This is a genomic window from Kribbella sp. NPDC056345 (assembly GCF_042262745.1).
GTDB lineage: Bacteria > Actinomycetota > Actinomycetes > Propionibacteriales > Kribbellaceae > Kribbella.
In genome coordinates this window covers 111497-335404 of record NZ_JBHJQQ010000007.1, presented here as the reverse complement: position 1 = coordinate 335404, position 223908 = coordinate 111497, and the positions used below count along the sequence as shown (strand labels likewise).

Below are 223908 nucleotides of genomic sequence, written 5' to 3'. Positions count from 1 at the left end.
GGACGCGTTGGTCGCCGCAGTTCGCTCGCACCGCCCCGGCGATCAGGTCAAGGTCACCATCACCCGGGCCGGCAAGACGCAGGAGATCACCGCCACCCTCGGCTCCGACGACGGCAAACCCACCGGCTGAACCACCCCCACGTCAGGACTCCGGCCGCCCACCGAGCGGCCGGAGTCCGTTTTTGTGTGGTTAGGTTCCTGGGGTGAATCTCTATGAGGCGCGGCCACCGATCGTGGCCGACGAGCGGACCCAGCTGATCGGCTGGCTGGACCTGCAGCGGGTGCTGGTCCGCCACAAACTGGCAGACCTGCGACCCGAGGACGAGCACCGGTCTCTCCTGCCTGCGTCGCCGTTGATGACGCCGGCCGGGCTCGTGTCGCACATGCGGTGGGTCGAGCACCTCTGGTTCGAGGTGGTCTACCTGAACGTTCCCCGGGACCAGAACCCGATGTACCGCAAGGACGTCGAGAGCGCCGAGATGCTGGTGACCGGCGTACCGCTGCCTCAGTTGCTCGACGAGTTCGACGCACAGTGGGCCCGCTCGAACGAGATCGTCGCCGCCCACAGCCTGGACGACACCGGCCAGGACCCGGAGTTCCAGCCAAGCCTGCGCTGGATCCTCCTCCACATGCTCGAGGAAACCGCCCGCCACGTCGGCCACCTCGACGCGATGCGCGAACTGGCCGACGGCCGGACCGGGTATTACTAGTAGTTGTGGAGATTCGGCGGGCAGACGATCGCTTCGTAACGTCCTCGGACTGGCTGGAGTCGCGGCACTCGTTCTCGTTCGGCCCGTTCTACGACCCGGCCAACATCGGGTTCGGCTTCCTGGTGGCGCACAACGACGACGTGGTCGCGCCCGGCACGGGCTTCGAGACACACCCACACCAGGACCTGGAGATCGTCACCTGGGTCCTACGAGGCGCCCTGGCCCACCGTGACTCGGAAGGCCACAGCGGAGTCGTCCACCCAGGCCTCGTCCAACGAATGAGCGCCGGCTCGGGCATCCGCCACTCCGAATGGAACGACGGCCCCGACCCCGTCCACTACGTCCAAATGTGGGTCCGCCCCGACCACTTCGACCTGACCCCGTCGTACGCCCAATCCCCAGTCGACCTAACCCCCGGCGAGCTAACCCCAGTCGTCTCAGGCCTACCGCACCACACAACCAGTACGGCGATCCGCCTCCACCAGCAATCCGCCGGCCTCTCAGTAGCCCGCCTGGCTCCAACCCAATCCGTCGTACTGCCAGACGCCCCCCACGTACACGTCTTCATAGCCGAAGGCACCGCCCACCTCGAAGGCGTAGGACACCTAGCCACCGCAGACGCCGCCCGCCTCACCACCCCAGAGGAGGCAGCCGCCGCCGAAGGCGGTGTCCTCCTGCGCGGCGGCGGCCGGCGGTTGACCGCGGGGCCGGCGGGCGCCGAGGTACTCGTGTGGGAGATGTATTAGTCGGTTTGTTGGGTCATGGTCCAGATGTGGGGGAGGGGGCGGCCGTCTTCGGCGAAGGCTTCGACGAACTGGCTCATGTGTTGCTGCCAGCGCTGGTCGGTGGGGTCTTCGCGGAGCTGGGCTACGGCGGCTGCGTAGTCGTCGCACTCCACCAGGTGGAACAGGTCGCGGCCGCTGCGCCAGATCGACCAGTCGGTGATGCCGGCGGCGCGCATCACGGTGAGGAGCTCCGGCCAGACGCGGGCGTGCTCGCGCTCGTAGGCCTCTTCGGTACCGGGGAGCAGTCGGCTGTGCAGGGCTAGGCGGGTCACAATCGTGCAGAATACGACAACTCCGCGGCGGGAACCTGCGTCGTACTTGGGTGGGTTGAGTAGTTTCGCCCGTGTGTTTGCCAATCGTCGTGCGAGAGTTGGAACCGTGAAGCGAACCGCTGCTGTCGTCTGTGTAAGTAGTCTGCTGATCACCGCCGGTTGTTCCGACAGTAAGTCGGGTGACGGCGGGAAGGCGGATCCGAACGACGAGAAGCAGGCCTCCGCGCAGGTCGTCAAGCAGTTCGCGGACGCCTGGGTGAAGGCCTGGGCCCCGGACGGCAAACCAACGGAAGCGGCTGCGCTGACCGACAACCCGACCACGTTCGGCAAGCGGCTGGACGACGTCGACTCGGCGCTCGTGGCCAGTACGGCGACCGTCGTACCGCAGGGTGACGTGAAGTGCTCCGACGACGCGACCTGCACCCAGGAGCTCGCCGTCGAGGCGCAGCTGCGCGGGATCGGCACGATGAAGTGGACCAGTACGGCGACCGCGGTCAAGGTCGGCGACGCCTGGAAGATCAAGGCGGCCGGCGACACGATCTACCCGGGGCTCGGTGACGGGACCAACTACCTCAAGCGGGTGCGCACCCTCCCGGCCCGCGCCTCGATCCAGGACCGGCACGGTGCCGCGCTGACCTCGAACCGGCCGGTCGTCATCGTCGGGGTCGCCTCCGGCACCGCGGCGACCGCGGCGACGTACGCGGCCTTCACCAAGAACCTCGATGTCGACGGCGCGAAGCTGGCCAAGCGGGCGAAGGCGGCCCCGGCCGGGCAGTTCGTCGACGCGATCACGATCCGCGCGGACCAGTGGGAGAAGCTGCGGCCGACGATGGGCAAGCTGCCCGGCGTCCTGACCATGGGCGGCACGCAGTCGCTCGCGGCCACCCCGACGTTCGCGCGTTCCCTCCTCGGCTCGATGAAGCTGGCCAACGAGGACACCCTGAAGAACGCGGGCCCGACCGCGTCCGCCCAGGACCAAGTCGGCGTAAACGGTCTGCAGTACGCGTTCCAGCAGCAGCTGGCCGGCACGCCCGGCGGCGTGGTCAGCCTGCGCGACGGCAAGACCAAGCTGACGATCAAGGAGGTCTTCACCCAGAAGGGCACCCCCGGGAAGCCGGTGAAGACCACGATCGACACCAAGATGCAGCAGGCCGCCGAGGCTGCGCTGGGCAGCCAGAAGCTGCACGCGTCGCTGGTCGCCGTCCAGGCCTCGACCGGCCAGATCCTGGCTGCGGCGAACGGCCCGGACGTGACGAGCTACAACCGCGCCTTCCAGGGCCGCTACGCCCCGGGCTCGACGTTCAAGACCGTCACCTCGGCCGCGCTGCTGAGCAATGGCATCACCACGAACAGCTCGCTCCCGTGCACCGACACGATCAACGTGTTCGGCAAGACGTTCAAGAACTACGACGCCCTCGCGGCGTACGGCGCCGGCACCTTGCAGAAGGCGTTCAACCAGTCCTGCAACACCGCCTTCATCTCGCAGCACGCCCGGTTGCAGAAGGACGGGATGACCAAGGCGGCCGCGATGTTCGGGATCGGCCGTGACCTCGAGCTGTCCATCCCGGCGTACGGCGGCAAGGTCCCGGCTCCGAAGGACGATGTCGAGGAGGCCGCGTCGATGATCGGTCAGGGCACCGTCACCGCGAGCCCGCTGTCGATCGCCCTGATCGGCGCCACCGTCGCCCACGGCACCGCGATGAAGCCGGTCCTGGTCCCCGGCAAGGACGCGGCCGGTACGGCGGCCGCCCCGTTGCCCCCGGCAACCGCTGCCGCACTGCGCACCTTCATGCGGACCACCGTCACCGGGGGTACCGCACACATCCTGGCCCAGAGCGGCACGGTCGGAGCCAAGACCGGTACGGCGGAGGTCGTGACGAACGGCAAGGTCGGTACCAACGGCTGGATGGTCGGCTACCGCGGTGACGTGGCCTTCGCGGTCATCGTCGAAGGCGGCGAGTCCGGCGGCAAGGCGGCCGGGCCGATCGTCAAGAACTTCCTCGCCCGCTTCAAGTAGCCGCCCGGGTCGCTAGGCCCCACCGGCAGTTGTCGGTGGGGCCTACTAGCGTCCAGGCCATGAACGACACGGAGCAGACCCGGCCGATCGTCGAGCGATACTTCGCGACCATGGCCGCCAAGGACTGGGATGCCTTCGCGACGGTGCTCGCCGCCGACGTGACCTATGAGTTGCCGCAGACCGGTGAGCGCATCACCGGTCGTGACAAGTACCTGCAGTTCAACCGGGAGTATCCGGGCGACTGGACGCTGAGCGTCACCCGCCTGATCGTCGACGGGAGCACCGCCGCCGGTTCGATGAACTTCACCGTCGGTTCCGAGCAGTTGGTCGGCCTGGTGTTCCTCGAGCTCCGTGACGGGCTGGTCGACCGGGTCACCGACTTCTGGCCCGAGCCGTACGAGCCGCCGCCGGGCCGCGACCACCTGGTCGTCCGGGGGCTCGAAGGGATCGACCGGTTGTGACGCGCGGAAGTTGCTGAGAGTTCGCTGGCTGAGAGTTCGCTGAAAAGGCGGCATTCCGGGCCTTTCGTCACCTAGGGTTTCCGGATGGAGACCCTGATTTGCCCGAAGTGCCGTGGCGCGATGCGTACCTACGAGCGTGCTGGGATCACCGTCGACCAGTGCACCGAGTGCCGCGGTATCTTCCTCGACCGCGGTGAGCTGGAGAGCCTGGTGGACGCCGAGCTCCGCTACAACGCTCCCCCGCAGCCCCGGCCCGAGGAGAAGCGCTACGAGGAGAAGAAGCGGTACGACGACGACCGGCGCTACGACGACCGCCGTTCCGACGACCGCCGGTACGAGGACCAGCGCCGCTACGACGACCGCGGCTACTCGCACAAGAAGAAGCAGAAGTCCTTCCTGGAGAACCTCTTCGACTGAAAACCCGCTGGACATCACTCTCTGAGGCGGTTTAGCGTCGCAGAGGTGACTACCCCGTTTCGAGATAGCTGCGCGCACGGTTGATTTTCCCGCCATCCTTCTGGATCGCGGTGCCGTGATGGGCCCTGGGTTGCTGCCCGGTCCTGTCCAGCTTCGTCGAAAGCGGTGCCCCAACTGTGACGCACACTCATGCCATTTCTGCTGTTGATCTGACCAAGACCTACACGTTCCACCAGCAGCGCGCCGGGCTCGGTGGAGCGCTGAAGAGTCTGGTGAAGCGCAAGTACGAGACCCGGCTCGCGGTCGACCGGGTCTCCTTCACGATCGAGCCCGGTGAGGTCGTCGGGCTGCTCGGCCCGAACGGCGCGGGTAAGACCACGACGCTGAAGATGCTGTCCGGACTGCTCTACAAGACGTCCGGCGATCTCGAGGTCCTCGGCTACACGCCGTCGGACCGCAAGCCTGACTACCTGCGCCGGATCGCGCTGGTGATGGGGCAGAAGACCATGCTCTGGTGGGACGTGCCGGCGATGGAGAGCCTGCTCCTGCACAAGGAGATGTACGGCCTGTCCACGGCCTCGTTCGAGCGCAATGTCGCCGAGCTCGCCGAGTTGCTCGAGGTGCAGGACCTGCTGAACGTCCAGGTCCGCAAGACCTCGCTCGGTGAGCGGATGAAGCTGGAGCTGATGGCGGCTCTCGTCCACGGTCCGGAGATCCTGTTCCTGGACGAGCCGACGATCGGGCTGGACGTGGTCGCCAAAGCCCGGGTCCGGACCTTCCTGGCCGAGGTCAACCGGCTCCGCGGCACGACGATCCTGATCACCAGCCACGACATGGACGACATCGAGGCGCTCTGCTCGCGGGTGATGATCATCGACCACGGCAGTCTGCAGTTCGACGGCGCGCTGGACGAACTCGTCCGGACCGCGCAACCACGCAAGCTGGTTCGAGCGACGTACGCGACGCCTGTGGACGGGAGCCGTCTCACCGGGGTCAGCGCGGTCGAGGTCTCCGGCCTGACGCTCCGCCTCGAGGCTGATCGGGAGCGCACCGGCGAGGTGCTGGAGCAGCTCACCCGGCTCGGCCCACTGGTCGATCTCGACGTTGCGGACGCCGACGTCGAGGACATCATGCGTGACCTCTTCGAGCGCCGCGGGGAGGTCTCATGATCCGCAACCTGCGGGTGCTGCGCCGGATGGTCGCCGCCGAGATCGCCCAGCAGTCGATCTATCGCGGCGCCTGGGTCATCTTCATGCTGGCCAACATCTGTACGCCGCTCATCTCGCTGCTGATCTGGCGGACCGCGCTCGCGAACGGCGCCCGGCTCCCCGTGGATCAGCGGTACATCACGACGTACTTCGTGCTGCTCGGCTTCGCCACGATGGCCACCTCGTCGTGGATGGCCGGCTTCCTCGCGAACGACATCCGGCTCGGCAAGCTGTCCAGCTGGATGATCCGGCCGGCGTCACTGCTGGTCGGGTTCGTCGCGAACAACCTGTCGGAGAAGTTCCTGAAGCTGTTCGCGCTGGTCCCGATGATCGGCCTGGTCTGGTGGATCTTCCGGGACTCGATGAACGTGCCGTCCGGGGCCGGCCGGTGGGCGCTGTTCTTCGTCACCCTGGTGCTCGGCGCGATCCTGGTGTTCACGATCGACATCCTGATCGCGGCTTTCGCGTTCTGGATGGACGATGTGAGTGCACTCGTCCAGGCCCGGGTGATCATCGGTTCCGTGCTGTCGGGGTCCGTCGTACCGCTGGCGCTGATGCCGGAGTGGTCGCGCGGGTTCATCGACTACCAGCCGTACCGGTACACGGTGTCGTTCCCGGTCGAGATCGTCGCGGGGAACCTGTCCGGGTCAGAACTGCTGACCGGGCTCGGCGTTCAGCTCGGGTACGTCGTCGCTGTCGGCCTGCTCGCCCGTGTCGTCTGGGCGGCCGGGATCCGTGCGTACTCGGCGGTGGGCGCATGAGGCACCTTCGGTTGTGGCGGCGGTTCTTCGCACAGGCCGTCGTACGGGAGACGCATTACCGGGCACATTTCCTGACCACGTTGCTGGTCGGGCTGGTGCAGCTGGGGCTCGGGATCGTGCCGACACTGCTGCTGTTCGGGTTCACCGAGGAGGTGCACGGCTGGTCCCGGGCCGAGGTGATCGCGCTCGTCGGCGTGTACCAGGTGATCACCGGGCTGATGGCGACGTTCATCGCGCCGAACCTGAACCGGATGACGTCGTACCTGACCGAGGGCGAGCTGGACGCCGTACTGCTCCGGCCGGTGTCGAGTCAGTTCTACCTGACGTTCCGATGGATCAACGTCGCGGAGCTGAGCAATGTTGCCAGCGGCATCATTGTGCTGGCGTTCGGGCTGGTGCAGTCCGGGCTCACGCCGGATGTGGGCCAGGTGCTGCAGGCCGTCGTACTCGCGGGGTGCGGCTTGGTGCTGTTGACCGCGGTGTGGTCGGCGATGGTGTACCTGGCGTTCTGGCTGCAGTCGGTCGGGCCGATCGGCGTCGTCTACCTGAACATGGTGGAGGCGGGGCGGTATCCGCTGACGTTCTTCCCGGTGGCGGTGCGGAGCTTCCTGACGTTCGTGTTCCCGGTGGCGTTCGCGACGACGTACCCGGTGCAGGCGTTGTCAGGTGACCTCGGCTGGGGATCGGTGGCGCTCGGGATCGGGCTGTCGGCGATTGCCGTGTTCCTGATCCGGTTGTTGTGGCAGCGTGGGCTGCGGACGTACGCGAGTGCGTCGAGCTGAGTTTCTCGCCGGAGGAGGGCGCGATGGGCTGGTGGGTCCTGCATGTGGACATGGACCAGTTCATCGCGGCCGTCGAGATCCGGCGCCGGCCCGAGCTGCGCGGGCTGCCGGTCGTGGTCGGCGGGTCGGGGGATCCCACGAAACCACGGCAGGTGGTGGCGACCGCGTCGTACGAGGCGCGCGAGTTCGGGGTGCATTCGGGGATGCCGGTGCGAGCGGCGTACAAGAAGTGTCCCCAGGCGGTCTTCCTGCCGTCGGATCCGGCCGCGTACGAGGCTGCGTCGACCGAGGTGATGGACACGCTGCGGGCGTTCCCGGTCGTGGTCGAGGTGTGGGGCTGGGACGAGTGTTTCGTCGGCGCTTCGACGGACGACCCCGAGGGGCTTGCGGATGCGCTGCGAGCAGCGGTCGTGGAGCGCACGGGGCTGACCTGCTCGATCGGGATCGGTGACAACAAGACGCGGGCCAAGCTGGCGACGACGTTCGCCAAGAAGCCGCAGTCGCATGCCACTGCGTTCGAAGGTGCCGGGGCTGGGGCGCCGGGGGTCTACCGGCTGACCGCCGAGAACTGGCGCGAGGTGATGGACCACCGGCCGGTCCGCGAGCTGTGGGGCATCGGCAGCCGGATGGAACGCAATCTGAACGAGCTCGGTCTGGAGACGGTGGCCGACCTCGCAGCGGCCGACGTCGAGGTTTTGAAGAAGCGGTTCGGTCCGAAGATGGGTGCCTGGTACGCCGCCCTCGGCCGTGGGCTCGGCGATACCGAGGTGACCGACGTACCGCGGGAACCGGTGTCGCGGAGCCGTGAGGAGACCTTCGAACGCGATCTCGAGCCGTCCGAGGTTGCCGATGAGCTGCGCCGGATCGCGGTCGAGGTGACTCGCGATGTGGTCGCGGAGGGTCGCAGCATCCAGCGGGTCTGGGTGAAGGTCCGGTTCACCTCGTTCTTCACGCCGATCAAGAGCCGCAAGCTGAAGGCGGTTACGCAGGACCCTGAGGTCATCGCCGCAACCGCACTGGAACTGCTGGAGAAGTTCGAACTCCGCCGGCCGGTGCGGCTGCTCGGGGTCCGCGTCGAGTTCGCCGTCGACCCATCCGCGGCGGCTTCGAGCTGATCACTGGCCGAACCAGTGATAGGCGACCGCCAGCCGTGCGAATCCGTCGCGCGCGATCAGGAAGCCGACGATCGCCAGGATCCAGCTGGTGGCTCCGGTCGCGTGCTTCTGGAACCAGGCATTCAGCCGGTGCAACGCCGGTGTGATGCGGTCGGACAGCGAGACCCGGAGGGCCAGCAGGACCAGGGCAGGCAGGATCATCACGAAGCAGTAGCCGGTGAGTAGCGCCGCGGCGACCGGCCAGGAGACCGTTGAACTGCTGACCAGGCCGATCGCGGCCAGGAACGTGACCATGGTCGCCAACTCGAGCACTCCAGCGCTGATCGCCAGCGTGATCAAGGTGCCCGGCGAACCGGTCGCCTTCGTGATCCGCGCACTCCAGTCGACAGTCTTGCCCCGCGCCGCCCGGCGCTTCGGGTCGAAGCGGAAGCTCAGCGCGATCAGCCCGACGCCGACGACCACCTCGGCCCAGGAGAACGCCGTCGACTCGGCGAACCTGGTGAGCTCGTCGCCGATCGCACCCAGCCCCGCGGCGATCGCCAACCCGGCCGCCAGGTAGAAGAGGGCGATCGTCAGCAGATACGTCAGTACGCCGACCACTCGCACCCGCCCGGGCGCGAGCAACAACCCGATCGGCACGAACAACGTCCCGATGCTCGTGCTGTCGAGCAGAGCCAGGACGACGAGTGCGCCCACCATCGTCGTACTCATCGCACTCCCTCCACGCCGAACGCACGGTCGACCGCGGCCGCGAGAACGCGGCGGGCGGACTCGGGGGTGATGTCCTTCCGGTTCGTCGCCATGTCGATCACGAGACCGTCGACCAGCGAGGTCAGCAGCCGAGCCTCGAAGTCGGCATCGAGCTGCTCCGGTGAGGTCCCGGCAGCGGTCGACTGCCGGATCCACGCAGCGATGGACTCGTGCATGTAGCGCATGCCGGCCTGATGCGGCGCGAGCAACTCCTCGTCGACCGTTCCGGCCGCGAGAAACGCCAGCCAGACCACGGACTCCGCCATCCGCTCCTCGTCCAGCGGCAACAGCGTCTCCAACATCGTGTACGCCGTCTCTCGCACCGGCTCGCCCGTTCGCCGTACCGCGACCGCCGCGGCCAGCCGCTCCCCGGCCCGCACCTCGAGGTGGTCGAACGCGAACTGCAGCAGATCACGCCGGCTCCGGAAGTACCGCTGAATGAGCCCCACCGAGACCCCAGCCTCCTCGGCAACCACAGCGAGACTCGCCTCCCCCAGCCCGCGCCGAGCCACCACCGCGATCAGCGCACCGGCAACCTCCCGGCGCCGCTCGTCATGATCCGCAGTCCTGGGCACGCGATAAAAATACAACCATATTTCTATCCAGTCAATCGACCGACGCCCGGGATAGGTTCACTGTCGTGCAACCGAACTTCGCCGTCTTCGACGCCATGGGCGTGCTCTACCGGCACGGGAACGTCGTACGAGGCGTCCTCATCCCCTACCTGCGCGACCACGGCTGCACCTCCCCCGAAGCCGAGATCCGCGCCACCTACCGCCGCTGCACCCTGGGTGAGATCTCGACCGGCGAACTCTGGGCCACCCTCGGCGTAGCCGCGACCGCCTCCGACGCCGACTACTGCACCCGCCACGAGCTAACTCCTGGTGCGCCGCAGGTCCTGCGAGACCTCCATGCGTCCGGCATCACCCCTCTGGTCCTCACCAACGACGCAGCCCCATGGTCCGAGCTGTTGCGCCACCGCTTCGACCTCGCCGCTCACGTCGGCGCCTGGTTCGTCAGCTCCGCCATCGGCGCCCGCAAACCCGACCCCGCCGCCTACGACGCGATCCTCGCCCACCCAGGCCTGGACCCCGCCGCCACCCACTTCATCGACGACCGGCCCACCAATCTCCGCGCCGCCCAAGCTGCCGGCTTCCGCCCCGTCCTCTTCCCCAGCGAGGACACCGACGCGAACCTCGAACCAGGCTTCCACCCGAACACCGTCAACACCATGCCCGCCCTCTCCACGTACCTCAGGCGGGGTCGACTGTCTTCACCATGACGCAGTTCTTCAGGCCTTTGGGTCGGTCGTAGGTGAAGCCGAGGCGCTCGTAGAGTCGACGGGTGCTGTTGTAGAGGAACGACGACGACATCTTCTTGGTCTGGTTGGTCAGGTCGTGCGGATAGCTCTCGACCCGGCCGCCGCCGGCTTGGGCGATCAGGTCCAGTGCGCCGGTGATCGCCAGCTCCGTCACGCCCTGCCGCCGGTGGCGCTTGTCGACGAAGACGCAGGTGATTCGGTAGTCGGGATCCACGGTCTTGGTGGCGTCGTACTGCTTGAGATGGTGCAGGGTCGGCAACTCGACCGGTGTGCCGTACTCGGCCCACGCGATGGCCTCGTCGCCGTCCATCACCAGTGCGGCGTGTGCCTTGCCCTGCTCGACATAGGCCTTCTTCAGCGCCCGGTTGGCTTCTGCGCCCTGACCGCGCTCGGGCCCGTCAGGGTGAAACCAGATGCACCAGCAGCCGCCGAAGATGCCGTTGTGCCGCTGCACCATCGCATCGAAGGCGGGCCAGGTCTCTGGGCTGAGCGGCGCGATGGTGTACGACGACTCGGCTGCCATCGCGATTCAATCCTTCTTCGCGGCGGAGATGTCGACGCACACGATCCCTTTGTTGCCGTCCTGATCGGCGATGACGGTGAGCGAGGGAGCGTTGCTGTCATCGGCGATGGTCCCGCCCGCGGCGAGGGCGGCGGCGATCCGTTGGTCAGCCGCCTCCGGCGCCACGTAGACCTCGATGTGGAACCGCTGCCGCGGGGTCTCCTGCTCGTCGGCGTCCCCGAACCACAGGTTCGGCACCCGACCCGTGGCGTCCCGGATCTCGTCGCTGGGGGTTCCGCGGCCCTGGGCCTCGGCAGTTCCGGTGAGCAGCGCGGCCCATACGGGGGCGATGGTCGCGGAGCGCTCCGTGTCGAGGCCGAGTTCGAGATCGCTGACCGAGGCCGGGTCGGCCTTGAGCTCATGGTCGGCGGCGATCTCGGTGATCCGTCGCGCCAGGTCGACATCCTGCTGGGTCACCCATTCGACGACGTGTTCGGTGCCTTCGCCGTCGCGGTAGATGGCGTCGTCGCTGACCAGCTTGAGGTCGACGTATCCCTGGCCGATGGATACGCGCGGGTGGTGACCGAGCGCGTCGCCCGCCTCCCCCACCGCAGCGACCAGCCGTGCGCCGGAGCTGAAGTCGTCGACCAGGTAGCGGGCATGCAGTCCCTGGGCCAGCTTGCGCCAGTCGGCCAGGTCGGCCGCGGCGATCTGCTCACCCTTCAGCATGTCCATGCCTGCGGACCATACGCCTGATTCAGCGGTGATTCACCGGTTGGCCACTAGCTGCCAACCAGTTGTCAGGGGGTGAGGTTGTAGGTGGTGATGGCTGTGGTGGTGAAGACGGCGTTGCGTTCGGTGGGGGTTAAGTGGGCTGTGAGGGTTTCGGCTGTTGCTACTACGTCGGCGTAGGAGGCGGCGAGCAGGCAGACGGGCCAGTCGGAGCCGAACATGACCCGGTCAGGGGCGAATGCGTCCAGGACTACGTCGGCGTAGGGCTTGAGGTCGGCGGGGGTCCAGGAGGACCAGTTGGCCTCGGTGACCATGCCGGAGAGTTTGCAGGTGACGTTGGGGAGGGCGGCCAGGGCGCGGAGGTCAGTGGCCCAGGGGTCTAGCGGGCCGCCGATCTCCGGCTTGGAGATGTGGTCGACGACGAAGGTCAGGTGTGGGAGCGCCTGGGCGGTACGGATTGCGGCCGGCAGGTGCGGTGTCTTGGTGAGCAGGTCGTAGACGAGGCCGGCGTCGGCCACGGCGGCCAGGCCACGCTGTACGTCGGGACGCAGTAGCCACTCGGGATCCGGCTCGTCGTGGACCTGGTGCCGGATGCCCTTCAGATAGCCACCGTCCGGCCGGGCCTGGAGCTCGGCCAGTACGTCGGCCACATCGGGTGCGGTCAGGTCCACCCAGCCGACGACACCGGCCACGAGGTCGTTGCTAGCAGCAACTTCCAGGAACTCGCCGGTCTCGGCCAGGACGCCGACGGTCTGCACCAGCACGGTCGCGGTGATGTCGGCCGCAGCTGCGAGGGGCGCCAGGTCCTCGGCGCTGAAGTTTCGGCGGATCGGCTCGAAGTCGGGACCGACCATCCAGGTCTGGTCCCGGATGGACAGATCCCACACGTGATGGTGGGCGTCGACTCTACTCATGCGGCGGTGGTTCCTTCGGCGTGGATGAGGCGGATGACCTGCTGGCTCATCTGGTCGTAGTCGTGGGTGTTCGGGAGCTCGCCCTGGATGCGGTGGTCGCGCATCACGACCACGCGGTCGGCGAGGGTGATCATCTCGGGGAGGTCGGAGGTGATCAGCAGGATGGCGAGACCGTTGGCCGCGAGATCCCAGATGAGCGTGTGGAAGGCGTCCTTGGTACGGACGTCGATGCCGACCGTGGGCTCGTCGATGATCAGGATCTCGGTCTGGGCAGCCAGCCACTTGGCCAGCGAGACCTTCTGCTGATTACCACCGGAGAGCGTGCCGGCGTGCTGGGACGGCGAGGCGATCCGGATGCCGAGCTGCTCGACGTACGACGAGACGATCTCGGTCTCGGACTTGGCCGGGACGTAGCCGAGCAGTTTGCGGAGCCGGTCCCAGATGGTGACGGCGATGTTCCGCGCGACCGACTGCTCGAGGAAGACGCCCTCTTCCTTGCGGTTCTCGGTGACGTAACCGATCTTGTGGTTGCGCAGAGCGTCGCGGACCGTGCGAATCTTCACCGCCTGGCCGCGCACCAGGACCTCGCCGGCGGTGATGCGGTCGAGACCGAGCAGAGCCTTGGCCAGCTCGCTCCGGCCGGCGCCGACCAGACCGTACAGACCGACGATCTCACCAGGCCGGACGGTGAGATCCACCTCCGCGTGACCGGTCGCCGTACCGACGCCGCGGAGCTCCAGGATCGGAGCCACCGAGGTGTCTACAGTCCGGTCGGGCAGGTTGAGTGCTTCGTGGACCCGGCCGACCATCAGGTCGACCACCTGGTCACGGGTGAGCTCGGACAACGCACCGCCGGACAGCACCGAGGCGCCATCACGCAGGACGGTGACCGTGTCGCAGATCTGGAAGACCTCCTCCAGCTTGTGACTGACGAACAGCACCGCGCGTCCGTCGTCCTTCAGCTTCTCCACCACGCGGAACAGCAACGCAGCCTCATTCGGCGTGATCGACGCGGTGGGCTCGTCGAGCAGTAGCACCTGACTCTCCACCGACAGCGCCTTCGCGATCTCGACCAGCTGGGCCTGCGCGACCGACAGCTCGGTCACCGGTTGATCCGGATCGATGTCGAGCTCGAGCTCAGCGAGCCACCGCAAGGCCTCGGACCGGATCGCGCCCCGGTCGACCAGGCCGCGCGAGGTCGGCAGCTTCTGGAGCATGATGTTCTCCCCGACCGTGAAGCCGGGGATCAGGTTGCGCTCCTGGTGGACAACACCGATCCCAGCCGAGGCCGACTCGTGCGGCGAGCCGAAGGACACCTCACGCCCGTCTAGCAGCAGCCGGCCACCGTCTGGGCGATAGAGCCCGGTGACGACCTTGATCAGCGTCGACTTGCCGGCGCCGTTCTCACCCAGCAAGGCGTGGACCGAGCCCGCCTCGAGCGACAGCGTGACGCCGTCCAGCGCGCGAACACCGGGGAAGACCTTCACGATCTCCGAAGCCTGGAACAGCGTCATGACACACCTCCGGCCACCGCCACGTCGGGCGATTTCACCACCGAACGCCGCTCCTGCCGACGAGTCCGGACCTGTCCGAGCACGACCGAGCCGAGAACGACGGCGCCGACCACGAAGTTCACCCAGGAGGGCTCGAGGGAGAACTCGGCCCGTGCGGTGTCCACGAAACGCACGATGAAGGCCGCCAGCACGGTCCCCAGCACGACGGCGGATCCGCCCGTGAGCAACGCACCACCGATGATCGGCGCAGCGAACGACGGCAGCAGCCAGTCACCGCCGATGCTCTTGTTCACACCAGGCGACGAGGCGACAGTGAGAATCGCGGCGACGCCGAGGATCGCCCCGGACAACGCGTGCGCGACGATCACCGAGCGGTCGTTCGAGATCCCGGACAGCCGGGCGGCGATCGGATTCCCACCGGAGGCGAGCAGCTGCCGGCCGGGCACCGTCCGCTTCAGCATCACCGCGAGCAGCCCGGCCACGATCAGCGCCACGACGAAGATCCACGGGACCACGCCGAACAGCGCCGCCGACCCGAAGTCCTTCAGCCCTTGTGGATAAGCATCGACAGTCCGTGTCCCGACCAGCCGGTACTGCACGCCGAGCAGGATGGTCATCGTCGCCAGCGTGACGATGAACCCGTTGATCCGGGTCAGCACCACGAGGACGCCGTTCAGCAGGCCGACGATCCCGGCGAGCAGGAACCCGATCAGCAGCGCCAGCGGAACCGGTACGCCGTGATCGGCCATCAGCACGCCCATTGCCGCCGCCGCGAATCCACCGATCGCGCCGACGGCGAGGTTGAGTTGACCCACCGCGAGAACCACCATTTGAGCCAATCCGATCAGGATCGGCACGGCAAGGAACTGAAGTAGCACTCTCAAGGAATTCGCTGCGAGCAGGTCACCGCCGGAGGCGATCACCAGCCCGATGAAGAACACGATGCCGATGACCAGCAACGTCATCTCGGTCGATCGAGCGAAGCGCTTCATTGTCGTCGAACCTCCTGCCGCTCGGACAGCACTGTTCGGACCCGGTCGGTGGACAGTGCCAGGAGCAGGATCAGGCCGAGGTAGATGTTCAGGCTCTCCAGACCGACCCCGAGCAGGTCGAGACCCTTGCGGATCACCGAGGTGAGCGCCGTACCGATCAAGGTGCCCCAGATCGAGACGAAGCCGCCCGCCAGCAGGGTGCCGCCGAGGATCGGCCCGAGGAACGAGGGCAGCATGAACTCCTCGCCGATGGTGGCCTTGATCGAGCCGGTCGAGACGGCGAGCATGAATCCGGCCAGGGCGGCCAGGCAGCCGGACATCGCGTGCGCAGTGATCACTCGGCGCGCAGTCGGGATGCCGGACAACTCAGCCGCCTTCACTGACGACCCGGTCATCAGCAGCTCCCGGCCGAGCCGGGTCCGCGAGTAGATCCAGCCGACGACCACCATGGCGACGATCGCGAAGATCGCCAGCTGCGGTACGGCGGGTGACCCGCACACGTTGCCGACACACACGTCCGCCAGCGAGTAGTTCCGCAGCTCACGCATCCCCGGCGGCTTGGTCACGAACGCCGCATTGTCGGTCAGCGACGTGTAGACGAGCGGAATCATCCCCAGCAGCAGAAAGTCCAGTGCCAGCGTCACCACGAACGAGTTGACCCCGGTCCGCGCGATCACCCAGCCTGCCAACGCACCGATCGCCGTACCCGCCACCAGTCCCACCAGGAGACCGGAGTACAGGGTGAGGTGAAACAGGTCGTAGGAGATGCCGGTGAGCATCATCGAGAACGCGGCCATCCGGCCGACCGCAAGGTTCATGTGCCCGATCGACAGCACACACAGCTGCGCCAGCCCGACCACGGTGAACATCGCGATGTCACGCAGCAGCGGGAAGATCACCAGCTGCTGATTGAAGAACGCCGGCCGCAGGATGCCGAACAGCACACCCAGCAGTACGACGAGCAGGAGCAACCCGATCCGCTGGTTGGCCCACCAGGGCGTGCCACGCGGCGGCTTCTCGATCGGTGCGTTCTCTTGGAGCGCCTGAGTGGCGGTCTCCGAGACCGGCGCGCTCATGCGACACGCCGATCGTCGATGGCGTCAGGGTTCCAGTCGATGCCCAGCCCCGGTACGTCGGGCGCTACCGCGTGCCCGTCCACCACGGACATCTCGGACCGCGTGATCGCGCGCAGTTGCGGGATGTGCTCGACGTACCGGCCGTTCGGTACGGCGGCGGTCAGGCTGACGTGGATCTCCATCAAGAAGTGCGGGCAGACCTCCAGGTTGAACGCCTCAGCCAGATGCGCGACCTTCAGCCACGGAGTGATCCCGCCGATCCGCGCCACATCCACCTGCACGATTCCGGCCGCCCCGGCAGCGACGTACTCACGGAACTGCGACACCGAGTACAGCGACTCACCCACAGCGATCGGAATCGAAGTGGACTGTGCCAGCCGCACATGCCCGGTCAGGTCGTCAGCCGGTAACGGCTCCTCGAACCACGACAGGTCCACCGTCTCAAATGCAGCAGCCCGCCGCTTGGCCTCGGCATACGTCATCGACTGGTTGGCGTCCACCATGATGTCCAGAGAAGGACCAACTGCATCCCGTACGGCGCGCAGTCGCTCCAGGTCCTCGTGAACCCGCGGCTTACCCACCTTGAGCTTCACACCAGGCCAACCGGCCTTCTGCGACGCCAGGGCGCCCGCAACGAGCTCATCTGTCGTCAGGTGCAGCCAGCCGCCCTCGGTGTCGTACAAAGGCACCTGCTGCCGATACCCACCAGCCAACCGCCACAGCGGCTCAGCAGCCCGCAGACACCGCAGGTCCCACAGTGCGGTGTCGACAGCAGCCAGCGCCAGCGAGGTGATCGCACCGACCGTGGTGGCGTGCGTTGACCAGAACAGGTCGGACCACAACGCCTCGACGTTCCGGGCGTCCTTCCCGATCAGTCGCGGCAGCAGATGGTCCCGCAGCAACGCCAGTACGGCGGTTCCGCCCGTACCGATCGTGTACGAGTACCCGAGTCCACTCAGCCCGTCAGCCGTCTCCAGCGCGACGAACACCGTCTCCTGCTTGAGGAACGACTGCACAGCGTCGGTGCGGACCGTCTCGACCTCGAGATCGACCAGGTACGCCGATGCCTGCGTGATAGCGCTCACTGGCAGCTCAGCTGCTTCTCGAACTCGGTCTTCAGGGCCGTCGTCTTCGCCTTGCGCTCGTCCTCGTACGTGTCGACGTTGGCCTTGGTCACGACGAACGAACCGGAGTCCACGATCACGCCGGGCGTCTTCATCGTGCACTGCTTGGACTGCAGCAGCGCGAGCAGCCAGCCACCGATGTACGCCTGGCCGGCCGGGTTCTGGGTGACGGTCGCGGCCACCCCACCGGACTTGATGCCGGCCAGGATCTTCGCGTCGTCGTCGATCGCCACGACCTTGATCGGAAGCTTGCTGGAGGCAACACCGTCGGCCGCGGCCACGGCCGGGTTGTAGGCAGTAGTGACGATCCCCTTGATCTCCTTGCCCTTGGAAGCAAGCAGGTCGGCGACCGCCTTCTGGGCGGTGGAGAGGTCCTTGTCGATATCAGTGATCACCGGCAGTTCGGTGACCTTGCCGTTCGTCTCGGCGATCGCCTTCTTCACCCCGGCGATCCGGCGCTGGGTGTTGGAGTCGACGTTGTTGCCGGTCAGGTGCACGATCGCACCCTCGCCGCCGATCGCCTCGATGGTCGCCTTGGTCGCCTTGTACGCCGCCGCCTCGACATCGGTGGACAGGCAGAAGTCGGCCGCGTTCGTGTCACCGGCCGGGCAGGACGCGAGCGAACCGACCGCGAACCCCTTCGCCTTCAGGTCCTCGAACGTCGAGTTGATGTCGGTCGGCGACACGCCGAAGATGCCGAACGCGTTGTACCCCTGCGCGGCCAGCGAGTTGATCACGTTGTTCTGCTTACCCTGATCCCACTCGCCGGTCTCGTTGAAGGTGGCGTCACCCAGTTTGAAGTCGGCCTTGTCGACGGCGGCGACCGTCTTCCACGGCTGGAAATAGGGGTGTGCACCACCCGGGATCAGCGCTAGCTTGACCTTGGAGCCGTCCTTCAGGGTCACCGGGCCCGAACTGGTGCCGGTGGACGCGTCGTCCTTCGGGGCGCCGCCGGAGGTGGAGTCGGCGGGCTTGGTCGTGCAACCGGTCGCGACGAGGGCGACGGCGGCCAGACAGAGTGCGGTTCGGCGCAGGGCGACGGTCATGGCGGGCTCCAGATCCTATAGGATATTGCCAACCTGATGCTGCCGCCTCACACTGGAGCCGTCAAGACTCGTCGAGGTAACGATGCCGAGTCGGGCAGAATAGGGTCCTTCGGGAGGAGCGACTGTGACGGATGCGCATGTGGGTCTGGCGGGGCAGCTGGCCCGCCTGCCCCAGCGACAGGTGCTGAGTGACGACGTCTACGAGACCGTCAAGGGCCTGATCATGGACAGCGTGGTCGAGCCCGGCACCCGGCTGAACATCGACGCCCTGACCCGGGAGCTCGGGATCTCACAGACGCCGATCCGGGAGTCGCTGGCCCGGCTGGAGTCCGACGGCCTGGTGATCAAGGAGCCGCTGCGCGGTTACCGGGTGTCGTCGCGGCTGAGCCGGCCCGAGTTCGAGGACCTGTTCGAGTTCCGGCTGCACATCGAGCCCTGGGCAGCCGGTCGGGCCGCCGAGCGCGCCGGCACCGAGGACCTCGTCCGGCTGAAGGACGAGATGCTGAGCTACACCGACGTGCCGGACCGGCCGGCGTACGAGAGCTACCGGGCGATGGCGGCGCATGACCAGCGCTTCCACGACCTGGTGCTGGAGCTGTCCGGCAACGAGACCGCGCGGCTGTCCTTCGCCCGCACACACTGCCACCTGCACCTCTTCCGGCTGTACTACGGCGGTGGGATCGCGACAAAGGCGTTGCGGGAGCACAAGACCGTCGTGGCCGCCGTCCGCAAGGGCGACCCGGTGGAGGCGGCCGCGGCGATGCGGGCGCACATCGAGGCGTCCCGTGAGCGGCTGCGGCCGATGTTCGACCAAGAGTGATTCCGTCCTGAGGTAGGAGACACCTGTGGAACTGCTGCGCCTCGGCGCGGTCGGCGAGGAGCGCCCGTACGTGCGCGCCACCGACGGCACCGTCTACGACCTGAGCCCGCTCACCGCCGAGATCGACGGCGCCTTCCTGGCCGCCGACGGCATCGCCCGGACCCGTGCCGCACTGGAGGCCGGTGAGCTGACGGCAGCCGCCACGGACGGCCTGCGGGTCGGTGCGCCGATCGCGCACCCGGGTGCGGTCGTCTGCATCGGCATGAACTACGCGGCCCACGCGGCCGAGTCCGGCTCGGAGCCCCCGAAGCAGCCGATCGTGTTCTTCAAGCACCCGAACACCGTCGTCGGCCCGTACGACGAGGTCCTGGTCCCGCGCGGTTCGGCCAAGACCGACTGGGAGGTGGAGCTCGCCGTCGTCATCGGCAAGACCGCCCGGTACGTCGAGACCGACGAGGAGGCCCTCGCCTGTGTCGCCGGGTACGCCGTCTCGAACGACGTCTCCGAGCGTGCCTTCCAGATCGAGGAGTCGGGCGGCCAGTGGTCGAAGGGCAAGTGCTGTGAGACCTTCAACCCGCTCGGCCCGGGTCTCATCCCGGCCGACGAGGTCGACCCGGCGAACCTCGACCTCAAGTCCTGGGTGAACGGCGAGATCCGGCAGGACTCGAACACCCGCGACATGATCTTCTCCGTCGCCGCGCTGATCCGCGACGTCTCGCAGTACATGGTGCTGAGCCCCGGCGACATCCTGAACACCGGCACCCCGCAGGGCGTCGCCCTGTCCGGCCGCTTCCCGTACCTGTCCCCGGGTGACGTGATGGAGCTGGAGATCCAGGGTCTCGGCAAGCAGAAGCAGGCACTCGGCAAAGCCTGATCGAATTCTGTCGGCGCGGCCTCCTAGGGTCGCGCCATGACAGAAGCTCTGGAACGAATCCGGGAGTCGTACAACACGGTGGCGGTGTCGTACGCCGAGCGCGTGGTCGACGGTCCCGAGTGGGAGATCGAGGGATTCGACCTCGTGGCCGAGCAGGCGGCCGGCCGCCCGATCCTGGACGCCGGCTGTGGCCCCGGTCGCACCACCGCCATCCTCGCCGCGCGCACCGCCCTCCTCACCGAGCCCAGCCCGGTGATCGGGCTCGACCTCTCCCCCGGCATGCTCGCCGTCGCCCGTCGCGATCATCCCGAGCTCGACTTCCGCGTCGGCTCGATGACAGCACTCGAGTTCCCCGACGAGTCGTTCGGCGGGGTAGTGAGCTGGTGGTCGATCATCCATCTGCCGCGCGACGTCGTACCGCAGGCCCTAGCCGAGTTCCACCGCGTCCTCGCGCCTGGTGGGGTGCTGCTGATGGGCTTCCACGTCGGCGAGGAGTCCAACCACAAGACCTCCGGGTACGGCGACCTCCCGATGGACATCTGGGTGCATCGCTGGCTGCCGGAGCAGCTGACCGAACTGGCGGTCGCGGCAGGCTTCACGCCGTACCAGGACGCGGAAAACCCCGAGGACCGGCTCGTGTTCCGGAAGTAGGGTCGGGAAATGACTTCTCGCGTGCGGACCGTGACCTTCGACAGCCACAACCCCTACGAACTGGCCGGCTTCTGGCTCCAGGTCCTGCGCACCGAGCGCCCCGACGAGGACCACCCCGGCGATCCGTACGCGAGCGTCCCGCCGAAGGCAACGAGTTCTGCATCCTCCGAAGCGCCCCCGAACGCGCAGCAACCAACTGACCCTTCGGTTACAACTCGGGGCTGTGCACACCCTGTGGAGGCCTTCGACAGGTAATGCCTTGTTTCGTGCCACCAGTTCTTGTTCACGCCCCTCGTCCGCCACACCCGTCAGTGGAAGGCCAGGGACCAGCTGCCGGTGTGGTGGGAGAGGTTGACTGTGGCCAAGGGGCGGACGTCGACGTGGCGCAGCGACTCCGCGGGCGCGTCGAGTACGTAGAGGACGACCGCGCGGAAGACAGCAGGGTGTACGACGGCGAGCAGGGTGCTGCGTTCATCGTGGCGTTCCACGAGATCACCCAGCCAGTCGGCTACGCGGGTGATGACGTCGTTCTCGGTTTCGCCGCCTGGGGTGGCCGTGTGGGGGCGCTCCAGCCAGGCCGCGACGCCGGTGGGGTCGGCGGCCAGGAGGTCTTCCAGGTCGTGGCCGGACCAGGTGCCGTAGTCGCGGTCGCGGAGGGCGGACTCGATGGTTGGCGTGAGGCCGAGGGCTTCGGCGGTGCGGACGGCGGCCGGCTCGGGGCCGGTGTAGGTGGCGTCGGCCTCGAGTTTGAGTTCGCGGGCGGCTTCTACGCTTGCCGTGTCGGGCTCGGGCGCACCGCCGAGGACGAGGCCGCGCAGCGCGGGGGTCAGTGCGTGGGCGACCAGCGTCAACGAGCTCAAACAGACACCTTCTGTTCGGATGGCCGGCGGGCCACCGTGGCGGCGTACCCGAAACCGAGCAGGAGCCACAGCGTCGCCTGCGTACCGAGCGAGGCGAACCGGAACTGCCAGAGCAGCGTAGCGGGGAACGTGTCCGGAACCTCGTTGATCCGCGGCAGGATCAGGTACGCCGCCGCCACGGTCAGCACGAGTCCGGCGACACCACCGGCCAGCCGGGCCACTTCGCCGTACCGGGCGGTCCAGCGCGACAGCGCGACACCGGCCCAGACCGCGAGCAGGCCGATCACGATCGTCAGCAGGTAGGTGACGGTACGGCGGGTGATCGTCTCGGGATCACCCACGGCCGGTGGGTTCGGCGGGTACTTGAGGAACGGCACGAGCACGACGCCGATGAACCCGGCGGCGGCGAGGCCGAGGGCGGCGTACGCGTCGTTGCCGGTCCGGAGCTTGCGCCGGAGCAGGGTGAAGGCAACGGCGAAGATGCCACCCAGGGCGACACCGGACAGGCCGGTGGCCAGGAAGAGGCCGGCCTTCTGGCCATTACGGCTGACAAGGGGCTCTTCTTCGGCGGCGTGTTCATGCTCGCCGCCCTGGTCATGGGTGTGCGCGCCCGCGTTGGCCTCTTCGATCGCGATCGCGGCATCGACCCGCGGCTCGCCCATCACGTAAGCGAAGGTTCCGGCCAGCAGGCCGGCGAAGAGTCCGGCGATCAGGCCGCGCACCAGGAGTTGTCCGAAGGTGCGCATCTGATCAGTGGCAGGGCACGCCGAGGAGATGCCGGCCGTCGTGCATCAGCTCGTGCAGGTACATCCCCGACTGCGACACCGCCCCCTGGTCGAACCCGACCAGATAGGCGAGCAGCAGCAACAGACCGACGCTGAGCGCGGAAAGAACGAGTAACCGGGACGAGATCGCCGGTACGCCGACCGACTGGGCAGGAGCTGCCATCTGAACCTCCTGGGGAAGTGCGCGTCCCCTTCGAAAGGCTGCTGGTGCCCGAGCATCCTGACTCGCGAGCAAGCTCGCTCACAGTGGCGCGGCCGTGCCGGATTTTCACCGGCTTCCCTCGTGACATCGCAGTTGTCCCCCGAACCGTAGCCCGCTCCCCGCTGAGGGGTCAACGGACCGCGGTCCCGGGGTGACAATCACCTCAGTCGTAGAAGACAGTGAGCGCGGCGCTGGTGGCGCGGTACTTCTTCCAGTGGAACTGGTTGTTCTCGTCCAGGTTGCGCAGACCGAACGAGAGGAACGGCGACTGCAACGTGGCAGCCGCCTGGACGACCGACCGCAGGGCGTCGGTGGAGAACTGCAACTCCTGGTCCGGTTGTGAGCCGTAGGAACTACCGGACGCGGTGCCGGCCTGGGTCAGCCACGAGTCCGCCGAGTTTCCCCAGGTCAGTGGTACCGCCGGGTCGATGTCACGGACGTGGAACAGGTGCACCGGAGTTGGCGTGCCGGTGGCTGAGTGCGTCAGCAGGATGGTGAAGTAGGCATCCAGGATCGAGCGTCCCGCAAGGGCGGCTACCGGCACCCGGAAGAACGACCGCCAGACATTCGCCGGGTCCGAGCTGTACATGCGCCCGGTACGCGCAGCGTCACGAGCATCCCGATCCTCCACATCGGGGTCGCGTGGATTGACCACCCAGTAGGACTTGTCGGGCCGGTAGCTGGAGACATTGGTCCATTGGTCGATGGACAGCCGGATCGCCTGCGAGGCGCGGGCGGGGAGAGTGGCGGTAAGAGGGGCGGCAGCGGCCGCGGCAGCCAGTCCGAGGGCGGACCGGCGGGTGAGGGGCTTCATGATGGTGTCCCTTGGTCGTGAGGTGGGGACACCGTGACATCCGGCGGTGACGAGCTGAAGCTTTTCGAGACGGTTCGAATACTTCAGCCGGTGCAGGGGCGGACGATCTACAGTGGCGGGTATGCCTTCCGCTCAGCATCTGCTTGCGTTTGCGATTACTGCGTTGGTGATCATCGTCGTCCCCGGGCCCAGTGTGTTGTTCATCGTGGGGCGGGCGCTCGCGGTGGGGCGGCGTGAGGCCGTGTTGACGATGCTGGGGAACACGTTGGGTGCCTCGGTGATGCTGGTGCTGGTGGCGCTCGGGCTGGGCACGTTGATTGCGGCCAGCGCGGTGGCGCTCACCGTGGTGAAGCTGGTCGGAGCGGCGTACCTGATCTATCTCGGGGTGCATGCGTTCCGGACGCGGAAGTCCCTGGTGGCGGCGATGACCGGGGCCGCGAAGCCTGGCACGACAAGTCGAACGGTGCGGCAGGGGTTTCTGGTCGGGATCACGAACGCCAAGACCGCGGTTTTCTTCGCCGCCGCGTTGCCCCAGTTCGTGGATCAGCGGGCGGGCAGCCCGGCCTGGGCGCAGATCCTGGTACTCGGCCTGATCTTCATCACGATCGCCCTGCTGTCCGACAGCCTGTGGGCGGTCGTGGCCGGTACGGCGCGGGAGTGGTTCGCCCGTTCACCGCGCCGGCTCGAGTTCGTCGGTGGGACCGGCGGCCTGATGATCATCGGCCTCGGCGCCGGGATCGCGGTCAGCGGGACGAAGGAGTAGTCCGCCGCGCCGCTTGGACCCCGACCAGAGCCAGTACGGCGGGGAGTCCGAAGGCGACCAGATAAGCGGTGACCGGGGAGCGCGGCTCGATCGCCGCGAAGAGCGAGCCGCCGACTGCCAGGACCGTTGCCGTGGACAACGAGTCGCTGAGTTGCAGGGCAGAACTGTTCGCACCCTGCTCGGCACGCTCGGAGTACTCGAGCACCAGCACCGACAGCGTCGGGAAGACCGTTCCCATCCCGAACCCGGCCAGGCCCCAGCCCAGGATGCCGACCACGACCGGTACCTCCGGGTGCAACGTCAGGACGGCGATCCCGATCCCGAGCACGATCGCGATCATCCCCACCTGCAGGAACACCTCCGGACCGAACCGGTGGTTCGGCCGGCCCCGCCACCACGACGCGAGCGTCCAGCTCACCCCACTCACCGTGAGCACCAGCCCCGCGAACGCCGGTGACAGCCCACGCTCCCGAGTCAGCATCAGCGGCAGGAACACCTCCGCGCCGAAGCCGGCCGCCGCGACCAACCCCCGCAGCGCGATCACCGACGGCAGTCCCCGCCCAAGCACGAACGTCCCCCGCGGGAGCAGCCTCGGCGCGAACACCACGATCGCGGCCAGCCCGGCCGTGAGCAGCGCGATCTGCAGTACGCCGTGCTGCTGCCCGCCGAAGTTCAAGGCGCCGACGCCGATGGCAGCCCCGATGGCCAGCAGTGCCTGCTTGTTCCACAGCCGCCCCTGACGAACGTCGTACCGGTCTCCGCGGGCCAGGCCGGGACGCATCACGAAGGCCGCCGGAATCGCCAGCACCGGTACGGCGAGGAACACGATCCGCCAATTCGTGTGCTCCACGATCAGCCCCGCGATCGCCGGGCCGACCAGGGACGGCACCACCCAACCGGTCGCGAACGCGGCGAAGATCCGCGGGCGGAGAATCGCCGGGTAGAGCTGCCCGACAACGACGTACAAGGCAACAGTGAGCAGGCCTGAGCCGAAGCCCTGGATGATCCGGCCGGCGACCAGGACCTCCATACTCGGCGCGAGCCCGGCGATCACCAGGCCGCCGAGGAACCAGGCGGTCCCGTGCCAGAGCGGGCGAGTCGGGCCGCGCAGGTCACTCCAGGTGCCGGAGACAACCATCCCGACCACGCCGGCAGCCAGCGGGCCGCCGAACGCGAGCGCGTAGAGGTACAGGCCGTCGAGCGCCTGGGCGACGGTCGGCATCGCGGTCGTGACGGCCAGGTTCTCGAAGGCGACGAGCGTGATCAGCGCGACCATGCCGATCGTCAGCGCCCGGTACCGCGGGGACAGCACACCTGGAGTCGTCATGGCCGGTTCAGCAGTCGTGATCATGCCGAACACCTTCTGACTTCAAGTGCACTTGAAGTCAATCAGAGCGCGGCAGCGAGCACCAGAGCGAGGATCGGCGGCAGGGCCTGAGTGGCCGCGGCCTGAACCATCCGACGGTCGGAGGCGACCAGCACGATGCCCGCACCGGCCATGCAGGCGCAGCTGAAGAGCGCGATCGCATGGCCCTTGTCGCCGCCCGCAATCAGCCCGCCGAGCGCACCGGCCGCCAGGAACAGGTTGTAGAACCCCTGGTTGAACGCCCACGGCCGGGCGGCGTTCATCTCGGTCTCGTCCTTGACCAGGAACCGCTGGTACGTGCTCGGCTTGCGGAACAGCACGCTCTCCATGACAAAGATCGCGACATGGAACAACCCGGCAACCACCACGAAGACCTGTGCGACGACGCTCATGGCCGAACCGTACTACCAGGCGAACGCTCGGGCCGGATTAGTCCGGAAGATCGCCTCCGCCGTGTCGGCGCCGAACTCACGCGTGATCCGCGGCCGAAGCGCGGTCAGCAGGAACGACATCCCCGGCCCCTCACCAGTCGCGCCCCGAGCCTTCGCGGTCGTCGTGTCCCCGCCGAGCAGCAGCCGATCGCCGTACCCGCCGTCGATGAGCCCAGCCAGACAGTCGAGCAGGTGCGGATCAGTCGCGTTGTTCGCCCGAGACGGCCCATCGAACGCCAGCCACGCACCGCGCTTGGCCAGCTCACCGTGCGCACGCTGGTCCGGAAAGCGATTGAGATGCCCGAGGATGACGCTTCCAGGCGGTACGCCGAGGGTGTCGACCAGCAGGTCCAGTACGGCGTCGGCCGCGGACCCGAGCTCGTGATGGACGGCGATCGGTGCGCCGGTCGCGTGATGCGCCTCCGCGGCGGCGTGCATCACGAACCGCGCATGCTCGTCGAGCCGATGGAATCCACCGGCCACCTTGATCAGCCCGGCCCGGATCGAACTGTTGCCGATGCCAACGATCAGCTCATCACGAAAGATCTCCGCAAGCCGCGGCCGCACCTTCGCAACGAACCCCGCCGGGTAGTGCTCGGCCCGATGCAGACCAGTCGCTGCAATCAGCGAAACCCCAACCCGGGTTGAGATCCCAGGCAGTTCGGCAGCTCGCCGATTCAACCCGTACGGCGTCCATTGCACGATCGCCTGCCCACCCGCAGCAGCGAACGCGCCAACCTCCGCCAGCGCCGCGTCCACATCATCCAGCTCCTGCCCGGGCAACATCGCCGACCGGAAGAACAGATGATCATGCGAGTCACAAACCCCCAGCTCCGCAGGCGCAAGCTCCCCCACCACAGTCCGAATCATCACCACCCCAACCTAAACCCGCGCCAGCTAGCGGGGGCGTGGACACCGCATCGCGGGCGTGAACAAGGAATAACGTGTTCCCGCCCACCGCTTCCTGTCCAAACCCCCGATTCCCGGCTCGGCCGGGGGCGGCACGCGCCTTCGCCGTACTGCGGTCAGCTACTGGGGAGTGTGGACATCTAGTGGGATGTCCGCCCCCGGTGTCCGGCCCACGGCAATTTGATGGGTTCCCCCATGAGGCGCACCACCACGAGAACCCGCTACGCGGTGGGTTCACCTATCAAATGGGAGGTTCCCGTACCGGATTCCGGGGTGGGAACCTCCCACCCGGTGGGTTCACCCACCAAATGCGGTGGTTCTGCGGAGTGTGGCTGCCGGTATTTGGCGGTACGGCTCCGATGATCGCCAGGCTTGTGGCCTCGGGCGGCCGAATGGGCCTTCGGGCGGGCGGATCCGGCGGCTGGGCTGGATGACTGCTGCTGTCTCTCCCCACCGCGGCTGTCTCCCCACCGCGGCTGTCTTTCCCCATTGCGGCGGGTCAGCTGGCAGGCCTCCGCACTCTCCGGCGCCAGTCATAGCCCGGAAGCTCAAGCAAGGGGCACCGCGGTCACCGACCGCACCATCCCGCCCAGCCACAGACCCGGCCAGCCACACCACTTTTCTAACGCCGGCCGCAGCGGTGAGCAACCACCGCCGTACGAACCCGGCCGCATCCGAGCGCACCGCCACCCGGGCCGACGTACAAACTCCCACCCACCAAGCAGCGGACCCTCACTTGTGGCCGGGGACAGCGGGCGGTGGGCGGGGACAGGTCATTCCTTGTCTCAGCCCACCAGTTCTTGTCTCAGGCCACCACAAGTGGGCCGGGAACAGGGCGCGCCCCCGGGCGAGGTGCTCGGGGGCGCGGGGTTGCCGGTGGTGGCGTCAGGCAGCTTGTTTGCGGGGGCCGCGGCGACGGCGGCCGCCACGGGAGGCGGACGGGCTGTCGCCGGGGCGGGTGGCGGTCGACTTGGCGACCGTACGGGTGCCAGTGCCTCCGCCTGCGGTGCGGGTTGAACCGCCGCCTGCGGTGCGGTTCTGGGTACTGCCACCAGCCGCGCGAGCGCGGCCGCCGCCGTTGCCTCGACCTCGGCCGCGGCCACCGCCAGATGAGGTGGCGGCTGCGGTGACGACGATCTTGGCGGGCTCGACGAAGGTGCGCTCGCCGGGGGCGAGCTCGGCGAGCAGCGGGTCGCCGATCGTGAGCTTGGTGGTCGTGGGGGCGATGCCGGCCTTGCGGGTCAGGTCGCGCACGTCGCGGACCTGGTCGTCGGTCATCAGCGTGATGACCGTGCCCTCGGCACCCGCGCGGGCCGTGCGGCCGGAGCGGTGCAGGTAGGCCTTGTGCTCGACCGGCGGGTCGGCGTGGATGACGAGGGTGATGTCGTCGACGTGGATTCCGCGCGCGGCGATGTCGGTCGCGACCAGCGTCTTCGCCGTACCGGCCGAGAACGCCTCGAGGTTGCGCGTCCGCGCACCCTGCGACAGGTTGCCGTGCAACTCCACCGCCGGTACGCCGGAAGCGATCAGCTTCTTGGTGAGCGACTTCGCGCCGTACTTCGTGCGAGTGAAGACGAGCGTGCGGCCCGGTGCGGCGGTCAGGTCGACCAGGACCGGGAGCCGGCTGTCGGACTTCACGTGCAGCACGTGGTGGGTCATCTTCGAGACCGGCGACTGTGCCGAGTCGACGCTGTGCGTGACCGGGTTCGTCATGAAGCGCTGGACCAGGACGTTGACGCCCGCGTCCAGCGTGGCCGAGAACAGCAGCCGCTGGGCCTTGGCCGGCGTCGCCTCGAGGATCCGGCGGACGGCGGGCAGGAAGCCCAGGTCGGCCATGTGATCGGCCTCGTCGAGGATGGTGATCTCCACCGCATCGAGCTTCACGTTGCCGGACTTGAGGTGGTCCTCCAGGCGGCCGGGGCAGGCGACGACGATGTCGACGCCCTTGCGCAGCCCGGTCGTCTGCGGGCCGTGGCCGACGCCGCCGAAGATCGTCATCGTGCGCAGTTCGAGCACATCGGCCAGCGGCTGGATCGAGGCCTGGATCTGGGTGGCCAGCTCCCGCGTCGGCGCCAGGATCAGTGCTCGCGGGGACTTCGACTGCCGCTTGTTGCCGCGCAGGTACAGGCGCGCCAGCAGCGGCAGCACGAAGGCGTAAGTCTTGCCGGAGCCGGTCCGGCCGCGGCCGAGAACGTCCTTGCCGGCCAGCGAATCCGGCAGCGTCGCCGCCTGGATCGGGAAGGGTTTGGTCACCCCGGTCGCGGCGAGCGCCGTGACCAGAGCATCCGGTACGCCGAGATCGGCGAAGGTCAGGTCGTCCGGAACCTCGAGCGGAATCACCGAGTCGTACTCCGAAGCAGTGACCGAGCCGTTGCTCTGAGCAACATTCCCGTCGGTCTTCTTCGCGGCCGGACGCCGGCGCCGCGGCGGGCGGGAGGACGAAGCGGAAGTGGACGTGTTCGTGGCTTGCGTAAAGGGGCGGCGGGCCGCCATAGGTACTCCAAAAATCGTGGGGTCGTCCTGCCCGGCGCGGCCGTCATCGGCCGCGGCGCTTGGGGGTCGACTGCGAGCACCTCTGTCACAGAGTGCTCCTGGCCCGAGGCAGAACTGGGCGGGCCGTCACAGTCAGTGTACGGCACCGGAGGTCCTTCCCCCAGCTAGTTTGTCCCGGTGACCCGAACAGACCCGCCGAACGCCGCTCCCGAACGCGAGTTGCTGCAGGGATTTCTCGACTACCACCGGCAGACATTGCTGCTCAAAGTGAGCGGTCTGAGCGGGGAGGAGCTGGTACGGCGCAGTGTGGAGCCGTCCAGCATGTCCCTGCTCGGCTTAGTGCGCCATCTCACGGAAGTCGAGCAGTACTGGTTCAAGACCTGCCTGGCCGGCGAGGCGGTCCCGGATCTCTACTGGACGGCTGAGAACCCCGATGGGGACTTTGATCTCGCCGACGCCGCCGAGGCGGAGAAGGACCTGCAGACGTACGCGGACGCCGTACAAGAGTCTGACGCGATCGCGATGCGCTACGCCCTCGATGACACGTTCCGACGGCCGCGCCGCGAGGGTGAATACAGCTTGCGGTGGCTCTACATTCACCTGATCGAGGAGTACGCACGGCACAACGGCCACGCGGATCTGCTGCGCGAACGCATCGACGGCAGCACCGGCGAATAGGTCAGGGCTTGATCGCTCGGATCAGTCCGACGATGTCGTTGACCACTCCACGCACACCCGGGATCCGGGTCAGCCGCAGCAGCCGGTCGACCAGTGGCACCGAGCGGTCGATCAACAGGTTGGTACGGCGAAGGCCCTCGCTGTCGTCGTGCACCCAGAACAGCACGATCCCCATGTGCAGTAGCCACAACAGCTCTGGCAGCTCAGCCGCCAGCTCTGGCGAGAGCTTGAGGTCCGAGCCCGCGACCACCTGACGGAAGATCTCCACACTCGCATCCCGGGCCGGCTGCGACTCCGTGCTGAACGGCGACAGCGGACTCTTCGGATCCGCCGCCGTCTTGAAGAACGTCCCCGCGAACTCGTGGTACGGCGCCGACACGTCCAGCCAAACCCGCAGTACGGCGGTCAGCCGCGCGGCGAACGACTTCTCACCCGCCAGGACGGCTTGGACCGCCTCCCGGTGTTGCTCCTGCAGGTGGTCGTAGTACGCCTGCATCAGATGGTCTTTGGAGCCGAAGTAGTAGTAGGCGTTGCCGACCGAGACCCCCGCCTCGGTCGCGATCGCCCGCATCGTCGTCTTGCCGTACCCCTGCTCGCGAAACAACCGCAACGCCGTCGACAGGATCAACTCACGCGTCTGCTCACCCTTGGTGGTCGCACCGTCCGTCACAGCCGTCAGCGTAGTCACCCCCACCCCGATCCATCGTGAACCGCCGCAACCCAGCCACCGCCTGGATCATCCCCCGCGCCACCGGCCGCATCGCTGGAGAGGCGAGCCGGATCGCCATCGGCCGGTGCTCGAAGGTTGTCCACAGGCAGACGATCCAGGCCCGATCGCCGACGTACACGGACCCGTCGTCGGCGATCACCGTCACCTCGCGCAGCGTGGCCGCGTGGTCCAGATCGGGGTAGAGCGCCCGCGCTTGCGCCGACCCCGCCGCGACGAACCGCGTGCGCACCACCCCTCCCTGGCCGTCCGGAGCCGGCGCCTGCACCGCCAACCAGTCCTTGAACCGGCGGCACAGGCCACACTGCGCGTCGTACAGAACCGTCAGCTCCCGCATGGGTCAGTAGCCGTAGTTCAGGGGCGGTTCGGGCTGGGGAGCCAGTACGGCGTTCGCCGGGACCGGGGGTGTGGTCAGGCGCTCGGCCTGGCTGCGCCTGCGGATCTTGTTGAAGACCCACACGTTCGCCAGGTGGATGCAGCCGAGCATCAGCATCACGATGCCGAGCTTCACGCTCAGCGCCTCGAACACCCCGCTGGCATTCAGCACCGGGTCCTTCGACCGCAGGAACAGCGTCACGAACCCGAGGTTGAGCAGATAGAACCCGACCACGAGCAGCCGGTTCACCGCATCGGCGAAGGCCTCGTTGCCGTCGAACACGTCCACCAGGAAGATCCGCCCGTTGTGGCTCAGCGTGCGGGCCACCCAGATCGTCAGCGGTACGGCGACCGCCAGATAGGTCAGGTACGTCGTCACAGTCATGTTCATGTCGTTCCCTCACAAGTTGAACACGTTCAAATCATCGTAGGTCGAGCGTAGACCCAGCTTTTGAACATGTTCAAGTAGAACGCTCCGTGAGCTGCACCTCACCCGGGGGAGGATGGGTGGATGACGAGCTGGGTGTTCGAAGGAACCGTCCTGCCCGCGGGTGACAGCACCCGAGTGACCGTTGGTTCGGGCGATCCTGAGCGCCTCCCCGGGCGGTTCGCCGTACCGGGGCTGGTTGACTCGCATTGCCATTTGACGCTGGGGGCCGGTGCGGACGGGTGGCCGGCGTTGTTCGGGGCTGACTTCGCGCGGGCGCGGCTCGACGAGCTGGCGGTCGCGGGAGTGAGCGCGGTGCGGGACGTCGGGGGCAATCGGTCGGTCACGCTGAAGCTGGCGACGACCGAGGACGACGGCCGGCCGGTCGTGATCGCGGCCGGGCGCTTCCTGGCTCCGGAGGGTCGTTACTTCGCGGCTGCGCATGAGCCGGTCGCGCCCGAGGAGTTGCTGGCCGCGGTCGAGACCGAATTGGCCGACGGCGCAACCTGGCTGAAGCTCGTCGCCGACTTCCCCGAGGTCGGTCCGGACGGGCCGATCCGCGGCAGCGTGATGGCGCAGACCTACGAGACCGACCTGATCCAGGCGATGGTCGAGCTCGCGCACAGCCGAGGTGCGCGGGTGGCCGCGCACTGCACCACCGACATCGCCGGCGAACTGATCCGGGTCGGAGTCGACTCGATCGAGCACGGCACGGCACTCACCGAGCAGGATCTGCAGGCCCTAGGCGCCCGCGGCGGCGCCTGGACGCCGACCCTCTGCGCCTCGGTCGGAGAGAGTCCCAGCGAAACACCGGAACAGCGAGACCGCCGCCTGGCTCGCTCCGAACAGGCTGCCGCGATGCTCGCCCTCGCCGACCGGTACGGCGTCCGCGTGCTGGCCGGTTCCGACGTGGTCGGCTCAGTTGCGGGTGAGGTCGACCTGCTCGTGAAGCACGGCCTGACTGTCACCCAGGCACTGGTCGCCGCCTCCACCGGAGCGCAGGAGTACCTCGGGCTGACCGGCGACGGGAACCTCGTCACGTACGACGCCGATCCGCGCGAGCACCCGGAAATCCTCGCGACCCCGGCGAGCGTCGTACTGAACGGGAACCGGATCGCTTGAGACGATGCCGGTATGCGGGAGAAGGATCTGGACCGGTGGGTGACGAAGTACCGCAAGGCCTGGGAGTCGAACGACCCGGCCGATGTGGAGGCGCTGTGGACCGAGGACGCCGCGTGGTACCGGCGGCCGGACGAGGACCCAGTGGTCGGGCGGGCCGCGATCGTGGAGGCCTGGGCGGAGGTCGCGGACGCGCCGGGTGAGACGGCATTCGAGTACGAGGTGCTCGGCTTCGGTGACGGGGTCGGGTTCGTACGCTGCTGGACGACGTACCTGACCGAGCCACCGGGTGAGTTCAGCAACCTGTGGGTGATCCGGTTGACCAAGGACCGGGCGCACGAGTTCACGGAATGGTGGATGGAGAAGCCTTGATGGGTTACTGTTTTCGGTAGGCGCTCAGGGTGCCTCCGGTCCGCGGGAAGGGCTCAGCCCACCTGAATGTCTTGAAGTTGGTGCCGTTGTTCACACCTCCTTTCTCGCCTGTCGACGCGGACAGCAGGCTCGCAGAGAGGAGGTCGGCCAATGCCGACCCGTAATCTTCCGAACGACCCGCATCTGGATCACCTGCGCAAGCAGGCCAAACGGCTCCTGTCCGAGGTCCAGGCCGGCGACCCGGCCGCTGTTGCCCTGGCCGACGAGTTCCATCCGGTCAGCACGCTGGCCGAGGCTCAGCTGGTGATCGCCCGCAGCTACGGATTCCCCAGCTGGCCGCGGATCGTGCATCACCTCGAGCTGGTCGGCCGCTACAGCCGATCCCCGCATCGCCAGTCGATTGGTGGTCCACTGGACACTCCCGAGCAGCGTGCCGACGAGTTCCTCAAGCTGGCGACGCTGCACTACGGGCAGGACGATCCGGCCCGGCAGCATGCGGCCCGTTCACTGCTCCCTGAAGTTGCCCACAGCAACATCTACACGATGGTCGTCGCAGGCGAGATCGACGCCGTAGGGCGGAATCTCAGCCAGGCAAGGGCAGAGGGCGGACCGTACCGGTGGGAACCGTTGCTCTATCTCACCTACAGCCGCATCGACGCACCGAACCAGGTGGAGATCGCGCGGCTGCTCCTGGAGAACGGCGCCGATCCGAACGCGGGTTATCTGTGGCAGGGCATGCCCTCGCCGTTCACCGCACTGACCGGCGTCTTCGGGCGCGGCGAGGGCGACCAGCCACCACATCAGAATCGGGTCGAGCTGGCTCGGTTGCTCCTCGAGGCCGGTGCGGATCCGAACGACAGCCAGACCATGTACAACTGCGGTCCGGGCTGTCCCCCGCCGTACGACGATGTGCACTTGGAACTGCTGCTCGAGTTCGGGCTGGGCCGGGGTGACGGTGGTCCGTGGCACGAGCGGATGACGACGGCACATCCGACACCGCAGCAACTGCTCGAGGACGAGCTGGTGTTCGCCTCGTCCGAAGGTCTACTGCATCGGGTCGAGCTGGTGCTTGCCCAGGGCACCGATCCGGAAGGGCGCGGCACGGAACACCCGGTCTTCTGCGGGCATCGGGCGTACGAACTTGCTGCTGTCCAAGGGCATACCGAGATCGCGGAGCTCCTGCGCGCTCACGGGGCGGCACCGCTGGACGACGTACATGAGGTGTACGCCGCCGCCTGGCGCGGGGAGTCGCGCTCAGTTGATGCCGCCCTTGCTGCCCGAGCGGTCGCTCGCAATCCGCATCTGGTCATGCGGGCCGCCGAGACCGGGCGGACCGAGGCGCTGGAACCCTTGCAGCGCTTGGGATTCGACGTGAACCACATGGCCGGCGCTGCGCCGATCCATCGGGCCGCGCTTAACGGTCACCTGGAAACAGTCCAGCGGCTGGTCGAGCTCGGCGCCGATCCGGAGCTGCGCGATCCGTCGTACGACGGCGATGCGCTGAGCTGGGCCGAGCACAATCAGCAGAAGGCCGTGGCCGACTACCTCAGGGGCTTACGGCTAGGAACAGGAAGGCGCTGAACACCATCAGGTGAACGGCGCCCTGCAACAGGGTGGCTTTGCCGGTGGCGAGGGTGATGGTGCTGACCGCGACAGTCAGCGCGAACAGCACGATCTCCTTGCCGCCGAGCCCGAGCACGAGCGGGCCGTCCAGCCAGATCGAGGCGATCCCGATCGCCGGGATGGTCAGGCCGATGCTGGCCAGGGCCGAGCCGAGCGCCAGGTTCACGCTGGTCTGGAGGCGGTTGCGGAGGGCCGCGCGCACAGCCGCAACCGTCTCCGGCAGCAGCACGAGCAGTGCGATGACAACGCCGACCACCGCGAGCGGGGCGCCGGCTGACTCGACTGCGGATTCCAGCTTCGGCGAGACCGTCTTGGCCAGTCCGACCACAGCGACCAGGCAGACGAACAGCAGGCCGAGGCTGATCAGCGCGACCTTCCCGCTCGGGGCATCCGCGTGATGTTCCTCCTCGTCCGCTGCGTTGTCCGAGACCGGGAGGAAGTAGTCACGGTGCCGGACGGTCTGCACGAAGACGAAGACGCCGTACATGACGAGCGAGACCACGCCCGCGAAGGCCAGCTGCGGTCCGCTGAACCGGGGCCCGGACGCACTCGTCGTGAAGGTCGGCAGCACCAGGCTGAGCGTGACCAGCGCGGTCATCACCGCGAGCGCGCCGCTCGACGCATGGACCCGGAACTCCTGGACGTGGTGCTTCAGGGAACCGACGACGAGCGCCAGGCCGAGGATGCCGTTGCAGGTGATCATCACCGCGGCGAACACGGTGTCGCGCGCCAGTGACGCGGCCTTGTCACCGCCGGACGCCATCAGCGTGACGATCAGCGCGACCTCGATGATCGTCACGGCGAGTGCGAGGATCAGGGTGCCGAAGGGTTCCCCGACGCGGTGCGCGACGACCTCGGCGTGGTGGACGGCCGCGATCACTGCGGCGCCGAGACCGGCGCAGACCAGGATCAGCAGAATCGCACCGAGATCGCGGCCCCAGGACAGGACCAGGACGACGAAGGCGAGCGGGGGCACGGCCAGACTCCAGCGCGGCAACCCATGGACCACGGAGTTTGTCATCCCCAGCAATTCTATGGGCTCCAGCGTAAATGGCTTGGCACCTGCCGCTGTGAAGGTGATGCTTTTCGCATCATGACAGTGCAGATCAGGGTCGCGACCGACGCCGACTGGCCGGCCATCTGGCCGTTCTTCCACGACATCGTTGCCGCACGGGAGACGTACGTCTACGATCCCGAGCTCACGTACGAGCAGGCAGAGGCGATGTGGATGACGCCCGCCACCCGCAGCCGCACCACGGTCGCGGTTGATGCGGACGGCACCGTCCTCGGTAGCGCGAACATGTACCCGAACCGTCCCGGTCCCGGCTCGCACGTCTCCAGCGCCAGCTTCATGGTCAGCCCGGCGGCTCGCGGTCGCGGGGTCGGGCGGCTGCTCTGCGAGGACATGATCGAGTGGTCCGGCCGCGAGGGTTTCCGGTCGATCCAGTTCAACGCGGTCGTGGAGACGAACGAGCCGGCCGTCCACCTGTGGCAGGCGCTCGGGTTCCGGATCGCCGGGACCGTGCCGGAGGCATTCGAACACCCCAAACTCGGGTACGTCGGGCTGCATGTGATGTACCGTCCGCTGGTGTGACGGACAACCGCGCACGCCAGATGTGGAAGACGCTCGAGCCCTTCCACGCGATCAGTTACTTCGCCCCTGAGACCAGGCAGGCGACCGATGCCCTGGGTCTCAAGGGCGGCTGGATGAGCTACTTCGGCTGCCGCGCCGCGCCGCTCGGTACGGCATCGGCCGAGCTGGTGGCCGCGGTCTTCTACAACTTCCACCCGGCGATGGTTGCGCGGTCCGTGCCAGACGCGTGGGAGCGTGCCACCCCGGGCCAGTTGCTGGAAGCACGGCTCGCTGCGGTCGATAGCGCCGTACGACGGTTGTTCGATCCCTTGCCGTCGTTCGAACGCGTGGCTGAGGTCGCGCGGCGCGCGGCCGAGGCCGCACCGCTGGCGGGGCGCCCGCTCGGGGCGGCCAACGCAGCGCTCGACTGGCCGGATGAGCCGCACCTCGTGCTGTGGCAGGCGACCACGATTCTGCGTGAGTCGCGTGGTGACGGGCACGTGGCTGCGCTCGTCGCGGCTGGACTCAGCCCGTGTCAGGCGTTGGTGACGGCCGCAGCGGTGGGCGGGCCCACGAAGGAGACCTTCGATGTCGCCCGGCGCTGGAGCTCGGAGGAGTGGACGGCTGCCGAGGACGACCTCCGTTCGCGGGGACTACTCGACGCGGCCGGCGCGCTGACCGACGCCGGCCAGGCACTCCGCCAGCAGGTGGAGGACACCACCGACGCATTGGCGGAGACCGGTTGGCGTGCGCTTGGCGACGACCTGACGACCGAACTGCACGACCTGGTGCACCCGTTGAGCGCCGTACTGATGTCTAGTGCACTGGTCCCGCCGGACAACCCGATGGGTTTGCGCTGGAGCTAGCTTTCGATCCGCTCGGCGACTGCGCGAATCGATGCGACCAGATCCTCGGGGCTGGGGGCCTTGGCCGGATCGAACAGGTAGAGCACGACGACGCCGAGCAGGAGCGCCTGGAAGAACGAGCCGATCCGGTTGACCTCGGCGGGGTCCGCGTCGGCATCGACGCCGCCGAAGAGGTGCGCCAGCCCTTCGCGCGCCTCGCCCTGCAGCTTCGAGAGGTCCGCCAGTAGACCTGGCTGCCCCACGCTGAGCACCTCGAACTGGGTGGTCCACAGCGCCTTCACGTTCGGCTCGGAGAGGCTGCCGATCGCCTGCTGCCAGGTCGCGACGAAGCGCTCGTAGCCGCTGGTCGGGCCTGCCGGTGCGAGCGCGCGCCCGACATCGGCCCCCCACTCGTCGAGCGCCTGACGCATCGCTTCGTTGAGCAGGGCTTCCTTGGAACCGAAGTGGTAGCCGATCGCCGCCAGGCTGACCCCGGCTGCGGACGCGATATCGCGCGCGGTCGTCCGGCCGTACCCCTTCTGGACCAGACACCTCTTCGCGCCGTCGATCAGCGACTCCCGGTTGCCCATGGCCCGCAGCGTAACACCGCGTCTGATACGCCCGTCTGGCACGAATGTCTTAGGATCTCCGAAGGCTTGTGGCGGCTGCGCGCAGCACCGCCGCGGTGAGGGCCGCGAGCACCTCGGACTCCAGCTTCCAGTGCTGCCAGTACAGCGGTACGTCGAGATACTTGCCGGGGGCAATGGTCACCAACTGGCCGGCCGCGATCGCGGGGTCGGCGACCTGATCCTCGATCATCCCCCAGCCGAGCCCGATCGACACCGCCTGGTGGAAGGCTCCGGCCGCCGGTACGGCGTGCACCGGCGGATCGAGGCGCCGCCGGGTCAGCTTGCGAATCAGCCGATGCTGCAGAACGTCCTTCTCGTTGAACACGATCAGCGGTGCCTCGCCGAGTGCATCGGCCAGCGGTTTGCCGGCCAGCCAGCGGTCGGCGTACTCGGGGGTCGCGACGGGTAGGTAGCGCATCTTGCCCAGCGGTACGACGCGGCAACCCTGCACCGGCCGCGGATCACCTGTGACGGCGGCCAGAACAGTCCCGTTGCGAAGGAACTCCGCGGAGTACTCCTCGTCTTCGCGGTGGATCACGAACCGCGCCGGGAACTGCTCGGACAGATCGAGCATCGCGTCCAGGAACCAGTGGTTGAGCGAGTCCGCATTGACCGCGATCGGCAACCGAAGCGCGTCAACAGTCCCTTGTACGGCGGCGATCGCCTCGTACTCGAGTAGGGCGACCTGCCGCGCCAACCGCAGCACCGCCTCACCGGCCGCCGTCGGCCGGGCCGGCTTCCCGCGCATCACCACCACCTGGCCGAGGCGGCTCTCCAACGCTTTGATCCGTTGACTGATCGCCGACGGCGTGACTTGGAGCCGTTGCGCCGCGGCGTCGAAACTTCCTTCGTCGACGACCGCCGCGAAGGTCTCCAACTGCGCGGAGTCGATCAGCATAATGAAGCGATTCTAATGGCACGTGAGAATCTTTAGCTGGTTTACTCCGGCAGTTCTTCCTACCGTCGAAGCATGTCCCTCCTCGCCGGTTTCGCCACGACCCTCGCCATGATCGTCGCCATCGGCGCTCAGAACGCCTTCGTCCTGCGCCAGGGGCTGCGCCGCGAACACGTGCTGCCGGTAGTCCTCGTCTGCGCGCTGTCGGACGCCGTACTGATCTCTGCCGGTATCGCCGGCCTCGGCGTCCTGATCTCGACCAGTCCCCTGGCACTCTCGATCGCCAAGTACGGCGGCGCCACCTTCCTGCTCGCCTACGCCGCCTTCGCCGCCCGCCGCGCCTTCCGCCCCACGACCTTGGCGGCCACCGACCACACCCCCGCCGCAGTACGCACCGTCGTCCTCACCTGTCTCGCCTTCACCTGGCTCAACCCGCACGTCTACCTCGACACCGTCGTCCTGCTCGGCAGCCTCGCCAACCAGCACGGCCCCGACGCGCGCTGGCTCTACGGCCTGGGCTCCGTCACCGCCAGCTTCACCTGGTTCTTCGCCCTCGGCTTCCTCTCCCGCCGCCTGGCCCCCGTCTTCGCCCGCCCCCGTGCCTGGCAGGTCCTCGACACCACCATCGCCCTCCTGATGACCACCCTCGCCACCGTCATGCTGGTGAGCTGATCGCCGACTACGGTCGAAAGGTGACTACTACTCCCAAGGTCCTCGTCATCGGTCTCGATCCCCACCGCATCCCCGGCCCCTTCGACCCGGCTCCGGTAGACGCCGCCATCGAGGCCGCCACCGCGAGCTTCCGCGACCGCGGCATCGAAGCGCACGACTGCCTCGTCGGTCTCGACGGCGCCGATGACGTCCCCACCGTCGTCACCACCCTGCAGTCCCACCCCTGGGACTGCGTCCTCATCGGCGCCGGCATCCGCAGGAACGAAGAGCTCCTCCCCCTCTTCGAACAACTCCTCAACCTCGTCCACCAACACGCACCTACCGCAAAACTGGCCCTCAACCAAGGCCTCAACGACATCGCCGAAGCCACCTTCCGCCACCTGCCCTCCTGAGGCTCAGTCGTGGACGTGACTGTGTTGTGTGATGCGGTGGCGGTGTTTCCGGAGGGGGTGTCGGAGGCGATGCCCGGGTGGGGTGCTGAGCATGCCGAGTGGACGGCTCGGGTTGCGCCGGGAAATGTCGGTGGGGGTGGGTGGTGGCTGCATTTTCACAGCTACTTGGTGACTGGGGATGCGGGCGTGGTGCTGGTGGATGCGGGGGTTGGGCCGGCTGGAGGTGAGGCGGCTGAGTGGTTGGGGGTGGCCGGGCGGTTGCCGGGGTTGCTGGAGTTGGCGGGGGTTGGGGTTGACGAGGTGGATGCGGTGGTGTTGACGCATGTGCACCTGGATCACGTGGGGTGGAGTGCGGAGGGAGCTCGGCCGCGGTTCGTGAACGCGGAGTACGTCGTACAGGCGGATGAGTTGGCGCATGTGCGGGGCGGCGCGACGTACGAGCGGATGATCAGGCCGATCGAGGAGGCCGGGCAGTTGCGGGTGGTGGACGGGGACGTCGGGTTCCGGGGGATGCGGTTGCTGCCGACACCGGGGCATACGCCTGGGCATCAGTCGGTCGTGACCGAGCGGGCGTTGCTGGGTGGGGATGTGCTGGTGCATCCTGCGCAGGCTCGATGGCCGGAGCTGACCTATGTGTACGAGCGTGATCCGGCGCGGGCCGTCACCTCCCGGCGCGAGGTCCTCGCGCTCGCGGCGACGACCGGGATCCCGATCGCGGCCGCTCATCCACATCCGGCACTGGACGCCGAGGCGCGGGCGTTGACCACTCCGACGACAGGTGAAGCCGTCTGCCCGCCGTACCGGCTCTAGGTGGTGAGCTGTCGCATCAGGTCCATCGTGTCGGGCGCGACCCACTCCTCGGCGACCTTGCCGTCCTTGATGCGGTAGAGCTCGAGGCTGCGGAAGGTGACCTTGCGCTGGGTCGGAGGGATGTCCACGAACGGGCCTTGATGGGTGCCGTCGAAGTGGAGCCTGACGACGACCTTGTCCTCGTGGCCGAAGATCTCGTCGATGGTGACCTTGAGGTCCGGGAAGGCCGACAGCATGTACTGCGTGCCTTGTTTCCAGGGGTCCCGGCCGATGGTGGGCTCGGGGCGGCCGGGCTGGTTGGCGACGAAGTCCTCGGTGAGGTGCTCGGCGGCCTGATCGATGTCGCCGTCGGTCAGCAGCTGGTACAGCCCGCGCAGCAGGTCGACGTTGGCGGCGGCGGTCGTTGTCATCGGCATCATCCGTTCGCTAGTATTTAGTGAACATGGTACACAATGATCCTGATACATCAGTTGGCCGGGAAGCGTTGAACCGGTTGTTCACAGTGTCGATCCTGATGACCGAAGACATGACGCGTGGGTTGACCGAGCGTGGACTGACCCGCGCCCGGGCAACGGCACTGTGGCAGATCGTGCAGCACGGGCCGATGACCCAGCGGGAGCTGGCCGACCTGCTGCTCGTGACGCCGCGCAACGTCACCACTCTGGTCGACGCGCTGGAGCGGACCGGGTTCGTGACCCGGACCGCCCACGACGAGGATCGGCGCGCTGTCCTGGTGCGGCCGACCCGGAAGGGGACGGCGGCGGCACACCGGATGGACACGGAGACCGCGCGCCTGGCCGACGACCTGTTCGGCGACCTCCCGGCCAAGGATGTGGCGACCGTCAACCGCGTCCTGGCGCAGTTGGAGGAGCGGATTCAGCGGTAGCCGGTGGTGTCGGCGGGCTTGCCGGGGTCCTGGACCTCGACGATGTAGCGCCAGGCATCGGGCTGCGAACCGTCGAGGTCGGTGAAGTTGTAGATGTTCGCGAGCTCACCACTCGAAGTGGACTTCCCGTTCCAGCGACGTACGTCGGGATCCGCGGCGAGCGCGGCGACGGCGCGACCGACGTACGACGGGCTCTCGGAGATGGCGAAGTGCGGGATGCGTTCGGTCGCGTCCCGCCAGGTCTCCTCGGTGACGCCGAATCCTTCGAGCATGGCCTCGGATCGCAGCCAGCCCGGGCTGAGCAATACGGCGGTCGCCTCGTACTTGTCGAGCTCGTGCGCGAGTGCGAACGCCATCCGGCTGACCGCACCCTTCGCGACGTCGTAGAAGAACGAGACGCGGTAGTTGTCCGCGTTGTACTCGTTGGTGCCGTCGGTCATCTCGACCACCAGACCGCCGGGTGACTTGATCAGCAGCGGCAGCGCGAAGTGGCTGGTGATCACATGCGTGTCGACGCCGAGCCGGAACAGCCGCAGCCCGTCCTCGAGGTCACTCTCCCAGACGGTCTTGTCCCACTCGGGTTCGCTGAACTGACCCCAGATGTCGTTCACCAGGATGTGCAGCGCGCCCTGCTCACGCTCGATCCGGTCGACCAGGTCCTTCACCTGCGCGGGATCGAGGTGGTCCACCGGTACGGCGATGCCGTGGCCGCCGGCCTGGTTGACCAGCGCGGCAGTGTCCTCGATCGTCTCGGGGCGATTCATCTCCGAGCGGCTGGTGCGCGTGGTCCGGCCAGTGACGTACACGGTCGCGCCGGCCGCGCCGAGCTGGACCGCGATCCCCCGCCCGGCCGCGCGACTGCCTCCGGTCACCAATGCGACTTTCCCCGCCAACGGCTTCATCGTCCGATCCTTTCCATACGCTGTATGGTTATGTACCATACGACGTATGGTTAATGCTGGCAAGCGCTCCGGTGGGCGGCCCCGGGCAGGCGAGGAGCGGCTCAGCCGGGAGGCGATCCTGGCCGCGGCGCTGCGGATCGTCGACGACGAGGGCATCGACGCACTGACCATGCGACGGCTCGCCGCGACGCTCGGAGTGAATCCGATGTCGCTCTACCACCACCTGCCGAACAAGGCCGCCGTACTGGCCGGGTTGGCGGAGCTGGTGTTCGCCGACCTGGAGTTTCCGGATCCCGGTGACGCCGTTGGGTGGCAGGAGCAGTTGAAGGACGCGGCGCGGGCGTATCGGAACGCACTGCGGGCACACCCGAATCTCGCGCTGCAGATCCTGTCCGACACGTCGGCGGTGTCGGCGGTTGTGGTAGCGACGGTCGAGCCGTTCTACCGCGCACTCGACCGAGGCGGGTTGCCGGCGCGGCAGATCGTCGAGGCAGTGAACACGCTCGTCGACTTCATCCACGGGTTCCTGCTCGGCGAGGTCGCCGTCCGGGCCGAGACGTTCGACCTCGGGCCTGACCTGCTCAGTCGCGTGGCCGAGCTACCTGCGGGGAAGGCGCCGACGCTCGTCCGCGTCGTGTCGGAGCTGGGTGCGGACGGGCTCGCCTACGACTTCGACAGCGGGTTCGAGTCGGCGTTGTCGATCTTCACCGCGGGCATTGCGGCCGGTACGACGAACGCGGTCAGCAGCACGGGGATCGTGAGCGCGGCGACCAGCGTGGACATCGTGAACCAGACCGATCCGAGCGCGAACCCGGCGTAGACCGCGATCGCGAAGATCCCACTGAACAGTCCCGCCACCGAGGTCACGGTCGCCCGGGCCGGTCCGGTGATCGCGTCCTGCAGCCGCGCGTCGGCAACCACGATCACCAGCTGCATCACGCCGTACCCGAGGGCGATCGGGAGGAATCCCCAGGCTTCTCGACTTAGCGCACCGATCGCGATCAGGACCGCGGTGATGCCGAGCGCTCCGGAGAAGGTTGCTACTGGCAACTTGTATGCCGGGCCGGCGAGTGCACCGCCGATTGCCTGGGCCGCGACTGTGCCGGCGATCAGGAGCGGGACGAGCGGGGTTGGTGTGCCGATCTCCCTGGCCAGCAACGGGAAGTACTCGTCGAACGAGAGGAAGCCGGCGACCAGCGCGGCGAGCACGACAGCCCGCCGTACGGTCTTGGCGGTGAGTACTTCGGCGAGGCCGGACCGCAGCATGGCGAAGTAGTTGGCGAACGCGCCGCGCGAGGTGCCGTCTTCGGACTCCACGGTTGCGCGGGGAGCCTCGGGCAGGGTGTAGGCGACTATCGCCTGGGCAAGGTTGCTCGTGATGCTGACCGCCGCGGCCAGTGCGTAGCCGCCGAGCGCGAAGAGCGGGGACGCGAGGGCGGTGGCAGCGAGGTTGAGGATGAAGGAGGCGGAGCGGGCTCGGCCCAGGAGGGTTGCGTACCGGGTGGTGAGCGAGCGGGCCGCCAGTTCGTCGTACACGAAGGCTTCGTAGGTGCCGGAGATGAGGGCGGACGAGATCCCCCAGAGGACGAACCCGAGGGCGAAACCGGCGTACGTGGGCAGGACGATCCAGGCCGCGTAACCGGCGGCGCCGATCAGGGCACCGAACACCAGGAGTTTGCGGCGGGAGTACGAGTCCGCCCAGGCACCGGACGGCACCTCGACGACGAAACCGGTCGCCGACCAGATCACGAACAGCGTGGAGATCTGCGCTGCCGACAGTCCGTGATCGGTGAACAGCAACTGGTACAGGGGATACAGCGGAATGAAGTCCTGCAGCGCCTGGTAGGCCACGATCCGGGTCGACAACCCGGTCGGTAGCCGATCGGCCCGGCGAGACCTAGGTCAAAGATGCGGACTAGGAAATCTCATGCTCCGAAGGTACCGCCCAACCTCCGACTCCGCATGTGGATTCGCGGACCACCCCCACTGATCAACTGGAGCGCGGTGCGGACCTGGAGGCCATCACAATTGCCGGCGCCCGTCCCTTCGCCCGCTCAGCACCTCCCGTCTGGCTCAGTTGTGATGGCCTGGGGGTTCGGGTAAATGCCGCGCGTCGGGTGCGGACCTTCCGGCAGAGTAGAACTGTGGCGGATGTTAGTGGGCGGTTCTGGGGGAAGTTGCCGGCTGGGAGTCGGGAGGCGTTGGTCGAAGGGCTGAGTGCTTCTGAGTTGCAGTCGGTGTTGCTGGATGTGAGTCGGGAACGGGCGGCGAAGGTGACGCCGGCGCGGTTGATGCAGCGGTGGCGGGAGGATCGGTTCGTGCGGCCGTCGACTGCCGATCCGCGGGCTTTGGTGCGGACGCAGCAGCGGCTGTGGGAGGCGTTGCCGGAGCGGTTCGCCGGGGTGGAGTTGTCGCCGGTGACGCCGCTGGGGACGTGTTCGGCGGTGGCGACGATCAACCAGCACCAGGTGCTGAGCACGATCCGCGGTACCGAGGTTGCCAGCGATCCGACCAACGAGCTGGCGATCGAGGCCGCCGTACGGCGTCGTGCCGGGCAGGCGCGGGTGGATCTGGCGGCGTGCCAGCGGGTGGTTCGGGCGCAGTCGGTCGACGGGCCGGGGATGTTCGCGCACTTCCAGTTGTTCGTGCTGGTGTCGAGTGCTCGCGACACGGGTTCGGGCCGGACCGAGGCCGAGCTGCTGATCGATCACCTGAACTTCTGGGCGGACGTCCTCGGCGAATCCGCCGACCTGACGTTCACCACGTTCACCCCGTCGGCGGTCACCGAACGGATCGAGGACACGGTCCGCCCGGCTGTTCGAGCGACTCTCCGCGAAGACAGCGAGCGCACCAAGAGCGCCACCTACTACACCGGCACGGCGCTCGGTGTCGGAACGCGGGATGCGGAGCTCGGCGACGGTGGGTTCACGAGCTGGACTGCTGATCTGCTCGGCGATGCGAAAGAGCGGTGCCTGACCTCGTGTATCTCGACTGAGCGGCTCACCGCAGTTTCAGCAGACCCGCCTCAGTAGGCCGGAACCCGCACGCCTCGAGGTAGAACGCGGCCAGGTGCGGCTCGAAGTCGACGTGCAACCACTCGCAGCCAGCTTCCAGAGCCTCCGTCGCGGCGGCCGCGACCAGCTGCTGCCCGATCCCGCGCCGCCCGAAGTCCGGGTGCACCGCCGTGTCGAGTACGAACGCATGCGCCCCGCCATCCCAACACACCTGCACGAACCCGACGAGCCGATCGTTGCTGAAGGCACCGACCCAGGTCAGGGCCCAGCGCTCCAACCGCTCTCCCCAGGGATCCACCGCCGGCTGGGCATCGAAGGCCGCCGCATGCAGCTCCGACAACACCCGATCATCAACCGGGAACCGCACCACCAACTCGATCTCGTTCACAGCATCGCCACCCCGGCCGCGAGCCGGGCATCGAACCCCGCGGCTTCTTCGGACCCTTCAGGCCAGTCGGCCATGCTCAGATATCCCTGCACCATGCTCGACGGCAGTGCGGTCAGCAGTCCTTCGCTCGGACCATATGCGGCCAGTGCCTCGGCCCACTGCTCAGGCGGCACCGAGGAAACCAGATGCCACGTCAGGTCGATCACTCCGGGTGCGGCGGACACGTCTTCCCAGTCCAGCAAAGCGATTTCGCCGTTCGGGGCGGTGCGCAGGTTCGGTGCCGACGCATCCCCGTGGACGAGGGTGAGCGGTCCGGCTTCGAGCAACCGCGCCTCAACCTGCAGGACCTTGCCGACCAGTCGCTCGCCGAATTCGCGCACCGGAGACGACAGATCCGCGCGAGCAGCCAGCTTCGGCCAGATGTCGTCGTACAGGCGGGCGACCAGTTCGTCCCCCGCGCCGATCGGGCGCAACCACGGCCAGCGCACGTGGGCGCGGTCGACCCAGCGATCATGCATGGAGCGCAGCAGCGCGGCCGCCGCTCCAGGCTCGGCTCCCTGCCGCCAGGCGGAGAGATCCTCAAGCTCCAGCAGCGAACCCTCGTCGTTCAGCTCGGCGCGGTAGCACTCCGGTACCCGAACGCCGATCTCCGGTGCGACCTCCCGATAGAACCGCACCTCAGACTCAGCCATCTGCAACGCAGCCGCAATTGACCCAGCCTCCGCAGGCAACCGCCGCTTGATGTAGTTCGCCATGCGCCCGACCCTAGGCACAGCGTCCGCAGACCGCCCCTGATTTAGAGCGCGGGATGGGCGCGGCGGGAGGGGGCTGGGTCAGGGGGTGGCGGCTTCTGTGTTGATCAGGATGACTGTGCTGTTTGCTGTCAGGGGTAGGCGGGGGCCGGCGGCTCTCAGGGCGGCGAGGGTGGCTGCACCGCTTGGGCCGGAGGAGATGCCTGCTGTGCCGAGGTCGGCTGATGCCTGGAGTGCTGCGTCGTCGTCGACGGTGATTGCGTGGTCCAGGCCGGCTGACAGCACTGGCCAGGCCAGGGTTGAGGGGGTGCCGCAGTTGAGGCCGGCCATGACTGTCTTTGAGGTTGGGATGCTCAGGAGCTCGCCGGCGAGGAGGCTGGTGGTTACGCAGGAGGCGGCTGATGGTTCGACGCCGAGGAGCATCGGTGCGGGTGCCTCGCTGCGGAAGTGGGTGACTGCCGCCTGGGCGACCGACCCGACTCCCATCGGTACGACGACCAGGTCGGGCTCGGCGGAGATCTCGCGGAACAGCGTCGAGTACCCGTCCACGATCAGCTGCGGCACCACCTCGTACCCAGGCCAGGCCGAGTCCTGGATCAACAGTCGTTCGTCCCCCGCGTACGCCGCCGCCTCGGCCACCGCATCGTCGTACGAACCCGGTACGACGCTCACCGTCGCACCCTCAGTCCGAATCGCGGCGATCGCCGCCTCGCTCACCACATCCGGTACGAACACAAACGCCGGCAGACCGAGCATCGCCGCCCGGCGCGCAACCGCGCGACCGTGATTCCCGTCGGTCGCGGTGACGAGTTCGGCCGTGCCAGGCTGCAGCGCACGGTGGATCGCCCACCACGCACCCAGTGCCTTGAACGCCGGCAGACCGAGCCGCTGCGACTCGTCCTTGACCAGCACCTGCCCGACGCCCAGCTCGGCGGCGAGCGCCGGAACGGACGTCAGCGGAGTTGGCCGGTACGCCGACAGGCTCTGGTGGAACGCGAGCACCTCGACCGGGGCAGGCGTCGTCCGCCACTCCCGGGCGGGAGGGTTCGAGTACCAGCTGACCAACTACGCGACCAGGGCGAAGGCGCCGTACTGGGCTGTCGGCGAGGAGCTGACCGGGCGCGGCGCGGACTGCGCCACGCGGATCGAGGTCGTCTGCAGCGAGATCGGGAGCGTGGCCCGGACCGCGGTGGCCAGGTCGAACTGCACCTCGTTCAGCAGGTCGGTCAGCTCGAGCTCGAGGGCGCGGCAGATCGCGGCCAGGATCTCCGAGGACGGCTCTTTGCGGCCGCGCTCGATCTCGGACAGGTAGGGCACGGACACCTGCGCCCGCTCGGCCAGCTCGCGCAGGGTGATCCCGCGCTCGCGCCGCAACCGGCGGAAGACGTTCCCGATCACCTCGCGTAACAACACGTGTGGCCCTCCTCGGCTCAGATGTCCTGTACCGAGTGTGCCATCCGCCGGGGCTTCGCGGTGGGCAGATCTGCCACGGGCAGATTCCTGGGCCTGATCAGGTGGTCGGCCCGCACTCTGGAAAGCATGAGCGAGCTACCGAACAACCTGGACAAGAACGTCTACGAACGCCTGATGTGGCAGCGCATCCTCGTCCTCGGCGACGAGCTGAAGGATGCGAACGCCAACGCCCTGTGCGCCCAGCTGTTGCTGCTGAACGCCGAAGACCCACGGGCGGACATCTCGCTCTACATCAACTCACCGGGCGGCTCGGTCTCGGCCGGCCTGGCGATCTACGACACGATGAACTTCATCAGCAACGACGTGGCGACGTACGGGATGGGTCTGGTCGCCTCGATGGGGCAGGTACTGCTGACCTGCGGTACGCCGGGTAAGCGGTTCGCGCTGCCGCATGCGCGGATCATGATGCATCAGCCGATCAGCGGCATGGGCGGTACGGCGAGTGACATCAAGGTGCAGGCCGAGCAGGCGATCAAGGCCCGTGAGGACCTGGCCCAGCTGATCGCCGAGCGGACCGGCCAGCCGCTGGAGCGGATCACCACGGACTTCGATCGCGACCGCTGGTTCACTCCGGAGGCTGCCCGGGAGTACGGGATCGTGGACCAGGTGCTTACGCGGCCGGTCGCCGTACCGGCTTGAGGGCTTGTTCGAGGTCGGCGGTGATGTCTTCGGGGTCCTCCAGGCCGAGGGAGAGCCGGAGGAGGGCGTCGGAGGGCTTGGCGGTCGCCTCGACCAGGCGGTGAGTCAGGGCTGCGGGGTGCTGGATGAGCGTGTCGACGCCGCCCAGTGAGACCGCGTGGGTGATGAGCTGCAGCCCGTTCGCCACGGCTGCGGCAGCCTCGTAGCCACCGGCCACGGTGAACGCCAGTACGGCGCCCGGTCCGGACATCTGCCGGCCGACCAGCTCCAGCGGGTCGGAGAGCCCGGGGTAGTAGACCCGCTCCACGGCCGGCTGTGCGGACAACCAGTCGGCCACCTTGGCAGCGGCGGCCTGCTGCGCCCGCACTCGCACCGGCAGCGTCTGCAGTCCCCTGTGCAGTTCGTACGCCGCCAACGGGTGCAGCAGGCCACCTGTTACTGCGCGGATCTGCCGAAGCCGGCCGACCCAGTCCCGGCCGGCCGCTACGACGCCGCCCATGACGTCACCGTGACCACCCAGGTACTTCGTTGCCGAGTGCAACACCAGGCTCGCCCCGTGCCGAGCCGGCTGCTGCAACACCGGAGTCGCGAAGGTGCTGTCCACCAGCACCGGTACGTCGCCCGCCTGCCGAACCGCCGCGGCGATGTCCACGAGCTCGACCGTGGGGTTGGCCGGGGTCTCGAGGATGACCAGGCCGGTGTCGGCGCGGACGGCCGCCGCGATCTCGGACGGCTGGACGAAGCTGACAGTTGTCCCCAGGAGCCCTGTGGATAACAGGTGGTCGCTGCCGCCGTAGATCGGTCGGACGGCGATCACGTGCGGGCGGCCGGCGGCGACCGTGGCGAGCAGGCAGGCGGTGAGCGCGGCCATGCCGGAGCCGAAGGCGACCGAGCCGTCGGTCTGCTCGAGCTCCGCGAGCGCGTCCTCGAACCGGGCCACGGTCGGGTTCCACAGGCGCTGGTAGACGAGGCTCCCGCCGTCCGGACCGGTGCCCTGCGCGAGTGCGTCGTACGACGCGCCGCCGGTCCCGACGTCGGGGAGCGGGTAGGTCGTGGACAGATCGATCGGCGGGACGTGTACCCCGAGGGCGGTCAGGTCGTCGCGGCCGGCGTGCACCGAGCGGGTGTCGAGCTGCATGACGCCTCCCAAAGTTATCCACAGGCACTGGTTGTTGATGAGGATGGAATCTTCTGCGGCTGAGGCGCAATAGTTCCGAAGAAAATTCGTCCACAGGGATGTCCACACGCTGTGGATTCTGTGAACACGCTCTACAGTGCTGGTATGCCGAAGGATCGCCGGAGCCCCGGACCGGCCCCTCGGGCAGTGCCGGGCGCAGGTCCGGGCGGCCTGGACGAGGTGGACCGCGAGCTGGTCCGGCTACTCACCATCGACGGACGGATGCCGAACAACGCCCTCGCCGAGGCGACCGGGATCGCGCCGTCGACATGTCTCACCCGCGTCCGCGCACTCCGCGAACGCGGTGTCATCCGCGGCTTCCACGCCGACGTGGATCTGGGCGCGCTGGGTCAACCGCTGCAGGCGCTGATCGCGATCCGGATCAGCACGCACTCGCGCGACGAGATCGACCGCTTCCGCGCCAAGGTCCCCGCACTACCCGGCGTACTGTCCCTCTTCCACGTCAGCGGCGCCAACGACTACCTGCTGCACGTCTCGGCAGCCTCCCCCGACGCCCTCCGCGAGTTCGTCCTGGACCACCTGACCGCCGACTCGGCCGTAGCCCACGCCGAAACCAGCCTCATCTTCGAACACGTCCGAGCCACCCCCACCCCGCTCTGACGGTGGTTAGCGGGGTTTGAGGCCCCAGGCTTCGGCGAGTAGCTGGAGGGCGTGCTGGCGTTCGGTGGGGTTGTGGATGTGGGTGGTGATGATGAGTTCGTCGGCGCCTGCTTTGTTGGCTCGGCGGGTGAGTTCGGCGGCTACCTGGTCGGGGGTGCCGACGATGGCGAGGCCGGCCCATTCCTCGACGGCGGCTCGCTCGCCTTCGCTCCACGGGTAGGCGGCGGCCTCTTCCGGTGACGGGAGGGGGCCGGGGCGGCCGGAGCGCAGGCGGAGGATCGAGAGCGAGTTGGCGTCGGCGAGCTGGTGGGCGCGTTCCTCGGTCTCGGCGACGATCGCCGACAGCGCGAGGATCGCGTACGGCTCGGTCTCGTGCTCGAACATCTTGAACTGCGTCTTGTACGTCGAGATCACACCTGCCGGATCGAGCGTGCCGAAGTGACCGGCGTACGCGAACCCGGTCCCGAGCGCAGCTGCCGCCTGGCCGCCGTACGTGCTGGAGCCGAGGATGTAGACCGGCGGCAACGGTACGTCGGACGGTTGCGCGGTGATCGGTTCGAAGGGGTGACCGGCCGGGAAACCCTCGGCGTACGCGCGCAGTTCGGCGTACTGCTCGGTGAAGTCGTCCGCCCCGAGCGTCTCGCGGCTCCGGCGGAGCGCAAGCGCCGTCCGCTGATCGGTGCCGGGTGCGCGACCGAGCCCGAGGTCGATGCGGTCCGGGTACAGCCCCGCCAGGACGCGGAACGTCTCGGCGACCTTCAGTGGCGAGTGGTTCGGCAGCATGATCCCGCCGGCGCCGACCCTGATCGTCGACGTGGCGGCGGCCACCGCCGCGATCATCACCTCGGGACTCGAACTCGCGACACTCGGGATGTTGTGATGCTCAGCCAGCCAGTACCGGTGGTACCCAGCGGCCTCGGCCACCCGCGCCAGCTCCAGCGTCTCGTGCAACGCCTGCGAAGGCTTGCTCCCCGAAGGCACCGGCGACAGGTCCAACACCGACAAAGGCATAGCTCCGCTAGTCACACCCATCGCCAACCAGCTCCACCCGCCACGTATTCCACCCCCGGCGTGTCGCCCTCCCGCGCACGTTTGGTGGGTGGACGTCCGGGATGGGAGGTTCCCCCACCGAATTCCGGGGTGGGAACCCCCAAGGCGGTGGGTGCACCCACCAAATGGCGGTCGACCGGGGCGCGGGGTGGGCGGGGGGCGGGGTGGGCGGGGGTTGGCGGGGGTGGGCGGGGGGCGGGGTTAGGACGGGTAGGTGGTGGTGGTGCGGGCTTCGCGGAGGGGGCGGGACCACCAGGCTAGTTGGGTGAGGAGGGCGTGGGCGGCGGGGTCGGTGGTGGGGTCCAGGGGGTTGCCGGTGGGGGTGAAGTCGGATTCGTGGAAGGCGAGGGTGTCGCGGATGGGGACGGCGTGGAGTTCGCCGAAGACGAGGCGGAGTTGTTCGGCGGCGCGGAGGCCTCGGGAACGGCCGCCGTAGACGACGAAGGCGACGGGTTTGGCGTACCAGGGGCGGCGGACCGCGTCGATGGCGGTCTTGAGGTCGCCGGGGTAGGCGTGGTTGTACTCGGCGGTGACGATCGCGATGGCGTCGGCCTCGTTGATGCGGGACGGCAGCGCGGCTACCGGTACGGCGCTCAGGTCGATGAGATCGGGCTTGAATTCGTCATGCCGTTCGGCCTGGCGTTCGAACCACCGGGTGACCGTGGTGCCGAAGCGGCCGGGCTCGAGGTTGCGGGTGAGCACGGCGAGGCGGAGCGGATGCACAGTCACGTCCGGGGACGCTATTACCTCAAGCCGACTTGAGGTCAAGCTGCCGGGTACGGCGGAGTGCCGTGATCGCCAGCACAACGGTCCCCACGAGCACAGCACCGACCACTGCGTTGTGGGCGATCGACAGGAGCGAGCGCAGCAGCAACCACTCGAAGGCACAGCCGGCCGTAGCGACCAGGACGACCCAGAGGCCCCCGCGGCGGCGCGCCACGAGCGAGGCCAGCGCGCCCAAGGCCAGCAAGGTGGTCACGAGGGCCGGGAGGGCACTGAAGATCACGACGTAACCGTGCGGATCACAGGAGGGCCCACAGCGCGGAGAGGACGCCAGGATCGGCTGGGCAACCGCGGCTACCGCCACGAGCAGCGCCGTCACGGCGTTGGCGATCCAGAGCTTCACAGCGTCCACTCTACGGAATCGCACACTACAAGAAATGGCCCGCACCAGATAAACTCAAGGATTTGTGGCTGCCACCGAGAAATGTATTCGGGAGCCAACAAAGACGCATTTTATCACAAGGGGTTTGAATTGCCGAATCCGGTCGACGCCGAACAAGTGCACCTCAGCACCTTCTACGCTGCGCTCGATCACGAGCGGGAGCGGACCGAGCGGCGTACCCAGGAAGAACTGCTGGTCAGCACCCGGAACGCGCAGGCGCTGAACCAGCGCGACGGGCGGATCCGCGACCTCGGCGTCCGGTTGGCCCGGCTGAACTCGGCCGAGGAGGGGCTGTACTTCGGGCGGCTCGACGCGGCTGATGGTGAGGTGCTGCACATCGGCCGGCTCGGGCTGCACGACGCCGACTACGAGCCGCTGCTGATCGACTGGCGCGCTCCGGCAGCCCGCCCGTTCTACATCGCGACCGCAGTCGCGAACCAGGGCGTCGTACGGCGGCGTCATATCCAGACGCGGTTGCGGAGGGTCGTCGACGTCCAGGACGAGCAGCTCGATCTCGGCCGGGAGGCCGCGGACGCGTCCAAACCGGGGACCGGCGTGATCGGCGAGGCCGTGCTGCTGAAGGCGCTGGATGCGCGCCGGACGGGCCGGATGGAGTCGATCGTGCAGACGATCCAGGCCGATCAGGACCGGATCATCCGCTCCGAACTGCCCGGAATCCTGGTCGTCCAGGGCGGTCCGGGCACCGGTAAGACCGCGATCGCGCTGCACCGCGCGGCCTATCTTCTGTACACCCATCGGGAACAGCTGGAAAAGCGCGGAATTCTGGTCGTCGGACCGAATGCGGCATTCCTGAAGTTCATCGGCCAGGTCCTTCCCTCACTCGGTGAGGACGGGGTCCGCCTCGTCACGATCGCCGAGCTGTATCCGGGCCTGACCGCGACCCGCCCGGAGGCACCGGAGAGTGCCGAGGTGAAGGGCCGCACGGTGATGGCCGCGGTGATCGAGAAGGCGGTCGCGGACCGGCAGTGGGTCCCAGACCAACCGATCGAGATCCGAGTGGACCGGACCACCCTCACCCTCGACCCGGAGTTCGCCCGCACGACCCGCGCTCGCGCCCGCCGCCGCAACCTGACGCACAACCAGGCCCGGCCGTTCTTCCTCAACGAGATCGTCGACGGCCTGACCGCGCAGTACTCCGACCTGATCGGCACCGACCCGCTCGACGGCGAGAACATCCTCGACGAGTACGACCTCACCGAGCTCCGCAACGAGATCCTCGCGGAGCCGAAGATGCAGGCGCTGTTCGACCAGCTCTGGCCGCAGCTCAGCCCGCAACAACTGCTCGAGGACCTGTACGGCGACGAGGAGCGACTCGCGGAAGCCGCACCCCAGCTAAGTGTCCTCGACCGCGAACACCTTCTCCGGTACGGCGCCGACTGGAGCCCGGCCGACGTACCGCTGCTCGACGAGGCGGCCGAGCTGCTGGGCGATGACGGGACCGAAGCCGCGCGCGAACGGGCTGCCCGGGCCCGCGCAATCGCTTATGCACAAGGCGCTTTGGACGTGCTGTCCGGTTCGGGGTCGACCGACTTCGACGAGGACGACGCGTCCGAGCTGCTGACCGCGAAGGACATCCTCGACGCGCAGATGCTTGCCGAGCGCTACGAAGCCGAGGACGACCGTACGCTGGCCGAGCGTGCGAGCGCGGACCGGCGCTGGACCTACGGGCACGTCATCGTCGACGAGGCGCAGGAGCTCACCCCGATGGCGTGGCGGGCGATCGCGCGACGTTGTCCGCTGCGGTCGATGACTGTCGTCGGCGATGTCGCGCAGACCAGCGCGATCGGCGGCGGCACGAGCTGGTCCTCGGCACTCGGCGAGACCTTCGGCGACCGCTGGCGCCTGGCCGAGCTGACCCTCAACTACCGCACCCCGGCCGAGGTGATGGACCTCGCGAACGCCGTACTGCACGAGGTCGATCCGACGGCGAAGCCCCCGCGCTCGGTCCGCTCGACCGGGGTCCAGCCGTGGCACGCGGATGTCCCACCGGCCGAACAAGCCTTGTACGTCTACAAGATGGCGTCCGAGGAGACCCAGTACGGCGAGGTCGGCGTGATCACGTCACGCAGCCGGCTCGAGCTCATCCAGGAGGCGGTCGACGGCCTGAGCGGTGTCACCGTCCTGACCGCGCGGGAGGCGAAGGGACTCGAGTTCGACTCCGTCCTGGTCGTCGACCCGGACGGCATCGTGATCGAGTCCCCGCGCGGACTGCGTGATCTGTACGTCGCTCTGACCCGCTGCACGCAGCGTCTCGGCGTGATCGGTGAGCTGCCCGAAGTGCTGGCCGACCGGGAGTGGAATCAGTGATCGGCGCAGCACTTCTGCTGGTGCTGGAGTTCGAACGGGATCAACAGGTTGCCGGCCGCCGGCTGTAACTGCAGCACGAGCTGACCATCCCGACGTACCGGACGCAGGAAGTCGAGCGTGTCGACCAATGCATCGTCGGTAATCGGCAGACCACCAAGCGCTTCCAGGTGGTCGATTCCGCAGCGACTGCGCAGCTCGGCCGCGGGCAGCACCCCGCGGCCGTGCTCGTGTCCGGGCCAGCGGACGACGCGGCCCGCCGTACCGAGTGCGGCTTCGACTGCGGCCACGTAGGCACCGCGGACGAGTTGGCTCGGTCCGGCGAGCTCTGGCTGGGACGCGCCCGGCCGGGTGATCGCCAGGCCCGCGCCCCGATCCGCGACGACTGCTCGGATCGGTTCGGCCAGGTCGGCGGCGCCGGCCAGCGACACCGCCACGTGCGGCCGGTCGCCGCCCACAATCATGTGGGTGCAGGCGACGACCGGCTGGTCCACAACCGCGATCAGTTCGTACAGCAGGTGGTCGGCCGCGGCCGTGTCCCTGCTGTCCGCGTCGACGGCGATAATCATCTTGGGATCACTTCGGCAGCACCCAGATCGGGTTCGTGTAGAACCACAGGTCGACCCACGGGTCCGCGTCGCCGACCACGTCGAGCGCCGGTCCGGCCGGGTCGACGGCAACACCGTGATAGCCGGCCTGGCTCCGGTTGCCATCCGTCCCCCGAACGCGGAGGTACGACGGCTCCTCGACTCGGCCGAGCGGATAGACCAGCTCGAACGTGCCGCGCTTGCCTGAGGTGTCCCACTGCCGGACGACCTTGGTCTTCGGCGCCGCGAAGGTGTCACGGTCGGCGACCGGACCGGTGACCGCGCCCTGGATCACGTCGACCCGGTTCAGCTTCGGGACGAAGTTCGCCCAGTTCGGCATCGTCTGGGTGGTGATCCGGACCACCAACTCGACCGGACGGCCCTTGCGAACCACGAGCGCGCCGCCGAGCGGTTCGCCGTACCGCTTGCCGACCTCGCGCACCTCAACCTCGACACCCTTGACGAGCATGCCGTGGTCGACCCAGACGCGGCCGTTGCGCAGGCCCTCCATCACCGAGAGGTAGTCGCGCCGGTCCGCACCGACGTGCGTGCGGCTGTAGAAGCCCGGCCAGAAGTCGCTGTTCGTCGGGAGCACCTGGTTGCCGTACACCGGGTCCATGTACCGGCCGTCGCGGTCGAACTGCTCCTGGCTGGAGCCGTCCGGGCGGCGGGCGGTCTCGTTCCAGTTGTTGTGCGAGTCGGAGTTCGCGCTGATCCACCACGGCTTGCCCTCGGCGAGCAGGCTGTCCCACAGGCCGCCGACCGTCGCGGTCATCCAGTCGAAGCCGCCCCAGGTGCGGTAGCTCTCCGGCGGGTACGCCGGGAACGAGTTCGCGTTCTGGGAGTTGCCGTAGATACCGCGGGCTCCACCGGGGCCGATGCCCTTCGGCAGACCGCCGGCCTGGTGACCGGGTGCACCCTCGAAGCCGACCGCGATCCGCGGGTCGGCGTCCCGCCAGTTGCGGATCTCGTGCGGGCTGTCGATGCCGTTGCGGGCCGGGTGGTTGGCCAGGAAGAGCGCGTCCGCGACGCGACGCTTGTCGACCTGCTGACCGAGCCACTGGATGCCGGAGACTGCGAGGGCCTCGTTGACCGGCGTGTTCGCACCGGCGCCCTTCACGCTGCCGTCGTAGTTGTTCTCGAACTGCTTGAGCACCTCGACCTCGCGGCTGCCCGGCGCGACGAAGATCGTGCCGTGCTCGGCGGCCGGGATGTTCCACTCCAGCCCCTGGAAGATCAGGGTGTCGCGCAGCTCGGAGCGCGCGGCCTTGATCTGCGGGTTCACCAGGTCGACACCGATCCGGGCGTGTGTCGCGCCACCGTGGTCGGTGATGACGAGCCAGTCCAGCCCGTACGCTGCCGCGTGCCGGGCCTGATCGATCACCCGGTACATGCCGTCGGAACTGAACTGGGTGTGGATGTGGTGGTCACCGGCCAGCCACACGTTCGGGCGGTTGCCGTGACTGAAGATCCAGCCGTCCTTCGGGGCGCTGGCGGCCGCGAACTGAGCGCCGGTGACGGCGAGGGCCGCCGTACCGCCGAGGATGCCGGCCGAGCGGAGCAGCCCGCGGCGGGAGACCTCGGCCGGGGTCAGGTCGCTGTCCGGCACCGACTCGTCGAGCGCGGCGAGCGTGGCCGCGTCCAGCTCGGTGTTGGGGTGGTGATGGTCGTGCGAGTGGTCGTGACCGTGTCCGTGGCCGTGACCGTGTCCGTGCCCATGGCCGTGACCGGCGGAGTGCGAGTGCCCCATCGTTACTTCCTCCTGACAAAGGGAAATCCGCCGGATCATCGCCTTTCCGGATGGACATCGGGTGTTGCTCCGGTGAACCGTTCGACGCACCTGCGACCGCGTCGCGACGGGAAGTTTCGGCATTGGTCTAGTCAGGTTTGTTGGCCTGGTCCGCCGGACGCTCGAACAATGACGGCATGAGACCGTCCAGACTGCTCGCCGCCGTCCTGGTCACGGCGACCATCACCGCGTCCACCACTCCGTCCATCGCTCACACCCAGCACTCCCAGGTGTGGGCGGCCCGCGCCGCGACCCACGTCTTCCCCGACTCGCTGCCGACCGACACCGGCGCCGGTACGACGCTCGCGCTCGACTCCGCCCGGAACGAGTTCGAGGCCGGGCAGGTCGTGATCCGCCGCGACCGTGCGTTCACCATCAAGCGGGTCAGCTTCACCCCGCTCACCGCCGGCTTCCGGCAGATCCCGCCGTCCGAACTGAGCTACAACTTCGTCAAGTTCACCGCGCTCAACCACAACTCGGTCTTCGGTGGCAACCAGTACGTCTATGCCCCGAGCCGGCCGGCCCCCGACGACTTCCCGGACGGCCTGTCCAACGACCGCTCGACCACGGTCGCGGCCAACCGGACCCAACCGATCTGGGTCCGGGTCCACATCCCGAAGTACGTCGCCGGTGGGGTCTACCGCGGCACGGTCCGGATCGAGACCGACCGTGGTACCGAGACCATCCCGCTGTCGGTGAACGTCCGGCCGGTGACGATCCCGGACACGAAGGACAGCGGCTTCACCGATGTCGAGTGGACGCTGTTCTTCGGTACGGTCTCGCACCAGCCCCCGCCCAGCGGCGTCGAAACGATGCTCGCGAATTACGGCTTCTCCCCGTTCACCCCGAAGTGGTGGAAGCTGATGGAGGACTACGCGGACCTGCGCCGCGACTACCGCAACAACAACCTGACGCTGCCGATGACCACGTTGCTGCTGGCCGGCGACACCAAGGTCGATGCCGCCGGCAAGGTTCATTTCGACTGGTCGAAGGTCGACCAGGTGGTGAAGTTCTTCACCGACCGCGGCACGGTCAGCCGGCTCGAGGGCTTCTGGGTGAACGGCGGTCCCGGCTACTCAACCGTCTGGGACGTCGAGACGCTGGTCCGCGACGCGGACGGCAGGACCGTGAAGAAGTACGTGCCTTGGACATCCGCCGAGGCCGACGACTGGATCCAGCAGTACGTCGGTGCGCTCCGTGACCATGTGAAGGCCAAGGGGTGGACGGACAAGTGGTGGATGCACATCGGTGACGAGCCGAAGGGCGAGTCGGGCGACAAGGGCTGGAACGGCATCTTCGACAAGGTGAAGGCCGTCTGGCCGGACGTGAAGATCGGCGACGCGACCTTCCACGACCCGGTCGCCTCCCAGGTCGCCGAGCGTGAAGACATCATGATCCCGAACCTGCTCAACTACGAGTGGAACCCGAAGACCTTTGACGCGGAACGGGCCAAGGGCAAGGACCTCTGGCTCTACAACTGCAACATCCCGACCCAGGGCTTCCTCAACCGCTTCATCGACCAGCCGGAGTACTACCAGCGACTGATCGGCTGGCTGGCCGCGGCGCGGGGCGCGAACGGTCATCTGCACTGGGCCTTCAACAACTGGAACATCTCGATGGACGACCAGGACGTCAAGGGTGACTTCTGGGTGGTCAATCCGGACCAGAAGCACAAGAACTTGCTGGAGCGGACCATCCGGCTCGAGTCGATGCGGGACGGGATCGAGGACTGGGAGGTCGTCGAGATCCTGAAGAAGACCAATCCGCAGTTGGCCACTGACCTGGCACTGGCTCTCGCGAGCAAGCCTGGAACGTTTACCGGCGACGTCACCTACATGGAGCGGATCCGCGCGCTGGTGCTGGATGCGGCCGCTGGTAAACCACTCGCTGCGCGGGACCTGGCTTCGACGATCAAGTCCGGTGCCCTGGCCGATCTCGGGTCGCAGCATCAGGTCGACGGCGTGTATCTGAAGTGGGGTGCGACGCATCCGGCCGAGTACACGATCCAGACCTCGTACGACGGAGTCAGCTGGGTCGATGCCGGGACGCGTACCAAGGCCGACGGTGGTGAGGACTTCGTGGGGCTGAACGCGAAGGCACGGTACGTGCGGCTGAAGGCGCCGGTGGACGGGTTGCTGACATTCAAGGTCGCCGGAGCGCCGCTGCCGCGCGAGAACCTGGTCGGCGGGCGCACCTACGACAAGTCCTGGGAGCCGCCGAAGGGCTTCCCGGACAGCACCCTGTTGGAGTCCACCGACGGCGTCATCTCCGACAACTTCGGTGACGGGCGGCCGTACGTCATCCAGGGTGGTGCCGGGGAGACGAAGTCGTTCGACCTCAGCTTCGATCTCGGGAGCCGCAAGACCGTCCGCGCAGTCGAGGTCCAGGGGTACGTCGAGTATTCGGGCTATCGTCCCGACACGGTCCGGGTGCTGACCAGCGACGACGGTGTGAACTGGACCGAGCGCGGTCCAGTGGTGAGTCGACCGAACGATGCCTCAGGCAACCGTTTCGAAGTGCGCTTCACCCCGGTCCAGGCCCAGCACGTCAAGGTCGCCTTCACCCGCACCTTCACCCCATCAGCCGACGGAGTCTTCCTCGACGACATCGAGGTCTACTGATCGACCCTGAACACAAACGTCCGCACCGGGCTGGGGAGACCGGTGCGGACGGTGAAAGGTATTCAGGAATCAGGCGCATTTGGTTGCTGAGAAATGCGGCGGCAAGTGAGGAGCAGAACGCCAACGCTCACTTGCCGCCGAACCGAAGTGTCTTTGTGGTCGAGGTGAGGTTCTCGGCCGGCCGTCGTCCGGGTGGGTTGTCTGGTGAGAAACGGACGACGAAAGAACTTCGGAAATCTCTCAGCGGGGTGCTACATCCCACATGCGCTCGCCGGGCAGGGGGTCGGGGAGCCGGTCGACAGCAGGCATCGGGTCGTTGGTGACCCGCAGTCCGGCGAAACGACGGCTCATGGCGTGGGCGTACCGCTCGGCCAACGCCGGCTCGGCGTTGTAGTCGGCGATCACATGCTCACCGAACCAGACCCGCACGCGACGGCGCTCGATGGTCTGGGTGGCGGTGGCGGTTGTCACTGGTCCTCCTGGCAAATTCTCGCGGTGATCGGCCTAAGGATTCGCGGGCGAGCGCGGTGACGATGCGCCGTAGGTGTTCACCGTCACATCAGATGCAACGGAGCATCAGAGCCGGAGGTCACGCACCGATCTCGATTTCTCCGAGTCCGGGCAAACTTTTTCGGACCGGCCGGACTCGAATTGTTCGAGCACATTTTCGACTTTAGCGATTTTTACCCGAACGGCCCGCGGACGGAGACGCCACCGTCCAGGACCAACTGCTGCCCGGTCGTGTACGCCGAGGCGTCGGAGGCCAGGTGGACAACGGCAGCCGCGACTTCTTCGGAGCGGCCGTAGCGACCGAGGGGGATCTCGTCGACCCATTCTCCGGTCGGGGCCGTATTCACGGCGGTGGCGATCGCACCGGCCGCAGCGACGTTCATCCGGATGCCATCGGCGGCGTACTCGGCGGCGACCGTCCGGGCCAGGCTGAGGATGCCGGCCTTCATCACCCCGTACGCCGCCTGCTCGGGTGCGGCCATGAATCCGGTGACCGAACCGACGCTCACGATCGAGCCACCGGTGCCCTGCGCAAGGAAGACCCGCAGGGCAGTCCGGACGGCGCGGGCGACGTACCGGAGGTTGACCTCGTAGATGGTGTCCCAGTCCTCGTCGGCCATCTCGTGCAGCTTCACCGCGGGGACGAACGCGACCTGTCCGCCGACGACCGTGACGAGGATGTCGAGTCCGCCGAGGCTCTCCACCGCACCCGCGACCATGGCCTCGAGGTCGGCGAGCGAGCGCACGTCACCGCTCACCGGGTACGCCGTACCTCCGGCGGCACGCACCTGGTCAGCAGCCTCGGCCGCTCGGGCCGGGTCGAGATCGGCGACCACCACCGCGGCTCCCTCGGCACCGAACATATTGGTGACCGCACGTCCGATACCGGCTCCGCCGCCACCGATGACCAGGGCACGTTTCCCATTCAGCTGCATGGCCGCGAGGGTAGATGACGATGGGTTCTGGATTCATAGGCTTTCCTCAGGAACGACACGCCGAGCTGTCGGAACGACTCCGTACGCTGGATCTCGTGACCATCGAAGACGAGGAAACCCAGGCCCTCGCGCTGCGCAGGCCGGCAGCGGACGGGGTTGTGGGATCGCCTGCCCCGGTCGAGCCGACGGCCTTCGCCGCCGTGCAGACCGAGCACCTGATCGGTGATGTCGGGGACGCGCTGCGGCTGCTCGACGCGGTCGAGCGAGTGCGCGGCCATGCCCATCCGCTCATCCTCGGCCTGCAGGACGCTGTCGGCCTGAAGATGCCGGCGGCCCTGGTGCTGAGCGCTATTGCGAACGGACGGAACACCGCCGAGGGCGTTGCCGAGCAGATAGGTACGACCACGGCCGAGGCCGAGCTCGCCATCTCCGACCTGGCCGCGCTCGGCATGGTCCGGAGTGGCCGGCAGGTCGTGGTCACCGCGCTGGGTCAGGCCCGCTTGTCCCAGCTGGACGGTCTGACCGTCCGCGTCCTCGATGTCGTCACCGGCATCCTCGGTCCGGACGACGCCGCCCACCTGGTCCGGCTGCTGCACACGGTGGCCGACGGTCTTGAGTCGGCCGCGGTCACATCCGGTCCCAGCCAGGCCCTACCGAACGTGCTGCTGCAGAACTAGATCTTTTAGGTGCCGGGGATCGGGTCGTTGTACTTGCCGAGCTGACCCCGGTAGAGGGAATCACCGCGGTAGGGCCACGCGTACGCCGTACAGCCGTGCAAGCCGAGTGTTTGCTGCTGCATGACTGGTGCGGGCTGGCCGACACCGGGGCAGAGCTGGTGGGCGTAGCCGAGGCGGTGTCCCGTCTCATGGTTGAGCATGTACTGGCGGTAGGTCGCCAGTGAGGCGCCATAGTTCGGGACGCCGTGCGCCCAGCGGGCGATGTTGAGCACGACCCGGTCGCCGATCCGGCAGCTCGTATAGCGATCCGGGGCGTAGCCGCAGTAGATGTCGCGGGTCTCCGGCGTGACGAACATCAGCCGAAAGTCGCTCTGCTCCCCCGGTCCGACCTGCTGGAACCGCCACTTGCCGCCGGTGGTCCAGCCCTGCGGGGCCCCGTACGTGTCCCGCACGAACTTGGCGAGCGCGGCCTGGTCGATGCCCTTGATCCCACCCTCGATGGCGATCTGGAACTTGAGCAGGTCTCCCGCAGTACCGATCACGCGGTGGTCCGGATCGGCGGGGAGCACGGTGAAGTTCACGCTGCCGCGCTGCGGATAGGTGATCGCCGGCTTGGGCCGCTGCGGGGTGGTCGACGACTGCGGCGGCGTCTCGGCCGGCTTGTCACCGGGGTCACCCTTCGACGCTGCGTTCCGCACGGGCGTCTCGGCACCGACGGCCGGCCGCTCGGGTTTGCCGCCGCGGTCGAACGGGCTGGCCGGGAGCTGGAAGAGCACTCCGGCGCCGACGACCGCCACCACGGCGAGTCCGGCGATCCTGACAGCAGTCCAGCGGCGCATCGAGTCCCTCTCCTCACGACACCCTGGCGGGTGTCCACTCACCTCCTCTTGCCTGGAAGGGCACAAACCCTTCTCACTCTGTGGGTGGAGATCGTTTCTCCACCTCCCGGTTCTGATACGGCCGTGTTAGATTCGTGGTGGAAAAAGCACGTCCGTATCATAAAAGGAGAAGCTCCGATGAGACGCTGGACCGCGGGCCTCGCCGCCGCGACCCTGCTCACCGCCGGAACCCCCGTGCTTGCTGCCTGGGGGGCGGCACCACCTGCGCACCTGACCGCCGACGTCAACCGCGACGGCCTGCTGACCGCGGCCGACGACGCCGGCCGGGACACCTGGACCGACACCCGCGGCGCGATCTTCCTGCCCAACCTGGACGACGACGAACGCCGCTGCACCGTCGCTCCGGCCGACTTGAACGCACCGGGGCGGACGGTCGACGACAAGCTCGCCGCCTGCAACGACGCCGCCGACGACCGGATCAACGGTCCCCGCGATGCCGCCGACCTGGCCCCGCTGAAGATCGATGCCCTACGCAACCTTTCCGCGACCGCGAGTGGGACGGTCACGATCAGCCCGGCGGACAAGGCACGCATCTTCGTCGCTGCGCGCCCCATCGGGAGCTTGACTGCGGCTCAGTTGCGGGGCGGGGTGCGGCTCGGGCTGGAAGGGCGTGACATCGTTCGCGACCCGGCGCGGTGGGACGGGCGGATCACGGTCACGCTCACGGTGCGCGACAACGGTCGGAGCAGCACGGACGTCGTACAGATGCGTGTTGCGCCGTTGATGCTGCAGAACGACCTGCAGCCGGCTCAGACCGTGCTGGCCGGCCGGCCGAACAACGGACCAGGTTGGTGGAACGGATCGCCGCCGTACCAGGACGGCGTACCGGGTGAGTGGCAGCCGTTCGCTCGGACGCTGCGTGCGGCGTCCAGCTCGGCCGGGGCGCGACTGAAGTTCGTCACCGGTACGGCGGAGGGCTGGAAGGACATGTGGTTGCAGGACACGTTCGAACCGGCCACCGCGAGCATGCCGGGCGTCGGCGGTCCGCACACGATGCGGATCCTGATCCGGTCCGGCAATGTCTGGGACTTCGACGGAGTCGCCACTCCGCGACCCGCGGGCCGGCTGATCTATCGGGACCTCCGTGGTCCGGACGTCGGCGTCGTCCAGGAGCTCGCCACGAAGGCCTCCCCCGGTCTCGACGACCTGCTGAACATGGGTGGCAACCTGGAGACGCTCCCGCCGTACGACGGTTATCCACAGGGGCGGATCGTGTACGGCGCGGGCGAGCGGCGGCCCGATCCGGCGTACCTGAAGATGGTCACGAGTCAGGGCTATCAGCCGCCGGTGGTGATCGATACGTCCTGGCTGATGATCGGGCATGCGGACGAGACCACGCATGTCATCCGGGCTGAGAACGCTCGCGGGTGGACGCTCGCGGTCGCCGATCCGCGGCTCGCGGCTCAGCTTCTGCGCGACGTGCAGAGGCGCGGCGGTGGGAATCAGCGGCTCTTCGCGGACACCAACTCCACGTCGAAGCCGACGGTCGACTCGCTCCTCGCCGCCGCCAAGCTGGCCGACAACGAGGCGGCTGCGCAGCACATCGACGAGCAGCTCGCGATCCTGCTGAAGGCGACCGGTCTGCGTGCTGACGAGCTGGTCCGGCTGCCGGTGTACTTCGACCGCGTTCCCGAGTACGGCCTGCTGAAGGCGCTGACGCCGGGTCTCGTCAACGGACTCTCGCTCACCGATCGGCAGTTCGCCGTACCGGATCCGCACGGTCCCCGGTTGAACGGGCGTGACGTCTTCCGGCAGACCGCCGAGCGTGCGCTCGCCCGCAACGGCGTCCGGGCGCACTGGGTCGAGAACTTCTTCTGGTCGCACCTGGGCGGCGGCGAGGTGCACTGCGCAACCAACGCCCTCCGCGACGTCTCCGGTGCAACCCCGTGGTGGTCGTGATGCCGGCCGCCACCTGGTGAGACCCATGACAGGAACAGGACAGGTTTCGGGAGGCAGCCGAACTTTTTGCGGAGTCAGCGAATCGTAGGGGTGGACGCGGTCGGGGGGCCGCGTCCATTGCCCTGTCGCCGGCCGATGAGTGGAGCCCATGTCCTCGAGGAGCAAGCCTGGGTCCCGTGCGCGACGGGCGAGGCGTCGGGAGCGGTCCGGGATCGGGGCGCTCGCGCTGGCGATCGTGGGGGTGCTGCTGCCGGGGGCCGGCTACCTGGTGGCCGGGCGGCGGCGCCTCGGGGCAGTGCTGGTCACCCTCAGCCTCGGCCTGTACGGCGCCGCCGCGTACCTGGCGCTCGCTCGTCGCGACGACGTGATCACGTGGGCCCTGAACCCCGACGTACTGCTCGGGATGGTGGTCGGGCTGGGCGTGATCGCGCTGTACTGGGTCGCGGTGCTGGTCACGTCGTACAAGATGCTCCGGCCACTGTCCGCCGGGCCGGGCGCGCGGCTGGCGGGGTCCGCGGTGATCGGGCTGGTCTGTTTCGCGATGGCGACGAGTACGGCGCTCGGTGCGCAGACGCTGATCGCGCAGCGGCAGCTCGTGGAGAAGGTGTTCTCCGGGACGCAGTCGAAGAGCCAGACCCGGCCGAAGATCAACAACACCAAGGACCCGTGGGCCCAGATCCCCCGCCTGAACGTCCTGCTCCTCGGCGCCGACGACGGCGAGGGCCGCGACGGCACCCGGACCGACTCGGTGATGGTCGCGACCATCGACACCCGGACCGGCAAGACCTCCCTGATCTCGCTGCCCCGGAACTGGATGCGGATGCCGTTCCCGGAGGGCACTGCGTTGCACAAGCGGTTCCCGACCGGCTACTGGGATCCGAACGGGCCGAAGGAACAGCCGAACTTCTACCTCGACGCGATGTACCGGATCATCCCCGCCGAGTACCGCGATCTGATCGGGCCCTCCGACAACCCGGGCGCCGACGTACTGAAGATGTCCATCAGCGAGGCGCTCGGCCTGAAGCTGCACTACTACGTGCAGGTGAACCTGGCCGGCTTCGCCCAGCTCGTCGAGGCCCTCGGCGGCATCACCGTCAACATCAACTACCGGGTCCCCGTCGGCGGCAACGACGACAAGAAGATCCCGCCCAGCCGCTACCTCGAACCCGGACCCAATCGGCACCTGAACGGTACCGACGCGCTCTGGTTCGCCCGCGGCCGCTACAAGGTCCTAGGTGCCGACAACGCCCGCCAGGCCCGCCAGCGCTGCACCGTCAAAGCCATCGTCGAACGCGCCACCCCGCAGAACGTCCTGGCCAACTACCTCGACCTGGCCAAGGCCGGCGAGAACCTGGTCCGCACCGACATCCCGCAGACCATCCTCCCCGCCTTCGTCACCCTCGGGCAGCGGATCAAGAACGCCCCCATCACCAACATCGACCTCGACAAGCAGAAGAACTACCCCAACGGCCGCAACCCGAAGTACGACGCCATGCGGCAACTGATCCAGCGGCACCTGAACCCACCGGCCAAGCCCGCCGCCCCGAAACCCACCGCCCCCTCCACCCGCAAACCGACCCCCAAACCCACCGCCCCCGACCTCAACGAGGCCTGCGCCTACCACCCGACCGGCTGAGGTCAGGCGTAGCGGACGCCGAGGCCGCCGTCGACCGACCAGTTGGCGCCGGTGACGAAGGCGGCGGCGCGGGAGGCCAGGAAGCAGACGACCTCGGCGACGTCTTCGGGGGTGCCGATGCGGTTGAGGGGGTGGACGGTGACGGCGTGGTCGCGTTCGTGGGGGAAGTTGGTGAAGAACTCTTCGAGGAGGTCGGTGGCGATGTAGCCGGGGCTGACGGCGTTGACGCGGATGTTGTGGGGACCGACGTCCAGGGCCAGTGAGCGGGTCATACCGACCAGGCCGGACTTGGCGGCGGCGTACGGGAACATGCCGGCGGTGGTGAGGGACGAGTGGATCGAGGCGATGTTGACGATCGCGCCGTGGCGGTTCTCGATCATGGCGGGCAGGACCTGACGCGCCATCAGCCAGGCGCCCTTCAGGTCGACGTCGAAGACGGCGTCCCACTCCTTGACCGTCATCTGGGTCGCGTCGGCGTACGCGTTCTTGCCTGCGTTGTTGACGAGCACGGTTGCCGGGCCGAGTTCGGCCGCCAGTTGCGTGACCGCTGCAGCGACAGAGGTCTCGTCGGTGATGTCGCCGACCACGGACGCGGCTCGCGCGCCGGTCGCCTGGAGCTCGGTGATGGTCGCCGCGAGCTGACCAGCCAGTACGTCGATCAGCCCGACCGCGGCACCCTCGGCGGCTGCCTTCGCGGCCACCGCACGACCGATCCCGCGGGCAGCCCCGGTCACCACCACGACTTCATCGATCAATCGCCCAGTCACATCCCCGAGGCTAGCCGGGCGTACCGGTCGGCCGCCGCCCGTGTCAGCGGTTGTTTGAGCAGAACGAGCTGGTGATAGAGCGGCCCGGTCGCCGCGACCACCATCTCGTGGGCGTCCGTCGTCGCCGGCACTTCGCCCCGCGCGATCGCTCGCTCGACGACGACGGCCGAGCGGCGGTAGCGGTCGGCCCAGAACGCCGTGAGTGCCTCCGCAGCTTCCGGCGTACGGAAGGACGCGGCGATCACGGCCTGGGTCACCGACGGTTGCTCGGTCAGGGCGTCGTACACCTCGCGATTGAGCGCGATCAGATCGCCCTCGAGCGAACCCGTGTCGGCGGGAGCCCAGTCGTCGTCGGTCTGCAACAGGTCGACAAGCAGCCCGGCCACCGTCTTCCACCGCCGATACACGGTCGTCCGGTGGACGCCGGATCGCGCCGCGACCCCGTCGATCGTCAGCCCGTCGTACCCGTACTCGGCCAGCTCGGCGGCAACAGCAGCCAGTACGTCGGCGCGCACGCGCGCAGTCCGTCCACCCGGCCTGCTTGCGCGATCGGTCTCGGTCATGTCATCATCTTAACGCAACATTCGTCGCATTAAGGAGTTGGCCCGTGATCTTTCTGACCCGCCGTTCGTCCGTCCGAACCCGCGAGAGTCAGGAGCACACGTATGTCTACCCAGCTGTCCTTGCACGAGGTCACCAAGTCGTTCGACCATCAGCTCGTCCTTGATCGGGTCAGCTGCGCCTTCCCGCCTGGGCAGGTCAGCGGACTGATCGGCGAGAACGGTTCCGGCAAGTCGACGCTGCTCCGGATCGCCGCCGGGCTGGAGCCGGCCGCCGAGGGCTCGGTGACCGCTGTTGGCAGCCTGGGCTTCCTGGCCCAGGACAACCCGCTGCCGCTCGAGCTCGACGTCGCCGCCCTCGCCGATCACGCGCTGGCCGACCTCCGCCGGATCGAGGCTCGGCTCCGCGCACTCGAGGCTCGCCTTGCTGATGGTGAGCTCGACGTTCTCGACGAGTACGGCGAGTTGCAGGCGGAGTTCGAACTCCGGGAGGGGTACGACGCGGACGCCCGGTTCGCGCGGGCCACCCACGGGCTCGGACTGAGCATGGTTCCCGCGGACCGCCGATTGGCGGAGCTGTCGGGTGGCGAGCTCGCTCGGTTGCACTTGGCCGCGGTCCTGGCCTCGTCGCCGGAGATCCTGCTGCTCGACGAACCAACCAACCATTTGGATGTGACGGCCGCGACCTGGCTAGAGGATCACCTGCGCTCACGGCGAGGCACGACCGTGGTGGTCTCGCACGATCGCGCGTTCCTGGAACGGGTCGCCTCGACGCTGTTCGAGGTCGACGGTGACACGCACCGGATCACGCGGTACGGCAACGGCTACCAGGGTTACCTGGTGGAGAAGGCGGCCGAGCGGGCGCGGCTCGAACAGGCCCGGCAGCAGTGGGAGGACGACGTCGCCGCGATGCGCGCCACCGTCCGCACCACGGCAGACCGGGTTGCCTATGGGCGGCCGATGAAGGACAACAACAAGGTCGCCTACGACCGCGCGACCGGCCGGGTGAACGAGGCGGAGCGCAGCAAGATCCGCAATGCCAAGGAGCGACTGCGCCGGTTGGAGGAGGATCCGGCACCGATTCCGGCCAAGCCGTTGCGCTTCACCGCGTCGCTGCGGACGACCGGATCGGCGGCCGGGCTGAGCGCAATCGGAGTCGCTGTCGAGGAACGGCTCCGGCCGACCTCGATCGACGTACCGGCCGGTGGCCGCCTGCTGATCACCGGACCGAACGGCATCGGCAAGTCCACCCTGCTCGACGTCCTCGCCGGCCGGCTGCAACCGGACTCCGGGTACGTCGAACGCCGCGGGCGGATCGGCTATCTCCACCAGGCGGCCACCGAACCGCGTCCCGACGAACCGCTCCGGACGGCGCTCGCCCGTCATCAGGGCGCAGCCGGGCTGGGGTTGTTCCGCGCGGACCAGCTGTCGACGAGGGTCGGCGACCTGTCCACCGGACAACGCCGCCGGCTCGCGTTGGCCCGCCTGCTGAGTACGCCGTACGACGTGCTGCTGCTCGACGAACCCACCAACCATCTGTCGCTCGTCCTGGTCGAGGAACTGGAGGCAGCGCTCGACCGGTACGCCGGAGCGCTCGTCGTGGTCAGCCACGACCGCCGGTTCGTCTCGCGCTGGCGCGGCGCCGTTCTCGATCTGAAGGAGTCCTGCCTTGTCACACACTGAAATCTCTGGTCCGGGTGAGGGCCCGTACGGCGTCGCGATCGTGGCCGGTGAAGTGTGGACCACGCTGGTGCATGCCGGCGCGATCGTCCGTTCTTCACGGTCGAGCCAAGAGCGTTATGACCTGGGCGCGCCTGCCGCACGTCCGATGGTGATCACGGCCGGCACCGACGGCGTCTGGTTCACCCGGAGTGGTGACGATCAGGTCGGCCGTATCGATGCCTCCGGCAACATCTCGGCCATCGCGGTCCCAGGCGCGCCGTACGGGATCTGCGTCGGACCCGACAATGCCTTGTGGTGCACGTTGATGAGCACGGATCAGGTCGCGCGGATCACGGTTCTTGGGGAAGTGACGACGTACCCGATCGGGGTTGCCGGTGGGTTTCCGGCGATGATCACTGCCTCCTCCGGTGAGCTGTGGTTCACCCTGAACCAGGGCAATGTGATCGGGCGGATGACCACGACCGGCGAGGTGACGACGTACCCGTTGCCGACCTCCGGTGCAGGGCCGGTCGGGATCAGCGCCGGCCCCGATGCGGTCTGGTTCGTGGAACTGCAGGCGGATCAGGCTGGGCGGATCGGCGCGGACGGGAAGATCGAGGAGTTCCCGTTGCCGCCGGGGTCGAAGCCGCATGCCGTGGTGGCGACCGCGGACGGCGGGTGCTGGATCACGTTGTGGGGTTCGGGTTCGCTGGCGCGACTCGATGCCTCGGGCACGGTGGTCGAGGTGCTCGAGCTGGGCGAAGGGTCGGAGCCGCACGGGCTGGCCGTCGACACCGATGGGTCGGTGTGGGTCGCGCTCGAGAATGGTTCCCTTGCTCACATCCACGCTGGAGAGTGAGGGGTCTCACGCGTCAGAGGGAGGTGTGGTCCGGGTTCGCAGGAGGAGAGTGGTGGTGTGGCCACCACCGCGATAGCCCGGACAGTACCGCACAGGGTTCGTGATGTGATCGCGGTCGGGCGGCCGGCGTTCTGGGTCGTCTCGATCGTGCCCTACTACGTAGGCATCCTGCTCGCGACGCGGGAGCTGATCCCGCCGCTGGAGGAGTGGCCGCGGCTGATCGTCGGCGCGGTCGTGATGGGCCCGCTGGTCTGGCTCGCCGTCCTCGCGGTCAACGACGCGTACGACCTGCCGAGCGACCGACTCAACCCGCGCAAGGCGAAATCGCCCTTGCTGGACGGGCGAATCACGCTGCGCGCGGCGAAACGGTTGGCGTTCGCGGCCGCGGTCGCAGCGGTCGGGATCAGCCTGCATGTCGGGGTCGTCTTCGCGCTCGGTGTGCTGCTCGCGGTCCTGCTCGGCTACGCCTACAGTGTGCCGCCTGTCAGGCTGAAGACCCGGGCCGGATTCGATGTCGCGGTCAATGCGCTGGCCCTGGGCGCCTTCGGCCCGCTGGCCGGCTGGGCCGCGATCAATCCCGACCTCAGCGACTTCCCGTGGCTGATGGGTTTACAGGGGACGCTCGCCGCCATTGGCCTCTACCTGCCGACCACGCTGGCCGATCTGGACGCCGACCGCGCCGCCGGGTACCAGACGATCGCGGTCCGCTACGGCGCGCGAACGACGTACAGACTCGGGTACGGCGCCTGGATCGCGGCCGCGGCGTTGTCCGTGATCCTGGCCGCCACGGACACGATCATCCCGCGCAGCATGCTGGTGCTCGAGGTGGTGATGGTGCCGGTGCTGGTCGTCGCCTACCGCAGGCTGATCGGGCCGCGGCAGTCGTTCAGGGGGATCATCGTGCTGGCGTCGCTCTTCCTGTTCCCGTGTGCCACCTTCGCGCTCACGTATACCGGGACGATTTGATCAGTGATCTTTACAACGACGGAAACCCCGGGGACCCTGGGGTCCCATGACTGTTACCCGCTCCGAGCTCGAAGCCGGCTACACGCTCAGTCAGGCTGATCTCGCGCACTTCAAGCAGCACGGCTTCGTGAAACTGAAGAACGTGCTGAGTCCCGAGACGATCGCGGCGTACGAACCGGAGATCACCGGGAAGGTCATCGAGCTGAACACCCAGCACGTGCCGCTGGCGGAGCGGGACACGTACGGCAAAGCATTCCTGCAGGTCACGAACCTGTGGCAGCACAGCGAGAAGGTGCTGGAGTTCGTCTCCTCACCACGGCTCGCGAAGATCGCCACGCAACTGCTGGGCGTGCGATCGGTCCGGCTGTACCACGATCAGGCGCTGTACAAGGAGTCCGGCGGCGGCGTGACGCCGTGGCACGCCGACCAGTACTACTGGCCGTTCGCGACCGACCGGTGCGTGACGGTGTGGGTGCCTCTGCAGGAAACGCCGATGGAGATGGGGCCGCTCTCGTTCGCCGCCGGTAGCCACACCTTCGAGCACGGCCGCGACCTCCCGATCAGCGACGAATCCGAGCGGGTACTGCAGAAGACGCTTGCTGAGCAGGAGTTCCCGGAGGTGTCCGAGCCCTTCGAACTCGGCGAGGTCAGCTACCACCTCGGCTGGACGTTCCACCACGCGCCACCCAACACCACCGACGTACCGCGCCGGGTGATGACGATCATCTACGTCGACGCCACCATGGAGATCTCCGAACCGGTCAACGACGCCCAACGCAACGACCTGTCCTGGATGCCGGGCACCGAACCGGGTGACGTCATCTCCTCACCCCTGAACCCGGTCCTCTACTAACTCCAGCAACGGCTCCTGCCCATCGGTCACCGGGAAGTAGGCGAGGAACGTGACACCGTCCGGACCTGCGTCGAACCGGATGAGCTCGTCCGCCGGCTCGTAGAAGAGGTCCCCAGGCTTGAGCACGACCTCGGCCTCATCGCGCAACTGATAGATCGCCGACCCGGATTCGATACTGCCGAACACCGGCCCGTTGTGCGTGTGCACCCCGACTGCAGTGTCCGGCAACATCGTGATCCGACGAGCCTGCACCCGCCGAACCGGCAGATCAGCCGGAAGCACCTGATCAAGAACAACCTGCCGAGTAATCGCTTCTACGCTCATGCCGAGCAGTGTACATACCAATAGGTACAGAGTGTGGGCCGGACCGCCAGGCTGGTAGGAGCGCGCGTGCCCGGCGCGAGGGGACTACAGGGATCGTTTTTGGGGGTAGATGGTTTCGCCTCGGGATAGTTGGTCTACGAACTGGGTTATGCGGCGGGTGCGGGTTTCGGGGCGTTTGGCGCTGTTGACTCGGTGGACCACGGCGAAGCGGTTGGCGCTGGTGAGGATGTCGAACATGGCCTGGGCTTGGGGTACGGCGGCTATGGCGGCGGCCAGGTCGGCTGGGATCTCCAGGTTGGCGGAGCCGCTGTAGGCGTTGGCCCAGCGGCCGTCGGCTTTGGCTCGGTCGACTTCGGCCCAGCCGGCTGGTTGCATGCGGCCGGCCTTTTCGAGGCGGGCGATGTATTCGACGTTGCGTTGGGACCAGGTACTGCGGGCGCGGCGGGGGGTGTAGCGCTGCAGGAAGGTGAATTCGTCGCGGGTCTTGCGCTGGCCGTCGATCCAGCCGTGGCACAACGCTTCGTCGAGTGCGTCGGAGACAGCGAGGCTGGTCGGCGTGGTGACGTTCTTCTTCGCACACACCAACCAGACACCGTCACTGGTCTGGTGATTCGCAGCGAGCCAGTCGTGCCAGGCAGCTGCGTCGGCGAGGATCAGTTCGTCCGTCATCGGGGAGTCTCCTGGAAGCGGGTGGCGATGTGGTGGGCGGCTTCGATCAGTTCAGGGGGCCCGACGAGCTCCAGATCGCACTCGAACATGGCGAATCGGGCGGCGAGGCCGACCCAGGACCAGGCCGTCATGGTTACCCGGCAGCTGGTCGCCGTGACCTCCTCGACCATCGTGTCCTGTCCGGACCACGGCGCGACCTCGCTGGCGGGGACTTGCAGCACTGCCTCACCGCGGCAGGGGAACTGCTCCTTCGTCTTGAACTGCCTCGAGATGTACGTCGCGACATCCGCGGCCGGTAGTTCGCGCGGTGTGAACCGCGGCCCGGTCGGCGTCTTCGGCGTCATCCGGTCGACCCGGAACGTCCGCCAATCCTTACGATCCAGATCCCAGCCGATCAGGTACCACCGCCCACCCCAGGTGACCAGGTGATGCGGTTCCACCTTCCGTGGCGGCAACCACTCCCCCTCGGGCGCACCCGGTGACTGGTAGTCGAACCGCAGTACCTCCTGCGCCCGAACAGCCATCCCGATCGCGATGAGCTGGTTCGAGTCGACCGTCGTACGGCGGTTCGGGTATCGGTCGATGGTTGTCACCTGGAGCGCGTCGACCCGCTGGCGCAGCCGCGCGGGCATCACCTGGCGAACCGTGGCCAGCGCCCGCAAGGCACCTTCCTCGATACCGGTCACTGTGGTGGTCGCGGTCTGCAGCGCGACCGCGACCGCGATCGCCTGGTCGTCGTCGAACAGCAACGGCGGCAGCTCGGCGCCGGCGTCGAGCCGGTAGCCGCCGTCCGGTCCCTTGATCGCGCGCACCGGGTAGCCGAGATCGCGGAGGCGATCGACGTCGCGGCGGACCGTGCGGGCGCTGACCTCGAGTCGGTCGGCGAGCAGCGCGCCCGGCCAGTCACGGCGCGCCTGGAGTAAGGAGAGCAGCGAGAGCAGCCGGGCTGAGGTTTCGGACATGGGACCAGCTTGGCATCAATAGCGGTCAGGTTCTGTCCGCCATCCCAGCTGACCCAAATGGGCCATGGCGCCGATCGGTCTGTCCGAAAGTGAGCGGAATCACCTACGGTATCGGGCAGATCACCACCCGCCCGCAAGGAGATCTGTATGAGGCCCCGCCCTGCCTTTTTGACTGTGTTCGGTTCCCTCGCCGCTGCCGCGCTCGCCGCGACCAGCGCCGTGGCCGCCGTACCGTCCGACGGCCCGAACATTGCCCCGCCCGTGTCCCAGGCGGTCCTCGCCACCGACACCGACGGCGACTCGCTGCCCGACATCTGGGAGACGAACGGGTACGACGCCAACGGTGACGGCGTCGTCGACGTCGACCTGAAGGCGATGGGTGCCGACCCGAAAAAGAAGGACCTGTTCGTCGAGATGGACTACATGTCCGGCCGGCTGGCCACCACGGCCGCCCTGGACCGGATCGTCCAGGTCTTCGCGCAGGCCCCGGTCAGCAACCCGAACGGCACCACCGGCATCAAGATCCACCTCGACGCCGGTGCGGCGCGGGGTGCAGCGTACAACCTCGGTGGTGGCAACCAGGTCCCCTACGACGCCGACCTGAACCCGGCCGCCTCGCAGACGACGGCGATCAAGAACACCCACTTCAAGTCCGCCCGCAAGGCCGTCTTCCACTACATGCTCTGGGCCGACAGCTACGGCGGCGGCTGCAGCAGCGGCAACGCGTTCGCGATCCCGAACGACACGTTCATCGTCACGGTCGGACCGAAGTGCAACTGGAACGCGACCGACAACACCAACGTCGGCACGTTCATCCACGAGCTCGGCCACAACCTCGGCCTCAAGCACGGCGGTTCGGACCACGGCAACTACAAGCCGAACTACCTGAGCGTGATGAACTACTTCTTCCAGCTCGGCGGTGTTCCGCGGGCCAACGGCACGCTCTACTGGAGCTACTCCAACATCGCCCCGGCCGCGCTGAACGAGACGAGCCTGAAGGAGGCGGTCGGCCTCGGCGCCGTGGCCTCGGCGTACAAGACCAGCTGGAAGTGCCCTAACGGCACCAGCCGGACGACGACCGGTGCCGCCAGCGGCCCGATCGACTGGAACTGCGACGGTGACGCCACCGACACCACCGCGGCCGACATCAACGACGACAACGTCAACAACACCCTGACCACCCAGAACAACTGGGCCAACATCACGTTCGGCGGCGGCGCCGTCGGTCAGGGTGCGAACATCCAGCCGAAGACCGCTCCGGCGGAGCTGCAGGAGATGACCCGCGAGGAGTGGACCGAACTCCAGCACAACCACAAGTAGCTCTCTGAACAGCAGAAGGCCTTCACACTCAGGTGGGTGTGAAGGCCTTCTGCTGTACTACCAGGTGACGGGCAAGGCCTCGATCCCACCGGTGAACTGATTCGGCCGAGCAGTCAACGCCTCCGCCGGTACGGCGACCGCCAGGTGCGGGAAGCGTCGGTACAGCTGACTGAACAGCACCTGGAGTTCCAGCCGGGCCAGCGGAGCGCCGATGCAGAAGTAGGGTCCGTGGCCGAACGCCACGTGCGGATTGGGCTGCCGGGTGCTGACGAATCCCTCGTCGGTGCCGACGACCGCCGGGTCCTCGTTCGCCTCGGACAGTTGCAGGACAACCAGGTCGCCGGCGGCGATCGTGGCCTCGGGAAGCTCGATCGGCGCGTTCGCCCAGCGCGGCAGCCCGAACGCTTCGCCGTCCCGCACCGTGTTGCCCGGCAGCGGCATCGACGAGCGCAGAATCTCCTCGACGGCCGCTGGGACGAGCGATGGGTCGGCCCGGAGCGCCTGCTGCTGCTCCGGATGCTTCGAGAACTGCAGGATCCCGGTGTCGATCGCAGTCACCGTGGTTTCGTGACCGGCGAACAACACCCCACCGCCGAGCGCCGCGGCCGCGAACAGTGGGAATCCCTCCGGGTCCTCGAGGTGCGCCGCTGCCAAGCTCGACAACAGATCGTCGGACGGCCGCTCCAACCGCTGTGCGAGCAGACCACCGATGTACTCCGCCAACTTGGTGTACCCGGCGATCGAACGACCCGGGTCGATCATGTCCGCGGTGTCCTCGGACCACCCCCGGAACCGATCCCGATCCTCTGGCGGCACTCCCAGCAGTTCGCAGATCACCAACGCGGGCAGCGGAAACGACACCACCGCGTGGAAGTCGGTCGGCCGGTCTCGCTCCGCCAGATCATCCAGTACGGCGGTGACGAGCTCCTCGACCCGCGGCCGGAACTGCTCCAACCGCCGCGCACTGAACCACGGCCCGAGCAACTTCCGCATCCGCTGGTGATCCGCGCCGGAGGTCGGTGTCTCCGGCGCCGGCGGCCCGAACACGACGGACTCGGAGTACTTCGGCGCTGTCGACGGATCAGGATGCGTGCGCCCGAGCCGCGGATCCGGCAGCAGCGCCTTCACGGTCGGATAGTCGGAGACGAGCCAGGCCGGATCCCCGGCAGGAGTGACCGTGCGGCGGATGCTCATACATCGATCAAAACATTGCTGCGACCGACTCGCATCATCTTCCGTGTCCGCCCGATCACCGTGGGTCATTCAGCCCAGATTCCGGTGGTCGCGGTTTCGCGGGCCCAGTCGGTGAAGTCGCGGGGCTCGCGCCCGAGGACCTGCTGGACGCCGTCCGAGACGTACTCCGAGCGGTGGTTGCGGATCACCGCGAACAGGTCGCGGACCGCCTCCGAGTCCTCCGGGGTCTGGCCCTGCTCGATCAGTTCGGCGATGTGCTGCTCGGGGTCGAGGTCGACGTACTTGATCGGACGGCCGGTCGCAGTGGTGAGCTCGGCGGCGACCTCGGCCATGGTGAGGACGCGCGGACCGGACACCGCGATGGTCGCGCCGGTGTAGGCCTGGTCGAGCAGGGCCGCGGTCATCACGTCGCCGACGTCGTTGGTGTCGATCCACGCCTCGCCACCGTCGCCGGCCGACAACCGGATCTCTCCGGCCAGAACGTCGTACCGGAGGAAGTCCTCGCTGAATCCCTGGGCGAACCAGGCCGGCTGGATGATCGTCCAGTCGGCGCCACTGGCCTGTACGGCGTGCTCCAGGCCGAGCTGGCCTTCGTAGACGGCGAACTCGCGGCCCGGGCTGCCGACACCGCGGCCGGACAGCAGGACGATGCGGCGCAGTCCTTCGTCGGCCGCCTGCTGCACGAAGCGACCTGCGGCGGCGAGTCCGCTCGGGCCGACCGGCGGTGCCAGGTACGCCGTGTCTGCGCCGGCGATGGTCGGTGACCACGTGCTCTCGTCGTACCAGTCGAAGCGCAGCGCGCTCGATCGGGAGGCGAGGCGGTAGGGGATCTGGCGGTTGTCGAGTTGAGCTGCGACGCGACGGCCGGTCTTGCCTTTGCCGCCGAGGATGAGGATCTCGTTGTTGTTGGTCATGGCTCTAGTTCATCGCGAGAAATTGAGCTTAACCATGGCTGTTCAGCGCAGTTTGATGTCCGATACGCTCAGGTCATGGACGTGCTCGATGATCTGCTGACCGGGACCCGCGCGGTGGACGGGGTGTTCAACCTCGGGATCCTGGAGCCGCCGTGGGCGCTGGAGATCCGCGAGGAGGCTCCGCTCGCGCTCGCGACGATGGTGCGGGGCGACGCCTGGATCACCCGGGACGGGATCGAGCCGCTCTGGATGGGGCCGGGTGACGTCGCGATCTTCACCGGCCCGGCGCCGTACGTGGTCGGCGACAGCGTCAGCACCGAGCCCCAGCTCCGGATCCTGCCCGGCAACATCTGCCAACCATTGCCTGGGGCCCCTATTGACTACAGCGAGCGGCTCGGGCTGCGCACGTACGGCGGTCGCGCGGAGGGCTCGGCAATGGTTGCCAGCGGCACCTATCAGGTGGCCGGCGATGTCAGCCGCCGACTCGTCAACGCACTCCCCTCGGTGCTCGTGGTCCCGGCCGCCGACCTGGCCGGGCCGGTGATGGACATGATCGCCGGCGAGATCCGCCGCGAGTCGCCTGGTCAGCAGAGTGTGCTGGATCGCTGGCTCGATCTCGCGTTGATCGTGACGTTGCGCGCGTGGTTCGACCGACCGGAATCACAAGCGCCCGGGTGGTACCAGGCGCAGACCGATCCGGTCGCTGGTGCGGCACTACGGTTGCTGCACGAGGATCCGGCGTACCCGTGGAGTGTCCCCGAGCTCGCCGACCGCGTCGGAGTCTCCCGCGCCAGCCTCGCCCGCCGCTTCACCGCAGTCGTCGGCGAGGCCCCCATGAGCTACCTCACCAGCTGGCGAATCACCCTCGCCGCCGACCAACTCCGCAGTACTCAAGACACCGTCGAAACCATCGCCCGCAGAGTCGGCTACGCCAATGCGTTCGCCCTCAGCGTCGCCTTCAAACGAGTCCGCGGTACGACGCCCACCGCGCACCGCCGCCAGGCGGCCTAACTCGTTGTCGCCTTCATGAAGGCCAGGGCTTGGGGCCAGGCCAGTCGGAAGGCGGCGGCGTTGGTTTCGTTGGCGTGGCGGGCCTTGTCGGAGAAGCCGTGCTCGGCGCCGGGGAAGTACTGGCTGAAGGTTGCACCTACCGGGCGGGACTGGAGTGCTGTTTGGAGGGCTTCGAAGTCGGCGTTCGGGACGAGTACGTCGGCGCTCGGGTAGCTCACGAGGACCGGGGCGACGATGCCGGGGGCGTCGGAGATGGTGTCGTACGTGTGCTGCTCGTGGTGCTCCGACGGGCTGGTGGGGTGGAAGGCGACCACGTTGGCCAGGCGGTGGTCGCGGGCTCCCAGAAGGAGGGCGAAGCGGCCGCCCAGACACCAGCCGATGACGCCGGCCTTGGTGCAGCCGAGGTCGTCGGTCAGGTAGTCGAGCAAGGCGCGCTGCTCGGCCAGCGCTTCGTCGTCGTCCTTTTGGCGCAGTAGCGCGGCGAGTTCGTCATGTGTCGAGTTGTCGGTGCTCTTGCCCTTGAAGGGATCCCAGACGAGGGCGGTGATCCCGGCGGCGGCGAGCTCGTCCGCCCACTCGCGGATCTGCTCGCCGATCCCGGTGATCATCGGCAGCAGCAACATCCCTGCCCGGCCGACTCGCGCCAGATACGCTTCCTGATCCCCAACCTGCACAGTCACACCCATGCGGTGGATCTTAGTGTTTGAGCATCCGCGGGACACTCGCATTCACCAGGATGAAGATCAGTACGGAGAAGATCAGCAGGGCCGTTGCTGCCGGGAGCAGCGCGATTCCCAGGCCGATGGCCAGGACGGGGAGCGCCAGACCGGCGTACGCGATCAGGAAGAGTGCGGCGAGGACCTCGCCTCGGGAGCCTGCGTCCGCGAGTGAGGCGGCGGTGGCGACGGCACCGCGGAAGACCAGGCCGACACCCGCTCCGGCGATCACGCCGCCGAGGACGAAGAGCGCGAGGTTCGGGATCAGGCCGCCGGCCGCGATACCGATCAGGCCCGCCGACATGAAGGTCAGGCCGAGGCGCAGCTGGTTGCGGCGTTCCATCCGGACGAAGACGACCTGGCTGCCGGCTCCGGCGATGAAGACCGCGAAGGTGACGACGCCGGCCAGGATCCGTGACGGCTGGTGCAGGACGCCGGCCAGGAACGTCGGCGCGAGTGAGGTGAACAGCCCGAAGATCGAGAACGCCGCGAACGCACCGATCGCACTTGCGAAGAATAGCGGCCTCGCGGCCGGCGGTAGTGCGACCCGCTGCGGCCGGTACGCCGGACGCTCCTCCAGCCGCTCGACGGTCTCGGGGACCAGCGCGATCCCGACCGCACTGAGCAGCAGCAACACGAGGAAGATCTCGTACGGGCGCTCGAGCGGAGAGGCGACGTACTGGGCGAGCACGCCGCCGACCAGGGGACCGAAGGCCAGACCGCCGAGGTTGACCATGCTGGAGATGAGCGCGGACCGGCTCGGATCTTCGTCCGGTCGGGCGATCTTGCGCAGTTCGGAGAGGTGGGCCGTTGCAGTCGCAGTCAGTACGCCGACGCCGACACCGGAGATGAAGCGGGCGAGCAGCAGACCGGGGACGTCCGGCCAGATCAGGAAGATCGCTGCCGAGACCGCTTCGGCGAGGACCGCGAGCAACGCCACCCGGCGGCGGCCGAGCCAGTCGCTGACGTGGCCGGCCAGGTAGAGGCTGACCATCACGCCGACCGCGTAGGCCGCGAAGATGATCGTGATCAGGTACGTCGGGAAGCCGTCTCGCCGCTGGTAGATCGCGTAGAGCGGGGTGGGGACGGTCGAGAACGCCATCGTGATCAGGAAGGCGGCGGCGATCACCCAGAACCCGGGCTGATGGGCGAACCGTACCCGGGACGCGACCGGGCGGGACGAGGTCAACGTTGTGGACATATCAACAGAGTCTCTCCGATGATCTATCGAGTCCAACGAAAGTTCTTGCAGGCTCTTATCGCTATTGGCGATAATTGGCCGATGGACAGTCGGCAGCTCGAGTACTTCGTCGCCGTCGCCGAGGAGTTGAGCTTCACCCGGGCGGCGCAGCGGCTGTTCACCGTGCAGTCGACGGTGTCGGCCGCGATCCGGGCGCTGGAGACGGATCTGCGGACCACGTTGTTCGACCGGTCGACCCGGCGGGTGACGCTGTCGACCGCGGGAGCCGCGCTGCTGCCGGAGGCGAAGGCTGCGCTGGAGGCGCTCGATCGCGCTCGTGCGGTGGTCGAGGAGGCCTCGACCGGGCTGCGCGGGAACCTCCGCATCGGCACGATGACCCGGCTCGGGATGGTCGACCTCGCTCCCCTGCTCGGCGCTTTCCACCGGAAGTATCCGCTGGTCGACGTACAGGTGACGACGTCGCCGACCGGGTCGACCGGGCTGGCCGACGACGTACGGCATGGGCGGCTCGACGTCGCGTTGCTCGGTCTGCCGCTGTCAGAGCTGAGCGGGCTGGACGTGCGCGAATTGGCGTCGGTGCCGTTCGCTGTACTGGTTCCGCCGTCGCATCGGCTGGCCGATGAGGCGTCGGTCTCGCTCGAGCAGCTGGCCGGGGAGCGGTTCGTCGACATGCTGCGCGGGTTCGGGAATCGGCAGATGGTGGATCAGGCCTTCGAGCGGGCCGGGGTGCCGAGACGGGTGCAGGTCGAGGTGCCGGACCTGAGCGAGGTGCCGGAGTACGTCCGCGCCGGGCTCGGGATCGCCGTCGTACCGGATATCGCCCCGTCGATCCCCGGGGTGGTTCATCTGCCACTGGCCGGTCCCGGGCTGGTGTGGACCTTGTCGGTGGCAACGATCGCCGGCCGGCAACCGAGTCGAGCCGTCGTCGCGCTGCAGGAGCTGCTCGGCGAAGCAGTACAGCCGGGGACTTACTTCACCGGGGAATTGATCTCCTAGTCCGGCGGTTGTGAGGGATATGGCAACTGTCTCGTTCAAGGGGGCTACCCGGGTCTACCCGGGAACCGATACTGCGGCCGTCGATCGACTGGATCTGGATATCCAGGACGGCGAATTCATGGTCCTCGTCGGACCCTCCGGCTCCGGTAAGTCGACCGCGCTGCGGATGCTGGCCGGGCTCGAAGAGGTCAACGACGGATCGATCTACATCGGCGACCGCGATGTCACCAACTCCCCGCCGAAGGAACGGGACATCGCGATGGTGTTCCAGAACTACGCGCTGTACCCGCACATGTCGGTCGGCGAGAACATGGGCTTCGCGCTGAAGATGCAGGGCATCCACAAGGAGGAGCGCGCTCGCCGGGTGCTCGAGGCGGCAAAGCTGCTCGGTCTGGAGGAATACCTCGACCGCAAGCCGAAGGCGTTGTCCGGTGGCCAGCGGCAGCGTGTCGCGATGGGTCGCGCGATCGTCCGCAGCCCGCAGGTCTTCCTGATGGACGAACCGCTGTCGAACCTGGACGCGAAGCTGCGGGTCCAGACCCGCACCCAGATCGCCGAACTCCAGCACCGGCTGGGCGTCACCACGGTCTACGTCACCCACGACCAGGTCGAGGCGATGACGATGGGCGACCGCGTCGCCGTACTGAAGGACGGTGTGCTGCAGCAGGTCGACACCCCGCTGAACCTGTACGACCGGCCGGTGAACAAGTTCGTGGCCGGCTTCATCGGCTCACCCGCGATGAACCTGCTCGACGCGTCGATCGTCGACGGGGGCGCCCAGGTCGGCGACTACGTGGTGCCGATCGCGCGCGACGTGCTGGCGAAGGCCGGATCCGACAAGACTGTAACGCTGGGCATTCGGCCGGAGGCGTTCCACCTGGCTGACGGGGGGATGCCGGTCAACGTCGCGGTGATCGAGGAGCTCGGCTCCGACGCGTTCCTGTACGGGACCGCGGCGCACACCAACGAGCAGATCATTGCCCGCATCGGGACCCGTCTCCACAACGAGAAGGGCGCAGTCGTGCACCTGGCCGCGGACCCTGCAAAGCTTCATCTGTTCTCAACGTCCACGGAGGAGCGGCTCGTCTAGGGTTTGCTGGATGTGGTCCAAGGGAGCGCCTGGGGTGCTTGAGCTGCCGTCGGGACGGATGGTGCGCGGACGCGGTCTGCGCAACGGCCCGGCGGCAGCGCCATTTCCGGCGTACGGCGTCTATCTGCTCGGGTCGACGCCGCCTGCCGTCGAGTGGGAGTCGCGGTGGCTGCGTTGGCCGGACTTCCGGCTGCCTGCTTCTCGGGATGAGGCGCGCGAGGTGTTCTTGGATGCGTTGGAGCGTTCGGGATCATCGCGGGTTGAGTTTGCCTGCGCGGGCGGGCGCGGACGCACCGGTACGGCGCTCGCGTGCCTGGCGGTATTGGACGGTGCGCCCGCGGCTGAGGCAGTGGCTTATGTGCGACGCCACTACGATCCACACGCGGTCGAAACGCCGTGGCAGAAGCGGTTCGTCCGGCGCTTCCAGTAAATCTGTTGACCTCGGCAACCGGGTTGGCGTTGGCTCGGCCGGGTGACGATCTCGCGCACCAACCCGGACGGACTCCACCAGACCCCTGGCTATCACCACGTGACCAAGGTCCAGGCCGACACCTTGATCTACCTCGCGGGCCAGTGCCCGCTCACCGTTTCCGGCGATCTCGCCGAGGGTGGGTTGAGCGGCCAGACCGCGCAGGTGATCGACAACATCCTGACCGCACTGGCCGCGGCCGGCGCCGGCCCGGATGACGTCGTACGAACTGTCATCTATGTCAACAGCTCCGACCGCGACGACCTGGGCGCCGTTTGGGCCCAACTCAACGACTCCCCGCTCGCCCCGGCCTTCAGCACCGCCAGCACTCTGCTCGGAGTTGCTCAGCTCGGCTTCACGGGTCAACTCGTCGAGATCGACGTCACTGCAGCGCTCTGATTTCGTGGTTCGGCGCCAGCCTGTGGTTGGCGTCGTACCGGTCTCGGAGGTTGAGGAGTCGGTCGAAGTCTTCGTAGGCCTCGGCGATTTCGGCCGGGGTCAGCGTCTCGTAGATGAAGTTGAGGAAGCGGCCGATGGTTGACGCCTGCCAGGGCTCGAAGATGCGGCGGTCGACGTCCTTGCGGCCAGGTGCGAGGACAGTCAACGAGTACGACGCGTCGCGGTGACCGACTGCGTTGTCGACCTTGTTCGCGAGCGCACCGCCGAGGTGCCGGATCGCGATGATCGCCGTCTTCGGGAGGGTCCTCAGAGCCTTCGGGTCGAGGTCGCTGAGCAGCGCGTTGTGGGCACGGTAGCTGTCCGGACTCTCGGGTTCGGCGAAGATCTTGCCGGACTCCACGTAGGGCAGGTCGCCGACGGTGTTGAGGACTGGTCGGCCAATCGCTCTGAGCGGTTCGATCACCTGGGCGGCTCCCAGATTGGCGACCTGGATCTGCGCGATGTGCTTGCCACGCAAGGGCTCCGGGACCTGCGGGACGTCCGGGAACGGGATCATCGTGACTCCCGACGTCACATCATTCGGGACCGATTGCGTCCAGTCCCGCCAGGCCTCGACGGCGTTCGGGTGCTCGGCGAGATCGAAGTACAGGCTGCCGCCGAACAAGGCCGGGACGTCGAAGAGTGCGATCTCCATCCCGGTAACCACGCCGAAGTTGCCGCCGCCACCGCGGAGCGCCCAGAACAGGTCCGGATCGTCCTCGGCGTTGCGGCGGACGCCATCCGCGGTCACGACCTCGATCCGGTGCACGTGGTCGGCGGCGTACCCGAACTTACGCGCCATCAGTCCCATCCCACCGCCGAGCGTGTAGGCGACGGCGCCGACGCCGGGGGAACTGCCGGAGAGCGGAGCCAGCCCGTACGGCGCGGTCGCCGTCATCACGTCTCGCCAGGTCGCGCCGGCCTCGACCCATGCGGTCTTCGCGGTCGCATCGACCCGGACGCCGTTGAACCGGCGGGTCGCGATCAGCACGCCCTTTTGGATCCCACTGGTCAGTCCATGGCCTGACCCCTGGACGGCGATTCGGTGGTCGTGGGCGACGGCGTACCGCACGGCCTCCTCGATCTCGGCGGCGCTCGTCACCTCGAAGATGACCTCGGGCCGATGCGGATCCAGCCGCTGGTAGCCGAGCCGGGCGTCGTCGTACCCCTGTGCTGTGTTCGTCAACATCATGAGTCTCACGCTAGGAGCCCTTCCGGACATAAACTGTCCGCAATGAGCGCCATGCCTGGTCGGTTGTTCCGGTTGCTGTCGTTGCTGCAGAGCCGCCGCGAGTGGTCCGGCCGCGAGCTGGCCGAGCGCCTCGGCGTCACCGAGCGGACGGTACGTCGTGATGTCGAGCGGTTGCGTGCCCTCGACTACCCGGTGACCGGGACCACGGGTACGGCGGGTGGCTATCGGCTCGGATCCGGTACGACGTTGCCGCCGTTGTTGCTGGATGACGACGAAGCGATCGCGGTCGCCCTCGGACTGGTGAGCGCGGGGAGTGGTGGGCTGGCTGGGATCGCGGACAGCTCGATGAGCGCACTGGCCAAGCTCACGCAGGTGCTGCCCGCGCGGCTACGGCCTCAGCTGGCCGCGATGGGCTCGGCGGAGGCCATTCCGCGGCGCGGGGTCCCGCAGGTCGACCCGGACGCGCTGGCCACGTTGGCCCGCTGCTGCCGGAACCACGAGGTCGTCGCCTTCGACTACGTGAACCGGCGGGAGGTGCCGACGCGGCGCCGCGTCGAGCCGCATCAACTGATCACGATCTCGTGGCACTGGTACCTGCTGGCGTTCGATCCGGACCGCGAGGACTGGCGGTTCTTCCGGGTCGACCGGATCGCGGAGGTCAGTCCGACGCTGCACCGGTTCCTTCCGCGGACACTGCCGGCGGGCGACGCGGCGTCGTACCTGGTCGAGTCGTTCACGACCGCGCCGTACCGGCATCGCGTCCGGCTCACCGTGCAACTGCCGGCCGATGAGGTGACGGCCAACATCTACTGGTTCAACCCGGGGCGGGTCGCGCCGGCTGGGGATGGCGCCTGTGTCGTCGAGTTCGCGGTCGAGACGCCGTCGTTGCTGCTGCAGCTGGTCGCCGGGATCGTTGCCCTGGGCGCCGACTTCACGGTTGACGAGGCGTCGGCTGAGACCGCTGCCCTGATTGCCGATGCGGGTCGGCGCTTGCAGTCGTTCAAGCCACGATGAGTCCGATCCCCAGTGTGATCACGCCGACGGCGAGCGAGGCGGCTCCCAGCCACAGGATCCAGAGGAACTGGTTGGGGGCGGTTCGTCCCTTGCCTGCGGACGAGGCGAAGAAGCCGGCGGACATCAGGATGGCCGCCAGCGGGATCGCGACGCGTGCGATCCAGAGCGGTACGCCGGTCAGAGTGGTCTGGTCGACGTACAGGAGTCCGACCAGGCTGAGGATGACCAGGACGCCGGCGTGCGCGTGGCCGGCCCGGGCGAACGACTTCTGGAAGTCCGTCATCGGCACCTGACCACGGACGATCTTGGTCATGAAGTAGCCGCCGAACTGGATCGTGACGATCGTGAGCAGGATGACGCCGGCCAGGATGCGCGATGCGTCGGTCATACGGACACCTCTTCCTTGGTTTGGATCCTGCTGGCGATGAACAGCGCGCAGGTGATGTAGAGCAGTTGCTCGGGAATCCGCTGCCACAACGGGCTCGCCAGGCCGAGATCCGCGATGGCCGCGTAGATGTTTGCCGGGAGCAACAACACGTAGAGCAGGGCCAGCCCGGCCGCGGCAGCGCGACGGGTCGCGGTCAGCACGAGCCCGGCCGCACCCATGAGCTCCAGGACACCGGTCAGGTAGACGAGCCCATCGGCGTACGGGAGGAACGGCGGCACCATCGCGGTGAGGTCGGCGTGCGTCGGCATGACGGTCACGTCGGCCGGTACGAAGTGCGCGCTCGCCGTGACCAGCAGCATCACAGCCATCCCGTGCGCCGCGGCCACCCGCCATTCGCCGTACCGACGCACGCCGAGCGCACCCAGACCCCGGAAGGCGGCGGTCGCCAGCAGCAGGACGAGGACGATCATCAGCTTCCCTTCAATGGATAGTTACAGTATCCGCTTATGGAGACTGATACTATCCGTCGTACGGCGACGAAAGGCAAGCGATGCGGATCGGGGAACTCAGCAAGGCGACCGGAATCCCGGTCCCGACGATCAAGTACTACCTCCGCGAAGGCCTGCTCGCCCCCGGCGAACTGACCAGCCCGAACCAGGCGTCGTACGGCGACGCCCACATCCGCCGGCTCCGCCTGATCCGCGCCCTGGTCGACCTCGCCCAGGTCCCGGTCGCCCAGGTCAAGGAGATCGTCGAGTCCCTGGACGCCGACAACATCTCCCTGCACGACCAGATCGGCCGCGCCCACCGAGCCCTCACCCCCACCCGCAAACCCACCGCCACCCCCGAGGCCCGCGCAGCCGCAACAGACGAGGTCAACGCCCTCATCACCCGTCGCGGCTGGACCGTAGAACCCGAAGCCCCCGCCCTGGCCACCCTCATCGAAACCGTCGCCGCCCTACGCACGCTAGGCCAGGACAATCTCGTAGCCTTCCTCGACGCCTACGCCGAAGCCGTAGACCGCTTCGCCCAACTAGAAGTAGAAGCCGTCTCCGCCCCCACCCGAGACCAACTCGCCGAGTCAGTAGTCATCGGCACCATCCTCGGCGAAACCCTCATCTCCTCCCTCCGCCTCCTGGCCCAAGAGTCAATCTCCGCCCACCACTGGCGCTGAAGACTGTGGAGAACTTGAAGAGATTTCGTGAGTGGGCCTACGGAGTTGGAGCACCGCCCTCCGGAGTATCTCGCGGCCCCATTGAGCGGAGGTGATCTCGCATCGCGGCGTCCATCTGCCCGTACAGATAGCGGTCCGCCTGTCCGTAGGCGACAGCCACGAGTTGTTGAGAATCTGGCACCGCCACGGTTCGCGAGATCAAGGGGTTGACCAGAATGAGAGCGTGATGTGGAGAGATTGGCATGTAGAGGCACGACATCTCGTCGATCGACGAGTCGGTCCAACCATGAGTTACGAGATCAGGATGGAAGGCGACAACACCCTGATCCGGTAGGAGGAGACCGCTGCTGCTGCCGATCTCAAAGTCCAGGAACTCCATGTCCCAACTCGCACAGCCAAGGTACTGCCACGCATTGAGGAAGGACCTCGTGATGCGAAGCTGACTGTCCTGGGTCAGGTGGTCGCCCTCGTCGAAATCCAGGCCACCCAGGCTGATGAGATCAGCTGCCTCTCGGGTCATCAGCGTGTTCACTCGCCGTTGCCGCGTGCCCCTGACAGCTTGAACTACTACGAGCCGGCGAAGCGCGTGTACCTGCTCTGGCCGCAACTCTGCCTGCGAGGTCGAGTCAATGAGCTGCTTCAAAGCCGATGCAGCCGGAGTCTCCACCTCACGCCCGAGCAACAGCTCGACCGTCTCGTCACCGAACGAATCCCGATTGAAGTTCGGCACCTGCGCCGCACTAGGCACGCCAACATAGCTGAACCGACGTGCTGCCTTGTCAAAGGCGGCGACCTTACCTGTTGACTCGTGGGCGAAATTTCGCAGTACGAACTGCGGCACATAGTGGTGCCGAGCCGGCCGCGCCTCCGAACTCAACCGTCGTGCGCCATGTCGACGAAGCGCGAGTAGTGACCCTGGAAGGCCACGGTGATGTCGGCGGTCGGGCCGTTACGGTGCTTGGCCACGATGAAGTCCGCTTCACCCGGCCGCGTCGACTCCCGCTCGTACGCATCCTCACGATGCAACAGGATCACCATGTCGGCATCCTGCTCCAGCGAGTTATGTGTAGCGATGCCTTCGGCGACGAAGTTGTGGGTGCCGAGGACGGTGGCGTCGTAGACCTCTTGCTCGCCGAGGCTTTCGACCGAGGTGATGGTGTCCCAGAAGATGTCGTTGGTGGCGAGGACCTCGAGGTCGGCGGAGTCCAGGACGTCGGCTACCTTCGCGAGGCGCTGGCGGCTGGGGGCGTGCTTCCACAAGGTCGAGCCGGAGAACTGGGTGCCCATGGCTGCGGCGAACTCGCGGTGCGAGACCTGGCGGTCGGCGAGGACCTGGCGGACCTGGGACCAGACTTCCTTCGGCACCGTATCGAGGTTGGTGTTGCCCTTCACATCACGCAGCGCGGTCGCGACCTCGAGGACCTTCAGACCGCGAAGGCCATGGACACCGATCTCGTCGCAGAAGCGCAACTGGTTGGCCGCGCCGTAGATGTGCAGGTGGTAGCCGTCACGGTAGCCCGGCTTCTTGGCGACCTTGATGCGAGTGAAGATGTTGTGACGGAGGAGGAGGCGCGCGAGGTCGTCGACGAGGCGGCGGCTTGTGCTCGCGTAGTAGATGCGGCCCTGGCCGGTCTTCGCGTCCCAGCGGACGGATCCATCGGTTGCCCAGAGGTGGCGGATGAAGTGGGCGACCTGCTCCTTCGGTAGACCGAAGATGCCGTCGGGGACGAACTTCTCGTGGCTGCGCAGGCCGAACAGGCCGAGACCGTCGAGCCAGACGGCGATCGGGTTGCGCCTACCGCGGGCCAGCCGGTACGGCGCGGGGAGGCGCAGCGTGGTTACGCGAGCGGCGGCGTACTCGTCGCGGATCGGGGTGATGCCGAAGCGCCGGTTGGCAGCCTCGCCGACTGCGGTCAGGTTCGCCTCGTCGATGCTTGCGTAGCGGATCGGCTGACGCTTCACGAATGAGCCGTCGCCGAGCAGGTGGGCGAGGAGCGTGATCTCGTCCTCGTCCCACGGGGTGACGTTCAGCGGCGGTGGGACGTGGCGCAGAGAACCCAGCCGGGCACCCGGTGCCAGCTCACCGAGCGGCTTCCAGCCGTCGTACGTGAGGAAGGGGTGGTTCGCGGTCGCCTTGATCTCCCGGCCGGAGGCGAGCTTCAGCCGGAAGACCTCCTTCACCCCGCTCGGGAAGGCATGGGTCAGCGTCCGCGGCACGAGCTTCAGCCGATCGTCCAGCGACCAGACCGGGATGTCTCGCGCGTCCGTGGCCAGCAGCTCGCCCAGCGAGATCTCCGCACCGGTGTCGGCCCGCATCAGCCGGGTGTCCGCGGTCAGACAGCCCGATTCGCGGAGGTCGGAGGCCATGGGGCGTTTGTCGGAGCGTTGTTCGGAGCCTCGGTTGAGCTGGCAGATGGCTACTACGGGGAGTTCTAGTTCTTTGGCGAGGAGCTTGATGGAGCGGGAGAACTCGGAGACTTCGAGCTGGCGGGACTCGACCTTCTTGCCCGACGTCATCAGCTGGAGGTAGTCGATGATGATGAGGCGGAGGTCGTGGCGCTGTTTGAGGCGGCGGGCCTTGGCGCGGATCTCCATCATGGTGAGGTTCGGGGAGTCGTCGATGAAGAGCGGGGCTTCGGAGACTTCGCCCATCTTGCGGGCCAGGCGGGCCCAGTCCTCGTCGGTCATCTTGCCGTTGCGCATGTGGTGCAGGGGGACCTTGGCCTCGGCGGAGAGGAGGCGCATGGTGATCTCGTTGCGACTCATCTCCAGGGAGAAGACGCACGAGGTGAGGCCGTGCTTGATGGAGGCGGAGCGGGCGAAGTCGAGGCCGAGGGTGGAGTTGTGCGTGGGGATCATGGTCTTGCCGGCCAGGTAGAGGTGGGCGGCGTTGTCGACCTCGACGCAGCGGACGGGGACGCCGGCGACGCGGTCGATCCACTCGATGCGGCGCTCGCCCTCGCCGGCGAGCGCGGCCGGGAAGCCGTGGCCGGTGATCCGGCGGGGCGCCGAGCCGGGGATCGGCGGGGTCAGGCCGGGGCTTGCGGACATCGCCGTGAACAGGTCGGCGGTGGTGCAGACCAGCGGGCGGCCGCCGTCCTCGACCAGCCACTGGTGCTCGGCGTCAGCGACGATGGCGCTGCCGTCGGAGAACGAGAGCCGGAAGCACGGGCGGTCCGTCATCACGTCGGTCGCCGCGACGACCGTGGTCGGCAGTCCTTCGGCGTCGAGCAGCTGGTCGCCGACGGCGACCTCGGCCATCGTGGTCCAGCCGGTCGGCGTGGGCAGCGGGGTGTCGAGAGCGAGCGCCTTGCCCATGGCGGGACGGGCGGCGACGATGATCATCTGGCCGGGGTGCAGGCCGTTGGTCAGCTCGTCGAGGTCGGTGAACCCGGTCGGTACGCCGACCATCGAGTCACCGCGGGAGTCGATCGCCTCGATCTCGTCGAGGGCGCCCTCCATGATGTCCTTCAGCGGGGCGTAGTCCTCGGTGGTGCGCTTGTCGGTGACCGAGTAGATCTCGGCCTGCGCCTCGTCGACGACGTCGTCGACCTCACCCTCACCCGCATACCCGAGCTGGACGATCTTGGTGCCGGCCTCGACCAGCCGGCGCAGGATCGCCTTCTCCCGGACGATGTGCGCGTAGTAGCCCGCATTCGCCGCGAGCGGCACCGAGGCGACCAGGGTGTGCACGTACGGCGCGCCACCGATCCGGGCCATGTCGCCGCGCTTGGTCAGCTCGGCGGCGACGGTGATCGCGTCGGCCGGCTCACCGCGGGCGTACAGGTCGGTGATGGCGTCGAAGACGGATTCGTGCGCCGGGCGGTAGAAGTCCGTCCCGCGCAGGGTCTCGATGACATCGGCGATGGCATCCTTCGACAGCATCATCGCGCCGAGCACACACTGCTCCGCGGCCAGATCCTGCGGCGGCGTGCGGTCGAACCCCATCTCGGGCCTGCGCTCCTCGTGGCCGCCGTCCTGGCCACGGAACTCCGCCACGCTCATCTCGTCCGACCTCCTCGTTCGCCGCTGCCCCGAACCACCGACGACCGGGGTTCGAACACCTGATCGAACCGTAGCCGCACCGACGGACAGATTTCGACCGCCCGCCTGGGTACCCAGGCACGCGACCGTACGCCGGTCTCGTCCCCAGGTGGTAGCCAGCCGTCCACAGGGGATGTGGACGAACTGTGGGAAACCCCGCGAACGCCTGTGCACAGGTTGGGAACAACCCTGTGGATATCTGTGGGCAACAATCCCCAGCAAGCCTCTGACCTGCGGTTTCACCAATGCACAACTGTGGAGAAGAAAAAGTCGGGGTACTTTTCACAGGCAACCCCACAGCCCGTGGGTAACGTGCCTCCAGTGAGTCGCGGACGCTGGGTCAGGGGCCAGGATCGGGAGATCCTGCAGCTGGCCGTTCCCGCCTTCGTGGCGCTGGTTTCGGAGCCGCTGATGCTGCTCGCGGACTCGGCCATCATCGGCCACCTCGGGACGCCGCAGCTGGCCGCTCTGGGGGTCGCCGGGACCATCCTGCAGACCCTCGTCGGTATCTGCGTGTTCCTGGCGTACGGAACCACCTCGGCCGTCGCACGCCGGATCGGGGCGGGCGATCACCGCGGCGCACTGGCCCAGGGCATCGACGGACTCTGGCTGGCGCTGCTGCTGGGCGTCGTACTCGCCCTGGCCGGTGTTGTGTTCGCTCCCCACGCCATCAACGCCTTCAACCCATCCCCCGACGTGGCTGAGTACGCGGTGACCTACCTGCGCATCTCCTGCTTCGGCATCCCGTCCATGCTGATCCTTCTCGCGGCGACCGGCGTACTGCGTGGTCTGCAGGACACCAGGACGCCGATGGTCGTCGCCATCTCCGCCAACCTCCTCAACATCGTTCTGAACCTCCTGCTGGTCTACGGCCTGCACCTGGACATCGCAGGCTCCGCCCTCGGTACGGCGCTCGCCCAGACCGCGGCCGGGGTCGCGCTGGTCGTGGTGGTGGTCCGCGGCGCCCGGCGTGACGGTGCCAAGCTCACGCCGGATCTGCCCGGCATCCTCGCGTCCGCGCAGATGGGTGTGCCGCTGATCGTCCGCACCCTGACGTTGCGTGCGGCAATCATCTTGCTCACGTTCGTCGCCACCTCCCTCGGTACGACGTCCGTCGCGGCGCACCAGGTCGCCTTCACCTTCTGGAACTTCCTGGCGCTGGCACTCGACGCGATCGCCATCGCTGCCCAGGCGCTCACCGGCCGAGCACTGGGTGCCGGTGACGTCGCAGGCACCCGTTCCATCACCAGACGGATGATGTGGTGGGGTCTGTGGTCCGGTGCGGTCTGTGGACTCGCACTCTGGGGGCTGCGCGCGGTCTACGTGCCCTGGTTCACCGCAGACCCCGACGTACGGCGAACACTCGCCGCAGTGCTCCTCGTGGCAGCCATCTGGCAGCCCCTGAACGGCGTGGTCTTCGTGCTGGACGGTGTACTCATCGGAGCCGGCGACGGCCGCTACCTGGCGATCGCAGGCGTCGCAGCGCTCCTCCTGTATGTCCCACTGGCTCTGAGCGTGCTGTGGTTCGACGGTGGCATCGTGGCGCTGTGGTGGGCGTTCGGCGGCTTCATGCTGGTCCGCCTACTCACCTTGGTGACCAGGGAGCGTGGAGACGCCTGGCTGGTCACAGGGGCTACCCGCTGACCCCGAAAATGCGGCATCGTGGGGCGCATGGTCGACAAGGACGACGAGCTGGTCGAGGAACGCGAAGAAGAAGAGCTCGAACAGGCTGCGCACGAGCAGCGTGAGCTCGAGGAGATCCGCGACCGTCGTGAGCTGCTGGACGCCACTGCGGAGACCACCGAAGCCATCCGGCTCGCCGAGGCCAACGACGCCGCCAGCACCCGGCACCGCGAGCTGGCTGATGCCGAACGGCGCCAGGCGCGCAGCGACCATGCCCACGGCAACCACCTGCTCGACGAGGCGGCCGCCCGCCCGGACGAACCCGGCGCGGACGCCACTGCAGCTGCCGGCCGCCGCTACCAGCGCGCGGGTGACCGCGAGGACCGAGAGGCGGCGTACGACGACCGTGTCGCCGACCGGTACGCCGGAGAGCAGGCGCCGGCCAGCGATGCCGCCCGGCGCCCCGCCCAGCCGCCCGAGGCCCGGAAGTTCGTCCAGCCGCGCAAGACCAAGAAGCGCGAGAAGGACACCGGCCTGGACCTGGACCTCTAGATCCCTCGCACGTTCGGCTGGCGCTGGTCGAAGAACAGTCCGGCCGGCGGCTCCTCGACTGGGAGCGGCGGGATCGGGTAGTCGGTGTGCGTGCCCCGGCAGGCCGCGAACGGGCCGTCCGGGTCGAGCAGCGTCATCATGTGTGGGTCCGCGTGGTCCCGCCACCAGACCGACATCCCGGTCGCCGGGTCGAGCCGCAGGTGCTCCCAGGCGCGCCAGATCGAGTCCAGCCGGCTGAGTGCCTCGGCGTGCCGGAACCACTCCGGGCACCACACGTACTGCTGGCCGATCCGCCGCGAGTACAGGTAGATCAGGCGATCCTCGACGAACGCCGCGACGTGCGGATAGAAGAGTTCCTGTTCACCATCCACGACGCTGCTCCTCAGTCTGCTCCCACACCGGTACGCCGGTCGGCATCGGCGGCGGTCCGCCCTGCGGACCGGTCACCCACGGGTTGGCCGAGCCCTGCGTGACCTGCGGCGCCGAAGCACCGGGGTCGTACTTCGCCAGTGACGCCTTGACCACTGCGGCGTCCGGACGGGTGAACCACGGCACCGTCTTCACCATGGTGGCCGGGATGCCGGACGGGAACACCACAGCCCGCCCCGGCGGCATGGCGGCCAGGTCCGAGATCTCCAGGATGTTCTGCCGCTGCGTCTGCCGGCTGGTGCCCCGCTTGCCCTCGTTGTACGAGACCGAGCTGGAGATGATGTCGTAGTCGCCGATCAGCTTGCTGAGCCGCTCGAGGAAGTTCGCGTCGGACGCGCCACCGCCGTACACACGGATGTTCGCGGCGGACCAGAGCTTCTCCATGCCGTGCTCGCCCCAGCACTCCTGACCCTGCGCCCAGGACTGCAGGATCGTCATCAGCACGATGCCGCGGGAGCCGAAGTGGCTGTAGAGGTCGGGCAGGTTCTTCCAGCGGCAGACGTTCGCCGCCTCGTCCAGCACGCCGACCAGCGGGTTCGGCATCCGGCCCATCGGCATGCCCTTGGCGTACTCTTCCGCCGCCTCCACGACAGCGACGGTCAATGCGGTGACCAGCGGCCCCGCCGTACCGGCGCCTTCCTTGGACAGGCTGTACAGCGTGCCGCCCTTGCGGACGAACTCGTGCGGGTTGAACTGCGGGCGCGTGTCGTTCGGCCCCTGCGGGATGACCCAGCGGGTGACCTTGCGGTTCACCAGGAACTGCGCGCTCTGCTGCGCGGTGCCGTACACACCGGCGCGCTGCTTGTCGGGTGCGTTGATGACACCGGACAGCGCGTCAGCCGACAGCTGTAGCCCTGGAGTGTTGCGCAGGATCCGCTCCGGCTCGTCATTGCGCTGGTCCGCGAGCCACGTGTACACCTGCGTGATCGGGCGCTTGGCCACCGCTGCAGCGAGCAGCAGACCGGCCAGCAGGTCAGTACCGGCGGAGTCGAAGAACGCATCGGTCTGGGCGCCGACCTGACGCTGTGAGGCGACGAAGTGCTCCGCCAGCTCCCGCGCCTTGGTCTCGTCGGTGATGTAGGTCAACGGGTTCCACCACCAGTTCGGCGGCTCCTCGCAGACCTCCTGCGGGTCGAACACCCACACCGGCCCCTTGTCGAGCCGCGGGCCGCGGGTGGCGTCGACGATGTCCCGCTTGTTCGACGTGGCGACGACAGAGCCAGGAGCGTCCAGGATCGCCGGTACGGCGCGGGACGTCGTCTTACCGGTCCGAGGTCCCCAGATGTCGACGTGCATGTCCTCCCAGGACCCGAACACCTCCAGCCCGTCCCGCACGGTCCTGCCGATCAGGATGCCCGGGCCGGCGTGACCGGCACCGAGCCGGTCGGCGATGCCCTGGGCACCCTCGCGGGTGAGCTTGTAGATCTCGGACCGCTTCGACATCAGGAACGCCTGCTTGTCGACCCGGCCGACCGACTCCTGGCGGCGCCGGAGCAGGAACCAGACCACACCAACGATCAGGATCAGCAGCACGATCTCGAGGATCAGTACGCCGGTGGCCGCGCCGGACCAGCGCAGCCGCCCCTGGATCAGCTGGGTCAGCGCACTGACCGGGTTACCCGGTACGGCGCGGGTCCCGTCGATCGCGGCGGCCGCCTTGAGCGCACCCCAGATACCGCCGACGACGACCACGAACAGGCCGCAGCCGATGAAGATCAGGACCGTCTCGACCGACAGGCCGCCCGGTCCGGTGGTGCGTTTACCGTCAGCCATTGTTCGTCACCTCCGGCCGCACGACGACCCGTGTGGTCGGGTCGGGCGGCGGCAGCATCGCCGGGTCGTCGAAGCTGTACTCCTCGACGACCGCTTCGGTCCCGTCCGGTGCGACCTCGACCTTCAACGGCCTTCCGTCGGCACCGGTCTTCCAGAGTTTGTTCGTGTCGTTGATCTCGCGCTCGACCGACGTCAGGCCGACGTGCACCGGGATCCCCGGGCGGCCACCGACCTTGACCAGGAAGTTGCCCCGGCCGGGAGGTGCGGCCTCCTCACCGGTGGCCGGGTCCCACGCGGGCGGGTCCTGCCAGCCGATGAGCATGTTCTTCTCCTCCTCGGACATCGGCACGACCTCGTTCAGGTTGTCCATCTCGGCCCGTGGCAGACCACCACAGATGACCATGCCGGACCGCTCGACGAAACCCTTGGCCTTCATCCGGTCCTCGGGGTGCTCGAGCGCGAGCAGGTCGGACATGGTGTGCGAGATCATCGCCATCCCGACACCGCGTTGCCGATTCAACCGGGTCAGTGCGTCGACGCGGTCGACCAGCCCGCGCCCGGCCCGCAGCACCCGCCACAGCTCGTCGAGGATGACGAAGTAGTGCCGCCGCGGTTCCAGCCCGGCATCGGCGAGCGCCTGCGAGACGGCCACCGCACCGAACCCGTACGACCAGCAGGCCAGCAGTACGGCGGCCTGCAGGTTCGTCTCGGAGTCGTCGATGTTGGACACGTCGAAGACGACCGGCCGGTCCATCTTCATCGGGTTGTCGGTCTGCTCGGAGAAGATCTCACCCAGCCGGCCGCCGCCGACCAGACCGATCAGCGAGGCCTCCAGGCCTTCGGTGATCTGGCGGTAGCGGTCCAGGCTGCCGCGGTCGAGAGCCACGTTCCGGACCCGGTCCGGCGCGTCCTGCACGACCTTGAGCAGATCGCGCAGTACCGGCGTACCGGTGTGCCGTTCGTCGAGAACCTTCAAGGCCTCGTCGATGATCGTCTCTTCACGGTCCGTCGGCGGCGCCGACCGCATGATCGAGATCAGCGCCGACACCATCGTCTGCCGCCGCCCGTGCGCGTCGGCCTGAATCGCCTCCCGTGCCTTCCCGGTCAGCCGCAACGCGGCCTCCCGGGACTCACCAGGATCAAGAATGTTCAGGTGCCCCCGGCCACGACCGAGCTGGATGACCTGCCCACCCAGCGCCTCGATCAGGTCCTTGTAGTCCGGCTTGAGGTCGCCGAGCACCAACGGCTGGATCCCGTACCCGGCCAGGCCGAGCGCCATCCGGCGGGTGATCGTCGACTTCCCCAGGCCAGGCTTGCCGAGGACGAACATGGACGGGTTCGAGATCAGTTTGGCGCGCATGAACCAGCTGATCGGGTCGCAGCACATGGTGGCGCCGGAGAGGATGTTGCGGCCGATCGGTACGCCGACCATGGGGCTGCCGGTCCCGGCCGCGAACGGCCATAACCCGCACACCTGGACCGTCGTACCGCGCCACTCCTGCGGGGCCTGGAGGTAGGTCGAATAACCCCCGCCCATCCCCGGCCAGCCACGCGGCATCGGCCGCTTGCCGCCGCGGGACGGGTCGGTGGTCTTCTGGTTCTTCTTGCTCATAGGGCCTCCCGCAGACCGGCTGGGACGGCCAGGTGGCTCTGCAGCACGACGCCGAGCGGTAGCGCGGCCACGAACGCGGAGTCCTGCGAGCCGTAGGCCGGCCGGAGCAGCACTCGCGCGGTCGCCCCCAGGTTGTCGATGGCGGCGATCATGTCCGGGATCTGCTCGGCGGTCATCACGGTCCCGGTGACAACCATGCCGAAGTTCACCAGGCCGGCACCGCGCGCCTCTTCCTGCGCGGTCCGGTCGGCCGCGCGGGCCTCGGCGATGGTGCGGGCCGTGGGGCGGTCGCTGGTCGTGGCGCGGAAGGTTGCGTTGCGCTTGTCCGCCTCCACCATGCGCGCCGCGGTGGCTGCGTCGAGTGGCCGGTAGAGCAGGGTGACGCGCTTGCGGTCGATGTCGTTGTGCGGTCCGACCAGCTGCGACAGCACCGACGAGAACACCTCGCCGCGCGGGGCCTGCGTCATCTGCCAGGTCACCGACCAGGCGGAGTCATGCCGGTACTTGTCCCAGAACGCCTGCGTACCCGCGGGCCCGACATCGGTCCACTGCAGCTCCGGCGCCATGCCCTGGCTACGAGCCTCATCGATCAGTACGGCGGACGCCGGGTCGTAGGCGATCCGGATCGTCTCGCACAGCTCCTGCGCGGTGACGGGGCGGGCCGCCCCGGCGCCGGTGGCGTTCAGGCTCTGGGTCAGGGCGGGCAGCCGGGACGCGAGCTCGCGACCCATGTCGTCTTCCTTGCGCCGCTTGCCGTTGCGGTCGGTGCCCTTGAAGGTCAGCGCGACCCGGGCCGACACGAGCGCCGAACCCTCCGGGTAGCTCTGGACGACCTCGGCGAGCATCGCCTGCGCGATCGCCGGTGAGCCCGGCTGGATGTTGTGGTTGACCTCGCGGCGCAACCGGATGCCGGTGTCGGGTGCACTCTCCACCGTCACCGAAGCGGCCACGATGCCCGGCTCGTGGCCGAGCGAGGCGAGCCACTGTCCCCAGTGGGCGACCCAGATGTCGATCTGCTCCTCGTCGACCAGCGACGCGCCGTCCGGCTCGGCGTTGATCACGACGGTGAAGTGCCGCGTGCTCGGGTAGTACAGCAGCGCGAACGGCCGGCCGTACGAGTCCTTGAACTCGCTCAGCTGGGAGGCGGCGGCCAGGCCCGGGATCTGGAACTTGCCCCAGGCGGTACGGCCGAGCGGACCGGAACGGTAGATGTTGTGTTTCGCCATCTTTGCTCGTTGCCATCCAATTCGGGTCGAGAGCCGTTGCAGGGCGGACAGGTTGTGTTTGTCCTTGGTCATCAGCAGCAGCAGGATGACGCCGACGACCAGCAGGCAGATCACGGCGCCGAGGATGCCGCCGGCCATCATCGAGAAGATCGTCGCCAGCAGGCCACCCATCATGATGGCCGTACCGAGCGATCCCAGGCCGGCGATCCCCGCCGAGGCGGGCTGCCGCCAGTTGCCGTAGGTGCGCGGAGCGCTTCGTACGTTGTCAGCTGCTGCCACGTGGTCCGTCCGAGTCTCGTCTGTCCTGGTCACGCCGGTCGTCGTTGGCCCGTGCCCGAGCCCGGGCACCCTCGGAACGCCTCGGGTCACTTGGTGGTCCGCCGCTGCCCGACGGACCGTCACCGCCGCCGCCCTGCTGGCCGCCCTTGCTGCCACCCTCGCTGTCGCTGGAGCCCTGCGGCCCGTCGTCGCCGAGGGTTTCCTGCGCGGCAGTCTCGCCGATCTGCTTGGTCGCCTTCACACCGGCGGCGACGATCGCGATCGGTGCCGCCACCGCGGCCGCCGGACCAGCAGCCGCTGCAGCGCCGCCAGCTGCCGCACCGCCTCCGGCTGCCGCTCCACCGCCTGCTGCCGCACCACCGCCGGCGGCACCGCCTCCAGCGCCGGCGCCGGCCGTGGGCGGCGGTGCGCCACCGCCACCGGTCGGTGCCCCGCCCTTCGGTCCACCGCTCGAACTCGCCTGCTGCTTGGCCTTGCCGACGTTCTTGGCGCCGCTTGGGCCGTCACCGCCGCCGCCCTCACTGCCGCTGCCGCCGTCGCCCTGAAGCGAGTCCTGCATCTTGCCGGCCAGCTTGTCGGCACCGACCATCTTGGCCGCGATCATGCCGGCGCCGGCATTGCCCGCCGTGGCGGCGACCATCGGCACGATGAACCGCATCAGGCCGGGCAGCGCGAACAGCGCGAGGATCAGCAGGGTCAGACCGGTGACCATGTTCATCACCGAGGTCGCCGCGGCATCGCCGTCGGCGAAGTTCAGGCCCTGGCCGTTGTTCGAGGTCAATCTGATCGCGGTCGCATAGATGATCGCGGCCACCGGTTTATAGAGGATGAAGGCGAGCATCCAGCCGAGCAGCTTCTTGAACCAGTTCCGGCCCATCTCGGTGTGGGTCGCGGCCGCCGCGATCGGCAGGACGCCGACCAGCAGGATCAGCAGCGCACTGCGCACCACCATCAGCACGATCTGGATCACCCCGGCGATGATCGCCAGGATGCCGATCGCGATCGCCAGCCCGATGCCGATCGGGCCGACCGTCCGCGAGACCGCCAGCATCGCGACCATCGCGCCGCCGAAACTCTTGGCCTTGCCGTCCGGGCCGATCTCCCGCACCAGGTCACCGGGATCGCACTTCCACGGGGAGTTCGGATCGTCGAACAACGAGGTGGTGACGATGCACCGGGAGAACCGGTCGCCGAACTCGATCAGCGCCTGGGTGACACCGACCGCCAGCGCCGAGGCGACGCCGAGCGTGAGCAGCGAGCGCAGGATGTCCCGGATCGACTCCCCCCGCTGGGTGTAGGCCAGCTTGATACAGGCGACCAGGACACCGAGGACGGCGACGAAGAAGGCGATGTACTGCGTGTGGTCCCACATCCACTGCACGGTGCCGCTGGCGGGCCGGCCCGCCTCCCGGCTCATCGGGTCCTTACCGACGGGCACCGTGTCGACGTAGACCCAGAAGGTGCCGATCGTCCCCATGATCACCGTCACGGCCGAGGAGATCGCATCGAGAATCGGCTGGAAGATCATGCCAATCAACCACTTCACTTGGTCGCCGATCCAGTCCTTGATGGCCTGCCACACACAGTCCAGCCAGCTGCCGCAGAGCGGGATCAGGTAGAGGGGGCTCATATCAGGACGTCTTCGGCGAGACGAAACGGAGGATGGCCGGTAGCGCGACCACGGCGAGCAGCATCATGGTGATGCCCATCATGAGGTTCATCAGCTCAGGTGCTCCCTTTTCCGCCGTCACCCCTTCAGGGACGGCGGGCGTGGAGATCATCGTGATGGCGGCCGCGTAGATCAGCGCGGCCACGGGTTTGTAGATGATGAAGCCGCCCAGCCAGGCCAGTGATCGCTTGAACCACATCATCCCCACTTCGGTGTTCGTGGCCGCGGCGGTCAGTGGGAAGATCCCGACCAGCAGGATCAGCATCCCGTATCTGACGATCATCAGCGCGAGCTGGATGATCGCCGTGATCACCATCAGGATCCCGATGAAGATCACCAGGGCGAAGCCCAGTAACTCCCCGGGGTCCTTGAGTGGATCGACCATCGTCAGCGTGAGCTCTTTGGCGAAGTCGTGGTCGTTGGCGGCCAGCGCGCGGCCGATGATCCACGACGAGAACTGGTCGGAGGCGTTGATCAGGGTCGAGGTGACGAACAGCAGACCGGCGTTCACCACGACCATCGTGAGCAGCGCCTTGAGGATGTCGCGCAGCGGCTCGCCGCGGTGCGAGACCGCCATCTGGATCGCGCCGATGATGACCGCGATGGTGGCCACCGCGATCATGATGTACGTCGTTCGTCCGTGCACCCACCAGACCGTGCCGCTCTGGCCGATGTCCGGGGTCTTGATGTAGATCCACAGGAAGCCGACTGCCTTCATCACCGCCTCGACGGCCGCGATGATCACGTCGGCGATTGCCTTGAGCAACAACTTGAAGATCGGCGTCAGCGTCCGTTGGACCACTTCGCCGAGGAATTCCTCGACACAGTCGTCCCAGTCCCAGGGCGCCAGCGAACATCCGAGGACGATCATCAGGCCCCCTGGAATCCGACGTAGCTCTCCAGTGAGCCGAGCAGGTCAGGCTCGGTGCTGCCGTTGAAGCTGCCGTCGGCCTGCAGCTTGCCCTTCCAGTCCTTGCCGGTCCAGACCATGGTGACCGGCAGCGCGCCGACGGTTCGCTCGTCGAAGCGGACGGCGATCGAGATGATCGCCCGGTCCGGCTCGTAGTCGACCACCTTGAAGCCGGCGAACTGACCCCCGCGACTCTCGTCCCGCGGAGTCGGGGTGGCCCGGTTCTGCGCGACGGCGGCGTCCCGGCCCGGTCCCGGAGCGATCCGGGTGGCCAGCACGTCGGCGGTCAGCGCGGGGTTCTTGATCTGGGCCAGCAGCACGAACGTCGCGAACACCGCGCCGGTCGGCGAGTGTGCGAAACAGGAGCGCACGCCGTTGCGGTCCATCGCGGCCGGCCCGGCCTGTTGCTGGAGCGGGAACAGCAGGTCGCCCTCGAACTGCCAGGTGACACCCACCGGTGCCACCCGCGGAATCCCCTGGGGCGGCTTGGCGGTCTTGCAGCCACCACTCCCGAGGACCGGGGGCTTGGGCGTCGGCGTACTGGTGGTGGTGGGATCGGGTGTCGCGGGCGGCCCGGTCGGCTCCTCGGTGGGTGCACCGGTCGGATCGGTCACCGTCGGCACCGGCGTCGGGGACGGCTGTGCCTCAGGTGTCGTGTCCCGGGTGAACACCCAGAGCAGCGCACAGATCACCACTGCGCCGAGGATGACGGCGCCGGCGACGAACCCCCGCTCCTGCCAGAAGCCGGTCGATTCGTCACCGCCGTCGTCGTCGGAGCCGGAACTCCTGCTGAACAGCCCCACCGTCGATCAGACTCCCGTCGGAGACGCTGTCAGTTGCCCTGGAGCGCGCCGACGAGCAGCGACGCGGAACCGATCACGATGCAGGCCGCCAGCACCCATCCGAGCCGGGCGGCGTGCTCGCCACCCTCACCACGGCGCTGACCGACCGCCATCATCGCGCCGGCGATCAGGATGCCCAGGACGCAGATGGTGAAGGCGATCCAGCGCACCCAGTCGATGACGAGATCGAGCTTCTCCGCACCCGGAGGCCGCTGGCCGCCGAGCGGGAGCAAGGAGGGAACCTCCGAGATCAGGTGTGCCAACATCATCGAAGTACAGCCTTTCAGTACGGGGCGGGATAGTCCGCTGGGTTGGACGCGCGAAGAGCGTAGATGGATTCAAGAACTTCGAAAACCTCGTCAGGGGTGTTCTCGGGCGTGGGAACCTCCCCTCTGCGCCACTCCTCGATCCAGGGAAGTTCCCAGACTCTGGGGACGCCGCCGCCGACGATGTCGGCGAAGTCGTCGAGCACCCGGGGCAGCCGGCCCGGGGCGTCCGCGATCAGTACCAGGCCGAGCACGGCCACACCCTGCACGACACCGGAGGCCCACTCGGTCGCCGCCCGCTGGGCAGCGCGCAGACCGAACCCGTTCGTCCGGGCGACCAGGATGACCGGGGTCGGCACCGGTGGCGGCGGGATCGGCCAGCGGTGATTGGCCGCGCGGGTCCCCGGCAGCAGCTGCGCCATCGTGGACTCGCCGGCGCCGCCGTGCGCGCCGACCCACCACAGCGTGTCGGCCGCCGGGATCGCGAACTTCGGCAACCGCTGGTCCTCCGCGGGCGCCGGAACACCGTGCTGGGGCGCGGACGGACCCCGCGGCGTCAGGTTCGCAGCCTGGGCGGGTCCCGGCGCCGGACCCGGTTCCGGCTGTTGTTGCCGGGTCCACGGATTCTGCGTCATGAGACCTCCTCTCCCGCTGCGTCACTGGCTGCCGCCCACAGTATTGTCTCGCTTTCCGGGTGTACGTTCGTGACCCATCCACAGGCGAGGATGTTTCTACCCCCTTGTCGGGGTCAGTGGAGCCGGCGGCTCCACGGGGTTTCTGCCTGCCGGAAGTCTCCTGGCATGCCTTCGGGTGCGGGGGACATGCTAGAACGAGTGCGTCGGCTCCGGATGAACGAGGGAGATCTGTGGCGGGAATGAGAGGTCATCGTGGCTGAGAAGATCCCGTCCTGGCCAAAGGTCACGATTCGGCTTTACGACGACCACAACGCCGAGGTCAAGATCGCAGGTCGCGGTCACCCGGTCAACCACCACGATCCGCGGCAGGCCGCGATCGCGTTGGTGGCCGAGCGCGCGGCGCAACTCGGCCGGGCGATGAAGGCGACCGCGGTCGAGGCCGACGGCACGTCCTGGCCACTGATCATCCACCCCGACGGTGAGGTCGAGGCCGTTCAGGCGCAGACCCGCAAGCGCGGTGGTGGCGGGGGCGGCGGAGGTGGCGGTGGCGGCAACGCGCAAAAGCCGATCTGGCCGATCATCGTCGCGTTCGTCATGGCCGGTGTGCTGATCTTCGGCACCGTTCTGTACTTGCAGGTCTTCCGCAAGTCGGGCGGCGCTCCGGTCGCGAAGACCGAGCCGGGCAAGCTGCCACCGCTGCCCGAGCCGAGTGTCGCTCCGGACCAGTTCTCCGCCCGCCCGGTGCCGCCGGGCTGGTCGGCCAAGGCCGACTGGTCGGTCGACATCGCGGCGAACACGACGCCGGCGGTGTCACCGGACGGCAGCGAGGTGGCGGTCCTGACCTCCGACCACAAGGTCGCGGTCTTCAACAGCGACGGCAAGGTGCAGTGGCAGGACAAGGTGCCGAACGGCGCGGAGAGCCCGGTCTACACGACCATCGACGGCAAGCCGGTGCTGGCCGTCGCATCCGAGGACACCTTGTACTACTGGCCCGGTGGCGGCGCCGAGGCGATCGAGATCGAGCTCCCGAACTCGTCAGCCGTCCAGTTCTTCGGTACGTCGCCCCTCGTCGACCTGGCCGGTGATGCCGGCGCCAGCGTGGTGACCGGCAGCGAGCTGAAGGCGGTCCCGAACCAGCCGCGACTGTCGACCGTGCTGCTTGCCCAAGGCACCAAGGCACTGATCGCCCGGTACGCCGGACCGTTGTACTGGAGCGAGCCGGGCAAGGACCTTCAGGAGGTCGAACTCAAGAAGCCGGGTGGCGGCAAGGACATCGAGCGGGTGGTTGCCGCAAGCCCGGAGCTGGTCCTGACGTTCTACACCAACGGCAAGAAGGACGAGGTGATCCCCACCGTGCAGTCGACCGCGACCGGTGCGGTCGTCGCCACCTGCCGCGCCCAGAACGTGAACGATGCCCAGAACTGGCAGTGGCTGCCGGACCCGAGCCGGAAGATCGCGGCCTGGGGCGCGTGCCTGATCAACTTCAGCAACGGCCGCACCTCGATCCAGCCGAACTTCCGCCCGTACTCGATCACCGGAACGACGATCTTCGGTACGACGGGCAGCAACCTGATCGCCATCACACCAGGCGGCAAGCCGACCACCCTGCCCACCGACACCGCACGCCCGTGGGGTATCGCCGGCAGCCACGCGATCATCCTGCACGACTCCGTCGTCTACGCCCTGGCCAAGAAGTGAAGCGCCTCCTGACCACCGCTGTCACAGGCCTGCTGGCCGCGGCCGCCTGCCTGACCCCGGCAGCAGCCACCGAGGACGACCCAACCCCAGCGAAGTACCCAGAGATCCAGCGCCCGGCCACCGGCGGCAACACCGGAGATCCACTGCCGGTGCGCTACCCCCGAATCGAAAAGCCCGGCGCCGTCGGCGGCGACGAAGACCCCAAACCCCCACGCTGGCCCGCCCCCAAAGCAGGCTGAATGCACGAAGGCCCGCGTTCCCTGAGGGGGACGCGGGCCTTTGTGTGGGGCTGGGTCAGGCAGCGGTTACTTCGAGGCGGACCGTGGCGGCCACCTCGGGGTGCAGCTGGACCGAGACCTGGTGCTTGCCGGTGGTCTTGATCGGCGACGCGATCGAAATCGCGCGCTTCTCGACCAGCGGGCCGCCGGCGGCCTTGATGGCACCGGCGACGTCGGCCGGGGTCACCGAACCGAACAGGCGGCCGGTGTCGCCGGCCTTGACGCCCAGCGTGACAGCGAGCTGCTCGAGCTGGTTCTTGACCTCGCTCGCGTGCTCCTTGCCCTGGATCGCCCGGGCATCACGCGCCCGCTTGATCGACTGAATCTGCTTCTCGGCGCCCCGCGTCCAGCCGAGGGCCAGACCGCGCGGAACCAGGTAGTTACGGCCGTAGCCGTCCTTGACCTCAACGATGTCGCCGGGGGCTCCGAGGCCCTCGACCTCCTGCTGCAGAATGAGCTTCATGTGTCGGACCTCCCTCAGCGAGCGGTGCTCGTGTAGGGCAGCAGAGCCACCTCACGAGCGTTCTTGATAGCGGTGGCCACGTCGCGCTGGTGCTGCACGCAGTTCCCGGTCACCCGGCGGGCGCGGATCTTGCCGCGGTCCGAGATGAACTTGCGCAGCAGCGCGGTGTCCTTGTAGTCGACGTACGTCGCCTTGTCCTTGCAGAAGCCGCAAACCTTCTTCTTCGGCTTCCGAATGATCTTGGCCATTGTGGTGCTCTCTTCCTACTTCCAGAGCCCGGCACGGATGCCGGAATGGTCTGTCTTTCGAAGTTGAAACCCGGAGGACCGGATCAGAACGGGGGCTCCTCCATCGAGCCGCCGCCCTGGCTGGCCCAGGGGTCGTTCTGCGGAGCGGCCTGACCGCCGCCGCCACCGCCTTGCGGGGTCGCCCAGGGGTCGTTCTGCGGGGCGCCGCCACCTTGGCCGCCGCCACCGAAGTTGCCGCCACCCTGAGGAGCGCCACCGCCACCACCGAAGTTGCCGCCGCCACCTTCGCCGCCGGGACCCGACCGCATGGCCTTGGTCACCTTGGCGGTGGCGCTGCGCAGACTCGGACCGACCTCGTCGACGTCGATCTCGAAGACCGTGCGCTTCTGGCCCTCACGGTCGTCGTACGAACGCGACTTCAGCCGGCCCTGCACGATCACGCGCATTCCGCGCTGCAGCGACTCGGCCACGTTCTCCGCGGCCTGGCGCCAGACGGAACAACTCAGGAACAGCGATTCGCCGTCCTTCCATTCACCGGACTGCCGGTCGTACGTCCGTGGGGTCGACGCGATCCGGAAGTTCGCGACGGCCGCACCGGACGGCGTGAACCGGAGCTCCGGATCGTCGACAAGGTTGCCGACCAGTGTGACGACGGTTTCGCCTGCCATTGCCGTTCCTCCTGCATTCGGGTGTGACTGTGTCTACAGCTATTGGTACCGGCTGGTGCCGACAGTACCGATGGCTGCTGACGACCCCAGGGTCAGTGCTGGTCCGGCCGGATGACCTTGGTGCGGAGGATCGACTCGTTCAGCGTGAGCTGACGGTCGAGCTCCTTCACCACCGCGGGCTCCGCGGTCAGGTCGATGACGGCATAGATGCCTTCGGCCTTCTTCTTGACGTCGTACGCAAGCTTGCGGCGGCCCCAGATGTCGAGCTTCTCGACGGTGCCACCCTCCTTGCGGACGATGTTCAGGTACGTGTCGATGGACGGTTCGACCGTGCGCTCGTCGAGCTCCGGGTCGAGAATCACCATGACTTCATAACGACGCATGCGCGAACTCCACCTCCTTCGGACTTTGGCGGCCACGGTCTTTCCGTGGCAGGAGGGCGATGCGATTGCACTTCACATCGGCACTTGCCGCCGATGCCAAGCAACGAGCCCGGTCGATGGACCGGGCCACATCCAAAGAATACCAGCGTTCGGACAGCGGATTGACCATATCCACAGGGCAACGTACGCCGTCGTCCTCACTGCCGGTTGGTCAGTCGTCACTCTCCGGACCCACGACCAGCAGGTCGATATGGATCCCGAGCGTGCTCCCGTCCGCGGCCACCGTCCGCACCACCGGATACGCACCGTCACCCCAGCCGGAGTGTGCGAGGACGAGATTCTCACCCTCCGTGGCCAGCGGCAGCACGATGTTCGCGCAGCCCTCGCGCAGGTGGTCGGGCGAGTCCATCAGCGCGAACCAGCTCTGGTCGCTGTCGTTCTCGAAGAGGTCCTCGTACCAGTCGCCCTCGGGCATCAGGGTCCGGACCGCCTCGGCGTCCGCGAAGGCGACCGTGCCCGCGTCCACCGGGACCAGCCAGAACTCGTCCTCGCCGAGCTCCTCGTCCCCACTCGTCGCAGCCTCGACCCCAGCCACCTCACCCTCGGCAAGTCGCACCGACAGGTAGGCCTCGCGCAGGTGACTCCCGTCCTGGGCATCGGACACGTCCGCCACGGTCACGAACACCGGATAGTCCCCCGGCGGTACGTCGACAACCGGCCCCTCGCCCAGCGTCACGAACGGGTCCGAGGCCTCAAGCCGCCCACTCGGCACCCGCAGCACACCGAGCTCGTGGACAGTCAGGGACCACGTACGACGGTCGACCTCGACGGGACCGGGACGCAGGGCACGGAACAAGCTCGGAGTGATCACCAAGCCAGCGTAGGCCCGGCTGGTCGAGAACTGTCGGACGACAGTTCTAGGGTGGATGCATGAGCTTGAAGCTTGGTGCACATGTGGACCAGGAGGACCCGCTGGCCGAGGCGGCCGATCGGGGTGCCGACCTGGTGCAGTTCTTCCTGGGCAATCCGCAGGACTACAAGGCGCCGAAGGTGGCGTATGCCGACGGCGAGGAGGCGCTGCGGGAGCGGGCCGCCGCGGCCGGCGTCGATCTGTACGTGCACGCGCCGTACCGGCTGAACGTGGCGAACACGAACAACCGGATCCGGATCCCGAGCCGCAAGCTGCTCCAGCAGACGCTCGACAAGGCGGCCGAGATCGACGTCAAGGGCGTCATCGTGCACGGCGGGCACGTCGGTGACGACGACGACCCGGAGGCCGGTTTCGACAACTGGCGCAAGTGCATCGAGCGCGCCGAGCTACCGGTCCCGCTGCTGATCGAGAACACGGCCGGCGGTGAGAACGCGATGGCCCGCCAGCTGGAGCGGATCGAGCGGCTCTGGGAGGCCGTCCAGGCGTCCGGCAACGACCGCCTGGAGAACGTCGGCTTCTGCCTCGACACCTGCCACTTCCACGCGGCCGGTGAGGAGCTGCCGTCGATCGTCGAGAAGGTGCTGGCGATCACCGGCCGGATCGATCTGGTGCATGCGAACGGTTCCCGCGACGAGTTCGGCTCGGGTGCCGACCGGCACGCCAACTTCGAGGACGGGCACATCGACCCGGCGCACATCGTCGCCGTCGTCGAGGCCGCCGGTGCGCCGGTCGTGGTCGAGACGCCGAACGCCGATCACGGTCAGAAGACCGACATCGACTACCTGCGCTCACACCTCAACTAGCTACTCGCTCTTCTCCGTCGTGAGGTGGTAGAGCCAGTAGGCGATACCGAAGGGCAGCAGCAGCCCGAGCGTCGTGGTGGTGCGCGGCGGAATCAGTACGCCGACCAGCACCGCCGCCACGAACAGGATCGTCATCGCCTGGAACAGGTCGAGCCGGCCGTACAGGCGGTGGTGCAGATCTGTGCGCTCCAGGGCGCAGAGCGCGTAGATGCCGGCCAGGATCAGCACGAGCAACGTCATCACGATCAGGCCGAGTACGGCGAGCGCGTCGAGGCCGTCCGTCCCGCTCAGGCTGTGCGAGTACTGGAACGCGCCGATCAGCACCGTGACCGCCGCGCACACCCAGAACAGACTCTTCGGGCTCTGCTTGGCCGGCCCGGGATCGGGTTCGGCGTCGGGCTCAGGTTCTGCTGGGGCCATGGCGGCGACGGTAGCGCACCGAAGGACAATGGGCCGATGCAGACCGAGGAAACCTGGGCCGAACAATTCCCCGAGCTCTTCGCTCCCGGCCACTGGGCCTGGGGTGAGCTCGATGTCCGGTTCACGGTCGAGGAGCCGGCCGACGAGTTGATCAGCAACGTGCACGTGATCTGCCGGACCGCGGGCGGGATCGTTGTCTGTGGCAACGACCTCGGCTGGCGCTTCCTGCCCGGCGGGACCCGCGAGCCGGGCGAGACGATCGAGCAGCTCGTGAACCGTGAGCTGCTCGAGGAGGCCGGTGCCCGGCTGACCGGCCCGATGACCTGGGTCGGCGCTCACCGCGCCGACCACCGCCGCCCAGCGCCGTACCGGCCGCATCTCCCGCACCCACTGTCGTACTGGGCCAATGTCGTCGCGGACGTCGTCATCGAGCAGGAGCCGACGAACCCCGAGGACGGCGAGCAAGTCACGCAGGTGCTCGTCCTGCCGCCGAACGAGGCCGCTGCCTGGCTAGAGGAGCAGTCGGACGGCGTGATGGGCCCGGTGGTCAGACTGGCGCTGGCAATGGGGCTGGTTTAGCGGAGCGCCACGGCAGGACGAACGCACTGAGCAGTGCGATCGCACCGCCGACGTACATGACACCGCGCAGTCCCAGTACGGCGGTCATCAGCCCGCCGACCGCCATGAACGCGGGCTGCACACAGCGCGAGGTGATCGACCACGACGTCAGCACCCGCGCCATGTAGCGGTCCTCGGTCACCTCCATCCGGTACGTCGCGAACGACGGGTTGAACGCACCGGCCGCCACCAGCAGCGCGGTCTCGGCAACCAGCAGCCAGACGAACCCCGCCATACCGGATGGAGCCAGCGGGAGCAGTAGCGTCCACGGGGCCCGCAGTACGCCGAACCACAGCAGCATCCGGTGCAGTCCGAACCGGCGGGTGAGCGCAGGCGCGAGCCAGGCGCCGAGCACGCCGCCGAGGCAGGAGACGCCCAGGAACACGCCGTAGCTCCACGGTGCCAGGTGGAGGTCGCGCAGCATGAACACGGTCAGCAGCGGCGAGATCATCATCAGCGGCCCACCGAAGAGCTGCGAGTTCCAGAACAGGACCGCCAGGCCGCGGTTCGCGAAGATGTACTTCCAGCCGGCGCCGAGGTCGCGCTTGCCGGCGTCCTCGACGGGAGCAGGCTCCGGCTGCTGGATCCGCCTGATGCCGAAGGCCGACAGCAGGAACGACACCGCGTCCACCACCAGGGTCAGCGTCGCACCGACCAGGCTGACGAGAGCACCACCGATCGCCGGCCCTGCACTCATGGTCAGCCAGAAGACCTGCTCGAACTTGCCGTTCGCCTCGGCGCGTCCTTCAGGCCCGACCAGTGCCTTGAGGTGCGCGCCGCTCGCGCTCGTGAACCCGATCAGCGCTGCCGACTGCAGGACGCCGACCACACACAGCTGTGGATAACTCAGCACACCGAAGGCTGCGGCGATCGGCACGCTCACCAGCGCCCCGAACCGAAGGACGTCGGCCGCGATCATCACCGGCCGCTTCCGTCGCCGTTCGATGAAGTCGCCCATCGGCAACGCGAGCACCGCGGCAGCCAGCGCCGAGACGGCGGCCAGCATCGACACCTGCAAGGTGCTGACGTCGAGCACCAGTACGGCGATCAGCGGCAGCGCGCCGTACCCGATCCCGGACCCCAAGGCACTGACCGTGTAGGCAAACCACAACCGCTGAAAGTCCCGACCCAAAGACACCCGGCGATCGTAGGAGGACCCACCGACAGAAAGACGCCGTTCACGTCCAGCCGCTTGACTGTGGGAATCATCCACGCCCCGGGAGGACTCACCATGGACCGTCGGACCTTTCTTCGCGCTGCCGTGATCGGCACCTCCACGTCTGTCGCCTTCAGCTTCAGCGTGGCACCGCAGGCACTCGCCTTCCCCGCCCAGACCGGCACCAGCCCGTACGGCGGTCTGCGGCCGGCCGACGCGAACGGCCTGCTGCTCCCGACCGGGTTCACCAGTCGCGTGCTGGCGCGGTCGACGCAGACTGTGCCCGGCACCAGCTACACGTGGCACGGCGCTCCCGATGGCGGTGCGTGCTTCGCCGACGGCACCGGCTGGATCTACGTGTCGAACTCGGAGCTGAGCAGCGGCACCGGCGGAGCCAGCGCGCTGCGCTTCAACAGCAGCGGCTCGGTCACCGGCGCGTACCGCATCCTCTCCGGGACCACGCGCAACTGCTCCGGCGGTGCAACCCCGTGGGGCACCTGGCTGTCCGGTGAGGAGACCGACCTCGGCTACATCTGGGAGACCGACCCGAAGGGCGCGACAGCCGCCGTACGGCGTCCTGCGCTCGGCCGGTTCTCGCACGAGGCCGCGGCGGTCGACCCGGACCGGCGCGTGATCTACCTGACCGAGGACGAGACGAGCGGCGGCTTCTACCGCTTCGTCCCCACCACCTGGGGCGACCTGTCCGCGGGAACCTTGCAGGTGCTGCGCGAGTCCGGCAGCACGCTGTCCTGGGTGACGGTCCCGGACCCCGATGGCAGCCCCACCCGGACCCGCAGGCAGGTGTCCGGCATGAAGGTGTTCAACGGTGGCGAGGGTTGCTACTACCGCAACGGCACCTGCTTCTTCACCACCAAGGGCGACAACCGGGTCTGGGCGTACAACGCGGTGAACAACACGATCGCCATCGCGTACGACGACAACCTCACCTCGAACCCGCCGCTCACCGGCGTGGACAACATCACCGCCGCGGCCGTCGGTGACCTGTACGTCGCCGAGGACGGCGGCAACATGGAGATCTGCATCATCACGCCGAACGACATCGTCGCCCCGTTCCTCCGGGTGAGCGGCCAGTCCGGTTCCGAGCTCTGCGGTGTCGCCTTCAACCCGGCCGGCAACCGGCTCTACTTCTCCTCGCAGCGCGGCACCAGCGGTTCGTCCAGCGGCGGCATCACTTACGAGGTCACGGGCCCGTTCCGCACCAGCTTGTGAGGCTCAGCGCAGGTTCAGACCACCGTCGAGCAGGACCACCTCGCCGGTGATGTAACTGTTGTGGACAAGCGCTGAAATCAGATCGGCGACGTCCGCCGGCTGGGCACCACGACGCATCGGGCTCGAGGTTTTCCACAGCTCCTGAGCGTCGGTCCAGTCGGCGGTCATCGGCGTATCCACAAGTCCAGGGGCGACTGCGTTCACCCGCACCTCTGGTCCGAGCGCGGCCGCCAGCAACTTGGTGACATGGTTCAGAGCGGCCTTGCTGGCGGCGTACGCGATCGAACTCCCCTTGGGCCGAACGCCGGCATGACTGGTCACGTTCACCACGCAACCGGTCGATTCGCGCAGCGCTGGCAAGGCCGCCGTACACAACAACCAGGGCGCGATCAGGTTGACGTCGAGCACCCGCCGCCAGTCCGCGGCGGTCAGCCCGTCCAGCTCGGCATGCGGTACCGGCCAACTGATCCCCGCGTTGTTCACCAGTACGTCGAGTCGCCCGTGGACGGCCAGCACCTCCGGCACCAACCCCTGCGCCGCATCGTCATCGGCCAGGTCGGCCTGGTGATACGACCCACCCAGCTCCGCCGCGAGCGCCGTACCGGCCTCCCGGCTGACCCGCGAGTGTACGGCCACCGTGAACCCGTCCGCTGCCAGCCGCCGAGCCACCCCGGCCCCGATTCCCGATACCGACCCCGTCACCAACGCCACCTTCGCCATCCACCCACCCTAGAAAATCGATAGGCTCCAGCTCCGCCTCCGCCGCCCGAAAGGTCGGGAATGAACACCACTTCCTTTCTCATCGCGGTCGCCGGGATCGCGGTCGCCGCGCTCGGCGCCGTCCTGCTCACGCGGACCCGGAAGCAGCAGGTGCGAGAGGAGGTCGGCCACGCGGCCCACGTCCTCGCCCAGTTCCAGGAGCCGGCGACCTTCCCCGGCACCCGGCGGAAGAGGCCCGATCCGGAAGCCGAGAGCGAGCCGATCGACGTAGGTGAGGCCGAGCGCAACTCGGGTGACGAAGGCGAGCCCGAGCCGGCCCAGCAGGACATCCCGGAACCCATCGCTCCCACCCAATGGCCTCCACCCAGCGGGGCCAATGCCTGGGGCGCCCAGGGGCAGGCCTACCCGTGGCCTCCCCGTTACGATCCGGTCCCCGAGCCGTTGGACTTCGCGGAGCTGGCCCGGACGTCCCGGCAGGAGGCTGAGATCTACCTGCAGCATCACCGGCTCGCGCTCAAGCACCACGCCGCCTACCAGCAGGCGTCGCTGTGGTCGGGTGTGCTCGGGTTCGCGATCGTGCTCCTCGGCGGCGTCCTCACGTACGTCGCCGGATTCGACGTCGGCGTGGTCACCGCACTCGCCGGTGCGATTCCGTCCGTCGCGTCAGGCCTGCTGTTCCATCAGGCCAACCTCGTCGCCGACCGTGCGGCGGAGAACCTGCGTGGTCTCGAGATCAGCGTCCGCCGGTTCAACTCGATCCAGGCCGCCAAGGAAATCGCCGACCAGATCGCCGACGTACCGACCCGCAACCGCATGTACGAGCTGATCGGGCAGCACCTGCTCTTCCCCGGCCTGGATCAGGCGCCGTAGCGGAGGCCGTCCAGGAGGAGGTCGAGCAGACGGCCGGCTTGGTCGCGACGGTCGCCGGCGGCCAGGGCCACGCCGCTGAGGCTCATCAGGACGTCGTCCGCGGAGATGTCGGAGCGGAGCTCGCCCGAGGCGATGCCGGCGGCGAGGAGCGGTTCGATCGCGCCGACCAGGAGCTCGAGGCTGTGGTCGTACGGGTTGGCGCCCGTGGCGATGATGGCGCGCAGGGCGTCGGCCATCCCCATCTTGGTGTGCAGGTAGTCGGCGAAGCGGTCCATCCAGGCGCGCAGGGCCTCGGCGGGCGGGAGCTTGTCGAGCAGCTCGGGGGCGGCCTCGCAGACGGTCGCCAGCTCCTTGCGGTACGCCGCCTCGATCAGTGCCTCGCGGGTCGGGAAGTGCCGGTAGAGCGTGCCGATGCCGACGCCGGCGTCTTTGGCGATGCCCTCGAGCGTCGCCTCCAGCCCGCACTTCGCGAACGCCCGGGCGGCCGCGGCCAGCACCTGGTCGCGGTTGCGCTGCGCGTCGGCCCGTAACGGCCGCGCCTTCGACTCCGTCATCTCTCCCCCTTCCGAACCCGAAACCTAGCGGACTTGATATCCGGAGGCGCCTCCGCTTAACTGGATCTATCCGGAGGCTCCTCCGGATCAACAGTAGCTCGCAGAACGGGACGGACCCTGATGAGCAGAATCACCACCCCCTTCGGATACACCTCCACGGCGGCCGAGGTGCTCGCCGGTGTCGACCTGACCGGCCGCCGGGCCGTCGTCACCGGCGGCGCCTCCGGCATCGGCGTCGAGACGGTCCGGGCGCTGGCCGGGGCCGGTGCCGAGGTCACGCTGACCGCCCGCGACAAGGTCGTCGGCGAGCGGGTCGCCGCCGGAATCATCGACTCGACCGGCAACAGCCATGTGTACGTCGCTCCGCTCGAGCTGGCCGACCGCGAATCCGTGCGCGCCTTCGCCGCCAACTGGGACGGCCCGCTGCACATCCTGATCAACAACGCCGGCGTGATGGCCGAACCACTGAACCGCACTCCCGAGGGCTGGGAGCACCAGTTCGCGACCAACCATCTCGGCCACTTCGGCCTCGCGCTCGGCCTGTACGACGCCCTGGCCGCGGCCGGCGGCGCTCGGATCGTCTCGGTCAGCTCGAGTGCGCATCTCTGGTCCGACATCCACTTCGACGACATCCACTTCGAGAACCGCCCGTACGACGAGTGGGCGGCGTACGGGCAGTCCAAGACGGCGAACATCCTGTTCGCGGTCGAGGCGGCCAAGCGGTGGGCGAGTGCCGGAATCACCGCGAACGCCGTGATGCCGGGTGGAATCCGGACCGCGCTGCAGCGCCACCTGGCCGCCGAAACCCTGCAGCAATGGGACGACTTCCCCTGGAAGACGCCCGAGCAGGGCGCATCCACCTCGGCCCTGCTGGCCGGGTCCCCGCTGCTCGACGGCGTGACCGGTCTGTACTTCGAGGACAACAACGAGGCGCTGCCCAACGTGCAGGGCGAGAACACGGGCGTCGCGCCGTACGCACTCGATCCGGAGTCTGCCACTCGGTTGTGGGAGCTGTCCGAGCGGCTGGTTTGATCACGGGACCGGCTCAGCTGGGGTTCCTCAGGCTGGGCCGGTAACCTGACCGACCGTGAGTGACTTGAGCATCCGGATCATCTCGGCCGACGAACACGCCGCCTATCTCGCGGCGCGTCCGTCGGCCAGCTTCTTACAGACGCCTGGCTGGGCGGCGGTGAAAAGCGAGTGGAAGGCCGAGTCACTGGGCTGGTACGAACCGGCCAACCCGGCGGAGCTGGTCGGCGTCGGCCTGGTGCTGTACCGGCAGATGCCGAAGGTGAAGCGCTACCTGGCCTACCTGCCCGAGGGTCCGGTGGTCGACTGGGACGCGATCGACCTGGGCCGCTACCTGCGGCCGCTGGCCGCGCACGCAGCGGCACAGGGTGCGTTCGGGATCCGGATGGGTCCGCCGGTCCCGACCCGGCGCTGGAGCGCCAAGACCATCAAGGACGCGATCGCCGGCGGGCAGCAGCCGCGGCTCGGCGATGTCCGCCCCGACGTGATCGAGCCGTCGGGCGCAACGGTCGCGAACCAGCTGCGCGCGCTGGGCTGGAAGGCCCCGCGCGTCGGCGAGGGCTTCGCGGCCGGGCAGCCGCAGTACGTGTTCCAGGTCCCGCTGGCCGGTCGCGGCCCGGACGACCTGCTGAAGAACATGAACCAGCTCTGGCGGCGCAACATCAAGAAGGCCGACAAGATGGGTGTCGAGGTCTCGCAGGGCGGACCCGAGGACCTGAAGGCCTTCCACCAGCTGTACGTCGAGACGGCCGAGCGGGACCATTTCACCCCGCGGCCGCTGCCGTACTTCGAGAAGATGTACTCGGCGATGGCGAACCAGCCCGCCGGCTGCTGTGACTTCCGGGTCTACAACGCCCATCACGAGGGCGATCTGGTCGCTTCGACGATCTGGATCCGGGTCGGCGGTCATTCGTGGTACTCCTACGGTGCCAGCTCGACCGCCAAGCGGGACGTGCGCGGATCGAACGCGATCCAGTGGCGCATGATGTCGGACGCACTCGCAGCGGGTGCGACCGTGTACGACCTACGGGGCATCACCGACACCTTGGATCCGAACGACCCGCACGTCGGGCTGATCCAGTTCAAGGTCGGCACCGGCGGCGAGGCCGTCGAGTACGTCGGTGAGTGGGATCTGCCGTTGAACAAGGCGCTCTACACCGCATTCGACCTCTACATGAGACGGCGTTGACACCATGCCCCTGACCCTGCACGTCGATTCCGATCGATGGCGCGATCACCTCCGTTCCACGTGGAACCCCGATATCGTCCCGGTGGCCAAGGGCAACGGGTACGGGTTCGGCAACCATCGGCTGATCGCGGAGTCGCGCGCCCTCGGTGCCCGCACGGTCGCCGTCGGCACCTACTTCGAGGTGCCCGCCGACCCGCGGGAGGACGTCGTCGTCCTGACCCCGTGGCGGCCGTTCCTGGAGATGTCGCACAGCAAGAACGTGATCCACACGGTCAGCCGGCTGGCCGACCTGGTCTCGATCCCGGCCGGCAGCCGGGTGCTGATCGAGGTTCAGACGTCGATGCGCCGGCACGGGATCGGCGCCCGCGAGCTGCGGCACACGATGCTGCTGAACGCGCTCGACCGGATCCGTTTCGAGGGCTGGTCGCTGCACTTCCCGATGGGCGCCGGCGGTACGTCGGCCAACGTCCGCGAGGCAGCCAACCTGGCCAAGGCGGCCACCGACGTACGGCGGGGCGCGCTGTGGGTGTCGCACGTCCCGGCGCAGAAGCTCGGTGACATCGGCGAGAACGTGAAGCTCCGGATGGGTACGGCGCTCTGGCTCGGCGACCGTGGTGCGCTCACGGTCCGCGCGACCGTGCTCGACGTGCACTCGGTCCGTCGTGGTGAGCGGGTCGGCTACCGGCAGCGCCGGGTCAGCGGGGACGGCCACATCCTGGTCGTGTCCGGTGGCACCGCGCACGGCGTCGGTCTGGAGGCCCCGACCGCGGCGGCCACCGTCCGCCAGCGCGCCATCGCGATGGCGAAGGGCAGCCTCGACGCGGCCGGGATGGCACTCTCGCCGTTCACCATCGAGGGCAAGCAGCGCTGGTTCGCCGAGCCGCCGCACATGCAGGCCAGCATGCTCTTCCTCCCGTCGGCGGTGGCGCCCCCCGCGGTCGGCGACACGATCGGCGTCGACGTCCGCTTCACCACCACCTCGTTCGACCGGGTCTCGATGGACTAGTTACCGGCCCAGGAGTACGTCGATGCGGTCGCTGGCCGCGTCGGCGTCGCGGATCACCTTGGCGGTGTCGACGCCGGTCAGGTGGCCGTCGCGCTTGACGGCGACGCCGTTCACGAAGACCCACTGGACGTTGACGGGCTGGGCGTTGAAGACGAGCTGGCTGACCCAGTTGCCGTTGGGAGCGAAGTTGAGGGCCTGCGGGTTGATGATCTGCAGGTCCGCCTTCTTACCCGGCGTCAGCGAGCCGATCTCCTTGTCGATGCCGAGCGCCTCGGCGCCGCCCAGGGTGGCCATCCGCAGTACGTCGGCGGGCTGCGGGTAGCGGGTCGGGTCCATCGCGGTCGCCCGCTGGAGGCCTACCGCGGCGCGCATGTCGTTGAACATGTCGGTGGTGTCGTTGGTCCCGCCGTCGATGCCGAGACCGACCTTGATTCCGCGCTCGGCCATCGCGGGCAGCCGGATGACGCCGGAGGCCAGGCGCATGTTGGAGAGCGGGTTGTGCGCGACCCGGATGTCGTTGGCCGCCAGCTCGTCGAGCTCCGCGTCGGTCATCTGGACGGCGTGGTTCATCAGCAGACCGGGCCGGATGGCACCGACCTTGCGCAGCGCCTCCATCTGGCCGGTGGCCGGGTCGGTCTTCGACTCGTGCACGTGCACGTTCAGAGCGACGCCGAGCTCCTTGGCCAGGTTCTCCGCGGCGGTGGTGTTGGGAAGGTTCTGCATGGTCGGGTGCGTGCCGACCTGCAGGTTCGCCAGCGGGTTCGGGTCGATGACCTCCTTCTTCACCCGGCGGATCTCGTCGAGCGTGGCCGGCTTGGTGTTGGCCGTGTAGGAGAAGAAGAAGCGCAGCTTCGAGTCCGCGAGGGCCTTCAGGCTGCCGTTCGCGAAGTCGGCGGAGAAGCTGTGCGACCAGTCGGTCGTGGTGGTGATGCCGGTGCCGATCGCGTCCAGGGCGGAGAGCCTGGTGCCGGCGTACCCCTCGGCGTACGACGGCTGGTTGCCGTACAGCGGGAGCACACACTCGGCGAGCCAGCCGTTGAGCTCCTTGTCGGTGGCACAACCGCGGATCAGCGACTGCCAGGTATGCGTGTGCAGGTCGACGAAGCCGGGCATGACGATCTTGCCGCGGCCGTCGATCACCCGCGCGCCGGCGGTACCAGGCAGGTCCTTGCCGACAGCGGTGATGGTGTTCTTGGTCATCAGTACGTCGGCATCCTGCAGCATGCCGAGCGCACCCTGGCCGACGGCCGGATCCATCGTGAGGACCATCGACGCATCGCGGATCAGCACCTTCGCGGTGCCGTCGTAGCCGGTCGCATCGAGCTGGTCGGTTCCGTTGAGTTGGTTGGCCCCCAAGGGCACGGCGAGACCGGCCAGCATGGTGAAGCCAAGAGCGAGAGCGCGGCGCCTGGTGAACATGGCGAGAACCTCGATCTGAGAGAGGGAGCGGGCGCCCGAACCTAACTCCTGGCAGGTTCTGCGCCCCACTCTTTTCCAGCTCGATCGAATCTTGACTTCAGGTGCACCTGAAGTTGCACGGTAGGCCCATGGGGTTTCTGGAACGGATCGAGGAGCGGCCCGGAGCCGCTGAGCTGCGCGCCGAGTCGTACCGGCTGCTCGGGCTGAAGCGTGGCGCGAGCGTGGTCGACGTGGGCTGTGGTGCCGGGCATGCCGCCGAGGAGCTGGCGGCCAAGCGGCTGAAGGTGACCGGGCTGGATCCCGACCCGGACGCGGTCGAGGCGGCCCGGACCCGGGTCCCGGGGGCAATGTTTCACGTGGCACGCTCCGACGACCTCCCGCTCGCCGACGAGTCGATGGACGGCTACCGCGCCCTGCGACTCTTCCACCTGCTCGACGACCCGGTTCCGACGATCCTCGAGGCCTATCGGGTGCTGCGGCCCGGCGGGCGGATCGTTGTCGGCGGTCAGGACTACGGGTTCCTGCTGATCGACAGTTCCGATCAGGACCTGACCGACGTCATCCTGCTCGGACTCGAATCCCGCTCGGTCGCGCCCCGCGCCGTACGGAATCTTCGCGATCTTCTCCTCGACGCCGGCTTCCAGGACCCCGAGGTCGTCGTCCACAACGATGTCGTCACCGACCACGCCACGATGGCGCCGCAGCTCGCGGCAGCCGCGACCGCAGCCGTCGACAAGGCCCTGATCACTCGGGACGATGCCGACGGCTGGCTGGCCGAGCAGCAGGCGCGCGGCCGCAAGAACCGCTTCCTCGCGGTCCTACCGACGCTGCTCGTCGGCGCTCGCCGTTAGCGCGGCGGCGACCACGCCCACCGACAACACGATCGCGAGACCGATCATCGACGGCAGCAGCGCGGCGTACCGAATGAGCACACTGAACCCGATCGACGGGAGGCCCATGCCGAGGTAAGCGACGACGAAGAACACCGCGAGGACGCCTGCCCGCGACGCCGGCTGCGCGGCGATGACCGTCTCGGCCACGGCGCCCTTGAACAGCAGCCCCGCACCGGCACCGGACAGCGCGGCGCCGGCAAGCAACACCCAGAGCGCAGGCCGATGGAGCGCCACGACGGTCACGACCAGACCGGCCGGGTAGAGCACGGATCCGATCAGCAACACCCGCGTGCGTGCGAGCCGGCCGACCGCAAGCTGGGCGACCGCCGACGCGGCGAACGTGACGAAGGGCGCGAGCGCAGCGAGGAAGTACGACGTGATCCCGAGCTCGCCGCGGACGATGATCGCCCCGAGCGACGAGAACAACCCCATCACCGCGAACGCCAGCGCCCCCAAGGCGGCCGCCGCAACGAAGGTCCGCCGCTGCCCGTCCCGCAGCGCGAACCGCACCGGCCGATCCTGGTCGGCCAGCTCGGTGTCGACGGTCTCCGGGCTGGTCAGCACGAGGAGGAGCAGGAGCGACATCAGTACGCCGAACACGACGTACGACGTGCGCAGTGGCGCCGGTCCCCATTGGCCGAGGACACCGGCCACGAGGGGACCGATCGCGAGCCCGCCCAGGTTGGAAGCAGTCGCGACCAAGGCCGGGAACGAGGATCCAGCCCGGTCCGGCCGCGCTTCGCGGTACAGATCGGTGAGGTACGTCGTCGCCGTGGTCGCCATCAGCCCGATCGCGACCCCGGTCAGCACCCGCCCGATGAGTAGCGCGGGCAGTTGCGGCCAGATCGCGAGGATCATGTCCGCCGCGATCCCAGTCAGCAGCGCGGGCAGGATGATGCGGCGGCGGCCGAGCCGGTCGGACAGATGCCCGAGCGCCAGCAGCGCACCGGCTGCGCCGACCACCATCGCGGCGAAGGCGACGGTCACCGTCGTCGCGCCGAAGTGGTCGCGGGCTTGGTAGAGCGGCCACAACGGCGTCGGCACCGTGCCGAACGCCATCAGGGTCACGAAGGCCGCGGCGACGAACCAGAAGCCGGTCAGGTGCCGGCCGCCCGTGCGCAGCGGTGTTGCGATGCTCATCAGAAACCTCTCGTCGTTGAGTCTTCATCCATCTGAACTCAGGACTGCCGACGAGCGATAGCAGCTCTGGTGGGACTGGTTGAGATAGTTTCCATCTGCTGGAGAGATACTGGAAGCATGGAACTCCGGCATCTGCGCCATTTCGTCGCGCTCGCCGAGGAGCGCAGCTTCACGACGGCCGCTCAGCGCGAGCACATCGTCCAGTCGGGGCTGTCGACCTCGATCCGGGCGCTGGAGAAGGACGTCGGCGCGCTGCTGTTCGTCCGCGGTACCCGGCCGATCCGGCTGACCGCCGAAGGCGAGGCCTTGGTGCCGTCGGCCCGCCGGACGCTCGAGGCGGCGGCCGCGGCCAGGCAGACGGTCCAGGAGGTGCACGGCGTGCTGGCCGGGCGGCTACGGATCGGCGCGCTGCAGAGCACCGGGCACACGCTCCCGTTCGCGAGCTGGCTCGCCGAGTTCTCGCTGGCGCATCCGCGGGTGGAGATCGTGGTCCGGTTCCAGGCGGCCTCGGAGATGCTCGGGCGGGTCATCGACGGCAGCCTGGACATCGCGTTGGCCGCGCTGATCGAGGACGATCCGCCCGGAGTGGACGTCGTACCGCTGCTGGCCGAGCCGCTGATGGTGGCCTGCCCAGCCGGCCATCCACTCACGCGCTTGCCAGCAGCCAGGCTGGATCAGTTGCTGGACGAGCGCTTCGTCGAGGCTCCGCCGGAATGGTCGATCCGGGCGGTCATCGACGAGGCGTTCGCGTCGGCCGGTCTGCAGCGTCAGGTCGCGATCGAGGTGAACGAGTGGAGCATGGCGCTCGACCTGATCGCGGCCGGGGCGGGAATCGCGCTCGTCCCGCAGGGCCTCGACTTCGCGCTGCATCCACGCTCGACCGACACGATCCAGCTGGTGCCGTTGGCCGGCGTCCAGCTGGAACGGCGGGTCGACCTGTTGCTGCCGAGCGGTCATGCCGCGACGCCCGCGGCCCGCCGGTTCGCGGAGCTGGTTCGCTCGAAGGTCAGCTCAGCTGCCAGCGAACCGTTGGCAGCAAGGCCGAAGGGCTGACTCGGTCCTTGTTGACGGCGACGATGCCGAACATCGACTCGATCAGGGTGTCCGACAACAGATGCGGCTGCAGACCGAGGCCGACCAGGCCGGTGTGTTTGACGTTGTAGTAGTGCTCGGACTGCTCGACCCGCGGGTTGTCCAGGTGGTCGACCTGGACCGGGCCGGGGAAACACTCCGCGACCTTGTCGGCGAGCTGACGGACCGAGTAGCTCTCGGTCATCTGGTTGAAGACCCGGAACTCACCGGCGTCGGCCGGGTTCTCGACTGCGAGCCGGATGCACTCGACGGTGTCCCGGATGTCCAGGAATCCCCGGGTCTGCCCACCCACGCCGTACACGGTCAGTGGCTCGCCGAGCACAGCCTGGATGACGAAGCGGTTGAGCACGGTGCCGAAGACGGCGTCGTAGTCGAACCTGGTCGCCAGCCGCGGATCGAGCACGGTTTGGTCGGTCTGCTGACCGTAGACCACGCCCTGGTTGAGATCAGTGACACGCAGCCCCCAGACCCGGCAGCCGAACTCGAGGTTGTGCGAGTCGTGCACCTTGCTCAGGTGGTAGAACGAGCCCGGCTTCTTCGGATAGAGCATCCGGTCGGTGCGCCCGTTGTGCGTGACGTCGAGCCAGCCTTCCTCGATGTCGATGTTCGGCGTGCCGTACTCCCCCATCGTGCCGAGCTTGACCAGGTGGATCTCCGGGTTGATCTCAGCGACGGCGTACATCAGGTTCAGTGTCCCGATCACGTTGTTCTGCTGGGTGTACACGGCGTGCTGCCGGTCGATCATCGAGTACGGCGCCGCCCGTTGCTCGGCGAAATGCACGATCGCGTCCGGCGCGAACTCCCGCACCACCTCGAAGACGAAGTCCGGGTCGAGCAGATCACCGGCGTACGGCGTGATGCTCCGCCCCGACACCTGCTGCCAGACGGCGACTCTGGTGTCCAGGTCCTCGATCGGGACCAGACTCTGCACGCCCAGCTCACGGTCGTAACCGCGGCGGGCGAAGTTGTCCAGAACCGCAAGCTCGTGACCACGGTCGGACAGGTGTAACGCGGTCGGCCACCCCAGGTAGCCGTCACCGCCCAGGACGAGTACGCGCACTGCGCTCGCCGCCTTCCGTCAGGGGATAGTGGCTCTCCCTTTCATTCCTATCCCGGCAGACCCCCTGCGCAACCCCGAGGACACTGGCAATTAGCTGTGAATCCGGGGCGTGCACAATGGATGCCGTGCGCATCCACAGAAGGCTCGCGGCGCGCTTCGGCCTGCGCCGGAGCCGAATGTTGCTGTGGGCGAAGTACTCGGCATCCTCGGTGATCTCGACCGCGGTGAGTCAGGTCGCCTTCGCGTTGTGTTACTGGTTCGGCGCGATGCCGTTGCTGGCCACGGTGATCGCCTGGGTCGCCGGCGGCATCCCGAACTACCTGCTCACCCGGCGCTGGGCCTGGGAACGCCCCGGCCGGATGTTGCCCTACGCAATCATCGTGGTCGGGAACGCAGGGGTCGCGGCCCTGGTGACCAGCCTCACCGACCTCGCCGCCCAGGCCTGGATCGACTCGTTGTTCTGGCAGACCCTGCTGGTCAGCAGCTCGTACTTCTTCACCTTCGCGGTGCTGTTCGTGGTCAAGTTCAAGCTGTTCGACCGCTGGGTGTTCGCCGAGCCCGTCGCAGTACGTACTCCCGCAGCCACGTAGTGGTCATCACCCGCGCGTAGTTCGCGCCGTACACGAGTCCTGGGCCTTTCTTGCTGGTCCCGTCGCCCCGGCGGCGCATCGTCATCGGCAGCTCGACGACTCTTGCCTTTCGGGCGAGCGCTCCGAGGAGAAGCTCGGACGACTGGTACTGCGGCTCGCGCAGCGTGACCGCGGTGGCGAGGTCGGCTCGCATCGCGCGGAAACCGAACGAGGTGTCGGTCAGGCGGTGCCTGGTCAGGATCGACGCCAGTACGGCGAACACCCGGACACCGAGCCAGCGCAGCCGACTGTCGGCGTCCTCCGCACCGAGTCTGCGTGATCCGGTGACGAAATCTGCCTCGTCGTCGAGGATCGGCTGGAGGAGTACGGCGAGTTCGTCGTTGTCGTACTGGCCGTCGGCATCCGTGGTCACGATGTACTGCGCGCCACCGCTCGCAGCCACGTGATACCCGAGCCGCAGTGCCGCACCCTGACCACGGTTGCTCTTGGCAACGACTACTGAGGCGTCTGCCTGCTGGGCGATCTCGGCGGTGTTGTCGGTTGCGCCGTCCACCACTACGAGTACGTCGACTGGCAGACCGGAGCAGGTCCGTGGCATGTTCGCCAGCACTGGACCGATTCCACCGGCTTCGTTGTAGGCGGCAATCACCACGACGATCGGTGCGAAGGTTGGCTGGAATCCCTGTGTGGCTTGGGAGTCCACCGCGTCTGGGTAGGCGGCGAGCGCGGGGCGCGCCTGGTCCTTGCCGAGGATCGCGCGCAAGCCGATCGCGCCCGCGAGGGGGAAGAACACGAGCGCCGGGAGCTGGTAACGCCAGGAGAACTCGAACGCTGCCGAACCAAGCAGAAGGATGACCCCGGCTGCAGCAGGGAACAGTGCTGCCATCCGAAGTTCCTTGGCTCGCACTGCCGCGGCTAGCGCGATCAGCACACCGAGGCCGAGCAGGGCTCCCGAGGCGTATCCACCGTTGAGCTGATAGGCGCGCAGGATGGCGGCCGGGGTGTGCATGACCTGTGGCTCCTGGCCGCCGTACTTCACGGCGAAGGCGGCGGTGTTGATGTCCTGCAGGTTCGGATAGGTCAGCTGGAACTGCCAGCGGCTGAGCGGTACGTCGTTCGGTGAGGTGGTCCTCGTGGGAGCGAATCCCTTGGCGAAGTCCTTCAGCGCCGCCCAGGTGACGTCGAGCGGTTGGTTCTTGATGACTTCGTGGGCGAACGCGGTTGCCTGTTCGGTGGTTGCGCCGGCTGGGAGGGGGTTGTGGGCGTACTGGTCGACACCGAGACGTGGTTCCTTCGGGCAGAGCTGTTTGAGCGACACCTTGCTGCAGTCGGCGACGACTGCGGTCCGTCCGTAGAGCACCTGGCTCCCGGCACCGGTGAAACCCCAGCGGCCGGTCTCAGCGTGGAAGTAGCCGACGTAGGCGCCAAACACGACTGCAAATCCAGCTATGGCCACCAGCACTCGTCGCCATGCGACAACGGCCAGATAGAGCACGACAGCGCACAGCAGGGTGATACCGATGGCCCGGACTGCGAACGCGGCGCCTACCAGCAGCCCGGCCGCGGCTGCTGCCTGCCAGCTCGACTTTCCGAGCAGCAGCCACAGCACACCGACCAGGAGTACGTCGAAGAGCGTCTCCGCCATCACGTTCTGCTCGATCTGCACCTGGTAGGCATCCAGCAGCAGCGGTGCGGCGGCCAGCGCGGACAGCCAGCGGCAGACGGTCAACCGCCGCGCCAGCGCGTAGACCGCGACCCCCAGCAGCAGCCCGACGAGGTGCTGCACGATGACGACGAGCGTCGTACCGCCTAGTGCGACCAGTGGCTTCAGTGCGATCGAGTAGCCGATCGGGTTGAGCTGGTCCGGTCGCAGCAGCTCCATGTTGTTCAGGTACTGCTGCGAGTCCACATAGATGATCCCCGGCTGGTACGCGACCGTCGCCAGCACGCGCAGCGCCGTACCGGCGACCAGGAAGACTCCCAGCAGCCAGTGGCGCCTCACACTTGCTGGAAGTACTGCCATGTCCGGGCGAGGCCCTCGTCGAGCGAAACCGTCGGGGCGTACCCCAGGTCGCTGGCGATGTCGACGATCACAGCAGGCATCTCACCGGGCGGAGCCTCGATGTGCTCAACCGGGATCGGCTTGCCGGTGACTGCGCGGACCGCCTCGACCAGCTCGAGCACCGACACCGACCGGCCGGAGCCGATGATCGCGCGACCGTCGTACCCGGTCTCCAGCGTGAGCAGTACGGCGTTCACCACGTCGTCGATGTAGACCAGGTCCCGGCGCTGCTGACCGTCCCCGTGCACCTGCACTCCGGTGCCGGCGAGCGCTGCGCGCATCAGCCGCGGCACGAAGCTGTCCTTGTGCGACATGCCTGGGCCGTAGACGTTGGTGAACCGCAGTGCGGCGGTGGCCAGACCGTAGCTGCCGGAGTACGCCGACAACAGCATCTCGCCGGCCGCCTTGGTCGCGCCGTACGGCGTGAGTGGGCTCAGCGGGTGATCCGCGGTGATGGTCGCCGTACCGACATCGCCGACGACCGCGTTGGTCGAGGCGAGCACGAACCGGTCCACACCACTGCCCCGGGACAGCTCCAGCAGCACCTGGGTGATGGTCACGTTCTGCGCGAAGGTAGCCATCGGTGCGTCCACCGAGCGCAGCACCGAGGTCAGCGCGGCCAGGTGGACCACTGCGGTCGGCCGGGTCTCGAAGGCCCCGATACAGACTTCCTGGTCGGCCAGGTCCCCGGTCACCACGGTCACGCCCTCGTCCCAGGTGGGGTCCGGCGGCTCCCGGTCGACTGCCGTCACCGGCACGTCCCGCTTCCGGAGAGCGCATACCACCGCTCGCCCGATGAAGCCTGCCGCACCTGTGACCAACACCCGTTCTGCCATGGCGATCAACCTACGCCCGGCGAGCAACTGAACCGCAGTCGGAAGCGGGCTGCTACAAGGCCTTGACCAAGCGTCATGAAGATAGGGAAGATCACCCCGGACGCGGGCTGACAACCTTGTCATCGGGGCCGCGTAAACCTCCGACGCAGCAGCTTCAGGCTGTCGCGCCGGCCGGCCGTGCAAGGAGCGTGGATGAATCTCCGCCGCCCACTGGGTCTCGTCGCGTCGCTCGGGCTAGTTGTGACAATGTCACCAGTTATGACGTCAGCGCATGCCGTCCCTCCGAACACCTCGGCCACCCACGACGAGCCGGTGGTGAGCGGGGCCTCGTTCTTCACCTCGTTCGAGTCCGGGCAGCCACAGCCCGGTTACACCGACACCGTCGAGACCGGTCCGGACGGCAAGCCCCGCACGGGCGGCGTCCAGGGCCCGACCCCGACCGGTGTCGGCGGCAGCGAGATGGACAAGGTCACCACGATCACCGCCAGCGGCGAGAACACCGGCGGCGGTGAGATCGCCTCCAACGCCGCCGACGGGGACAAGTTCACCAAGTGGCTGGTCTTCACCAAGACCGGCTGGCTGCAGTACGAGACCTCGGCCCCGGTCGTGATCCGGAAGTACGCGCTCACCTCGGCCAATGACGCCGACGGCCGCGACCCGCAGAACTGGACCGTCCAGGGCTCGAACAACGGCACCGACTGGACCGTGCTGGACACGCAGACCGGTCAGAGCTTCGAGAACCGGTTCCAGACCAAGGAATACAGCTTCGCGAACGAGACGGCGTACAAGTTCTTCAAGTTCGACGTCACGCTCAACCACGGCGAGAACATCGTCCAGCTCGCCGACTGGTACCTGTCCAACGGCGACCCGCTGCCGCCACCGGGCCCGGTCGCCGAGTCGCGGCTGGACTCGGGCCCGACCAGCGCCTACAACGCCCGCGCCCGGGTCGGTTTCACCGGCGTGAAGTCGTTCCGGTACGCCGGGCGCCAGACCGCCGAGGGCCGTGGCTACACCTGGAACAAGATCTCCGACGTCGATCTGAAGGTCGGCCGGGACACCCGGTTGTCGTACAAGATCTTTCCCGAGCACGTCGAGGGTGACCTCAGCTACCCGAGCACGTACGCCGCGCTCGATCTGGCGTTCTCCGACGGGACCTACCTGAGCGATCTGCGCGCCAAGGACCACCACGGCTTCGGGCTCAGCCCGCGCGGGCAGGGCGACGCCAAGGGCCTGTCAACGAACCAGTGGAACAACATCGAGGCCGACCTCGGCAAGGTCGCGGCCGGCAAGACCATCAAGCGGATCCTGATCGGCTACGACAAGCCGACCGGACCGGCCGATTTCCGCGGCTGGGTGGATGACATCCGCATCGCCGCCGCTATCAACCCGGACTCTGCGGCTCAGAAGACGGCGGCCAAGCACCCGTCCGACCTGGCGCTGACCACACGTGGCACCAACGCGACCGGCGGGTTCTCCCGGGGTAACAACTTCCCGGCGACCGCCGTACCGCACGGTTTCAACTTCTGGACCCCGGTGACGAACGCAGGCTCCCGCTCCTGGCTGTACGACTACGCCAAGGGCAACAACGCCGAGAACAAGCCGACGATCCAGGCGCTGTCGATCAGCCACGAGCCCAGCCCGTGGATGGGTGACCGGCAGACCTTCCAGGTGATGCCGTCGACGGCGGAGACCCCGACCGCGAACCGGGCCGCCCGCGCGTGGTCGTTCAGCCATGACAACGAGGTCGCGCGGCCGTACTACTACGGTGTCGAGTTCGACAACGGGAACGCCGCGGAGATCGCGCCGACCGACCACGCGGCGATGCTGCGGTTCAGCTTCCCGAAGGGTGGCGCGTCGCTGGTCTTCGACAACGTGACCAACGAGGGCGGCCTGACACTGGACCCGGACACCGGGGTGGTGACCGGCTTCAGTGACGTGAAGAGCGGGCTGTCGACCGGCGCCGGCCGGCTGTTCGTGTACGGCGTGGTGGATCAGAAGGTGGTTGCCTCCGGCAAGCTGTCGAACGGTGGCGGCGCGAATGTCGGCGGCTACTTCGGGTTCGATCCGAAGGTCACCCAGGTGCAGCTGCGGCTGGCGACCTCGCTGATCGGCACCGAGCAGGCTCGCAAGAACCTGGAGATGGAGCTGCCGGCCGGTTCGAAGTTCGGCAAGGTCAAGGACGCGGCGCAGGCACTGTGGGACGCGAAACTGCGCACGATCGAGGTCGAGGGCGCCACAGCGGACCAGCTGACCACGCTCTACTCGAACCTGTACCGCCTGTTCCTCTACCCGAACAACGGCTCGGAGAACACCGGCACCAAGTCCAAGCCGGTCATTACCTACGCCTCGCCGACGTCGCCGAAGGTCGGCGAGGATACGCCGACCACGACCGGCTCGAAGATCGTGGCCGGTCAGACCTACGTGAACAACGGGTTCTGGGACACCTATCGGACGGTGTGGCCGGCGTACTCGCTGTTCGCCCAGGACACAGCCGCCGACCTGGTGAACGGCTTCGTCCAGCAGTACAAGGACGGCGGCTGGATCTCCCGCTGGTCCTCGCCGGGCTACGCCAACCTGATGGTCGGTACGTCGTCCGACGTGGCCTTCGCCGATGCCTACCTGAAGGGGATCAAGGGCATCGACGTGCAGGCCATGTACGACGCCGCCGTGAAGAACGCGTCCGTCGTACCGCCCTCGCAGAACGTCGGCCGCAAGGGGATGGACCTGTCCACCTTCCACGGCTACACCGCGAACAGCACCGGTGAGGGCTTCAGCTGGTCGATGGACGGCTACATCAACGACTACGGCATCGCGAACATGTCGAAGGCGCTGTACGTCAAGGCGAAGAAGAGTGATCCGCGCAAGCAGGAGTACCTGGACAACTACAAGTACTTCCTGAACCGGGCGCGCAACTACGTCACGCTCTACGACCCGACGGTCGGCTTCTTCCAGGGCAAGAACCCCGACGGCTCGTGGGGTACCTCGCCGAACCTGTTCGACCCGCGCGACTGGGGGCACGACTACACCGAGACCAACGCCTGGAACATGGCGTTCTCGACCCCGCAGGACGGCGCCGGGCTGGCCGCGATCTACGGCGGCCGGGACGGTCTGATCAAGAAGCTCGACGAGTTCTTCAGCACCCCCGAGGACGCGCTGCACCCCGGCGGTTACGGCGGCACGATCCACGAGATGCTCGAGGCGCGCGACGTACGGATGGGTCAGTACGGGCACAGCAACCAGCCGTCGCACCACATCACCTACATGTACGACTTCGTCGGTCAGCCGTGGAAGACGCAGGCGCTCGTCCGCGAGGCCGTGTCGCGGCTGTACCTGGGTTCGGAGATCGGGCAGGGCTACCCGGGTGACGAGGACAACGGCGAGATGTCCGCCTGGTACCTGTTCAGCGCGCTCGGCTTCTACCCCCTGCAGGTCGGTTCGCCGTCGTACGCGATCGGCTCGCCGCTGTTCAAGAAGGCGACCGTGCGGCTGCCGGGCGGCAAGAAGCTGGTCGTCAGCGCACCGGGCAACAGCGCGAAGAACGTCTACGTGAAGGGCGTCCGGATCAACGGGAAGAAGTGGACGTCGACCAACCTGCCGCACGACCTGATCGCGAGTGGCGGCAAGATCGAGTTCGAGATGACGGACAAGCCGTCGAACTGGGGTACCGGACGCAACGACGCCCCGCCGTCGCTCACGACGCCCGGCGAGGACCCGAGCACCTGGCGGGACTCCACCTCGGACGAGGGCGCCGTGATCACCGGCTCGGCGGATGTTGCTGCGCTGACCGACAACGACACCAAGACCCAGGTCACCCTCACCGGTGACAAGCCCACGGTGACGGTCGCCCTCCAGCAGGGCCGCCCGGTCGGCATGTACACGCTGACCAACGGCACGACCGGTACGGCGCCGTCCAGCTGGGTGCTCGAGGGGTCGAACGACGGGACCACGTGGAAGACGGTCGACAAGCGGACCGGGGTGACCTGGCCGTGGACGTCGTACACGCGGTCGTTCAGCATCGCGTCACCGAAGGCCTATACGCAGTACCGGCTGGTGCTGGCGCCGGCCGCCGACGGAGTGACGCTGGCCGAGTTCGAGCTGCTCGGGACGCTGAAGGGGATCGAGGTCGGAACGCACCCGAGCGACAAGCGGGTGGCGGAGACCCGGCCGAGCCCGACGCCGTCCCAGTCGATCGACCGCAACTACGGGTAACGCCAAGTAAAACCCGCGGAGCCTGCCCCTGAGAGGTTCCGCGGGAAATTGAGGAGGGGTGGCGGTCCCCGCCCGGACTGCCACCCCTTCACCCCTATCGACGGCCGGAATCGCCGACGGGTTGCCTTCCGCGCCAAAGAGTCCACATGCCGGACAAACTCACCGGCTGAGTGAGAACCATCCGAGGTTGAGCAGCGCGATCGCGGCCGTGGTGGGAACGATCACCTGGGGTGCGATTCCCGCCCTGACCGCGAAGACCGGCAGGGCCAGCGCCATCGCGATTCCCCCGAGCTGGACGGCGAAAAGTGACCCCAGGCTGCCGATCGCACAGTCTTCGGCACTCGGCGGGCACAGCGGCACTCCGAGCTGGAACAGGGCGGCGTACAGGAGGCCGGCGGCCAGACCGACGTACGCCGCCTGAAGCATCACCCTGCCGATCGACTGCGTCCGTGTCTCCATGCGAGTCACGCTAGGTGCCCGATCGGCCGCGGTCTTGAGGGGAACTACTCAACCGCTCCAGCGGCCGGTGAAGAAGCCGGCCGCCCAGATCGCGGCCAGCGGTATCCCCAGGCAGAGGTAGAACCGGCCGAGCCAGCGATAGCGGTGGACGAGCACGGCGAGGCCGATCCAGAGCGGCCACCACAGCAGCGTCGCCCGGGTCATCGAGTAGATCCAGAACGACGTACAGAAGGCGCCGATGGTGGCGGCGATCCAGGCTGCCTCGCCCCACGAGCGGCGCCAGAGCAACCAGGCGAGCAGCAGCAGACCGATCACGAGCGTGACCAGCTCGGCCCGGAACATCCAGGTCCAGTCACTGCGCTCACCGGCGAAATGGCCGCGCGACGCGGCGTCCCAAGTGTGGATGAGCGAGTCCCACGGCCAGGTGAACTCGCGCGCCCAGCCCTTCTCCTGCGCCTCCTGCCAGGCGAACCACGAGCCGTGGATCTGCTTCAGGTAGGCCATGAAACCGAGCACCGGAATCGCCGGCAGCAGCAGCCAGGGAGCCGACGGCCAGTCGCGCTTCTTCGAGGTGACGAACTCGACCACGAGGGCGCAGGCGAGGAAGATCCCCGAGACCCGCACCGTCGCGGCGAGCGCGACGAAGATCGCGGCCCGGGCCCAGCGCCCCTGCCGGGCGGCGAGCCAGGCGGGGAAGGCGAAGGCGCAGAACAGCGCCTCGGTGTACCCGGCCGCGAGGAAGACTCCGACCGGAGCGCCGTACCAGACCACCGCCGCATTCGGACCGAGGCCCTTGAGCTCCGGGAACTCGTACTGCGCGAGGCGGGCGAGGTAAATGCCGGCGATCGCACTGGCCACGGCTGAGACGAGGATGCCGGCGCCGAAGTACCCGACGCCGGTGAAGTGCACGAGGTGAACCAGGAGCGGGAAACCGGGAAAGAACGCGGCGAGCGGCGCCTGCGACGGCTCACCGTTGTTGTAGCCGAACTCCGCCAGCGCCTTCAGATGCCAGACGTCCCACTGCACCCAGGCGCGCCAGACCTCCGGGTACTCCGTCCCGCGGTTGAACAGCAACGGCGCCGAGATCGACAGCAGGAACAACCCGACCCGAGTGGCAAGCCACCACCCGAGCACCTCCCGCGTCATCGCCGCCGGCAACCACCGCCGCAGCCCGACCCCCTCCACCCGAGCCCGCCGCGCCCGCCCCGGCCGCGCCTCGACGGCGGCTGGGGGCGGCTCCGGGGGCGGGGCGGCTGGACTACTGACCACCGCCGCCGGGATTCTCCGGATTCTCCGGGTCTTCGCCTGGTGGCGTGATGGTCGGCGGCCAGCCCGGAGTCCTGGTCGGCGTCTTCGTCGGCTTGCCCGGCGTCTTCGTGGGCGTGCTGGTCGGAGTGTTCGTCGGCGTCTTCGTGGGCGTGCTGGTCGGAGTGTTCGTCGGCGTGTTCGTCGGCGTCATCGTCGGGGTCTTCGACGGCGTGACCTCGTTCTGCAGGCCGTCGTCGTCCTCCGGCTCCTCGAAGTTCACGTCCGGCAGGTTCTCGACGGCCGGCTTCATGAACTCCAGCCAGGTCTTCAGCGGCCAGTTGCCACCGAAGAACGCCTCGTCGCTCGAGTACGGGTCGAGGTCGGACTCGCCGTCCTTACCGGCCCGGTAGACCACCGAGGTCGAGAGGTTCGGCGTGTACCCGGTCCACCAGGACGTCAGGGTGTCCGAACCGTCCTTACAGCCGTCACAGGCGGCGTTCGCCTTGCGGTGCTCGACGGCGACACCACCGGCCGTACCGGTCTTCCCGGCCACCTCGCGGTCCAGCTTCCGGGCGTCCTTACCGGTGCCCTTGTCGACGACGTTCTTCAGAATGTCGTTGACCTTCTTGGCCAGCTCCTCGTCGAAGACCTGCCGCGGCTTGATCTTGGCCTTGTCGCTCCAGACGACCTTGCCGTCGCGGTTGGTGATCGACTTGATCGTGTGCAGCTCCGCGGCCTTGCCGTTCGCCGCGAACGTCGCGTAGGCGTTGGCCATGTCGACCGCGGACGCGTACGGGTCGGGGCCGAGAACCGTCGACGGGTTGTTCTTGCCGACCTCGAGCTCCTTGGTCTTCGGGATACCGGCCGCCTCGGCGGCCGCGACCAGCTTCGCCGGGCCGTCCTGCATCTGCTTGTCCACCAGGTCGTAGAACGCCGTGTTGATCGACTGCTCGGTGGCCTTCTTCAGCTTGACGTCGCCGTAGTCGTTGTTGAACTCGTTGTTGAGCTCCTGGCCCTGGATCTCGATCGGGCTGTCACCCTGCAACGGTTTGTTCAGGTCCCAGCCGTCCTGAAGTGCCGCGGCGACCGCGAACGGCTTGAAGGACGAGCCCGGACGGGCCCGGCTGGTTGCCCAGTTCAACTGGTTCTTCAGGAAGTCGGGCCCGCCGTACATCGCCAGCAGCTCACCGGTCCCGGGCCGGACGGCGGCCATCCCGACATGCAGACCGTCCCGCTTCTTCGGCAGCCGGTTCTGCGCGGCCGCGATCATCTCCTCCTGGGTCGTCTTGTCGAAGGTGGTGACGATCGTGTAGCCGCCGCCGGTGATCTGGTTCTCGGTGAAGCCGCGGCGCAGCAGCTCCTTCTTCGCCATGTCGAGCAGGAAGCCGTTCGGCCCGCCGTACTTGTTGTTCTTCTTCGGCTTGTTCATCGGCGGCAGCGCCTTGGCGTACTTCGTCTGCTCGGCCTCGGTGATCGTGCCGCTCAGCCGCATCCCGTCGAGTACGTAGCGGTAACGCTCCAGGATCCGCTGGTGGTTCGCCTTCTTGTCGATGTCGAACAACGTCGGGTTGTTCAGCACCGTGGCCAGGAAGGCGGCCTGCGGGACGGTCAGCTTGTTCGGGTCCTGGACCTTGAAGTAGGCGTTACCCGCGGCCGAGATGCCGTAGGCACCCTCACCGAAGTAGATCGTGTTGAGGTAGCCCTCGAGCGTTTTGCTCTTGTCCTGCTGGCGACTCAGCTTGGTCGCGATGAACAGTTCCTTGAACTTGCGGGACGCGGTGCGGTCCTGGTTCAGGTACATGATCTTCACGTACTGCTGGGTGATCGTCGAACCACCCTGCAACTGCTCACCCTTGGCGATGTTGTACGCCGCCCGCAACATGCCCTGCGGCGAGATGCCGGGGTTGGTCCAGAAGGTCCGGTCCTCCGCGGCCAGGACCGCGTCCTGGACCCGCTTCGGGATCTGCTTCAGCGGGACCGATGTCCGGTTCTGCTCGTAGAACCGGCCCATGTTGTCCTTGCCGTTACCCCACTTGACCGTGGTGGTGTTGGCCTCGAACTCCTTGTTGACGTCCGGGATCTCGGTCCGCTGGTAGATGATGAAGAACGCGGCGGTGCCGAGGATGATCCCGAGGAACCCGAAAGCCATCAGCCAGCCGAGCACCCGGAGCGCCCAATGTTTCTTCGTTCGGCGCGGCGGAGCGGCTTTTCTACGAGCTTCACTCACAGTGCAGTCCTCGACGATCTCGCGGAAGTCATTGCCCCACAGACTACGGCGGGTGTGGTAACGGGCCCGAATCCGCTCCGGAGGGTACCAACTCCGGGGTTCGGGGGCGAATCATCCCGTGACGTGCGGCGCCAGGAACGTGACAGCGAGTAACGCCGCCGGGAAGCACGCCAGGAACATCGTGAACGTGTAGCCCATGATGTCGCGCGCCTTCAGCCCCAGGATCGCGAGCGTCGGCAGCATCCAGAACGGCTGCAGCAGATTCGCGCTCGCCTCGCCGAGGTCGTACACGATGACCATCCAGCCGGCATCCACGTTCAGCTCGTTGGCCGCCTGCAGGACATAAGGGGCCTCGATCACCCATTTGCTGCCGCCGCTGGGCACGAAGATGCCGAGAATGCACGAATAGATCGCCACCAACGGCGCGAGCAGGAACTGACTACTTGCCTGCACCAACCAACCGGCCAGCCGGGCGGAGATCCCGGTATACGCGATCATGCCGAAGATGCCGCCGTACAAGGGGAACTGGAGCAGTACGCCGGCTGCTGCGGGCACGCCGTCGCGCACCGCGCGCGCCATCCGCCAGGGGCGCCAGTGCAACAGCATGGCGAGCAGGAACAGGATCAGGTTGACGGTGTTGAGGTCGAGTGCGCTGAAGAAACTCTTGCCGTTGAAGTAGCGGATCAGATACGTCACACCGAGCGCCACGATGAACAGGCTGAACAGCGGCGAGTGCTCAAGCCAGTCACCAGGCCTGCGCTTCGCACTCTGTTCCCTTTGACCGTTGTACGCCGAACCTCGGCCGATGAGCGGTTTGAGCTCGATGCCCATGTGCTCGGCGGTCCGCGAGCTGCCCTCGCCCGGTGCGATGAACCAGGCCATCACGACACCGACGACGTACACGAAGAGCGTTGCCAGCAGCGCCTGCCAGGTGAAGATCGTTTCGCTGAGCGGAATCAGCCCGGTGGCGCGACCGCCGGCCTTGATGACCTCCTGGACCGGTGCGGGGCTACTGCTCGCACTCGCGACCTGCAGCGCGGCCGACCCCGACAGGCCCTGCGCCCAGACTGTCCCGAGCCCCAGGAACGCCATCGCGCCCAGTGCGCGGTAGTCGGCCTTCGGCACGTTGCGGGCCACCTCCCGCGCCAGGATCGCCGCGAAGATGAGGCTGAAGGCCCAGTTCAGGTACGACGCGAACATCGCGACCGCGGCCACGAACGCGACCGCGGACCGTGGGGTCTTCGGGATCCGGGCCAGCCGGGTGATCAACCGGGCGACCGGTCCGCTGGTCGCGACGGCGTACCCGCCGATGATGATCATCGCCATCTGCAGGGTGAACGTGATCAGGCTCCAGAACCCGATGCCCCAGGCATCGACCAGCCCGAACCCCTTGGTCGCGGCCGGATCGTCCGGGCGCTTCAGCAGTGGCTCACCGGTGACGAGCCCGAACAGCAGCACGATGAAGGTGCCGACCAGGACGAACCCGAACGCGTCCGGCAGCCACTTCTCGGTGAACGCGGTGAACCGCAGGGCCACCCGCGCCAGCGGCCCCTCACCCTCGAGTTCGTGCTTGGCGTGTTTTCCATGGCTGTCGGCCATGACCCTCCGCTCCTGGACCACGACGCTGTGTGTCAACCGATTAACGCAGATCGGCGCCTGACGTAACAGGTTTCCTTGGAGTGCCGCCGCGTCAAGGTGACAAAGGCGACCTTTGTCATGAGTTGTCCACAGGCCGACCTGCTGCTTACAGTGGCGGCGCGATGTATCGAACCGATACATCAGGTTCTGACAAACTGGACCGAGGAGGTGGGGGTCATGGGAAACCGCAGTGGTGTCCTGGAGCTCGCCGTACTCGGTCTGCTGCACGAAGCGCCGATGCACGGTTACGAGCTCCGCAAGCGCGTCAACGCCCAGTTCGGCTGGGGACGTGTGCTGTCGTTCGGATCGCTCTACCCGTGCCTGAAGGCGATGCTCCGCAACGGCCTGATCACCGCCGACCCCGGTACGCCGGAGGCGGGGCGCAGGCCGAAGATCGTGTACACGATCACGGCCGACGGCAAGGACCACTTCGCGCACGCGATGCACGATGCCGGTCCGTCGGCCTGGGAGGACGACACGTTCGGCGTCCGGTTCTCGTTCTTCGGCCGGACCGATCCGGCCACCCGGCTGCGCATCCTCGAGGGCCGGCGCGCCCGGATGGAGGAGCGGCTGGCGAACTTCCGGGCCGCGATGAGCCGGACCGCGGAGCGGGTCGACGCCTACACCCTCGAGCTGCAACGGCACGGCCTGGAGTCGGCCGAGCGCGAGGTCCGCTGGCTGAACGAGCTGATCGACGGCGAGCGGCGGCAGCAACCCTCCCAACATCCCCCACCGCCTGACCAAGGAGATTCCAGATGACCTCGATCCGGGTAGCGATCGTCGGCGTCGGCAACTGCGCCAGCTCGCTCGTCCAGGGCGTGCACTACTACCGCGACGCGAAGCCTGAGGAGCGCGTCCCCGGTCTGATGCACGTCCAGTTCGGCGACTACCACGTCCGCGACGTCGAGTTCGTCGCCGCGTTCGACGTCGACGGCAAGAAGGTCGGTCTGGACCTCGCCGACGCCATCGGCGCCAGCGAGAACAACACGATCAAGATCTGCGACGTGCCGCCGTCCGGCGTCACGGTTCAGCGGGGTCACACCCTGGACGGTCTCGGCAAGTACTACCGCGAGACCATCACCGAGTCCGACGCGGCCCCGGTCGACGTCGTGGCCGCCCTGCGTGAGGCGCAGGTCGACGTACTGGTCTGCTACCTGCCGGTCGGCTCCGAGCAGGCGGCGAAGTTCTACGCGCAGTGCGCGATCGACGCGAACGTCGCCTTCGTCAACGCGCTGCCGGTCTTCATCGCCGGCACCAAGGAGTGGGCCGACAAGTTCACCGCGGCCGGCGTGCCGATCGTCGGCGACGACATCAAGTCGCAGATCGGCGCCACCATCACGCACCGCGTGCTGGCCAAGCTGTTCGAGGACCGCGGCGTCACCGTCGACCGGACCTACCAGCTGAACGTCGGCGGCAACATGGACTTCAAGAACATGCTGGAGCGCGACCGGCTGGAGTCCAAGAAGATCAGCAAGACCCAGTCCGTCACCTCGCAGCTGGTCAACGACATCGACCCGCGCAACGTGCACATCGGCCCGTCCGACTACGTGGCCTGGCTGGACGACCGCAAGTGGGCCTTCATCCGGCTCGAGGGCCGCAACTTCGGCGACGTCCCGCTGTCACTGGAGTACAAGCTCGAGGTCTGGGACTCGCCGAACTCGGCCGGCATCATCATCGACGCGATCCGCGCGGTGAAGATCGCCAAGGACCGCGGTATCGGCGGCCCGATCCTGTCCGCGTCGTCGTACTTCATGAAGTCGCCGCCGGAGCAGTACGCCGACGACGTCTGCCGCGACCTGGTGGAGAAGTTCATCCGCGGTGAGGTCGAGCGCTAGATTTCCTGAATGCGGCTCCACGTGGGATGTGCTCAGTGGACACATCCCGCGTGGCCGCAACCGGCCCGCTTGAAGCTCGCCGCGTACGCATCGTGGGTGAACGCGGTCGAAAGCAACACGACCTTCTACGGGATCCCCGCCCGCTCATCGGTCGAGAAGTGGGCGGCACAGACGCCGCCTGATTTCCGGTTCGTCGTGAAGCTGCCCCAGGTCATCACCCACGAACGCCGCCTCGGCAACATCGCCGCCGAGTTCTACGCCTTCGCTGCCGCGGTCGAGCCACTCGGCTCCCGCAACCACGCGATGTGGGTCCAGCTCCCGGCATCCTTCGCCCCTGGCGACCTGGGCACGCTAGCCGCCTTCCTGAACGGCGCTCCCCGCGAACACCGGTACGCCGTGGAGGTCCGGCACCCGGCCTTCTTCGACGACCCGCGCGTGGCTGCCCAGCTGGAACAGGTGCTGGCCCGCGCCGGAGCCGAATGGGTCCCCTTCGACACCGGCACCCTCTTCGGCCACCGCCCCACCAGCCTCGCCGAACGCGATGCCTGGATGAAGAAGCCCCGCGTGGCCCGCCGAACCACCGCCCTCACCGGCCACCCGATCGTCCGCTACATCGGCCGCGACTCCGTCTCCGAGACCGTCGACGGCTGGGCCTATCTCGTCGACCTCGTGCACACCTGGCTCACCGAAGGCCGCTCACCCACCATCTTTCTGCACACCCCCGACAACGCCGAAGCCCTCAACCTGGCCCGCCTCTTCCACCAAACCCTCCGCACCCGCCTACCTTCACTGGCCCCCCTCCCCGAGCCGGTCTCGCTAGAACCACCCACCCTCTTCTAACCCACCCCAACAGCATCACCCCGCGCCCCTCCTGAGCAGCACGACCGACAGGAGGTATCTCCCCGCGGCCCCTCGCCGACGACATCCCCCGCCTGGCCGATGCCCAGCGGCTCGCAGACCTCCTGTCCTTCGTGCTTGGCGGGGTTATCCACAGGTGGAAAGTTTGCTGCTGGGAGCGGGGTGAATCTCCGTATGTTCTCCGTCGAGATCCGACCTCGGAGGAGAACCCCATGGAGCACGTCGAGACCGCCCAGAACCCCGCAGTACCCTCAAGCACCGCCACTCCCCTGCAGGCCGGCAGAGCACAGGCGGGCGCACCGCGAAGCACGGCCGCACCTCTGCGGGCCGGCGCCCAGCCGGGCGCATCGCGGAGCACGGGCGCTGAGCATCGGGCTCGTGCGGAGTGGCTGGTGGGTGAGCTGCGGCGGATGGCGGCCGGCACCGACAACCCGACCGAGCGCGCCAACCTCCGACGTTCCGCCGACTCCCTCATCCGCCTCGCCACGGCGTACCGGCCATGAGCACCACGGCCCCCGCCACTCCCACCGCGCCCGCCTCGCTCGAGGAGCTCCTGCTGCGCAGCGGCCAGGCGGCACTCGCACTGTCCGGCGCTCACCACAGCGCCTGGAACGGTCAGATCGTCCAATCAACCGACGACATCCTCGGCCTCGCCCACTGGGACGGCACCCTCCACCTCGACCGCGAGTACATCCTCGACCCGCTCCGCGAGATGTACGCCCTGGCCGGGCAGAAGCACTCCATCGCCCACCTGGCCCGCTACCGCGAAGCCCTCGCCACGATCCTGCACGAGCACTCCCACTTCCTCGGCCCGGCCGGCGCCACCCAGGAAGCAGCCCGGGCCGCCTTCGTCCGCCCCGGGAGCCGCCAGCTGGAAGAAGGCGTCGCCGAAGCCTGGACCCAGTCCCACCTCGACGACTACCTCCACCACCTAGGCGTCGAGAAGGTTGCCCCCGGCATCGATTCCTTCCACACCAACGGCCACTACGCCCCCTACGTGACCGCCGCCCGGATGCTCACCACCGACATCGAAACCCGAGCCGACCTGACCCCCGGCACCGTCCTCACCGCCCTCAACAACCAAACCGCCGAGCACCAGGTCGACCTCCTCACCACCCTCTACTACAACTCCACCCGCCTCCCCGACCTCGAACCCTCCGGCCCCCGCACCCGAGACCACCTCGAGTCCATCCTCCGCACCGGCCTGGCCTCCCTCGACGCCCACCAACTCCTCCCCCACCCCCAAGCCACCGCCCGAGCCAAAGCCACCACCCAGTCCCTCCTCTCCCACCTCCACACCGAAATCACCCGAGCCGAGTCCCTCTACACCCACCACCACAAAGCCCTCACCGGCCTGCCGGCCCCCGCCGCCCACACGCCACCCACCGCCCACAACACGCCACCCACAACCCCACTGCCAGCAGCCCGAGACCGCGACCGCGACCGCCGTACCTTCGCAGCCGGTGCCGCTCAAGCAGTCACAGCACATCGGTAGACCAGCAGTTTCGTCCTGTTGACGATTGCCGGCGGCCGGTACCGTCGATCCGTGAACCAGGATGGCGTGCGTGCACGGGTCGAGGCCTTCGTATCCGACTTCCATGGGGCATGGGAGTAGGCAGGCAAGCCGCCGAGCTCCTTGGGCTCCGACTACGCGGTCGATGCGTGGAGAGGTGAGCTGGCGACGCTTGTCGGCGCTCATTTCACGGCCGGAGCCAGCACTGGCGAGGAGCACGTGCTCCGCGGGCGCGCGGCACACGATCCCGCCCTGGAGACCATCACCGAGGTGGAGGTCGAGACTGATCGGGCGACAGTGCGCTCGGTCAGCGGCGACGGTTCGATGCCGACCTATTACGAATACCGGCTTGTGCGCGATGACGGGCGGTGGCGGATCTGTCAGCTTCTCCAGTTTCTCGATCCACCAGGAGTCCCGCTGGTCGATCCCGCCGAGGCCGAGGCCATGCTGAGCTCGGCGAGCTTGGATGCTGCGCTGGCCGAGCTGCCCGCACACGTGGGGCTCGACGTGGCGAGTCTGTTCGCGCACGGGCGGCAGGTCGCCCTTTTCGGCGAAACGGTTTGGCTTGAGGTCGTCCATCTCGGTGAGGTGACCTGTGGGTCCGGGGTGCTGACCGTCCGGGACTTCGGCTACCGCGCTTTTGACCTCGCACCGCTGGCTCGCCGGTTGCCCGCCGGTACCTACCCTGTCGAGGTCTCCACAGCCGCGGGCACGAACGTCGCGCTGCGCCTGCTGATCTCCGCGGCGCCGGCAGTCACTTGGCACCCTGCCAAGGTGGCCGGGGAATCGAACATCATCGGGGTGGATGCCGGCAACGTGGCGATCCTCGATCTCGCGACGCTCGTGCGTTGCGACGCTCAGCGGGTCGAGGAGTTGTTTCAGGTGCATTCCCTGCGGCTTCTGGACGCTGCGGGCGCAGTGTTCAGTCTCACCGGCGACGTGGACGACGCGGTCATGGTGACGAGTGGCTACGGCGACGGCGCCTACCCGTGCTACTGGGGAGTGGCCGACGACGGCACGATCGCCTCGCTCGTCGTCGACTTCCTGGTGCTGGACGAAGACACGGCTCACGCGCGCGACTAGGCGAGGTCGGGGTATCTGGTGTGGACGTCGGCGGAGAGGGTGGCTTTGGTGGTGGCTGCTGCTTCGTCCACGAGGATTTCCAGCTGACCTTCTTCGAGGGCGTCGAGGGTAGTGCGGACCACGTCGGCGGGGTCGTTCTTCGGGACGTCCCAGGCGGCCATCATGTCGGTGTCGGTGGCTGCGAGGACGGCGGCGCTGACCTGGGTGCCTTGAGCGGCGAGTTCGAGGCGGGTGGTGTCGGTCAGGCTCCATTGGGCCGCCTTCGCGGCGGCGTAACCGCCGGCGCCGGCGAAACCTAGCCAGGACAGGACCGAGAGGACGTTGAGGATGGTGCCACCGCCGTTGGCGGCGAGGACGGGGGCGAAGGCGCGGGTCATCGACAGGGTGCCGAAGAAGTGGGTTTCGAGTTCACGACGGATGACCTCGAGATCGCCGGTGATCAGCGACTGCGGCGCGGCGATGCCCGCGTTGTTGATCAGGAGGTCGACGTCGCCGGCGGCGCGGGCCGCGGCGGCGACTGCCGCTGGGTCGGTGATGTCGAGTGGGAGCACCTCGACGCCGGGGAGGTCGATCTGCTCCGGGTTGCGGGCGGTGGCGTAGACCTTCGTCGCGCCGCGCTCCAGCAGTTCGGCGGCGAAGTGCCGGCCGAGGCCACGGTTGGCGCCGGTGATCAGGGCGGTGCTTCCGGACAGTTTCACTGTGTTGCTCCTGGTACGTCGTGGTTGGTGAAACCACCGTAGGAAGCATCCACTGCACCACACGATGATCGTTCGACGCAGATTCATACCCGTCTGGTGCAAGCGAGCTAGGGTTGAGGTCGTGGATCTGCTTGCGGAAATGCTGGCTGTCGGAGGGGTGCGGGGCGCGCTCGGCGCCCGGATCGAGGGCGCCGAACCCTGGTCGCTGAACTGGACCGACATCCCCGGCGCTGTGTTCTACGCGCTGACGAGCGGGGCGGCCTGGCTCGGCGTGCCGGGTCACGAACCCCTGCAGCTCCTGCCGGGTGACGTCGTACTGCTGCCGACCGGTGCCGACCACGTGATCAGCAGCGCACCCCGCGTCCTAACTCCGAAGAAGTGCGATTCGGAGGCTGCCGCCCATGCCCGGCTCACCGGTGAGGTCCTGCGGTTCGGGACCGGCGAGGTCCAGAGCCGCCTGCTCGCCGCCACCTACTCGCACGATCCGGCCGTCCTGACGCAGGTGCTGGCGCGACTGCCGCAGGTCGTCCATCTCTCCGCCGACACGAACGGCAACTGCCTCGACGACTCCGCGAAGCTGCTCGCCCGCGAGCTGGCCTATCCGCAGCTCGGGTCGGCGGTCGTCCTCGATCGGCTGGTCGACATCCTGCTGGTCCAGTTCCTGAGGGTGTGGTTGAGCCGTCGGCCGGAGGAGACCAAGGAGACCTGGCTCGGGGTGCTCGACGATCCGCTGCTGACCGCCGCGCTGACCAAGCTGCATGCGGATCCCGCCCACCCGTGGACCACCGAGCTGCTCGCGGCTGAGCTCGGCGTCTCCCGCGCGACCCTGACCCGCCGCTTCGTCGCCACGACCGGCCAGGCACCAGGCGCCTACCTGACGCAATGGCGGATGGACCTTGCCGCCCGCCGCCTGCGTGACACCGACGACACCCTCGATACCGTCGCCCGCTCGGTCGGCTACACGTCGGCGTACGCGTTCAGCCGGGCGTTCAGCCGGGCCCGCGGGCAGGCACCGGGGCGCTACCGGGTCACCGCCCGAGTGGCCGCCTGACGGGGGTACGGTGGCGGGCTCCGGTGTCCGCGAGGTGTGGAGGTACGGCGATGGAGCTGGTACGCGAGAGTGACGAGTACGCCGCGGGGATGGTCGAGTTGCGGCGTGAGCTGCACCGGGATCCCGAGGTAGGACTCGTCTTACCGCGGACTCAGGCGCGGGTGCTGGATGCGGTCGCCGGGTTGCCGTTGGAGATCTCGACCGGGCGCGAGGTGTCGTCGGTGGTCGGGGTTCTCAGAGGTGCGCGGCCGGGGCCGACTGTTCTGTTGCGTGGGGATATGGATGCGCTGCCGGTGGTGGAGGAGACCGGGCTGGAGTATGCATCCGAGAACGGGAACATGCATGCCTGCGGTCATGATCTGCACACGGCCGGGCTGGTGGGTGCTGCGCAGTTGCTGAGTGCGCATCGCGAAGAGCTCAGTGGGAACGTCGTCTTCATGTTCCAGCCGGGTGAGGAAGGGCTGGGTGGTGCGGGGTACATGCTGCGGGAGGGCCTGCTGCAGGCGAGCGGGGAGACGCCGATGGCGGCGTACGCCGTACATGTGTGGGGGCTGGCGGCCAAGGGGCTGTTCGAGACTCGGCCGGGGACGATGATGGCCGGTTCCAATCAGCTGCATGTCACTGTGCACGGGCGTGGTGGGCATGGGTCAACGCCGCATACGACGGCGGATCCGGTGCCGGTCGTGGCGGAGCTGGTGTCGGCGTTGCAGACGTATGTGACCCGGCGGGTCAGCGTGTTCGACCCGGTGGTCATCACGGTCACGCAGTTGTCGGCCGGCGTGGCGATCAACGTGATCCCGAACTCGGCCAAGCTCGGTGCAACGGTGCGGACGCTCTCGAACGAGACCTTCGAGCAGCTGAGCCACGAGCTGCCTGCGCTGGCGGAGTCGATCGCCAAGGCGCACGGGTGCACGGTCGATGCGGCGCTCAACCTGCAGTACCCGGTGACGATCAACGACGCCGACCGCACGCAGCATGCGATCAGCGAGCTCAGCACGCTCTTCGGTCCGGAGCACGTGCGGGTGGCGCCCAATTCGCAGATGGGGGCCGAGGACTTCTCGATGGTGCTGCAGGAGGTGCCCGGCACGTTCATCATGCTCGGTGCGCGCCCCGACGACGTACCGGCGGACGAGGCGCCGTCCAATCACTCGAGCATCGTCCGCTTCGATGATGACGTGCTGCCGATGCAGGCCGCCGCACTTGCTCAGCTGGCGGTTTCGCACCTGACCTGACCTGCGGCCGACCCGCGCAAGCTGGCCGGCCGCAGGCGTTTCAGGACGTGGCGAGCTTGACGGTGTAGGCGCCGCGGCTGCCGTACGTCGTGTAGCCCGTGCTCAGCGGGTCGCCGTAGCCGACGTTGTCGATGCGCACGTAGTACGTACCGGCCGCGAGATTCGCGGTGACGCTGGAGCTCAGGCCGGTCGGAGTTGCGGCGTCGGTCTGGCCCGAAGCCGGGTCAGCCGAGGCGACAACAGCGCCGGCGCTGTTCAGCAGGTCCAGCTTGATGTCGAGGTTTCCACCGAAGGCCGCGGCGTTCGCGGTTGCCGTGTAGTTGCCTGCAGCACTGACCGTGACCTTGTAGACATCGGTGTCGGTCTCGGTGCCGACGTACCCGGTGACCGCCGTACCGACTGTCAGGGCAGCTGCGGCGGCCGTGGTGTCACCGGCGTCGTCCGCACGCGCGGCGAGACCGTGAGTGCCGACGACGGCGTAGTCGTCTTCCTTGTTGTTGGCGTCGGCGTACTCGCCCTTGCTCCACTGGCTGATCCCGCGGTAGTACCCGACGCCCATGATCGGCGCCCAGGCCCCGTGGCCCTGGTAGTAGCCGACGGACGAGGTGCCGTCGTGGCCCAGGCCGACGTTGTGGCCGGCTTCGTGCGACGCGGCCTCGGCGAGGTTCTTCGCGCCGGTGCCGACACCCTTCGTGAAGACCAGCGCCGGCTGGTAGTAGTCGTGCTGGCTGCTGTTGTCGTAGACCCCGACGTAAGCGACGCCACCACAACCACAGCCGGACTGGTACCAGTCGTCCGGGTCGATGAGCACCCGCGTCCCGTACTGCGCATCGGACGCACCGGACCGGTCGATCGCCGACTGCGGCGGCGCCTGCGTGGTGACGTCGACGTCGAAGCTGGCGTAGTCCTCCGCAACCCGCGCCCATACATCGCGTACGACGTCCTGCTCGGCAGTGCTGTAGTTCGCCGGATCGCCATCGGTGTCGTACGCCGAGACGTTCACCGTGGCGGGCTTACCGCCGGTGTTCCACGCCGTACCGGTGATGGTGTGACCGTCGAAGTCCAGGTAGATCACGCGGTTCGAACCAGGCTTGCTGTGCAGCTCGAACGCCGGACCGGTCGCGGCCTCGACGGACTCGGTGGCCCAGCGCGGTGAGGCCTCTTCGGACTTCTGCGCCGGGGTGAGCTGCGGCTCGCGGTAGAACAACCGGCTGTTGGTGTCGAGCCAGGCGGTTTTGTCAGTCGCGAGAATCCGCTGCAGCTGATCGGTGGGCAGTCCGTTGGTCGCGGCCACCTCGGCCAGCCTGCTCTGAACCTGCGCCAGTGCTTGGACACCCGGTGTGGGTTGTCCGAGCAGTTGTGCGTCGGCGCGGGAGCCGGCTCCGATGGCCAGGCCTCCGAACACGACTGCGCCGGTGCACGCGAGCGCACCGGTACGACGGAGTTGCTTCCTCACTGAGGTCCTCCAGGGGTCGGGCGGTTGATCCCCCCAGAACCCCGGGGCCGTCGATCTCGGTGGGAACGACGGCCCCGGGTTGCTTCTGGTACTACCCGGCAGTCACACGCACCGTGTACGCGCCACGGCTCCCGTACGTGGAGTAGCCGGTGTTCAGCGGGCTGGCGTAGCCAACGTTGTCGACCCGCACGTAGTAGCGGCCCGCGGCGACCTGACGGCTGATGCTTGCGCTCAGACCGGTCGGGGTCGCCGAGTTCGACTGTCCGGCGGCCGGGTCGGCGGTGACGACGACATTGCCGGCCGAGTCGAGCAGCTGGAGCTTGATGTCCAGGTCCCCACCGGACGTGGCCGCGAAGTTGAACGTGCCTGCGGCCAGGTCGATCCGGAAGACGTCGACGTCGGAGTCACTGGCGTAGACGCCGGAGACTGCAGTGCCGAGCGTCAGCGCGGTGGCGTTGCTCGTCGCGTTGCCGTGCTCGTCGGTGCGCAGCGCGAGCCCGTTCTGGCCGACGACCGCGAAGTCGTCTTCCTTGTTGTTGGCACCCGAGTACTCGCCCTTGCTCCACTGGCTGATCGCCTTGGAGTAGCCGACACCCATGATCGGGGCCCAGGCGCCGTGGCCCGTGTAGTACCCGACCGACGCCGTACCGTCGTGGCTCAGGCCCAGGTTGTGCCCGGCCTCGTGAGACGCGGCCTCGGCGATGTTCTTCGCGCCGGTGCCGACGCCCTTGGTGAAGACCAGGGCGGGCTGGTAGTACGAGTGCCGGCTGGTGCTGTCGTACACACCGACGTACGCGACACCACCGCAGCCACAGCCCGACTGATACCAGGTCGTCGGGTCGATAAGCACGCGTGTGCCGTACTGCTGATCGGTCGAACCAGAGCGGGTGATCGCGGACTCGGGCGGTGCCTGCGTGGTGACGTCCACGTCGAACGGCGCGTAGTCCTCGGCGACCCGGGCCCAGACATCGCGTACGACGTCCTGTTCAGCCGTGCTCCAGGTAGCGGTGTTGCCGTTGGTGTCGTACGGCGTGACGTTCACCGTGGCGGGCTTGCCGCCGGTGTTCCACGCCGTACCCGAGATCGTGTGACCATCGAAGTCCAGGTAGATCACGCGGTTCGAACCAGGTTTGCTGTGCAGCTCGAACGCCGGGCCGGTCGCCGCAGCGACTGCCTTGGTGGCCCAGCGGGGCGAGGCGGCGGGCGCTGCCTTCGCGCCGGTGGTCGGCTCGCGGAAGAACAGCTTGCCGTCGCGGTCGAGCCAGCTGGTCTTGTCGGTGGCCAGGATCTGCTGCAGCTTGGCAGCGGCGATGCCGTTGCGGTCGGCAAGCTCTGTGAGCCGGGACTGGACGCGGCCGAGTGCGGCCTTGCCCTGAAGCTCCTTGCCGAGCAACTGGTCGATCGGGGCGGGGATGGGGGCGGGGGCGGACTGCTGGGCGTCGGCCGAGTTACCGGCGACGACGGCCAGGGCGCCGAAGGCTACGGCGCCGGCGCCGACCATGGCACCGATGCGGCGGGGGCGGGTGTGCATAAAGGGGGTCCTCCTCAGGGACTCCGCGTGTCTCACTTGACATACGCCTCACGAGCGGTGGGCGAGGACGCACTGTGCGTAGCCTGCCCGATGGGTTGCCTCGGTGTATACATTTTCCGCGGGATTTAACGTTTGATAAGCGCATGCGATACGTGATGATGATGCGGGCGAGCGCTGGTTCCGAGGCGTGGGAGCAGCCGAGTGAGCAGAGCCTGAACGAGATGACTCAGGTGATGGCCGAGATGGCCGAGAAGGGCGTGCTGCTCGCAGGTGAGGGGCTACTGCCGAGCTCGGAAGGCTTCCGCCTGGTGCCCGACGGCGGTAAGGCGCGCGTGGTCGACGGGCCGTTCGCCGAGACCAAGGAACTGATCGCCGGTTTCTGCCTGATCGAGGTCGCGTCCCGCGAGGAGGCCCTGATGTGGGCCGAGCGCTGCTTCGCCGCGGATCACGGGAACACCTCCGGGATCGAGCTCCGCCGGGTCGCCACGGCTGACGACTTCGGCGACAACTTCACGCCGGAAGCGCGAGCACGTGAGGCGAACACGTTCGCCGTACTGGACGCTCGACGGTCAGAGGACTAGCACCTGGCGTATCGACGTACCGGCGGCGAGGGTGTCGAAGGCTTCGTTGAGGTTGGCGAGGCCGACGGTTGCGGTGAGCAAGCGGTCCACCGGGAGGCGGCCGGCCTGGTAGAGCGCGATGTAGCGCGGGATGTCGCGGCTGGGGATCGCTGAGCCGAGGTAGGAGCCCTTCACTGTGCGTTCCTCGGCTACCAGGCTGACTGCGGGGATGCTGAACGACTGCGACGGGTGCGGCAGACCGACCGTGACGGTGGTCCCGCCGCGGCGGGTGGCGGCGTACGCCTGCTCGAGCACCTTGCCGCTACCGACCGTCTCAAACGCGTAGTCGGCTCCACCGGACGTAGCGTCGCGCACATCCTCAACTGCACCCGGCCCGGCCAGGACTGTGTGAGTGGCACCGAGAGAGCGGGCCAGCTCCAGCTTCTCCGGTACGACGTCCACGGCGACTAGCGGATGCGCACCGACCAGCACGGCACCCAGCAGCGCGGACAACCCGACACCGCCCAGTCCGAACACCACGGCACTCCGGCCGGCTCGGACCTGCGCGGTGTTCACCACTGCGCCCACACCTGTCATCACCGCACAGCCGAAGAGCGCTGCGATCTCCGGAGGCAGTTCCGGGTCGATCTTCACTGCGGACCGTGCGGACACCACCGCGTGGTCCGCGAACCCGGATACGCCGAGATGGTGGTGCACTCCGTCCAGGCGCCGTACGCCGGACAGCAGCGTGCCGGCCGTGTTCGCAGCCGCACCGGGCTCGCACAGCGCGGCCCTGCCCTCAGCACACGGACCGCACTCACCACACGCGGGGACGAACGCAAAAGCGACAGCGTCACCCACTGCGAAGCCAGGAGCCTCTGACTGAACCACCTCACCCGTCGCTTCGTGGCCGAGCAGCATCGGCATCACTCGCGGCCGAGAGCCGTCAATCACGGACAGGTCCGAATGACACAGCCCGGCGGCGCGGATCCGCACCAGCAGCTCACCTGGCCCAGGTGGTGCCAGCTCGACCTCTTCGATCCGCAGCGGCCGCGACTCGGCGTACGGCTTGGGTAGACCCATCTCCCGCAGTACGGCGCCGCGCACGATCATCCGGTGATCCCCTCCAACGCCTCCCGGATACGGTCCGGAATCGGCACTGGCCGCCGCTCCTCCCGATCCACGAACACATGCACGAACCGCCCGGTCGCAGCAGGCTGCTCAGTACCTTCCCGGAACAGCCCGATGTCGTAACGCACACTCGAGTTCCCCAGCTGGCTGACCCGCAACCCCGCATCGACCACGCCGGGAAACTCCAGCGACGCCTTGAACGTGCACTGCGAGTCCACGCACAGCCCGATCACCGCACCACCGTGGATGTCCAGCCCGCCCACCCGGATCAGGAAGTCGTTGATCACCGTGTCGAAGAAGCTGTAGTACTCGACGTTGTTCACATGCCCGTACACGTCGTTGTCCTTCCACCGCAGCGTGATCGGCAGAAAGTGCGGAAACCCGGACCGGTCCATCCCGCCAGGCTACGTTGCGTCAGTCCCGCCAGAGCCCAACCCGATTGCCTTCCACGGACTATCTGATGATCAGTACTTGAGGGCTGGGCCTAGTAGCAAGCCGCCGTCTACGACCAGTTCGGTGCCGGTGACGAAGGCGGCATCGGGAGCGGTGAGGAAGAGCAGGGCGCGGGTGATCTCGTCGGGTGCTGCCAGCCGGGGGATGGCGAACGGGTCGGGTGAGTAGAGCTCGGCGATCGGCTGGGCGCCGGGGGCTGCGGGCTCGTGGATGAAGGGGGTGGATGCGACTCCGGGGTGGAGGGAGTTGACGCGGATGTTGTCGCGGCCGAGTTCCAGGGCGGCTGATCGGGTCAGGCCGCGGATCGCCCACTTACTGGCGACGTACGGCGCGTAGTACGGGGAACCGACGTTCGCCATGGTTGAGGCGACGTTCACGATCGAGCCGCCGCCGGCTCGGCGGAGTGAAGGCGTGAACGCGCGGATGCCGAGGAACTGACCGGTGACGTTGATCGCGAAGGTGCGTTCCCAGGTCTCGATCGCGGTGTCCTCGATGGTGGCCGGGCCGTGCTGGATGCCGGCGTTGTTGACCAGGATCGAGACGGGCCCGAAGGCGGATTCGGCGGCGTCCACGGCGTTGGCCCAGTCGTCGGGGTTGCGGACGTCGAGGGGGACGAAGTGAGCGCGTTCGCCGAGTTCGGCGGCCAGCGCGGTGCCGGCGTCGCGACGCCGGCCGGTCAGGACGACCCAGGCGCCCTCGGCGTAGTAGGCGCGGGCGTGGCTGGCGCCGAGGCCGCCGGTCGCGCCGGTGATGACAACGGTCTGATTCTCGAATCGCACGGCGGAACTCCTGATGACTGAATGGTGAGTCGAGTGACTCACCTCGCAAAAGTACCCAGGACCTGAGAGGTGAGTCAAGCGACTCAGCTCGGACCATGACATGATCGGTCGCATGACGCCCTCGGCGTACCACCAGCAGCTGGCCGCGGCGAAGCGGACGGCGCTCGTCGAGGCGGCCACCGACCTGTTCCTGCGGTCCGGGTACGACAAGACCTCGCTGGCCGCGATCGCGGCAGCGGCCGGGGTGTCGAAGGCGACGCTCTTCAAGCAGTTCCCGACCAAGGCCGCCCTGTTCGAGGCCATGGTGACCGACTTCTGGCGCCTCGACGAGCCGGCCGCCGAGCTGCCACCGGTCGGCGATCTCGCCGCCGGGCTGACCGTCCTCGGACGCCGGTACGTCGACCTGCTCACCGATCCGCGGATGGTCGCCCTGTTCCGGATCGTGATCGCGGAGGCGCCGCGGTTCCCCGAGCTCGGGCAGACCCAGTTCCGGCTCGGCAAGGCGCCGTTCTTCGACTCGGTCCGGCGCTACCTCGAGGCCGAGCACGCGGCCGGCGGCGTCCAGGTGGCGGATCCGACCATGGCGGCCAGCCAGTTCCTCGGGATGATCGCGGACTTCGTGTTCTGGCCGCGGATGCTGCTGGTCGACTGGGATCCCGGCGCGGCGAAGACCACCGACGTACTGGCCGAGGCCGTGGCGACGATGCGGGCGCGCTACCAGGGTTAGGGTGCAGGCGTGCGGTTCATCCGGGATCTCGGGACGTTGTTGCGGCGGCGGGATTTCCGGCGGCTGTTCGCGGTGCGGCTGACGTCGCAGTTCGGCGACGGGGTGTTCCAGGTCGCGCTGGCGTCGTACGTGTTGTTCTCGCCGGAGCGGGCGCCGGATGCGGCGGCGATCGCGGGGCTGTTCGCGGTGGCATTGCTGCCGTATTCGGTGCTGGGACCGTTCACCGGGGTGTTGCTGGATCGGTGGTCGCGGCGGCAGATCCTGTTCGGGGCGAACCTGACCCGGGCGGCGCTGGTGTGCGTGGTCGGCGTGATCGTTGCAGCGGGCAACGCCGGGGTGCCGTTCTATCTCGGGGTGTTGCTGACGCTCGGCGTGAACCGGTTCCTGCTGTCCGGGCTTTCGGCCGGTCTGCCGCACGTGGTCGAGCGGGACGAGCTGGTGATGGCGAACGCCGTCACCCCGACCTCCGGTACGGCGTCCTTCCTGATCGGCGGCGGAGTCGGAGCCGGGGTCAAACTCCTGGTCGACTCGGATCTCGCCGTACTCGGACTGACAGTGCTTGTGTACGTCGGTGCTGCCCTGCTCGCACTGCGGTTGGGCCGGAACCAGCTCGGGCCGGACCTGCAGGGTGACGAACCCGGTCTGGTCGAGGCGATTCGGACGATCGCGAAGGGGCTGGTGGACGGCGGCAGGCATCTGCGGGAACGGCGGCAAGCCGCGCTCGGGCTGGCGGCGATCGGGTCGCTGCGGTTCTTCTTCGGGCTGATCACGGTCGCGATGATCCTGCTCTACCGCAACTACTTCTACGGGCCGGATCGCCTCGACGAGGCCTTCGGTGCGCTGGCGATCGCGACCGGGATGGTCGGGGCCGGCATCTTCGCGGCCGCTCTCGTCACGCCGTGGGCGACGCGGGCGATGTCGTTGCGGCGGTGGATCACGGTGCTGTTCGCGGCCGCCGCGGTGGTGACCGCCGTACCGGTCGGGTTCTTCACGCAACCGGCGCTGATCGTCGGTGCATTCCTGACCGGGTTCTGCGCGCAGGGTGTGAAGATCAGCGTCGACACTCTCGTCCAGACGGGGGTCGACGATGTCTTCCGGGGCCGGGTCTTCTCGCTCTACGACATGATCTTCAATGTCGGGCAGGTCTCCGCCGCCGCACTCGGCGCGGTGATCCTGCCCGACAGCGGGAAGTCCTATCCGGTACTGGCCTTCATCGTGCTCGGTTTCGCCGTCACCGCGGTGCTCTACTCACGCGCCGCGCAGCGCGGTGATCGGCTGGATGGCGGAGGCCTTCCAGGCGGGGTAGGTCCCGGCGATCAGGCCGATGACCGCGCCCAGCAAGGGTGATCCGAACGCCAGTTTGTTGTCCAGGATCGGCGTCCAGCTGTTCGCGAACGACACTCCGACGGTGAGCAGTACGCCGACCGCTGTACCGAGTAGTCCACCGAGCAGTCCGACGATCACGCTCTCGACCAGGAACTGCGCGGCGATGTGTCGTCGCGCGGCGCCCAGGGCTCGGCGCAGGCCTATCTCGCCGATCCGTTCGAGGACCGAGAGCAGCGTGACGTTGGCGATGCCGAGGCCGCCGACGAGCAGCGCGACCGCACCGAGCAGCAGGAACAGCGCGTTCAGGTCCGACTCGACGCCCTTGCGGACGGCGCCCTGCTTCGGCGGCGCGTCGACCTTGAGCTTGCTCGGGTCGTTCGGCTGGATCGCCTTCGGGGCCTGACCGGCGATCAGTTGTGCCGCGCCGACCGCGGTCCGGATCTCGATCGCGTCCGGCGACTTCAGGTCGTACGCCGCCTTGGCCGTCCCGTTCGGCATGATCACCGCGTCGTTGAGCTCGGCGCGGCCGGAGACCGAGTCGAGGATGCCGATCACGGTGTACGCCTCGTCGCCGATGAAGATGGCCGGCGCGGAGTCGACCCGGTTGATCCCCAGTCGCTCGGCGGCATGCTTGCCGAGGACAACCACCCTGTCACCGCGCTGGTCGTGCCCGGCGTCGAAGAACCGCCCGGTCTTCAGTACGGCGCGGATCGCGTCGAACAGTCCGGCCGAACCGGACATCACCGTCAGCGCCTTACCCTCACCACCGTTCAGCCCAGCCACGTTGCTGACCAGGTCGTCGCCGACGTCGAGCGCACTCACGGTGCCAACCGCGTCGACACCGTTCAGCCGCCCGAGGCGGTCAGGCGCATCCCACGGCAGCTCAGTAGCCGCCTCACCTTCCTGCCCGTTGTTCTCCTCCGGCTCCACGACAACCCGGGTCGCCTGCGCCAGATCAAACTTCTGACTGATCTGCCCGGCGGCCGTCTGCCCGAGCCCAACCGTCCCCACCAGAGCCGCCACCCCAAGCACAGTCCCAAGAGTCGTCAGAATCAGCCGAGTAGGCCGAGCCGCAACCCCCGCCAAAGCCTCGTCCAACACATCCCGCACCGCCGGCCTCGAGCGTCGCGGCGTGGCCCCTCGCCGCCGCGACGCCCGAGGAGTGGACGGCCCGCCGGTGGGAGAGGCCGGGGGGCCTGCTGGTGGGGTCACCATTGGAGGGTCCCGTCGACGATGCGGACGCGGCGTTGGGCGCGTTCGCTGACGTGGTCGTCGTGGGTGATGACGGCCAGTGTCATGCCGCCGCGGTGGAGTTCGTCGAACAGTTCGAGGATGGCCTCGGCGTTGACGCTGTCCAGGTTGCCGGTGGGTTCGTCGGCCAGCAGGAGGCTCGGTTCGGCGACCAGGGCGCGGGCGATGGCGACGCGTTGGCGTTCGCCGCCGGACAGCGTGGTCGGGCCGAAGTCCATCCGGTGCGAGAGGCCGACGCGTTCCAGCGCGACCCGCGCCCGGGCCATCCGCTCGCGGCGCGGGACTCCGACGTACACCATCGAGAGTGCGACGTTCTCGAGCACGGTCCGGTGGGCGAGCAGGTGGAACGACTGGAAGACGAAGCCGATCCGCTCACCCCGCAGTACGGCGCGTCGCCGTTCCTTCAGGCTCATCGTGTCCACGCCGTCGAGGCGGTAGACCCCGCCGCTCGGGTTGTCCAGCAGCCCGAGCAGGTGCAGCAGCGTGGACTTGCCGGAGCCGGACGGTCCGACGATCGACAGGTACTCGCCCTGCCGGATCGTCAGGTCGACGTCCCGGATCGCCTCGACCTCGGGCGGCCCGGGGAAGACCCGCCGGACGCCGATCATCTCGACGACCGGCGCCGGGAGCGCGACCGCCACCGGCGACATCTCGATCGCCGCGCTCATTTTCCGACCACGACCTGGTCGGTCTCGTCGAGCTTGGCGTCACCGGTCGGCGTGACCGCGGCGTATCCGTCGGCCGTCAGCCCGACCTTGACCGGGACGAGCTCGGTCTTCCCGTTCCGCACAACCTCGACGCGCGAGCCGCCGTCCGATCCGGCCGAGAGCGCCGCGACCGGCACGGTGAGCACCTTGCCGTTCGTGCTCTTCACCGGGATCGTCACCTTCACGTTCGCGTCCCGGAGTTGTTCGAGCTGCTTCGGGGTGAGCTTGTCCGGGCCGACCACGACGTCGTACGACTCGCCCTTGCGGGTCAGCCGCTTCACCTTCGCCTTCACCGTCGAGCCGTCGCCGAGAGTCAGCTCGGCCACCATCCCGGCCTTCAGGTGCTCGGCCGAGGCGGCGTCCACCTTGACCGTGACGACCAGGGCCGCGCCGCTGGCCGACATCACCGCGCCACTCGCCGTACCGCCGCGCTCGACGTTCACCTTGTCGACCCGGCGCGGCAGCGACTTCACGTAGACGATCTCCGAGACCGGCAGCGGCGTCTCAGCCTTCAGCTCGGCCTCGTCCTGAGCCTCACGGGCGTCCTCGAGGGCCTCCTTGGCATCCGTGACCGCGCCTTTCTGGACGGTCAGATCCGGGGCCTTCGCCTTCTTCGCCTGAGCCAGCTGGGACTGCGCCTGCCGGAGTGCCTTCTTCGCCATGTCCGTGCTCTTCTTCGCCTGGTCGACCGCATCCTTCAGCTGCTGGTCCGCCTCGGGCGCGTCGTACCCGGCCTTCTCGTACAGCTCCCGTACGGCGCTCGCCGTACCACCGTCGTACTTGCCGTCGACGCTGCCCGGATCGAACCCGAGCCGGTCCAGCGTCTTCTCCAGCTGCAGTACGTCGGGACCCTTGCTGCCCGGCGTGAGTGTCCGGTACATCGGCAGTACGCCGGCCAGCGCGATCACCGGCCGCCCGACGATCTCGAGCAGTGCCTTGGCCTCGGTGATGGTCGAGCCGACCCCCGGCACCTTCCCGGTCACGATCGCCGGCGTGGTCAGGCCGCTGGTCTCGACCCGGATGTTCACCGCTCCGTCGAACGACGCGTCACCACGACCGACCACCTTGCTGGCCAGCGCCTTCTTCTCGACCGGGACCGTGATCTGGGATGCCTTCGGCGCGGCGGTCTTGGCGGCCGCGTCCTCCGGCGAGGTGATCCGGGCACCGGCCACGACGCCGACCCCGAGCGAGGTCGCCGCGAGCGCGGCCACCCCGACCAGGATCTGCCGCCGCGACTTGGGTCCTGCGGTCACCGGTTCGCCATTCCGTCGCGGTACGCCTCGAGCTCGGCCTTGTGCTGGGCGACGAACTCCTTCTCCAGTTCGTACTGCACGGTCTTGAACTGGCTGTCGTACGCCTTGGCCTTGCACTTCTGGTCGGCCACGGCCAGCTCGGTCTCGGCCTTGCGCAGCTCACCGAGCTTCGCGGCATCGACCTTGTCGAACGACGGCGGTCCGCCGATCGTGACGCTCGGGCCGTCGGCCTTACCCGGTCCCTCGGGTTTGGTCCCGGTCAGTTCGTCCAGCTTCTTCTGGATCGACGACCGCGGGTCGTCGATCTTGGTGAAACCGGAGTGACCGGCGTCGGCCAGGCAGTCGGACCAGCCTTTGGTCGCGTCGATCACCCGCTGGTCGTTCTCGACCCGCTTGCCCAGTGCCTCCAGGTCCTTGAACAGCGCGTCGTACTTCTTGAAGTCCTCCTGGTTCTTCGACGGGTCGCCGTACGCCTCGGTGAAGGCCTTGCCCCGGCAGCCGGGGTCCTGCGGCTTGCCGGGTGCGCCCACCGGGCCGCCCGAGATGACCGCGCCGTTGGCGCCGCCCTTGCCGTTCAGCGCCTCGTCGTAGGACTTCTGCGCCGACTTGGACAGCGCGTCGCGGATCTTCTTGTTCGGGTCGTTCGCGTCGTCCTCGGCACCGGCCTTCGACCAGTCGATGGTGCTGATCCCGTAGCCGTACTGCTCGGCGAACTTGTCCGGCGGCAGGTCGAAGGCCTCGGCGAACTTGCTCTTCGACTTCTGCTCCGGCGGGACCGCGACGTAGTCGAACCCAGCGGTCTTCATACAGCTGACGATCGAGTCCTCGACCTTGCGCTGTTTGGCCAGATCCTCCTCGGTCTGTTCCCCACTGCCACCGACCCGGGTCGCGCGCATCATTCCGCCACCGGAGCTGATGAACCCGTCGCCCATGTACTCCGCCAGCGGGCTCTTGTCGCTCTTGTTGTCGCCGGCAACCGGCGTCTTGTCCTGGTTGTTCCCGCAGGCTGCCAGCGCCAGAACGGCCAGGGCGGCAAGTGCGGTCCGTGAGGTTCTCATGGCAGTGGAGCGTGCCGTCCGGGCTGTGAAGAACCTGTGAAGGACCGGTTTGCACTCGATGCTCTCAGTCGATCTTCATCGGATTCTCATGATGTTGCCGCACATTAGGGGACATGCCTGCCCGGATCCTGGTCGCCGAAGACGACGTGAAGCAGGCGGAGCTGATCCGGCGGTACCTCGAGCGGGAGGGCCATCTGACCGTCGTCGTGCACGACGGGCGGGCCGCCATCGACGAGGCCCGCCGGCGGCGCCCCGACCTGCTCGTACTCGACGTGATGATGCCGAAGGTGGACGGGCTGGACGTCTGCCGGGTGCTCCGAGCCGACGGCGGTGACAACGCGGGAGTCCCGATCATCATGCTGACCGCGCGGTCCACCGAGGACGATCTGCTGCTCGGGCTGGACCTCGGCGCGGACGACTACCTGACCAAGCCGTACAACCCGCGCGAGCTGGTGGCCCGGGTCCGGACGGTACTGCGGCGGACCCGGATCCGGGGCGAGGGCGAGGTGTACCGGGTCGGCGGGCTCGAGATCGACCCGGCCCGGCACGAGGTCCGGCTGACCGGTGAGCTGGTCGAGGTGACACCGGCCGAGTTCAAGATCCTCGCCTGCCTGGCCGCGTCGCCCGGGCGGGCGTTCTCCCGGCAGCAGTTGCTGGAGCACGCGTTCGGCTTCGACCACTACGTGTTCGACCGGACGATCGACGTACACGTGATGAACCTGCGGAAGAAGTTCGGTGGTTCGACGTACCTGAAGACGGTGTACGGCGTGGGCTACAAGCTGACCGACAAGGTGGTGTCCGATGCGTCGTAGTCTGTTGTTCCGGTTCCTGGGTCTGTCCCTGGCGGTCGCGCTCGGGGCGGTCGTCGCGACCGCCGTGATCGCGTCGTACAGCACCACCGAGCAATTGCAGGGTGAGTTGCAGGAGAACGCCGGCCAGCTCGAGGTCGACGGCCGGATCTACGGCGAGCTGAGCACCTACGCGCTCAACCACGCCGGCTGGGCCGGTGTCGACAAAGAGGTCCGTCGACTCGCCGACGATCTCGGTCGCCGGATCGCCCTGACCAAGCCGGACGGCACGGTGATCGCGGACTCGGCCCGGGTCCTCGGCGCCGCGCCCGAGCTCCCCTCGGTGCCCGCGGCAACCATCGACGCCCGCAACGAAGGCGGGCTCGCCTTCACCGGTGCCATCCGGTCGTACTCCTCCGGGCCCATGCCTGTTGCCGGCACGGCGATGCAGACCACGTTGGCCAGGACGGCGACCTTCCCGCTCACCTACAGCTGGGGGCTGACCGCGGTGGAGCAGGAGCAACGCAAGGTCCTCGCCGAGCAGGCCAGCCGATGCCTCGCGGCGCAGGGAATCAAGTCGGATGTCTCGGTCACCGATGGTGCTCCGATGGTGGCACTCGAGGCCGAAAACATCGACGGGGTCACCGTGCGGCAGGTCTGGAGACCTTCCGCGAACCTGGCGACATTCGAAGGCGCCGGAGCCGCGGCCGGCGGCGAGGCATCCCCCAATGCCGCCGACCGCTGCGTGCCGAAGGGGTTGTACGCGCCGAGCGCCAAGGCGAAGCTGGTCAACGACGACGAAGTCCGGCGCGCCTCAGCCTGCCTGACGGCAGCCAACATTCCGTTCACGACTCTGACCAGCGACGGCCTGCGCGCGGTCACGCCGAAGGATCAGAACACGGTCCCCGCGGAGTTCTTCGAGTGCAGCACCCAGGCCCGGTCGCAGGCGATCGCGCCGTACGTGGCGCCTGCGGCGAAGCTCTATCTCGGCTCGAAGAGTACGTTCAACGTGTTCTCCGGGGAGGGGATGTTGCGTACGGCGGCTACTGCGCTCGGCGTGATGCTGATCGCGGCCCTGGTGATGTTGCTGACCGGTCGTCGGCTCGTCCGGCCGATCGTCGCACTGACCGGTGCGGCGCAGCGGATGCGGAACGGCGACCACGCGGCCCGAGTGCCGGTGACCGGTAAGGACGAGGTCGCGCGACTCGGGCACGCGTTCAATGCGATGGCCGAATCGATCCAGCGCAGCGACTTCCAGCGGAAGGCCATGGTGAGTGATGTCGCCCATGAACTCCGAACCCCCTTGGCCAATATCAAGGGCTACCTGGTCGCGTCGGAGGACGGCGTCGTACCGCTCGACGGAGAGCTCGTCACGTCGCTGCTGGAGGAGACCGGCCTGCTCGAACACCTCGTCGCCGACCTGCAGGACCTCGCCCTGGCTGACGCCGGCATGCTCCGCCTGCACCCGGCCCCGCGGGACCTGAGCGAGCTCGCCCAGCAGGTCGTCCTGGCGCATCGCCCGGCCGCCGAGACCGCCGGTGTCACCCTGACCGCGAATGTCCCGGCCGAGGCCGTCGTCTCGATCGACAGCGCCCGGATGCGCCAGGCCCTCGGCAACCTCGTCTCTAACGCGATCCGCTACACCCCGACCGGCGGCACCATCGTCGTCGGCGTCCGCCGCGTCGACGACGGCTACAACCTCACCGTCACCGACAACGGCGCGGGCATCGCCGAGGAACACCTCCCGCACCTGTTCGACCGCTTCTACCGCGCCGAACAGTCCCGCAGCCGCTCCACCGGCGGCAGCGGCCTGGGTCTCGCCATCACCAAACACCTGGCCGAAGCCCACCACGGCCGCATCACCGTCACCAGCAAACTGGGCGAGGGCTCGGTCTTCACCCTGTGGCTTCCGCTAGGTACTTGAGCGGGATCTCAGCCCGCGCGCGGATCTCCACGGGGTCCGCGTGCGGGATCAACCGCACCCAGGACACGAGCCGATGCACCCGCTCCAGCGCTTCGGTCGCCACGAGGTCGGCGCGCAGATCTCCCCAGTGCGCGAGATAGACGTCGTACAACTCCTCTCGGTCCGCCTCCCGCAGCGGCGCGCCGGTCCACTCGACAACCGAGGCGAGGAAGCTGTGCAGCGACACGAACGGGTGTCCCCAGATCGCATTGCCGAAGTCGAAGAACCGCGGTCCGGCGGCGAAGATGTTCGCGGCGTACACGTCGTTGAGCTCCAGATCGACATCGCTCAGGTGTGCGAGCCGCCGATCCAGTACGTCGGCCGCCGCCTCGGCCCGCCGTAGCTCGCCGGCCCCGATCCAGAGCGGATGCGCGTGCGGCAACCTCGCCCAATCCCGAGCAATCGCCCGCACCCGATCACCCGCCTCGCCAGGCGTCATCGTCACCATTCCGGGCAGCACCTCAAGACGTCCGTGTACGGCGCGTTGCAGCCGGGCCAGCGCACGCACCACCCTGCACCGCGTGGCCTGATCGGCGATGTCGGCCCGGGTGAGCGTCGGACCGTGATCGGGCGCGAGCAGCCACCCCCGTTCCCGGTCGACCGCGAGGGGCCGGATCACCGCGTCTGGTGCGAGCTTCGCCAGCGCGGCGACCAGCTCGGCCTCGAACCGATGCCCCGGGTTGTTCTCCTTGAACCACACCGGCCCGTCGGTCGTCGGATAGCACCGGGTCACCGACCAGAGCCGCGCCCGATAGGTGACCGGCGCACCGATGATCCGCGCGCCCAACTGCTCAGCCACCCAGGCGTCGACCATGCGGTTCCATTCGGGCGACAGCCAACGCCGTACCCACTGCCCGTCCGCATCCGGGCCGAGCGGTCGCGCAGCAGGCAGCATGCGCGGGACGCTACAGCCGGCCGCCGACATCGACAGACCAGTTCGCGTGGGTGGGCACCCCCTACGGAGGGCTTGAACAGGTTATTACTTGTCTCGGCCCACCGGTTCCTGTTCACACCCCGGCAACTGACCCGCATCAACGCGGTGCGTCCTACGATCGGGGCATGAGCGGTCGAGGGCGGCGGGCGCGGGTGGCGGATGTGCACGCGGTGGCACGCGGGATGCCGCATGTGACGGTTTGGGAGCGGGAGGACGGGACGGACCGGCCGGTGTATCAGATCGGCGGCAAGTCGTTCGTATTCTTCCGGACGGCTCGGCCTGATGCCGTCGATCCGGAGACCGGGGAGAAGTACGACGACGTGATCATGATCTGGACCGAGTCCGAGGACGAGAAGCTGGCGCTGGTGTCGGACGAGTCGACGCCCTTCTTCAGTACGCCGCACTTCGACGGGCACCCGTCAGTGCTGGTCCGGGCGAGCCGGATCGGGGAGCTCAGCAAGCAGGAGCTGACCGAGATCATCCAGGACGCCTGGTTGTCCCGGGCGTCGAACCGGCGGGCCACCACGTGGCTCAAGGAGCATCGCCTGTGAGCTACCAGCCGCCGGGCGGGATCGCCGCGCCCGACTACGGACAACGACCGCCTCGGAAGAGCCGCGCCGGCCTGTTCATCGTGCTGATGCTGGTGCTGCTGGTCGCGCTCCTGGTCTCGTTCGCCGTCATCGCCACCCAGGTGTTCACCGGCCTGAGATCAGCCGACCCGTCGCCCGTACCGTCCTTCGCCCCGGCGAGTTCACCGACCCCCAAGAAACCCACGAAGCCCGGCACGACGAAACCGGCGTCGACCGCCGATCAGGTGGCCGAGCAGTTCGTGGTCCGACTGAACCTGAATGATCTGAAAGGTGCAGCTGCGCTCGGCTGTGCGGACACCACGCAGCCCATGTCAGTGCTGATCGGGCAGTTCGTTCGGTCACCGACCCTGCTGACCGTGAGCAAGACTTCAGTCAGCAGTGCGGGCCCGATCGCGGTATACGCACTCAGCGGCCGCACGAAGGGCGCCGAGGTCGGCGGAAGCCTTGTGTTGCAGGTTGCCGGCGGTCCACCCTGCGTGAAGGTGTTCGGCCTCCACCCATCCCGCTAGGGCGCCAGGGCTCGGGCTGTTTCGATCAGGCTGGTGCCGGTGGGCAACGAGGCGATGATGGGGGTGTCGAGGCCGTTGGCCACGTAGCGGTTGATGTGGTCGCGGCACTGATCGGCCGTGCCGTGGACGATCAACGAGTCCAGGACCTCGATCGGTACGGCGGCCATCGCGGCATTGCGGTCGCCCGCGGCCCACGCCTCGCGCATCGGCTTCATCGCGGGTCCGCGACCGAGCCAGTCGTGGAAGGCGGCGTACCCGGGGACCGTCAGATAGGTGGCGATCAGGAAGCGGCCGATGTTGCGCGCCATCTCGGCGTCCTCGGTGACGCAGACGAAGATCCGCGCCGCCAGCTCCTTGTCCGGACCGAGCTCGGCGCGAACCTGGCGGACGTCATCCGCCGACAGCCAGTTGGTGATCGCACCATCGGCCTCACGCGCAGCCAGCCGAAGCATCTGCGGACGCAGCGCAGCGAGCATCAACGCCGGCGGTACGTCGGGCGCCTTCTCCAGCCGGAACCGGCTGATCGTGAAACTGTCGAACGTCCCGTCCACCTTCTCCCCCGCGAACGCCTGCCGCAGGAACCGCAGTACGTCGCGAGTCCGCGCGTACGGCGGGTCGTACGCGATCCCGTTCCACCCAGTCACGATGGTTTCCGACGAGGCCCCGATCCCGAGCACGAATCGCCCCGGCGCCAAGTCGGCCAACGCCGCTGCACTCATCGCGAGCGCAGCCGGGCCGCGCGTGTGGACCGGTACGACGGCCGTCCCCAACCGCAACTGGTCGTCCCACTCGGACGCCAGCACCAGCGGCGTGAACGCATCCGCACCGGCCACCTCGGCCGACCACAGATCCGTGTACCCCAGCGACGCAAGCTCGCCGATCAGCGGTTTGTGGTCCCGCAACGGCACCCCGGTCAATGGAACGGTCAGACCCCAGCGCATCAGATCAACTTCCTCAGGATCGGCAACGGCGCAGCCTTCATGAACCGGGCGAGCGGCGCCCACGGCCAGGCCGGGACATACGCGACCGCCTTCTCGGCCTCGATCGCGGCAACCATCGAGCGGACACCCGGGACGGTGTCGACGATCAGCGGCGTGTTCTGCACCTTCTCGTTCAGCGCGGTCCGGATGTAGCCGGGAGAGATCGTGCTGATCGTGATCGGCTTGTTGAGCATCTCCATCCGCAGCCCCTCCGCCAGCGAGGAGACGCCGGCCTTCGCGGCGGCGTACGCGGTGATCGTCTTCGGCAGGCCGCGGAGTGCGGCGGCGGAGGCGATGAAAACCAGGTGGCCGGCGTTGCGGGCGCGGAAGAGTTCCATCGCGGCCTCGGCCTGGGTGAACGCGGCCACGAAGTTCGTCATCAGGGTCTCGCGGTTCACCTCAGGCCGGCCGGTACCGACGGGTGCACCCTTGCCGATCCCGGCGTTCACGATGATCCGGTCGAGTTGTCCGTGCGCCTTGTCGGCCTCGCGGAAGACGGTGAACACCTGCTCGTCATCGGTGACGTCGAGCTTGTGGATGGTGATGGTGAGCCCGGGATGCCGACCGAGGAACTCGTCGCGGAGGACGGCCAGCCGATCCTCGCGGCGCGCGGTCAACGCGAGGTTGTAGCCCTTGGCGGCGAACTGCCGCGCCATCTCCTCGCCGAGTCCGGCGCTCGCGCCGGTGATCAAGATGCTGTTCCGTCTCATCGGTACGTGAGCTCCTGCTTGTCGAGGTGGCCGTGCTCGTTGTAGCTGACCACAGTCAGTCCGCTGCGGCCGGACACGACTTTCGTGATGGCAGTGTTGATGGTGACCGGGTTCAGCTTGGCCCACAGGCCGTCGCCCCCGGACAGCAGCCGGCTCACCACGGCCGCGATCGGACCGCCCGAGGTGAACACCAGTGCAGTCTCGCCCTTGCCCAGCCGCCCGGCAGTACGCCGTACTGCCTCGTCGGAGCGATCGCAGAACGCCTGGAAGGTCTCGGTGTAGCCGTCACCGCCGTTGACCCACCGGTCGGTCGCCGCGGTGAACATCTCCTGGAACGCCCGCTTCGGGTTCCCACGACGCGCCAGGTCGGCGAGCAGCACGGCCCGGACCTTGTACGCCGGTTTGTGCGCGACGATCACCTGGTCGTGGTCGAACTCGTCGTACCCCTGGTCGACCTCGGGACCGAATCCCGCCAGCTCGGCCGTCTGCGCATGCCGGTGCATCGACCCGGAGATCACCAGATCCGGCTGCACGCCACGCGCCCGCAAGGTGTTGCCAAGAGCAACTGCCTGCTGCTCGCCGAGCTCCGAGAGCTTGTCGTAGTCGCGCGCCCCGAACGACGCCTGAGCATGCCGGACCAGGTAGATGACCGCCACGTCACGCCTGCCGGATGATCCGTCGGCAGCGCCGCTCGAGGATGTTGACCGGGAGCCAGAGGTTCTTGAACCGCGGGTTGCGCGTCTGCTTGTGGTGATAGCGGTAGTAGATCTGCTGCGCGATCACGGCCAGCCGGAACAACCCGAACACCTCGTAGAACGCCCAGTTCTCCGGCTTCAGCCCGGAGCGCTCGGTGTAGTAGGCAACGATCTCGGCCCGGGTCAGCATCCCCGGCGCGTCCGCCGGCTGCAGCCGGAACCGGCGGAACGTCCAGTCGTCATCGGCCTGCACCCAGTACGCGAGCGCGCCGCCGAGGTCCATCAACGGATCGCCGAGCGTGGCCAGCTCCCAGTCCAGGATCCCGGCCACCCGCTCCGGATCGTCGGGAGCCAGTACGACGTTGTCCAGCCGGAAGTCGTTGTGGATCACGCACGTGCGGACGTCGGCCGGCCGGTTCGCCGCGAGCCACGCCATCACCTTCTCGTAGCTCGGCACGTTCCACGTCTTCGCCTTGCGGTACCGGTCCGACCAGCCGCTGACCTGGCGGCCGACGTACCCCGCGCCTCGCCCGAGATCGCTGAGACCGGCCGCGGCCGGGTCGACCTCGTGCAGGTCGACGAGCCGGTCGATGAGCGTGCGGCAGAGCTGACCGGTCTGCTCCGGGGTGAGGTCGACGCCGAGCCCGGAGCGGCGCGGGATCGTACCCGCGACCCGCTCCATCACGTAGAACTCCGAGCCGATCACGGCAGCATCGGTGCAGTGGGCAACCATCGTCGGGACGTACGGGAAGACGGGTTTGAGCGCGGCCTGGATCCGGTACTCGCGGCCCATGTCGTGCGCGCTCTTCGCCTTCGTCCCGGCCGGTGGGCGACGCAGGATCAGGTCGTGACCGGGGTAGCTCAACAGGTAGGTCAGGTTGGAGGCGCCACCCGAGAACTGCTTGACCGCCGGCTCACCCGGCGGCAGTTCGGTGTGTTGCCGCAACCAGGTGTCCATCGCCGTGACGTCGAAGGCGTCCTCGTCGCGGACGGCGCGAGCACCGTCACCCATTTGCCTGCTGAGCCTGTTCTGCGCGTCGGTGAGCCTTGGCTGCGGTCTTGCGCATCTGCCGGTCGTACAGCGGGCGGGCCCAGCGCTTGGTCAGATAGGCCACGCGAGCAGGCCGGTCCGGGATGATCAGGAAGCGCTTCTTCGCGATCGCGGCCAGCACGACCGTCGCGATGTCGTCGGCGGTCCGTGGCGACTTCTCGATCAGCCTGCGAGCGCCCGACTCCATCGCCTTGTCGGCGCCCTGGAACGAATCGGCCAGGTTGGTCTGGAAGAACGACGGGCAGATCACCGACACCGTCACGCCGAAGGGCTGCAGCTCGTGCCAGAGCGTCTCCGACAGTGCGACGACCCCGGCCTTGACCGTGTTGTACGAGCTCATCATCGGCGGATGGATGAGCCCGGCGACCGAGGCCGTGTTGACGATGTGGCCGGAGCGCTGACGCTTGAAGACCGGCGTGAACGCACGGCAGCCGCGAACCACACCCATCAGGTTGATGTCGACGACGCGGTCCCACTCGTCCAGGGTCTCGACGTCGATCCGGCCGCCGGTCGCGATTCCCGCGTTGTTGACGAGGATGTCGAGTCCGCCCCAGTGCTCGTCGCACCAGGCGACCGCGGCATCCCAGTCGGCCGGGTTCCGCACGTCGAGTCGCAGATAAGGACCGTCGTCGCCGGCGAACGTCGTACCGATGTCGGTCCTCAAGACCTGGTGGCCTTGGGCAACGAACTGCGCGGCCAGCGCAGCACCCAGACCACTCGCTCCACCAGTGACCAGTACTCGACTCACGCTTTGGCCTCCTTCTGTACGGCGAGGTAGCCGGCCAGCTCGATCCGCGCGACCACGCCGCGGTGCACCTCGTCCGGACCGTCGGCCAGGCGGAGCGCCCGCGCGCTCGTCCAGGCGGCGGCGAGTGGGGTGTCGTCGGAGAGACCGCCACCGCCGTGCAGCTGGATCGCCATGTCGATCACATCCTGCGCCATCCGCGGTACGGCGACCTTGATCTGGCTGACCTCGCTGAGCGCACCCGCGAGCCCGACCGTGTCGAGCAGGTACGCGGTCTGCAGGACCAGCAGCCGGGCCTGGTTGATGGCGATCCGGGCATCGGCGATGCGCTCCCGGTTCCCACCGAGGTTGACCAGTGGCTTGCCGAACGCCTCCCGGCTGGTGCCACGCTTCAGCGCCAGCTCGAGTGCCTTCTCGGCCAGGCCGATCAGCCGCATGCAGTGGTGCACGCGACCCGGGCCCAACCGGCCCTGCGCGATTTCGACCGCGCGACCGGGCCCGACCAGGATGTTGGCCGCCGGCAGGCGGACGTCGGTGAACGACACCTCGCCATGACCGAACGGCTCGTCGAACCGGCCCATCGCCGGCAGCAACCGCTCGACCTTCACACCCGGGTGGTCACGTGGGACCAGCACCATGGTGTGCCGGGCGTAGCGATGCGCGTCCGGGTCGGTCAGCCCCATGAAGATCAGCAGCTCACACTCGGGATTGCCGACACCGGTGCTCCACCACTTGCGCCCGTTGAGGACGACCTCGTCACCCTCGACGATCGCGGTCGCGGCCATGTTGGTCGCATCCGACGAGGCGACCCCCGGCTCCGTCATACAGAACGCGGAGCGGATCGTCCCGTCCAGCAGCGGCTCCAGCCACTGCTTCTTCTGCTCGTCGTTCCCGTAGCGCAGCAACACTTCCATGTTGCCGGTGTCGGGCGCGTTGCAGTTGAAGATGTACGGCGCGATGAACGACCGGCCCATCAACTCGGCCAGCGGGGCGTAGTCCAGGTTCGCCAGACCTTCGCCGTACTGCTCGTTACCGGGCTCGGCGGGTGGGAGGAACAGATTCCACAGACCCTGGGCGCGGGCCTTCGCTTGCAGCTGCTTGAACACCGGCTGCGGCTGCCACGGATCGGCGGCAGCCCGGGTCGCGGCGTGGATCTCCGCCTCGACCGGGTCGATCTCGGTCCGGATGAACTCCTCGACCCGCCCGATCAGGTCCTGCGCACGGGCGGACGGTTCGAACCCCATGTGACAGCACTCCTTCCGAAACCGGCGGGGTACCGCCGGGTAGGTTTGACCGTAGCGCCCTTTTGAGCAATGCTCAACACTGTGGACAACAGGTTGACCGCGGAAGATCGGAAGAAGCAGCTCGTCAAGATCGGCTTGATGATGTTGCGCGACAAACCGATCCACGAGCTGTCGATCGATGCCATCGCCGGCCAGGCCGGGATCTCTCGCAGTCTGCTCTTCCACTACTTCCCGAGCAAGCGCGACTACTACGTCGCGGTCATCTCCGCCGCCGGTCGCCGGCTGCTCCGGGTGACCAAGCCGGACGAGGACCTACCCCCGGACGAGGCGCTCCGCGAGATGCTCGTGCAGTTCGTCGCCTTCATCTCCCGCCGAAGGACGGCGTACATCTCCTTCGTCCGCGGTGCCGCCGGCGGTGACGACTACGCCGTCGAGGTGTACGACGACACCCGGATCGGCCTCTGCCGCCGCATCCTCACCTACCTGGGTACCCCCGAGGTCGCCGACAACCGCTCCTCGATCGAGTACCTCCGCATCCACGCCTGGCTCAGCTACACCGAAGACCTCGCCATCGAGTGGTCCGGCCTCCCCGAAGACGCCCGCCCCCTGACCGCCGACGAGCTCATCGACCACACCCTCGAAGCCCTCCAAACCCTCCGCAAACTCTGACCCACACCCGGTTAGAGGAGTTCGGGCTTCAGGGTCGGCTCTGGCATTTCGGGGTCGAAGGGGTAGAGGGGGCGGGTTATGGCGTGGTGGCCTAGGCGGAGGAGGTCTTGGTCTACGCCGCCGGGGGTTAGGGCCAGGAGCCAGTCGGCGGCGAGGGTGTAGAGCTCTGGTTCTAGGTAGCCGATCTTGACGATGACCAGGTCGGTGGTGGCTGGGTCCAGGCCGAGCAGGGTGAAGTCGGCGAGGTGGTGGTAGGGCTTGCGGCGGGAGGTGAGGATCGCGTGCAGACCGCCTACCTGGATGACGGCTACGGTTCCGCCGACTGGGTCTTCGGAGAGGGAGAACACGGTGCCGGTGACCTCGACCGGGCCTGCGGGGCCTGAGTCGACCTTGCCGCCGGCGGCGACGCTGATCGGGTTGCCGACACCGGCCGCGACACAGGCTGCGACGGCATCGGGGTCGGTGATGCTGGCGTGGATCACGGTTGCCTGGCCGCTGGTGAGTTCCTCGACCGACAGCAGTTCGCGGAGCGTCCACGACACGTCGCCGGCTCCGCCCGCGGTCGGGTTGTCCCCGGAATCGCTGATCAGGAACGGGCGCGCCGTACTCTTCAGGCCCGCGGCGACGCACTCGTGCAGCGTCCCGGTCGGTGCCACGAACTCGAAGTCGTCGCGCGCATCCCAGTAGGCCTTGGCCAGCTCGGTCGCGCGCTCGGTGATCAGCGCTTCGTCGTCACCCATCACCACCACGGCCGCCTGACACCGCGGTTCGTCGGCCCACGCGTACCCGACCCAGACCGCGGCATCCAGTACGCCGGGCTCGTCCGCGATCTCGCCGACCCGCTGGTAGATGGAGGCCGCCGGCTCGATCCGGGTCGACGTCTTCTCCCCCGGCAGCAAGACCGGCACCTGGATCCACGCCTTCTTCGGCTTGCCCAGCCCCGACTGCAACCGCTCGACCAGATTTCGCGCCGTCCGCTCCCGGCTCTCCATCGCGTCCTCGTGCGGTGCCATCCGGTAACAGGTGATCAGATCAACGGCCGAGGCCAGCTCGCGCGACACGTTGCCGTGCAGGTCCATCGAGGTCGACACCATCACGTCCGGTCCGAGCGCGGCGCGCACCCGGGTGGCCAGATCCGCCTCGGCGTCCTCGCGGCCCACCACGCTCATCGCGCCATGGATGTCGAAGAACAGTCCGTCCAGCGGGCCCGCCGTACCGATCCGCTCGATGATCTCCGCGGACAAAGCGTCGTACACCTCGGCAACGACAGCCCCACCCGGCAACGACCGGGCATGTAGCAACGGCACCCACTCGATGCCGTCGGCCCACTCCTTCTCCAGGAAGTCGTAACGCGCGAGCAGATCCTCCCCACGCCGTACGTCGAAGTCGTCCAGGCCGGCGCGATGCGGCGAGAACGTGCTGGACTCGATGGCGATCCCGGCAATCCCGATCCTCATGAAGTCCAACCTTTCACATCCGCTCAGGGGGTCGCACTGGTTTCGACGGACGGGGGAAAGCGGTGCACCTCCTGGGGCCAGTCGAGGGCGACGGCGAGCCGGCCGGCCCAGTAGCGCGCGGCTTCGTCGTCGGGTACGGCGATGGCGGCGAACCCACCGAGGTGTTCCTTGGACTCGACATACGGGCCGTCGGTGAAGATCGGCTCGCCGTCCTGGGCCGTGACGCTGCAGAGAACGGACGAGGCATCGAGGCCGCCGTTGCCGAAGAGGTAGACGCCGGCCTCCGTCATCTCCTCGATCACGGGTCGCACGGACGCGGCCTTCTCCTGGAGCTGCGCTTCCGTGTGCTCAGGGACCCACTCGTCGTTGAAGCTGATCAGGTACTCGGGCACTGTCGTCTCCTATCGAGTCTGTGCGAAGCCGGTTGGCCGTCGCACATGAAGTCCACGAACGGCAGTACTCCGATCCGACACCATCCCGCAGGCGAATTTCAACGACGCGCGGTCGAGCCGCGGACGACCAGTTCGGTGGCCAGCTCCACGTGGAGGGCTTCGAGGGTGTGCCGGTCCAGCAGGCGGGTGAGCAGGCTGACCGCCATCCGGCCCATCTCCGCCAGCGGCTGGCGGACGGTGGTGAGGGCCGGGGTGGTGGCTTGGCTGAGGTCGAGGTCGTCGAAGCCGGCGATGGAGAGGTCGGTCGGGACGCTCAGGCCTTGGGCGGTGGCGGCCTGGAGAGCGCCGATGGCGGCCTTGTCGTTGAAGGCGATCAACGCGGTGGGGCGTGGGTCGAGGGCGAGGAGTTGGGTGGCAGCCTCGTAGCCGTCCGCGGTGGTCGGATGGGTGTGGCGGACGAGGTCGGCGTTGGGCAGGATGCCGGCGTCGGCGAGGGCGGCGTGGTGACCGGAGAGCCGAGCGTCGGCAGCGAGCCATTCACGAGGGCCGGCGATGACGCCGATCCTGGTGTGGCCGAGCGCGGCCAGGTGGGCGGTCAGTTGGCGGGCGCCGGAGTGATGCGCGGCTGAGACCGAGGGGATGTCGCGCGGGAGGGTGGTGCGCGGGTCGACCACGACGAACGGGAAGCGGCGCGAGCTCAGGCGGACGAGGTCTTCGCTCGACTCGGGCGGGAGGATCAGGATCGCTCCGGCCAAACCGCTCTGGGACGGGATTCGGGACAGGACCGGCTCATGGGCGGCGGCCTCGCCGGCGTTCAGGACGACCTGGCGGCCGTGTCGGTCGAGGGTCTCGGCGATGGACGAGACGATCAGGCCGAAGTAGTCGGTCAGCAGATACGGGCAGCGCACGTAGACCGCACCTGCGACGGGCTTCGGCGTACCGCCGCGAGGGGTGGGAGCGCGCAGGCCGAGCTCCTCGACCGCGCGCTCGACCAGGAGTCGCGTCTCCGGCGCCACGCTGCCCTGCTGGTTGAGGACCCGGGAGACCGTCGCGGTCGACACCCCGGTCGCGGCCGCGACATCGCGCACGGTCGCGCGCTGCCTAGGCATTTGTTACATCGCTTTGTTTCACGCTCAGCACTCTAGTGGTGCGCCTGGAGCCATTGACAGAGATCGAGAGAGATCGTTTCCTGAGGTCGTTTGTTGCACTTGTGTTTCACACCCTGAGGAGTGCGATGCGAACACCGATGATCGCCACCGCCTTGGCGCTCACCACCGGTCTGCTGACCGTGCCGACCGCCGAGGCCCACCACCCGACCACCCAGGTGCGGAGCTGGGTGACCACCCCGGACCGGGCCGAGCTCCTGCACGAGCGCGCACCGGTCGCCTTCCAGCGAGATGACAGCGACCTGACGACGATCACGGTCGACCCGCGAACGACGTACCAGACCATGGACGGTTTCGGCGCTTCGATCACCGACTCGTCGGCGGATGTGCTCTACCGGCTGACCCCGGCCGTCCGCGACGAGACGCTGCGGAAGCTCTTCGATCCCCGGCAGGGCATCGGCGTCAGCTTCCTGCGGCAGCCGGTCGGGTCGTCCGACTTCACCGCCGCGACCGAGCACTACACGTACGACGATGTCGCGCCCGGCGAGACCGACTTCCAGCTGAAGCAGTTCAGCATCAAGCACGACGAACAGCAGGTGCTGCCGCTGCTCCGCCGCGCGAAGCAGCTCAACCCGGCGCTCAAGGTGATGGCCTCCCCGTGGAGCCCGCCGGCCTGGATGAAGACCGGTGACTCGCTCGTCGGCGGTCGCCTCAAGGACGACCCCAAGGTGTACGACGCCTATGCGCGCTACCTGGTGAAGTTCGTCGAGGCGTACACGCGGGCCGGCGTACCGGTCGACTTCCTGTCGATCCAGAACGAGCCGCAGAACCGCAAGCCCGGCGGCTACCCCGGCTCGGACGTCCCGGTCCGGCAGGAGGCCGAGGTCATCTCGCGGCTCGGGCCGCTGCTGCACAAGACCAGCCCGCGGACCAAGATCCTCGGCTACGACCACAACTGGTCCACGCACCCCGCCGACATCGGGACCACCCCGCCCGGTGAGGACCCGGAGACCGACTACCCGTACAAGTTGCTGCGGACGTCGGCCGCGAAGTGGATCGCCAGTACGGCGTATCACTGCTACTCGGGCAATGCGGCGGCTCAGACCGCGTTGCACAACGCCTTCCCGGACAAGGGCATCTGGTTCACCGAGTGCTCCGGTTCGCACGGGCCGAACGACACCCCGCCGCAGATCTTCCGCGGCACGCTCACCTGGCACGCGCGCAACCTGATGCTCGGCACCACCCGCAACTGGGCGAAGTCGGTCGTCAACTGGAACATCGCCCTCGACTCCACCGGCGGTCCGCACCTCGGTGGCTGCGGGACCTGCACCGGTCTCGTCACGTTGCAGGCCGATGGCACGGTCACGACGGATGCGGAGTACTACACGATCGGCCACCTGTCGAAGTTCGTGAAGCCGGGTGCGACGCGAATCGGAAGCACGTCGTACGGGACGACCGGATGGAACGGGCAGCTGATGACGTCCGCCTTCAAGAACCCGGACGGCTCGACGGCACTGCTGGTGCACAACGAGAACGACGAGCCGCGGAAGTTCGCGGTCGCGGTCGGCGACCAGTCGTTCGAGTACGAACTGCCTGGTGGTGCGATCGGGACGTTCACCTGGCCGTCCTCCCGCCTGTCGACCCCGACGCCGGTGTCACTGGCTGGTGCGACAGCGATCGCATCGGTCAACGGCACCGAGGCCGGACTTGCGATCGATGCGGACGGATCGACCGTGTGGTCAAGCAAGGCTGCCCAGGCGCCGGGTCAGTCGATCCAGCTCGACCTGGGTTCCCGCAAGCTGTTCCGGCAGATCGCCCTCGACAGCGGCGGACAGCTCGGCGACTTCGCCACGAACTGGTCAGTTGCCGTTAGCAACGATGGAGTGCAGTGGTCGAAACCGGTGACCGGTACGTCGTCCGGCCAGCTGACCACGGTGACCGTGCGACCGTCGTACGCGAGGTATGTCCGGATCACCTCGAACGGCACCAGCGACCACTGGTGGAGTCTGGCGGATCTCCGGATCTATCGCTAGACGACGTTGTCGAGCCGGGCGCTGCCCCGTCCGGTTCGCAACTGGTAGCTGGTGCTGACGCCCGCGTCGGGGTGGAGCTTGTCGACCGCTCGGTACGACAGCTTCGCCTCGTCGCGGGTCACCTCCAGTACGCCGTACCCGTGTTGCCGCATGTCGATCTGCTTCAGGTGCGGGTTGTACTGCAACCGCTTCTGCTCCTCGGCCTTCGCCCCGGCCACGCCCTTGGTGTCACCGGTGTTCGTCGACGACACCGACGGTACGACGAACTCCACGCCTGCTCGCTTGGTCCCGGCCGGGTTGCCGGGGGTGCCCGGAGCGAACCCCGTGTTCCACAGCTCACCCGAGTACGTGTCGTGGTCGTCGCCGGTCACGACAACCAGGTCGGAGACGCGATCGGCCGCGAGGGACAGCAGTTCGGTCCGCTCAGCGCCGTACCCGTCCCAGGTGTCCATGTAGGCCCGCTCGCCGCCGGCGCCGGTGACCATGCCCATCATCATGTTCGGGTTCGCAAGCACCTTCCACTGGGCACCGGACGAACGCAGGCCGTTCTCCAGCCAGGCCTTCTGATCGGGGCCGAGCATGCTCCGGCCCGGGGCATCCGCCGCCGCGCAGATGACGCTGCCACCGTCGTTGCACGGCTGGTCGTCCTTGTACTGCCGGTTGTCGATGGCAAACAGTTCGACCGTCTTGCCGAGCCGAAGCGAGCGATACGTCCGCGTCATGTTGCCGGCGTACCGCGGAACCGGCATCCGCTCGAACCACGTGTGCCAGGCCGCCGACTTCTTCTCCTGGAAGAACAGTTCGGGGAGCGACCATTTGTTCTTCGTGTAGTTGTTGCGGAACTCGTGGTCGTCCCACAGCGGCAGGAACGCGTGCTGCGCATGCATCGCCCGCAGGTCGTCGTCGCTGCGATAGAGCGTGTACTTCGCGCGCATCGTCGGCAGGACCTGTGGATAGAGGTTCAGGTCGATCCCGCGAACGCCGGGGACCGTCGCCTCATAGACGTAGTCACCGAGACCGACGACGAGGTCGAGCTCCTCCGCGGCGAGATGCCGGTGCACCGCGTAGTACCCCTCGGTGAAGCCTTGGCAGGTGAAGAAGCCGATCCGCACCGGCTGGTTCGAGTCCGCCGGGCGCAGCGTCTGGAAGCGGCCGACCGGCGAGACCGTGTCCTTCCCGCGGAACTGGTAGAAGTACTCCTCGCCTGCGGTGAGCCCGTTCGCCGGGAAGTGGACGCAGCCGTCCCACTGCTTCTCCGCGATCACCGTCTTCACGATCACCGGCCGGGACAGATCGCGATTCCGCGAGACCACGACCGCCAGCTCGGCATCACCGTCGAACAGCCCCCGCGGCACACGGGTCCACAGCATCGCCCCATCGGTCCGCGGCACCCCAGCCATCACACCCTCGGGAAACGTCGCCCCCGTGACCAGCGTCGGCGACGCATCCGCCGCGGTCCGCAACGCCGGCGTACCGAACGCCTCCAGTGGCACGGCGGCCGCCACACCAAGACCACCTACCGTGCCGAGAACAGTACGCCGAGTCACAGTCATAGTCGGGATAATGAAATATTTTCATGAATAGTGGAAGACCTCACGGCGATCCGGGCCCGGCGAGAGGAAGTCGAAACAGTTGCGTCACGCCTGCTTGCTACCGTCCGGACGCATGATCGAGGACCTGGAACTGCGCGCCGTACCGGGCACCGACCCCGCCGTGCTCACCCTCGCGACCGCGCAGCAGGCCGAACTCGCCGCGGTCTACGGTGACGACCAGCCCCAGGTCAGCCTGCACCCCGACATCACCTTCACCCTGCTCCTCCTCGACGGCAAGCCGGTCGGCTGCGTCGGCCTGCAGCCCGTGGCGCCCGGTCTGGGCGAGATCAAGCGCATGTACGTCGTTCCGTCCGCGCGCGGCTGGGGTTTGTCGCGGCAACTGCTCACTGCGGTCGAGGCGGACGCGCAGCGCAAGGGGATCACCAAGCTCCGGCTGGAGACGGGGACTCAGCAACCCGAGGCGATCGCGCTCTACACGAATCACGGGTATGCCCCGACGCCGCCGTACCCGCCGTTCGAGCATGAGCCGGCGTCGCTGTGCTTCGCGAAGGACCTAGGGCAGGTCGAGGACGAGGGTGTCGCCTTCGGGGTGGAAGCCGAGGCGGTTGAGGTACGGCGAGGAGTCACGCATCCGGGGTGAGGCGAGGACCTGGTGGAAGCCTTGGTCGGTGAAGACGTCGCTGCGGCGGTAGACGAACTCGCCGGGGGTGAAGTCGCGGTACTTCGGGAGTACGTAGTCCAGGTCGATCTGGGCGCGGCCCTCGCCGGCGTCGTGGGCCAGGACGACGCCGATCGTGCGCTCGCCGCGTTGGACGAGGAAGGCGTACGGGCTGGCGGACAGGGCGAAGCCGGGGTTGAAGCGCCTGATGTCGCGGGCGTGGGTGGCCAGGACGTGACCCAGGTACGCGTCGTCCGAGTTGACCCGGAGCACCTCGTACTCGGCGTCGTCGTGCCGGTGCCGGAGCAGCCGCCACAGGTGCACGACGTTGATGACGGCCAGGACGGCGTTCATACCGACCATCGGCCAGACCTCGATGACGAGGTTGAAACCGACCAGGATCACGCAGCCGACCAGGTTCAGCAGGCGGAGCCGCAGGATCCGGGTCTGCAGCAGCGACACCACGACCAACGCGGATCCGCCCCAGCCGATGATGCTCCACACGTCCACGCTGCGAGCGTAGACCAGAATGACCCTGTGCCAGAAACCTTGTTCCTGAACGGCGAACCACTGCCCACTGTGACTCAGGAGTTGCTCCGAGCAACTACATATGGCCACTTCTCCTCATTGCAGGTCCGCGACGGCCGCGTCGACGGCCTCGACCTGCACTTCGAACGCCTCGACCGCAGTTCCCGCGAGGTCTTCGGCCGGCCACTCGACGCCGACCGGGTCCGCAGCGATCTCCGTACGGCGCTCGCCCAGGAACGCGACTGCAGTCTGCGCGTCAACGTGTTCTCACTCGCGGGCGATCTCGACCTGCTGATCCGCCGCAGCGAACCGATCGAGCCCGGCACCACACCACTCCGGTTACGCCCGATCCAGCACCAGCGCGCGCTGCCGCACCTCAAGCACACCGGCACGTTCGACCTGATCTACCACCGGCGCCAGGCAACAGCCGCCGGGTACGACGATGCCCTGTTCCACACCGCCGCCGGTGAAATCTCCGAAGCGTCGATCTGGAACATCTGCTTCGCCCGTGGCACCACGATCGTCTTCCCAGCCGCACGGGTCCTGGCTGGAATCAGGCAACAGGTTCTGCAGCGCGGCCTCGCCACCTTCGAGCTGCGCCCGGTGCACTTCGACGACCTGCCGGCCTACGACGCTGCCTACCTGACGAACTCCATCGACCCGGCGCTCCCGGTCGCCGCGATCGGAGCACGGTCGTTCGCGCCGCATCCGGAGTCGGCCGCGACGATCGCGGCCGCCTACGCGACCCAAGAAGCGCAGCCGATCTAACGCTCGGACCACCAGCGAAGGAGTTCTTCGCGAGCCCGGTCCTCGCCGAGGGGGCCTTGGTCGAGGCGAAGCTCCATCAGGAACTTGTAGGCCTCGCCGACCTCGCGACCTGGGGGCAGGTCGAGGATCTGCATGATCTGGTTGCCGTCCAGGTCGGGGCGCAGGGAGTCGAGCTCCTCCTGCTCCTGAAGCCGGGCGATCCGATCCTCGAGGTCGCTGTACGCCGCCCGCAGGGTTTCCGCCCGCCGGCGGTTGCGGGTGGTGCAGTCGGCGCGGGTCAGAACGTGCAGGCGTTCCAGCTGATCACCGGCGTCGCGGACATAACGCCGTACGGCGGAGTCGGTCCACTCGCCGTCGCCGTACCCGTGGAAGCGCAGGTGGAGCTCGATCAGCTTGCTGACCTGGTCGATCTGCTCGTTGCTGAAGCGGAGTGCCTTCATCCGCTTCCGGGCCAGCTTCGCGCCGACGACGTCGTGGTGATGGAAGGTCACCTTGCCGCCGTCCTCGAAGCGGCGCGTCTTCGGCTTGCCGATGTCGTGGATCAGCGCGGCGAACCGGCTCACGAAGTCGGGCGCCGGATACGGGAGCCGTGACTCCAGATCGATCGCCTGATCGAGCACGGTCAGCGAGTGCTCGTACACATCCTTGTGCCGGTGGTGCTCGTCCTTCTCCAGCCGCAGCGCGGGCAGCTCGGGCAGCACATGGTCGGCGAGCCCAGTGGTGACCAGCAGATCCAGACCGATCCGCGGGTGGTCGGCGCAGATCAGCTTGATCAGTTCGTCGCGGACCCGCTCGGCCGACACGATCGTGATCCGGTCGGCCATCGCGGTCATCGCGGCGACCACTCCCGGATCCGGCGTGAACCCGAGCTGGGCGGCGAACCGGGCCGCGCGCATCATCCGCAACGGGTCGTCGGAGAACGAGTCCTCCGGGCTGCCGGGGGTCCGGATCACCTTGTTCGCGACGTCGGCGATACCGCCGTACGGGTCGACGAACTGGTGCGACGGGAGCAGCACGGCCATCGAGTTCATCGCGAAGTCGCGCCGGGCCAGGTCGCCCTCGAGGCTGTCACCGTAGGCCACCTCGGGTTTGCGTGAGGTGGGATCGTAGGACTCCGACCGGTAGGTGGTGATCTCCAGGACCCACTCACCCTTCCGACAACCGATGGTGCCGAACGCCTTGCCGATATCCCAGACATGGTCCGCCCAGCCGGCCAGCCGCCGCTCGACCTCGTCCGGATGGGCAGAGGTCGCGAAGTCCAGATCCTTGCTCCCCCGGCCGAGGAGAATGTCCCGGACGGGTCCACCGACGAGGGCGATCTCGTGGCCGGCGGCGGCGAACCGGGCGCCCAGTTCGTCCACGACAGGGGCGATCGCCAGCAGTGACTGGACGCCTTGCCGCTGTACGGCGGACAGGGATCCGGCAGGGCCTGACTGGTCGGCAAATGGTGACACGGGGAACTAGGTTACGGTGACGGCGTGTTCAGACGGCGACTGAGGCTCTCCGCGGCAGTGACCGCGAGCCTGCTGATCGTTGCCCCGGCAGCGATTTCGGCCGTCCCGGCGATGGCCGCGGACGACGATCCGACCGTCCAGGTGACGATCGACTCGTTCGGCCCGGTCGTCCCCAAACCCGGCGCTACGGTCACCATCAAAGGCACCGTCACCAACACCAGTACGGCGACCTTCGGCAACGACCCCCAGGTCGTCACCTGCATCGACCGGCGCCCGTTGACCACGGCCGCCGAGATCGCCGCCGTACCGAACGAGCAGAACATTCCGATGAACGACCGGGACAGCTGCTCCGGAATCGGCTCGGATACCACCACGTACCAGGTCCTCGGCGAGAAGCTGGCGCCGAATGCCAAGGTCGCGTTCACGCTGACCGTGCCGTGGAAAGAGTGGCGGATCGACAACCGGACCGGCGTCTACACCGTCGGCGTCCTGTTCCGCGGCACCCCTGAAGACAAGTCCCGGACCACCGCCGGCCGGGCCCGGACCCTGATGCCGGTGATCGGCGCCGTACCGAAGGGCAAGGTCAGCACCGCGCTGGTGATCCCGCTGCAGCACCGCCCGACGTTCCTGGGTGGTGTGTTGTTCGCGGACGACTCGCTGGCGGAGGCGATGAAGCCGGGCGGGTCGCTGCGCCGGGCACTCGACCTCGGCAGGCAGCGCCGCGTCACCTGGCTGGTTGACCCCGCGCTGATCTATGCGGCCAAGATGATGGCGGAGCACCCGTACCGGATCGGCGCGAGCTACAGCCAGTCGGTGCCAAGCACGAACGGAAAGATCGCGCAGTCCTGGCTAGCCGACTTCACCAAGAGCCAGGCCGACGGCAACCAGGTCATCGCGCTGCCGTACGGCGATGTGGACGTGGCCGGCCTGTACGACGCAGGTGGCTCGCTGAAGGAGCTGGTCCGGCAAGCCCGGGCGCAGAGTGAGCAGGCGAACCTCGGCGTATCGGCGCGGACCAACGGGCTCTGGCTGGAGAACGGTGCCGCGGCCAGTCGCTATCTCGCCTTCGCCGCCAGTGGTTTCCGGGGTGCCAACGAGGCCGGCGACCTGAATCTGGTCAACAGCGCCGCCTGGTCCACCGACGCCGCCAAGGTGCTGACCCCGGGGACCTCGGTCTACCAGGTGCTGACTCCCGAGGGTCCGGCCAAGCAGTCCCGGGCAGTCGTGGCCGACTCGGCACTGACTGCCGGTGGGCCGGATGCCGGCTCCGATCGTGATCCGCTCCAGGTCCGGCAGCGGTTCCTCGCCGAGACCGCACTACTCGCCGCCTCGGGCAAGACCGCGGCCACGGCGGTCGTCGTACCGCCGCGAGGTTGGGACGCCGACGGCCGGGCGACCGCGGCCCTGGCCGGCGCGTTCACGCAGCCGTGGCTGACGCCGGTGACCGTCGACGACGTCGTGAAGGCCACCCCGAAGCCGCGCGCGATCGTGGCCCCGAGCGCACCGAAGACGAACGGGACCCTGAGTGGTCCCCAGCTCGAAAAGCTCAAGCAGCTCGAGAAGTCGATCAACACCTACACGAGCCTGTTGTCCGAGCCGGACACTGTCAGCCCGGACATGCCCAGGGGACTGCTGCAGTCCGCCTCGCTCGGCTGGAACGGTCATGCCGACGAGGCCGGCCGGTACGCAGCCGTCGAGCTCGGCTCGGTGAACGGGCAGCTCGGCAAGGTGCACCTGGTCAACTCGAGTCTCGACCAGGGCAAGGGGATCAAGGTCAACCTGGCCGGGAGCAACGGCACCTTCCCACTGACAGTCGCGAACGACCTGAACCACTCGATCCGGGTCGGCGTCGTCGTGCGCTCGGTGAACCGGACCGACCTGCGGGTGCGGGCCGTCGACACCGTGGTCGTCCGAGCAGGTCAGAAGTGGACTCCCCGGATCAACGCCAGCGCCGAGCAGAACGGTGTCATCCAGGCCACGGCGCAGGTCGTCACCGTCGACGGTGACCCGGTCGGTACCGCGCAGCCGATGCTGATCCAGGCGAGCCAGTACGGCAGTGTCGGCTGGATCCTGGTCGGCGCGGCCTGCGCGCTGCTCTTCGGTACGTCGTTCGTCCGGATCTACCGGCGGATCCGCGCCGAGCGCCGCAACCCACCGGCCGCCGATGACGTTGCGGCCGACCCGACCCCCGAGAACGACCCGCTGCACCCGGCGCCGCTGCCGGCCGCCCCCGGAACGCCCGCCACGAACGCGGACGCCGGCCTCCCGGCGGACGCGTCGCTGAAAGAAGGAGTCGGCTCGAAGGATGGCTGACCGCACCCTGCGCTCCGCGGCGGTGATGGCAGCCGGGACTGTGTTGTCCCGCCTGCTCGGATTCGTCCGGCTCGCCCTGCTCGCGGCTGCCATCGGCACCGCGCTGCGGGCCGACATCTTCAACGCTGCCAACACGATCCCGAACAGTCTGTACATCCTGCTGGCCGGTGGTGTGTTCAACACCGTCCTGGTCCCGCAGCTGGTGCGGGCGATCAAGAACCACGACGACGGTGGTCAGGACTTCACCAATCGCATCCTGACGTTCGGCTTCGTCATCCTGGCCGTCGTCACCACTGCGTGTGTGCTGCTGGCCCCGGCGATCGCCGGCCTGTACATGCCGGAGGAGCTGCACGATCCGTCCCGGCTCGCGGAGAAGGCGAACCTGGTCTTCTTCGTCCAGCTCTGCCTGCCACAGATCTTCTTCTACGGCGCGTTCGTGCTGGTCGGCCAGGTGCTGAACGCGCGGCGCCGGTTCGGCCCGATGATGTGGGCGCCGATCGCGAACAACCTCGTCGCCTGCGCGGTCATCGTGACCTTCCTGTTCGTCTACCGGACCGGGGACACACCGGCGACGTTCACGCACGGCGAGCAGTTGCTGATCGGGCTCGGGCACACGGCCGGAATCGCGGTTCAGCTGCTGGTGCTGCTGCCGTATCTCAAGGCGAGCGGGCACACCTACCGGCCGAAGTTCGGGCTGCGCGGGACCGGGCTCAGCCAGACCGCGAAGCTCGGGATCTGGACGATGCTGTTCGTCGCGGTGAACCAGGTGACGCTGGTCGTGGTCACCAAGCTCGCGCTGGCCGGTAGTGCGACCGACGACCTCGGCGCGAAGGCCGGTCTGACGGCGTACCAGACGGCGATGCTGATCATCCTGATGCCGCACGGCATCATCACGGTCTCGCTGGCGACCGCCGCACTGCCGCAGATGTCGGCGCTGGCCGCGGACCGCGATCTCACCGAGGTGGCCCGGCTGTCGGCGCGCTCGATCCGGCAGACGCTGGCGATCGTCGTACCGGCAGCGGCGGCAATGATCGCGTTCGCCTACCCGATCGTCACGATCATCGCCGGCTACGGCTCCGGTAAGAACAACCTGACGCTGATGGCGTACACGCTCGTCACGCTCGCGTTCGGCGTCGTTCCGTACACGATCCAGTACTTCCAGTTGCGCACGTTCTACGCCTTCGAGGACACCCGTACGCCGTTCTTCCTGCAATGCGTGATCGCGGCGACGAACATCGCGGCCGCCTTGGTCGGGGTCCGGGTGCTGCTGGACGAGGAGCACCTCCGGTACTCCGGTGTCATGCTCGGCGGGGCTTTCGCGCTGGCCTACACAGTCGCCGTACTGATCTCCCGGCCGGTGCTGCGCCGGCGCGTGCCGCGGGTGGCAGGGGCCGGAATCGGGCTGCCGCTGCTCGCGATGGTGATCGCGGCCGCGCTCGGCGCGGGTGCGGGGCGGCTGGTGCTGTGGGCGGTCGGGCAGGCCGTGGAGTTCTCCGGTCCCCTCGGCGCGGTGCTCCAGCTGGCCGTCGCCGGGATCGTGCTGCTGCCGGTGTACGCGGGCGTGGCCCGGGTATTAAGGATCCACGAGGTCAACGACGTGGTGTCGATGGTCACATCGAAGCTGCCGGGCCGCCGCTGATCGGAACGCTTGTGCACTCGTGCACCGGTACTGGATCACGATGCCACTACGATGGTGGCTGCCGACCACAGCATCCAGGAGGGCGAGAGACACCGTGTCGAACCAGACCGTCAGTCCTGGTGCACTGCTCGCCGGGCGGTACCGGATCGCCGAGCTACTCGCGGAGATCGACGGTGCACGGGTGTGGCGGGCCGTGGACGAGGTGCTCAGCCGGGCGGTCGTCGTCGATGTCCTCCCGGTCGGCGACCCGCGGACCAACCTGTTGTTCGACGCCGCGCGGCGGGCCGCCGCAGCGGCCGACCCGCGCTTCCTGCGGGTGCTGGACTGCGACATGTTCGAAGGCGTCACGTACTGCGTGCGTGAGTGGGCCGGCGGTCGTCCGCTGGAGCGGATGCTCGCCAGCGGACCACTGACCGGCCAGCAGGCCGGCTGGCTGGCCCGCGAGGTCTCCGAGGCCCTCGAGCACCTGCACCGCACCGGTCACGCGCACGGCTCGATCAGCCCGTCGACGGTCGTCGTCACCGATGCCGGTGCGATCAAGGTCGTCGGCCTGGCGACCGAGGCCGCCCTGCGGTCCGCCGGTCCGGGCTCGCCCGAACAAGACGTCTACGCGCTCGGTGAGCTGCTCTACGCGTCGCTGACCGGCCGCTGGCCAGGCCCGAGCCCGGCCTGGGGTCTGCAGCCGGCGCCGGTGGAGCACGGCCGGCTGATGAGCCCGCGCCAGGTGCGAGCCGGCGTACCGCGTTCGTTGGACGACATCAGCGACCGGCTGCTCGCCGACCCGCCGCGACACCACGCCCCGCCGATCACCAGCGCCGCCGGTCTGTCCGCCGCGCTGTCCGGAGTCGTCGGCAGCTCGCACGAGCCGCCGAACCAGATGGACGAGACCGTCCAGGTCGCCCAGCTGAACGGCAGCATCGACGACGCCACCCAGGTGGTCCCGCAGGCACCTCCGCCCGCGCTCGATCCGACCCCTCCGGCGTACCAGTCGTCCAACGGCCACGCCGAGACCGCGGCGTACGCCGCCGCCGAGGCACGGCCCGCGCGCCGGCAGACCCCACCGCCGTCGAACGGGAACGGCGGCCGCCGCCGCGCCGACGAGCCGAAGCGGAAGGGCTCGTGGGGCGGCCGGATCCTGATCCTGCTCGCCATCCTGGCGCTGCTCTCGGTGGTCGCGATGGCGCAGTTCCTGCTCAAGGGCGCCATGAACAACGACCAGACCGACGACCCCGGGACCGGTGGCCAGCCCACCCAGCCGGCCAGCAGCAAGCCACCGGCCACCGGCACGGCGGCCAAGATCGTCAACGCCAAGGACTTCGACCCCGAGCCTGCCGGCAACGGCTACGAGCACCCCGAGGACGTCAAGAACACCTACGACAACAAGACCAGTACGAACTGGAAGACCATGTCGTACAAGGGCAAGCCGAACTTCGGTGGTCAGAAGCCCGGCGTCGGCATCATCTACGACCTCGGCGCACTGACGCCGGTGTCGAAGGTGGTCGTCACGCTCGAGGGTGACGAGACCAGCCTGGAGATCAGGGTTCCGAAGGGTGACGACAAGTCCAAGTCACCGTCGGCCGTGAACGGCTGGGAGCCGATCGCCACCGAGGCCGACCAGCCCGAGGGTCCGGTGACGCTGACTCCGTCGGCGCCGACCGAGACGCGGTACGTGCTGGTCTGGCTGACCAAGGTGCCCAAGGTCGACGGCGGTTACAAGGGCACGATCTCGGAGGTCTCGATCCAGAAATGACGGCACATCTGGATTCGGGGACCAATCCACCGACACAGCTCCCCCGGATCGGCCTCGACGAACCGGTTCATCCGGCTCCGGTCGGGTACGACCAGCTGGACGACCACGAGCTGCTCCGGCTGCACGTGGCCGGCAACCCGGACACGTTCGGGGTTCTGGTCAAGCGGCACCGGGACCGGATGTGGGCGGTCGCGATCCGGACCCTCGGCGAGCCCGAGGAGGCGGCCGACGCGCTGCAGGAGGCGTTCATCTCGGCGTTCCGCCGGGCCGACTCCTTCCGCGGTGACGCCAAGGTGACCACCTGGCTGCACCGGATCGTGGTGAACGCCTGCCTGGACCGGATCCGCCGGCGGCAGGTCCGCCAGGCCGATCCGCTGCCGGAGGACGAGGACCGCGCGGCCGAGCTGGCCGGACCGGTCGAGGAGGACGCGGCCGAGGTGCGCGAGCGCCGGCTCGACGTCCTGAACGCGCTGAAGCAGATCAACTCCGACCAGCGCAGCGCACTCGTACTGGTCGATATGGAGGGCTACTCGATCGAGGAGGCGGCCGCGATCCTGGGCTGCGCACCGGGGACGGTGAAGTCCCGGTGTGCCCGGGGCCGGGCCCGCCTGCTGCCGTTGCTGCGGCACTGGCAGACCACCCGGGCCGGCCGCGACGACGACTCCGACCTGCCGTCCAAGACTGCCGCCGAAAGTGTGGGAACCGAATGACCGGCCCGGCCGTCGTAGCGGAGTCGCCTGGGGTTCGCCCCGACTCTGGCGGCCCGATTGCCGACGTCTTCGACCGGAGTACTCCACCGATGACCACCACGCGCGCCTTTCGGGGCACGTCCCGTCTGGGGGCGAGTTCACGATGACCGATTCCGGTCTGCCGACCAGCGAACATCTCGAGCACCTCGACACCGACACGATTGCCGACCTGCTCGAGAACCTGCTGCCCGCCACCGAGGCGCACAGCGCTCGTGAGCATGTGAAGGCGTGCCCCGACTGTCAGCTCACCTACGACGCGCTGCTGGAGCTCTCCGAGGATCTCGCCGACGAGGGCCGGGCCGACATCCCGATGCCGGTCGATGTCGCCGAGCACCTCGACGCGGTGATCCGGGCCGAGGCCGTGATGCGGGCGTCGACCGTCGGCGTGCACTCGCTGGCGCAGATCCGCGAGGAGCCGCACCGGCACATGCCGAAGCTGTTCGGCGCGGCCGCGGCCGTCGTCCTGATCGCGGCGATCGGTGTCGGCGTCGTGATGGCAACCAAGGACCGCGCCGGCGAGAACGCGGCGAACACGAACCCGACAGCAATCCAGCCCACCGGCGTGGTCTCGCTGAGTACGGCGCAGATCGCGCCCCAGGTGCAGAAGTGGCTCGAGAGCAGCAGCACACCCCTCCTCAATGGGAGTGCCGCCGAGCTCACGTGTGCCCGGAACTTCGCCTCCGCCCGCCCGAACCCGCAGGTCCGGCTCGTGCAGCCGGCCAAGGTCGACGGCACCCGCGCGACGGTGATCGGCCTGCAGGGTGGTTCTCCTCGTGACATCGAGGTCTACGTGCTGACCGGCTGTGACGGTGGCGGCTCCGCCGGTACGTCGATCTACGACACCACGGTGACTCTCCGAAACCGCTGATCACCCCTGGTGGGCCCATCACGCGTCACGGCCGGGTAATCGGTACCGTGGGAATGGTCGGCCTCACGGATCCGTTGAGTACGACGTACCCGTCTCAACGATTCGAGGAACGCCTGCATGAGCGACTCTGTAGTTCGCAACGTCATCATCGTCGGCTCCGGCCCGGCCGGTTACACCGCCGCCGTGTACGCCGCACGTGCGCAGCTGGAGCCGCTGGTGTTCGAGGGGTCCGTCACCGCCGGCGGTGCGCTGATGACCACGACCGAGGTGGAGAACTTCCCCGGTTTCGCGCAGGGCATCATGGGCCCGGCGCTGATGGACGAGATGCGCACCCAGGCGGAGCGCTTCGGCGCCGAGCTGGTCGCCGACGACATCGTCGCGATGGACCTGACCGGTGAGATCAAGTCGGTCACCGACTCGGCCGGCACCGTCCACCAGGCGCGTTCGGTGATCCTCGCGATGGGTTCGGGCTACCGCAAGCTGGGCATCGAGAACGAGGACCGGATGTCGGGCCACGGCGTCTCGTGGTGTGCGACCTGTGACGGCTTCTTCTTCCGGCAGCAGGAGATCGCGGTCGTCGGTGGTGGTGACTCCGCCATCGAGGAGGCGACCTTCCTGACCCGGTTCGCGTCGAAGGTGACGCTGGTGCACCGTCGCGGTGAGCTGCGCGCCTCGAAGATCATGGCCGAGCGGGCCTTCGCGAACGACAAGATCGACTTCGCGTGGAACTCCGAGGTTGCCGAGATCCAGGGCGACGAGAAGCTGACGGGCGTCGTACTGCGCGACACGGTGACGGGCGAGACCCGCGAACTGCCGGTCACCGGTTTGTTCATCGCGATCGGTCACGACCCGCGGTCGGAGCTGATCCACGGGCAGATTCGTTTGGACGAGGAAGGGTACGTGCTCACCCGCGAGGGCAGCACGGAGACCAACCAGCCGGGCGTGTTCGCAGCCGGTGACCTGGTCGACCACACCTACCGGCAGGCGATCACCGCGGCCGGCAGCGGCTGTGCCGCGGCCCTGGACGCGGAGCGCTTCCTGGCCAGCATGGAGTTCGAGCACACCGTGGCAGCTGCGGCCGCCACCGAGTCCGTCACCGTCTGAACCTCACATAACCACCCTTGAAGGAGATATCGCCGTGGGCGAGAAGATGAACGCCGTCACCGACGCCGAGTTCGACGAGACCGTGCTGAAGAGCGACAAGCCGGTCCTGGTCGACTTCTGGGCCGAGTGGTGCGGTCCGTGCCGCCAGGTCTCGCCGATCCTGGAGGAGCTGAACCAGGCCCACGGGGACAAGCTGACCTTCCTGAAGATGAACGTCGACGAGAACCCGGTCACCCCGAGCAACTACCGTGTTACCGGTATCCCTACCATCAACGTCTACGTGAACGGTGAGCTCGCGAAGTCCATCGTCGGCGCCAAGCCGAAGGCGGCACTGCTGAAGGAGCTCGCCGACTTCACGGCGTGATGTCAGGTAGGACACCGTCCGCCACGGCTAGGAGTGATTTATGGCAGGCCCGCACGGCGTGTACCGGATCGGCGACAGCGGTGAGGCGGTGGCCGAGATCATCGGCAAGCTTCAGCGACTGGGGCTGCTGACCGGCGGTCATGACGTCTACGACGAAGCGACCGCACACGCCGTCCGGGGCTTCCAGCAGCAACGCGGGCTGATGATCGACGGCATCGTCGGCCCGCAGACCTACCGCGCGATCGACGACGCACGCTGGCGGCTGGGTGACCGGCTGCTGACGTTCGTCGTCTCGCATCCGCTGACCGGGGACGACGTACTCGCGCTGCAGGCCAAGCTGCAGGAGCTCGGGTTCGCCGTCGCCCGGATCGACGGCATCTTCGGACCGGACACCCAGCGCGCGGTGACCGAGTTCCAGCGCAACATGGGCCTGCCCGCGGACGGCACCTGCGGCCCGTCGACGTTCAAGGCACTGCAGCGGATCAAGCCGATGGCAACCGGCGGCCGCCCGGACGCTCTGCGCGCATCGGAGGCCGTCCGGGCCGCCGGTCCGCGGCTCTCCGGCAAGACCGTGGTGATCGACCCGGGCCACGGCGGTTTCGACTACGGCTGGGAGGGCTACGGGCTGCGCGAGTCCGACATCGCCTACGACCTGGCCGCGCGAATCGAAGGCCGGCTCGGAGCAACCGGCGTACGGGCGTATCTGTCCCGCGGCCGCGATCAAGGGCCTGACGAGCTGGCCCGGGCCGCCTTCGCGAACGAGACCGACGCGAACCTGTGCGTCTCGCTGCACACCGACGGCTCCGCGAACCCCGACGCACAGGGCGTAGCGACGTACTTCTACGGCAACGACCTGCACGGCGCCTCGTCCAGCGTCGGCGAGCAGTTCGCCGGCCTCGTCCAGCGCGAGATCGTCGCCCGCACCGACCTCCTCAACTGCCGCACCCACGCCAAGACCTGGGACCTCCTCCGCCGGACCAAGATGCCCGCCGTCCGCCTGGAGATCGGCTACGTCACCAACCCCCACGACTCCGCCCGCCTCGCCGACGCCGCCTTCCGCGACGTCATCGCCGAGGCCATCGTCGTCGCCATCCAGCGCGTCTACCTCCCCCCGGAGCAAGACGCCGCCACCGGCATGCTCCGCTTCGGCCAACTAACCGTCTGACGCCGGGCGGCTGCCATGCTCCGCCTGCTCGGCAGTATCTGTGTCCTCGCTGCACTGCTCACCCCGGCGCCTCCTGCGCAGGCGGCCGAGGCCGGTCGTCTGGTGGCGGTGACCGACCAGGACTACGACTCCCCGTCGGCCGCGCGGATCCGATTGATGGATCCGACCGTGGCGAACTGGGGTACGGCGACCGCGCAGAAGTGGACGTGGTCACCGACGAGCGCCAACGGCTTCTCCGGCCTGACCGGTGCCTGGGGACTGCCGACGGACGTGAAGCTGCGGATGAAGGCTGATGCCTACGTGGCTGTGGTATCGGATTCGCGTGGGCTCGCTGCGCTGATCGGCTATCCGAGCGGCCAGCGGCTGTGGGCGGTCAACGTCGGATCGGCGAACAACCCGCACAGCGTCGAGCTGCTGCCGGACGGGAACGTGGCCGTTGCCGCCAGCAACGGTGGTTTCATCCGCGTCTACACGGCCTCGCAGGGATCAGCGTCCGCGAGTTACGCCAGCTATCCGCTGCCCGACGCGCACGGTGTGCAGTGGGATCCGGCGCGGCAGGTGCTGTGGGTGCTGGGTGGCAGCAAGCTGGCCGCGCTCAAGATCACCGGTACGCCGGCCGCTCCCCAGCTGACCGAAGTGTCGTCGGTCCCCGGGCTGACCGCCGGTGGCCACGATCTCGCTCCGGTGCTGGAGGACCACGACCGGCTCTGGGTCTCGACCGGCTCGAAGGTCTACCAGGTGAGCAAGTCGGCCGCGGCCATCGTGGCGACGTTCGACCAGGCGGGGATCAAGAGCGTCAGCAGTATGCCGAACGCCCAGCAGGTCCGGACCAGCCCGAAGGCCGGGTGCCGGACCAGCTGGTGCACCGACACGGTCAACTTCGCCGTACCGGCGGCGACCCGGACGATTCCGGGAGCGGAAATCTACAAGGCCCGTGTGTGGAGCTCCAGGTACGAGTAGACCGGGGCGGTCTACTTCGCCGGGTACTCCTTCTCGAGGGCGATCGTGGGGAGCGCCCGGTCGAGGACGCGTGGCAGCCACCAGGCGCGGTTGCCGAACAGGCGCATGATCGCGGGCACGAGGACGCAGCGGATCAGGACGGCGTCGAGCAGTACGGCGGTCGCCAGGCCGAGGCCGAACTGCTTCAGCATCCGGTCCGGGCTGAGCAGGAAGGCGCCGAACACCACGATCATGATCGCGGCCGCCGCGGTGATCACGCTGCCGGTGTTGGCCAGCCCTTCCCGGACGGCTTCGCCCGCGTCCTTGGTACGGCGCCATTCCTCGTGGATCCGGGAGACCAGGAAGACCTCGTAGTCCATCGACAACCCGAAGACGATCGCGAAGATCATCACCGGCACGAACGCCTCGATCGGGCCGGGCTGCGCACCGAGCCAGCCCTGCTGGAAGACCAGCGTGATGACACCGAGCGATGCGCCGATGCTGAGCAGGTTGAGCACTGCCGCTTTGAGCGGGATCAGGATCGACCGGAACACCGCCATCAGCAGCAGGGCTGACAATCCGACCACGACCAGCACGAAGATCGGCAGCCGTTTACTGACCGCTGAGGAGAAGTCGTCGGCCGCCGCGGTCGCACCGCCGACCAGATAGTTCGCCCTCGTTTGCGCCTCGAGTGCCGGGAGCGTGTCGTCCCGCAGCCGCTGCACCAGCTCGCTGGTCGCCGCGTCCTGAGGTGCCGACTTCGGGAACGCCAGTACGGTCGCGATCTTCCCGTCGGGAGATGGTTGCGGCGGTGTCACGGCCGCGATGTTCGGATCCTGCTGCAGCGTCTGTCCAAGCGCCCTCGCCGCGGCCTCGTCACCTTCCGACACGACCACGAGTGGGCCGTTGAATCCAGGACCGAACCCCTGCGCGAGCAGGTCGTACGCCTTCCGGCTGGTCTTGGCCGGATCGTCGGTGCCCGCGTCCGCGAACCCGAGCCGCATGTCCAGCGCGGGCAACGACAGCGCGACCAGCGCGACCGTCCCGAGCACCAGCGGCACCCACGGCCCCCGCTGCACGAATGCCGCAAGCTTGCGCCAGCCGTCGCCCGGCGCGCGACGCTTCTTCGCAGCGTGCTTGCGGACACTCTTCTCGATCCGCTTGCCGAACAGCGTGAGCAGCGCAGGCAGCAGACTCACTGCGGCCAGCATCGTCACCAGCACGGTCAGGGTGACACCGAGAGCGACACCTTGCAGCGCACCGAGTCCGAGGGCCAGCAAACCGAGGAGGGCGATCACCACAGTGCAACCGGCGAACATCACCGAGCGGCCCGCGGTGTCGAGGGCAACCATCGAGGCCGTCGTACGGTCGGTGCCGTCCTTCAGCAACTCGTGGCGATACCGCGAGAAGATCAGCAACGCGTAGTCGATGCCGACACCGAGACCGACCAGCATCATCACCGGCGCGGTGTAGTCGGGCACGGTGATCAGGTGCGACGCCAGGATCAGCAGGCCGAGCGTGCCGCCGACAGCGAACACGGCGGTCAGCAGCGGAAGTGTTGCCGCGAGCAACGATCCGAACAGGAACACCAGGATCACCAGCGCGGCCAGGATGCCGGCGCCCTCGGCCGCACCGCCTTCACTCTCGGCCGCCGAGCGGGCCAGGTCGCCGCCGACCTCGATCTGCACCCCAGGCTGGGCGAACTCCTGCGCCTTGTGGATGATCGCGCGGACGTCCTCGACCTCCATGTCCTCGGTGGCGGCATCCAGCCCGACAGTGGAGTACGCCGTACGCCCGTCCGGCGCGAGTGATCCCGGGGCGGTGAAGGGGTCGGCCACGGAGGCCACGTGCGGGAGGTTGCCGACGTCGGCCAGCATCGAGGCGATCCGCTGCTTGTGTGCCTGCAGACCGCCGTCGGCGTGGACGACGATCTGGACCGACGCGGTGTCACCCTGCGGTTGATGCTCGCGGAAGATGTCGGTCACCCGCTGGGAGTCGGTCCCGGGGAGCGAGTTGTCGTTGCGGTAGTTGTCGCCGATCAGGCTCGAGGTCGCGGTGACGGCGATCAGAGCGGCCACCCAGAGCAGTACGGCGAGACCGGCGTGCCGCATCGACCAGCCGGACACCCGGTGCAGCAGCCCCTCCTTCGCGGGCGGTCGTCGTACTGGAGTGTCCACGGTCATGGCTCACGACTCCTTGATAAGTAGATGTGCTACATGTTGTCTCTCGACATTAACAGGAGTATGAGTAGACTGGCTACGTGAAGGCGGACGCACTGCGCGGGCATCTGGACCCGATGATCCTGGCCGTGGTCGAGGACGAGCCCCTGCACGGCTACGCGATCATGGAGGCGCTGCTGGAGCGCAGCGGCGGCGAGCTGGATCTGCCCACCGGGACGCTCTATCCGGCGCTGCGGCGACTCGAGCGGGCCGGTTACCTGGCCAGCGAGTGGAGCACGGTGAGCGGGCGGAAACGCCGTACCTATCAGCTCACCAGCGCGGGCGAGAAGATGCTTGCCTCAGGCAAGCAGGAGTGGCTGACCTTCCGCGCCGTGATGGAAGGAGTACTACGCCCGGGCCAGGCGTAGGGCCCGGCCGGCCTGCAGGCCGACAACGACGAGCGGCAGTACGACGAAACCGGAGACGACCGCGTAGTCGAGCAGGGCGACCTGGGCGCTGCTGGCCGCCATCACGACCCCGATCGCGCTGATCACGACTGAGGTCGCAATCGCGAAGAGCGAGGTCGCGCGGCTCACATGCTCCCGGACGATCGGGTAACGCATACCGGCACCGGCGGCGATGACCGCCAGGACCGCACCGGCGATGGTGACCATGCCGATGCCGCGGACCATGGTCTGCAGGAAGTCGTTCAGCGCGCTCTCCTGGACCGCGTCCTGGTTCCAGCTCCAGGCGCCTTCCTGCCAGACGATCGGCTGCACGATCAGCACCAGGAACAGCAGCGTCGCGGTCCGCCGGCTCTGGCTGACCGCCAACTCGGCGCGATAGCCGGGCACGACTTCGTGGAGGCTGCCGAAGTCGGCGACCGCCGCACGCTCGGCGCTGTCCCGGTCGAGGCCGTCGGCCTCGAAGGCTTCGGTGGCGTCGATCAGGTGGTCGCGCGCTTCGGCCAGCAGGTCGGCGCGCTTGCGGCGCGGACCGGGCAAGGCCTTGGTCAGACCCACCATGTAGTCATCGACAGACGTGGACACGTTCCTCATTGTCCGTCAGCCGACGGATTTTCACGTCGGGGATTTCACTGAACCGACCCTCGATCGCCGCCGGCTGCGCAGGACGAAGAAGCCGACGTACGAGATGACGATGAGCGCGAAGCCGACCTTCTCCGCGATCGGCGTGGAACCCTCGGGCCAGATCGTGCCGTCGAGGTAGTGGTTGATGTAGCCGCCGGCGTACACGTCCTCGCCGCCGCGGCGGAGGAAGTACTTCTCGGCGCCGGTCAGCGGACAGTCGTAGTCGATCAGCACGATCGCCAGACTCCAGACCGCGATCGCCAGATGCGCCCAGATCACCTTCGGCCATCGCCAGGCGAGGAAGCCGCCGAGCACGAAGAACAGCAGGAACGCCGCATGCAGGACGAACATGACCTCGGCCAGGAGCCGCCACTGCATGTCAGGGTGTCCGAACCGGCGGCGTGGACTCCCGAACCGTCACCGGCGGTGCCGCGGGCTCAGGCCGGATCGCGCCCATCAGACGCTCGACCGCTGCCTCCATCTCACTGCGCCAGGTGATCGCGGACCGCAGATCCAGCCGAAGTCTCGGATTCCGCGGGTGGTCACGGACCACAGCGAAGCCGACGGCACGGAGGAAGTCGGTCGGCCAGACACAGCCAGGCCCCTGCCACCGCGAGTCGCCGAACGCCTCGACCGCCCGGAACCCGCGCTTCAGCACGTCCTTCGCGACCGCCTGGACGAGCACCTTGCCGAGCCCGAGCCCCAGGTACCGCGGCAGGATCCGGCCGGTCGCCAGTACGACGGCGTCCGGGCTGACCGGCGCGGTCGGGAACGCCTGGACCCGCGGCAGGTACGTCGCCGGCGCGTAGACCGCATAGCCGGCGAGCTCGTCGTCGACGTACAGCACCACCCCGGCCGGTCCCCAGTCGAGCAGGAGCTGGGACAGCCACGCTTCCTTCTCCAGCGCGGTGTCGCCGTTGCGGCCGGCCTGCCGGGCGGCCACTGGGTCGAGCTCCCAGAACACACAGTCACGGCATGGCGCGGGCAGCTCGCCGAGAGTGGCGAGGGTCAGCGGTTCCAGCCGGCGGGTCATCAGGTCACCGGATTGCGGACTGTTACGTTCGTCACGTTGCGTGCCCGTCGCCTTAGCGGGTGGCCTCGGCCGGAGCGGGGGCCGGTGGCCGCACGTCCGGGGTCTCTGCCGCCCGGGGGGCGACGTAGCGTTGCTGCACCTTCGCGGCTGGTTGCCGCCGGAAGAGCTCACCGGCGAATCCGGCCAGCACACCCAGTAGCAGCCCGCCGAGTGTCCAGCCGGCTGCCTTACCCACAGTCATACTCGTCCACCTTCCGCCGTACTGCCCCTATAAGGCATGGTAGTGAGAGGTCGCGCCGTTCCACAGCCCAGGCGCGTTCGGGCTATCGGGGTTAGCCTGGTGACCTTCCCCTCGTAGACCTTTGTGGAGTGGCTCCGTGAGCGCTGACGTGCCCGATGTCCGGCAGACCCGTCTCGACAACTATGTCGACCGGTATGCAGCACGGACCAAGGGCATGACCGCATCGGAGATCCGCGCACTGTTCTCGGTCGCCAGCCGGCCCGAGGTGGTCTCACTGGCCGGCGGGATGCCGAACATCGCCGGCCTGCCGCTCGACGTGGTCGGCAGCGCGCTCCGCGACCTGGTGATCGACAACGGCGCGGTCGCGATGCAGTACGGGTCCGGCCAGGGCGATCCCGGCCTGCGGGACCAGATCTGTGACGTGATGCGGCTGGAGGGGATCGAGGCCCACCCCGACGACGTCTGCGTGACGGTGGGCAGCCAGCAGGCCGTCGATCTGGTGACGCGGGTGTTCTGCGATCCGGGTGACGTGGTGATCTGCGAAGCGCCGTCGTACGTGGGTGCGCTCGGGGTCTTCCGGGCGTATCAGTGCGAGGTCGTGCATGTCGCGATGGACGACAACGGCGTCGTACCGGAGGCGCTGGAGCAGGCGATCGCGACGGTCCGCGCGGCCGGCAAGAAGATCAAGTTCTTCTACACGATTCCGAACTTCCACAACCCGGCCGGGGTATCGCTGTCCGACGAGCGGCGGGCGCGGGTGCTGGAGATCTGCCAGCGAGCCAACCTGCTGATCCTCGAGGACAACCCGTACGGTCTGCTCGGCTTCGACGGTGAGCCGCAGCGTGCGTTGCGCGCCGAGGACCGCGAGGGCGTCATCTACCTCGGTTCGTTCTCCAAGACCTTCGCGCCGGGTTTCCGGGTCGGGTGGGTGGTCGCACCGCATGCGGTGCGGGAGAAGCTCGTGCTGGCTCAGGAATCGGCCACCCTGTGTCCGCCGGTGTTCAGTCAGCTGGCCATCTCGTCGTACCTCGGCAGGCACGACTGGCTCGGCCAGGTGAAGCAGTTCCGGGAGATGTACCGCGAGCGCCGGGACGCGATGCTCGCGGCCCTGACCGAGAAGATGCCTGCGGCAACGACCTGGACGAAGCCCGGTGGTGGCTTCTACGTCTGGCTGACGTTGCCGGAGGGTCTGGACGCCAAGGCGATGCTGCCGCGAGCGGTGACGGCGCGGGTCGCGTACGTGCCCGGGACGGCCTTCTTCTCCGACGGTTTCGGCTCCCAGTGCATGCGTCTGTCGTACTGTCATCCGACGCCGGAGCGGATCACCGAGGGCGTGTCGCGGCTGGCCGCGGTGATCAACGAGGAGCTGGAGCTGCGGCAGACGTTCGGACCGCTGCAGCCAGGTGCGAGCCACGGCTACGAGGCGCCGGGGCCGGAGCTCAGTTAGCCCTTCCGGGCAAAGGTTTCGCTATGGATCTCCGGGCGACGGGAGATCGTTGATTCGCTAGCGGTACCGTCTCAGTGGGCCTCGGGACCGGCGCCCGCCGGATGTCGCCTTCTAGTGATCGGGAAATGTGTGATGAGTGATCTGGGTCGAGTGCTGGTACTGGCCGGCGGACTGTCGCATGAGCGGGATGTCTCGCTGCGATCGGGCCGCCGGGTCGCCGAAGCCCTGCGCAGCGTAGGGGTCGAGGTCGAGCAGCGGGATGTCGACTCGAGCCTGGTCGACCGCCTGCGCGAAGACACACCGGATGCGATCTTCCCCGTCCTGCACGGCGTGACCGGCGAGGACGGCGCCCTGCGCCAGGTCCTCGACCTGTACGGCGTTCCGTACGTGGGCGCCGACGCCGCCGCGTGCCGGACGGCGTTCGACAAGCCGGTCGCCGCGACCATGGTCGGCAAGGCCGGGCTGTACACGCCGGAGTCCGTCGTCCTCGGGCACGACACGTTCCGCGAGTTGGGCGCCACCGCGCTGATGGAGGCGGTCGTCCACCAGATCGGTCTGCCGCTTGTCGTGAAGCCGGCCCGCGGCGGCTCCGCCCTCGGTGCGTCGATCGTGCGCTCCGCCGAGGAGCTGCCATCGGCGATGGTGAACTGCTACGCCTACGGACCGGTCGCGCTGATCGAGCGGTACATCGACGGTATCGAGGTCGCGGTCACGGTGGTCGACGTGGGCGACGGACCGCGTGCACTGCCGGCGGTCGAGATCGTCCCGGACTCGGGGTTCTACGACTACGAGGCGCGGTACACGGCGGGTGCGACGGAGTTCGTCGTACCGGCTCGGTTGGCTCCCGACGTTGCCGGCGCGTGCGCTGCTGCGGCGGTGACAGCCCATGTGGCACTCGGACTGCGGGACTTGTCGCGGTCCGACCTCGTGGTCGATGCGGACGGCGTGCCGTGGTTCCTGGAGGTCAATGTGGCACCGGGGATGACGGAGACGTCGCTGGTCCCGCTCGCCGCTGAGGCCGCTGGGATCGAGCTCGGTGTGCTGTGCCGCGACCTGTTGGCTGCGGCCGCGGCTCGTTGAGATGACTCCGGATCGGCCTCTGTGGCGTACGGCGCTGGCACCGCGCTGGACGGCGTTGCTGCTGCTCGCCCTCGCGATCGCCGGGGTGATGTCTGTCCTCGGTGTATGGCAGCTCGACGTGTACCGGTCGAAGACCGCGGAGGCCACGGCGAAGCAGGCGCTGGCTGCACCGATTCCTTTGCAGTCGCTGTTCTCCGTTGACGAAGGGCTGCCGGCGAAGGCTGTCGGGCGGCGCGTGACGGTCGCCGGTACCTGGGGTCCCGCTGCCGACCAGGTCTTCATCACCGACCGGCGGAACGGTTCGCAGGACGGCTTCTGGGTGGTCAGCCCGGTGATGCTGGACAGCGGTGCAGTGATGGTCGTTCGCGGTTGGGTGGCGTCGGTGGATGATCCCGCCGCCACGGCGCCGACCGGGCCGGTGCAGCTGTCCGGTTCGGTGGTGGCCTCTGAAGCCGCCGACTCATCCGGTGATGCGACGCGCGGGCGGGTGCTTTCCTCGCTACGGATCCCCACGCTCGTGCACATGGTCACGTACCGGCTGTACGACGCCTTCGTCGTACAGACCGCACTGGATGCTGGGACTGTCCCTTCGCCGGCGCCGGCTGCGGTCACACCGCCTGCTCCCCCGACGGATCACGCCGGTCTGCGCAATGTCGCGTATGCCTTCCAGTGGTGGATCTTCGCCGCGTTCACGCTGTGGATGTGGGGCCGGATGGTCCTCGACGCGCATCGAGGTTCGCCCGATGAGCTTTCCGACCAGGACCAGGAGACCGAGCCGGTGGGGTCGAGCGGTACCGTTTCAGCGTGACTTCACCTGCAGACCCCGCCACCGCCAGCTCGCAGCTCACCCCCGCCGTCCGCGGCGCGCTGACCCGCTACCGGGTGATCGCCTACATCGTCGGCGTGATGCTGCTCCTGCTGCTGTTCGTCGCGATGCCGCTGAAGTACCTGGCCGACAACCCGGGTGCCATGAACGTCATCGGCCCGCTGCACGGCTTCCTCTTCGTGGTCTACCTGCTCGCCACCTTCGACCTCTTCCGCCGGGTCCGCTGGACACTCCCGCGCCTGGTCCTGATGGCCGTCGCCGGCACGATCCCCTTCCTCAGCTTCTACGCCGAGCGCCGGACCACGCACGAGCTCCTCGGCCGCTAAACCCATTGGGGGGTTGCCGCTGACGGGTTTAGCGTCAGCGGCGTGACTACCCCCACCGCCTCCCTGCACGACATCACCGCGGCCAATCGGGTCAGCTGGAACGCGATTCACGACGCCCGCCCCGGCCAACCGGCCGCCTTCTTCGCCGCCGGTGGCTCGGCCCTGAGTGCCGAAGAGATCGCGGCCGCCGGTGACGTGAGTGGTCATCGAGTGCTTCAACTCGCCTGCTCCTGCGGAGACGAGGCCCTGTCCTGGGCCACGCTCGGCGCCTCGGTCACCGGCATCGACATCTCCGAGGTCGCCATCGACCTCGCCCGCGCGAAGTCCACCGAGTCCCGCATCCCGGTCGACTTCCGCCGAGCCGACATGTTCGACCTCCCGGCGGACCTGACCGACCTCGACCTGATCTACCTCAGCTGGGGCGCGATCTGCTGGGTCCCCGACCTCACCACCTGGGCCACCGTAATCGCCGACCGACTCCGCCCCGGCGGATCACTCCTGCTCGCGGACCACCACCCAATCTGGGAAGTCCTAGCCGTGACCGGCCCCGACACCCTGACCGTCACCACCGACTACTTCGGCCGCAGCACTCCACGCGCCACCATCAACAACGCCAAACTCCCCGTCGGCGCCCGCGACACCGCAACCCCACCACCCTTCACAGCCTTCGTCTGGCCGCCCTCCGACATCATCACCGCCCTCCTCGCCGCCGGCCTACAACTCACCCACTTCACCGAGTCCCCCATCCCCGACATGTACCCCGGCCTAGGCGCACCCGCCCACCTCCCAGCGACCTACCTCATCCGCGCAACCCGAAATGTTTCACGTGGAACCACGCCGCGTATCACCAAGTAACTTTGTCGACATATCGACCACTGGCGCCAGATGCCGATATTCCTCTGGGAGCACGATTCTCAGAGCTCAACCAGATCCCCCACCAGAAACTACACCCCCACCCCGCCCCGCAAAATCAACCTCCCAGAGGAATTCCAGCCTCCCTCAACCTCCCGTGATACCAGAGGCCAAGCCTCCCCCCGGCCTCGCCCCAGACACAGCCACACCACCACCAAGCCCGCCAGCTCCAGACGTCTCCCGATCGCCGACCACATCAAGCAACCGCCCCGCGCCGCGTCACCTCCCCGCCGGCCGCTGGGAAGTCCGGCCTCCCGAAAACGACAGGTAGGAATCCCTGTCCCAACGCTCCAACGACGGGTCACCCGGCAGACGGTCGCAGCATGCCGCCCGCAACCCAAGCCCGCTACCCCAGGCGACTTCGCGCGGCCACCGACCGCGCCCGTCAGCCCAGCCAACGCGCACCCACCCGCCGACCGCACCAGCCGCGACCGCTCCCGTCAGGCCACAGGAAAACGCGCGCCCAACCGCCGACCGCACGTCGCTCTCCTCAGGCCACAAGTAGCGCGCGCCCGACCGTCGACGGCGCCTCGCCGAACCGCCCGTCAGCAACCCAGGCCCGTCAACCCCACACAAGGTCCACGCGCTCCCCGACCTCACCAGCCGCGACCGTTCCCCTCAGCCCAGAAGAAGCGCGCACCCAATCGCCACTGCTCCGAGCATCAACCGCAACCCAAGCCCGTCAACCCCAGGCGACGCTCACGCGGTCGCCGGCCTCGCCATCCCCCTCGGCCACCGCGGCGCCCAGCCACGCCTGCAGTTGAATCGGCCGCAGCGGCGACCAGCCACTGACCCACCGCACCGGACGCATCAGATCGGCGCCTCACCGGCGATCAGTGGAACAAAACTTGCAGATACCGACCACGCCGTTCCACAAGCCCCGGTGACCACCCACCCGCTGCTAGCGCACATCCAATGCCAGCTCGCACCCGTCGCCAGCGCGCACCCCGTTGCCATCTCGCGCACGAGGCAGCGTTATCGGCTGCCTGAGGGCTGCGTGGATGGGGTCCCCAAGGGATGGGGCGGTGGGCCTAGTTTGTGGGTTTGTTCGGGTCCATCAGGGTGACGATGCGTTCCAGGTCGTCGATGGAGGCGAACTCGACGGTGATCTTGCCTTTGGTTTTGCCTAGGTCGACCTTGACGCGGGTTTCGAAGCGGTCGGAGAGGCGGTCGGCGAGGTCGACCAGGCGGGGGGCGACGGGCTTGTTGCGACGGCGGGCCGGGGTGGGGTCGTCGCCGTTCATGTCGCCGAGGGCGACGATCTCTTCGACGGTGCGGACGGAGAGGCCTTCGGCGACGATGCGCTGGGCGAGGCGCTCGATGGCGTCGCCGCGGGGGAGGCCGAGCAGGGCGCGGGCGTGGCCGGCGGAGAGGACGCCGGCAGCGACGCGGCGCTGGACACCGGCGGGGAGCTTCAACAGCCGGAGTGTGTTGGAGATCTGCGGGCGGGACCGGCCGATGCGGGTGGCGAGGACCTCTTGGGTGCAGCCGAAGTCGTCGAGCATCTGCTGGTACGCCGCCGCCTCTTCGAGCGGGTTCAGCTGGCTGCGGTGCAGGTTCTCCAGGAGGGCGTCGCGGAGCATGACGTCGTCGGAGGTGTCCCGCACGATCGCCGGGATCGTGGTCAGGCCGGCGGCCTGGGTGGCGCGCCAGCGGCGCTCCCCCATCACCAGTTCGTACTTGTCGTCCTCGAGCCGGCGGACGACGATCGGCTGCAGCAGGCCGATCTCCTTGACCGAGTGGACGAGCTCTTCCATCGCCTCTTCGTCGAAGACCGACCGCGGCTGCTTCGGGTTCGGGGTGATCTTCCCGACCTCGATCTCCGCGAACTCGGCGCCGGGTACGGCGGCCAGCTCAGGCCCGGGCTTCTCCCGCGGCGGGGCGCCGGGGATCGAGTGGGACTTGGTGCCGAGAGTCTGCGGAGTACCAGGCGCAGGATTGCTGGGGATCAGCGCTCCCAGGCCGCGGCCGAGTCGGGTGTTCATCGGGCTCCCTCGAGGTTGTTCCGCATGGCGATCTCGCGCGAGGCCTCGAGGTACGACAGGGCGCCGGCCGAGGCCGGGTCGTAGGCGAGCACAGTCTGGCCGTGGCTCGGTGCCTCCGAGATCCGCACCGACCGCGGGACCGCGGTGCGCAGTACGGCGTCGCGGAAGTGCCCACGAACCTCGGCAGCGACCTCACCGGCCAGCTTGGTGCGGGCGTCGTACATGGTGAGCAGGATCGTGGAGACGTCCAGGCCCGGGTTCAGGTGGGACTTCACCATGTCGATGTGCCGGAGCAGCTGGGACAGACCCTCCAGCGCGTAGTACTCGCTCTGGATCGGAACCAGCACCTCGCGGGCCGCGGTCAGCGCGTTGACCGTGAGCAGGCCCAGCGACGGCGGGCAGTCGATGAAGACGTAGTCGTACTTCTCACCGGCGGCCTCGGTCTCAGCCAGGTGCGCGTCCAGGACGCGCTTCAACCGGCTCTCCCGGGCCACGATGCTGACGAGCTCGATCTCGGCACCGGCCAGGTCGATGGTCGCCGGAATCACCTGGATGCCCGGGTGCTCGGCGCACGGCTGGAGCAGCTTGCCCAGCGGCTCGTTCTCGATGATCGCCTCGTAGACCCCGGGGGTTCCCTCGGAGTGGTCGATCCCCAGGGCGGTGGAGGCGTTGCCCTGCGGGTCGAGGTCGATCACCAGGATCCGGGCGCCGTACAGGGCCAGGCCGGCGGCGACGTTCACCGTCGTGGTGGTCTTGCCGACGCCACCTTTCTGGTTGGCGACGACGAAGACCCGGGTCTCGGCGGGCAACGGGAACTCGCGGCCCATAGTGCGTCCTTCATTCACCAGCAGGGTCCGTTCGGTGGCGGCGGCGATCGGAGTCTCGAGAAGTCGTCGCTGAAGCTCGTCCGACGTGGCCCGCGCGGCGATCTGTGCGGCAGTCATAGCGCCCATTCCAATAGGTGCGGGACTTGGCCCGAAGAGGATGTCAGTGGGGGTTGGTGCGGGTCTGCCCCCAGGTTCATCCACAGGCCTCTGTGGATGAATCCCCGCGTAAGAGGGCAGTTTCGTGCGGTCGTCATCCACAGGCGGTGGAGACTCGGAAAGGTCAGTGTCGGCATCGACCAGGGACGCCGTTTCACGTGAAACACCATCATCTCCCGAACTCCCCGTTTCACGTGAAACGGGATCCGGCGTGGACGGTGGAGTGAGATCGAGACCACTAGCCGCCGCAGCCCGAAGCGCCGACCCAGCAGCAGGTGAGAGGAACCTGGGCGCCGCGGCCGATGCCGGATCCCCCGGCGCCGCCTCCGTCATCGGAGATGCAGTGGCCTCTGATTCCACAGGTGCCGTCTCGACCGCCGGCTGGCCCGCAGCCGCCGGGATAGCACGCGCCACGTCCACGGAGTCGGCGGGCGCCGCACCAACGGAAGGGGCAGCGTCGGCGGAGCCGGCAGGTGCTGCGGTCGCGGTCTGGGCCGCCTCGGCAGGGACTGCCTGGGCAGGCGTGGCGACGGCAGAGTCAACCTCGGTGGAGGCAGGCTCGGTGATGGCAGGCTCGGTGGAGACGGACTTGGCAGGAGCCGTGTAAACGGGCACGGGCTCGGCGGAGGCCGCGTCCGCCAGGGAGGGGGCCTCGGCAGGGAAGGGTTCGGCGCCGGCGTCCACGGCAGAGGCTTCTGCGGTCCGGACGGGCTCAGTGTTGGATTCCGCGGTCTGGGCCTCTGCGGCAGGAGTGGGCTCGGCGGGCGGCAGGGCTGACACGGTGGCGGCCGACTCGGTGGGAGCCGCGTCAACGCGCACAGGCTCGGCCGGGCCGCGCTCGGTGGGGCCCTCCTGCAGCGGGGCGGGCTCCGCTGGGACGGGCTCGGCGGGAGCCGCGGAAGCCGCGTGCAGCGGAGCGGGCCCGGCAGGGTCAGGCTCGGCGGGGGCCGGGGCGGACTCGACGGGCTCGGCGGCGGGCTTGGCTGCGGAGGCGTCGGTAGGGGCGGGCTCAGTGTTGGTGTCCGCGGCTCGGGCTTCTGCCGTGAGGGCAGGCTCGGCGCTGGTGTCCGCGGCTCGGGCTTCTGCCGTGAGGGCAGGCTCAGTGTTGGTGTCCGCGGATCGAGCTTCTGCCGTAAGGGCGGGCTCGGCGTTGGTGTCCGCGGGACGGGGTTCTGCGGACGGGGTGGGCTCAGTGTTGGTGTCCGCGGGACGGGCTTCTGCCGTGAGGGCGGGCTCAGTGTTGGTGTCCGCGGGACGGGGTTCTGCGGACGGGGTGGGCTCGGCGGGGGGTGGGGCCGCGGAGTCCGGGGTCGTGACCGGCGCGTTGGGTCGGGTGGGGGTGGTTGGTGAGGGGGTGGTTGGTGAGGGGGCGGTTGGCCAGCCGATGGCTTGGGACTTGCCCGGCTCTCCGGTGCTCTTCTCGGGCCACCCGAGGGCACGACTCACCAACCCACTCACCTCCTGCGTCCGCCGCGCCGGGAACCCCCTGCAGCACGTCCGGCCACAATACTCACCACAGTCGTCGGCTGGGCCAGTTCATCCGTGCCGAGTTGATGAATGTGCCAGAGGTCGGCGCCCAACGCCGAGAGTTCGCGCTCGGAGGCCTCCAACTCCTCCTCCGCGGAGGAGCCCTTCATCGCCAGCATCAGACCTCCCTCGGCGCACAACGGCAGGCACCATCCCGCCAGTTTGCCCAACGGCGCAACTGCCCTCGAAGTCACCACGTCGTACGACGCGCGCGGCAGATCCTCGGCGCGAGCCCGGACCACCTTCGCGTTGTCGAGCTGCAGAGCTTCGACGGCTTCGTCGAGGAAGGTTGTGCGTCGCAGCAGCGGCTCGACGAGATCGATCTGTAGATCGGGGCGGACAATCGCGAGCACGATGCCGGGCAGGCCGGCGCCGGTGCCGATATCGCCGACCGAAGCGCCCTCGGGGATCAACCGCTCGAGCACCGCGCAGTTCAGCAGGTGCCGGTCCCACAACCTCGGGACCTCGCGCGGACCGATCAGGCCGCGCAGGGTTCCTTCGGTGGCCAGCAGTTCGGCATAGGCCGCAAGCGGCGCCGCCGCCCGTGGATAAAGCTTCTCCACGAGCGGCGGCGTTTCACGTGAAACGGAATCGGGATCGGTCATGCGGGTTGGACGACCACGCGGCGGCGGGGCTCTTCGCCTTCGGACTCGCTGGTCAGGCCGGCGGCCGCCACGACGTCGTGGACGACCTTGCGCTCGAACGGCGTCATCGGGTCGAGGCGGACCGGCGCACCGGACTCCTTCACCTCGTCGACCGCCTTGCGGCCGACCTCCTCCAGCTCGGCCTTCCGGTTCGCCCGGTAGTTCGAGACGTCGAGCATCAGCCGCGACCGCTCGCCGGTCTCCCGGTAGACGGCCAGCCGGGTCAGCTCCTGGAGCGCCTCCAGGACCTTGCCGTTCTCACCGACCAGGTTCTTCAGGTCCGCGCCGACGATCGACACCGCGGCCCGATCGCCGTCGATGTCCATATCGATGTCGCCGTCCAGGTCGGCGATGTCGAGCAGTTCCTCGAGGTAGTCGGCGGCGATGTCGCTCTCCGCCTCCAGTGCCTTCAGTCGGTCCGCGGCGGTCGGTTTCGCCGTCTCGGTGTTCTCCAGGCCGTCGGTCACGGCAACTCCTTCATCATGTCGAGGCCCGCCCCACGGGGACCCAGGGTCAATCAGCGCAAGAAAGGCACAGCACGAAGCTCAGCGGCAGGCGCGATCAGCGCGAACCGCCCGGCTTCTTCTGGGCGGCCCGGCGCTGCGCGGCAGTCTTCGCCGCGGGCTGGCGCTTGGCACCCGATCCCTTCTTGCCGGCCGGCTGCTTCTTGGCAGCTCCGGCCTGAGGCTTCTTGGCAGCGTTCTGCTGCGTGCTCGACGTCTGACCGTTCGACGACGCGGCCGGCTCGTCCGTCGGCGTAGCAGCGGCGGGACCGGTCTTGCGGTCACTGCGCGACTGACGCTTCGGCTGCTGGCGCTGCGCGGGGCGGCGGTCGGTCAGGGTGTCGCCGTCCTCGTCGCCGGCCAGGCCCTCGTCGGCCGGGCGACCGGCGCGCTTGTTGTGCTCACGCTTGCGGGCCTCCATGGCGTCGTACGCCGGAGTGCCGGGGGCCGGGTTGCGGCGGATCACGTAGAACTGCTGGCCCATCGTCCACACGTTCGAGACGAACCAGTAGATGAGCACACCGATCGGGAAGTTGAAGCCACCGATCAGGAAGAAGATCGGGAAGACGTAGAGCATGATCTTCTGCATCTGCGCCGCCTGGCCCTCGAGGGCCTCCTTCGGCATGTTCTTGCGCATCAGCTGCAGCTGGGTGATGAACATCGTCGCGGTCATCAGGATGATCAGCACGATCGCGACGGCCTTGACGTTGGCCGAGCCGGAGCCGTTCGCCTTCAGGAAGGTCTGCGAGATCTCCGCGCCGAAGATCTTCGCGTGCTGCAGCGAGGACACGTACGGCTGCATGATGTCGCTGTGGGTCCTGCCCTTGGCCGCGTAGTCGAGCACCCGGAACAGGGCCAGGAAGATCGGCGACTGGAGCAGCAGCGGCAGGCACGAGGAGAACGGGTTGGTGCCCGTGTCCTTGTACAGCTTCATCATTTCCTGACCGAGCTTCTCCCGGTCGTGGCCGTACTTCTTCTGCAGCTCCTTCATCTTCGGCTGCAGCAGCTGCATGTTCCGACTGGAGCGGATCTGCCGCACGAACAGCGGGATCAGCAGGGTCCGGATGACGATCGTCAGACCCGCGATCGAGAGCGCCCAGGCCCAGCCACTGTCCTTGTCGAACACCTGGGAGAGCAGCCAGTGCCACCCGACCAGCAGTGCCGAGACCGCCCAGTACAGCGGCGTCATGACGGCGTTGAAAACGTCTACGATCCCGTCCCACAAGGCGAGTTGGGGGACAACCAGATCAATCACTCAAGCACCTCGCTGCACAGGCCCGGCGTCCGCCGACGGACCGGGCTGATTGGCGGAGACAGTCTCTCCGCGGTGGTCGACATCTGTGGGTGGAACGGGGTCGTAGCCGCCGGGGTTCCACGGGTGGCAGCGGGCGAGTCTCCTCGCCGCCAGCCAGCTACCGCGCACCGCACCGTGGCGTTCGACCGCCTGCAGGGCGTACGCCGAACAACTTGGGTAGAACCTACACACCTGCCCGTAGAGCGGGCTGATCAGCAGCCGGTACAGCTTGAGAAAACCGATGATCCCACTCTTCGCGGGATTCCTTAGTACCGCGGTGAACCTCATCGCACCGACAGCCGGCTCAGAGCGCCGTCGACGTCCGCGACCAACTCGTCGTACGACGCCGAGGCGGACGACGGAAGGGCACGGACGACGGTCAGGCTGCCGGCCGGCAGATCAGCAAGCCGCGCGGCCAGTACGGCGCGCAGACGGCGGTGGACCCGGTTCCGGAGAACCGCGTTGCCCACCGCCTTGTTCACCACGAATCCGACGCGGGCCGGTTCGGGCCGGAGGCTGTCCGGTCCGTCCGGGCACAACAAATGGACCACCACCGCGCGCCGACCGGCTCGCCGACCAGCACGGACGGCGCGACGGAAGTCGTCGGACCGGCGTAACCGGTTCGACGCAGGCAACACGGGGTGGTCACCGTCGACAGGTCGCTCAGGCCGCGAGGCGCTGACGGCCCTTGTTACGACGGGCGGCGATGATGGCGCGGCCCGCACGGGTGCGCATCCGAAGACGGAAGCCGTGCTTCTTGTGCCGGCGACGGTTGTTCGGCTGGAACGTCCGCTTGCTCACTGGAATGACTCCGGTTACTCGAGAACTCGATGGATGCGACGCTTGCGAGCGCAGCACGAAAGGGCCGGTTCAACACCGACCGATCCACGGTACGTGGACGCCTGTGGACAGGTCAAACCAGGTATCCCCAGAATTATCCACAGGCCCTGTGGACAGAATAGTGGATGACGGCCGGAAGCCTGTACCGTCACACAGTGATCAGACTGATCACGAACTGCAACTACGCACCATGACTACGCTCCGGCGTCCACCCGACACGCCGCAGGTTGCCCCCAATTTGGGGTTCATAGCCTGTGGATGACGGCTTGAAGCAGCGTGGGCGGACTTGTTAGCGTCAGCCCCTCACACCAGAGGTCCCGCACTCCGCAATCGGTAACCAACCCGATCCAGCCGTCGTTCACAACTGTGGACAACCGTGTGGACAGCGCGGTGTCGGGTCCAAGGTCGCGCCACCGGAAGAGCAGTCCGGAGGGCACCGGCCACCGCAGCGATGGATTCGGGGAGCAACGCGTGGTCGAGGACCATTCCGCCGGTACGGAGTACACGGCGGCGGAATACACAGCAGTGGACCAACCTGAGGACAAGTACCGCGGCGACGGCGAACCACCGCTGAACCGGTACACCCTCAGCACCGACGAGCAGCCCGGTACGACGAGTGCCGACCTGCGTCCCGAGCCCAGCACTGACTTCCGCTCCGAGCTTCCGCCGGCCCCGACTCCCGATCAGCTCGACTTCCTGGTCCCGCCGCCGGCTCCCCGCCGGCCCGAGCCGGAGACCCACCTCAGCCCGTCACTGCCGATCCCGATGCCTGAGCCGCTGGCCCCGCGCCACCGGCAGGCGGATCAGTACCGTCCGCAGCCGGAGCAGCCCGCCAGTACGTCGTACTTCGCACCTGCTCCGACTGTCTCGGGTTCGGGCTGGCGCACCGACCAGACCGCGAGCTGGAGCAGCGACCAGCACCACGACCCGGAGCCCGAAGAGCCGATCCGGGCCGAGCAGCCGTCGTACGGCGACCGCCCGATCGAGCCGCCGGCGGCGCCGCCCGTAGAGCGCCCCGTGGAGCGCGCCTTCGAGCACCGGGTCGAGCAGCCTGCCGAGCCCACCATGGAGCGTTCGGTGGAGCGGCCCACGGAGCGAGTCCCGGAGCAGCCGTCGGACCGCGCCCCTGAGCGGCCGGTTGACCAGCTGATCGAGCGGGCACCTGAGCCGGCGCCCGAGCAAGCACCGAGCGCAACACCTGGCGCGACACCGAACACGGCACCCGACTGGGGTGTCAGCGGTGGACCGGTCTCCGGGCCGAGGCGGAACGAGGGTGATGAACGTGCAGAGGCTGACAGCACCATCGCGAACAACCCGACCCCAGCACCCGAGATCGCAGCACCCCAGATCGCAGCACCCCGGGTCGAGGTACCCGTTCACACCGAAGCGGCCGCACCCGTGATGGACCTCGGCGACGCCTGGACCCGGGTCCTGGCCGGCCTGCCGCCGAACCAGCGTGCCTGGCTGACCAACTCGCGCCCGGTCACCCTGCACGAAAGCACTGCGATCGTCGCGGTGCCCGACGACTTCACCCGCGGTCAGCTCGAGACCCGGCTGCGGCCCGACCTCGAGCGGATCCTGTCCGAGAGCTTCGGCCGGGACATCCGGATCGCCGTCACCGTCGACCCGTCGCTCGACCCCGAGCTGCAGCCGCAGGCACCGCCCGCGCCGGTGGTCCGCGAGCCGTTGCGGACCGAGGGTTCCTACCAGCCGACCATCCAGTCCGCGCTGACCGATCCCGACCAGGGTCCCCAGCACTACGCCCAGCCGACTCAGCAGCCGCGGCAGGATCAGGCACCGTCGTACGAGCAGCAGCAGCCCGCTGCCCAGCAGTACGCCCCGCAGCCGAATCAGCCGTTCGCGCAGCAGGCTCAGCAGCCGTTCGGTCACCAGTCCGGTCCGGACAGTCGGCCGCCAGGTGCGCCGGCGCCGGCCCAGCCGGCCACCGAGGCGCAGGGTGAAGCACGGCTGAACCCGAAGTACACCTTCGAGACCTTCGTCATCGGTAGCTCGAACCGGTTCGCCCACGCGGCCGCCGTCGCCGTCGCCGAGGCACCGGGCAAGGCGTACAACCCGCAGCTGATCTACGGCGACTCCGGTCTGGGCAAGACCCACCTCTTGCACGCGATCGGTCACTACGTCCGCAGCCTCTACACCGGGGCCCGCGTCCGGTACGTGTCGAGCGAAGAGTTCACCAACGACTTCATCAACGCGATCCGCGACGACAAGGCATCCCAGTTCCAGCGCCGGTACCGCGATGTCGACGTACTGCTGATCGACGACATCCAGTTCCTCGAGGGGAAGATCCAGACCCAGGAGGAGTTCTTCCACACCTTCAACACGCTGCACAACGCGAACAAGCAGATCGTGATCAGCTCCGACCGGGCGCCGAAACGCCTGGAGGCGCTGGAGGACCGGCTGCGGAACCGGTTCGAGTGGGGCCTGATCACCGACATCCAGCCGCCCGACCTCGAGACCCGGATTGCGATCCTGCGGAAGAAGGCGGCCACCGAGCGGCTGACCGCGCCGCCCGAGGTGCTGGAGTTCATCGCGTCGAAGGTGCAGACCAACATCCGTGAGCTCGAGGGCGCACTGATCCGGGTCACCGCGTTCGCCAGCCTGAACCGGCAGCCGGTGGATCTGAGCCTCGCCGAGATCGTGCTGAAGGACCTGATCCCCGAAGGCAGCAAGCCCGAGGTGACGGCGAGCATGATCATGGGCCAGACCGCGTCGTACTTCGGCCTGTCGATCGACGACCTGTGCGGGTCGAGCCGGAGCCGGGTGCTGGTGACCGCGCGGCAGATCGCCATGTACCTGTGCCGTGAACTGACGGACCTGTCGCTGCCGAAGATCGGACAGCAGTTCGGCGGCCGCGACCACACGACCGTCATGCATGCCGAGCGGAAGATCCGTCAGCTGATGTCGGAGCGCCGCTCGGTCTTCAACCAGGTGACCGAGCTGACGAACCGGATCAAACACCAGGCGAAACAGCAGTAAGAAACAGCTCACAGGTTGGGGACACAGCTGTGGACAACTGTGGGAAACCTCGGTGTGTGTTGTGGACGCCCTGTGGGGACAGAAAAGTTCATCCACGGCCGTCAACAGACGAAGCGGTGGTCGTCCACACGGCGTACACAGGCCAATTCGATGTCTGACCTGCGAAGTCTCGGGTTTCCCACAGGATCCACAGGTGCTAAGAACCTTATGGAACCTGTAGAGGAATCTGAGTCCACAAATTGAACGAACGGCCCAACCTGGGGAAAACCCGCTCGCAGGCCGGGACTCGCATCGGTTGCCGGTACCTGTCAGGCTGGTCCCTTCAGCACCTGTAGGACCCCTTCAGCCGATGCAGACGCGACCCGCCCGAAAGCGCCACGTCATCCCCGATGGGCAAACACCACCCGTGTCCGTGGCAGGATCTGCCTGGCACCCAGCCGAATCAGGAGGCACCCCGCGGTGAAGTTTCGCGTCGAGCGCGACGTACTGGCCGAGTCGGTGGCCTGGGCCGCGCGCAGCTTGCCCAGCCGTCCGAGCGTTCCGATCCTTGCCGGCCTGCTGGTCGAGGCCGAGGACGGACAGATCACCCTGTCCGGCTTCGACTACGAGACCTCGGTCCGGGTCACCGTGCCCGCACAGGTGGCCGACGCCGGCAAGTGCCTGATCTCCGGCCGGCTCGTCGCCGACATCTCCAAGAGCCTTCCGAACCAGCCGGTGGACTTCCAGGTCGACGGCGCCAAGGCGCAGGTCACCTGTGGCAGCTCGCGGTTCACGCTCCAGACCCTTCCCACCGAGGAATATCCGGCTTTGCCGGACCTCCCGGCGGCCAGCGGCACCATCAAGGCCGACGTCTTCGCCCAGGCCGTCTCGCAGGTGGTCACTGCGGCCGGACGTGAGGACACTCTCCCGGTGCTGACCGGTGTGCGGGTCGAGATCGAGGGATCCACGATCTCGCTGCTCGCGACCGACCGCTATCGGCTCGCGATCCGTGAGCTCGAGTGGAACCCCGAGTCCCCCGACGCCTCGGCCGCCGCGCTGGTTCCGGCCCGCGTGCTGTCCGAGACCGCGAAGGCGATGACCGGTTCGGACGTCACGGTCTCGCTCGCTGCGCCCGGGACGGGTGACGGCATCGTCGGCTTCGAGGGCGAGGTCTCCGGTGGCAACCGCCGGGCCACCACCCGGTTGCTCGACGGCGAGTTCCCGAAGGTCCGCGGCATCATCCCGACCGACGCCGCCATCCAGACCCGCGTCCGGATCGAGACCGCCGTACTGGTCGAGGCCGTCAAGCGCGTCGCCCTGGTGGCGGAGCGGAACGCACCGGTCCGGCTGACCTTCGCCGAGGACACCGTGACCCTCGACGCCGGTAGCGGCGACGAGGCGCAGGCTTCGGAATCGATCGAGGCCCGCGTCGTCGGTGACCCGGTCACGGTCGGCTTCAACCCGACGTACCTGCTCGACGGCCTCGGCGCGATCGGTACGCCGGTCGCCCACCTGGCCTTCACCCAGGCCACCAAGCCGGCCGAGCTGACCGGCGTGCGAGACTTCGACGGTGACCCGATCAGCGAGTTCCGGTACGTGCTGATGCCGGTCCGCCTGAACAGCTGAACGCCAACAGAACAAGGGGATTCACGATGGAGCTCGGCCTTGTCGGTCTCGGCAAGATGGGCGGCAACATGCGCCAGCGGATCCGCAACGCCGGCCACACCGTGGTCGGCTTCGATCACAACCAGGAGATCTCCGACGCCAAGGACCTGGCCGACATGGTCGGGAAGCTGACCGCGACGGATCAGCCGAAGGTCGTCTGGGTGATGGTCCCGGTGCAGGCGATCGATCCGGTCGTCACCGAGCTGGCCGAGCTGCTGTCGCCCGGCGACATCGTGATCGACGGCGGTAACAGCCGCTGGACCGATGACACCCGGCGCGCCGCACAGCTCGCCGAGAAGGACATCAAGTTCGTCGACTGTGGCGTCTCCGGCGGAGTCTGGGGCCTGGAGAACGGCTACGCCCTGATGTGCGGCGGCGAGAAGGACACCGTCGCCACCGTGATGCCGATCTTCGAGGCGCTCAAGCCCGAGGGCGAGTTCGGTTTCGTGCACGCCGGGAAGGTCGGCGCCGGCCACTTCTCGAAGATGGTCCACAACGGCATCGAGTACGGGATCATGCAGGCGTACGCCGAAGGCTACGAGCTGCTGGAGGCCGCGGATGTCGTCGACAACGTGCCGGAGGCGTTCCGCTCCTGGCGCGAGGGCACCGTGATCCGGTCCTGGCTGCTGGACCTGCTGGTCAACGCGCTCGAGGACGACACCCACCTGGAGAAGATCCGCGGGTACGCCGATGACTCCGGGGAAGGCCGCTGGACCGTCGAGGCCGCGATCGATCACGCCGTACCGGTGCCGGCCATCGCGGCGGCGCTGTTCGCGCGGTTCGCGTCCCGGCAGGACGACTCGCCGGCGATGAAGGCGATCGCCGCGATGCGCAACCAGTTCGGTGGGCACGCCGTCAAGGACGCCGACGCGGCCGACCCGTCGTACGCGACACCGCCGATCAAGCACTGAGGTGTATGTCACCGCCCTGGGTCTCGTCGACTTCCGGTCCTACCAGCAGGCGGAGGTCGAGCTCGCTCCGGGCGTGACGGCCTTCGTCGGGCCCAACGGGCACGGCAAGACCAACCTGGTCGAGGCGATCCACTACACCGCGACCCTCGGTTCACACCGGGTGGCGACCGACGCACCGCTGGTGCGGGCCGGTGCCACCCGCGCGATCGTGCGGACCGAGATCCGCAGTCAGTACGACCGCGACGTCGTGGTCGAGCTGGAAATCAATCCTGGGAAGGCAAACCGGGCCCGGATCAACCGTTCGCCGGTCCCCCGGCCGCGGGAAGTGCTCGGACTGCTCCGGACGGTGCTGTTCGCTCCGGAGGATCTCGCGCTGGTGAAGGGCGATCCATCGGAACGGCGGCGGTTCCTGGACGAGCTGCTGACACTGCGCGCACCGCGGATGGCCGGCGTACGGGCTGACTACGACCGGGTGCTCAAGCAGCGGAACTCGTTGCTCCGCAGCGCTTCGCAGGCTCGCCGGCAGAACCGGACCAGTGCCGCCGAGGGACAGCTCCGCACGCTTGAGGTGTGGGACTCGAACCTGGCGCGGACCGGCGCCGAGTTGCTGGCGACGCGGCTGGAGCTGCTGGAAGCCCTGCGACCGTTGACGGCCGACGCGTACGACGCGGTTGCCCGAGGCAAGGGTGATGCGCGGCTCGAGTACAAGTCGTCGGTTCCGCTCGAACCCGGGGTGACGTCCCGCGAGCAGCTGGCCGAGGTCATCCTCGCCACCGTGTACGAGAAGCGTCAGGACGAGCTGGACCGCGGGGTGTCGCTGGTCGGCCCGCACCGCGACGACGTCGTACTGGGTCTCGGGGACTTGCCGGCGAAAGGGTATGCGAGTCACGGTGAGTCCTGGTCGTACGCCCTCGCGCTGCGGCTGGCGTCGTACGAGCTGCTCCGAGCCGACGGGGGTGAACCGGTGCTGATCCTGGACGACGTGTTCGCCGAGCTCGACACCAGTCGTCGCGACCGGTTGGCCGAGCTGGTGGCCCCGGCCGAGCAGGTGCTGGTGACGGCCGCCGTGGGCGCGGACGTGCCCGCTGAGCTGAGTGGGGTCCGCTTCGACGTGGGCGACGGGGCCGTCAGTCGTGCCTGAACCCCGGAATTCCTCTGAGAGCGACGCCGAGAGCGATGTCGCTCCGGAGCTACCGGTGGACGAGGAGCACGACAAGCAGGGACTGGATCTGGCGAAATCCCTCGCGGGCCGGCTCAAGCAGCAGGCGGCGAACGGCGGTTTCAAACCGGTCAAGCGTCGTCGCCGGCCCCGGATCGACGGCGCCCAGGTCAGCGGTGCCCGCCCCGACGACCGCGATCCGCAAAAGCTCACCAACACCCTCGGCCGGCTGATGCGCGACCAGGGCTGGGAGGTGGACGTCGCCGTACACGGTGTGATGGCGCGCTGGCCGTCCATCGTCGGCCCCGAAACCGCTCAGCACTGCACCCCCGAGTCCTACGAGAACAACATCCTGACCGTACGGACGTCGTCCACCGCCTGGGCCACCCAGCTCAAGCTCCTCGCCCCCGACCTCGTCCGCCGCCTGAACGCCGAACTCGGCGAGGGCACCGTCATCGCTGTCAACGTCCAGGGCCCGCACGCCCCGAGCTGGCGCCGCGGCCCCCGCACCGTTCGCGGCGGCCGAGGCCCCCGCGACACCTACGGCTGACCGGCGGATGCCCTAGGATCTTGCGCGATGCGCACCCTGGTCGATGGCTTCCGCGAGATGGTCCAGCTGATCGGAGACACCTTCCGGCTCTGGTGGCGGAATCTGCTGCCTCTGACCACCTGGTGGCTGGTCGGGTATGCCGGTCTCAAGGCCTGTACGCGGGCCGCGATCTGGCTGGACGAGCATGCGCACGGCAGTTTGGGTGTCGGTGTCTTCGCGGTCGGTGTGCTGATCCAGATCACCGCCGCGATCGGCATGATCCGGACCTGTGCGAGTTCGCTGTACCGCTGGCGCGACGCCGCCCGGAACAAGGCCGAGGAGACCTCGGACCCGACGCAGCAGGGTTTCCTGGAGCTGGTCGCGGTCACGCTGCTGCCACTGGTCGCGGTGTGGTCGGCGTGGGGCTTCCTCGAGGACCAGATCCAGCAGTTGTCGGCCAGCAACAACGTGGAGCGCGGCACCCAGGCAGGTGCCGGGTTCTTCGAGCTGAACAACGGTGCCTGGCACAAGTACGTGCCGGCGATCTTCATCCTGCTGGTACTGCGGCGGGTCCTGCAGGGGGTCGACGACAAGTGGCCGAGCCGGCCGGTCAAGTTCGCGCAGGTGTGGGCCGAGTCGTTCTTCCTGCTGCTGACCGTCGTCGTGTCCACCTACGCGATCAACGACGCCAAGGACTGGTTCAAGGATCGCAGCTTCTGGTACTGGTCGGTGGACTGGTGGGACGCGTGGAAGGGCTTCTGGGAAGGCATCAACATTCCGCTGCCCGCCGGGCTCGAGTTCCTCTGGGGATTCGCCTGGGAGACGCTCTGGCCGCTGTTCAAGCTGGGCGTCGCCGAACCGCTGACCTGGCTGGCGATCACGACCGTGGTGTTCGGTCACCGGGTGCTGTCCAGCCACGGCGTGCTGACCGGGACCAGGCTGGAGCGCCGGCTCGGTGGCCGGGTCAGTGAGGCCGCGCCGCAGCCGAACCGCTTCGTCGCCCTGACCAACAAGGCGCCCGACCTCGTCCTCGGCGGATTCCGCGAGAAGTTCTACCCGACGCTGAACGCGTTCCGGCTGCTGGTCCGCGTCGGTCCGGTCTTCCTCGGCGTGGTCTGCATGCTCTACACCGTCTGGCTGCTCGGCGACGAGTGGATGTTCGTGCTGATCCAGCGCGCGATCGGGATCCACGGGCAACGCTGGGGCCTGATGAACCACGAGATCGCGGACCTGATCCGCAGCCTGATCTTCGAGCCGATCCGGATCGCCTTGCTGGCGGCGGCCTTCGACCTCTGCATCTCGGTCGGCAGCGAGCGTCGCGCCGAAGCGGCGGCCGCGGCCAAGCAGCCCGCGACCGCCTGATCCACCGCGGTCAGGTGGTGAGCAGGAACCGCTCGTAGTCGTCGCGGTTCGTGATCACGACACCCTGCAGGTGCGGCAGGGCCTCCTCCGGTACGACGTAGATCTGCGCGATCTTGTTGGGCTTGTTCCGGACGAGCGGAGTGTCGTAGTCGGAACAGGTCGTCGGGACCGGGAACCTGAAGGCGTTGGTGGTCTGCCAGCTGTTCCCGCGGTCGTCCCGCAGCGAGGTGGCGCAGTGGAACCCGCCGTCCTGCAGCCGCAGACCGTCCAGCGGAGTGACCCGCAACTGGGCCACGACGATCACCGCACCGGCCGGGCGGTCGACCTTGATCTCTTCGCCCTTGGTGTTCACGAGGCGGGTGTAGACGCTCATCGAGTCCAGCTGCCAGGTGGCCCGGCCGATGGTGACCGGGCCCTTGTCGACGACATGGTTGATCGCACCGTCGTTGAAGTTCTGCTCAGGGTCGCCGAGATACGTCTTCAGCATCAGGAAGCAGCTGGTGGCCAGCAGGACCAGCAGCAGCGAGATCTGGGCCGCCAGCCGGGCGGCGCGGTTCGGGCCTGTCACGATGCCACCCGGATGTCCTGCTTCGGAACGACGAACTGCTCCGCGGCGTTGTCGACGAGTTGCTGCGCGACCGCCTCACTGGGGATGCCGAGGTCCACCGACACCATCCGGTTCAGCACGTTCCAGAACTGTCCCGGCCGGACCTGGAGGGTGAGGCCGGCGAGCTCGGCCGGGTCGACCTCGAACACGATCGCGCCGGACTGGGTGAACCCTGACGCGCCGAAATCGATTCTGGAATAGGTCAGTGGGAGCGGGTTGAAGACGGCGTCACCGTCCGAGACCAGCGTGGCCTGCGCGGTGTCGGCCTTGTCCACGCCCGGAGTGCTCTCCCACTCCAGCGCGACGAAGATGCCGTTGGTCTCGAACGGCTTGGCGTCGGAACTGGCGTTCGTCTCCATCACCGACTTGGCCAGATGCATGCGCACCACCGTCAGCGATGCCTCCTTGCCGAACCTGAGCGGCTGGCCGATCGTGCCACTGCTGACCATCATGTTCTGTTGCTCGAACACCTGCTCAGGTGTCGCCAGCCGGGTCAGTCCGCCGATCAGGACGAACAGGATGCCGACGAGGATCGTGGCGGGGCGGTAGAGCTTCACTCCTACTTCTCCTTGCCATCGACGACAACGGTCGGCTTCAGGCGGACGACGGCCGCCGCCTTCGGCAGATGCCAGTACGGGTCCTCGTCCGCGCCCATCAGCCCGTCGTCGGAGACGTACTGCTCACCGAGGATGCCGATCTCGATCTGGTCGGCGGTGAAGTCGGGCTCGACCTCGAACTTGGTGAAGCAGCTCTCCGGCGGCAGGCCGTACACGATCACCCAGCCCGACTGGTCGCGGCACCGGGCACCGCTGGAGTCCACCAGGTCCTTGCCACCACCCGGGACCAGCCGCAGTACCTTGTTGCCGACCGACGTACTCGTGTATTCCTCGGTGTCGATGTTGCGGACGTCGAAGTAGACCCGCAGCTCGGCCTCGGCGGCGGAGTACTCGGTCTTCGGCTTCCGGACGATCTCGGCCTTGGTGAAGCTGAACTCCCACCGGCCGGCGGCCACCGTGGCCGGGGCGTCGTAGGTCGGTACGGCGCGGCCGACCCGCTGCTTCCAGCCGCCGGTGACCAGCACCAGCAGCGCCAGTACGACGACGATGCCGATGACGATCAGCCAGGTCCGCCGGTGCCGGCGGATGACCCGGTCGGCGATCAGGTCGTCGATGACGTCGTCGAGACTCTCCACGGCAGCGATCCTAAGGGGCGGCGGGTGCGCGGGGGGCGGTCTGGACCGGTCCGCGGGCGCTCGCCGTACCGAGTCAGTGGTGAAACGACCGGAGGCCACTGAGCGCCCGTGAGCGCTTTCCGGCCCCCCACCCGCGAGAGGGGACATGGCGAGGAGGGCGAAAAGACGCCCTGAGGTGAGTTTCAGGCGGCTGGTGGCAGGTTCTGCTTCGGTCGACGGGTAAGATAAACCCAGTACGACGAGCCGTGCCCCTAACAACACTGTAGAGGCGGCTTCCACTGTGCCGCGATGCCTCGCGAACGCGGGGTCCGAGGAGGACAACAGCCGGTGACCGACGAGCCGACCGAGATCGACGAAACAACGTCCGCAGACAGCACCGGCATCGAAGAAGAAGCACTGCTGACCGAGATCCAGTCCAGCGTCGTCGAGAAGGAGTACGACGCCAGCGCGATCCAGGTCCTCGAAGGTCTCGACGCAGTCCGCAAGCGGCCCGGTATGTATATCGGATCGACCGGTGAGCGGGGTCTGCACCACCTGGTCTACGAGGTGGTCGACAACGCCGTGGACGAGGCGCTGGCCGGATTCTGCGACAAGATCGTCGTCACCCTGCTCCCCGACGGCGGCGTCCGCGTCGTGGACAACGGCCGCGGTATCCCGGTCGACATCGTCGAGTCCGAGGGCAAGCCGGCCGTCACGGTCGTGCTGACCGTCCTGCACGCCGGCGGCAAGTTCGGCGGCGGCGGGTACAAGGTCTCCGGTGGTCTGCACGGCGTCGGTGTCTCGGTCGTGAACGCGCTGTCCAGCCGGCTCCAGGTGGACGTGCGCAAGAACGACAAGCTCTACACGCAGTCCTTCACCATCGGTGTTCCGGACGCGGACCTGGCCGAGATCGGCACGTCGGACTCCAACGGCACCACCATCACCTTCTGGCCGAGCCCGGACGTCTTCGAGACCACGACGTACTCGTACGAGACGCTGACCACCCGCTTCCGTGAGTACGCGTTCCTGAACAAGGGCCTCGAGCTCGTCATCCGCGACGAACGGCCGGACCACACCGAGGACGGTCAGCCGGTCGAGCAGTCCTTCAAGTACGACGACGGCCTGGTCGACTACGTGAAGTACCTGACCGGTATCCGCGAGACCGTGCACCGCGACGTGATCGCGTTCGAGGCCGCGCAGGCCGACGGGTCGCTGAGCCTCGAGGTCGCGATGCAGTGGAGCGGCTCGTACCAGGAGTCCGTGCACACCTTCGCGAACACGATCAACACCCACGAGGGCGGCACCCACGAAGAGGGTTTCCGGGCCGCGCTCACCTCGCTGGTCAACTCGTTCGCCGAGGACCAGGGCATGATCAAGAAGAAGGAGGACAGGCTCACCGGTGACGACATCCGGGAGGGCCTGACCGCGATCATCTCGGTCAAGCTGGGCAATCCGCAGTTCGAGGGCCAGACCAAGACCAAGCTCGGCAACACCGAGGTGAAGGGCTTCACCCAGCGGGTCGTCAACGACCGGCTCGGCGCCTGGTTCGAGCAGAACCCGCAGGAAGGCCGCGAGATCATCCGCAAGGCCACCGCGGCCGCGAGCGCCCGGATCGCCGCCCGCAAGGCGCGCGAGCTGGCCCGGAACCGCAAGGGCCTGCTGGGTGGTGGCGGGCTGCCGGGCAAGCTGTCCGACTGCCAGTCGACCAACCCGGAGGAGTGCGAGGTCTACATCGTCGAGGGTGACTCGGCCGGTGGCTCCGCGAAGGGTGGCCGGGATCCGAAGTACCAGGCGATCCTGCCGATCCGGGGCAAGATCCTGAACGTCGAGAAGGCCCGGATCGACCGCGTCCTGCAGAACAACGAAGTACTGGCGATCATCTCCGCCCTCGGCACCGGGATCCACGAGGACTTCGACGAGGAGAAGCTGCGGTACCACAAGATCGTGCTGATGGCCGACGCGGACGTCGACGGTCAGCACATCCGCACACTGCTGCTCACGCTGCTGTTCCGGTTCATGCGGCCGCTGATCGAGCGCGGCCACGTCTACGCCGCGCAACCGCCGCTGTACAAGATCCGCTGGAGCAACCAGACGCCGGAGCTGGCCTACACCGAGCGGGAGAAGGACGGCCTGCTCGAGGCCGGGATCGAGGCGGGCAAGAAGCTGCCGAAGGACAACGCGATCCAGCGCTACAAGGGTCTGGGCGAGATGAACGCCCAGGAGCTGTGGGAGACCACGATGGACCCGGCCAACCGGGTGCTGCTGCAGATCACCCTGGACGACGCGGCCCGGGCCGACGAGACCTTCGCGACCCTGATGGGTGACGACATCGAGGCTCGGCGGAACTTCATCCAGCGCAACGCCAAGGACGTTCGGTTCCTTGACATCTGAGCGGAGCGGCCACGCCTGCGCGGGGCCGCGACCACTCCAGCGCCGACTTCAGCGACGTACGACGTCTGACACGAACGGGACGAGCATCAGATGACCGAGACCCCCATTTCTCCTGGACACGACCGGATCGAGCCGCTCGATCTGCAGACCGAGATGCAGCAGTCGTACCTCGACTACGCGATGGCCGTCATCGTCGGCCGCGCGCTGCCCGAGGTGCGCGACGGCCTGAAGCCGGTGCACCGCCGGATCCTCTACGCCATGTACGACGGCGGCTACCGGCCGGACCGCGGTTTCTCCAAGTGCTCGCGCATCGTCGGTGACGTGATGGGTCAGTACCACCCGCACGGCGACTCCGCCATCTACGACACCCTGGTCCGGCTCGCGCAGCCGTGGGTGATGCGGGCACCGATGATCCAGGGCCAGGGCAACTTCGGTTCGCCGGGTAACGACCCGGCGGCCGCGATGCGGTACACCGAGTGCCGGCTGGCCCCGCTGGCGATGGAGATGGTGCGCGACATCGACCAGGAGACGGTCGACTTCCGCCCCAACTACGACGGCCGCTCGCAGGAGCCGGTGATCCTGCCCAGCCGCTTCCCGAACCTGCTGGTGAACGGCTCGGCCGGGATCGCGGTCGGGATGGCGACCCAGATCCCGCCGCACAACCTGCGCGAGGTCGCGGCCGCGGCGCAGTGGTGCCTGGAGCACCCGGACGCCACCCAGGAAGAAGTCCTGGCGGCCTGCATGGAGAACATCAAAGGCCCGGACTTCCCGAACGGCGCCCTGATCGTCGGCTACAAGGGCATCGACGACGCCTACCGCACCGGTCGTGGCTCGGTCACGATGCGCGCGGTGGTCGACATCGAGGAGGACGCCAAGGGCCGGACCAGCCTGGTCGTCAGCCAGCTGCCGTACATGGTCAACCCGGACAACCTGGCGCAGAAGATCGCCGAGCTGGTGAACACCGGCAAGATGACCGGGATCGCCGACATCCGCGACGACACGTCGTCCCGGACCGGCCAGCGCCTGGTGATCGTGCTCAAGCGCGACGCCCAGCCGCGCGTCGTCCTGAACAACCTCTACAAGCACACCCAGCTGCAGGACACCTTCGGGTGCAACATGCTGGCGCTGGTCGACGGCGTACCGCGCACGCTCAGCCTCGACCTGTTCATCACGCACTGGATCGACCACCAGATCGAGGTCATCCAGCGCCGGACGCGCTACCGCCTGCGTGAGGCCGAGAAGAACGCGCACATCTTCCGCGGGTACGTGAAGGCGCTGGACGCGCTGGACGAGGTCATCGCACTGATCCGCCGCAGCCCCGACGTCGAAGAGGCGCGGCAGGGCCTGATGAGCCTGCTGGAGATCGACGAGATCCAGGCGCAGGCAATCCTGGACATGCAGCTGCGTCGGCTGGCCGCCCTGGAGCGGCAGAAGATCGTCGACCGGCTGAACGAGCTCGAAGCGATCATCGCCGATCTCGAGGACATCCTGGCCGACCCGGTCCGGCAGCGGAACATCGTCCGCGACGAGCTGGCCGAGATCGTCGAGAAGTTCGGCGACGACCGCCGTACCGAGATCATCGCGGCCGACGGCGACCTGTCCGTGCAGGACCTGGTCCCGGACGAGGACGTCGTGGTCACCATCACCCGCGGCGGCTACGCGAAGCGGACCAAGGCCGACCTGTACCGGACGCAGAACCGCGGCGGTAAGGGTGTCCGCGGTGCGCAGCTGCGGGCCGAGGACGAGATCAACCACTTCTTCGCCACCACGAACCACCACTGGATGCTGTTCTTCACCACCAAGGGCCGGGTCTACCGGGCCAAGGTGTGGCAGCTGCCCGAGTCGGCGCGCGACGCCAAGGGTTCGCACGTGGCCGGGCTGCTCTCCTTCCAGCCGGACGAGGACATCGCGCAGGTGCTGACGCTGCGCGACTACGAGCAGTCCGACTACCTGGTGCTCGCGACCAAGAAGGGCCTGGTCAAGAAGACGGCACTGACCGACTACGACTCGGCCCGGCAGAGCGGCATCATCGCGGTCAACTTCCGCGAGGACGACGACGAGCTGATCGGCGCCGACGTGGCCACCGCGAACGACGACCTGCTGCTGGTCTCCCGCAAGGGGCAGTCGATCCGCTTCACCGCGAACGACGAGCAGCTCCGCCCGATGGGCCGGGCCACCTCCGGTGTCACGGGGATGAAGTTCCGCGCGGGTGACGAGCTGCTGTCGATGTCGGTCATCCGGGCCGGCGACGACGAAGAGGCGCAGTACGTCTTCACCGTCACCGACGCCGGGTACGCCAAGCGGTCGCAGGTCGCGCAGTACCGGCAGCAGGGTCGCGGCGGGCTCGGCATCAAGGCGGTCAAGCTGAACGACGAGCGCGGTTCGCTGGTCGGCGCGATCATCGTCGTCGACGAGGACCAGGTGCTGGCGATCAAGGCCAGCGGCCAGGTCGTGCGCAGCCGGGTCGACAGCGTGCCGGTCAAGGGCCGGGACACGATGGGCGTTCGGTTCGCCGGGGTCGGCGAGTCCGACGCGGTCGTCGCGATCGCCCGGAACACCGACCTGACCGTCGAGGGCGTCGAAGGGGCCGAGGGCGCCGAGGGTGCGGAAGGTGTCGATGCGGTTGCGGCGTCCCAGGATGTGGACGCTTCGACAACCGAAAGCCCGGCTGGGAGCGTCAGTACTTCCGACGAGCGTTCGACGGATGTGAACGGCGCGGCTACCGTCGAAGACGACGATGCCGGCCAGGAGGGTAACTGATGACCAACCGCGCGAGGCCGACCTGGCCCGAAGGTGCGGACAGCTCCAAGTCTCAGCGCCCCGCGCCGGGCGCGAAGCAGTCCACGCCGGCCACTCCGCCCTCCAACGGTCAATCGGCCAACGGTCGCCCCAGTGGGAACGGCCGGGCTGCCACGCCGCCGCCGAGCACGCAGCGGCCAGCCGCCGAGCTCCGCCCGCAGCAGCAGCGACCGGGCACGGCCGGAGCGCCGGCCCGTCCGGCGCAGCAGCCGCCGGTTCGCCCGGGGGCTCAGCCCAGCACCTCCCGACCCACCCCAGCACCCAGTACGCCGGGCCGCCCGGAGCCGTGGACACCCAGCACGACACCGGCCGCGGGTCAGCCTGGTGACGGCGGATCGTCGTACGGGGTGACCGGACGCACCGAGAAGCCCGGCACGTTCGGCGGCAAGACCGAGTCGTTCGGTGACAAGGTGAGTGCGGCCCGTCAGGCCGTCCTCGACAAGGCCGCCGGCATGACCGGCAAATCGGACAGCGAGAGCGTCGAGCTCGGGGACACCACCAAGGCGTCGGCCAAGGGGCAGACCCGCAAGGCCCGGCTGCGGATGTCCCGGATCGACCCGTGGTCGGTCATGAAGACGGCGTTCCTGCTCTCGATCGCCTTCGGCATCGTCACCTGGGTCGCGGTCTTCATCGTCTGGTCCGCGATCGGTGCCGCCGGTGTCTTCGAGAACATCAACAGCACCGTCACCGAGGTGCTCGGCAACCCGAACACCGAGCCGTTCCGGATCGAGAACTACATCAACACCGGCAAGGTGATGGGTTTCACCACCCTGCTCGCCTGCGCCGATGTGCTGATCATCACGGCCCTGGCCACCCTCGGATCCTTCCTCTACAACATCGCCGCCACGCTGCTCGGCGGCCTCGAAGTCACGCTCGCGTCGGAGGACTGAGCCCTCCCGGCCGGGCCCACCAGGGTCCGGCCGGAACCGGTTTGGGAGACAGGCACCTGGTGCGGTAATCTCTCCCAGGTTCGACCCCGTAGATACGGGCCTATAGCTCAGTTGGTTAGAGCGCTGCCCTGATAAGGCAGAGGTCACTGGTTCAAATCCAGTTAGGCCCACCAGATCGTGAAACCCCCGATCCGAGGAGTCCCGCGGTGCTGAGAAAGATTCTGCTGGTGCTGCTGGCCGGCATCGGTGGATACTTCGCTTACAAGAAGACCCAGCAGTCCCGCGCCGACAAGGACCTCTGGGCCGAGGCCGTCGACCCGGTCACCCCGGGCCGCTGACCACCCCACCACGGGGGCGTAGCTCAACTGGCAGAGCACTGCCTTTGCAAGGCAGGGGTTAGGGGTTCAAGTCCCCTCGTCTCCACGAAGCCGATGGCGACTCGTGTCCGCAGAAAGCGCGGACCGGGTCGCCTTCGTCATTTGTGCGGCTGCGCTTCGCTTGCCGCCGGCGGGGGCTCCGCCACCCGCACCCCCTTTGGGTCTCGCTTCGCTCGCCCTTCGGTGGCTGGGCGCCGCGGTTTAGTGATTCCCCCGCGGCAGCTACGCCCACTTCTTCGTCGCGTGCTACGCAGCCAGCCGGCCCACCCTCAGGTCCGTGCGCTACCGCGCCCACCTGCGGGCGGCGTTGCACCTCACCCACGTCAAGTTGTGCGTGGTGGTGCTACCAGGTGACGTCGTCGAGAGCTGGCCAGGGTGGGCCCTCTCGTAGGGCGCGCAGGAATGCGACTCCTGAGCGTCTGCCGCTTGGGTGGTGGTCGTTGAGGCTCCAGCGGTGTGCGGCGATGATCGCGAGTACGACGCCTCTGCAGTCGCCGATCAGGTCTTGGTCGGCGTTGGGGTAGTGGTGGCTGACCTTGTTGGGGGTCCAGGCCAAGTCGTACTCGACGGGGCCGCGGGTGGTGTTTTCGAAGTCGATGAAGAGTGGGCCGTTCTTGGTGTTGAGGATGTTGAACGGGTGGGGCTCGCCGTGTAGCAGTTGTTCGGCGGGACGGCGGTTGACGATTGATTGCTTCAGATCGTGGAGGGCGTTGGCGAGCAGGGCTCGGTCTGTGTCTGCGAGGTCGGGGGTGACGGCACGGGTGGCAACGTCTTGTTGAGTGGCAGCTACTCGGTCCATGAAGTGTGGCGTCGGGACGTCGATGCGGCGTAGGCCGGTGTGGAGACGTGCGAGCGCCTGGGCGTACTCGGCTGGGGGAAGCGTTCGAGACTGCACGGGTTCGAAGTAGGTCCACAGGGTGATTTTGAAGCCGTCTTGTGTGAAGACGCGTGGTTCGACTCGGGGCTCGAGTGGGGCGACTGAGGTGTCCGTCGGCGTTAGCTGCCTCACGAGTTCGACTTCTTGCTCTGCGCTGGCGAAATGCGTGATGGGCGTGACTCGGGCGACGGTGTCGCATGGGGTCAGGCGGATGACGAGTCGGTTGGAGTTGCTGAGAATGGTCGCGTCGTCGACGGACAGGTTGAGTTCTGAGGCGGTCGACATCGCCGCAGCCACCGCACGGCGCGCTTCAGCTGCTTCCATCGCCGTGTCCCCTTCCCTTCGCGAGGAGTTGAGTCTGGCAGGCGACCAGCAACACTTCCCCTCATTTTCAGAGGCCTGCGGGAGGGCTGGAGACGGCCGTAGCATTGCCCGATGGTCTTTGCTCCTGGTCGGTCTATTGCTCGTCGCGATGTCCATCTCAACGGGATGATTGCCGCGGTGCAGACCACGCGGGTTGTTTGTGACGACGCGGAGGCGTTGCTTACGTGGACTGCGGCCGGGTCGGACTGCATGTTGCGCGGGACTCGGGACGGGGCGTTGATTCGGAAGATGTCGCTGGCGGAGCGGGACCGGACAGCGTCGATGCTGTGGCCTCGGCAGTGGGAAGGTCGGCACGTGCTGATGCGGACCGAACCCGGGGCGGACCATTCGGTGTGGTGGTTCTTCGACCTGGAGATGCGGTTCGAAGGGTGGTACGTGAACCTGGAGTCGCCGGTACGACGTTGGTCGGCTGGGATC

227 protein-coding genes, 2 tRNA genes, 2 pseudogenes and 1 riboswitch (2 of these 232 only partly in view) are annotated in these 223908 nt (G+C 68.0%); of the genes and pseudogenes, 109 read left to right on the top strand and 122 right to left on the bottom strand.

What is annotated here, in order from left to right:
* The 3 genes from ACFCV3_RS25900 to ACFCV3_RS25890 all read left to right on the top strand — a co-directional run.
* A protein-coding gene (locus ACFCV3_RS25900) for a trypsin-like peptidase domain-containing protein (protein WP_376033957.1) crosses the window boundary here: on the top strand, positions 1 to 130 show its end. Its footprint begins 1247 nt before the window's first position; only the last 130 of its 1377 coding nucleotides appear in the window; its start codon lies off the left edge, out of view; the stop codon is at positions 128 to 130.
* 73 nt (positions 131 to 203) lie between these two features.
* Positions 204 to 710, top strand: coding sequence for a DinB family protein (locus ACFCV3_RS25895; RefSeq protein ID WP_376033955.1), 507 nt, complete (start codon positions 204 to 206; stop codon positions 708 to 710).
* A 5-nt stretch (positions 711 to 715) separates the two neighbouring features.
* Positions 716 to 1456, top strand: coding sequence for a pirin family protein (locus ACFCV3_RS25890; protein WP_376033953.1), 741 nt, complete (start codon positions 716 to 718; stop codon positions 1454 to 1456).
* Here ACFCV3_RS25890 and ACFCV3_RS25885 read toward each other — a convergent pair.
* Complete coding sequence (locus ACFCV3_RS25885; protein ID WP_376033951.1) at positions 1453 to 1767, bottom strand: L-rhamnose mutarotase; 315 nt, start codon at positions 1765 to 1767, stop codon at positions 1453 to 1455. The genes ACFCV3_RS25890 and ACFCV3_RS25885 overlap by 4 nt on opposite strands.
* A gap of 106 nt (positions 1768 to 1873) precedes the next feature.
* Here ACFCV3_RS25885 and ACFCV3_RS25880 point away from each other — a divergent pair, with 106 nt between their 5' ends.
* The 7 genes from ACFCV3_RS25880 to ACFCV3_RS25850 all read left to right on the top strand — a co-directional run bounded on the left by ACFCV3_RS25880 (position 1874) and on the right by ACFCV3_RS25850 (position 8528).
* Complete coding sequence (locus ACFCV3_RS25880) at positions 1874 to 3784, top strand: penicillin-binding transpeptidase domain-containing protein (RefSeq protein WP_376033949.1); 1911 nt, start codon at positions 1874 to 1876, stop codon at positions 3782 to 3784.
* A 59-nt stretch (positions 3785 to 3843) separates the two neighbouring features.
* Complete coding sequence (locus tag ACFCV3_RS25875; RefSeq protein ID WP_376033947.1) at positions 3844 to 4245, top strand: nuclear transport factor 2 family protein; 402 nt, start codon at positions 3844 to 3846, stop codon at positions 4243 to 4245.
* Positions 4246 to 4329: 84 nt separating this feature from the next.
* The gene (locus ACFCV3_RS25870) at positions 4330 to 4662 is read left to right on the top strand and encodes a zf-TFIIB domain-containing protein (protein WP_376033945.1); all 333 of its coding nucleotides are present in this window, start codon (positions 4330 to 4332) and stop codon (positions 4660 to 4662) included.
* A gap of 176 nt (positions 4663 to 4838) precedes the next feature.
* A complete protein-coding gene (locus ACFCV3_RS25865; RefSeq protein WP_376033943.1) occupies positions 4839 to 5831 on the top strand; it encodes an ATP-binding cassette domain-containing protein in 993 nt (330 codons plus the stop codon).
* Positions 5828 to 6631, top strand: coding sequence for an ABC transporter permease (locus ACFCV3_RS25860; protein WP_376033941.1), 804 nt, complete (start codon positions 5828 to 5830; stop codon positions 6629 to 6631). Before ACFCV3_RS25865 ends, ACFCV3_RS25860 begins: the two co-directional genes overlap by 4 nt.
* Entirely contained in the window at positions 6628 to 7413 is a 786-nt protein-coding gene (locus ACFCV3_RS25855; protein ID WP_376033939.1) for an ABC transporter permease, read from the top strand. The genes ACFCV3_RS25860 and ACFCV3_RS25855 overlap by 4 nt, the downstream gene beginning before the upstream one ends.
* Positions 7414 to 7436: 23 nt before the next feature.
* Positions 7437 to 8528 (top strand): DNA polymerase IV, encoded by a 1092-nt coding sequence (locus ACFCV3_RS25850; RefSeq protein ID WP_376033937.1) that lies wholly within the window; start codon positions 7437 to 7439, stop codon positions 8526 to 8528.
* On the opposite strand, the gene ACFCV3_RS25845 is transcribed toward ACFCV3_RS25850, so the two are convergent.
* Together ACFCV3_RS25845 and ACFCV3_RS25840 are read right to left on the bottom strand one after the other, a co-directional pair.
* Entirely contained in the window at positions 8529 to 9239 is a 711-nt protein-coding gene (locus ACFCV3_RS25845) for a GAP family protein (RefSeq protein ID WP_376033935.1), read from the bottom strand.
* Positions 9236 to 9853, bottom strand: a complete 618-nt coding sequence (locus tag ACFCV3_RS25840) for a TetR/AcrR family transcriptional regulator (protein ID WP_376033933.1) — start codon at positions 9851 to 9853, stop codon at positions 9236 to 9238. The genes ACFCV3_RS25845 and ACFCV3_RS25840 overlap by 4 nt, the downstream gene beginning before the upstream one ends.
* 65 nt (positions 9854 to 9918) lie before the next feature.
* On the opposite strand from ACFCV3_RS25840, the gene ACFCV3_RS25835 reads away from it, so the two are divergent.
* Positions 9919 to 10560, top strand: a complete 642-nt coding sequence (locus ACFCV3_RS25835; protein ID WP_376033931.1) for an HAD family hydrolase — start codon at positions 9919 to 9921, stop codon at positions 10558 to 10560.
* On the opposite strand, the gene ACFCV3_RS25830 is transcribed toward ACFCV3_RS25835, so the two are convergent.
* From ACFCV3_RS25830 to ACFCV3_RS25795, 8 genes are all read right to left on the bottom strand, one after another.
* Complete coding sequence (locus ACFCV3_RS25830) at positions 10532 to 11122, bottom strand: GNAT family N-acetyltransferase (RefSeq protein WP_376033929.1); 591 nt, start codon at positions 11120 to 11122, stop codon at positions 10532 to 10534. The genes ACFCV3_RS25835 and ACFCV3_RS25830 overlap by 29 nt on opposite strands.
* 6 nt (positions 11123 to 11128) lie before the next feature.
* Positions 11129 to 11836: a VOC family protein gene (locus tag ACFCV3_RS25825; RefSeq protein WP_376033927.1), complete on the bottom strand. Its 708-nt coding sequence runs from the start codon at positions 11834 to 11836 to the stop codon at positions 11129 to 11131.
* A 65-nt stretch (positions 11837 to 11901) separates the two neighbouring features.
* Positions 11902 to 12747 carry an amidohydrolase family protein gene (locus tag ACFCV3_RS25820; RefSeq protein WP_376033925.1) on the bottom strand — a complete coding sequence of 282 codons (846 nt, stop codon included), beginning with the start codon at positions 12745 to 12747 and terminating at the stop codon, positions 11902 to 11904.
* A complete protein-coding gene (locus ACFCV3_RS25815; RefSeq protein WP_376033923.1) occupies positions 12744 to 14261 on the bottom strand; it encodes a sugar ABC transporter ATP-binding protein in 1518 nt (505 codons plus the stop codon). Before ACFCV3_RS25815 ends, ACFCV3_RS25820 begins: the two co-directional genes overlap by 4 nt.
* Complete coding sequence (locus ACFCV3_RS25810) at positions 14258 to 15253, bottom strand: ABC transporter permease (protein ID WP_376033921.1); 996 nt, start codon at positions 15251 to 15253, stop codon at positions 14258 to 14260. Before ACFCV3_RS25810 ends, ACFCV3_RS25815 begins: the two co-directional genes overlap by 4 nt.
* A complete protein-coding gene (locus ACFCV3_RS25805) occupies positions 15250 to 16329 on the bottom strand; it encodes an ABC transporter permease (RefSeq protein WP_376033920.1) in 1080 nt (359 codons plus the stop codon). The genes ACFCV3_RS25810 and ACFCV3_RS25805 overlap by 4 nt, the downstream gene beginning before the upstream one ends.
* The gene (locus tag ACFCV3_RS25800) at positions 16326 to 17414 is read right to left on the bottom strand and encodes a mandelate racemase/muconate lactonizing enzyme family protein (protein WP_376033918.1); all 1089 of its coding nucleotides are present in this window, start codon (positions 17412 to 17414) and stop codon (positions 16326 to 16328) included. The genes ACFCV3_RS25805 and ACFCV3_RS25800 overlap by 4 nt, the downstream gene beginning before the upstream one ends.
* Positions 17411 to 18499, bottom strand: a complete 1089-nt coding sequence (locus tag ACFCV3_RS25795; RefSeq protein WP_376033916.1) for a sugar ABC transporter substrate-binding protein — start codon at positions 18497 to 18499, stop codon at positions 17411 to 17413. Before ACFCV3_RS25795 ends, ACFCV3_RS25800 begins: the two co-directional genes overlap by 4 nt.
* Before the next feature lie 124 nt (positions 18500 to 18623).
* Here ACFCV3_RS25795 and ACFCV3_RS25790 point away from each other — a divergent pair, with 124 nt between their 5' ends.
* From ACFCV3_RS25790 to ACFCV3_RS25775, 4 genes are read left to right on the top strand one after another with little or no spacing between them, the layout of a single operon-like run.
* Positions 18624 to 19319 carry a GntR family transcriptional regulator gene (locus tag ACFCV3_RS25790; protein WP_132413387.1) on the top strand — a complete coding sequence of 232 codons (696 nt, stop codon included), beginning with the start codon at positions 18624 to 18626 and terminating at the stop codon, positions 19317 to 19319.
* 25 nt (positions 19320 to 19344) lie between these two features.
* Complete coding sequence (locus ACFCV3_RS25785) at positions 19345 to 20193, top strand: fumarylacetoacetate hydrolase family protein (protein ID WP_376033914.1); 849 nt, start codon at positions 19345 to 19347, stop codon at positions 20191 to 20193.
* Between the two features lie 36 nt (positions 20194 to 20229).
* A complete protein-coding gene (locus tag ACFCV3_RS25780; RefSeq protein ID WP_376033912.1) occupies positions 20230 to 20844 on the top strand; it encodes a class I SAM-dependent methyltransferase in 615 nt (204 codons plus the stop codon).
* A 9-nt stretch (positions 20845 to 20853) separates the two neighbouring features.
* Positions 20854 to 21099, top strand: coding sequence for a hypothetical protein (locus ACFCV3_RS25775; RefSeq protein ID WP_376033910.1), 246 nt, complete (start codon positions 20854 to 20856; stop codon positions 21097 to 21099).
* Positions 21100 to 21152: 53 nt separating this feature from the next.
* Here ACFCV3_RS25775 and ACFCV3_RS25770 read toward each other — a convergent pair whose 3' ends face one another.
* The 4 genes from ACFCV3_RS25770 to ACFCV3_RS25755 all read right to left on the bottom strand — a co-directional run bounded on the left by ACFCV3_RS25770 (position 21153) and on the right by ACFCV3_RS25755 (position 23505).
* A complete protein-coding gene (locus ACFCV3_RS25770; RefSeq protein ID WP_376033908.1) occupies positions 21153 to 21704 on the bottom strand; it encodes a histidine phosphatase family protein in 552 nt (183 codons plus the stop codon).
* On the bottom strand, positions 21701 to 22450 hold the full coding sequence (locus ACFCV3_RS25765) for a CbtA family protein (RefSeq protein WP_376033906.1): 750 nt from the start codon (positions 22448 to 22450) through the stop codon (positions 21701 to 21703). The genes ACFCV3_RS25770 and ACFCV3_RS25765 overlap by 4 nt, the downstream gene beginning before the upstream one ends.
* 4 nt (positions 22451 to 22454) lie before the next feature.
* Positions 22455 to 22652 (bottom strand): CbtB domain-containing protein, encoded by a 198-nt coding sequence (locus ACFCV3_RS25760; RefSeq protein WP_132413373.1) that lies wholly within the window; start codon positions 22650 to 22652, stop codon positions 22455 to 22457.
* A gap of 52 nt (positions 22653 to 22704) precedes the next feature.
* Positions 22705 to 22769, bottom strand: a riboswitch (cobalamin riboswitch).
* Positions 22770 to 22854: 85 nt separating this feature from the next.
* A complete protein-coding gene (locus ACFCV3_RS25755; protein WP_376033903.1) occupies positions 22855 to 23505 on the bottom strand; it encodes a hypothetical protein in 651 nt (216 codons plus the stop codon).
* A gap of 121 nt (positions 23506 to 23626) precedes the next feature.
* Between ACFCV3_RS25755 and ACFCV3_RS25750 the strand changes: the two genes are divergently transcribed.
* Entirely contained in the window at positions 23627 to 24268 is a 642-nt protein-coding gene (locus ACFCV3_RS25750; RefSeq protein ID WP_376033902.1) for a LysE family translocator, read from the top strand.
* Here the strand turns inward: ACFCV3_RS25750 and ACFCV3_RS25745 are convergent.
* From ACFCV3_RS25745 to ACFCV3_RS25730, 4 genes are all read right to left on the bottom strand, one after another.
* Positions 24249 to 25619: an MFS transporter gene (locus ACFCV3_RS25745; RefSeq protein WP_376033900.1), complete on the bottom strand. Its 1371-nt coding sequence runs from the start codon at positions 25617 to 25619 to the stop codon at positions 24249 to 24251. The genes ACFCV3_RS25750 and ACFCV3_RS25745 overlap by 20 nt on opposite strands.
* 38 nt (positions 25620 to 25657) lie before the next feature.
* Positions 25658 to 26026 carry a DUF1304 domain-containing protein gene (locus ACFCV3_RS25740; protein WP_376033898.1) on the bottom strand — a complete coding sequence of 123 codons (369 nt, stop codon included), beginning with the start codon at positions 26024 to 26026 and terminating at the stop codon, positions 25658 to 25660.
* A gap of 12 nt (positions 26027 to 26038) precedes the next feature.
* A complete protein-coding gene (locus ACFCV3_RS25735) occupies positions 26039 to 26935 on the bottom strand; it encodes a phosphotriesterase (RefSeq protein WP_376034228.1) in 897 nt (298 codons plus the stop codon).
* 924 nt (positions 26936 to 27859) lie between these two features.
* A complete protein-coding gene (locus tag ACFCV3_RS25730) occupies positions 27860 to 29467 on the bottom strand; it encodes a DEAD/DEAH box helicase (RefSeq protein ID WP_376033896.1) in 1608 nt (535 codons plus the stop codon).
* 177 nt (positions 29468 to 29644) lie between these two features.
* Between ACFCV3_RS25730 and ACFCV3_RS25725 the strand changes: the two genes are divergently transcribed.
* Positions 29645 to 30145 (top strand): DinB family protein, encoded by a 501-nt coding sequence (locus tag ACFCV3_RS25725; protein WP_376033894.1) that lies wholly within the window; start codon positions 29645 to 29647, stop codon positions 30143 to 30145.
* A 1-nt stretch (position 30146) separates the two neighbouring features.
* On the opposite strand, the gene ACFCV3_RS25720 is transcribed toward ACFCV3_RS25725, so the two are convergent.
* The 3 genes from ACFCV3_RS25720 to ACFCV3_RS25710 are packed head-to-tail and all read right to left on the bottom strand — an operon-like array spanning position 30147 to position 31638.
* Entirely contained in the window at positions 30147 to 30815 is a 669-nt protein-coding gene (locus tag ACFCV3_RS25720; protein WP_376033892.1) for a TetR family transcriptional regulator, read from the bottom strand.
* A complete protein-coding gene (locus ACFCV3_RS25715) occupies positions 30787 to 31209 on the bottom strand; it encodes a thiol-disulfide oxidoreductase DCC family protein (RefSeq protein WP_376033890.1) in 423 nt (140 codons plus the stop codon). The genes ACFCV3_RS25720 and ACFCV3_RS25715 overlap by 29 nt, the downstream gene beginning before the upstream one ends.
* 3 nt (positions 31210 to 31212) lie before the next feature.
* Entirely contained in the window at positions 31213 to 31638 is a 426-nt protein-coding gene (locus ACFCV3_RS25710) for a hypothetical protein (RefSeq protein WP_376033888.1), read from the bottom strand.
* A gap of 120 nt (positions 31639 to 31758) precedes the next feature.
* Here ACFCV3_RS25710 and ACFCV3_RS25705 point away from each other — a divergent pair, with 120 nt between their 5' ends.
* The 3 genes from ACFCV3_RS25705 (at position 31759) to ACFCV3_RS25695 (ending at position 34746) form a co-directional block, all read left to right on the top strand.
* On the top strand, positions 31759 to 32796 hold the full coding sequence (locus ACFCV3_RS25705; RefSeq protein WP_376033886.1) for an amidohydrolase family protein: 1038 nt from the start codon (positions 31759 to 31761) through the stop codon (positions 32794 to 32796).
* Positions 32797 to 32808: 12 nt separating this feature from the next.
* A complete protein-coding gene (locus ACFCV3_RS25700) occupies positions 32809 to 33165 on the top strand; it encodes a YybH family protein (protein ID WP_376033884.1) in 357 nt (118 codons plus the stop codon).
* Between the two features lie 150 nt (positions 33166 to 33315).
* Positions 33316 to 34746, top strand: coding sequence for an ankyrin repeat domain-containing protein (locus ACFCV3_RS25695; protein WP_376033882.1), 1431 nt, complete (start codon positions 33316 to 33318; stop codon positions 34744 to 34746).
* Here the strand turns inward: ACFCV3_RS25695 and ACFCV3_RS25690 are convergent.
* On the bottom strand, positions 34712 to 35809 hold the full coding sequence (locus ACFCV3_RS25690; RefSeq protein WP_376033880.1) for a calcium:proton antiporter: 1098 nt from the start codon (positions 35807 to 35809) through the stop codon (positions 34712 to 34714). The two genes, ACFCV3_RS25695 and ACFCV3_RS25690, sit on opposite strands and share 35 nt — an antisense overlap.
* A gap of 72 nt (positions 35810 to 35881) precedes the next feature.
* On the opposite strand from ACFCV3_RS25690, the gene ACFCV3_RS25685 reads away from it, so the two are divergent.
* A complete protein-coding gene (locus ACFCV3_RS25685) occupies positions 35882 to 36382 on the top strand; it encodes a GNAT family N-acetyltransferase (RefSeq protein WP_376033877.1) in 501 nt (166 codons plus the stop codon).
* The gene (locus tag ACFCV3_RS25680; protein ID WP_376033875.1) at positions 36379 to 37227 is read left to right on the top strand and encodes a hypothetical protein; all 849 of its coding nucleotides are present in this window, start codon (positions 36379 to 36381) and stop codon (positions 37225 to 37227) included. The genes ACFCV3_RS25685 and ACFCV3_RS25680 overlap by 4 nt, the downstream gene beginning before the upstream one ends.
* On the opposite strand, the gene ACFCV3_RS25675 is transcribed toward ACFCV3_RS25680, so the two are convergent.
* Together ACFCV3_RS25675 and ACFCV3_RS25670 are read right to left on the bottom strand one after the other, a co-directional pair.
* The gene (locus ACFCV3_RS25675) at positions 37224 to 37796 is read right to left on the bottom strand and encodes a TetR/AcrR family transcriptional regulator (protein ID WP_376033873.1); all 573 of its coding nucleotides are present in this window, start codon (positions 37794 to 37796) and stop codon (positions 37224 to 37226) included. The two genes, ACFCV3_RS25680 and ACFCV3_RS25675, sit on opposite strands and share 4 nt — an antisense overlap.
* Before the next feature lie 49 nt (positions 37797 to 37845).
* Positions 37846 to 38733: a LysR family transcriptional regulator ArgP gene (locus ACFCV3_RS25670; RefSeq protein ID WP_376033871.1), complete on the bottom strand. Its 888-nt coding sequence runs from the start codon at positions 38731 to 38733 to the stop codon at positions 37846 to 37848.
* Positions 38734 to 38805: 72 nt separating this feature from the next.
* Here ACFCV3_RS25670 and ACFCV3_RS25665 point away from each other — a divergent pair, with 72 nt between their 5' ends.
* The 3 genes from ACFCV3_RS25665 to ACFCV3_RS25655 are packed head-to-tail and all read left to right on the top strand — an operon-like array spanning position 38806 to position 40604.
* Positions 38806 to 39402 (top strand): LysE/ArgO family amino acid transporter, encoded by a 597-nt coding sequence (locus ACFCV3_RS25665; protein WP_376033869.1) that lies wholly within the window; start codon positions 38806 to 38808, stop codon positions 39400 to 39402.
* A gap of 20 nt (positions 39403 to 39422) precedes the next feature.
* The gene (locus ACFCV3_RS25660; RefSeq protein WP_376033867.1) at positions 39423 to 39794 is read left to right on the top strand and encodes a hypothetical protein; all 372 of its coding nucleotides are present in this window, start codon (positions 39423 to 39425) and stop codon (positions 39792 to 39794) included.
* A gap of 9 nt (positions 39795 to 39803) precedes the next feature.
* Positions 39804 to 40604, top strand: a complete 801-nt coding sequence (locus ACFCV3_RS25655) for an MBL fold metallo-hydrolase (RefSeq protein WP_376033865.1) — start codon at positions 39804 to 39806, stop codon at positions 40602 to 40604.
* On the opposite strand, the gene ACFCV3_RS25650 is transcribed toward ACFCV3_RS25655, so the two are convergent.
* Entirely contained in the window at positions 40601 to 41014 is a 414-nt protein-coding gene (locus tag ACFCV3_RS25650) for an ester cyclase (protein ID WP_376033863.1), read from the bottom strand. The two genes, ACFCV3_RS25655 and ACFCV3_RS25650, sit on opposite strands and share 4 nt — an antisense overlap.
* Before the next feature lie 104 nt (positions 41015 to 41118).
* Between ACFCV3_RS25650 and ACFCV3_RS25645 the strand changes: the two genes are divergently transcribed.
* Positions 41119 to 41490 carry a MarR family winged helix-turn-helix transcriptional regulator gene (locus tag ACFCV3_RS25645; protein WP_376033862.1) on the top strand — a complete coding sequence of 124 codons (372 nt, stop codon included), beginning with the start codon at positions 41119 to 41121 and terminating at the stop codon, positions 41488 to 41490.
* On the opposite strand, the gene ACFCV3_RS25640 is transcribed toward ACFCV3_RS25645, so the two are convergent.
* Positions 41481 to 42392 (bottom strand): SDR family oxidoreductase, encoded by a 912-nt coding sequence (locus ACFCV3_RS25640; RefSeq protein WP_376033860.1) that lies wholly within the window; start codon positions 42390 to 42392, stop codon positions 41481 to 41483. The genes ACFCV3_RS25645 and ACFCV3_RS25640 overlap by 10 nt on opposite strands.
* Positions 42393 to 42438: 46 nt before the next feature.
* Between ACFCV3_RS25640 and ACFCV3_RS25635 the strand changes: the two genes are divergently transcribed.
* A complete protein-coding gene (locus ACFCV3_RS25635) occupies positions 42439 to 43212 on the top strand; it encodes a TetR/AcrR family transcriptional regulator (protein WP_376033858.1) in 774 nt (257 codons plus the stop codon).
* Positions 43213 to 43229: 17 nt separating this feature from the next.
* Here ACFCV3_RS25635 and ACFCV3_RS25630 read toward each other — a convergent pair.
* Positions 43230 to 44243 (bottom strand): annotated as a pseudogene (locus ACFCV3_RS25630) (MFS transporter); the annotation flags it as partial.
* A 293-nt stretch (positions 44244 to 44536) separates the two neighbouring features.
* Here ACFCV3_RS25630 and ACFCV3_RS25625 point away from each other — a divergent pair.
* A complete protein-coding gene (locus ACFCV3_RS25625; RefSeq protein WP_376033856.1) occupies positions 44537 to 45424 on the top strand; it encodes a hypothetical protein in 888 nt (295 codons plus the stop codon).
* Here ACFCV3_RS25625 and ACFCV3_RS25620 read toward each other — a convergent pair.
* From ACFCV3_RS25620 to ACFCV3_RS25605, 4 genes are all read right to left on the bottom strand, one after another.
* Positions 45393 to 45794, bottom strand: a complete 402-nt coding sequence (locus ACFCV3_RS25620) for a GNAT family N-acetyltransferase (RefSeq protein WP_376033854.1) — start codon at positions 45792 to 45794, stop codon at positions 45393 to 45395. The genes ACFCV3_RS25625 and ACFCV3_RS25620 overlap by 32 nt on opposite strands.
* Entirely contained in the window at positions 45791 to 46549 is a 759-nt protein-coding gene (locus tag ACFCV3_RS25615; RefSeq protein WP_376033852.1) for a phosphotransferase family protein, read from the bottom strand. Before ACFCV3_RS25615 ends, ACFCV3_RS25620 begins: the two co-directional genes overlap by 4 nt.
* A gap of 78 nt (positions 46550 to 46627) precedes the next feature.
* On the bottom strand, positions 46628 to 47611 hold the full coding sequence (locus ACFCV3_RS25610) for a pyridoxal-phosphate dependent enzyme (protein ID WP_376033850.1): 984 nt from the start codon (positions 47609 to 47611) through the stop codon (positions 46628 to 46630).
* Positions 47612 to 47959 carry a helix-turn-helix domain-containing protein gene (locus ACFCV3_RS25605; RefSeq protein ID WP_376033848.1) on the bottom strand — a complete coding sequence of 116 codons (348 nt, stop codon included), beginning with the start codon at positions 47957 to 47959 and terminating at the stop codon, positions 47612 to 47614.
* 126 nt (positions 47960 to 48085) lie between these two features.
* Between ACFCV3_RS25605 and ACFCV3_RS25600 the strand changes: the two genes are divergently transcribed.
* A complete protein-coding gene (locus tag ACFCV3_RS25600; RefSeq protein ID WP_376033846.1) occupies positions 48086 to 48658 on the top strand; it encodes a ClpP family protease in 573 nt (190 codons plus the stop codon).
* Here the strand turns inward: ACFCV3_RS25600 and ACFCV3_RS25595 are convergent.
* On the bottom strand, positions 48630 to 49796 hold the full coding sequence (locus ACFCV3_RS25595) for a trans-sulfuration enzyme family protein (RefSeq protein ID WP_376033844.1): 1167 nt from the start codon (positions 49794 to 49796) through the stop codon (positions 48630 to 48632). The two genes, ACFCV3_RS25600 and ACFCV3_RS25595, sit on opposite strands and share 29 nt — an antisense overlap.
* 144 nt (positions 49797 to 49940) lie before the next feature.
* On the opposite strand from ACFCV3_RS25595, the gene ACFCV3_RS25590 reads away from it, so the two are divergent.
* Positions 49941 to 50456 (top strand): Lrp/AsnC family transcriptional regulator, encoded by a 516-nt coding sequence (locus ACFCV3_RS25590; protein ID WP_376033842.1) that lies wholly within the window; start codon positions 49941 to 49943, stop codon positions 50454 to 50456.
* A gap of 6 nt (positions 50457 to 50462) precedes the next feature.
* Here the strand turns inward: ACFCV3_RS25590 and ACFCV3_RS25585 are convergent, their stop codons facing one another.
* The 3 genes from ACFCV3_RS25585 to ACFCV3_RS25575 all read right to left on the bottom strand — a co-directional run bounded on the left by ACFCV3_RS25585 (position 50463) and on the right by ACFCV3_RS25575 (position 52632).
* On the bottom strand, positions 50463 to 51467 hold the full coding sequence (locus ACFCV3_RS25585; protein ID WP_376033840.1) for an LLM class flavin-dependent oxidoreductase: 1005 nt from the start codon (positions 51465 to 51467) through the stop codon (positions 50463 to 50465).
* A gap of 240 nt (positions 51468 to 51707) precedes the next feature.
* The gene (locus tag ACFCV3_RS25580; protein ID WP_376033838.1) at positions 51708 to 52235 is read right to left on the bottom strand and encodes an NADPH-dependent FMN reductase; all 528 of its coding nucleotides are present in this window, start codon (positions 52233 to 52235) and stop codon (positions 51708 to 51710) included.
* Between the two features lie 19 nt (positions 52236 to 52254).
* Positions 52255 to 52632 (bottom strand): hypothetical protein, encoded by a 378-nt coding sequence (locus tag ACFCV3_RS25575; RefSeq protein ID WP_376033836.1) that lies wholly within the window; start codon positions 52630 to 52632, stop codon positions 52255 to 52257.
* Between the two features lie 129 nt (positions 52633 to 52761).
* On the opposite strand from ACFCV3_RS25575, the gene ACFCV3_RS25570 reads away from it, so the two are divergent.
* Positions 52762 to 54999: a HelD family protein gene (locus tag ACFCV3_RS25570; RefSeq protein WP_376033834.1), complete on the top strand. Its 2238-nt coding sequence runs from the start codon at positions 52762 to 52764 to the stop codon at positions 54997 to 54999.
* Here the strand turns inward: ACFCV3_RS25570 and ACFCV3_RS25565 are convergent.
* The gene (locus tag ACFCV3_RS25565) at positions 54993 to 55565 is read right to left on the bottom strand and encodes a hypothetical protein (protein ID WP_376033832.1); all 573 of its coding nucleotides are present in this window, start codon (positions 55563 to 55565) and stop codon (positions 54993 to 54995) included. The genes ACFCV3_RS25570 and ACFCV3_RS25565 overlap by 7 nt on opposite strands.
* A gap of 7 nt (positions 55566 to 55572) precedes the next feature.
* Positions 55573 to 57333, bottom strand: a complete 1761-nt coding sequence (locus ACFCV3_RS25560; protein ID WP_376033830.1) for a PHP domain-containing protein — start codon at positions 57331 to 57333, stop codon at positions 55573 to 55575.
* 176 nt (positions 57334 to 57509) lie between these two features.
* Between ACFCV3_RS25560 and ACFCV3_RS25555 the strand changes: the two genes are divergently transcribed.
* Complete coding sequence (locus tag ACFCV3_RS25555) at positions 57510 to 59993, top strand: glycoside hydrolase domain-containing protein (protein ID WP_376033828.1); 2484 nt, start codon at positions 57510 to 57512, stop codon at positions 59991 to 59993.
* 240 nt (positions 59994 to 60233) lie between these two features.
* On the opposite strand, the gene ACFCV3_RS25550 is transcribed toward ACFCV3_RS25555, so the two are convergent.
* Positions 60234 to 60464, bottom strand: a complete 231-nt coding sequence (locus tag ACFCV3_RS25550; RefSeq protein ID WP_132413983.1) for a hypothetical protein — start codon at positions 60462 to 60464, stop codon at positions 60234 to 60236.
* A 212-nt stretch (positions 60465 to 60676) separates the two neighbouring features.
* Positions 60677 to 61438 carry an SDR family NAD(P)-dependent oxidoreductase gene (locus tag ACFCV3_RS25545; RefSeq protein WP_376033826.1) on the bottom strand — a complete coding sequence of 254 codons (762 nt, stop codon included), beginning with the start codon at positions 61436 to 61438 and terminating at the stop codon, positions 60677 to 60679.
* 95 nt (positions 61439 to 61533) lie between these two features.
* Between ACFCV3_RS25545 and ACFCV3_RS25540 the strand changes: the two genes are divergently transcribed.
* The gene (locus ACFCV3_RS25540; RefSeq protein ID WP_376033824.1) at positions 61534 to 62115 is read left to right on the top strand and encodes a MarR family transcriptional regulator; all 582 of its coding nucleotides are present in this window, start codon (positions 61534 to 61536) and stop codon (positions 62113 to 62115) included.
* A gap of 5 nt (positions 62116 to 62120) precedes the next feature.
* Here ACFCV3_RS25540 and ACFCV3_RS25535 read toward each other — a convergent pair whose 3' ends face one another.
* Positions 62121 to 62954 carry a DUF3152 domain-containing protein gene (locus ACFCV3_RS25535; RefSeq protein ID WP_376033822.1) on the bottom strand — a complete coding sequence of 278 codons (834 nt, stop codon included), beginning with the start codon at positions 62952 to 62954 and terminating at the stop codon, positions 62121 to 62123.
* A gap of 177 nt (positions 62955 to 63131) precedes the next feature.
* On the opposite strand from ACFCV3_RS25535, the gene ACFCV3_RS25530 reads away from it, so the two are divergent.
* Both ACFCV3_RS25530 and ACFCV3_RS25525 read left to right on the top strand, forming a co-directional pair.
* Positions 63132 to 64913, top strand: coding sequence for a protein-arginine deiminase family protein (locus tag ACFCV3_RS25530; protein WP_376033820.1), 1782 nt, complete (start codon positions 63132 to 63134; stop codon positions 64911 to 64913).
* A gap of 148 nt (positions 64914 to 65061) precedes the next feature.
* Complete coding sequence (locus tag ACFCV3_RS25525; protein WP_376033818.1) at positions 65062 to 66549, top strand: LCP family protein; 1488 nt, start codon at positions 65062 to 65064, stop codon at positions 66547 to 66549.
* Positions 66550 to 66551: 2 nt separating this feature from the next.
* Here the strand turns inward: ACFCV3_RS25525 and ACFCV3_RS25520 are convergent, their stop codons facing one another.
* Both ACFCV3_RS25520 and ACFCV3_RS25515 read right to left on the bottom strand, forming a co-directional pair.
* Positions 66552 to 67316, bottom strand: coding sequence for an SDR family NAD(P)-dependent oxidoreductase (locus ACFCV3_RS25520; protein ID WP_376033817.1), 765 nt, complete (start codon positions 67314 to 67316; stop codon positions 66552 to 66554).
* Complete coding sequence (locus ACFCV3_RS25515; RefSeq protein ID WP_376033815.1) at positions 67313 to 67879, bottom strand: TetR-like C-terminal domain-containing protein; 567 nt, start codon at positions 67877 to 67879, stop codon at positions 67313 to 67315. Before ACFCV3_RS25515 ends, ACFCV3_RS25520 begins: the two co-directional genes overlap by 4 nt.
* A gap of 102 nt (positions 67880 to 67981) precedes the next feature.
* Here ACFCV3_RS25515 and ACFCV3_RS25510 point away from each other — a divergent pair, with 102 nt between their 5' ends.
* From ACFCV3_RS25510 to ACFCV3_RS25495, 4 genes are read left to right on the top strand one after another with little or no spacing between them, the layout of a single operon-like run.
* Positions 67982 to 69559 carry an ABC-F family ATP-binding cassette domain-containing protein gene (locus ACFCV3_RS25510; protein WP_376033813.1) on the top strand — a complete coding sequence of 526 codons (1578 nt, stop codon included), beginning with the start codon at positions 67982 to 67984 and terminating at the stop codon, positions 69557 to 69559.
* A complete protein-coding gene (locus tag ACFCV3_RS25505; RefSeq protein ID WP_376033811.1) occupies positions 69546 to 70397 on the top strand; it encodes a virginiamycin B lyase in 852 nt (283 codons plus the stop codon). The genes ACFCV3_RS25510 and ACFCV3_RS25505 overlap by 14 nt, the downstream gene beginning before the upstream one ends.
* A gap of 57 nt (positions 70398 to 70454) precedes the next feature.
* Entirely contained in the window at positions 70455 to 71363 is a 909-nt protein-coding gene (locus ACFCV3_RS25500) for a UbiA prenyltransferase family protein (protein WP_376033810.1), read from the top strand.
* 46 nt (positions 71364 to 71409) lie between these two features.
* Entirely contained in the window at positions 71410 to 72216 is an 807-nt protein-coding gene (locus ACFCV3_RS25495) for a phytanoyl-CoA dioxygenase family protein (protein ID WP_376033808.1), read from the top strand.
* Here ACFCV3_RS25495 and ACFCV3_RS25490 read toward each other — a convergent pair.
* The 3 genes from ACFCV3_RS25490 to ACFCV3_RS25480 all read right to left on the bottom strand — a co-directional run bounded on the left by ACFCV3_RS25490 (position 72190) and on the right by ACFCV3_RS25480 (position 74171).
* Positions 72190 to 72540, bottom strand: a complete 351-nt coding sequence (locus ACFCV3_RS25490) for a cupin domain-containing protein (RefSeq protein WP_376033806.1) — start codon at positions 72538 to 72540, stop codon at positions 72190 to 72192. The genes ACFCV3_RS25495 and ACFCV3_RS25490 overlap by 27 nt on opposite strands.
* An 84-nt stretch (positions 72541 to 72624) precedes the next feature.
* Positions 72625 to 73209: a YdeI family protein gene (locus ACFCV3_RS25485; RefSeq protein WP_376033804.1), complete on the bottom strand. Its 585-nt coding sequence runs from the start codon at positions 73207 to 73209 to the stop codon at positions 72625 to 72627.
* The gene (locus ACFCV3_RS25480; protein WP_376033802.1) at positions 73206 to 74171 is read right to left on the bottom strand and encodes a helix-turn-helix transcriptional regulator; all 966 of its coding nucleotides are present in this window, start codon (positions 74169 to 74171) and stop codon (positions 73206 to 73208) included. The genes ACFCV3_RS25485 and ACFCV3_RS25480 overlap by 4 nt, the downstream gene beginning before the upstream one ends.
* A 147-nt stretch (positions 74172 to 74318) precedes the next feature.
* Between ACFCV3_RS25480 and ACFCV3_RS25475 the strand changes: the two genes are divergently transcribed.
* Positions 74319 to 75491: a zinc-dependent metalloprotease family protein gene (locus ACFCV3_RS25475; RefSeq protein ID WP_376033800.1), complete on the top strand. Its 1173-nt coding sequence runs from the start codon at positions 74319 to 74321 to the stop codon at positions 75489 to 75491.
* A 57-nt stretch (positions 75492 to 75548) separates the two neighbouring features.
* Here the strand turns inward: ACFCV3_RS25475 and ACFCV3_RS25470 are convergent, their stop codons facing one another.
* Both ACFCV3_RS25470 and ACFCV3_RS25465 read right to left on the bottom strand, forming a co-directional pair.
* On the bottom strand, positions 75549 to 76685 hold the full coding sequence (locus tag ACFCV3_RS25470; RefSeq protein ID WP_376033798.1) for a cytochrome P450: 1137 nt from the start codon (positions 76683 to 76685) through the stop codon (positions 75549 to 75551).
* A 65-nt stretch (positions 76686 to 76750) separates the two neighbouring features.
* Positions 76751 to 77599 (bottom strand): NAD(P)H-binding protein, encoded by an 849-nt coding sequence (locus ACFCV3_RS25465; RefSeq protein WP_376033796.1) that lies wholly within the window; start codon positions 77597 to 77599, stop codon positions 76751 to 76753.
* 75 nt (positions 77600 to 77674) lie between these two features.
* On the opposite strand from ACFCV3_RS25465, the gene ACFCV3_RS25460 reads away from it, so the two are divergent.
* On the top strand, positions 77675 to 78610 hold the full coding sequence (locus tag ACFCV3_RS25460) for a cupin domain-containing protein (protein WP_376033794.1): 936 nt from the start codon (positions 77675 to 77677) through the stop codon (positions 78608 to 78610).
* Here the strand turns inward: ACFCV3_RS25460 and ACFCV3_RS25455 are convergent.
* Together ACFCV3_RS25455 and ACFCV3_RS25450 are read right to left on the bottom strand one after the other, a co-directional pair.
* Positions 78607 to 79296, bottom strand: coding sequence for a dienelactone hydrolase family protein (locus ACFCV3_RS25455; RefSeq protein ID WP_376033792.1), 690 nt, complete (start codon positions 79294 to 79296; stop codon positions 78607 to 78609). The two genes, ACFCV3_RS25460 and ACFCV3_RS25455, sit on opposite strands and share 4 nt — an antisense overlap.
* A gap of 10 nt (positions 79297 to 79306) precedes the next feature.
* Positions 79307 to 80527: an MFS transporter gene (locus ACFCV3_RS25450; RefSeq protein ID WP_376033790.1), complete on the bottom strand. Its 1221-nt coding sequence runs from the start codon at positions 80525 to 80527 to the stop codon at positions 79307 to 79309.
* An 81-nt stretch (positions 80528 to 80608) separates the two neighbouring features.
* Between ACFCV3_RS25450 and ACFCV3_RS25445 the strand changes: the two genes are divergently transcribed.
* From ACFCV3_RS25445 to ACFCV3_RS25430, 4 genes are read left to right on the top strand one after another with little or no spacing between them, the layout of a single operon-like run.
* Positions 80609 to 81523 carry a LysR family transcriptional regulator gene (locus tag ACFCV3_RS25445; protein WP_376033788.1) on the top strand — a complete coding sequence of 305 codons (915 nt, stop codon included), beginning with the start codon at positions 80609 to 80611 and terminating at the stop codon, positions 81521 to 81523.
* Between the two features lie 19 nt (positions 81524 to 81542).
* Positions 81543 to 82613, top strand: coding sequence for an ABC transporter ATP-binding protein (locus ACFCV3_RS25440; protein WP_376033786.1), 1071 nt, complete (start codon positions 81543 to 81545; stop codon positions 82611 to 82613).
* Positions 82614 to 82623: 10 nt separating this feature from the next.
* Positions 82624 to 83043, top strand: a complete 420-nt coding sequence (locus tag ACFCV3_RS25435) for a protein phosphatase (RefSeq protein ID WP_376033785.1) — start codon at positions 82624 to 82626, stop codon at positions 83041 to 83043.
* A 42-nt stretch (positions 83044 to 83085) separates the two neighbouring features.
* On the top strand, positions 83086 to 83481 hold the full coding sequence (locus tag ACFCV3_RS25430; RefSeq protein ID WP_376033783.1) for a RidA family protein: 396 nt from the start codon (positions 83086 to 83088) through the stop codon (positions 83479 to 83481).
* On the opposite strand, the gene ACFCV3_RS25425 is transcribed toward ACFCV3_RS25430, so the two are convergent.
* The gene (locus tag ACFCV3_RS25425) at positions 83465 to 84712 is read right to left on the bottom strand and encodes an FAD-binding oxidoreductase (RefSeq protein ID WP_376033781.1); all 1248 of its coding nucleotides are present in this window, start codon (positions 84710 to 84712) and stop codon (positions 83465 to 83467) included. The two genes, ACFCV3_RS25430 and ACFCV3_RS25425, sit on opposite strands and share 17 nt — an antisense overlap.
* A gap of 42 nt (positions 84713 to 84754) precedes the next feature.
* Between ACFCV3_RS25425 and ACFCV3_RS25420 the strand changes: the two genes are divergently transcribed.
* A complete protein-coding gene (locus ACFCV3_RS25420) occupies positions 84755 to 85726 on the top strand; it encodes a helix-turn-helix transcriptional regulator (protein ID WP_376033779.1) in 972 nt (323 codons plus the stop codon).
* On the opposite strand, the gene ACFCV3_RS25415 is transcribed toward ACFCV3_RS25420, so the two are convergent.
* Together ACFCV3_RS25415 and ACFCV3_RS25410 are read right to left on the bottom strand one after the other, a co-directional pair.
* Complete coding sequence (locus ACFCV3_RS25415; RefSeq protein WP_376033777.1) at positions 85713 to 86114, bottom strand: hypothetical protein; 402 nt, start codon at positions 86112 to 86114, stop codon at positions 85713 to 85715. The genes ACFCV3_RS25420 and ACFCV3_RS25415 overlap by 14 nt on opposite strands.
* Positions 86111 to 86584, bottom strand: a complete 474-nt coding sequence (locus ACFCV3_RS25410) for a hypothetical protein (protein ID WP_376033775.1) — start codon at positions 86582 to 86584, stop codon at positions 86111 to 86113. Before ACFCV3_RS25410 ends, ACFCV3_RS25415 begins: the two co-directional genes overlap by 4 nt.
* 80 nt (positions 86585 to 86664) lie before the next feature.
* Here ACFCV3_RS25410 and ACFCV3_RS25405 point away from each other — a divergent pair, with 80 nt between their 5' ends.
* Positions 86665 to 87288 carry a MerR family transcriptional regulator gene (locus ACFCV3_RS25405; protein WP_376033773.1) on the top strand — a complete coding sequence of 208 codons (624 nt, stop codon included), beginning with the start codon at positions 86665 to 86667 and terminating at the stop codon, positions 87286 to 87288.
* 37 nt (positions 87289 to 87325) lie between these two features.
* Here the strand turns inward: ACFCV3_RS25405 and ACFCV3_RS25400 are convergent, their stop codons facing one another.
* Together ACFCV3_RS25400 and ACFCV3_RS25395 are read right to left on the bottom strand one after the other, a co-directional pair.
* Entirely contained in the window at positions 87326 to 88129 is an 804-nt protein-coding gene (locus tag ACFCV3_RS25400; RefSeq protein ID WP_376033771.1) for a DUF4238 domain-containing protein, read from the bottom strand.
* A gap of 32 nt (positions 88130 to 88161) precedes the next feature.
* Entirely contained in the window at positions 88162 to 91236 is a 3075-nt protein-coding gene (locus tag ACFCV3_RS25395; RefSeq protein WP_376034226.1) for a replicative DNA helicase, read from the bottom strand.
* Positions 91237 to 91653: 417 nt separating this feature from the next.
* On the opposite strand from ACFCV3_RS25395, the gene ACFCV3_RS25390 reads away from it, so the two are divergent.
* Both ACFCV3_RS25390 and ACFCV3_RS25385 read left to right on the top strand, forming a co-directional pair.
* A complete protein-coding gene (locus ACFCV3_RS25390; protein WP_376033769.1) occupies positions 91654 to 92976 on the top strand; it encodes an MATE family efflux transporter in 1323 nt (440 codons plus the stop codon).
* Positions 92977 to 93003: 27 nt separating this feature from the next.
* Positions 93004 to 93507, top strand: a complete 504-nt coding sequence (locus ACFCV3_RS25385; protein WP_376033767.1) for a hypothetical protein — start codon at positions 93004 to 93006, stop codon at positions 93505 to 93507.
* Here the strand turns inward: ACFCV3_RS25385 and ACFCV3_RS25380 are convergent.
* From ACFCV3_RS25380 to ACFCV3_RS25340, 9 genes are read right to left on the bottom strand one after another with little or no spacing between them, the layout of a single operon-like run.
* Positions 93504 to 93878, bottom strand: a complete 375-nt coding sequence (locus ACFCV3_RS25380; protein ID WP_376033766.1) for a DUF4913 domain-containing protein — start codon at positions 93876 to 93878, stop codon at positions 93504 to 93506. The genes ACFCV3_RS25385 and ACFCV3_RS25380 overlap by 4 nt on opposite strands.
* Positions 93868 to 95709, bottom strand: coding sequence for a type IV secretory system conjugative DNA transfer family protein (locus tag ACFCV3_RS25375; protein ID WP_376033764.1), 1842 nt, complete (start codon positions 95707 to 95709; stop codon positions 93868 to 93870). The genes ACFCV3_RS25380 and ACFCV3_RS25375 overlap by 11 nt, the downstream gene beginning before the upstream one ends.
* Entirely contained in the window at positions 95702 to 97321 is a 1620-nt protein-coding gene (locus ACFCV3_RS25370) for an ATP/GTP-binding protein (RefSeq protein WP_376033762.1), read from the bottom strand. The genes ACFCV3_RS25375 and ACFCV3_RS25370 overlap by 8 nt, the downstream gene beginning before the upstream one ends.
* Complete coding sequence (locus ACFCV3_RS25365; protein ID WP_376033760.1) at positions 97318 to 98826, bottom strand: SCO6880 family protein; 1509 nt, start codon at positions 98824 to 98826, stop codon at positions 97318 to 97320. Before ACFCV3_RS25365 ends, ACFCV3_RS25370 begins: the two co-directional genes overlap by 4 nt.
* Positions 98813 to 100456, bottom strand: coding sequence for a hypothetical protein (locus ACFCV3_RS25360; RefSeq protein ID WP_376033759.1), 1644 nt, complete (start codon positions 100454 to 100456; stop codon positions 98813 to 98815). The genes ACFCV3_RS25365 and ACFCV3_RS25360 overlap by 14 nt, the downstream gene beginning before the upstream one ends.
* A 1-nt stretch (position 100457) precedes the next feature.
* Entirely contained in the window at positions 100458 to 101366 is a 909-nt protein-coding gene (locus tag ACFCV3_RS25355) for a hypothetical protein (RefSeq protein WP_376033757.1), read from the bottom strand.
* A complete protein-coding gene (locus ACFCV3_RS25350; protein WP_376033755.1) occupies positions 101366 to 102208 on the bottom strand; it encodes a hypothetical protein in 843 nt (280 codons plus the stop codon). The genes ACFCV3_RS25355 and ACFCV3_RS25350 overlap by 1 nt, the downstream gene beginning before the upstream one ends.
* A 29-nt stretch (positions 102209 to 102237) precedes the next feature.
* Positions 102238 to 102516 (bottom strand): conjugal transfer protein TrbC, encoded by a 279-nt coding sequence (locus tag ACFCV3_RS25345; protein ID WP_132415651.1) that lies wholly within the window; start codon positions 102514 to 102516, stop codon positions 102238 to 102240.
* A gap of 14 nt (positions 102517 to 102530) precedes the next feature.
* Positions 102531 to 103148, bottom strand: coding sequence for a DUF6668 family protein (locus ACFCV3_RS25340; RefSeq protein WP_376033753.1), 618 nt, complete (start codon positions 103146 to 103148; stop codon positions 102531 to 102533).
* Between the two features lie 252 nt (positions 103149 to 103400).
* Here ACFCV3_RS25340 and ACFCV3_RS25335 point away from each other — a divergent pair, with 252 nt between their 5' ends.
* Complete coding sequence (locus ACFCV3_RS25335; protein WP_376033751.1) at positions 103401 to 104846, top strand: hypothetical protein; 1446 nt, start codon at positions 103401 to 103403, stop codon at positions 104844 to 104846.
* Positions 104843 to 105085, top strand: a complete 243-nt coding sequence (locus ACFCV3_RS25330) for a hypothetical protein (protein WP_376033749.1) — start codon at positions 104843 to 104845, stop codon at positions 105083 to 105085. Before ACFCV3_RS25335 ends, ACFCV3_RS25330 begins: the two co-directional genes overlap by 4 nt.
* 55 nt (positions 105086 to 105140) lie before the next feature.
* Here the strand turns inward: ACFCV3_RS25330 and rplI are convergent, their stop codons facing one another.
* The 5 genes from rplI to ACFCV3_RS25305 form a co-directional block, all read right to left on the bottom strand.
* Positions 105141 to 105587 (bottom strand): 50S ribosomal protein L9, encoded by a 447-nt coding sequence (rplI, locus tag ACFCV3_RS25325; RefSeq protein WP_376033748.1) that lies wholly within the window; start codon positions 105585 to 105587, stop codon positions 105141 to 105143.
* A gap of 14 nt (positions 105588 to 105601) precedes the next feature.
* On the bottom strand, positions 105602 to 105835 hold the full coding sequence (rpsR, locus tag ACFCV3_RS25320) for a 30S ribosomal protein S18 (RefSeq protein WP_012924539.1): 234 nt from the start codon (positions 105833 to 105835) through the stop codon (positions 105602 to 105604).
* An 83-nt stretch (positions 105836 to 105918) separates the two neighbouring features.
* A complete protein-coding gene (locus tag ACFCV3_RS25315; RefSeq protein ID WP_376033746.1) occupies positions 105919 to 106503 on the bottom strand; it encodes a single-stranded DNA-binding protein in 585 nt (194 codons plus the stop codon).
* Positions 106504 to 106595: 92 nt separating this feature from the next.
* Positions 106596 to 106886, bottom strand: a complete 291-nt coding sequence (gene rpsF, locus ACFCV3_RS25310; protein ID WP_132416259.1) for a 30S ribosomal protein S6 — start codon at positions 106884 to 106886, stop codon at positions 106596 to 106598.
* A gap of 211 nt (positions 106887 to 107097) precedes the next feature.
* On the bottom strand, positions 107098 to 107757 hold the full coding sequence (locus ACFCV3_RS25305; protein WP_376033744.1) for a DUF4241 domain-containing protein: 660 nt from the start codon (positions 107755 to 107757) through the stop codon (positions 107098 to 107100).
* A gap of 59 nt (positions 107758 to 107816) precedes the next feature.
* On the opposite strand from ACFCV3_RS25305, the gene ACFCV3_RS25300 reads away from it, so the two are divergent.
* Entirely contained in the window at positions 107817 to 108620 is an 804-nt protein-coding gene (locus ACFCV3_RS25300; RefSeq protein ID WP_376033742.1) for a deoxyribonuclease IV, read from the top strand.
* Here the strand turns inward: ACFCV3_RS25300 and ACFCV3_RS25295 are convergent, their stop codons facing one another.
* A complete protein-coding gene (locus tag ACFCV3_RS25295; protein ID WP_376033741.1) occupies positions 108621 to 109040 on the bottom strand; it encodes a hypothetical protein in 420 nt (139 codons plus the stop codon).
* A gap of 36 nt (positions 109041 to 109076) precedes the next feature.
* Between ACFCV3_RS25295 and ACFCV3_RS25290 the strand changes: the two genes are divergently transcribed.
* Positions 109077 to 109619 carry an NUDIX domain-containing protein gene (locus ACFCV3_RS25290; protein WP_376033739.1) on the top strand — a complete coding sequence of 181 codons (543 nt, stop codon included), beginning with the start codon at positions 109077 to 109079 and terminating at the stop codon, positions 109617 to 109619.
* Here the strand turns inward: ACFCV3_RS25290 and ACFCV3_RS25285 are convergent.
* A complete protein-coding gene (locus tag ACFCV3_RS25285; protein ID WP_376033737.1) occupies positions 109588 to 110796 on the bottom strand; it encodes an MFS transporter in 1209 nt (402 codons plus the stop codon). The genes ACFCV3_RS25290 and ACFCV3_RS25285 overlap by 32 nt on opposite strands.
* A gap of 93 nt (positions 110797 to 110889) precedes the next feature.
* On the opposite strand from ACFCV3_RS25285, the gene ACFCV3_RS25280 reads away from it, so the two are divergent.
* Entirely contained in the window at positions 110890 to 112044 is a 1155-nt protein-coding gene (locus ACFCV3_RS25280) for an alkaline phosphatase PhoX (protein WP_376033735.1), read from the top strand.
* Positions 112045 to 112047: 3 nt separating this feature from the next.
* Here ACFCV3_RS25280 and ACFCV3_RS25275 read toward each other — a convergent pair whose 3' ends face one another.
* Positions 112048 to 112764, bottom strand: a complete 717-nt coding sequence (locus tag ACFCV3_RS25275) for an SDR family NAD(P)-dependent oxidoreductase (RefSeq protein ID WP_376033733.1) — start codon at positions 112762 to 112764, stop codon at positions 112048 to 112050.
* Between the two features lie 60 nt (positions 112765 to 112824).
* Between ACFCV3_RS25275 and ACFCV3_RS25270 the strand changes: the two genes are divergently transcribed.
* On the top strand, positions 112825 to 113634 hold the full coding sequence (locus ACFCV3_RS25270; protein ID WP_376033731.1) for a hypothetical protein: 810 nt from the start codon (positions 112825 to 112827) through the stop codon (positions 113632 to 113634).
* Here ACFCV3_RS25270 and ACFCV3_RS25265 read toward each other — a convergent pair.
* Positions 113622 to 114188: a TetR/AcrR family transcriptional regulator gene (locus tag ACFCV3_RS25265; protein ID WP_376033730.1), complete on the bottom strand. Its 567-nt coding sequence runs from the start codon at positions 114186 to 114188 to the stop codon at positions 113622 to 113624. The genes ACFCV3_RS25270 and ACFCV3_RS25265 overlap by 13 nt on opposite strands.
* Positions 114189 to 114308: 120 nt before the next feature.
* Here ACFCV3_RS25265 and ACFCV3_RS25260 point away from each other — a divergent pair, with 120 nt between their 5' ends.
* Genes ACFCV3_RS25260 through ACFCV3_RS25250 form a run of 3 tightly spaced genes read left to right on the top strand, consistent with a single transcriptional unit; the run spans position 114309 to position 117412 of the window.
* A complete protein-coding gene (locus ACFCV3_RS25260; protein WP_376033728.1) occupies positions 114309 to 115220 on the top strand; it encodes an SDR family NAD(P)-dependent oxidoreductase in 912 nt (303 codons plus the stop codon).
* A gap of 55 nt (positions 115221 to 115275) precedes the next feature.
* A complete protein-coding gene (locus tag ACFCV3_RS25255) occupies positions 115276 to 116406 on the top strand; it encodes a lipid II:glycine glycyltransferase FemX (RefSeq protein ID WP_376033726.1) in 1131 nt (376 codons plus the stop codon).
* Between the two features lie 4 nt (positions 116407 to 116410).
* Positions 116411 to 117412: an alanine racemase gene (locus tag ACFCV3_RS25250; RefSeq protein WP_376033724.1), complete on the top strand. Its 1002-nt coding sequence runs from the start codon at positions 116411 to 116413 to the stop codon at positions 117410 to 117412.
* Here the strand turns inward: ACFCV3_RS25250 and ACFCV3_RS25245 are convergent, their stop codons facing one another.
* Positions 117413 to 118831 (bottom strand): amidohydrolase family protein, encoded by a 1419-nt coding sequence (locus tag ACFCV3_RS25245; RefSeq protein ID WP_376033722.1) that lies wholly within the window; start codon positions 118829 to 118831, stop codon positions 117413 to 117415. It lies immediately after the preceding gene.
* Positions 118832 to 118959: 128 nt separating this feature from the next.
* On the opposite strand from ACFCV3_RS25245, the gene ACFCV3_RS25240 reads away from it, so the two are divergent.
* Positions 118960 to 119682 carry a methyltransferase domain-containing protein gene (locus ACFCV3_RS25240; RefSeq protein WP_376033720.1) on the top strand — a complete coding sequence of 241 codons (723 nt, stop codon included), beginning with the start codon at positions 118960 to 118962 and terminating at the stop codon, positions 119680 to 119682.
* On the opposite strand, the gene ACFCV3_RS25235 is transcribed toward ACFCV3_RS25240, so the two are convergent.
* Positions 119650 to 120864: an MFS transporter gene (locus tag ACFCV3_RS25235; protein ID WP_376033718.1), complete on the bottom strand. Its 1215-nt coding sequence runs from the start codon at positions 120862 to 120864 to the stop codon at positions 119650 to 119652. The two genes, ACFCV3_RS25240 and ACFCV3_RS25235, sit on opposite strands and share 33 nt — an antisense overlap.
* A gap of 117 nt (positions 120865 to 120981) precedes the next feature.
* On the opposite strand from ACFCV3_RS25235, the gene ACFCV3_RS25230 reads away from it, so the two are divergent.
* On the top strand, positions 120982 to 121917 hold the full coding sequence (locus ACFCV3_RS25230; RefSeq protein WP_376033716.1) for a LysR family transcriptional regulator: 936 nt from the start codon (positions 120982 to 120984) through the stop codon (positions 121915 to 121917).
* On the opposite strand, the gene ACFCV3_RS25225 is transcribed toward ACFCV3_RS25230, so the two are convergent.
* Positions 121871 to 123016: an NAD-dependent epimerase/dehydratase family protein gene (locus ACFCV3_RS25225; RefSeq protein WP_376033714.1), complete on the bottom strand. Its 1146-nt coding sequence runs from the start codon at positions 123014 to 123016 to the stop codon at positions 121871 to 121873. The two genes, ACFCV3_RS25230 and ACFCV3_RS25225, sit on opposite strands and share 47 nt — an antisense overlap.
* A 125-nt stretch (positions 123017 to 123141) precedes the next feature.
* Here ACFCV3_RS25225 and ACFCV3_RS25220 point away from each other — a divergent pair, with 125 nt between their 5' ends.
* Entirely contained in the window at positions 123142 to 123606 is a 465-nt protein-coding gene (locus tag ACFCV3_RS25220) for a GtrA family protein (protein WP_376033712.1), read from the top strand.
* Here ACFCV3_RS25220 and ACFCV3_RS25215 read toward each other — a convergent pair.
* Both ACFCV3_RS25215 and ACFCV3_RS25210 read right to left on the bottom strand, forming a co-directional pair.
* Positions 123542 to 125608 (bottom strand): glycosyltransferase family 2 protein, encoded by a 2067-nt coding sequence (locus tag ACFCV3_RS25215; RefSeq protein WP_376033710.1) that lies wholly within the window; start codon positions 125606 to 125608, stop codon positions 123542 to 123544. The genes ACFCV3_RS25220 and ACFCV3_RS25215 overlap by 65 nt on opposite strands.
* The gene (locus ACFCV3_RS25210) at positions 125605 to 126504 is read right to left on the bottom strand and encodes an NAD-dependent epimerase/dehydratase family protein (protein WP_376033708.1); all 900 of its coding nucleotides are present in this window, start codon (positions 126502 to 126504) and stop codon (positions 125605 to 125607) included. The genes ACFCV3_RS25215 and ACFCV3_RS25210 overlap by 4 nt, the downstream gene beginning before the upstream one ends.
* A 258-nt stretch (positions 126505 to 126762) precedes the next feature.
* On the opposite strand from ACFCV3_RS25210, the gene ACFCV3_RS25205 reads away from it, so the two are divergent.
* Positions 126763 to 130713, top strand: coding sequence for a GH92 family glycosyl hydrolase (locus tag ACFCV3_RS25205; RefSeq protein WP_376033706.1), 3951 nt, complete (start codon positions 126763 to 126765; stop codon positions 130711 to 130713).
* A gap of 159 nt (positions 130714 to 130872) precedes the next feature.
* Here the strand turns inward: ACFCV3_RS25205 and ACFCV3_RS25200 are convergent, their stop codons facing one another.
* From ACFCV3_RS25200 to ACFCV3_RS25185, 4 genes are all read right to left on the bottom strand, one after another.
* A complete protein-coding gene (locus ACFCV3_RS25200; RefSeq protein ID WP_376033704.1) occupies positions 130873 to 131172 on the bottom strand; it encodes a hypothetical protein in 300 nt (99 codons plus the stop codon).
* A gap of 48 nt (positions 131173 to 131220) precedes the next feature.
* On the bottom strand, positions 131221 to 132441 hold the full coding sequence (locus tag ACFCV3_RS25195; RefSeq protein ID WP_376033702.1) for a mannosyltransferase family protein: 1221 nt from the start codon (positions 132439 to 132441) through the stop codon (positions 131221 to 131223).
* Positions 132431 to 134647 (bottom strand): transglycosylase domain-containing protein, encoded by a 2217-nt coding sequence (locus ACFCV3_RS25190; protein WP_376033700.1) that lies wholly within the window; start codon positions 134645 to 134647, stop codon positions 132431 to 132433. The genes ACFCV3_RS25195 and ACFCV3_RS25190 overlap by 11 nt, the downstream gene beginning before the upstream one ends.
* A gap of 111 nt (positions 134648 to 134758) precedes the next feature.
* On the bottom strand, positions 134759 to 136246 hold the full coding sequence (locus tag ACFCV3_RS25185) for a short-chain fatty acid transporter (RefSeq protein ID WP_376033698.1): 1488 nt from the start codon (positions 136244 to 136246) through the stop codon (positions 134759 to 134761).
* A gap of 216 nt (positions 136247 to 136462) precedes the next feature.
* On the opposite strand from ACFCV3_RS25185, the gene ACFCV3_RS25180 reads away from it, so the two are divergent.
* The 6 genes from ACFCV3_RS25180 to ACFCV3_RS25155 all read left to right on the top strand — a co-directional run bounded on the left by ACFCV3_RS25180 (position 136463) and on the right by ACFCV3_RS25155 (position 141574).
* The gene (locus tag ACFCV3_RS25180) at positions 136463 to 137044 is read left to right on the top strand and encodes a helix-turn-helix transcriptional regulator (protein WP_376033696.1); all 582 of its coding nucleotides are present in this window, start codon (positions 136463 to 136465) and stop codon (positions 137042 to 137044) included.
* Positions 137041 to 138120: an inositol-3-phosphate synthase gene (locus ACFCV3_RS25175; RefSeq protein WP_376033694.1), complete on the top strand. Its 1080-nt coding sequence runs from the start codon at positions 137041 to 137043 to the stop codon at positions 138118 to 138120. The genes ACFCV3_RS25180 and ACFCV3_RS25175 overlap by 4 nt, the downstream gene beginning before the upstream one ends.
* 9 nt (positions 138121 to 138129) lie before the next feature.
* Complete coding sequence (locus ACFCV3_RS25170; protein WP_376033692.1) at positions 138130 to 138960, top strand: DUF72 domain-containing protein; 831 nt, start codon at positions 138130 to 138132, stop codon at positions 138958 to 138960.
* Between the two features lie 230 nt (positions 138961 to 139190).
* Positions 139191 to 139481: a hypothetical protein gene (locus ACFCV3_RS25165; RefSeq protein WP_376033690.1), complete on the top strand. Its 291-nt coding sequence runs from the start codon at positions 139191 to 139193 to the stop codon at positions 139479 to 139481.
* Positions 139478 to 140473 (top strand): hypothetical protein, encoded by a 996-nt coding sequence (locus tag ACFCV3_RS25160; protein WP_376033689.1) that lies wholly within the window; start codon positions 139478 to 139480, stop codon positions 140471 to 140473. Before ACFCV3_RS25165 ends, ACFCV3_RS25160 begins: the two co-directional genes overlap by 4 nt.
* Positions 140474 to 140710: 237 nt before the next feature.
* Positions 140711 to 141574: a DUF4241 domain-containing protein gene (locus ACFCV3_RS25155; RefSeq protein WP_376033687.1), complete on the top strand. Its 864-nt coding sequence runs from the start codon at positions 140711 to 140713 to the stop codon at positions 141572 to 141574.
* Here ACFCV3_RS25155 and ACFCV3_RS25150 read toward each other — a convergent pair.
* The gene (locus ACFCV3_RS25150; RefSeq protein ID WP_376033685.1) at positions 141571 to 142272 is read right to left on the bottom strand and encodes an SDR family oxidoreductase; all 702 of its coding nucleotides are present in this window, start codon (positions 142270 to 142272) and stop codon (positions 141571 to 141573) included. The two genes, ACFCV3_RS25155 and ACFCV3_RS25150, sit on opposite strands and share 4 nt — an antisense overlap.
* Positions 142273 to 142393: 121 nt before the next feature.
* Between ACFCV3_RS25150 and ACFCV3_RS25145 the strand changes: the two genes are divergently transcribed.
* Together ACFCV3_RS25145 and ACFCV3_RS25140 are read left to right on the top strand one after the other, a co-directional pair.
* A complete protein-coding gene (locus ACFCV3_RS25145; protein ID WP_376033683.1) occupies positions 142394 to 143323 on the top strand; it encodes a cupin domain-containing protein in 930 nt (309 codons plus the stop codon).
* A gap of 50 nt (positions 143324 to 143373) precedes the next feature.
* A complete protein-coding gene (locus ACFCV3_RS25140; RefSeq protein ID WP_376033681.1) occupies positions 143374 to 144555 on the top strand; it encodes a M20 family metallopeptidase in 1182 nt (393 codons plus the stop codon).
* Between the two features lie 40 nt (positions 144556 to 144595).
* On the opposite strand, the gene ACFCV3_RS25135 is transcribed toward ACFCV3_RS25140, so the two are convergent.
* Positions 144596 to 146011 (bottom strand): pre-peptidase C-terminal domain-containing protein, encoded by a 1416-nt coding sequence (locus ACFCV3_RS25135; RefSeq protein WP_376033679.1) that lies wholly within the window; start codon positions 146009 to 146011, stop codon positions 144596 to 144598.
* A 91-nt stretch (positions 146012 to 146102) separates the two neighbouring features.
* Positions 146103 to 147542, bottom strand: a complete 1440-nt coding sequence (locus ACFCV3_RS25130; protein WP_376033677.1) for a pre-peptidase C-terminal domain-containing protein — start codon at positions 147540 to 147542, stop codon at positions 146103 to 146105.
* 143 nt (positions 147543 to 147685) lie between these two features.
* Here ACFCV3_RS25130 and ACFCV3_RS25125 point away from each other — a divergent pair, with 143 nt between their 5' ends.
* Complete coding sequence (locus ACFCV3_RS25125; protein ID WP_376033675.1) at positions 147686 to 148123, top strand: YciI family protein; 438 nt, start codon at positions 147686 to 147688, stop codon at positions 148121 to 148123.
* On the opposite strand, the gene ACFCV3_RS25120 is transcribed toward ACFCV3_RS25125, so the two are convergent.
* From ACFCV3_RS25120 to ACFCV3_RS25110, 3 genes are all read right to left on the bottom strand, one after another.
* Positions 148112 to 149215, bottom strand: a complete 1104-nt coding sequence (locus ACFCV3_RS25120; RefSeq protein ID WP_376033673.1) for a zinc-dependent alcohol dehydrogenase family protein — start codon at positions 149213 to 149215, stop codon at positions 148112 to 148114. The genes ACFCV3_RS25125 and ACFCV3_RS25120 overlap by 12 nt on opposite strands.
* A complete protein-coding gene (locus ACFCV3_RS25115; RefSeq protein WP_376033671.1) occupies positions 149212 to 149628 on the bottom strand; it encodes an acyl-CoA thioesterase in 417 nt (138 codons plus the stop codon). Before ACFCV3_RS25115 ends, ACFCV3_RS25120 begins: the two co-directional genes overlap by 4 nt.
* Before the next feature lie 69 nt (positions 149629 to 149697).
* Positions 149698 to 150465 (bottom strand): glucose 1-dehydrogenase, encoded by a 768-nt coding sequence (locus ACFCV3_RS25110; protein ID WP_376033670.1) that lies wholly within the window; start codon positions 150463 to 150465, stop codon positions 149698 to 149700.
* A gap of 112 nt (positions 150466 to 150577) precedes the next feature.
* Between ACFCV3_RS25110 and ACFCV3_RS25105 the strand changes: the two genes are divergently transcribed.
* Entirely contained in the window at positions 150578 to 151192 is a 615-nt protein-coding gene (locus tag ACFCV3_RS25105) for a TetR/AcrR family transcriptional regulator C-terminal domain-containing protein (protein WP_376033668.1), read from the top strand.
* Between the two features lie 9 nt (positions 151193 to 151201).
* Positions 151202 to 152539, top strand: a complete 1338-nt coding sequence (locus ACFCV3_RS25100; protein ID WP_376033666.1) for an MFS transporter — start codon at positions 151202 to 151204, stop codon at positions 152537 to 152539.
* Here ACFCV3_RS25100 and ACFCV3_RS25095 read toward each other — a convergent pair.
* The 4 genes from ACFCV3_RS25095 to ACFCV3_RS25080 all read right to left on the bottom strand — a co-directional run bounded on the left by ACFCV3_RS25095 (position 152441) and on the right by ACFCV3_RS25080 (position 156787).
* The gene (locus ACFCV3_RS25095) at positions 152441 to 153619 is read right to left on the bottom strand and encodes an ABC transporter permease (RefSeq protein WP_376034224.1); all 1179 of its coding nucleotides are present in this window, start codon (positions 153617 to 153619) and stop codon (positions 152441 to 152443) included. The genes ACFCV3_RS25100 and ACFCV3_RS25095 overlap by 99 nt on opposite strands.
* Before the next feature lie 107 nt (positions 153620 to 153726).
* On the bottom strand, positions 153727 to 154419 hold the full coding sequence (locus ACFCV3_RS25090) for an ABC transporter ATP-binding protein (protein WP_376034222.1): 693 nt from the start codon (positions 154417 to 154419) through the stop codon (positions 153727 to 153729).
* Between the two features lie 14 nt (positions 154420 to 154433).
* Positions 154434 to 155729, bottom strand: coding sequence for a peptidoglycan-binding protein (locus tag ACFCV3_RS25085; protein WP_376033664.1), 1296 nt, complete (start codon positions 155727 to 155729; stop codon positions 154434 to 154436).
* Positions 155726 to 156787, bottom strand: a complete 1062-nt coding sequence (locus ACFCV3_RS25080; RefSeq protein WP_376033662.1) for a hypothetical protein — start codon at positions 156785 to 156787, stop codon at positions 155726 to 155728. Before ACFCV3_RS25080 ends, ACFCV3_RS25085 begins: the two co-directional genes overlap by 4 nt.
* A gap of 113 nt (positions 156788 to 156900) precedes the next feature.
* Between ACFCV3_RS25080 and ACFCV3_RS25075 the strand changes: the two genes are divergently transcribed.
* Together ACFCV3_RS25075 and ACFCV3_RS25070 are read left to right on the top strand one after the other, a co-directional pair.
* Positions 156901 to 157599, top strand: coding sequence for a response regulator transcription factor (locus tag ACFCV3_RS25075; protein WP_376033660.1), 699 nt, complete (start codon positions 156901 to 156903; stop codon positions 157597 to 157599).
* Entirely contained in the window at positions 157589 to 159499 is a 1911-nt protein-coding gene (locus ACFCV3_RS25070) for a sensor histidine kinase (protein WP_376033658.1), read from the top strand. Before ACFCV3_RS25075 ends, ACFCV3_RS25070 begins: the two co-directional genes overlap by 11 nt.
* Here ACFCV3_RS25070 and ACFCV3_RS25065 read toward each other — a convergent pair.
* Positions 159471 to 160433 carry a hypothetical protein gene (locus ACFCV3_RS25065; RefSeq protein WP_376033656.1) on the bottom strand — a complete coding sequence of 321 codons (963 nt, stop codon included), beginning with the start codon at positions 160431 to 160433 and terminating at the stop codon, positions 159471 to 159473. The genes ACFCV3_RS25070 and ACFCV3_RS25065 overlap by 29 nt on opposite strands.
* A gap of 164 nt (positions 160434 to 160597) precedes the next feature.
* Between ACFCV3_RS25065 and ACFCV3_RS25060 the strand changes: the two genes are divergently transcribed.
* Positions 160598 to 161023: an MmcQ/YjbR family DNA-binding protein gene (locus ACFCV3_RS25060; RefSeq protein WP_376033654.1), complete on the top strand. Its 426-nt coding sequence runs from the start codon at positions 160598 to 160600 to the stop codon at positions 161021 to 161023.
* Entirely contained in the window at positions 161020 to 161571 is a 552-nt protein-coding gene (locus ACFCV3_RS25055; RefSeq protein WP_376033652.1) for a hypothetical protein, read from the top strand. The genes ACFCV3_RS25060 and ACFCV3_RS25055 overlap by 4 nt, the downstream gene beginning before the upstream one ends.
* Here ACFCV3_RS25055 and ACFCV3_RS25050 read toward each other — a convergent pair.
* From ACFCV3_RS25050 to ACFCV3_RS25025, 6 genes are read right to left on the bottom strand one after another with little or no spacing between them, the layout of a single operon-like run.
* On the bottom strand, positions 161568 to 162512 hold the full coding sequence (locus ACFCV3_RS25050; RefSeq protein ID WP_376033650.1) for an LLM class F420-dependent oxidoreductase: 945 nt from the start codon (positions 162510 to 162512) through the stop codon (positions 161568 to 161570). The two genes, ACFCV3_RS25055 and ACFCV3_RS25050, sit on opposite strands and share 4 nt — an antisense overlap.
* Positions 162512 to 163261 carry an SDR family oxidoreductase gene (locus ACFCV3_RS25045; RefSeq protein ID WP_376033648.1) on the bottom strand — a complete coding sequence of 250 codons (750 nt, stop codon included), beginning with the start codon at positions 163259 to 163261 and terminating at the stop codon, positions 162512 to 162514. The genes ACFCV3_RS25050 and ACFCV3_RS25045 overlap by 1 nt, the downstream gene beginning before the upstream one ends.
* Positions 163258 to 163917, bottom strand: a complete 660-nt coding sequence (locus ACFCV3_RS25040) for a histidine phosphatase family protein (RefSeq protein ID WP_376033646.1) — start codon at positions 163915 to 163917, stop codon at positions 163258 to 163260. Before ACFCV3_RS25040 ends, ACFCV3_RS25045 begins: the two co-directional genes overlap by 4 nt.
* Before the next feature lies 1 nt (position 163918).
* The gene (locus ACFCV3_RS25035; RefSeq protein ID WP_376033644.1) at positions 163919 to 164968 is read right to left on the bottom strand and encodes a phosphotransferase family protein; all 1050 of its coding nucleotides are present in this window, start codon (positions 164966 to 164968) and stop codon (positions 163919 to 163921) included.
* The gene (locus tag ACFCV3_RS25030) at positions 164961 to 165755 is read right to left on the bottom strand and encodes an SDR family NAD(P)-dependent oxidoreductase (protein WP_376033642.1); all 795 of its coding nucleotides are present in this window, start codon (positions 165753 to 165755) and stop codon (positions 164961 to 164963) included. The genes ACFCV3_RS25035 and ACFCV3_RS25030 overlap by 8 nt, the downstream gene beginning before the upstream one ends.
* Entirely contained in the window at positions 165752 to 166996 is a 1245-nt protein-coding gene (locus ACFCV3_RS25025; protein ID WP_376033640.1) for an acyl-CoA dehydrogenase family protein, read from the bottom strand. The genes ACFCV3_RS25030 and ACFCV3_RS25025 overlap by 4 nt, the downstream gene beginning before the upstream one ends.
* Positions 166997 to 167077: 81 nt before the next feature.
* On the opposite strand from ACFCV3_RS25025, the gene ACFCV3_RS25020 reads away from it, so the two are divergent.
* Positions 167078 to 167665: a TetR/AcrR family transcriptional regulator gene (locus tag ACFCV3_RS25020; RefSeq protein ID WP_376033639.1), complete on the top strand. Its 588-nt coding sequence runs from the start codon at positions 167078 to 167080 to the stop codon at positions 167663 to 167665.
* 11 nt (positions 167666 to 167676) lie between these two features.
* On the opposite strand, the gene ACFCV3_RS25015 is transcribed toward ACFCV3_RS25020, so the two are convergent.
* The 3 genes from ACFCV3_RS25015 to ACFCV3_RS25005 all read right to left on the bottom strand — a co-directional run bounded on the left by ACFCV3_RS25015 (position 167677) and on the right by ACFCV3_RS25005 (position 170623).
* A complete protein-coding gene (locus tag ACFCV3_RS25015) occupies positions 167677 to 169122 on the bottom strand; it encodes a M81 family metallopeptidase (RefSeq protein ID WP_376033637.1) in 1446 nt (481 codons plus the stop codon).
* A 23-nt stretch (positions 169123 to 169145) separates the two neighbouring features.
* Positions 169146 to 169514: a YciI family protein gene (locus ACFCV3_RS25010; protein WP_376033635.1), complete on the bottom strand. Its 369-nt coding sequence runs from the start codon at positions 169512 to 169514 to the stop codon at positions 169146 to 169148.
* A 98-nt stretch (positions 169515 to 169612) separates the two neighbouring features.
* Positions 169613 to 170623, bottom strand: a complete 1011-nt coding sequence (locus tag ACFCV3_RS25005; RefSeq protein WP_376033633.1) for a LacI family DNA-binding transcriptional regulator — start codon at positions 170621 to 170623, stop codon at positions 169613 to 169615.
* Positions 170624 to 170748: 125 nt separating this feature from the next.
* Here ACFCV3_RS25005 and ACFCV3_RS25000 point away from each other — a divergent pair, with 125 nt between their 5' ends.
* Positions 170749 to 172653: a discoidin domain-containing protein gene (locus tag ACFCV3_RS25000; RefSeq protein WP_376033632.1), complete on the top strand. Its 1905-nt coding sequence runs from the start codon at positions 170749 to 170751 to the stop codon at positions 172651 to 172653.
* On the opposite strand, the gene ACFCV3_RS24995 is transcribed toward ACFCV3_RS25000, so the two are convergent.
* Positions 172650 to 174206 carry an alkaline phosphatase D family protein gene (locus ACFCV3_RS24995; RefSeq protein ID WP_376033630.1) on the bottom strand — a complete coding sequence of 519 codons (1557 nt, stop codon included), beginning with the start codon at positions 174204 to 174206 and terminating at the stop codon, positions 172650 to 172652. The two genes, ACFCV3_RS25000 and ACFCV3_RS24995, sit on opposite strands and share 4 nt — an antisense overlap.
* A 112-nt stretch (positions 174207 to 174318) precedes the next feature.
* On the opposite strand from ACFCV3_RS24995, the gene ACFCV3_RS24990 reads away from it, so the two are divergent.
* Positions 174319 to 174846, top strand: a complete 528-nt coding sequence (locus ACFCV3_RS24990; protein ID WP_376033628.1) for a GNAT family N-acetyltransferase — start codon at positions 174319 to 174321, stop codon at positions 174844 to 174846.
* On the opposite strand, the gene ACFCV3_RS24985 is transcribed toward ACFCV3_RS24990, so the two are convergent.
* Positions 174760 to 175374, bottom strand: a complete 615-nt coding sequence (locus ACFCV3_RS24985) for a hypothetical protein (RefSeq protein ID WP_376033626.1) — start codon at positions 175372 to 175374, stop codon at positions 174760 to 174762. The two genes, ACFCV3_RS24990 and ACFCV3_RS24985, sit on opposite strands and share 87 nt — an antisense overlap.
* A 27-nt stretch (positions 175375 to 175401) precedes the next feature.
* Between ACFCV3_RS24985 and ACFCV3_RS24980 the strand changes: the two genes are divergently transcribed.
* Positions 175402 to 176160: an aminotransferase class IV gene (locus tag ACFCV3_RS24980; RefSeq protein ID WP_376033624.1), complete on the top strand. Its 759-nt coding sequence runs from the start codon at positions 175402 to 175404 to the stop codon at positions 176158 to 176160.
* Here ACFCV3_RS24980 and ACFCV3_RS24975 read toward each other — a convergent pair.
* Positions 176157 to 177614 (bottom strand): CCA tRNA nucleotidyltransferase, encoded by a 1458-nt coding sequence (locus ACFCV3_RS24975; protein WP_376033622.1) that lies wholly within the window; start codon positions 177612 to 177614, stop codon positions 176157 to 176159. The two genes, ACFCV3_RS24980 and ACFCV3_RS24975, sit on opposite strands and share 4 nt — an antisense overlap.
* A 24-nt stretch (positions 177615 to 177638) precedes the next feature.
* Between ACFCV3_RS24975 and ACFCV3_RS24970 the strand changes: the two genes are divergently transcribed.
* The 9 genes from ACFCV3_RS24970 to ACFCV3_RS24930 all read left to right on the top strand — a co-directional run bounded on the left by ACFCV3_RS24970 (position 177639) and on the right by ACFCV3_RS24930 (position 188526).
* Positions 177639 to 179927 (top strand): hypothetical protein, encoded by a 2289-nt coding sequence (locus ACFCV3_RS24970; RefSeq protein WP_376033620.1) that lies wholly within the window; start codon positions 177639 to 177641, stop codon positions 179925 to 179927.
* Positions 179920 to 181566, top strand: a complete 1647-nt coding sequence (gene murJ, locus ACFCV3_RS24965) for a murein biosynthesis integral membrane protein MurJ (protein ID WP_376033618.1) — start codon at positions 179920 to 179922, stop codon at positions 181564 to 181566. Before ACFCV3_RS24970 ends, murJ begins: the two co-directional genes overlap by 8 nt.
* Positions 181567 to 181660: 94 nt before the next feature.
* Positions 181661 to 183316 (top strand): protein kinase family protein, encoded by a 1656-nt coding sequence (locus ACFCV3_RS24960; protein WP_376033616.1) that lies wholly within the window; start codon positions 181661 to 181663, stop codon positions 183314 to 183316.
* Positions 183313 to 184026 (top strand): RNA polymerase sigma factor SigM, encoded by a 714-nt coding sequence (gene sigM / locus ACFCV3_RS24955; RefSeq protein ID WP_376033614.1) that lies wholly within the window; start codon positions 183313 to 183315, stop codon positions 184024 to 184026. Before ACFCV3_RS24960 ends, sigM begins: the two co-directional genes overlap by 4 nt.
* A 142-nt stretch (positions 184027 to 184168) precedes the next feature.
* Positions 184169 to 184933 (top strand): hypothetical protein, encoded by a 765-nt coding sequence (locus ACFCV3_RS24950; protein ID WP_376033612.1) that lies wholly within the window; start codon positions 184169 to 184171, stop codon positions 184931 to 184933.
* 117 nt (positions 184934 to 185050) lie between these two features.
* Positions 185051 to 186037, top strand: a complete 987-nt coding sequence (gene trxB, locus ACFCV3_RS24945) for a thioredoxin-disulfide reductase (protein ID WP_376033610.1) — start codon at positions 185051 to 185053, stop codon at positions 186035 to 186037.
* Positions 186038 to 186071: 34 nt separating this feature from the next.
* A complete protein-coding gene (gene trxA, locus ACFCV3_RS24940; protein ID WP_376033608.1) occupies positions 186072 to 186401 on the top strand; it encodes a thioredoxin in 330 nt (109 codons plus the stop codon).
* 40 nt (positions 186402 to 186441) lie between these two features.
* Entirely contained in the window at positions 186442 to 187566 is a 1125-nt protein-coding gene (locus ACFCV3_RS24935) for an N-acetylmuramoyl-L-alanine amidase (RefSeq protein WP_132409010.1), read from the top strand.
* A gap of 15 nt (positions 187567 to 187581) precedes the next feature.
* Complete coding sequence (locus ACFCV3_RS24930; RefSeq protein ID WP_376033605.1) at positions 187582 to 188526, top strand: DUF6528 family protein; 945 nt, start codon at positions 187582 to 187584, stop codon at positions 188524 to 188526.
* A gap of 11 nt (positions 188527 to 188537) precedes the next feature.
* On the opposite strand, the gene ACFCV3_RS24925 is transcribed toward ACFCV3_RS24930, so the two are convergent.
* Positions 188538 to 190688, bottom strand: a complete 2151-nt coding sequence (locus ACFCV3_RS24925) for an MMPL family transporter (RefSeq protein WP_376033603.1) — start codon at positions 190686 to 190688, stop codon at positions 188538 to 188540.
* Positions 190689 to 190765: 77 nt separating this feature from the next.
* Between ACFCV3_RS24925 and ACFCV3_RS24920 the strand changes: the two genes are divergently transcribed.
* Complete coding sequence (locus tag ACFCV3_RS24920; protein WP_376033601.1) at positions 190766 to 191092, top strand: PadR family transcriptional regulator; 327 nt, start codon at positions 190766 to 190768, stop codon at positions 191090 to 191092.
* Here the strand turns inward: ACFCV3_RS24920 and ACFCV3_RS24915 are convergent.
* From ACFCV3_RS24915 to ACFCV3_RS24900, 4 genes are read right to left on the bottom strand one after another with little or no spacing between them, the layout of a single operon-like run.
* The gene (locus ACFCV3_RS24915) at positions 191072 to 191713 is read right to left on the bottom strand and encodes a permease prefix domain 1-containing protein (protein WP_376033599.1); all 642 of its coding nucleotides are present in this window, start codon (positions 191711 to 191713) and stop codon (positions 191072 to 191074) included. The genes ACFCV3_RS24920 and ACFCV3_RS24915 overlap by 21 nt on opposite strands.
* Before the next feature lie 30 nt (positions 191714 to 191743).
* On the bottom strand, positions 191744 to 192130 hold the full coding sequence (locus tag ACFCV3_RS24910; RefSeq protein ID WP_376033597.1) for a DUF2784 domain-containing protein: 387 nt from the start codon (positions 192128 to 192130) through the stop codon (positions 191744 to 191746).
* A 1-nt stretch (position 192131) separates the two neighbouring features.
* Positions 192132 to 192785, bottom strand: coding sequence for a GNAT family N-acetyltransferase (locus ACFCV3_RS24905; RefSeq protein ID WP_376033595.1), 654 nt, complete (start codon positions 192783 to 192785; stop codon positions 192132 to 192134).
* A gap of 52 nt (positions 192786 to 192837) precedes the next feature.
* Positions 192838 to 193026 (bottom strand): hypothetical protein, encoded by a 189-nt coding sequence (locus ACFCV3_RS24900; protein ID WP_132408994.1) that lies wholly within the window; start codon positions 193024 to 193026, stop codon positions 192838 to 192840.
* Positions 193027 to 193162: 136 nt separating this feature from the next.
* Between ACFCV3_RS24900 and ACFCV3_RS24895 the strand changes: the two genes are divergently transcribed.
* From ACFCV3_RS24895 to ACFCV3_RS24875, 5 genes are all read left to right on the top strand, one after another.
* A complete protein-coding gene (locus ACFCV3_RS24895) occupies positions 193163 to 194473 on the top strand; it encodes a PLP-dependent aminotransferase family protein (protein WP_376033592.1) in 1311 nt (436 codons plus the stop codon).
* A 132-nt stretch (positions 194474 to 194605) separates the two neighbouring features.
* A complete protein-coding gene (locus tag ACFCV3_RS24890; protein ID WP_376033590.1) occupies positions 194606 to 195553 on the top strand; it encodes a D-alanine--D-alanine ligase in 948 nt (315 codons plus the stop codon).
* A gap of 1 nt (position 195554) precedes the next feature.
* Complete coding sequence (locus ACFCV3_RS24885) at positions 195555 to 196361, top strand: SURF1 family protein (protein ID WP_376033588.1); 807 nt, start codon at positions 195555 to 195557, stop codon at positions 196359 to 196361.
* The gene (locus ACFCV3_RS24880) at positions 196358 to 196705 is read left to right on the top strand and encodes a DUF3817 domain-containing protein (protein ID WP_376033586.1); all 348 of its coding nucleotides are present in this window, start codon (positions 196358 to 196360) and stop codon (positions 196703 to 196705) included. The genes ACFCV3_RS24885 and ACFCV3_RS24880 overlap by 4 nt, the downstream gene beginning before the upstream one ends.
* Before the next feature lie 42 nt (positions 196706 to 196747).
* Positions 196748 to 197560: a class I SAM-dependent methyltransferase gene (locus tag ACFCV3_RS24875; RefSeq protein ID WP_376033584.1), complete on the top strand. Its 813-nt coding sequence runs from the start codon at positions 196748 to 196750 to the stop codon at positions 197558 to 197560.
* A 1088-nt stretch (positions 197561 to 198648) separates the two neighbouring features.
* On the opposite strand, the gene ACFCV3_RS24870 is transcribed toward ACFCV3_RS24875, so the two are convergent.
* The 8 genes and pseudogenes from ACFCV3_RS24870 to rpmH all read right to left on the bottom strand — a co-directional run bounded on the left by ACFCV3_RS24870 (position 198649) and on the right by rpmH (position 205354).
* Positions 198649 to 199602 (bottom strand): ParB/RepB/Spo0J family partition protein, encoded by a 954-nt coding sequence (locus ACFCV3_RS24870; protein ID WP_376033582.1) that lies wholly within the window; start codon positions 199600 to 199602, stop codon positions 198649 to 198651.
* A complete protein-coding gene (locus ACFCV3_RS24865; protein WP_272948643.1) occupies positions 199599 to 200546 on the bottom strand; it encodes a ParA family protein in 948 nt (315 codons plus the stop codon). Before ACFCV3_RS24865 ends, ACFCV3_RS24870 begins: the two co-directional genes overlap by 4 nt.
* Positions 200547 to 202039: 1493 nt before the next feature.
* A complete protein-coding gene (gene rsmG, locus ACFCV3_RS24860; protein ID WP_376033580.1) occupies positions 202040 to 202717 on the bottom strand; it encodes a 16S rRNA (guanine(527)-N(7))-methyltransferase RsmG in 678 nt (225 codons plus the stop codon).
* A complete protein-coding gene (locus ACFCV3_RS24855) occupies positions 202714 to 203223 on the bottom strand; it encodes a protein jag (protein WP_376033578.1) in 510 nt (169 codons plus the stop codon). Before ACFCV3_RS24855 ends, rsmG begins: the two co-directional genes overlap by 4 nt.
* Before the next feature lie 310 nt (positions 203224 to 203533).
* Positions 203534 to 204511 (bottom strand): annotated as a pseudogene (gene yidC, locus ACFCV3_RS24850) (membrane protein insertase YidC); the annotation flags it as partial.
* A 3-nt stretch (positions 204512 to 204514) separates the two neighbouring features.
* Entirely contained in the window at positions 204515 to 204841 is a 327-nt protein-coding gene (yidD, locus tag ACFCV3_RS24845) for a membrane protein insertion efficiency factor YidD (protein WP_376033576.1), read from the bottom strand.
* Positions 204838 to 205191, bottom strand: a complete 354-nt coding sequence (gene rnpA / locus ACFCV3_RS24840) for a ribonuclease P protein component (protein ID WP_376033574.1) — start codon at positions 205189 to 205191, stop codon at positions 204838 to 204840. Before rnpA ends, yidD begins: the two co-directional genes overlap by 4 nt.
* A gap of 25 nt (positions 205192 to 205216) precedes the next feature.
* A complete protein-coding gene (rpmH, locus tag ACFCV3_RS24835) occupies positions 205217 to 205354 on the bottom strand; it encodes a 50S ribosomal protein L34 (protein WP_132165595.1) in 138 nt (45 codons plus the stop codon).
* Positions 205355 to 206794: 1440 nt separating this feature from the next.
* On the opposite strand from rpmH, the gene dnaA reads away from it, so the two are divergent.
* From dnaA to ACFCV3_RS24805, 6 genes are all read left to right on the top strand, one after another.
* Positions 206795 to 208390 (top strand): chromosomal replication initiator protein DnaA, encoded by a 1596-nt coding sequence (gene dnaA, locus ACFCV3_RS24830; RefSeq protein ID WP_376034220.1) that lies wholly within the window; start codon positions 206795 to 206797, stop codon positions 208388 to 208390.
* A gap of 459 nt (positions 208391 to 208849) precedes the next feature.
* Positions 208850 to 209995, top strand: coding sequence for a DNA polymerase III subunit beta (dnaN, locus tag ACFCV3_RS24825; RefSeq protein ID WP_376033572.1), 1146 nt, complete (start codon positions 208850 to 208852; stop codon positions 209993 to 209995).
* A gap of 26 nt (positions 209996 to 210021) precedes the next feature.
* Positions 210022 to 210945, top strand: a complete 924-nt coding sequence (gene gnd / locus ACFCV3_RS24820; RefSeq protein ID WP_132412367.1) for a phosphogluconate dehydrogenase (NAD(+)-dependent, decarboxylating) — start codon at positions 210022 to 210024, stop codon at positions 210943 to 210945.
* 1 nt (position 210946) lies between these two features.
* Positions 210947 to 212086: a DNA replication/repair protein RecF gene (gene recF, locus ACFCV3_RS24815; protein WP_376033569.1), complete on the top strand. Its 1140-nt coding sequence runs from the start codon at positions 210947 to 210949 to the stop codon at positions 212084 to 212086.
* Between the two features lie 55 nt (positions 212087 to 212141).
* Positions 212142 to 212654 (top strand): DUF721 domain-containing protein, encoded by a 513-nt coding sequence (locus ACFCV3_RS24810; RefSeq protein WP_376033567.1) that lies wholly within the window; start codon positions 212142 to 212144, stop codon positions 212652 to 212654.
* A gap of 27 nt (positions 212655 to 212681) precedes the next feature.
* Positions 212682 to 213995 (top strand): hypothetical protein, encoded by a 1314-nt coding sequence (locus ACFCV3_RS24805; protein ID WP_376033565.1) that lies wholly within the window; start codon positions 212682 to 212684, stop codon positions 213993 to 213995.
* A 10-nt stretch (positions 213996 to 214005) separates the two neighbouring features.
* Here the strand turns inward: ACFCV3_RS24805 and ACFCV3_RS24800 are convergent, their stop codons facing one another.
* From ACFCV3_RS24800 to ACFCV3_RS24790, 3 genes are read right to left on the bottom strand one after another with little or no spacing between them, the layout of a single operon-like run.
* A complete protein-coding gene (locus ACFCV3_RS24800) occupies positions 214006 to 214563 on the bottom strand; it encodes a hypothetical protein (RefSeq protein ID WP_376033563.1) in 558 nt (185 codons plus the stop codon).
* Positions 214560 to 215159 carry a hypothetical protein gene (locus tag ACFCV3_RS24795; protein WP_376033561.1) on the bottom strand — a complete coding sequence of 200 codons (600 nt, stop codon included), beginning with the start codon at positions 215157 to 215159 and terminating at the stop codon, positions 214560 to 214562. Before ACFCV3_RS24795 ends, ACFCV3_RS24800 begins: the two co-directional genes overlap by 4 nt.
* 2 nt (positions 215160 to 215161) lie before the next feature.
* Positions 215162 to 215794, bottom strand: a complete 633-nt coding sequence (locus tag ACFCV3_RS24790) for a hypothetical protein (RefSeq protein WP_376033560.1) — start codon at positions 215792 to 215794, stop codon at positions 215162 to 215164.
* A gap of 288 nt (positions 215795 to 216082) precedes the next feature.
* On the opposite strand from ACFCV3_RS24790, the gene gyrB reads away from it, so the two are divergent.
* The 6 genes from gyrB to ACFCV3_RS24760 all read left to right on the top strand — a co-directional run bounded on the left by gyrB (position 216083) and on the right by ACFCV3_RS24760 (position 222276).
* The gene (gene gyrB, locus ACFCV3_RS24785; RefSeq protein WP_376033558.1) at positions 216083 to 218164 is read left to right on the top strand and encodes a DNA topoisomerase (ATP-hydrolyzing) subunit B; all 2082 of its coding nucleotides are present in this window, start codon (positions 216083 to 216085) and stop codon (positions 218162 to 218164) included.
* A gap of 90 nt (positions 218165 to 218254) precedes the next feature.
* Entirely contained in the window at positions 218255 to 220924 is a 2670-nt protein-coding gene (gyrA, locus tag ACFCV3_RS24780) for a DNA gyrase subunit A (RefSeq protein ID WP_376033556.1), read from the top strand.
* The gene (locus tag ACFCV3_RS24775) at positions 220924 to 221853 is read left to right on the top strand and encodes a DUF3566 domain-containing protein (protein WP_376033554.1); all 930 of its coding nucleotides are present in this window, start codon (positions 220924 to 220926) and stop codon (positions 221851 to 221853) included. Before gyrA ends, ACFCV3_RS24775 begins: the two co-directional genes overlap by 1 nt.
* Positions 221854 to 221949: 96 nt before the next feature.
* Positions 221950 to 222026, top strand: a tRNA-Ile gene (locus tag ACFCV3_RS24770).
* A 33-nt stretch (positions 222027 to 222059) separates the two neighbouring features.
* Positions 222060 to 222191 (top strand): DLW-39 family protein, encoded by a 132-nt coding sequence (locus ACFCV3_RS24765; protein WP_238176512.1) that lies wholly within the window; start codon positions 222060 to 222062, stop codon positions 222189 to 222191.
* Positions 222192 to 222203: 12 nt separating this feature from the next.
* Positions 222204 to 222276: transfer RNA gene (locus tag ACFCV3_RS24760), tRNA-Ala, on the top strand.
* A gap of 297 nt (positions 222277 to 222573) precedes the next feature.
* Here the strand turns inward: ACFCV3_RS24760 and ACFCV3_RS24755 are convergent.
* Positions 222574 to 223431 (bottom strand): aminoglycoside phosphotransferase family protein, encoded by an 858-nt coding sequence (locus ACFCV3_RS24755; RefSeq protein ID WP_376033552.1) that lies wholly within the window; start codon positions 223429 to 223431, stop codon positions 222574 to 222576.
* A gap of 111 nt (positions 223432 to 223542) precedes the next feature.
* Here ACFCV3_RS24755 and ACFCV3_RS24750 point away from each other — a divergent pair, with 111 nt between their 5' ends.
* On the top strand, positions 223543 to 223908 hold the 5' portion of the coding sequence (locus ACFCV3_RS24750; RefSeq protein ID WP_376033550.1) for a DUF402 domain-containing protein. The gene runs 273 nt beyond the window's last position; only the first 366 of its 639 coding nucleotides appear in the window; it begins with the start codon at positions 223543 to 223545; its stop codon lies beyond the right edge, outside the window.

Excerpts from the sequence above, each read along its gene's own strand:
- rplI (WP_376033748.1), bottom strand. The coding sequence starts at position 105,587 with ATGAAGCTCATTCTGCAGCAGGAGGTCGAGGGCCTCGGAGCCCCCGGC.
- rsmG (WP_376033580.1), bottom strand. The coding sequence starts at position 202,717 with ATGACCGATCCCGATTCCGTTTCACGTGAAACGCCGCCGCTCGTGGAG.
- ACFCV3_RS24890 (WP_376033590.1), top strand. The coding sequence starts at position 194,606 with ATGAGTGATCTGGGTCGAGTGCTGGTACTGGCCGGCGGACTGTCGCAT.
- ACFCV3_RS24885 (WP_376033588.1), top strand. The coding sequence starts at position 195,555 with ATGACTCCGGATCGGCCTCTGTGGCGTACGGCGCTGGCACCGCGCTGG.
- ACFCV3_RS25755 (WP_376033903.1), bottom strand. The coding sequence starts at position 23,505 with ATGAAGCCCCTCACCCGCCGGTCCGCCCTCGGACTGGCTGCCGCGGCC.
- ACFCV3_RS25595 (WP_376033844.1), bottom strand. The coding sequence starts at position 49,796 with ATGCAGCTCGACACCCGCTCGGTGCACGCCGGCCGCGACGACCTGACC.
- ACFCV3_RS25545 (WP_376033826.1), bottom strand. The coding sequence starts at position 61,438 with ATGCAGCTGAATGGGAAACGTGCCCTGGTCATCGGTGGCGGCGGAGCC.
- ACFCV3_RS25480 (WP_376033802.1), bottom strand. The coding sequence starts at position 74,171 with ATGTCCGAAACCTCAGCCCGGCTGCTCTCGCTGCTCTCCTTACTCCAG.
- gyrA (WP_376033556.1), top strand. The coding sequence starts at position 218,255 with ATGACCGAGACCCCCATTTCTCCTGGACACGACCGGATCGAGCCGCTC.
- ACFCV3_RS25360 (WP_376033759.1), bottom strand. The coding sequence starts at position 100,456 with ATGAGCCCCCTCTACCTGATCCCGCTCTGCGGCAGCTGGCTGGACTGT.
- ACFCV3_RS25090 (WP_376034222.1), bottom strand. The coding sequence starts at position 154,419 with ATGTCGCCGGTGGCGGTCGCGCTCCCGGCGCCGGTCGTCGAGATGATC.
- ACFCV3_RS25805 (WP_376033920.1), bottom strand. The coding sequence starts at position 16,329 with ATGAGCGCGCCGGTCTCGGAGACCGCCACTCAGGCGCTCCAAGAGAAC.
- ACFCV3_RS25170 (WP_376033692.1), top strand. The coding sequence starts at position 138,130 with ATGCGGCTCCACGTGGGATGTGCTCAGTGGACACATCCCGCGTGGCCG.
- ACFCV3_RS25635 (WP_376033858.1), top strand. The coding sequence starts at position 42,439 with ATGGTTAATGCTGGCAAGCGCTCCGGTGGGCGGCCCCGGGCAGGCGAG.
- ACFCV3_RS25405 (WP_376033773.1), top strand. The coding sequence starts at position 86,665 with ATGCGGATCGGGGAACTCAGCAAGGCGACCGGAATCCCGGTCCCGACG.
- ACFCV3_RS24905 (WP_376033595.1), bottom strand. The coding sequence starts at position 192,785 with ATGACCCGCCGGCTGGAACCGCTGACCCTCGCCACTCTCGGCGAGCTG.
- yidD (WP_376033576.1), bottom strand. The coding sequence starts at position 204,841 with ATGAGGTTCACCGCGGTACTAAGGAATCCCGCGAAGAGTGGGATCATC.
- ACFCV3_RS25820 (WP_376033925.1), bottom strand. The coding sequence starts at position 12,747 with ATGAGTAGAGTCGACGCCCACCATCACGTGTGGGATCTGTCCATCCGG.
- ACFCV3_RS25775 (WP_376033910.1), top strand. The coding sequence starts at position 20,854 with ATGACTTCTCGCGTGCGGACCGTGACCTTCGACAGCCACAACCCCTAC.
- ACFCV3_RS25830 (WP_376033929.1), bottom strand. The coding sequence starts at position 11,122 with ATGGCAGCCGAGTCGTCGTACACCATCGCGCCGCTCAGCCCAGAGACC.
- ACFCV3_RS24935 (WP_132409010.1), top strand. The coding sequence starts at position 186,442 with ATGGCAGGCCCGCACGGCGTGTACCGGATCGGCGACAGCGGTGAGGCG.
- ACFCV3_RS25280 (WP_376033735.1), top strand. The coding sequence starts at position 110,890 with ATGGACCGTCGGACCTTTCTTCGCGCTGCCGTGATCGGCACCTCCACG.
- ACFCV3_RS25470 (WP_376033798.1), bottom strand. The coding sequence starts at position 76,685 with ATGAGCATCCGCCGCACGGTCACTCCTGCCGGGGATCCGGCCTGGCTC.
- ACFCV3_RS25875 (WP_376033947.1), top strand. The coding sequence starts at position 3,844 with ATGAACGACACGGAGCAGACCCGGCCGATCGTCGAGCGATACTTCGCG.
- ACFCV3_RS25185 (WP_376033698.1), bottom strand. The coding sequence starts at position 136,246 with ATGGCCGACAGCCATGGAAAACACGCCAAGCACGAACTCGAGGGTGAG.
- ACFCV3_RS25275 (WP_376033733.1), bottom strand. The coding sequence starts at position 112,764 with ATGGCGAAGGTGGCGTTGGTGACGGGGTCGGTATCGGGAATCGGGGCC.
- ACFCV3_RS25370 (WP_376033762.1), bottom strand. The coding sequence starts at position 97,321 with ATGAGCAAGAAGAACCAGAAGACCACCGACCCGTCCCGCGGCGGCAAG.
- ACFCV3_RS25250 (WP_376033724.1), top strand. The coding sequence starts at position 116,411 with ATGCCCCTGACCCTGCACGTCGATTCCGATCGATGGCGCGATCACCTC.
- ACFCV3_RS25260 (WP_376033728.1), top strand. The coding sequence starts at position 114,309 with ATGAGCAGAATCACCACCCCCTTCGGATACACCTCCACGGCGGCCGAG.
- ACFCV3_RS25410 (WP_376033775.1), bottom strand. The coding sequence starts at position 86,584 with ATGATCGTCCTCGTCCTGCTGCTGGCGACCGCCGCCTTCCGGGGTCTG.
- ACFCV3_RS25015 (WP_376033637.1), bottom strand. The coding sequence starts at position 169,122 with ATGAGGATCGGGATTGCCGGGATCGCCATCGAGTCCAGCACGTTCTCG.
- ACFCV3_RS25130 (WP_376033677.1), bottom strand. The coding sequence starts at position 147,542 with ATGCACACCCGCCCCCGCCGCATCGGTGCCATGGTCGGCGCCGGCGCC.
- ACFCV3_RS25730 (WP_376033896.1), bottom strand. The coding sequence starts at position 29,467 with ATGGCGGCCCGCCGCCCCTTTACGCAAGCCACGAACACGTCCACTTCC.
- ACFCV3_RS24900 (WP_132408994.1), bottom strand. The coding sequence starts at position 193,026 with ATGACTGTGGGTAAGGCAGCCGGCTGGACACTCGGCGGGCTGCTACTG.
- ACFCV3_RS24990 (WP_376033628.1), top strand. The coding sequence starts at position 174,319 with ATGATCGAGGACCTGGAACTGCGCGCCGTACCGGGCACCGACCCCGCC.
- ACFCV3_RS25750 (WP_376033902.1), top strand. The coding sequence starts at position 23,627 with ATGCCTTCCGCTCAGCATCTGCTTGCGTTTGCGATTACTGCGTTGGTG.
- ACFCV3_RS24805 (WP_376033565.1), top strand. The coding sequence starts at position 212,682 with ATGCGCACCCTGGTCGATGGCTTCCGCGAGATGGTCCAGCTGATCGGA.
- ACFCV3_RS25295 (WP_376033741.1), bottom strand. The coding sequence starts at position 109,040 with ATGGCCCCAGCAGAACCTGAGCCCGACGCCGAACCCGATCCCGGGCCG.
- gnd (WP_132412367.1), top strand. The coding sequence starts at position 210,022 with ATGGAGCTCGGCCTTGTCGGTCTCGGCAAGATGGGCGGCAACATGCGC.
- ACFCV3_RS25140 (WP_376033681.1), top strand. The coding sequence starts at position 143,374 with ATGGAGCTGGTACGCGAGAGTGACGAGTACGCCGCGGGGATGGTCGAG.
- ACFCV3_RS25485 (WP_376033804.1), bottom strand. The coding sequence starts at position 73,209 with ATGACGGACGAACTGATCCTCGCCGACGCAGCTGCCTGGCACGACTGG.
- ACFCV3_RS25855 (WP_376033939.1), top strand. The coding sequence starts at position 6,628 with ATGAGGCACCTTCGGTTGTGGCGGCGGTTCTTCGCACAGGCCGTCGTA.
- ACFCV3_RS25700 (WP_376033884.1), top strand. The coding sequence starts at position 32,809 with ATGCGGGAGAAGGATCTGGACCGGTGGGTGACGAAGTACCGCAAGGCC.
- ACFCV3_RS24755 (WP_376033552.1), bottom strand. The coding sequence starts at position 223,431 with ATGGAAGCAGCTGAAGCGCGCCGTGCGGTGGCTGCGGCGATGTCGACC.
- ACFCV3_RS25445 (WP_376033788.1), top strand. The coding sequence starts at position 80,609 with ATGGACAGTCGGCAGCTCGAGTACTTCGTCGCCGTCGCCGAGGAGTTG.
- ACFCV3_RS25060 (WP_376033654.1), top strand. The coding sequence starts at position 160,598 with ATGAGCGGTCGAGGGCGGCGGGCGCGGGTGGCGGATGTGCACGCGGTG.
- ACFCV3_RS25740 (WP_376033898.1), bottom strand. The coding sequence starts at position 26,026 with ATGAGCGTCGTCGCACAGGTCTTCGTGGTGGTTGCCGGGTTGTTCCAT.
- ACFCV3_RS25495 (WP_376033808.1), top strand. The coding sequence starts at position 71,410 with ATGACTGTTACCCGCTCCGAGCTCGAAGCCGGCTACACGCTCAGTCAG.
- ACFCV3_RS25670 (WP_376033871.1), bottom strand. The coding sequence starts at position 38,733 with ATGCTGATCGACTCCGCGCAGTTGGAGACCTTCGCGGCGGTCGTCGAC.
- ACFCV3_RS25600 (WP_376033846.1), top strand. The coding sequence starts at position 48,086 with ATGAGCGAGCTACCGAACAACCTGGACAAGAACGTCTACGAACGCCTG.
- ACFCV3_RS25235 (WP_376033718.1), bottom strand. The coding sequence starts at position 120,864 with ATGAGCATCGCAACACCGCTGCGCACGGGCGGCCGGCACCTGACCGGC.
- ACFCV3_RS25590 (WP_376033842.1), top strand. The coding sequence starts at position 49,941 with ATGCCGAAGGATCGCCGGAGCCCCGGACCGGCCCCTCGGGCAGTGCCG.
- rpsF (WP_132416259.1), bottom strand. The coding sequence starts at position 106,886 with ATGCGTCGTTATGAAGTCATGGTGATTCTCGACCCGGAGCTCGACGAG.
- ACFCV3_RS25615 (WP_376033852.1), bottom strand. The coding sequence starts at position 46,549 with ATGGCGAACTACATCAAGCGGCGGTTGCCTGCGGAGGCTGGGTCAATT.
- ACFCV3_RS25665 (WP_376033869.1), top strand. The coding sequence starts at position 38,806 with ATGTCCCTCCTCGCCGGTTTCGCCACGACCCTCGCCATGATCGTCGCC.
- ACFCV3_RS25050 (WP_376033650.1), bottom strand. The coding sequence starts at position 162,512 with ATGCGCTGGGGTCTGACCGTTCCATTGACCGGGGTGCCGTTGCGGGAC.
- ACFCV3_RS25420 (WP_376033779.1), top strand. The coding sequence starts at position 84,755 with ATGAGCGCCATGCCTGGTCGGTTGTTCCGGTTGCTGTCGTTGCTGCAG.
- ACFCV3_RS25175 (WP_376033694.1), top strand. The coding sequence starts at position 137,041 with ATGACCTCGATCCGGGTAGCGATCGTCGGCGTCGGCAACTGCGCCAGC.
- ACFCV3_RS25650 (WP_376033863.1), bottom strand. The coding sequence starts at position 41,014 with ATGACAACGACCGCCGCCGCCAACGTCGACCTGCTGCGCGGGCTGTAC.
- ACFCV3_RS25440 (WP_376033786.1), top strand. The coding sequence starts at position 81,543 with ATGGCAACTGTCTCGTTCAAGGGGGCTACCCGGGTCTACCCGGGAACC.
- ACFCV3_RS25780 (WP_376033912.1), top strand. The coding sequence starts at position 20,230 with ATGACAGAAGCTCTGGAACGAATCCGGGAGTCGTACAACACGGTGGCG.
- ACFCV3_RS25585 (WP_376033840.1), bottom strand. The coding sequence starts at position 51,467 with ATGCCTTTGTCGGTGTTGGACCTGTCGCCGGTGCCTTCGGGGAGCAAG.
- ACFCV3_RS25555 (WP_376033828.1), top strand. The coding sequence starts at position 57,510 with ATGAGACCGTCCAGACTGCTCGCCGCCGTCCTGGTCACGGCGACCATC.
- ACFCV3_RS25435 (WP_376033785.1), top strand. The coding sequence starts at position 82,624 with ATGTGGTCCAAGGGAGCGCCTGGGGTGCTTGAGCTGCCGTCGGGACGG.
- ACFCV3_RS25165 (WP_376033690.1), top strand. The coding sequence starts at position 139,191 with ATGGAGCACGTCGAGACCGCCCAGAACCCCGCAGTACCCTCAAGCACC.
- ACFCV3_RS25045 (WP_376033648.1), bottom strand. The coding sequence starts at position 163,261 with ATGAGACGGAACAGCATCTTGATCACCGGCGCGAGCGCCGGACTCGGC.
- ACFCV3_RS25450 (WP_376033790.1), bottom strand. The coding sequence starts at position 80,527 with ATGTCCACAACGTTGACCTCGTCCCGCCCGGTCGCGTCCCGGGTACGG.
- trxB (WP_376033610.1), top strand. The coding sequence starts at position 185,051 with ATGAGCGACTCTGTAGTTCGCAACGTCATCATCGTCGGCTCCGGCCCG.
- ACFCV3_RS25105 (WP_376033668.1), top strand. The coding sequence starts at position 150,578 with ATGACGCCCTCGGCGTACCACCAGCAGCTGGCCGCGGCGAAGCGGACG.
- ACFCV3_RS24775 (WP_376033554.1), top strand. The coding sequence starts at position 220,924 with ATGACCAACCGCGCGAGGCCGACCTGGCCCGAAGGTGCGGACAGCTCC.
- ACFCV3_RS25690 (WP_376033880.1), bottom strand. The coding sequence starts at position 35,809 with ATGACAAACTCCGTGGTCCATGGGTTGCCGCGCTGGAGTCTGGCCGTG.
- ACFCV3_RS25000 (WP_376033632.1), top strand. The coding sequence starts at position 170,749 with ATGCGAACACCGATGATCGCCACCGCCTTGGCGCTCACCACCGGTCTG.
- ACFCV3_RS25745 (WP_376033900.1), bottom strand. The coding sequence starts at position 25,619 with ATGATCACGACTGCTGAACCGGCCATGACGACTCCAGGTGTGCTGTCC.
- ACFCV3_RS25245 (WP_376033722.1), bottom strand. The coding sequence starts at position 118,831 with ATGTTCACCAGGCGCCGCGCTCTCGCTCTTGGCTTCACCATGCTGGCC.
- ACFCV3_RS25075 (WP_376033660.1), top strand. The coding sequence starts at position 156,901 with ATGCCTGCCCGGATCCTGGTCGCCGAAGACGACGTGAAGCAGGCGGAG.
- ACFCV3_RS25845 (WP_376033935.1), bottom strand. The coding sequence starts at position 9,239 with ATGAGTACGACGATGGTGGGCGCACTCGTCGTCCTGGCTCTGCTCGAC.
- ACFCV3_RS25315 (WP_376033746.1), bottom strand. The coding sequence starts at position 106,503 with ATGGCAGGCGAAACCGTCGTCACACTGGTCGGCAACCTTGTCGACGAT.
- ACFCV3_RS25695 (WP_376033882.1), top strand. The coding sequence starts at position 33,316 with ATGCCGACCCGTAATCTTCCGAACGACCCGCATCTGGATCACCTGCGC.
- ACFCV3_RS25065 (WP_376033656.1), bottom strand. The coding sequence starts at position 160,433 with ATGCTGCCTGCTGCGCGACCGCTCGGCCCGGATGCGGACGGGCAGTGG.
- ACFCV3_RS24870 (WP_376033582.1), bottom strand. The coding sequence starts at position 199,602 with ATGAACACCCGACTCGGCCGCGGCCTGGGAGCGCTGATCCCCAGCAAT.
- dnaA (WP_376034220.1), top strand. The coding sequence starts at position 206,795 with ATGGACCTCGGCGACGCCTGGACCCGGGTCCTGGCCGGCCTGCCGCCG.
- ACFCV3_RS25375 (WP_376033764.1), bottom strand. The coding sequence starts at position 95,709 with ATGGCTGACGGTAAACGCACCACCGGACCGGGCGGCCTGTCGGTCGAG.
- ACFCV3_RS25395 (WP_376034226.1), bottom strand. The coding sequence starts at position 91,236 with ATGGGGTTCGACCGCACGCCGCCGCAGGATCTGGCCGCGGAGCAGTGT.
- ACFCV3_RS25290 (WP_376033739.1), top strand. The coding sequence starts at position 109,077 with ATGCAGACCGAGGAAACCTGGGCCGAACAATTCCCCGAGCTCTTCGCT.
- ACFCV3_RS25425 (WP_376033781.1), bottom strand. The coding sequence starts at position 84,712 with ATGATGTTGACGAACACAGCACAGGGGTACGACGACGCCCGGCTCGGC.
- ACFCV3_RS25460 (WP_376033794.1), top strand. The coding sequence starts at position 77,675 with ATGGACGTGCTCGATGATCTGCTGACCGGGACCCGCGCGGTGGACGGG.
- ACFCV3_RS24930 (WP_376033605.1), top strand. The coding sequence starts at position 187,582 with ATGCTCCGCCTGCTCGGCAGTATCTGTGTCCTCGCTGCACTGCTCACC.
- ACFCV3_RS25345 (WP_132415651.1), bottom strand. The coding sequence starts at position 102,516 with ATGATGTTGGCACACCTGATCTCGGAGGTTCCCTCCTTGCTCCCGCTC.
- ACFCV3_RS25080 (WP_376033662.1), bottom strand. The coding sequence starts at position 156,787 with ATGAGAACCTCACGGACCGCACTTGCCGCCCTGGCCGTTCTGGCGCTG.
- ACFCV3_RS25205 (WP_376033706.1), top strand. The coding sequence starts at position 126,763 with ATGACGTCAGCGCATGCCGTCCCTCCGAACACCTCGGCCACCCACGAC.
- ACFCV3_RS25685 (WP_376033877.1), top strand. The coding sequence starts at position 35,882 with ATGACAGTGCAGATCAGGGTCGCGACCGACGCCGACTGGCCGGCCATC.
- ACFCV3_RS24950 (WP_376033612.1), top strand. The coding sequence starts at position 184,169 with ATGACCGATTCCGGTCTGCCGACCAGCGAACATCTCGAGCACCTCGAC.
- ACFCV3_RS25765 (WP_376033906.1), bottom strand. The coding sequence starts at position 22,450 with ATGCGCACCTTCGGACAACTCCTGGTGCGCGGCCTGATCGCCGGACTC.
- ACFCV3_RS25530 (WP_376033820.1), top strand. The coding sequence starts at position 63,132 with ATGAGACGCTGGACCGCGGGCCTCGCCGCCGCGACCCTGCTCACCGCC.
- ACFCV3_RS25355 (WP_376033757.1), bottom strand. The coding sequence starts at position 101,366 with ATGATCGTCCTCGGATGTTCGCTGGCGCCCTGGGACTGGGACGACTGT.
- ACFCV3_RS25515 (WP_376033815.1), bottom strand. The coding sequence starts at position 67,879 with ATGACCGAGACCGATCGCGCAAGCAGGCCGGGTGGACGGACTGCGCGC.
- ACFCV3_RS25640 (WP_376033860.1), bottom strand. The coding sequence starts at position 42,392 with ATGAAGCCGTTGGCGGGGAAAGTCGCATTGGTGACCGGAGGCAGTCGC.
- ACFCV3_RS25850 (WP_376033937.1), top strand. The coding sequence starts at position 7,437 with ATGGGCTGGTGGGTCCTGCATGTGGACATGGACCAGTTCATCGCGGCC.
- ACFCV3_RS25160 (WP_376033689.1), top strand. The coding sequence starts at position 139,478 with ATGAGCACCACGGCCCCCGCCACTCCCACCGCGCCCGCCTCGCTCGAG.
- ACFCV3_RS25415 (WP_376033777.1), bottom strand. The coding sequence starts at position 86,114 with ATGACCGACGCATCGCGCATCCTGGCCGGCGTCATCCTGCTCACGATC.
- ACFCV3_RS25385 (WP_376033767.1), top strand. The coding sequence starts at position 93,004 with ATGGTCGACAAGGACGACGAGCTGGTCGAGGAACGCGAAGAAGAAGAG.
- ACFCV3_RS25455 (WP_376033792.1), bottom strand. The coding sequence starts at position 79,296 with ATGGGTGTGACTGTGCAGGTTGGGGATCAGGAAGCGTATCTGGCGCGA.
- ACFCV3_RS25715 (WP_376033890.1), bottom strand. The coding sequence starts at position 31,209 with ATGCGGGAGCTGACGGTTCTGTACGACGCGCAGTGTGGCCTGTGCCGC.
- ACFCV3_RS25815 (WP_376033923.1), bottom strand. The coding sequence starts at position 14,261 with ATGACGCTGTTCCAGGCTTCGGAGATCGTGAAGGTCTTCCCCGGTGTT.
- ACFCV3_RS25465 (WP_376033796.1), bottom strand. The coding sequence starts at position 77,599 with ATGACCAACAACAACGAGATCCTCATCCTCGGCGGCAAAGGCAAGACC.
- ACFCV3_RS25735 (WP_376034228.1), bottom strand. The coding sequence starts at position 26,935 with ATGATTCGGACTGTGGTGGGGGAGCTTGCGCCTGCGGAGCTGGGGGTT.
- ACFCV3_RS25200 (WP_376033704.1), bottom strand. The coding sequence starts at position 131,172 with ATGGAGACACGGACGCAGTCGATCGGCAGGGTGATGCTTCAGGCGGCG.
- ACFCV3_RS25675 (WP_376033873.1), bottom strand. The coding sequence starts at position 37,796 with ATGGGCAACCGGGAGTCGCTGATCGACGGCGCGAAGAGGTGTCTGGTC.
- ACFCV3_RS25270 (WP_376033731.1), top strand. The coding sequence starts at position 112,825 with ATGAACACCACTTCCTTTCTCATCGCGGTCGCCGGGATCGCGGTCGCC.
- ACFCV3_RS25070 (WP_376033658.1), top strand. The coding sequence starts at position 157,589 with ATGCGTCGTAGTCTGTTGTTCCGGTTCCTGGGTCTGTCCCTGGCGGTC.
- ACFCV3_RS25300 (WP_376033742.1), top strand. The coding sequence starts at position 107,817 with ATGAGCTTGAAGCTTGGTGCACATGTGGACCAGGAGGACCCGCTGGCC.
- ACFCV3_RS24995 (WP_376033630.1), bottom strand. The coding sequence starts at position 174,206 with ATGACTGTGACTCGGCGTACTGTTCTCGGCACGGTAGGTGGTCTTGGT.
- ACFCV3_RS25560 (WP_376033830.1), bottom strand. The coding sequence starts at position 57,333 with ATGGGGCACTCGCACTCCGCCGGTCACGGCCATGGGCACGGACACGGT.
- ACFCV3_RS25475 (WP_376033800.1), top strand. The coding sequence starts at position 74,319 with ATGAGGCCCCGCCCTGCCTTTTTGACTGTGTTCGGTTCCCTCGCCGCT.
- gyrB (WP_376033558.1), top strand. The coding sequence starts at position 216,083 with ATGCCTCGCGAACGCGGGGTCCGAGGAGGACAACAGCCGGTGACCGAC.
- ACFCV3_RS25860 (WP_376033941.1), top strand. The coding sequence starts at position 5,828 with ATGATCCGCAACCTGCGGGTGCTGCGCCGGATGGTCGCCGCCGAGATC.
- ACFCV3_RS25760 (WP_132413373.1), bottom strand. The coding sequence starts at position 22,652 with ATGGCAGCTCCTGCCCAGTCGGTCGGCGTACCGGCGATCTCGTCCCGG.
- ACFCV3_RS25870 (WP_376033945.1), top strand. The coding sequence starts at position 4,330 with ATGGAGACCCTGATTTGCCCGAAGTGCCGTGGCGCGATGCGTACCTAC.
- ACFCV3_RS24865 (WP_272948643.1), bottom strand. The coding sequence starts at position 200,546 with ATGACTGCCGCACAGATCGCCGCGCGGGCCACGTCGGACGAGCTTCAG.
- ACFCV3_RS24910 (WP_376033597.1), bottom strand. The coding sequence starts at position 192,130 with ATGCAGTGGCGGCTCCTGGCCGAGGTCATGTTCGTCCTGCATGCGGCG.
- ACFCV3_RS25510 (WP_376033813.1), top strand. The coding sequence starts at position 67,982 with ATGTCTACCCAGCTGTCCTTGCACGAGGTCACCAAGTCGTTCGACCAT.
- ACFCV3_RS25125 (WP_376033675.1), top strand. The coding sequence starts at position 147,686 with ATGCGATACGTGATGATGATGCGGGCGAGCGCTGGTTCCGAGGCGTGG.
- ACFCV3_RS25795 (WP_376033916.1), bottom strand. The coding sequence starts at position 18,499 with ATGACCGTCGCCCTGCGCCGAACCGCACTCTGTCTGGCCGCCGTCGCC.
- rpsR (WP_012924539.1), bottom strand. The coding sequence starts at position 105,835 with ATGGCCAAGATCATTCGGAAGCCGAAGAAGAAGGTTTGCGGCTTCTGC.
- ACFCV3_RS24925 (WP_376033603.1), bottom strand. The coding sequence starts at position 190,688 with ATGACCGTGGACACTCCAGTACGACGACCGCCCGCGAAGGAGGGGCTG.
- ACFCV3_RS25115 (WP_376033671.1), bottom strand. The coding sequence starts at position 149,628 with ATGGACCGGTCCGGGTTTCCGCACTTTCTGCCGATCACGCTGCGGTGG.
- ACFCV3_RS25035 (WP_376033644.1), bottom strand. The coding sequence starts at position 164,968 with ATGGGTGACGGTGCTCGCGCCGTCCGCGACGAGGACGCCTTCGACGTC.
- ACFCV3_RS25005 (WP_376033633.1), bottom strand. The coding sequence starts at position 170,623 with ATGCCTAGGCAGCGCGCGACCGTGCGCGATGTCGCGGCCGCGACCGGG.
- ACFCV3_RS25340 (WP_376033753.1), bottom strand. The coding sequence starts at position 103,148 with ATGACGCAGAATCCGTGGACCCGGCAACAACAGCCGGAACCGGGTCCG.
- ACFCV3_RS25490 (WP_376033806.1), bottom strand. The coding sequence starts at position 72,540 with ATGAGCGTAGAAGCGATTACTCGGCAGGTTGTTCTTGATCAGGTGCTT.
- ACFCV3_RS25705 (WP_376033886.1), top strand. The coding sequence starts at position 31,759 with ATGACGAGCTGGGTGTTCGAAGGAACCGTCCTGCCCGCGGGTGACAGC.
- ACFCV3_RS25240 (WP_376033720.1), top strand. The coding sequence starts at position 118,960 with ATGGGGTTTCTGGAACGGATCGAGGAGCGGCCCGGAGCCGCTGAGCTG.
- ACFCV3_RS25025 (WP_376033640.1), bottom strand. The coding sequence starts at position 166,996 with ATGGGGTTCGAACCGTCCGCCCGTGCGCAGGACCTGATCGGGCGGGTC.
- ACFCV3_RS25265 (WP_376033730.1), bottom strand. The coding sequence starts at position 114,188 with ATGACGGAGTCGAAGGCGCGGCCGTTACGGGCCGACGCGCAGCGCAAC.
- ACFCV3_RS25120 (WP_376033673.1), bottom strand. The coding sequence starts at position 149,215 with ATGATCGTGCGCGGCGCCGTACTGCGGGAGATGGGTCTACCCAAGCCG.
- ACFCV3_RS25645 (WP_376033862.1), top strand. The coding sequence starts at position 41,119 with ATGACCGAAGACATGACGCGTGGGTTGACCGAGCGTGGACTGACCCGC.
- ACFCV3_RS25825 (WP_376033927.1), bottom strand. The coding sequence starts at position 11,836 with ATGGACATGCTGAAGGGTGAGCAGATCGCCGCGGCCGACCTGGCCGAC.
- ACFCV3_RS25210 (WP_376033708.1), bottom strand. The coding sequence starts at position 126,504 with ATGGCAGAACGGGTGTTGGTCACAGGTGCGGCAGGCTTCATCGGGCGA.
- murJ (WP_376033618.1), top strand. The coding sequence starts at position 179,920 with ATGGCTGACCGCACCCTGCGCTCCGCGGCGGTGATGGCAGCCGGGACT.
- ACFCV3_RS25710 (WP_376033888.1), bottom strand. The coding sequence starts at position 31,638 with ATGAACATGACTGTGACGACGTACCTGACCTATCTGGCGGTCGCCGTA.
- ACFCV3_RS25525 (WP_376033818.1), top strand. The coding sequence starts at position 65,062 with ATGTCCTCGAGGAGCAAGCCTGGGTCCCGTGCGCGACGGGCGAGGCGT.
- ACFCV3_RS25810 (WP_376033921.1), bottom strand. The coding sequence starts at position 15,253 with ATGAAGCGCTTCGCTCGATCGACCGAGATGACGTTGCTGGTCATCGGC.
- sigM (WP_376033614.1), top strand. The coding sequence starts at position 183,313 with ATGACGGCACATCTGGATTCGGGGACCAATCCACCGACACAGCTCCCC.
- ACFCV3_RS25180 (WP_376033696.1), top strand. The coding sequence starts at position 136,463 with ATGGGAAACCGCAGTGGTGTCCTGGAGCTCGCCGTACTCGGTCTGCTG.
- ACFCV3_RS25230 (WP_376033716.1), top strand. The coding sequence starts at position 120,982 with ATGGAACTCCGGCATCTGCGCCATTTCGTCGCGCTCGCCGAGGAGCGC.
- ACFCV3_RS25565 (WP_376033832.1), bottom strand. The coding sequence starts at position 55,565 with ATGATTATCGCCGTCGACGCGGACAGCAGGGACACGGCCGCGGCCGAC.
- ACFCV3_RS25535 (WP_376033822.1), bottom strand. The coding sequence starts at position 62,954 with ATGCGCCGCTGGACTGCTGTCAGGATCGCCGGACTCGCCGTGGTGGCG.